This window comes from Microbacterium sp. W1-4-2 (assembly GCF_058349885.2).
Map to the genome: position 1 here is coordinate 283,844 of NZ_JBYRJC020000003.1, position 224,603 is coordinate 508,446.

The following is a 224,603-nucleotide window of genomic DNA, read 5'->3' on the forward strand; positions in this document are numbered from 1 at the left end:
CGGTCCACACGCGCCCGCCGACCCGGTCGCGGGCCTCGAGCACGACGACCGAGAGCCCCGCCTTCTTCAGCTCGTTGGCGGCGGTGGTGCCGGCGGCGCCGGCGCCGATGATCACGACATCCCGGGTGATCTCAGTCAATTGCGATTCCTCTTCGTTGGGGTCGGCGGTGTGCGCGTCAGTGGGCGGCGAGGGCGGATGCCACGACATCGAGCCCTTCGTTCAGCAGCTCGTCGTCGATCGACAGCGGCGGCAGGAACCGGATGACGTTGCCATACGTGCCGCACGTGAGCACGATCACGCCTTGCGCGATGCAGTCCTTGGCGACCGCGGCCGTCAGTGCTGCGTCGGGCTCGCCGGTGGCCGGGTCCACGAACTCGGCCGCGATCATGGCACCGGCGCCGCGGACGTCGCCGATGCGCGGGTCGTCGGACTGCAGCGCGCGCAGCCGCCGGAGCAGAATCTCGCCGATCTGCTGCGCCCGCTCGACCATGCCGTCGTTCTCGATGACGTCGAGGGCGGCCAGCGCCGCAGCGCACACGACGGGGTTACCGCCGTACGTGCCGCCGAGCCCGCCCGTGTGCGCGGCATCCATGATCTCGGCGCGGCCCGTCACGCCCGACAGCGGCATGCCGCCGGCGATGCCCTTGGCGGTGGTCACCATGTCGGGCACGATCCCGAACAGCTCGCTCGAGAACATCGCGCCGGCGCGGGCCAGGCCCGCCTGCACCTCGTCGGCGATGAACACGACGCCGTTCGCGCGGCACCAGTCCACGATCGCCGGCAGGAACCCGTCGGCGGGGACGATGAACCCGCCCTCGCCCTGGATGGGCTCGATGATGACGGCGGCGACGTTGTCGGCCCCGACCTGCTTCTCGATCATCGAGATCGCATGCTTCGCAGCCTCGGGCCCGGTCAGCTTGTCATGGAACGGATACGACATCGGAGCGCGATAGATGTCCGAGGCGAACGGTCCGAAGCCGCTCTTGTACGGCATCGCCTTGGCGGTGAGGGCCATCGTGAGGTTCGTGCGGCCATGGTATGCGTGGTCGAAGGCGACGACGGCGGGGCGACCGGTGTACTTGCGGGCGATCTTGACGGCGTTCTCGACGGCCTCGGCGCCCGAGTTGAACAGCGCCGTCTTCTTCGGGAAGTCGCCGGGCGTGAGCCTGTTGAGCGTCTCGGCGACCGCGACGTACGACTCGTACGGCGAGACCATGAAGCACGTGTGCGTGAACTGCGCGACCTGCGCCTGCACCGCCTCGACGACCTTCGGGTGCGCGTTGCCCACCGTGGTCACGGCGATGCCGCTGCCCAGGTCGATCAGCGAGTTGCCGTCCGCGTCGACCACGACGCCGCCGCCGGCGGCGACAGCGGCGATCGGGGCGGTGTGCCCGACGCCGGCCGCGACGGCCGAGGACTTGCGGTCCAACAGCTCCTGCGAGCGGGGACCGGGGATGGCGGTGACCAGGCGACGCTCCTGCGCGAGGGTCGGTCCGCCGACGGGGGTGATGACAGCCGCATTGCTCATACCGGCGAGCGTAGGCGGCGGCCGGGAGGGCACGCACTCGCCGTGATGTAGATTCTGAATGGGAATCTGTACGTCACGTACAAAGGGTGGTGGAGTGGAGCAGACGGATGCCGCGACCGTGCGCACGCTGCTGGATCGCGCCGATCTGCACCTGCGACTGGCCCTCGACGAGAGCGAGCTCGAACCGGGGGCTTTGGACCGCCCGGTGCGCTGGGTGCACACCTCGGACCTCGTCGACCCGACGCCGTTCCTGTCCGACGGGCTCGCGCTGCTGACCACCGGCATCCAGTTCTCCGACGCGTCCACCGACTACGACGCCTACGTGGCCCGGCTGCAACGACGCGGCGTGCACGCGCTGGGCTTCGGCACCGAGGTCGCGCGCGAGGGCATTCCGCCGCAGCTGCTCGAGTCGTGCCGCACCCACCGGATGCCGCTGTTCGAGGTGCCCTACCGCACGCCGTTCATCGCGATCGCACGGGCCAACGCCGAGGCCATCGCCGCGCAGGCGTACGCGCGGCGCAGCTGGGCCCTCGCCGCGCAGCGCGCGATCGCCCTGGCCGCCCTGCGCCCCGACGGGCTGGCCGCGACGCTGGCCGAGCTGTCGCGTCAGCTGGACGCCTGGGTCGGCCTGTTCGACGCGGGCGGCGCGCTCTCGCGCGAGCACCCCGTCCGTGCGCTGGATCCGGATGCCGCGACCGCCGTGGGTGCCGAGGTCTCGGCGGTGCTCCGCCGCGGCGTGCGCGCCGGTTCGTCGCTGCACGTGGGCGAACGGCCCTTCACGCTGCAGACGCTCGGCCGCGGCGGACACCTGCGCGGCGTGATCGCGATCGCCGCCGGTTCACTCGATCAGGAGAGCCGCGATCTGGTCACCTCGGTCATCGCGATGGCCGGGCTCGCCCTCGAGCAGAACGAGGGCCTGGCCCGGGCGCGGGCACTGCTGCGCGCGGGCGTGGTGCAGTCGCTGCTGGCCGAGGACCCGACCTTGGCCCGCCGCGTCGCGCGCGATATGTGGGGCGGCCTGCCGGCCGCACCCGTGGTCGTCGCGATGGCCGATGCCACGGCCCGCCGAGACGCTGTGACCGAGTGGCTCGAGCTGCGCGCGCACGAGCGCGGCGGCGACCTCTTCTTCGGCCGGCACGACGAGGGCGTGATGCTGGTCGTGCCTGCGCGCGAGGACGGTGTGATCGGCGAGCTCGCCCGGCGTTTCGGTGTGCGGGTCGGAGCGTCGGACCCGGCGTCGTACGGCGACCTGGCGGGCGCGGCCGACGAGGCCGTGCTCGCCCTGCAGCGCGGCACTGCCGCCGTGTCGCGGTTCGCCGACATCGCCGCCGCAGGCGTGCTCACCGCGCTGGACACCGACGCCGGACGGGCTCTGGCGCATGCGGCGCTGGCACCCCTGGTCGCGCACGACGAGTCCGCCGGCACTGCCCTGGTCGCCTCGGTGCGAGCGTGGCTCGAGCATGACGCGCGCTTCGATGTCGCGGCCGACAGCCTCGGCATCCATCGCCACACGCTGCGCGCCCGTATCGCACAGGCGGAGCAGCTGCTCGGAGTCGACCTCGGCACGTTCGCCGCCCGCGCCGAGGTGTGGGCTGCGCTGCGCACACTGGGGTGAGCGCGGTCAACCGATCTTGGCCCATTCGGGGTCCGACTGTGTGAGCGCGATCAGGCCGCCGGCGGCGAGCATGCGCAGCAGGAAGGGCGACGCGGGCGGGACCCTGCGCTCGACTCCGGTGGTGTCGTTGCGGAAGAATCCATCGGCGATGTCGACGATGACGTGGTCGCCGTCCTCGACGATGTCGGTGGCGTCGGGGACCTCGAGGGACGGCAGGCCGATCTCGAACGCGTTTCGATAGAACGTGCGCGAGAAGGCGTCGGAGACCACGCAGCCGATGCCCGTCGCACGCAGCGCCTTGGTGGCGATCGCGCGACCGGAGGACTGGCCGAAGTGGAACCCCGCGACGACGATGTCGCCCGGCTGCACCTCGAGGGGGAATCGCGGGTTGTGGTCCTCCAGAACGTGCGTGACGATCTCGTCCATCGGTTCGAACACGTATTGCGACTTCACGAGCGCGTCGGTGGGGATGTTGGCCCCGAACTTCCAGCAGCGTCCTTCGTAGTGGGTCACGAACTGGTTCATCATGCCTCCTCACCGGCGTGGGTACGCGGGTCTGCGATGGCGCCCTCGAGCGCCGCAGCGGCGACGGTCTGCGCTGCCGCGAGATACATCGACGACTTCGTGCTGCCGTTGCGGCCCGGGAAGTTCCGGGCGTGCGTCGAGATCATGGCCTCGCCCGCAGACATGGCGCCCATGTTCACCATCTGGTTCGAGCCGGTGCTCGGCGGGAACCAGGTGCCGCCGGCCGCGTGCAGCTCGGCCACCAGGCCGAGTTCGAGCGCCTGCCGGAACACCTCACGACTTCCGGGGACGAGGTTCAGCCTCACGTCCGGATGGATGTGGCGCCCGCGCAGGATCTCGGCCGCGAGGATGAAGTCCTTGAGCCGCCCGCCGCTGTGCCCGCCGAGCTCTGCCCACTGGACGCGAGTGCCGATCAGCTCGTCGACGGGGTGCACGTTGCCGACGGTCGGCGGGGCGGCCACCTGGGGCGCCAGCGCGCTCACGTCGAAACGGCGCACGTCCTCGACGGAATCGCCGTCGCCGTTCACCAGCCCGTCGACGCTGCCGCCGGGGATCGTCTGCACGAACGCCCGGGTCACCTCGTCGGGCTCGATGTAGCCGCACTTCGCGCCCAGGTCAACACACAGCACCGGAAAGAGCCACCGGTCCCAGAAATCCAGACCCTCGATGAAGGGACCCGTGAACTGGAGGGCCTTGTAGATGACCGATCCCTCACCGAGCTCACCCACGAGCCACAACGCGACGTCACGCGGCGTGACTCCCGGCCGCAAGTGCCCGGACAGCTCGATCTGCACCAGCTCCGGCACGCGGAACCATGCCTTGCCGAACGGCATGACGGTGCCCGCATGCGAATCGTTGCCGAGGGCCACCGCCAATGCCCCGACTGTACCGTGCACGGGCGTGTGACTGTCCGAGCCGACGACGATCTGGCCGGGCAGCGCGAGACCGTTCTGCATGAGGACGTTGTGGATGTTGCCGCTGCCGCAGTCGAACAGCTGCGTGCCGCGGCGTCTGCTCCACTCGCGGTTGAGATTCAGCACGTCGGCCTGGTGCTCGGTCGGCGGGGAGAAATGGTGGTCGAACACGGTGACGACCCGATCTGGGTAGGGCAGATCGGCGCCGATCCGCTCGTCGTACACCTTGCTCGTCAGGTACGCGCTCAGGTCGTGCATCACGAGCCGGTCGACGTCGGCGACGACGACGTCGCCAGGGGCGACCGACTCCCGCCCGCTCGCCCGGGCGAGGATCTTCTCCACCATGTTCATCTGCGTACCCCTTCCTGCGGCCGCCCGTTCATGCCAGCACCGTCCGCGGATCGGTGATCACGCCGGTGACGGCGGATGCCGCGGCGACGGCGGGGCTGGACAGGTAGATGCTCGACTCGTAGCTGCCCATCCGGCCGCGGAAGTTGCGGTTCGCCGTCGACAGCGTCACCTCGCCGTCGGCCATCGCCCCGCCGCTGCCGGCGCACGCACCGCACCCCGGATTCGTCAGCAGCGCGCCGGCCTGGATCAGCGTCGTCACGATGCCGTCGGCGGCGGCCTTGGCCATGATGTCCGCCGACGCGGGCGTCACGACCAGTCGCACACCGGGTGCGATCGTCTTCCCCTTCAGGTATCGCGCTGCGACGGCGAGGTCATCGTACTTCGCGTTGGCGCACGACCCGATGAACACCTGGTCGACCTTCGTGCCGGCCACATCGCTGAGCGGGACGACGTTGTCGACGTTGTGCGGCACGGAGATCTGCGGCTCGAGCGTCGTGCCGTCCAATTCGATCGTGCGCGCGAACTCCGCGTCGGGATCGGAGGCGAGCGGCTCCACCGTGCTCATGTCGACGCCGTGCTCTTCGAGGTAGCGCATGGTCTCGGCGTCCGGCGGCACGAAGGCGTTCTTCGCACCCGCCTCCATCGCGAGGTTGCACAGTGTCATCCGCTCCGAGGTCGACAGCGACTCGACCCAGTCCCCGTGGAACTCGACCGAGAAGTAGGTAGCACCGTCTGCGGAGATGTCGCCGATGAGCTTGAGCATCACGTCCTTCGGATACACGCCCTCCGGGAGCGGGCCCTTGACGATGACCTTCATCGACTCGGGCACGCGCATCCACAGCTTGCCGGTGACCCACGCGGCCGTGATCTCACTGAAGCCGACGCCCGTTCCGAGTGCCCCCAGTGCTCCGTAGATGGTCGAGTGCGAGTCGGTGCCGATGATGAGATCACCGGGCTTGACCAGGCCGTGCTCCATCAGCACGACGTGCGCGATGCCGGCGTTGACGTCGAAGAAGTTCTTGATGCCCATCTTCTCGCGGAACCCGCGTGAGAGCCGGTGGTCGCCGGCGATCTTCGCGGTCTGCGCCGGCGAGATGTGGTCCATGACCATCGCGATGCGGTCCTTGTCGAACAGCTCGGGCTCGCCCATCTTCTCCCACGTCTTGATGCAGCGCCACGTCGCGGTGTGGCTCATGTACAGAGCGGGGTACGCGTCGACGATCTGGCCGGGCCGGAGGTCGCTCAGACCCGAGGCCCGCTCCAGCGCTTTGACGGCGAATGTCTTTCCCATCAGTCCTTCTCCTTAGCGAACGTCGCCATGAGGTGCGGGATGAGACCGCCCGCCTCGAGGATCTCCCGCAGCATCGAGGGGAATGGCGTGAACGGGAAGGTGCGCGCGCCCACCGTCACGCTGCCGGCCTCGTAGTCCACCCACACGTCGTCGCCCTCTTCGATCGCGTCGACCGCCGCAGGGCATTCGACGGCCACGAGGCCCGTGTTGATCGCGTTGCGGAAGAACACGCGGGAGTACGAGCGCGCGACGACGGCCTTGACTCCGACGCCGATCAGGCACGTCGAGGCCTGCTCGCGCGCGCTGCCGCAGCCGAAGTTTCGGCCGGCGACCACGACGCGACTCTGCTTCAGCTTGTCCTGCACGTCCGGGCCGAGCGGCTCGAAGGCGTGGGTGCCGAGCTCGACCGGGTCGATGCTCACCAGATAGCGGCCCGGGATGATGACGTCGGTGTTGACGTCGTCTCCGAAGACGATGCTGCGTCCGCCGAGGCGGTCCGCCACGGAGGCGCTCACGGGGTGGTCTCCTCGACGAACCATTCGGTCGGGATGACGTGGCCGAGGTCGCGTTCTTCGGCGAGTTCGAGGATCCTCGCGCCGACGGCGGCGAACTGGATGCCCATCCCGGTGTTGTTCGCGAAGATCGTGATCTCGTCTTCGCTCGAGCGGGCGGGCGTGGGATCGACGAGGATGTCGCCGAGCTCCTGGATGTCGTCCCACTTCTTCAGGCCGCGTTCGACGGGTCCGAGGATGTCGAACTGGCTGTCGTGGTGCACCTGCTCGCGGGAGAACACCACGATCCGTCCCGCGCGGTCGAACGCGGTGTCGTCCAGCTCGCGGCGCTTGGCGGTGCCGTCCGGGCTGGTGATGCACGACACGTGCGTTCCCGGCTCGATCCACGCACCGTCGAACACCGGATCCATGGCGGCCGTCGCCGCCGTGACGATCCCGCAGCCGGCCACGGCCTGCTTCGGGTCGTCGACCGCGATCACGTTCCGGCCCGTCTTGGCCGCCCAGTCGGCGGCGAACTTCTCGCGGCGCTCACGGGTGGGGCTGAACACCCGGATCTCTTCGATGTCGGGGCGGACCAGCAGCAGCGTCTCGAGGTGGGCGGCCGCCTGCCAGCCCGCGCCGAACAGTCCGGCGACCGTGACGTCCTCGCGCGACAATTCGCGGATGCCGAGGGACGTCGTGGCACCCACCCGGTACTTCTGTATCACCGAGTCGTGGATGATGGCCAGCGGCGCGAGCTCGGTGAGGCTGAACAGGGTGACCAGGCCCACGTAGTTGCCGCCGGGGGCCACCGGCAGCAGTCTGCGGCGCTGCTCCCCGGTGGGGAGGGTCTCGACGCCGACCATGTCGGACGTGATCCTCGTGCCCCATACCCCGCTGGAGAGGTTGCCGCCTTCTTGCGATTTGAACCGGAAGCGGAAGCCCGGGTACCGCTCGTCCTCGACGGGGAAATAGGTGTGGTTGCGCGGGCGGTTGTGGCCGCGGCCCTGCGCGAGCTCGCGGTAGGCGACTTCGAGGACCTCGATGACATCCTCGGCGCTGAGCAGCTGCTCGACGTCGGCGTTGGACAGGACTCTCACTTGTGGTCTCCTTCGATCACTCCGGTCAGAGGCTGGATGCCGGTCGTGGTGACCAGCACCGTGTCGGTGAGCACGCTGCGAGTGCCGTCTGCTTCGACGACCTCGATGACGACGGCCGCAGCCTCGCCATCGGCAGGGCCGCGCTCGGGCGGCGGCTGCAGTTCCCCGCCCGTGGCGAAATCCGCCTGGCTGATCCAGCGCACGCCGACGACGGCGTCGGCGGGGATCCCGTCGAGGGCCGCGAGCGCGGCCGCCTCGACATCACTCCATGACGCGCCGGCACTCAAGACGGACAGCGCCGCCCGCTGTGCGCGCCGCAGCGCGTCGAGCCACGGCTCGTCGCCGAAGGTGCGCCCCACCAGAAGCCAGCCATGCCGGTATTCACCGGCGATCTCGACGGTGACATGGTCGCCGTCGACCGCGCTGCGGAAGAGGATGTCGGCGAACCCGCCGCTGCGAGCCGTCTTCTCGACAGCGGCGACGCGCTCGCGCGCATGCAGTCCTGGCTCGGCCGCGACGTCGAGCGCCTCGCGCAGAACGGCGGCGCCGCTGCGCAGCAGGTCCACTTCAGCGGCGGAGGGGATGCTGCGCTGATCGCGCACGATCGGGCCGAGCGGCACGATCTCCCAGTCGGGAACGGCCTGCGTGATCTCGGCGACGATGGCAGCCGGCCACAGCTCGGCGTCGATGAGCCCTATCCGCCCGGAGGATCGCTCCCCCACATAGTCGGCGACGAGTCCGCCGATCGCCCGGCCGCTGCGCAGGTCGGTCAGTGTCGAGTTGCGCTCCATCCAGGGAAAAACCCGCATCGACAACTTCGTGAGCAGGGTCAGCTCTCCGCGGGCTGGGATGGCCAGCACGCCCTCGTTCCAGTAGATGACGAGGTTGGAGAGGTATCCGATGTCATCGCCGCGGGACACGTCGTTGTAGACGAGCGCGAAGTCCACGCCCGCGTCCCTGAGCTCGGCCTGCACGCGCTCGGCGCGCTCCTGCCACTCCTGCTCGCTCACCTCGTCATGGTCGAAGACCACGAGTCCGCGCTTCATCACCGGCTCCCTTCGTCGGACGAGAACAGTCGTCGCTCGGTCTGCACGAGCTGCTCCGCGCCGTCGGCGGTGACGACGATCTGATCGCCGAAGACGTGATAGCCGGCGATCGGCGTGAAGGTGTTCGGGTGGATGATGAACGTCGCACCCTCGGGGATGACCGTGTGGTTGCCCTCGATGATCGGGAACTCGTCGAGGTGCAGGCCCAAACCGTGACCGCGCACGCGCGTCCATCTGTCAGAGCAGTACTCGCCGTAGCCGTGTCTGCGGAACACGTCATTCTCTGCCATGGCGACTTCGTGGGCCGTGACTCCGGGGTGCACGGCGGCGACACCCGCTTCGGCGGCTTCGTGGAACAGATCGAAGGATCGCTGCTGTTCGGCGGACGGGGCCCCGACCGTGACCGAGCGACAGATCTGCAGCCAGTACCCGCCGGTCTGCGGCGTGAGCTCGGTGCGCACCATGTCGCCGACCTCGAGGCGCCGCCTGCTCGGCGGCGTCATCCCCCGGACCTCGTCCTTGCCCGAGGCGATGAGCATGAAGTTGTCTTCGGCGCCGAGACGCTTGATCTCGCTCTCGACCGCCGCGACGATCTCGTACTCCGCCAGACCCGGCTCGACGACCTCGACGAACGCCTGCCACGCAGCATCCGATACGCGGGCCGCCTGCCGCATCCGATTCAGCTCCCATGGGCTCTTGGCCATCATCGCCACGTTGAAGATCTTCGTCGCCGAGACGAGCTCGAGACCGAGTCCCGCGTTGCGGACCGCTCGTTCGAATCCGAGCGGGAGCAGTTCGAGGTGCCCCACCCCGATGCGCCGCGCACCGCTGGCCCTGATCGCATCGGCGAGGGCGATCGCGTCCGGCAACGCGATGGCGTCAGCCTGTGACACCCAGCCGGAGCGCCGCAGCGGCGTGATGTCGGCGAGGCGCGTCGCGAAGGCGCGGACCTCATCCGCGGTCACCAGGACGAATGCCGCGGCGGAGCCGATGGCGGTGTCCGTCAAGTACCGGACGTATTCGCGTCGCCACGCCGGCGCGTAGGCCAACAGCGCATCGAGTCCGTGCTCGACCATCGCCGCGCGCAGCTTGTCGTGCCGCAACCGCCGCTCGGCGGCGTCCGCACCGGAGACAGGAGCCTGCTTCACATCTTGCGAACTGTTCAGTGTCATACCGATCCGCGTTCCTCGCTCTGTCCGACGACCGGCCTGCCGGCCGTATCGGAAGCCGTCATCAACATATTACATATCCCTAACTATATAGACCCTTGATTTAATTTCGGGCATTCTGCAACCCGTGAGGAGTCCTCGGATCAGCGCGACTGCGCGAAGGCCATCCCCGATCAGTGGTCGACGCGGCACCGGAACCCGCGCGAGCGGCGAGCTCAGACCGGCGGCGTGACCGCCGGCATCATTGCGCGGCGCCCTCCATCCGTAGGAACTCCGACGTGATGTCCTTCTCGAGAGCGAACAGCCGATCGTCGTCCGGATTGCGCACGTGCGGGACGTCGACGTCGACCTCGAGGTGCACACGTGCGGGCCTGGTGGTGATCATCAGGATCCGCGTGGAGAGGAATACGGCCTCGCGAATGTTGTGCGTGACGAACAGGATCGTCCGTCCGGTCTCCGACCAGATCCGCACGAACTCCTGCCGGAGTCGTCGAGCCGAGAACTCGTCCAATGCGGAGAACGGCTCATCCGCGAGCAGCAGATCCGGTTCTATGGCGAGTCCTCGCGCCAGAGACACCCGCTGCTGCATTCCACCGGACAGCTGCAGCGGGAAGTAGTCTCCGAACTCCTCAAGTCCCACCAGGCGCAGATACCGCTCGGTCCGCTCACTGATCTCGTCGCGGTGCAGCTTCATCTCCTTCAACGGCAGCGCGACGTTCTGACGCACCGTGAGCCAGTTGAGCAGCCTCGGCTGCTGGAAGACCACGGAGATCTTCACGTTCGACCTGGTCTGTGTGGTCACGCGATGGCCGGCGAGCGTCACCCCGCCGCTGGTCGCATCGTCGAGTCCGTTGATGATGTTCAAGAGAGTGGACTTCCCACACCCCGATGGGCCGAGGATCGATAGCAGCGCCCCCTCTTCGACCCGCGTGTCCAAACCGGAGAGGACATCCAATGGACTCGTCCCGGCCCGCGGGAAGCTCTTCTTCAGGTCCTCAATCGCGAGATATGCCATTGCTACGCCCCCTTCTGTCCTTGAGCGACCGGTCGCCACCTCGTAAGGTGCCCCTCAACGGGCTTGAGGATTCCGTACTCGATGATCAACAGCGTCACGGTGAACAGCAGCGTCCACGCCATGACCTGCACCATGCTGAAGTTCCCGAACCAGTAGTTCAGCGTGTAGCCCACCCCGCTGGACAGACCGAGAAGCTCGACGACCGTGACGATCTTCCACGAGATCCCCAGCCCGTATCGCAGCGCCGCCAGGATGTACGGGATCAGCTGAGGCAGCACCACCTTGAACACCACCGAGACGCGTGAGAACCGGAACGACCTCGCCATGTGGATCAGATCGCGATCGATCGCCTTCGTCCCCTGCCACATGTTGATCGCGATCGCCGGCATGACGCCGGCGCCGACGGCGATGATGGCCGCCCAGTCATTGAGGCCGAACCACAACAGGCACAGCATGCCGTAGACGATGGCGGGAATAGTGAACAGGGCGAGCACCCACGCGTCCAGGAGCTCCTCTCCGAGACGGGAGAGCCCCATGATCACTCCGGCGATGATGCCCGACGTCACACCGAGGGCCATTCCGAGGAGAACCCGGAAGACCGTTATCCACAATTGATAATAGGTATTCGGCTCGGTCAGATTCTTGCCCAATTGCGCCAGGACGTCGATCGGACTCGGAAGCACTGACGAATTCATCGCCATGGACACGACTTGCCATACGACCAGGAGGGCGAGGACCGATATCACCCGATTCCTGGTTCCTCTTATGAAACGAGCGCGCCGCAGCTTCGCCAAAGTGTCATTGTCGAAGATGACCTTCTCTTCTTCACTGACGGCGGCTTCGGAATGCGAATCAATCATGTGACGTATTGCCTCTCGAATTGGATTGCGGCGACGAGTCGGTCCGGTAGAATTCCGTCGCGCGCCAATAGAGTCGTTCAAGTACGGCATACAGCTCGTCCAGGCTGCTCTCATCGAATTCTGCCGTCAGGAATTCCCGGAAGTTCTTCAGCGCCTCCGTTCCGGCCGCCACGGCCGCCACGCCGGCGGGTGTCGCCTCGAGGACGACCGTCCGTCGATCGCCCTGACCCTGCGACGTCTTCAGGAGACCGCGCTTTACGAGCGCGAACACGCCTTCTGAGACCGCTGCCATGGTGAGATTCGCGCGGGCAGCCAACTCACTCATGGACGAATACCCGGATGCCACTCGAGAAATGGTCCGATATTGCCGGAATGTGAGCGGCACCTCCAGCCCCTGCAGAATAAGACCGTGAATCCGATTCAACCGAGCAGGAAATGCAAGGAGAATGTCATCGCGCTGATCCTCTTCTCGCGGATTCGATCCGCCGTCTGCAGTGGACTGAAGGTGCACATCTCGTTTCATCATGCGCCCGATCCTACAACTCGGCATCCCGCTCAGGACGAGAACGGCAGGTAGTCCAGCGAGAAGAGCGCGTCATCGACCTTCTTCGGGAAGTTGGGATCGAGATACGGAGTGATCGCGTCCATGAGCTTCTTCATTCCGTCCACCTGAGTCTGACCATATTCCGTGAGAAGCGACTTGGAGTAGGCCGCCTGGAATGCGGGCGCCTCGTCTGACTGTCCCACTGCTGCGGCGTAGGTCTTCCACACATCGGCGCTGCTCGTGATGTCGACGAGGGCGTCGTGCAATGCACTCGAGAACGCGCGGACCTCGCCGCAGTGCTTCGATGCGTACGACTCGGTCGTCACCGGAGCCAGGTAGACGGCGTCGAAGCCGAACTCCTTGGGGAAGTCCACGCCCAGGTCCGCGATCATCCGGTACTTGCCCGAGGCGCGCTGCCCCGCGCTTCCATCTGCGCCGAGGACGGAGACATCCAACTGTCCGTTGCTCATCAGCCCGAGCAGAGCCGCATCGGGTGCGACGTGCACCTTCCCCGCCGCCTTCGAGAACAGGTTGAAGCCGAACGCCTTCTCGGTGTAGGCCTGGACGATCGACCCGATCGCCCCGTTCGTCGGAGAGAACGATCCGATGCGCTTGCCTTTGAGTTCGGCCAGGCTCTGGTACGGCGAGTCCTTCTCGACGAAGACGCCGTTGTTCGCCGTGGCGAGGGCGCCGATGATGATGACGTCGGACCCCGTCGCGCGCGCCTGGACCATCGTCGGCAGGCCACCGAATCCGAAGTCGACTGCCTTCTGCACGATCGCGGGTGCCGTCGCCGTCGGATTCTGGAAGGAGTGCACCTTCAGGTCGAGGTTGTACTTCTTGTCGAGCCCCTCGCTCTTCACGTGCTTGATGACGAAGTCCTGCATGCCCGGTCCGGTTGCGATGGATGCCTCCGTGAGCTTGGCTGGCATCTGGCATCCGTCCTGGGCGGAGTTCTCTGCCGGTGGATTCTGCGACGACGGCGCAGAAGAACAACCGACGAGGCCTGTTGCGGCCAACAGCACAATCCCCAGCGCACCGAGCGATTTTTCGAGTCTCATCTCGGGAATACCTCTCTGTCTTCGGCGACATAATCGGTCTGCTTCATTGCAGGGCTCGAGGCCATGGCGACCCGAGCAAGGTACACGAAAAATCAGTTAGGTACCCTGATAATCAACGTGCTGGAATATGTCTAATCGATCGTCTCCATCGTGTCAAGCATCTGTGCCGGCACCAGCCCGCGTCCCATTCCCAGGGTCGGCGCTGGGCGCGTACAGCCGGCGCTCCTGCTTGTCCACCCCCAGCTGGAAGACATCGGCGCGGTTGTAATGCCCCGCGAGGTCCGCGACGAACTTGGCTCGGACGGCGGCTTCCAGATCGGCATCGGCGACGAGCACGCCGGTCCCGTCGCCTATCGGACCGGCGATGACCTCGGACGACGGAGACACGATCACCGAACCTCCCGTGGACGAAGGACTGCGCAGGAACGCGGCATCCTCGGGCAGAAGCTCGAGCCTCCGGATCGTGTCCTCATCCACGACGCCGCACGCAGCGACGACGAAGGCCTTGGACATCTGCGCAAATGCCGTGGCGGCATTCGAGACGCGAGATCGGAACGTCTGACCGCCGGGTCCGAAGGTGGGTGGCCAGCTCATGCCGTGCACGCGGGTCCCCTCGGCGATCAACGCGAAGATCGCCAGCGGATTGGAGTTCTCTCCGCACACGAGAGAACTTGCCGGGCCGAACTCGGTCTGGAGCGCGCCGAAGGTGCTCGCCGATCCGGCGGCGTGCACCAGTCGCTCGGTGACCGTCGGGACGAGCTTCTGATGCTTGCCGAGGTAGCCGCCGTCGGGGCCGAAGTAGACCTGCGTGTTGTAGAGCGTGCCCATCGTGTCGGGCAACCGCTCGCACACGCCGAGGACGACGTACGCGCCGGCGTCGCGTGCGGCCCGGGCGACCGGATCGAGATGCGGGCCCGGGACTTCGACGGCGTTCGTGAACAGCTCCACGGAGAGCCCGGTCGCAAACGCCCGCATCGCCGGATGGTACTGGTACCAGATCGGGTGCGCCGGAACGAATCCCTCGGGGAAGACGATGAAGTCGGCACCGTCGCGTCCGGCGACGCGAATCAGGTCGGCCGCGCGGGCGATCGAGCCGTCGCGGTCAAGGAAGACGGAAGCCGCCTGCACCGCAGCGATCCGGATGCGCGGATATCGATCTCCCACGATGACCACCTCGATCTGTTCCGGGACGACTCTTGTCCGGCTGGCCGAGATTATATAGGCTCCCTGATTAATTAGATACTGAAGTATCGCGCGATCGGGAGGTCCGGCATGCCAGTTGGGTACGACTTCAGCGGGAAGGTGATGGTCATCACGGGTGGGGGCAGTGGCATCGGCGCCGCCACCGCCCGTTCATTGGCCGCGGCCGGCGCCCGCGTGGAGATCCTCGACATCAACGTCGAACTCGGGACCGCGGTCGCCGAGAGCCACGAACTCATCGGATTCCACGCCGTCGACGTATCGGACCACGATCAGGTCGTCGAGGCGATCACCGGCATCGCCGCGGAGCACGGCAGGATCGACGGCCTGATGTGCTGCGCGATCGTTCAGCCGCTCATCCCCGTGGTCGAGATGACTCCGCAACGACTCCGCCGCGTCTTCGAGATCAACGTCGAAGGCGTCTTCTGGGCCTGCAAGGCGGTCGCCCCCGTCATGATGCGCCAGGGGAACGGCGCCATCGTCCTGTTCGTGTCGGGCACGGCCGAGTTCGGCAAGGTGCACTCTTCGCCCTACACCGCGTCGAAGGGCGCCGTCTCCGGCTTCGCCCATACCTTCGCGAAGGAGGTCCAGCCATACGGCGTGCGCGTCAACATGCTCCGCCCGGGCATCATCGACACACCGCAGTTCCGCGGTTCGAATCCGGATGCCGACTATTCGAAGCTCGATCAGCCCGAAGACGTCGTGGGCCCGGCCATGTTCCTCCTGTCCGACTATGCGACCATGACGAACTCGCTGCTGACGAGGGAAGGCTCGGTGCCGAGATCTCCCTTGCAGGTGGCCGGATGACCGCGCGGCGCGGCCGGGCCATCCCCCTCGATACCGCGCTGATCCGAATGCCGGCACCGCTCACGACGGCGTTCGCCGTGCCGGCAGGAGCACGACTCGTCTTCTTCAGCGGATTGACCGCCAAGGACTCCGAGTCGCAGACCGTCGCTCCCGGCGACGCGGGCGCCCAGGCCGAGCACATCTTGGATGCGATCGACGACGCACTGCGACAGGCGGGCGGCAGCCTGGAAGACGTGATCAGGCTGACCGTCTATCTGCAGGACCGCGCGGATGCGCCGGCCGTCGGCAGGGTGCGCGCCCGACGGTTCGGCACGGCTCCGCCGCCCGCCTCGACGATGGTGATCGCACAGCTCATGTCCGACGACCAGCTCGTCGAGATCGAGGCCGTAGCCGCGCTGGCGGACTGAGCGGCGCACGCGCCGGCGCGCTCACTCCGGGGCGTGCGCCTGCAGGAACTCGTACACGTCGGTCGTGTCGATGCCCGGGAACGCCCCGGTCGGAAGCGTCGCCAGCAGGGTCCGGGGCGTCGCCACGTTCGGCCACGAGCTCCCCCGCCAGGCGTTCTCGAGCTCGGCCGGGGCGCGGCGGCAGCACACCTCGGTCGCGTGCTTCGAGACGCCCCGGTTGGGGGTGTCACGGCCGAGGAACCATTTCGTGTCGTCGAACCGCACGCCCACCGAGACCGAGTGCGCGCCCTCACTCGAGGTCTGCACGCGCGCCGTGCACCAATACGTGCCGTTGCCGGTGTCGGTGTACTGGTAGTACGGGTTGAACCGGTCGGGGATGTCGAACACCTCGCGGCTGGTCCACTTGCGACAGCACATCTGACCTTCGATCGAGCCCAGCCGGTCGGTCGGGAAGTTCACGTCGTCGTTCTCGTACGCCTTCGTGATCGTGCCCGATTCGTGCACCTTGAGGAAGTGCACCGGGATGCCGAGGTGCATCGTGGCGAGATTCGTGAACCGGTGCGCCGCAGTCTCGTAAGACACCGAGTACGCGTCGCGAAGATCCTCGATCGAGATCGCCCGGTCCTTCTTGGCATCCTGCAGGAACGGCACCGCATGCGCCTCGGGGATCAGCAGCGCTCCGGTGAGGTAGTTGGCCTCGACCCGCTGCCGCAGGAACTCGGCATAGCTGGTCGGCTCGGCGTGGCCGAGGATGCGGCTCGACAGCGCCTGCAGCACCGCGGTGCGCGAATCGCCCTTCGCCGTCAGGGCACTGGACAGGTACAGCCGCCCGTTGCGCAGGTCGGCGACACTTCGGGTCGTGGTGGGCAGGTCGGGCACGTAGTGCAGCGTGAAGCCCAGGTGCGCGGCGATGTCGGACGCGGTGCGCTGGGTCAGGGGGCCGCCGGGGTGTCCGACGGCGTCGAGGATGCCACGGGCCTGCGCTTCGAGCTCGGGAAAACAGTTGCTCTGCGTGCGCATGAGCCGGCGCAGTGCGAGGTTCGCGCGGCGCGCCTCTTCGGGGGTCGCCGACCGCTCGTCCTTCAGCCGGTCGATCTCTCCCTGCAGCGCCAGCAGCGCCTTGAGCATGTCGTCGGGAACGGACCGGCCGACCCGGAACGGCGCGATTCCGAGCGTGCGGAACGTCGGCCCGTGCATCGCCCGCTCGAGGGCGATCTCCATCGCCGCGCGTTCGTCGAGGGGCTGGGCCTCCAGCAGCGCGTCCAGCGTCGTGCCCAGCGCGCGGGCGATGGCCTGCACCTGGCTCAGCTTCGGCTCGCGCCGCCCGTTCTCGATCATCGACAGCTGACTCGGGGCGCGTGAGACGACCGACGCCAGGTCTTCGAGCGTCATACCTCGGGCCGTGCGCACCTGACGGATCCGGCGGCCGATGGTCAGAGCATCCACCTCTCCATCGTCGGGGATGATCGAGGCGCTTTCCTGCTCGACGTCGAGTGACATGCGGCGATCTTCTCACGCAAACAGAAATATGCCCAAACTTCACACAGCTTTTGGTCGAGCGTCGTGCCGGGAGGCGCTCACAGTGGAGTCACACGCCGGTCCGCCGGCAGCCGCGAAACCGTCAGGAGAACGCCATGACCCCGAACACCACCTCCGAGCCCCTCCGCGCCGGTGACCAGGTCCAGACCGCGGCCGAGCTGCAGGAGCTCTGGGACACCGACCCCCGATGGAACGGCATCCAGCGGTCCTACACCGCCGAGGACGTCATCCGCCTGCGCGGGTCTGTGCGCGAAGAGAGCACCCTGGCCCGCCGCGGCGCCGAGTCCCTCTGGCACCTGCTGCACACCGAGGAATACGTCCGGGCGCTCGGCGCCTACACCGGCGGCCAGGCCGTGCAGCAGGTCCGTGCGGGCCTGAAGGCCATCTACCTGTCGGGCTGGCAGGTCGCCGCCGACGCGAACCTCGCCGGGCAGACCTACCCCGACCAGTCGCTGTATCCGGCCAATTCGGTCCCCCAGGTCGTCCGCCGCATCAACAACGCGCTCCTGCGGCAGGACCAGCTCGAGCACGCCGAAGGCGAAGTGACCCGCGACTGGATCGCCCCGATCGTCGCCGACGCCGAGGCCGGCTTCGGCGGACCGCTGAACGCGTACGAGCTGGCGCTGTCGATGATCCAGGCCGGCGCCGCCGGCATCCACTGGGAGGACCAGCTGGCCAGCGAGAAGAAGTGCGGACACCTGGGCGGCAAGGTGCTCGTGCCCACCCAGCAGCACATCCGCACGCTGAACGCCGCGCGCCTGGCCGCCGACGTCGCCGGGGTCCCCACGATCCAGATCGCGCGCACCGACTCGCTGGCCGCCGACCTGCTCACGAGCGACGTCGACGAGCGCGACCGGCAGTTCCTCACCGGCGAGCGCACGACCGAGGGCTTCTACCGCGTGCGCCCCGGCATCGAACCCGTCATCGCCCGGGGGCTCGCGTTCGCCCCGTACGCCGACCTGCTGTGGGTCGAGACCGGCGAGCCCGACATCGCCCTGGCGCGCGAGTTCGCGAACGCGATCCACGCCGAGTTCCCGGGCAAGAAGCTCGCGTACAACTGCTCGCCGAGCTTCAACTGGAAGCGGCACCTCGACGATGCGCAGATCGCGACGTTCCAGGCGGAGCTGGCCGAGCTCGGCTACGCGTTCCAGTTCATCACGCTGGCCGGCTTCCACGCCCTGAACCACTCGATGTTCGACCTCGCCCGCGGGTACGCCGAGCGCGCCATGAGCGCGTACGTCGAGCTGCAGGAGGCAGAGTTCGCCGCCGAGGCCGACGGCTACACCGCCACCAAGCACCAGCGCGAGGCCGGCACCGGCTACTTCGACGCCGTCTCGACCGCACTGAACCCCGCCAGCGCGACGCTGGCCCTCGCCGGCTCGACCGAGGCCGCGCAGTTCCACTGACCCGGATGCCGCAGCCCACCGAATCCCTCGGGCTGCGGCATCCGTCCCCTTCCCTCTCCGAGGAGCACATCATGACGATCACGACGGGCGCACCGCCCACCACCCCCATCCCGACCGCGACCCACCGGCCCGAGCTGACGGTCGAAGGACCGATCCGCGACCGGTACGACCGGATCCTCACCCCCGAGGCCGTCGCGTTCCTGACGGCGCTGCACGACCGGTTCGCCGGCAGGCGCCACGACCGGCTCGCCGAGCGGCTGCGCCGACGGTTCGAGATCGGCAACGGTCATGACCCGCATTTCCGCGCCGACACCGCGCACATCCGCGAGGACTCGACCTGGCGGGTCGCCGGGGCGGGCCCCGGGCTGGAGGATCGCCGGGTCGAGATCACGGGTCCGACCGACCCGAAGATGACCGTCAACGCCCTGAACTCCGGCGCACGGGTGTGGCTGGCCGACCAGGAGGACGCCACCAGTCCGACGTGGGGCAACGTGATCGAGGGCCAGCTGTCGCTGTCCGACGCGATCCGCGGGCAGCTGACCCACACGAGCGCCGACGGCAAGCAGTATCGGGTCACGGCCGAGCGCACGCCCACGATCGTGATGCGCCCGCGCGGCTGGCAGCTGCCCGAGGAGCACATCCGCTTCACCGACCGCACCGGGCGCACGCTGGCCGCCTCGGGCTCGCTCGTCGACTTCGGGCTGTACTTCTTCCACAACGCGCAGGCGCTGATCGACGGCGGTGCGGGGCCCTACTTCTACCTGCCCAAGCTCGAGAGCGCAGAAGAGGCGAAGCTCTGGGACGACGTCTTCACATTCGCCGAGCAGTACGTCGGCATCGAGCACGGCACGATCCGGGCGACCGTGCTCATCGAGACGCTGCCGGCGGCGTTCGAGATGGACGAGATCCTGTACGCGCTGCGCGACCACTGCGCAGGGCTGAATGCCGGCCGGTGGGACTACATCTTCTCGATCATCAAGAACTACCGCGGCCGCGGCGCACGGTTCGTGCTGCCCGACCGCAGCGAGGTGACGATGACCGTGCCGTTCATGCGTGCGTACACCGAGCTGCTGGTGCAGACCTGCCACAAGCGCGGTGCGTTCGCGATCGGCGGCATGAGCGCGTTCATCCCGAACCGGCGCGATCCCGAGATCACCGAGCGTGCGCTCGAGAAGGTCACCGCCGACAAGAGGCGCGAGGCCGGCGACGGCTTCGACGGCACCTGGGTCGCCCACCCCGACCTCATCCCCGCGGCGCAGGCCGAGTTCGACGCGGTGCTCGGCGCCCGGCCGAACCAGGTCGACCGCCAGCGCGCCGACGTCGAGGTCACGGCGGCGCAGCTGCTGGACCTGCGCATCGGCCGGCCCATCACCGAGGCCGGCGTGCACGGCAACGTGTCGGTCGCGATCCGGTACATCGAGGCGTGGCTGCGAGGCTCGGGCGCCGTCGCGATCGACAACCTGATGGAGGATGCCGCGACCGCCGAGATCTCGCGCTCGCAGATCTGGCAGTGGATCCATCAGGATCGCGAGACCGCCGAGGGCACGGCGATCACGCGGGAGTGGGTGTCGGAGCTCGTGGACGACGTGCTCGCCACGGCGCAGCGCTTCGACGGCGACCGGTTCGACGACGCCGCCGAGGTGTTCCGCGAGGTGTCGCTGAGCGAGGAGTTCCCGGCGTTCCTGACCCAGGTCGCGTACTCGCGGTTCCTGGTCGAGTAGGCCGGGCGCCCGTCACCCTTCGTCGTCACCCCTTCAGGCCCGAGAAGGTCATCGTCGCGATGAACTGGCGCTGTGCGAACAGGAAGAACAGGATCAGCGGCAGTGTGGCGATCACGTTGCCGGCCATGATCAGGCTCCAGTCGGTCTGGTGTGCGCCTTGGAAGTTCGCGATGCCCAGCTGCAGTGTGAACGCTCCGGGGTTGTTGATCGCGATCAGCGGCCAGACCAGGTCGTTCCAGGCACCCAGCAGCGTGAAGATCGCGAGGGTCGCCAGCGCCGGGCGTGCGAGCGGCAGCACGATCCGGAAGAAGATCTGCCACCGGTTGCAGCCGTCGATGGCCCCGGCCTCTTCGAGCTCGGCCGGCAGCGACAGGAAGAACTGGCGCATCAGGAAGATGCCGAACGCCGTCGCCAGCCATGGCACGATCGCAGCGCCCAGTCCGTTCAGCAGCCCGAGTTTGGCGAACAGGATGTAGGTCGGGATCATCAGCAGCTGGGTGGGGATCATGATGGTGGCCAGGATCATGATGAACCCGACGTTGCGCCCGGCGAACTTCAGCCGGGCGAAGCCGTAGCCGGCCAGCGAGCACAGCACGAGGTTCGAGACGATCGCCGTGCAGGACACGATCACCGTGTTGCCGAGCCAGAGCAGGATGTCGGTCTCGCCGAACAGCTTCACGTAGCCGTCGATCGTGAAGTGCGACGGGACGAACGGCGGCGGGAACGCGATGAGCTCCTTCGCGGGCGAGAACGAGGCGAGCGCCATCTGCACGAACGGCACCAGGAAGATGATCGCCACCGGGAACAGCACGAAGTGCCATCCGCTCATCCGCCGCCGCCCGGTGCCGCGGGGCGACTGGCCGGCCACCTCGCTGCCGGTGTGCGAGACCTCGTCGAGCACGGTCGCCATCAGAACGCCTCCGTATCGCGGCGCCGCTGGAAGACGACGACGCCGATCGTGACGAGCAGGGTCACGGCGAACAGCACGTAGGCGGCCGCCGAGCCGTAGCCGAACTCCAGCGCGTGGAACGCCTTCTGGTAGAGGAAGAACACGATCGTGGTCGTCGCCCCCAGCGGGCCGCCGCGCGTGGTCGTGTAGACGAGGTCGAACAGCTGGATCGCCTGGATCGTCTGCCAGATCCCGACGAACACCGTGACGGGTGCGAGCTGCGGCCAGACGATGCGCCAGAACGTCTGCCATCGACTGGCCCCGTCGATGCGCGCCGCCTCGATGAGGTCGGTCGGGACATCCTGCAGCGCTGCCAGGTAGATGACCGTGGTGAACGCGGCAGACCCCCACAGCGACATGATCGCGATCACGAGCATCGCCTCGTGCGGGTCGTCGAGCCATCCCTGCTGAGGCAGGTGCAGCACCCGCAGGACGTTGTTGACCAGACCGAACTGCGGGCTGAACAGATAGGTGGAGAGGATGCCGGTGGATGCCGCGGACGCGACGAACGGGACGAAGATCGCGGTGCGGTAGAAGCCGATCCAGTGGATCCGCCGGTTCAGTGCCACCGCCAGGAACAGCCCGAGCAGGACGGAGGCGGGCACGAACAGCACCGCGAAGCCGACGGTGTTCAGCACCGCGTCGCCGAAGTCGGCGTCGGTGATCAGGCTCGAGTAGTTCCCGGCGCCCACCCACGTCGGCTCACTGAAGCCGTCCCAGCTCTGGAACGAGAGCACGAACGCCCATACGGCGGGGAAGACCGAAAGACCGAGGATGATGAACGTCGCGGGGGCGACGAAGCTCCAGCCCGTGAGCGACGAGATCACCGCCTGGCGACGCCGGGACCGGCCCGAGCCGGGCGCGTCCGAAGACGCGCCCGGTCGGTCGAGCGTCCGTACGGTGTTGACGGCCATGAGGCGTGGGCCCTACTTCTTGGCCAGCGCCTTGTCGGCGTCCTGCGCCGCCTGGTCGAGGGCGGCCTTCGGCTGGCCGTCGCCCTGCAGCACCTGCGAGATCGCCTTGCCGATCGCGGTGGACAGGCCCGCATAACCGGCAGTGGTCGGCCGGGTGTTCTTGACGTTGTTCGAGTTGGCGACGAACTCGTCGTAGCCCGGGAACTGCGCCGCCTCGTTCTTCACGGCCTCGGAGTCTGCTTCGGACGAGCGCAGCGGCAGGTTGCCGAGCGCGACGTTGAAGCGCTCGTCCTGCGAGGCGGACGTGAACCACTCGGCGAACTGCGTGGCCCAGTACGCGCGGTTGGCGTCCTTGTGGTCGAACAGCGCCCAGATGTCCGGTCCCGACACGGTCTGGTGGTCGCCGTTGGTGCCGGGCAGCGGCACCACGCCGAACTTGGTGCCCGCGGTCTTGAGGCTGGACAGCTCCCACGGACCCGAGGTGATCATCGCGATGCGGTTGCTGTCGAACAGCGGGCCGATCTTGGTGTCGGTCTGGTCGAGGTACACGCTCTTGTCGTCCACGGCCATCGAGCGCAGGAACGTGAGCGCGTCGACGCCGGCCTGGGACGCGAACTCGGACTTCGTGGCGTCGCCGTTGAGGATCGTGCCGCCGTTCTGCCACAGGTGGGGCCAGAACTGCCAGGTGGTCGCCTCGCTGCCCGACACGGAGTACCCGTAGCCGTAGATGTGGTTGGCCGGGTCGGTGAGCTTCTTGGCCGCGGTGCGGAAGTCGTCCCACGTCCAGTCGGCCGTCGGGTAGGCGAGGCCGGCCTTGTCGAACAGGGTCTTGTTGTACAGCAGCCCCACATTGTCGACGACGGCCGGGAACCCGATCACCTTCTTGCCGCTCGGCTGGGCGGTGCCGCGGGCGGCGGCGGTGAACTCGTCCCACTTGACGGCGGGCTTCTTCACCTCGGCGGAGATGTCGAGCGTGCGGCCCGAGGACTCCAGCTCGCCGGCCCACGAGCCGAACGCGTACGAGACGTCCGGGTACTGGTTGCCCGCGAAGCCTGCAGAGATCTTCTGCAGGAGCTGGTCGGTCGAGGACGCCCCGGGCGAGACGTCGACCGTCACGTTCGGGTGCAGCTTCTGGAACTCCCCGGCCAGCGTCTCGATGATCTTCTCGGCCACGTCGGCCTGGCCGGTCCAGACCTGGATCGTCACTTTGGCCTTGGTGTCGAGCTTGGAGGTGCCCGGCGAGCCGCTGCTGCATCCTGCGACGGCGGTCACGACGGCAACTGCGGCCGCCAGGATGCTCGTGGTGCGGAACATCTTCTTCTGGGATGGAGACATCATCGTCGGGTTCCTCGCTCTCCGCGTCGCGGTGCAGCGCGCTCCGTCGCACGCTCAGCTCCATTTTTCGACACAGAGTGAGCGATTGACAATAAGAATGCACGAAGTGCTCACTTTTAATGAGCGGCACCGCTCATTGAGAATGCGCGTTACAGCCGTCCGCCGAGGGCGGCCGGCAGCAGGGCCGCGTGTCGCGCGGTCAGCTCGTCGCACAGGGCCCAGATCTGCGCGGGCGTGAGGGTGGACGACGCATTCGGGTCGGCGAGCACCGCGCGGCGGACCAGTTCCGCATCCCCGGTGCGGGCCGCCTCGATCGCCAGCTCGGCGACCGACAGATAGGCGCGGTTCAAAGCCGCCCCCTGGGGCGGGATCGCGCCGAACGGCAACGGATGCACCCCGCCGGCGTCGACGCGTGTGGGCACTTCGACCACGGCGCCCTGCGGCAGGTTGTCGATGAGCCCCTGGTTGACGACGTTCGCGTGGATCACGCGCTCGGTGCCGGCGAGGATCGAGTGGATGACCTGCGGCGCGTACTCGGCCGCCCCTTCCTCCAGCATGAGGTCGTCGCCGGCGGCCAGCGCCGCCTTCGCGTGCTCGAACTCGGCGAGATTGCGCTCCGAGATCTCGAGGTATTCGAGCGGCCGCAGACGGAACCGCTCGATCTGCCCCGGCGAGCGCAGGAACCAGTCCAGGTACTCGGCCGAGTGCTCGCTGGTCTCGGTCGGATAGAAGCCGATGCGGCGGAAGATCTCCACGCGCACGCGCCGGCGCAGCTCGGGGTCCTGCTCGATGGCCGCTCGCAGTCGCGGATAGAGGTCCGCGCCGTCGCGCGACCACTCCACGAGCCATGCCTGGTGGTTGACCCCGGCGGCGCGGTAGTGCGTGCCCTCCATCGGCACCCCGACGAGCGCGCACAGGCCGTGCACGGTCCAGTAGACGCTGTGGCAGAGCCCCACCGTCTTGATGTCGGGGGCGACCACCGACATCCACCACACGTTCATCGCCATCGGATTGGTGTAGTTGAGGAACCACGCATCGGGGCAGAGCTCTTGCATGTCGGCGGCGATCGCCGAGAGCACGGGGAACGTGCGCAGGCCGCGGAAGACGCCGCCCACACCCGTCGTGTCGCCGATCGTCTGCAGCAGGCCCGCCGCGGCGGGGACCTCGAGGTCCACGCGCGTCGCCGCGATGCCGCCGACCTGGATCATGTTGATCACGAAGTCCGCCCCGGCCAGCGCCTCGCGCCGGTCGAGCGTCGCGGCGAGTTCGACGTCCCTGCCGAGTCGCCGGGCGACCTGCCGGGCGGTGCCTTCGGCCACGGCGAGGCGCTCGGGATCGATGTCGTGCAGCATGATCCGCAGCGCCGGCAGGTCGTCGAACCCGAGCAGGTCGGCCAACAGCTGGCGCGTGAACACGACGCTCCCGGCGCCCAGGAAGGCGATCTGGGGCATGCTGCGATCCTGCGCCGGATCGCCCGCTCACGCAACGGAATGAGCGGATCGTGCACGAAATGCTCATTCCGAATGCGCGCGTCCGTCCCCCGCGCACCTCCGTTCCGGGGCGCTGGGGCGGGCGTCGTCCACGGTCACCCGACGGGCTCGGTGGGCTCGAAGTCGTCGGCGACCACGGTCAGCGCGTCCAGCGCGGCGAACACCGCCTCGGTGCGCGGCAGCCCGCATGCGTCGGCCGGATACGCGACCGGCACGAACGTGTGGTCCGCGCCGCGCAGCCACAGCGTCGGCCCGGCGAACGCGATCGCCGGGCACGGCCCGTCGGACGGCGGCTCGTCGGGTACGGCGAGCGCCGCCAGCAGCGGCCGCAGATCGCCCGTGCGCGTGATCGCGCGTGTTCCGATCCAGATGCCGTCGTCGAACTTCTCGATCTCGTGCATGCCGCACGTCACGGCCGCGACCGGGTCGAAGCCGGGGGGCACGGCGCCCGGGACGATGTTCGGCTGCGCGTCGGGGCTGCACACCATATACGGCATCGGCGTGGCCACCGGCCGCGGCGGCGGCATGGGTGCCGAGCACGCCGTCACCGGCGCGGTCGCGGCGACCGCGAGAGACATCAGGATGCCGCGACCTGCCGCTCGGAGCCTGCCCATCGCCCCATCCTGGCCCATCGCCCGGCGACGAGGCCAGCGGTTCAGAACTCAGCCGGATCCGCGCCGATCGGCGCTAGGCCACTTCGCCCGCGGCGACCGTCTCGGCGAGCATGTGCACCCGGGGCAGGTGGTGCGCACCGTAGAAGTCGGCCGATGTCAGGCGCGCGGCATCCTCGTCCGACAGCGTGTCGTGAGCGAGCACGGCGACGACCGCGAGGGCGTGCATCCATCCGCCGGCGAGGGTCCCCAGCTGCATGAGGTACGGCACGCTCACCGCGTACGCGTCACGGGGCGAGGGGAAGGCGAGCAGTGCGGCGGTGGCGCGACGGGATGCCTCGACCGCGCGCGCGAGACGTTCGGCGGTGCGCTGCGCGACGGGGTGTTCGATGCCGCGCAGGGCTTCGACGGTGCGGTCGATCTCGGCGAACAGGGCCTCGGCGGTCGCCCCGCCGTCGCGGATCACCTTGCGGCCGACGAGGTCGTTCGACTGGATCGCCGTCGTCCCCTCGTAGATCGGCAGGATGCGCACGTCGCGGTAGTGCTGGGCGGCGCCGGTCTCTTCGATGAAGCCCATGCCGCCGTGCACCTGGATCGCCTCGCTCGTGACGGTCACCGCGTCCTCGGTGGTCCAGCCCTTCAGGATCGGCACGAAGAACGCGGCCAGCGCCGTCTGGTCTCGGTCGAACAGGTCGCCGGTGTGCACGCCCAGCGCGCGCATCGCGAAGATCTTGCTCTGCATCGACAGCAGCAGGCGCCGCACGTCGGGATGCTCGGCGATCGGCGCCCCCGCGGGCCGGTCCAGCACCGGGCCCTGCAGCCGTGCGGCGGCATATGCCGCGGCCTGCTGGTACGCACGGTCGGCGATGCCGGTGGCCTGGTAGCCCATGGCCGCGCGGGCGTTGTTCATCATGACGAACATGCCCGCGAGCCCCCCGCCGATCTCGCCGACGAGGTAGCCGGTGGCGTCCTCGTACGACAGCACGCAGGTGGGGCTGCCGTGGATGCCGAGCTTGTGCTCGATCGCGACGGTCTCGATCGCGTTGCGGTCGCCGAGGGTGCCGTCCTCGTTCACGAGCAGGCGCGGAGCGACGAACAGCGAGAGCCCCTTGGCGCCGGCCGGGGCGTCGGGCGTGCGCGCGAGCACCAGGTGCACGATGTTCTCGGCGACGTCGTGGTCGCCCCACGTGATGAAGATCTTCTGGCCGCGGATCGCCCACGTGCCATCGCCCCGCGGGGTCGCCGTGGTGCGGATCGCCCCCAGGTCGGTCCCGGCATCGGGCTCGGTGAGGTTCATGGTGCCGGTCCACTCCCCCGACACGAGCTTGCTGAGGTACGTCTCGCGCAGGGCGTCGGATGCCGCGGCATCCAGCGCGTGGATCTGCCCGGCCGTGAGCAGCCAGCACAGCGCGAAGGCCGCGTTCGACGCGTTCCACAGCTCGCCGAGCCCGGCGCGCACGACCGCCGGCAGTCCGTCGCCCCCGGCCGAGGCCGGGGCTTCGGCTGTGACCCAGCCCGCCCCGACGAACGCCCGGTACGCCTCGGCGTAGCCGTCGGGCAGACGGACCGCGCCGTCCTCGAGGCGCGCGCCCTCGCGGTCGCCGATCTCCTGCAACGGCGCGAGCACCGAGGCGGCGAACGCGCCGGCGCCGGTGAGGATCTCGACCGCGTCGTCCGCATCCAGTTCGCCGCCGGTCGCCCGGGCGACCAGGTCGACGCCGAACGCGTCGCGATACAGGAACGCGTAATCGGCGACGGGCGGGGTGTAGACGGTCTCGGCGGCCATGGCGCACTCCTCAGATCTGGGACTGAGAGCCAGTGTACGCGAGACTCAGTCTCACGTACATCCGCGGCGCGCGGGCCGCGGCATCCCACCCCCTCCTCATCCGCGAAACAGCAGGGGCGCGACGGGTACGCTGGACGCGTGACCGAACGCGCTCCCCTGTCCCGCAAACACTCGCTTTCAAGAAAACTCAGTGCCATCGCCGAGTCCGCCACGCTCAAGGTCGACGCGAAGGCGAAGGCCCTCAAGGCCGAGGGCAAGCCCGTCATCTCGTATGCGGCCGGCGAGCCGGACTTCGCCACGCCGCAGTTCATCGTGGATGCCGCGGCCGACGCCCTGCGCGACCCCAAGAACTTCCGCTACACGCCGGCGGCGGGCCTGCCCGAGCTGCGCGAGGCGGTCGCCGCCAAGACGCTGCGCGACTCGGGGCTCGAGGTCGACCCCGCGCAGGTCATCGTCACCAACGGCGGCAAGCAGGCCGTGTACCAGGCGTTCCAGGCGGTCGTGAACCCCGGCGACGAGGTGCTGCTGCCCGCGCCGTACTGGACGACCTACCCCGAGGCCATCCGCCTGGCCGACGGCGTGCCGGTCGAGGTGTTCGCCGGCGCCGACCAGGAGTACAAGGTCACCGTCGACCAGCTCGAGGCCGCCCGCACCGACCGCACCACCGCGCTCGTGTTCGTCTCTCCCTCGAACCCGACCGGCTCGGTCTACACGCGCGACGAGACGCGCGCGATCGGCGAGTGGGCCCTCGCGCACGGCATCTGGGTCATCTCGGACGAGATCTACCAGAACCTCACCTACGACGGCGTGACGGCGACGTCGATCGTCGAGGCCGCGCCCGAGGTGGCGGGCCAGACGATCCTCGTCAACGGCGTGGCCAAGACGTACGCGATGACCGGGTGGCGCCTGGGCTGGATGGTCGGCCCGCGCGACGCGATCAAGGTCGCCGGCAATCTGCAGTCGCACCTGTGCAGCAACGTGAACAACGTCGCGCAGCGTGCGGCGATCGCGGCCCTGAACGGCCCGCAGGACGAGGCCGAGCAGTTCCGCCAGGCGTTCGACCGGCGGCGGCGGCTGATCGTCGCCGAGCTGTCGAAGATCGACGGCGTGAACGTGCCCACGCCGCACGGCGCGTTCTATGTCTACCCCGACGTGCAGGGGCTGCTGGGCCGCGAGTGGGCCGGCAAGACGCCGACCACGTCGCTGGAGCTGGCCGACCTCATCCTCGACGAGGCCGAGGTCGCGGTCGTGCCCGGCGAGGCGTTCGGCCCGAGCGGGTATCTGCGCCTGTCGTACGCGCTGGGCGACGACCAGCTGCTGGAGGGCGTGCAGCGTCTGCAGCGCCTGTTCGCCTGATCGGCGCTACAGCTCGACGCCGATCAGCACCGGCTCGGGCTGCAGCATCAGGCCGAACTCGCTCTGCACGCGGTTGCGGATGAAGCGGGCGAGTTCGGCCAGCTCGGCCGCCGACGCGCCGCCGCGGTTGGTGAGTGCGAGGGCGTGCTTGGTCGACAGCCCGGCGCGCGAGCGCGGCAGGCGGAACCCTTTGCGGAACCCGGAGTGCTCGATGAGCCACGCCGAGCTGACCTTGACGTCGGGCTCGGCTGACGGGGGCATCGGCACGAGTCCGGCGTACTCGTCCAGCGGGATCACGCGATCGTGCTGCACCTCGGGCGCCACGGGCCAGCGCGGGCACTCCGGCGGCAGCGTGCGGGCGAAGGATGCCGGGACGACCGCGTTCTGGAAGAACGAGCCGGCGCTGTACGTGTCGGGGTCGGCATCGTCGAGCACCATGCCCTTGCCGGCGCGGACGGCGAGGATCGTCTGGCGGATGTGCGCGAGCGTCACGGTGTCGTCGGCGGTCAGCCCCAGCGCCGTGCGCAGCTGCGCGCCCGGCACGGGAAGAACACGCCCGCCGCGCTCGGCGAGCTCGAGCGTGAGCGAGAGGATCACCGCGCGGCGGCGCGGCTCGCCGCCGTAGTGGTGCTTGAGCACCGAGGTGCGAAAGCCCAGCTCGAGCTCATCGGCGGGCACGCGTGAGACCGCGCCGGTGGCCTCGTCGAGCAGCTCGACCTCGACCAGGGTCTGCACGATCTCCTGCCCGTAGGCCCCGACGTTCTGCACGGGCGCGGCACCCGCGGTGCCGGGGATGCCCGACAGCGCCTCGATGCCCGCGAGGCCGCGTGCGACGGCGTGCGCGACCACGTCGTCCCAGCTGTGGCCCGCCTGGATGCGCAGCCGGACGAAGCCCACCCGCGGCGCGGGCAGCGTCTCGATGCCTTCGGTGAGGATGCGCACGACGGTCCCCTCGAACGGCTCGTCCCCGACGAACAGGTTCGAGCCGCCGCCGAGGGCGAGCCATTCGTCGCCGGCGTCCCACGCGTCGCGCAGGGCGGCCGCGAGCTCGTCGGCGGTGCGGGCCTCGACCATGCGGGCAGGCACACCGCCGGTGCGCAGCGTCGTCAACCGGGCGAGCGGGAGCGGGGTGACCGACGTCGTCTCAGCAGGCATGTCAGAGAACGCGCACCCGCACCTGGGCCTTGCCCAGGACGGTCGCGTCGGCGTGGGTGACGGTCAGGTCGATGCGCGCGGCATCCTCGTCGACGACGGCGACCTTGGCGACCACCGTGACGTCCGCACCGGACTCGGGGTCGACGACGACCGGGCGGGTGAACCGCACGCCGTACTCGAGGATGCGGCCGGCGTCGCCGAGCCACGGCACGATCGTCTCGACGGACAGGCCCATCGTCAGCATGCCGTGGGCGAGCACGCCGGGCAGCCCCACACGGGCGGCGACGTCGTCGCGGTAGTGGATCGGGTTGAAGTCGCCCGAGGCCCCGGCGTAGCGCACGAGGTCCTCCCGGGTCAGGTGGACGGTGCGCTCGGCGACCACGTCGCCGACGGACAGCGTGCTCATTCGTCGCCCCCGATCAGCAGGACGGACGTCGCGGTGACGACATGAGCGCCCCCGGCATCCGTCATCTCGGCGACGGAGGTGACCATCGCGCCCTTGCCCACCGCGCGCACGACCGTGATCGTCAGCTGCGCGACGAGCTCGTCGCCGGCGACGATCGGCCGGGTGTAGGCGAAACGCTGCTCGGCGTGGATCGTGCGCTCGAGGGCGATGCCCGAGTCGGGCGCGGCGAGCAGCTGCTGCAGCGTGCGGTCCTGGACCACCATCGCGAACGTCGGGGGCGCGACCACGTCGGCATAGCCGAGCGCGCGGGCGGCCTCGGGATCGCTGTGCTGCGGGTCGGTGGCGAAGACGGCGCGCGCGAACTCGCGCACCTTCTCGCGGCCCACCAGGTACGGCGCGGTCGGCGGGAACGCGCGACCGACGAGTTCGGGGTTCACTGGCACCCGACAAGTCTATCGGCGGCCCATGACCGGACTTCGGGCGCAGGGCGAAGGCCGGCGCTCAGCGTCCCGCGGCGGGCCGGCTGCGGATCGCCTTCAGCGCCATCTGCACGGCGACGAACACGACGAACAGCGAGAACAGGATGTTGCCGACCATCGGGTCGATCAGCGAGGCGAGCCAGGCGCCCAGAGCCGTCGTCGTGCACGCGGCCACGCCGATGCACGCGGCGGCGACCAGGTCGACGTTGCGACGGCGGATGTTGCCGAACGTGCCCGACACGGCGGTGGGGATCATCATCAGCAGCGACGTGCCCTTGGCCACCAGGTCGCTGGCACCGAAGCCGAGCATGAGGGCAGGGACCACGATCACGCCGCCGCCGACGCCGAGCAGGCCCGAGAGCACGCCGGTGACCAGGCCCGTTCCGATCAGGCCCAGGATGCTGACCAGGGTGAGCTCGAGCTGCGCCTCGCGCGACGGGACGACCAGGAACAGGCCCACCACCACCACGGCGAGGAACACGACGAACGCCCAGCGCAGCGCGTTGACCGGCAGCCGTGCCAGCAGCCACGTGCCGATCTGCGCACCGATCACGGCCGCCGCCGCGAGGATCAGCGCCGGGATCCAGGCCACGGAGTCGCGCACCGCGTAGCTGATCACCCCGACCGTGGCGATCGGCACGATCGCGGCCAGCGACGTGCCCGCCGCCAGCCGGTGCTCGAACCGGGCGAGCAGTGTCAGCATCGGGACGATGACGGTGCCGCCGCCGACCCCGAACAGGCCCGACAGCAGGCCTGCGGCCAGGCCGATGGTGATGAACAGGACGTAGGATCGGGTGCCGCGTCCTGTCGTGTTCATCGCCTCACGAGCCTACCGTTCCGGCTGCGTGCAGGTGACCTGGGCCGCCGTCGAGCCCGTAATGTTACCCGGCAGGCTCACCGCGTCGCCGGGCGTCGCCGTCGGGGCGGGGGTGGCGCCGGTCGCCTCGCCGGTGACCTCGACCCCGTTCGCCGCGCTGGCCTTGCCGGTCAGCCGCAGCGACTTGTTGTCCTTGAGCGCGGTGAACAGCACGTCGGCTGATGCGGTCTCGGGCAGCACGCGCGAGGTGTCGGCCGGGTCGTACGAGGTCGGGTACTGCACGAACGCGATGTCCTTGTACGGCACGGACTTGACCGCCATCGCGATCTGCACCATGTGCGTGGGGTTGGCGAGGTTCTGGTCGAGCACGAGCTGCTTCTCGCTCACCTGCTGCAGCGCCGTGGTGGCCAGGGCGAACAGCTTGCCCGGGTCGCCCAGCACTCCGCCGGATTGCAGCTTGCGCACCAGCGACGACATGAACTGCTGCTGGTTCGAGATGCGCCCGAGGTCGGATCCGTCGCCGATGCCGTGCCGGATGCGCAGGAACTGCAGCGCCTGGGCGCCGACCAGGGTGTGCTCGCCCTTGGTCAGGTGCAGCCCCGTGTTGCGGTCGCTGATGTCGCCGGCCACGCACACGTTCACGCCGCCGACCGCGTCGGACATGTGGATCACGCCGGTCCAGCGGATCGCGGCGGCGAACTGGATGTCGACGCCGGTCAGCTGCTGGATGGTCAGCGCCGTGCAGGCCAGGCCCCCGTAGCTGTACGAGACGTTCAGCATCTGCTCGCTCATCGCCGGGTAGCGCCCGCCGTTCGGGGACGGGCACGACGGGATCGGCACGAGCATATCGCGCGGGAACGAGACGACGGTCACCCGCCGCGGGCTGTCGCCGATGTGCACGAGCAGCGTCACGTCGTTGCGCTCGCCGCCGTCGTCGTGCGCGCAGCGCGGGAACAGCTTCAGATCCTGCCCCTGGCACGAGTCGGTGCCCACCACCAGCAGGTTCACCCCGCCCTCGATCTCGCCGATGTCGGGCGGCACCGAGGCGGTCGACTCCAGCGCGACGGCGTCGTCGGTGACGATGTGCGACGCGGTCCACAGCGCGAACGCGCCGGTGCCCCCGATGCTCAGCACCAGCACCGCCAGGACTGTCCCGACGATGATCGCGACCTGGGTGAGGGGGTGCTGGCTGCGCAGCCGGCCGTGCTGGGCGAGGGGCACGCGCGGCGACTTCGGGCTCATGCTCGATTCCTCTCCACACCGCTCGCGCACGGACGGCGGCCTCTCACTCGTCCGGGGCGATTCTAGGCGACACCGCCTGCGAGCAGCCTTGGAGCGCCGGTTCGGCGCAGATCGTGAGACGCGTCAGCCGACGTGCCGCAGCGTGCGCCGGACGATGAGCCAGACCGGCACGGCGCCCAGCAGCACGAGCACGAGCGCGTACGGAGCAGCGGCCGTGAAGTCCAGCGACTCGCCGTTCGTGGTGGCCCACAGGCCCGTGGCGAGGGTCTGCGTGTTGAACGGCAGCAGCATCAGGGTCGCGGTCAGCTCCTTGCTGGCGTCCAGGCCCACCAGCAGCGCACCGGTGGCGATGCCCGGCAGCGCGATCGGCAGTGACACCCGGCGCAGCCGCTGCCAGGCGCGGTGGCCGAGGGATGCCGCAGCTTCGTCGTAGCGGACGAAGGCGGCCTGCAGGCCCACGCGCTGATTCGAGATCGCCAGCGGCAGGAACATCACGACGTAGGCGATCACCAGCAGCAGCGCGGTCTTGTACAGCCCGGGCACGAGCCGGGTCGCCAGGAACACCAGGGCGAGGGCGAGCACGGCGTTGGGGATCGCGTGCGCGAGCCACACCGAGCGCTCGGTGAGGTTCGACAGCGGCGACGGGCGGCGACTGACCCACCAGGTCACCGGCAGCGCCGCCGCGGTGGCCAGAAGTCCCGCGCCGGCGCCGTACAGCAGGGTCACACCGCCGGCGCCGGCCACCTGCGACCAGTCCACGACGAGGTCGGGGCGCGCGAACGACAGGCCGCGCACGGTCATGAACACGGTCGGGCCGATCGCGGCCAGCGGCACGAGCAGCGCGAGCAGCAGCACAGGCCCCCGCGCCCATCCGAGCCGGGCGCGGGCGACGGTGCGCACGCTCTGCCGGCCGACGCTGAGCGCAGCCGGGCGCCCCGACACGAGCCGGCCGGCCAGCAGCAGGAGCAGGGCGAGCGAGACCAGCAGCACCGACAGCGACCGCGCGGCGGCGTAGTCGCCGTAGTCGAGCATCTCGGCCATGATCGTCGTGGTCAGCGTGCGCTGACGCAGCTGCACCATGGCGCCGTACTCGCTGAGCACGTGCAGGGCGATGATCAGGAGGCTCCCGGCGATGGCGACGCGCAGCTGCGGCAGGGTGATGCGGCGGAACACGGTCCAGGGCCGGGCGCGCAGGCTGCGGGCGGCCTCTTCCTGCGCGGGGTCGATGTTGCGCACGGCGACTACGCAGGCCAGGAACACGTACGGGTAGAGGGTGAGCGCCATCACCGCGGTCGCGCCGGCGAACGAGGTGACGATGTCGAGTCGGGGTGCGAACACGAGGTTCATCGAGTACGCGGCGTACGCGCTGACGAAGCCGGGCACGGCCAGCGGCAGCGCGAACAGCACCGTCAGGGTGCGCCGCAGCGGCACGGTGGTGCGCACCACCAGCAGCGCCGCCGCGACCCCCAGCACGAGACAGACCAGGCAGACCGCGATGGTCAGTCCGATCGTGCGCAGGATGTCGGGCGCCGTCGTCGGGTACGTGAACAGCGCGGTGATCTCGGCGAGCGAGAACCCGGCGATGAACAGGTATCCGAACGGCAGCAGCGACAGCACGGCGACGGCCACCGCCGCGATGGCGACGGCCGCGCGTCCGCGCCGCAGGTGCGGCATCAGCTGGACATGCCGAGGCTCTTCAGCAGCTGCTGCGCCTGTGCCTGGTCGGCGAAGATGCTCATGTCGTACGAGGGCGACTTGACGTCCGACAGGCTGCCGACGGTCGTGCTCCTGGTGCCGACCCCGACCGGGTACTGTCCCTCGGACACGTCGATGGGGCCGTCTGCGATGACCTTCTGGCCGCCGTCCGGGGCGGTCAGCCACGCCAGGAAGTCGGCGGCGGCGCCCTTGTGCTTGCTGGTCTTGAGGATGCCGGCACCCGACGAGAGCACGAGGTTGCCCGGGTCGACCTCGGGGAAGTGGTAGATCTTCGAGGTCATGTGGTCGGGTCCGCCGACCTCGGCGGCCTTCACCCACCAGTAGTAGTGGTTCGACAGCCCCATGGCGTGCTTGCCGGCCTCGACGGTGTCGCGCACGTTGCCGTTGCTCTGCTCGTCCACCCCGTCGGCCTTGACCTTCTCGAGGAAGGCGCGGGTCTTGTCCATGCCCATGGTGGAGATGAGGTACTGCACGGTGGCCACGAACGCGCCCGAGGGCGCCCAGGCGAACTGGCCCTTGTACTGCGGCTCGGCGATGTCGAGCAGGGTCTTCGGCAGATCCTTCTCGGCGATCAGCGTCGGGTTGTAGTAGAGCACGCGCACGCGGGCGGCGTAGGCGACCCATTCGTCCTTCGGGTCGCTCAGCCGCGGCTGGACCTGGGCGATCGTGCTCTGGGCGAGCGGGACGAACAGGCCCGCGGCCCCCAGTTGGGCGGCCGGACCCGGGTCTTCGCTGAGGAAGACGTCGGCGGGCGAGGCCGGCCCTTCGGCCTGGATCTGTCCCGCGGTCGCGTCGTTCTGGATGTCGAAGCGCACGCCGGTCTTCTTCGTGTACGCCGCCGTCAGCGCCTGGATCAGCTCGGCGTGCTGGTCGGTGTAGACCGTCAACGTGGTGTCGCCGGTGCCGGCGGGTGCGGGCGAGCCGGCCGCACAGCCGGCGAGCATGACGGCGGCGACAGCGGTCAGCGCGACGGACGCGCGCAGACGGGCACGACGCATGGTGGTCCCCTTTCGGTGGGAGGGCAGAGATTCGCGGCTCAGGCGGCGAGGGATGGGCGGGGATACGTGCAGACCGCGCGGTCGACCACGAGGCGGACCTCGTCGCCGACGCGATGCGGGTGGTCGCCGAGCACGCGCACCGGCACTTCGGCGTCGAGTGCGGGCACGTGCACGCGCAGCATGCCGTCGTGTCCGTAGAAGGTCTGATCGGCGATCGTCCCTGAGAGCCCGGGGCCGGCCGCATCGCCGACGCGGATGTTCTCGGGCCGGATCAGCACGTCGCACAGGCCGCGGCATCCATTCGCGCACGCGACGGCGAGATCGCCGAACACGCACGCCACGGTCATCCGATCGGGCGCGCTGCCGTCGCGCACATCGCCGTCGACGACGACGGCTTCGCCGAGGAAGCGCGCCAGCTCGAGGTCGGCGGGCTGGAAGTAGGTCTCGCGCGGCGGGCCGACCTGCACGACCCGGCCCTCGCGCATGACGGCGACCCGGTCACCCATCGCGAGCGCCTCCTCCTGGTCGTGCGTGACCATCACCGCGGTGGTGCCCAGGCGCGCCAGCAGCGCGCGCACCTCGGCGCGCAGCGATTCGCGCAAGTACTCGTCCAGCGCCGAGAACGGCTCGTCCAGCAGCACGATGCCCGGCCCCGGGGCGATCGCCCGGGCCAGCGCGACCCGCTGCTGCTGGCCGCCGGACAGCTCGTGCGGCCGGCGAGGGCCGAAACCCGACAGGCCGACCAGTTCGAGGGTCTCGTCGACCCGTGCCCGGCGGTCGCGGGCGCGCATGCGGCTCAGGCCGAAGCCGACGTTCTGCGCGACCGAGAGGTGCGGGAACAGCGCACCCTCTTGCGGCACCAGGCCGATGCCGCGGTCGTGCGCGGGCACGAAGCGGTCGCCGGCGACCGTGCGGCCGGCCACGCTCACCGTCCCCGTGTCGGGCACCTCGAAGCCGGCGATCACCCGCAGGAGGGTCGTCTTTCCGCAACCCGACGGGCCGAGCACGGTGAGCAGCTCGCCCTCGTCGACGTGCAGATCGATGCCGTCGAGGGCGACGGAACGGTCGGGGCCGTCCGATGCGAAGGTCTTGACCACGTGGCGCACATCGAGCACGGTCCCACTATAGCCCTATAGGTAAGGCTTGCCTAACGAGGGTCGGTCCGGAGTCCCTCCGGAGCTCAGGCGCGCCGCTCGTACTGTCGCATCTGGTCGCCGATGCCGGCGAACCGGAAGAGCCCCGTCGTCTCGGCGGCGGTGACGACGTCCTCGCCGCGCACCTCGTCCACGCTCTCGTGCAGTGTGCGGTAGCGCGCGTAATCGATGCGGACCCGGTCGTCGAGGATCGCGGCATCCTCCGCCCGGCGCAGCAGGTCGCGATAGCCGGGTCGCACGACGCCGGTGAAGAACTCCGAGACGCTGCCGGACCCGTAGCTGAAGAATCCGATGCGACGTCCGGCGAGGTCGGTCCCGTCGTCGTTCAGCAGCGACAGCAGCCCCGCGTAGATCGAGGCGGTGTAGCTGTTGCCGGTGCGCCGGTTGATCTCGAGGCTCGCGTCGATCTGCGCGCGGCGCTGGTCGCGGTCCAGGCCCGACTTCGCGATGACGTTGAGGCGGTCGTGTGCCTTGAGCGCCATCTTGGTGAACGGCTGGTGGTAGCAGAACCGGTCGATCGCCTCGAAGGCGACCCCGCCGCGGGCGCGGTACTCGTTCCAGGCGCCCTCGAGTGAGCGCAGGTACGCGGCCAGCGAGTACTTGCCGTCCACGAGCGCGGTGGAGAGGTGATTGGGCCGCCAGAAATCGTGGATGTCGTCGGTGTGCAGCCCGGTGACCGGCTCGATCTCGACCATCGCGGGGTCGGCGGTGACCAGGAACGCCACCGCGGCCGCACCCTGTGTGGGCTCGCCGCTGGAGTCCAGCGCGTAGCGGGCGACGTCGCTGGCGATCACGAGCACCCGCTCGCGCGGGTCGCGCGCGACGATGCCCAGGGCGAACTGCAGCGCGGCCGTGGCCGAATAGCACGCCTGCTTGAGCTCGACGACGCGGCAGTTCTCCCCCATCCCCAGCAGCCCGTGCACGAACACGCCGGCCGACTTGGACTGGTCGATGCCCGACTCGGTCGCGAACAGCAGCGTGCGGATGCCCTCGGTGCCGTGGCGCGCGACGATCCGCGCCGCCGCCTCGGCGCCCATCGTGACCACGTCCTCGTCGGCGGCGGGCACGCTCATCTCGGATTGCCCGATGCCGACGTAGAATTTGCCCACGTCGACCCCGCTGTGGTCGGCGATCTCACTCAGGTCCAGCACCTGATGCGCGGTCGCGAACGAGATGTCGTGGATGCCGATGCGCAGCGGTTCGGCGCTCATCGCGTGGCCCTCCTCTCGATGTTCACGTGGGCCGCCATGAGCTCCCCCGGGTTGGTCTGCGCCGCCAGCAGCGACAGCTCGCCGCACAGCACGGTGGCCGCGCACAGCGCCGCCAGGCGCCGCGCGTTCTCGCCGGCCGGGCGCTCGTCGGCGCAGCCGAGGCGGGCGAGGTTCTCGCCGACGAACGGCAGGTCCTTGCCGTTGCCGACCGTGCCCACGATCAGGTTGGGCAGCGTGCACGAGAAGTACAGGTCGCCGTCCCGCACCTCGGCGTGCGTGATGCCCTGCGATCCTTCGACGATGTTCGCGGCATCCTGCCCCGTCGCCAGATAGAACGCGAGCAGCATGTTCGCGTAGTGCGCGTTGGCGCTGCGCAGGCCCCCGGCGGTGATCGTGCCGATGAGGTTCTTGCGCACGTTCAGCTCGGCGATGGCCTCGGGGCTGGTGTGCAGACGGCGGGTCACGACCGCGCGCGGGATCAGCAGCTCGGTCACGACGTTCTTGCCGCGGCCGAGGATGCCGTTGACCGCCGTGGCCTTCTTGTCCGAGCAGTAGTTGCCCGAGATCGAGCCGTACCGCAGGCCCGGCACGGTGCTCAGGATGTGGTCCATCAGCCGGTCGCTGGCCAGGGTCACCATGTTGTGCCCGGACGCGTCGCCCGTGGTCAGCTCGAACCGGACGAACAGCAGGTTGCCGACGATCTGGTGGTGGATGTCGACGAGCTTCGCGAAGCGGCTCGCGGTGGCGACGACCTGCTGCAGCACGTCGCGCTCGGCGTTCAGCGTCTGCATGGCCGCCAGCGCCGTGGCCGCGTCGTCGGCCTCGAACAGCACGGAGCGCGCCATCCGCTCGTCGACGAGGGTTGCGACGATCCCCTTCTCGGCGAGCGTGGAGATCTTCGCGCCACGGCCGACCGACGGCCACAGCGGTGTCTCGTAGGTCGCCAGCGGCACCTCCTGCAGCCCGGTCATCACGTTGCCGCTGACCGAGATCGGCCCCACCCACGTCATCGGCACGGGGGCTGCGGTGATCGGTTCGTTCCTCATCCCAGTCTCTCCTCGTCGCGCAGCTCGCGTTCGCTGCGGCGGCTGTAGGCGGCGGCATCGACCCCGCGCAGTTCGCAGAACTCCCGCACGCCGCCGCGCAGCAGCAGGTCTGTCCCGGCCAGGGCGGCGGGGCCCCTGGCGCCCAGAAGGGCGTGCAGCTGGCCGAGCTGCACGATCCAGGCGCGGATGCGGGCGACGAGCCCATCGACGCCCTCCTCCAGCAGGGTGTGCAGGAAGCTGCCCGACACGCCCACCGCGCGGGCGCCCAGGGCGAGCGCGCGCATCACGTCCAGCGGCGTGCGCACGCCACCCGAGGCCAGCAGCGCGGGGATCTCGCGATCGCCGGCGACCGCCGCCTCCAGCAGGCAGCACACCGCCGACTGCCCCCACCCGGTCATGAACGAATAGTCGTCTTCGGGGCGGCGGGCGTTCTCGATGCGCGCGAAGTCGGTGCCGCCCGCGCCGCTCACGTCGGCGACCGCGACGCCGAGGCCGGCGAGCTGCTCGAGGGTCGGCCGGCTCAGGCCGAAGCCGACCTCTTTGACGACGACGGGAACCTCGACCCGGTCGACGATGTCGGCGATGCGGTCGGGCCATGCGGAGAAGTCGCGGCTGCCCTCGGGCATCACGGTCTCCTGGACGCTGTTCACGTGGATCTGCAGAGCATCCGCGCGCACGAGGTCGATCGCGCGCAGCGCCTGCTCGGGCGTGGCATCCGCACTGAGGTTCGCCAGCACGAACCCGTCGGGGTTCTCGTCCCGCAGCACGCGGAACGTGTAGGCGGTGTCGGGCTCGCGCAGGGCGATGCTCATAGATCCCGACGCGATCGCGACCCCGGTCTCGCGGGCGGCGATCGCGAGCGCCCGGTTGATCTCGCCGGTGCGGCTGCTGCCCCCGGTCATGCCATTGATGTACAGCGGCACGGGCCAGACCAGCCCCGCGAACGAGGTGGACAGGTCGACGCGGTCGCGGTCGATGCCGGCGAGGGCGTGGTGCACGAAGCGGACGTCGTCGAAATCGTTGCGCACCGGGCCGTTCTCGTGCTGCACCCGGGCGAGGTCGACGTGCTCGTCCTTACGGGCGCCGTCGACGGACTGCTCGGCGTTCACCGATCGTTCAGGGCTCATGGATCGCTCCGATCTGCGGGTCGAACGGCAGGGCGGCCACGCCCGCCTCGATCGCCAGGTGGCGGATGTCGTTCTGCTCCCAGCGCGCGAGCATGCCGTGCACGTCGGCATCCTCTCCGGCCAGCACGATGCCGCAGTCGCCGCCGCCGGCGCCGGACGACTTCGCCGCCGCTCCGGCATCCTCGGCGATGGCGCAGAGCGCGGCCAGCTGCTCGGTCTCGATCTCGATCCCGGCGTGCCGGGCCAGGTCGCCGAGCGCGGCACGCGCGGCGCGGATCGAGGATGCCGCGGCCGCGGCATCCTGCGCCTCCACAGCGGCGATCAGGCCTTCGACCGCTGCGCGGCTGTCGGCCAGGAACCGGCGGTATTGGGTCTGCCCGCCCGGCGAGACCCGCTGCAGGTTGCCGACCATGCGCTCGGTGGAGGCGGGCTGACCGGTCCACCCCACGATCAGCCGCAGATGCGCCGGAGCGGGCAGGCGCCGCACCGAGAGGCCCGGCCAGGGCCGGTCGAGCATGGCCTGCACGCCGACGATGTCGGCCTGCGTGCGCACCTGCAGTCGGTCGGGCGCGCTATAGGCGATCCAGCCGCCGAACACCGACGCGGCCAGGTCGCCGCCCGACGAGGCCGGCGAGACCCGCACGGTGGCGATCAGGGCGAGCTTGTAGACCTCGAGCGCGGTCAGGTCGAGGTCGTAGAAGCGGTTCAGCGCGCGCACGGTCGCGACCGTGACCGCCGCCGACGACCCGAGGCCGAACTTGCGGCCCGACACGTCGTCGAGCTCGCTGGAGATGCGGATGTCGTAGAACCGGCCGACGATGCCGCGCTCGGCCGCGAGCTGCTCGACGACGGTGATGGCCGCCAGCACGTAGTCGTAGGGACGGTGGTCCTGGTCGATCACGACCCCGTCGGTGCCGCGCGTCCACAGCAGCGGCGCCCGGCCGAACTGATCGGACGAGATGCTGCCCTGCCCGCGGGCGGGCTCGAGCTCCACGCTGACGTAGCGGTCGACGGCGACCAGGACGCTGGGCTCGCCCGGCTCGACCACGGCATACTCCCCCGCGATGAAGAGCTTGCCCGGTGCCTGTTCGCGGATCATGCGGACACCCCGGCGATCAGATGCGCGCCCGGTCCGGCGTGGGCGGCCACGAGGCGGTCGGCCGCGAAGCGCTCGGACAGCGCGTCGCGCACGGCGTCGACGTCGCCGTCGCGGCACACGAACACGACGTTCGGGCCGGCGTCGGCGGTGGCGTACGCCTCCAGGCCCGCCGCGCGCAGCCGGGCGGCCTCGTCGAACAGGGCGAGGCTCTGCGGGGCGAGGTAGCGGATGGGCGGGCGGCAGGCCATGATCGCGGCGTGCATGCGCAGGGCGTTGGACTCGGTGAGCTCTCCGATCGCGGTCACGTCGCCGCGCGCGAACGCCGCGCGCATCGCCTCGAGGTCGACGCCGGTCGACTGGGCCCAGGCCAGGGCGTACGGCGACGTGTCGCGGGTGCGGATCATGGCCTCGCGGCTCGAGACCGCCTTGGCTCCGGCATCCACCACCGCGATCACCATGCCCAGGGCGGGGCCGGCGACCGGCTCGGCGAAGGAGGACGCGTCGTCGGTGCCGGCGTGCCAGATCGCGGTCGCGGGGATCACCGAGCGGCAGGCCGAGCCGGACCCGCGGCGGGCCAGGCGGCTGAGGGCCCGCTCGTCGAGGTCGAGCCCGTACGCGTCGGCGGCCGCGACGGCCAGGGCCGCGAACCCCGACGCGCTCGAGGCCAGACCCGCCCCCGTGGGCACGGAGTTGCGGGTGTCGACGCGGGCGCGGACGGTCGTGCCGGCCTGCGCGCGCACCAGGTCGAGGAATCGCGTGATCCGGTCGGCGGCGCTGCCGGCCGCGGGTGCGCCGTCGAACGCGACGTCGTCGACCGCGGCGGACTCGTCGAGGGTGACGGTGGTCGTCGTCGGGAAGACGTCGAGGGTGAGCGAGAGGCTGCCGGTCAGCGGCAGGATGAGGTCTTCGTCCCGCTTGCCCCAGTACTTGACCAGGGCGATGTTCGGGTGGGCGACGGCGGTGCTCATGCAGGCATGTCCTCGGCGGCGAAATCGGCAGGGTGGAGCAGCCAGGTGCGCTCGGCGCCCGCGTCGCGCAGCGCGGCGGCGATCCGGGTCGCCGCCGGCTCGTCGCCGGCCAGGGCGAGCACGCAGCCGCCGCGTCCGCCGCCGGTGAGCTTGGCGCCCAGCGCGCCGGCGTTGCAGGCGGCGGCCACGAGCGCGTCGAGCTCGGGGCTGCTCACGGTCAGCTCGCGCAGCAGGTCGTGCACCGCGAGCATCCGCGCGCCCAGGCCCGCGCGGTCGTCGGCGGCGAGATCGTGCACCGCGGCGGCCGTGTGCGCGTCGATGCGGGCCAGGATCGCGTCGATGCGAACGGGCTCCGCAGCCTTGAGCGCGCCCACGGCGGTGACCGCCTCGCGGGTGCGACCGTGCACGCCGGAGTCGGCGATCACGAACACCCCGCCGAAGGCCGAGTTCAGCGGGCGGGATGCGCCGGCCTGGAACCACATCGGCGCCTCGGAGACGACCGAGCGCGCGTCCAGCCCGCTCGGGTTGCCGTGCGCGACCCGCTCGGCGGTCTGGACGAGCTCGAACCGGGTGTCGGCGTCGAGCGTCACGCCGTGGAGCGCGGCCACGGCGGTGCTGATCGCGGCGGCGACGGCCGCGGACGATCCGAGCCCGCGCTCGGCCGGGATCTCGCCGTCCACGCGGACGGCCAGGCCCGCGGCCGGGGCGCCGATCCGCGCGAGCGTCGCGGTGATCGCCGTGATCGGGGCGGCCAGCAGCGACGGGGCGCCGGCGACCGGCCCGCGGTACAGCACCGAGTCGATCCACAGCGGGCGATCGGTGCTGATCGCGGCGGCGGTCAGGGTCAGGCTGTGCACGGGCAGCGCGATCGCCGGCCCGCCGTGCACGACGGCGTGTTCGCCGAGCAGGATCACCTTGGCGTGCGCAGCCGCGCGGGTGGAGGCATCCGTCATCGAAAGAGAAGAAGAGGTCTGGGGGTCGGAGAGGTCGGAGACGCGACCTGACAAGCCGGCCATGATTCGTCTCCTGTTGTTCTCGTGCGAAGGCACCGCTGGCATACCGCGGGAGCGGGATGCCATCAGACGATTTTATCCGCTGGCGGCCGCGCGTGGCTGAGTCCGGGCCGAGTGCCGGCGCGAGCGCCGGCGCCGGGCGGGCGGACGGGCGATACGGTGGCCACATGGCTGAATACGAGGTGGTCGAACTCGGCGCGCCCGATGCGTGGCGCACGTACTACGGCGGTTTCACGCCGGACCGATCCCGGCAGGGCCGGCGTGTGGTCGACCACGACCTGGACATGCAGTACATCGGGCTCACCGCCAACGCGTACGAGCCGGGCGAATCGGTGGACTACTGGCATCGCCACCACCGCATCGAGGAGCTGTACGTGTTCCTCGCCGGCCGCGGCCAGATGGGGCTGGACGACACGATCGTCGACGTCGGCCCGGGCACGGCGGTGCGCGTCGGGCAGGGCGTGTGGCGCTCGTGGCGATGCGTGCCCGACAGCCCCGAGCAGCTGCGCTGGCTGTGCATCCGCGCCGGCGGCGACGAGCTGCCCGAGCTGCCCGACGATGCAGATCGCGACACCGACCGCCCCATGCTCTGGGACTGACGCAGTCCGTCGCGCTCGATAGGAGTCCTGCCCGCTCTGAGCCGTCTCGTACTGCGTCCGCGGTCGCGATCCGCATGCGCGAACACAGAAACAGGCAACACAAGCCGCTGCACACGACGGGCAAGGGAGCCACACCGGCTCAGAGCGGGCGGGCGGACCCGGCGACGGTGCTGGACGCGGCCGTCATGCGCGCGCCGACGCGCCGCGACGCGCGGAACGCCCACCACGCGAGCGGGTGGCGACTGCCTTTGCGATACACGCGGTGCGGGGTCCTGGCATCCTCTCTCTCATACCCGACGGCCGCGAGCACGCTCGGCAGCATCACCGCGGCCGCCTGCTCGTAGCCGATGCTCGAGGGGTGCAGGTGGTCGTGCGCCGAGAACATGTCGTCCGGGTCGCGACGGAACAGCGGGCCGAGCGTGTCGGCCAGCGACACCGTGCGGCCGCCCGCACGCAGGGCGACGATGACCTGTCCGGTCGCCAGCAGCCGGCCCGACCAGTGGGCGAAGAACCGCAGCGGCTGCGAGAACGGCCGCACCGTGCCGAGGTCGGGACACGTCGCGACGACCACCTGCGCACCCGTGCGGCGCAGGTCGCGCACGGTCGCCGACAGCGGCCACAGCGCGTCGGTCAGACGCTTGAGGTGCATCACGTCGTTCGCCCCGACGATGATGACCACGACCTCGGGATCGGTCACCTCGCGCAGCTGCGCGAGCTGAGGGATCAGCGCGGTCGATTCGGCTCCGACGACGGCGACGTTGGTCAGCTCTACGGGGCGGTGCGACACCTCGGCGAGCCACATCGCCAGCAGCGCACCGGGGGTCATGGCCGGGTCCTCGGCGCCGTAGCCCACGGCGAGCGAATCGCCCATCATGCCCATCCGGATCGGCGCGCCGTCCCCGCTCCCGAACCTGCCGCCGCGCGCGACGATCGACCCCATGCGTGTCGGGTTGAGCCGCTCCCACGCCAGCAGCCCCTCCGCCGTCGTGACGACACCGACCGCCGCGACGAATGCGGCCGTGGTCCCGACGGTCGTCAGCGCGACGCGCAGCAGTCGGCGGCCCGCGCTGCGCCGCGCCCCCAGCTTCGACCCTGTGCCCACGAAATGCTCCCACCAGTCACCGTAGTCGTACCGGCCCGGCCGTGGTTCGGCATCCGCTATCTGTTCGCTGTGTGCTCACGCCTCGATCCGGGCGACCCACGGTGGAGCAGATGGATGCCGAGCTCGACACCCCACGTCCGCGATCACGGACCGGACGGGCACCAGCTCCACGTCGGGGTCGGCGCGTCGGGTTTCGCACCCGTGCCGTTCGCGGTGGCGTGGCTGGAGGGACTGCACGACGCGGGCCGGCGGCCCGCGGACGCTGATCAGGGCACGGTGTAGCCGGCGGCGCGGAACAGCTCATACCACTCGCTGCGGGTGAGCGGCAGGTCGGACCCGAGGGCCGCATCGGCCACCCGCTGCGGCGTGGTCGTGCCGAGCACCACCTGCATGCGCGCGGGGTGCCGGGTGATCCACGCCGTCGCGATCGCGATCGGCGGCACGCCGTACGAGGCGGCGAGCCGGTCGATCACCACGTTCAGCTCGGGGTAGCGGACCGAATCGAGGAACACCCCGTCGAAGAAGCCCGCCTGCAGCGGAGACCAGGCCTGGATCGTGATGCCGTTGATGCGGCAGTACTCGACGATGCCGCCGCCGTCGCGCATGATCGACTGGTCGAGCCCCTGCATGTTCGCAGCGACGCCCTGCGCGACGATCGGCGCATGCGTGATCGACAGCTGCAGCTGGTTCGCGACGAACGGCTGGCGCACGGCGGTGCGCAGCAGGTCGATCTGGCGTGGAGTGTGGTTCGAGACCCCGAACGCGCGGACCTTGCCGGATGCCTCGAGCTCGTCGAGCGCGCGGGCGACCTCTTCGGGCTCGACCAGCGCATCGGGCCGGTGCAGCAGCAGGATGTCGATGTAGTCGGTCTTCAGCGCCCGCAGCGACCCCTCGACCGACTCGATGATGTGCTCGTACGAGAAGTCGAAGTGGCCGGGGCGGATGCCGCACTTGGTCTGCAGCGTCACCTCGGCGCGCTGCGACGGCGTGAGCTGCAGCGCTTCGGTGAACCGGCGTTCGCTGCCGTGCAGGGTGTTGCCGTAGATGTCGGCGTGGTCGAAGAAGTCGATGCCGGCGTCGCGTGCGGTGCGGACGAGCTCGCGGACGGCGTCGTCCGACATCCCGTCGATGCGCATGAGACCGAGGACGACATTGGGCGCACTGCCGGCGCCGAGGGGGATGCTCTTCACGCGATCACGATACCGAGGACCGACGACGTCGGCGTGCCGGCGGCCGCGGCCGGGCTCACCTCCGCGCGCCGAAGCGCCGCTGCAGCTCGGCGTACCCGATCGCACCGTCGACGAAGCCGAGGGTGCCCGCGTCGATGAGCTCTCGCGCCGCGCGCTCCAGCGCCCCGAGGGCCGCGCGCGCGAGTCCCCCGCCCAGGCTCACCCGCATGACTCCGAGCGAGATGAGCGTCCGGGCGTCGATGACGGTCGGGGTGAGGCCCGCGACGATGTTGACGGGTGCGGGGATCGCCTCGACGAGCCGGCCGATCGTGCCGGCGTCGTCCACGCCGGGCACGAAGATGCAGTCGGCTCCGGCGTCGAGGTAGCGATGTGCACGGGCGACGGTCTCGGCGAACGGGTCGCCGTCCGTGCCGACGAAGTACGCGTCGGTGCGCGCGTTCAGGACGAACGTGCCGAGGGGCGCGGCAGCCCGCGCGGCCACGAGGCGATCGGCGGCGTCGTCGACGCCGAGCAGGCGGCCGCCGACACTGTCTTCGAGATTCGCTCCGACGACCCCGAGGCCAACGGCGCGCCCCACCATATGTGCGACGTCGGCGGGGGTGGCGCCGTACCCGGCCTCGAGGTCGGCACTCACGGGCACGTCCACGGCTCCGACGATCTCGGCAATCCGCGTGAGCATGGCATCGGCATCCATCGCGCCGTCGGCGACGCCGCACGACCACGCGATGCCCGCGCTCGTCGTGGCGATCGCCGGGAACCCTGCGTGTTCGAGGATGCGGGCGGAACCGGCATCCCACGCGTTCGGAATCACGAATCCGGGACCCTCGTGCAGAGCGATGAAGGATGCCGCGAAGTCCATCGACATGCGTCCACCTCCCCAGACCGACCGTGGCATGAGGCTACTCCCGCGGCGCCGGCGCGGCGAGTGGCGATATCCCGTCGCCGGGTCGTGAGAGCCTGAGACCGTCGAGTCGGACTCGATGAACACGCAAGGAGCGGGAGTGACGATGGCGGGTGAGTTGCGGATCACGCGGCCCAACGCGCGGTTCCAGCAGTGGGAGGCCCTGCTGTGGAACCGCAACAAGCGACAGCGTTCCGGCGAGTTCCTCGTGCACGGCGTGCGCCCCATCAGCCTGGCCGTCGAGCACGGCTGGCCGGTGCGGGCCGTGTTCTTCGACGCCGAGCGCGCGCTGTCGCGGTGGGCGAAGGACGTGCTCGCGCAGGCGGGCGGCGAGCGCGTTGCGATGGCACCCGATCTGCTGCAGCAGCTCAGCGAGAAGGAGCAGGACCTGCCCGAGCTGGTCGCCGCCGTCGAGCTGCCGCCCGACGACCTGGCGCGCATCCCGGTCGGGCCCCGGTTCCTCGGCGTCGCATTCGACCGCCCGTCGGCCCCGGGCAACATCGGATCCATCGTGCGCTCGATGGACGCGTTCGGCGGCGCAGGTCTCATCGTCACGGGGCACGGCGCCGATCCCTACGACCCGAAGTCGGTGCGCGCCTCGACCGGATCGCTGTTCGCCCGCCCGGTGGTGCGCGTCCCATCGCATCGCGAGGTCGTCGGGTGGGCACAGGAGCGGCGGGACGCCGGCATCCCGATCACCATCGTCGGAACCGACGAGAACGGCACGGCCGACATCGCCGACTTCGACCTGACCGGGCCTGTGCTGCTGGTGATCGGCAACGAGACCGCCGGCCTGAGTGCGGGCTGGCGCGAGGCGTGCGATGCGATGGTGCGGATCCCGATCGGGGGCGCCGCGAGCTCGCTGAACGCGGCGAACGCCGCCACGGTCGCCCTGTACGAAGCCGCCCGCCAGCGGTCGTGAGCAGCCTGCGGCGGACATGCGGTGCCCCGGCCCGATGCGCGACGTGGCAGGCTTGCGGTAGGCTGACTCTGTCCGGTTGAGTTCCTTGGCGCACCTTGCGCCGGTCATCCTCCCGACGTCAATGGCGCGACCACCGCGCCGCATGCACGAATTCCGTGTTCTCGATTGCTTCTTGTGACCGGCCGACGATGGCGCGGTCCTCGACCTGACCGATGAGGTTTCCCATCTCACCCTCTCTCCACGCCGCACCGGCGGACCATGTGCTCTGCTGGCGACAATCGGCCTACGACGTCTTCGCAGCGACCCGCTCGGGCGAATTCGCAGGACATGTCGTCATCGACGATGACACGCGGTTCGCTGTCTTCGGCCCCACCGGCCAGCGGATAGGCGCTGCGCCGACGCTCGCCGACGCTCGCGCGATGCTTGCCGCATTCGCGTCCGCATCGGCGAGCTGCGCGTCGCCTTCGCCGGTGCCGACTTCCGCCCGCACTCCGCATCCTCCGCGGCGACGCCGTCGTCGCGGTATCACGGATCACAACCGTGGTCCCAGACAACGAAGGAATGACATCATGGCCACAGGTACCGTCAAGTGGTTCAACTCTGACAAGGGCTACGGTTTCATCGCCCCCGATGACGGCTCGGCCGACTTGTTCGCGCACTTCAGCGCGATCGCCGGCACGGGCCACCGCAATCTCGACGAGAACCAGCGGGTCGAGTTCGACGCCGAACAGGGTCAGAAGGGCCCGCAGGCGGCGAACATCCGTCCGCTCTGAGCCGATCGCGGCGATCGGTCGTCGAGCCGTCAGGCACGCGTGGCATCCGTCCTCCCCAGGAAGACGGATGCTGCATTCAGGTTGGGGCATGAATGGGCGAGTACCGTGTCAGCAAGCGATCGGCAGCTGCCTTTGGCTTCGCGCCCGCTCACCGCTCGGTGGAGGGCCAGACGTAAGGCGCCGCTCATGTCGCAGACACCGGTAATCTCCCCTTCCACACTCGGTCCGGTTCGCCAGACGTACGCACGGCGGGAGGACTTCCCGCCGGTGGCCCGGGCCTACATGCAGGTCTCTCACGTCGTGCAGGAGACCGGCCTGCTGCGCAGGACGCCATGGTTCTACGCGTTCGTCGGGGTCGTTCTGGCCCTCGCGTTCGGCGGCGCCGTCACCGGCTTCATCCTCCTGGGCTCGACCTGGTATCAGCTGCTCGTCGCGGGGGCTCTCGGTGTGCTGTTCACCCAGATCGCGTTCCTGGCCCACGAGGCGGCGCATCGGCAGATCCTCGTGACAGGGCCTGCCAACGACAGGCTGGCGCGAGTGCTGGGCGCGATCGTCGGCATGAGTTACTCATGGTGGGACTCCAAGCACAGCCGGCACCACGCCAATCCCAATCGGGTGGGCAAGGACCCCGACATCGAGGTCGACACCATCTCGTTCCTCGACGAGGATGCCGCACGATCTCGCGGGCTGCGGCGCCTCATCACCCGCAAGCAGGGGTGGCTGTTCTTCCCGCTGCTCACGCTCGAAGGCTTCAACCTCCATTTCCTGAGCTTCCGCCACCTCGCCGGTCGCGGCGCGGTCAAGGGTCGCTGGTCCGAGATCTGGATGCTCAGCCTCCGGTTCGCGCTCGTGCTGACCCCGGTGTTCCTGTTCCTTCCGCTGGGCATGGCGTTCGCGTTCATCGGGGTCATGTCGGCCGTCTTCGGCGTCTACATGGGCGCGACGTTCGCCCCGAACCACAAGGGCATGCCCGTGATCGCCCCCGACGCGAGGATCGATTTCTTCACCAAGCAGGTGCGAACCTCTCGGAACATCCGCGGCGGCTGGTGGGCCACCTGGCTCATGGGCGGACTCAACTACCAGGTCGAGCACCACCTGTTCCCGAGCATGGCGCGCCCGCACCTGGCCCGCACACGGGCGATCGTCCGCGACTTCTGCGCCGGCAACGACGTCCCGTACACCGAGACCTCGCTCTGGCGTTCCTACGCGATCGTCATCGACTACCTGAACCGCGTGGGTCTGGCCGCCCGCGACCCATTCGACTGCCCGATGGCGAGCCAGTACCGACGCGCCTGAGTCAGCAGCCGTCGGCTGCGGCTGGAACGCCAGAACCCCCGGCATCGCCGGGGGTTCTGTTCGGTAGCAGGAGCGGGGCTTGAACCCGCGACCTCACGATTATGAGTCGTGCGCTCTCACCAACTGAGCTACCCTGCCGCGAGGCATCCCGGATCATCTCCGCGATGCGTGCGAGCCCCGAGTCAGGATTGAACTGACGACCCCTTCCTTACCATGGAAGTGCTCTGCCACTGAGCTATCGGGGCGCTCCCGGAACGTTCCGGGCAACCAGAAAAGAATATCAGAGCCGCGGACGATTGCCGAACCGGCCGAGGCTCACACGGCCCGCCGGCATGAAATGGTCCGATCCCCCGTTTCCGTGACCGCCGGCGTCGATCTGCGCCCACTCTGCGTTCGCGGCGGCAGCAGAGTGGACGCGATTCGACGGTGTGCAGAACTCATCCAATCCGAGCCTCGGACGGCCGATCATCGGCGTATCGAGCGCAGACCAGCCCGGATTTGCGGAGTTCTGAACACTCCACGGCGCTGAGTCGACGGATCAGCAGCGGTTGTGCTCGCGCAGCCACGGGATCGGGTCGATCGGCGTGACGCCGTTCTGCCGGATCTCGAAGTGCGTGTGGGCGCCGAACGAGAAGCCGGTGTCGCCGGTGCGGCCGATGTACTGGCCGACCTTGACCCTCTCGCCGGCGTGCACCTGCAGCGAGCCGTACTGCATGTGGCCGTACAGGCTGGCCCAGTGCTGGCCGTCGATCTCATGGTCGATGATCACGGCGACGCCGTAGCCCTGGTAGCCCTGCTGCGCGACCCGCACGACGCCGTCGGCGATGGCCTGCACGTGCGCGCCGTTGCCGGGCGTGAAGTCGACACCCTCGTGGAACTCGCCCGGGCGCGGTCCGAAGCCGAACGAGATCGGCACGCCGACCGCGAAAGGCCACTGCACGGCGCACTGCGGGTTGTTCGTGTACACCCGACTCGAGAAGTTCGAGATGCCGACCGTGCCGGCCATGTCGGTCAGCGTGGCGGTGCTGTAGTCGGCCGAGCGGTCGAGGTTCTGCGTGGCGGGGGCGCCGTCGCCCGGGGCGACGTATGCCTGAATATCGCCGCCGTCCGCGCTGGCGGTGATCGGCTGCTGCGGTGCGGCGCCCACCAGGCGCGTCTCGGGCGAGGCGACGGCGGACGCCGGCAGTGTGCTGGTGACGGCGAGCAGGCCCACCGCGACGATGGTGCAGAAGGAGAAGGATGCCGCGGCCGCGCGCTTCGCGGTCACCCGCGAACGCCCGATCCGGCGGGCCTTGGCCTTGCGCTTCTTCTTGGTCTTCTTCGGCAGCAGGTCATCGGCGACGTCGACCGGCATGCCCTCGTCGGCAGGCGCCTGGATCGGCGTCTCGCCGGTGAACGAGAAGAGCTTGGCCGCTTCGGCGAAGGCGTCGACCTGCTCGGCGGTCGGCGACAGGTCGGCCGGCACGACCGGGATCGACGCCGTCAGCGGAACGGAGGGCGTGCGGGGCGCGGATGCCGCAACCCGTGCCGGCTGGGATGCCGCGGGCCTGTGCTGGGCCTCGCGGGGCGCGACCTCGGCGGGTGCCGAGGCGGCAGCGGTCCAGGCGGCGGCGCGGTCCGATGCCGCAGCGGGAGTCGACGCGGGGGTCGGAGAGGTCGCGGGGGCCGGCGAGGACGCGGGGGTCGGAGAGGTCGCGGGGGCCGGAGGGACGGCCGGGGTCGACTGCGCGCGCCGGCGGGCGCTGCGCCGGGTGAGCGGCGGCTCCTGGGCGCTGGCCGATACGGACGCTCCGCTGTATTCCGACGATGCCGTCGAGGTCGCGGCAGCGGCCGGTGTGCCCGCAATGACCGCCGGACGCTCCGCACCCTCGACGCTTTCCCGGCGACGCGTCTCGGCGCGTCCTGCTGCCGAGCGCTCGATGGCCGGGGCGGGCACAGGAGCGATGCGGGCCGAGCGGCGCGTGCGCACGGGTTCGGCCTGGGGGGCGTCAAAGGGCAAGGGGGCGAGCTCTCGGGTCAGGTCGCTGTGGGGGCAACGGTCGAACGCGGGTCGTGATCACTCCGCCGTTCGGGCCGGCGAAAGTAACGAATGGGTAAACACTACAGCGGCGGGCCTGAGAATGCCATGTGGCGCACGCAATACGATCGAATCGGCCGCCTCAGCGCCCGTCGATGGCCTGCTCGAGCGCCGCGAACAGCTGTGGTCCCGCCGCGATCGTCAGCGCCGTGCTCGGGCGCTCCCCCGGCAGGCCGCCCACGACGCCCCCGGCCTCTTCGACCAGCAGGGCGCCCGCGGCGTGGTCCCAGGGGTTCAGGCCACGCTCGAAGTACCCGTCGAGACGTCCCGCCGCAACGCCGGCGAGATCGAGCGACGCCGATCCGATGCGACGGATGTCGCGCGCCAGCGGCATGACGCGGGTGAGCCGCGCCAGATCGCCGACGTGCGTGGCGGGGTCGTAGCCGAACCCGGTGGCCACGAGCGCGCCGGCGTCGGTCGGCGCCTCGTTGACGGTGAGCCGCCGCCGGCCGGCGCCGGTCTCGAGCCAGGCGCCGCCCTCGGCCACCGCGACGTACAGCTCCCCCAGGGCGGGCGCGCACACGACGCCGGCCAGCGCGCGCCAGTGCTGGGGATCGGGGTCGCCCTCGACGGCGGCGATGCTCACGGCATACTGCGGGATGCCGTACGCATAGTTCACGGTGCCGTCGATCGGGTCGACCACCCACGTGATGCCGGTGGAGCTCGGCTCGGCACCCGACTCCTCGCCGAAGAACCCGTCCCCGGCGCGCTCGTGTGCGAGCCGGCGACGGATCAGCGCCTCGACCTCGCGATCGGCGGCCGTGACGATGTCGGCGGCGGCGGACTTCGTCGCCGCGATCTCGACCCCCTCGTCCCGCCGTCGCCGTGCGAGATCCGCCGCCTCACGTGCGATGTCGGTCGCGAGTCGGGCGAGGTCGTCGGGCGAGGTCATTCCCCCACGCTATCGTTCGAGTGGATGCCGCAACCGACGCCACCCGGTCGCACACCGAGTGCGACCGGGGGTCGGGATCCGGACGGCTACTGTTGCGGCGGCGCCGGCGGAACGGGCGGAACCGAGGGGGCCGGAGCCGCCGGGTCCGGAACCGCCGCCGGCGCAGGCTGGGCGGGCGCCTGCGGCGGGGCGGGCTGGGCGGGCGCCTGCGGCGGGGCGGCCTGCGGCGCGATCGGCGGCGTGGCCTCGGGTGCGGGCCACACCGGCGGCTGCACGACGGGCGCTGCCGGAGCCGTCGGCGGCGCCCAGTTCGCGGCCCCGGGAGCCTGCGGCGCAGTCTGCGGCACCGACGGGTACCCCGTGTAATAGGCGTTCCAGTCCGGCTGCCCGTCGGCCAGCATCGGCAGCGACGTCACACCGTCGGCGTAGGTGGGCCAGCCGGTGGCGGCGGCCGCGTGCGGGCGCGGCTCGCGCGGCGCGAGCAGCGCGTTGACCAGCGGCACGAGGGCCGTGCCGACCGCGGCGAGGATCGTCACCGCGACCGTCAGGCGCCAGTAGAGGTCGTGGAAGCGCACCCACTCGTTCAGCATCAGCGGGAAGACGAGCATGATCGCCAGCAGCGCGACGAGCACCACCGTCACCCAGAACACCGCGCTCGTGAACGTCGTCACATGGCGCTGCCACGCCTTCATGAACAGCCGTACGTGCAGCACGCCCAGCTGCAGGATCAGCACGATCAGCAGGAACGACATGAATCGCGCGGCGCCGCTCGCAGTACGGAACTCGGGGAACGGCATCCAGATCATCACCGCGCCGATGAGCAGCGTCACCACCCACACGATCATGCTCGTCAGTGCGAACCAGATCGGACGACGCGGGGCGAGATAGGTGTCCAGCAGGGCGACGCCGGCGAAGGCGACCATGAGCAGGATCGTCAGGAACGCGCGCGGCACGATCCCGTTCGCCGTGCCGACCAGCACCATGATGACGCAGACGATCGCGGCGGCGATGAGCGCGCCGATCGCGACCCAGATCGCAGCGCGCAGGATCTTCGAGGTCGACGCATCGCGAGGCTGCGTCGCAGGGGGCACGGTCATGGATGTCCTCTCGTCGGCGGGTGGTCACCCGCATCCATATCCTGACACGCGCGTGCTCACGGGCGGGAGGGTCCCCTGCGAACCTGTGGATGGATGCCGCGACCCGCCGATTCCTGAGCGCCGCTTTGGAGCTGCATATGCGTTCGTGACGAATCCTGTGAGGAACGGTTCCGGCGAGCACGCGAGCGTACGCTCAAATCGTGCGCCGCCGACGCCTCCTGCTTGCGCACGAGACGCCCTACGGCTTCTCGGCCCACGGCACACACAAGAGAACACGAGGAGGCGTACTCATGTTGAACCGTACTGTCCCGCGCCCCTCCGCCGGCGGTTCGCGACACCGGCGGATCTCTCAGGCGGCGGGCATCGCGCTGACGGCCGTGTCCGCGGTCGGACTGGCGGCCTGCAGCGCCGGCTCGCCCGGGGGCGGATCCACGCCCGGGGGCAGCGCCGCCGCTCCCGGCAACGCGACCTCCGGCACCATCACGTGGTGGGCCAGCCCCATCACCACCAGCGGCACCGACCCGCGCACCGTGCTGATCGGCGCCTTCGAGAAGGCGTACCCGAACATCAAGGTCAACCTGGTGTCGGCGCCGAACGACACCGACACCAACCGCGCCACGCTCACCACCCAGATCTCCGGTGGCGGCGGTCCCGACGTCTACATGGGCGACGTGATCTGGCCCGCGCAGTTCGGCGCGCACCAGCTGGCCGTGCCGCTGTCGAAGTATCTGCCGCAGAGCTACTGGGACACGTTCGCCAAGGGGCTCGTGCAGGGCGCCACCTACAAGAACCAGGTGTACGGCGCCCCGTTCTTCGAGGACCAGGGCTTCCTGTATTACCGCAAGGACCTGCTGCAGAAGTACAACCTGCCCGTCCCCACCACGTGGGACCAGCTGGTCACGGATGCCAAGAAGGTCCAGGCCGCAGGCGCGGTCAAGGACGGCTACGTGTTCCAGGGCGCGAACTACGAGGGCGCGACGTGCGACTTCATGGAGTTTCTGGCCGACGCCGGCGGCACCGTCCTCAGCTCCGACCAGACGAAGTCCACGCTCGACAGCGCAGCGGCCGACAAGGCCCTGAGCTTCGAGCAGTCGCTGGTCACCTCGGGCGTCTCGCCAAAGGCGGAGTCGACCTACCAGGAGACCCAGTCGATGAACGCGTTCGCAGCCGGTGACGCACTGTTCCTGCGCAACTGGGACTACGCGTACGGCCAGTCGCAAGCCGCACCCTCCAAGGTGATCGGCAAGGTCGGCGTGGCCCCGATGCCCACCTTCAGCGGGCAGCCGACCCCCGGCTACTCGAACATCGGCGGATGGAACCTGTACGTCAACCCGCACAGCAAGAACATCGCCGCCGACGTCACCTTCATCAAGTGGATGACCGGCAAGGACGCGCAGACCACTCTGGCGACGCAGTTCAGCGAGATCCCCACGAACGCCGAGGTGCGCTCGTCGGCCGACGTCAAGAAGGCCAACCCGGTGCTGGCGATCGTCTCCGAGACGAAGCTCGTGCCGCGGCCCGCACAGACGCCGAACTACCCGCAGGTCAGCCAGGCGATCTACACGGCGGTCAACGGCGTGCTCGCCGGATCCGCGCAGCCGAAGGCGGCGATCACAAAGGCCAGCAGCTCGATCGACAGCGCTCTGGGCGGCGGCCTGTAACAGCCGGAGGCGACCGCGGCGTCGGGATGCGGCATCCACGACACCGCGGTCTGCCCCCGCATCGCGGGTTCGAGGAGGAACCGTGACGAGCATCCGGGTGGCCGACACGCCGCGTACCGCGGCGCCGGTATCGCGCCCACCGCGCGGTCGCACGAATGCGCTGCAGCGCGCGCTGACGCGCATGGGGTGGATCTTCTCGGCGCCTGGTCTGTTCGTGATCGCCGCAGTCACGATCTTCCCCGTGGCGTTCTCGATCGTGATGAGCTTCAGCAACGTCAACGTGCTGGGCAGCGGCTTTCAGATCGACGGATTCACGCTCGGCAACTACAAGACGATCTTCACGGCGAGCATCTGGCAGTACGCGCTCGTGTTCACGATCGGCTACACGATCGTGACGGTGATCGTCGAGCTCGTGCTCGGGGTGCTGATCGCCCTCGTGCTCGAGCGGCTGGAGGGCATCCGCGGCTGGATGATGGCGATCCTGCTGATCCCGTGGTCGCTGATCACGGTGATCTCGGCGACGCTGTGGGACTACATCTACGACCCCACCGCCGGCATCGCCGACTGGATCTTCCAGCAGCTGGGCATGGGGTCGCCGGTGATCCTGGGCACCCCGACCTCGGCGATCATCGCCATGATGGTCGCCGACATCTGGAAGACCACCCCGTTCGTGGCGATCATCGTGCTGGCGGGCCTGGTCATGATCCCGGGCGACCTGTACGAGGCCGCCGAGATGGACGGCGCGAACGGCTGGAAGGTGTTCTGGAGGATCACGCTGCCGCTGCTGCGCCCGACCATCGCGCTGGCGGTGCTGTTCCGCATTCTGCAGGCGTTCGGGCTGTTCGATCTGCCGTTCGTTCTGACCCAGGGCGGGCCGCAGAACGCGACGACGTCGCTGGCGATCCTCGGCTATCAGGCCATGTTCACGGATCTGAAGTTCGGTCCGGGGGCTGCTGTCGCGGTGACCACGGCAGCCCTGGTGGTGATCGGATGCCTCGTCTTCTTGAAGGTGTTCCGCGCCCAGGTGTCCGAGACGGGAGACTGACATGCGCCGTCGATCCGTGGGTGCCCGGTGGGGGCTGGCGATCAGCACCGCCCTGGTGGCGGTGTTCGTGCTGCTGCCGATCTACTGGATGGTCGCGACGAGCTTCAAGACCGCCGCGAACGCATCGGCTCAGCCGCCGCAGCTGTTCCCCGAGCCGCTGAGCGTCGAGAACTACGGCATCGCGTTCGTCGATCACGGGTTCGGCCAGTACATCCTGAACTCGCTCGTCGTCTCGGTCGCGGCGACCGTGCTCGTGCTAGTGCTCGGCACCCTCGCCGGTTACGCCCTGGGCCGGGCCAAGATGCGCGGGACGTTCACGATCCTCGTGATCCTGCTGGTGCTGTCGGTGTTCCCGGTGATCGCGCTGATCGCGCCGCTGTACCTGATGATGCGCACGATCGGGTGGCTCAACAGCTACCAGGCGCTGATCATCCCGTATACCGCACTGAACCTGCCGTTCGCGATCTGGATCCTGCGCAACTACTTCATCGGTGTGCCGAAGGAGATGGAGGAGACCGCACGCATCGACGGCGCCTCGCCGCTGCGCACCGTGTGGTCGGTGGTGCTGCCGATGGCGCTGCCCGGCGTGTTCACGGCCGGGATCTTCGCCTTCACCGCCTGCTGGACCGAGTTCCTGATGGCGCTCTCGTTCAACAGCGCCAACGAATTCCGCACGATCCCGGTCGGCATCGCGCTGTTCGGCAACGCGCACATCACGCCGTTCGGGGCGATCTTCGCGGCCAGCACCGTCGCCGTCGTGCCGATCGCGATCCTCGTGCTCGTGTTCAAGCGGTCGGTCGTGTCGGGCCTGACCTCGGGCGCGATCAAGGGGTGAGGATGCCGCGGCCCGCGCGGTCTGTTCGGATCACGGATCGCCGGGAAATGTCGAGGGGCCCCGCTGCGCGGAGCCCCTGAACAATCGGTGGCAGGTGAGGGATTCGAACCCCCGAAGTCGAAGACGGCTGATTTACAGTCAGATCCCTTTGGCCGCTTGGGTAACCTGCCAAGTGCGCACCCGCCCGGCTTGTCCAGTCGACCGGAGGCGCGAGTATCAATGTTACCTGGTCGCAGCGAGTGCTGCGAACCACCGGGTCACTCAGGTGCCGAGGCGATCGAGGTCCATGGCGTCGGCGCCGGGGATGCGCAGCAGCGCGCCCTCGAAGCGCACCGTGGCCGCGGCGATGTCCATCGCGCGCTGCAGTGCTGCGGCCCAGGCCGCGGCATCCATCGGCTCGTCCTGCACGAGCGAGGCGACGATCGAGGCGAGCACGGCGTCGCCGGCTCCCATCGTGTCGACCACTCGCCCCGGCAGGGAGGCGATCGGCGCCGAGACGACGGCGCCGCCGGTCTCGAGCACGGCGCCGTCGGACCCGGCCGTCGCCAGCACGGTCGTCGCGGCCGCGAGCCGCTCGCGCAGCTCGTCGATCGACGCGCCGTACAGCAGCGCGGCATCGTCGGCGCCGACCTTGACCAGCGCGCAGCGCGACACGAGCGACTCGAAGCCCTGCACGAACGCGGCGCGATCTGCCAGCATCCCCGCCCGAGGATTCGGGTCGATCACGAGGGGCTTGCCAGCCGCGGCCTCGGCGAGCGCGGCCACCTGTGCGGCACGGTCGAACGGAAAACAGCTGACGACGACCAGTGGCGCGGCCGCGATCGCCGCACGCTCGGCCGCGCCGTAGGTCACGGCCCGCACCTGCGCCGCCTCGTTGAACACGTACACGGGCTCGCCGCCCACGCGCGTCGACACCGCCCGCGACGAACCGAGCGGGGAGGGCGACGCGAGCAGCCCGACGCCGTAGTCGCGCAGGTACGCCCGGATGTGGTCCCCGGCCTCGTCGTCGCCGACCATGGCGATCAGCGTCGCCGGCACACCGAGCCGCACCAGGCCGACCGCCACGTTCAGCGCCGCGCCGCCCACGAGTTCGGTCACCGAGGTGCCGGAGCGCAGTTCGTCGATCAGTGCGTCGCCGATGACGACGACAGGGGCGCCGGAGTGCATGCCGCCAGTCTAGAGAGGGGTGGATGCCGCGACCCGCTACGCCTCGGGGACCGCGCCCATCCCGCCCTGCGGCAGCGCGTGCGCCACGGCGGTGGCCGCCGGGGCCACCACGCCGGGCAGCGCCCACGCGGCGAACACCGGACCGTCGGCCGACAGCAGCACCGCCCCGTCGGATGCGACCGCGAGCGTCGCGTCGCCGAAGGCGTCCTCGGCGGACGAAGCCCCGATCACGAGCGGCGCCGGGATCTCGACATCCACGTCCCCGCGAGAGGCGAGCACGAGCACGCTGCCCGACGGCGCCTCGCGCACGAACACGACGGTCTCGTCGTCCACGTGCAGCCAGCGCAGCCCGCCGGTCTGCAGCGCCTCGTGGCCACGACGCAGCCCGATGAGGTCGCGGTACAACGCGATGCGCTCGGCGACCTCGGGCTCGTCGGCTCGGTCCCACGGGATGGGCGTGCGGCTCATCTCGCCGTCGGCGCCGGTCAGACCGAACTCGTCGCCGGCGAACACGACCGGCAGACCGGGCAGGGTCATCGACAGGCCGACCGCGAGCGGCACGGTGCCGGGCGCAGCGAACGTCGCGAACCGCGCCGTGTCGTGCGTGTCGAGCGGCTGCATGCAGCCCAGCCGCACCCGCCACGGGATCTGTGACGTGAACCGCTGCAGCTGCTCGACGAACTCACGCGCCGAGTAGCTCGGCAGCCCGGTGGGGATGCCGAAGAACCAGCCGTCCGGCGCCGGATCCGCCAGCCACCCCCACACGCCGCGCGTGAACGCCGGGTAGGTCATCGCGCCGTGCCAGGCGTCACCCTGCAGATCGCTCGCGGCGTCGTTGGTCGACTCCCCCAGCAGCAGAGTGTCGGGGTTCACCTCGACCATGGTGCGGCGCAGCGTCTGGCGCACCTCGGCGTTCAGGTCCTCGGCGCCCAGGCGCCCGGTCATGTTCGCGACGTCGATGCGCCAGCCGTCGGCGTGGTACGGGGCATCCAGCCACTGTGCGACGACCGAGTCGGGTCCCTCGATGAAGCGGCGGCGCAGCTCGGTCGAGTTCCAATTGAACTTCGGCAGGCTCGGCACCCCCAGCCACGACTCGTATTCGGTCTGCTCCGCGTCGCGGAAGTAGTAGAACGCGCTCTCGGGCGCTCCGGGATGGCGGTACGCGGCCTGGAACCACTCGTGCCCGTCGCCGGAGTGGTTGCTGGTGAGGTCGCCCATCACCTTCATACCGCGCGCGTGAACCGCCCCGATCAGCCGCAGGTACGCGTCGTCGCCGCCCAGCAGCGGGTCGACGACGTCGAACCGCGACGCGTCGTACCGATGGTTCGACCGGGCGGGGAAGATCGGCGTGTGATACACGATCGTCGCCCCGAGCCGGCCGATGTGGTCGAGCCGGTCGACGATGCCGTCCAGGTCGCCGCCGTAGAACTGGTGGCTGCGCCCCGGCGGCAGCGGGTCGAGCGGCGTGTCCCACGTCACCGGGATCGCCCAGTCCGGCGCCTCCCGGTCGTCGGCGGCCGCCGAGCGCGCGAAGCGGTCCGGGAAGATCTGGTACATCACGGCGCCCTCGAGCCAGGCCGGAGGCGGGTTGCCGGCGACGAGCGCGAAGTCCACGGCATCCAACGCCTCGAGCCGGGTGTGCCCGCCCTGGCTGAGCGTCGAGGTCGTGCCGTCGTCGTGCACCAGCGCCCACCGGTAGCCGTGACGGGGGTTGGCCACGGTGATCACGGCGGACCACCACTGCCATCCGTCGGCGTCGCCGTCGAGGGATGCCTCGACCCACTGCGGCTCGTGGTCGGGGTTCGATCGCACGAATGCACGCGCGACCGGTGTGCTGCCTGCCGGTACGCGCAGCCGCACGGTGACTTCGTCGCCGAGCGCGGGATGCTGCGTGGAGACGTGCAGCGGCGAGCCGTCGTGATGGGGGTGCAGGATCATATTCTCCATCTTCGGCGACGTCCCGGACATCACTTGACGCTGCCGGCGGTCAGACCGCTGACGATGTAGCGCTGCAGCGCCAGGAACAGCGCCACCGGCAGGATCGCGGCGATCACCGCGCCGGCGGCGAACACGCTCCAGTTGCGCGCGGTCTCTTGCGAGACGAACTGGTAGAGGCCGACGGCCAGGGTCTGCTTGTCGGGGTCGACGAGCACGACCGAGGCGATCACGAAGTCGCTCGTGGTGCCGATGAACGCCAGCAGGCCGATCACCGCGAGGATCGGGGCGACCAGCCGCAGGATGATCGTGAAGAAGATGCGGGCGTGCCCGGCGCCGTCGATCTTGGCGGCTTCGTCGATCGAGGCGGGCACGGTGTTGAAGAACCCGTACATGAGGAACGTGTTCACGCCCAGCGCACCACCGAGGTAGATCATGATGAGGCCGATCTGCGAGTTCAGCCCGAGCACCGGGAAGATGTCGCCGATCGCCGACATGAGCAGGAAGATCGCGACGAACGCGAGCAGCTGCGGGAACATCTGCACGAGCAGCAGCGTGAGCAGGCCGAAGCGGCGCCCGGTGAAGCGCATGCGCGAGAAGGCATATGCCGCCAGCGCGCAGAGGATGACGGTGCCTGCCGACGCGCACAGCCCGATCACGATCGTGTTGACGAGCCAGGCGCCGTACGGACGGGTGGGGTCCGAGAACAGTGCGATGTAGCTGCCGATGTCGAAGCTCTGGAACAGCCCGTTGGCCGTCAGCAGCGTCCCGCCCGGATTGAGCGAGGCGGCCAGCACGTACACGAGCGGGAACGCCGAGAACACCAGCATCACGATGCCGACGATGTGACGCCAGCCGGTCTCGCGGAACCAGCGGGGGAACGGGCGCCGCGGCTCGGGGGCGGGCGCGCCGTCGGTGACGATCGCGCCGGTGGGAGCGGCCGGTGCCGTCTCGGGGGCGAGGGTGGGCGCCACGGTCGATGCGGCGCTGAGCGGGGTCGAGTCCATGGCCATGTCAGTTCAGCTCCTCGAGGACCTTGGTCTGCCGGAAGCTCAGATACGAGATGAGCGCGACGAGGACGAAGATGATGATCGCGAAGGCGCTGGCCAGGCCATAATCGCGGTTCGCGCCGACGAAGGCGACCTTGTAGACCATCGAGATGAGGATGTCGGTCTGCCCGACGTTGATGCCGGCGTCGGCGAAGCGCGGGCCGCCGGCGGTGAGCATGTAGATCAGGTTGAAGTTGTTGAAGTTGAACGCGAACGACGAGATCAGCAGCGGCGCGACCGAGACCAGCAGCAGCGGGAACTTGATGTGGCGGAAGATCTGCCACACACTCGCCCCGTCCACCCGGCCGGCCTCTTGGATGTCGTCGGGGATGGACTGGATCGCGCCCGTGCACACCAGGAACATGTAAGGGAAGCCGAGCCAGAGGTTCACGAGCAGGATCGCCCCCTTGGCCAGCCATGCGTCCTGCAGCCACGGGATGGAGGCGCCGCCGAACAGCACCTGGTTGATGAACCCGAAGTCCTGATTGAACATGCCCGCCCATACCAGGGCCGACAGGAACCCGGGGAACGCGTACGGCAGGATCATGATGACCCGGTAGAACTTCTTGCTCCTCATGCGCGGATCGTTGAACACGATCGCCAGGAACAGCCCGAGGATGAAGGTCGTCGCGACCGACAGGATCGCGAACACGAACGTCCAGATGAGCACGGCGAAGAACGGGCCGCGGATCGACGAGTCGCTGAACGCGCGCACGAAGTTGTCGACGCCCACCCACACCTGCCAGCCCGGCAGCAGCTGCGTGCCGTCGTCGGCGGTGAACGCACCCTTGCCGGTGTCGCTGTAGACGACGCCGGTCTTGGTGTCGGTCATCGTGTCGGCGGCGGGGTCCCACTTCAGGGTCGAGGTGAACACGTAGGCGTTCGAGCCGTCGGTGGTCTTCAGGTAGCCCTCGTTGGGATCGGCGGACAGCTGCACCGACAGATCGCCGATCGCCTTCTGGTGCTGCAGGATCTGGGCGAAGTCGAGGGTCGAGTACCCCGGGGCGCCGGAGGCGTCCGCCCCGGCGACCGGCTCGAGCGGCCGGTCGGCGCCGCCGACCTCGAAGGCGCCCGTGGCCGGGTCTGCGGTGAGCAGATAGAACGAGCCGCCCCGCTCGAGCACCTTGATCGGGTAGGTCGGCGAGTTCTCGACGCGCGTCTGCGACTGCTGCAGCAGCGCATTGACCGCGTCGTCCTTGGTCGAGATGTGACCGGATCCGTAGTTGGTGAAGGCGATGTAGATGGAGAAGAGGACGACGAAGACCTGGAAGACGAACAGGAAGATCAGGCCCGGCATCAGGTACTTCCCCGGCAGGAGGCCCGGGACCAGGTACACGACGTTCACGAGCACGGCCACCGCCGCGATGATCAGCGGGACCAGCCACTGGCCCTGTCCGATCAGCACGAGCATCGCGTAGATCGCGAGCGCGTCGATGATGCCGAGCATCACGACCTTGGCCAGCCACACCTTCCAGCCCGCGGACGCGGCCTCGGCGAACGCGGCCGCCCGCCTGCTGCGCCGCGAGGGCGCGGCATCCGTCGTCTCACGCTCCTGGAGGGTGGGACCTGTCATCGTCGACTCCTGTTCGTCGTGCGGAGCGAGGGGCGGCGCCGCGAACGGCACCGCCCCTCGGAGCGTGTTACTTGAGCTTGCCCTGGATGTTGGTGGTCATCCTGGTCCAGCTCGAGGCCGGGTCGGCGCCCTTGATGACGGCCGCCTCGGTCTTGCCCCAGTCATCCCACACGGAGCCCATCTGCGGGATCGACGGCATCGGCACGGCGTTCTCGCCGACCTTGCCGAAGCCGGCGATGATCGGGTCGGACTGCGCGGCCTGGTACGCGGTGGTCAGTGCCGGCGGACGGCCGCCGGCCTTGAACAGTGCGGTCTGCACGTCGTCGGTCGCGATGTAGTTCACGAGGAAGTCGGTGGCCGCCAGTGCGTTCTTCGACTTCGAGCTCAGGAAGAACGTCTGCACGCCCGCGAAGGGAGCGGCGGTCTTGCCGCCCGCCGACGGGATCGGGTCGACCGACAGGTCGATGCCCTTGGCCTGGGCGTCTGCCACGTTCCACGGGCCGGTCAGGAAGTACGGCGACTCACCGGCGAGGAAGGCCTCTTTGGCCAGGTCGCCGGAGAGGTTGAGGTTGAGCACCTTGGTTCCCTTGTCGCCCTGCGAACCGAGCCACTTCGCGAAGCCCTGCCCGGCGGTGTCGCCGATGGTCAGCTTCGAGGCGTCGTACGAGCCGTCCGCGTTCTGGGCGAACACCGAGTTGCCGAACGAGGTCTCGAACGGGTACAGGTGGTACGGGTCGGCGGCCTGCGCGTCCAGGCCGACGATGAACGGGTACTTCGTGCCCGCCTTCTTGCCTTCGGCGATCATCGCGTCGTACGTGTCGGGGGTGGAGCTTGCGAGCTTGGTGTTGCGCAGGATCGCGATGTTCTCAATCGCGTAGGGCAGACCGTAGGTCTTGCCGTCGTAGGTCACGGCCTGGATCGCGACCTTCTCGAACTGCGAGGCCTTGTCACCCAGCTCGACGGGGGCGATCACGCCGTCCTGCACGAAGCTGCCGGTCCAGTCGTGGCCCCCGATCGTCAGGTCCGGACCCTTGCCGGTCGGCACCTGCGCCGTGAACCCGTCGCGGATCTTGCCGTAGTCCTTGACGACCAGGTCGACCTTGACGCCCTTGTCCTTCTGGAACGCGGCTGCGACGTCCTTGAGCGCCCGAGCGCGGTCGGCGTCCACCCAGACGGTGAGCGTGCCGGCGTTCGTGTTCTTCGGGGTGGCCGCGGTACCGCCGGCGCAGCCGGCGAGGCCGAACATGCTCGCCACGATCAGCGCAGCGGCGGCTGCGGCGCCCTTCTTGTTCACCTTCATCGGTGTGTCATGCCTCTCTGAATTCTCCAGGCCCGGCGCGACGGGTGTCGGCTCGGTGTGCTCGAAGTGCAAGCGCTTACATTTTGACTGACGATCGTGGTTCTGACAATCCCTGCGGATGGCCGATACCATCTCGTGATCTTCAGCGCCAATCGGTCTCGGCATCCTGGAAGCGTTTGCATGGATGCCGCGGCCCCGCCGTCTTGCGGTGCCCAGAAGCGACCACACGGGACGGCGGACCGAACACCTCCCACGCGTCGGGTCGATAGACTCGCGGCATGGCTGACTCATCGTTCGACATCGTCTCCAAGGTCGACCATCAGGAGGCGGACAACGCCCTCAACCAGGCCCGCAAAGAGGTCGAGCAGCGCTACGACTTCAAGGGCACCGGCGCCTCCATCGAGTGGAGCGGCGAGACGATCCTGATCAAGGCTTCGACCGAGGAGCGCGCCAAGGCGGTGCTGGACGTGTTCCAGTCCAAGCTCATCAAGCGCGGCATCTCACTGAAGAGCCTCGAGTCGGGCGATCCGGTGCAGGGCGGCAAAGAGGTGCGCATCAGCTCGAGCCTGAAGGACGGCATCTCGCAGGAGAACGCGAAGAAGATCAGCAAGATCATCCGCGACGAGGCGCCCCGGTCGGTCAAGTCGCAGATCCAGGGCGACGAGCTGCGGGTGCAGTCCAAGAGCCGCGACGACCTGCAGGAGGTCATCCGGCTGCTCAAGGCCGCCGACCTCGACGTCGATCTGCAGTTCATCAACTACCGCTGAAGATCAACGCGCGGCGTCCCACCAGGTCAGCACCCGGGTGCCGAACAGCGTGAGCCAGCGGGACGGCTCGCCCTCCGGCACGTCCACGTCGAACCACGTGCGGCCGGCGAGCGGGGCCGTCTGCAGCCAGGTGCCGTCGGGCCGCCGGGCCGCACGCACCATGTCGATCGCGTCGGCGAGTCGCTCGTCGGGCTTGCCATCGACGAGCCCGGTGCCGTCGTGCAGCGCCGCCTCGCGGAAGTAGTCGAGGGCGGCCAGTGCGCTGTAGCGATGCCGGTTCGGGTAGACGAACGCCGTCACGAACGGCCCGACGAGCTCGCCGGTCGACGCACGATAGGCCAGCCGGCGTGAGAGCAGGTACTCCTCGCCGCTGCGACGCGCCGCACGCAGGGACGTGTCGCCGGTATCGCGTTCGTACGAGAGCATGCCGCGCAGCGCGTTCAGCGTCGAGTGGAACGACGAGCGGACCGAATCGCCCTCTTCCGCCTCGCAGTTCCAGCCGCCGTCGTCGAGCCGGTGGGCCGGAAACCACGCCGCAAGCGCCGAGACATCCGCGCCCAGCCATGCCCCGGTGGCCAGCGTGAAGGAATTGATGCACACGTCGACCTCGCCGCCCCAGTACGGCAGGTCGTCGTAGTCCCAGCGGCAGTGTGCGGCGAGCTTGTCGGCCGTGCCCGCCAGCACACCGGCATCCAGCCCCCACTCGCGCAGGTCTTTCAGCGCCCAGGTCGTGGCGACCCACGGCTGTCCCGGCGCGTCGACCTCGGGGCTGTCGAAGAAGCCGGCGGGGAAGAACGCGCCGCCGGCCCACGTCCCCTCGGGGTCCTGTTCCGCCAGCAGCGCCGCGCCGAACCCCTCGGTGGCGGCGCGCTCCCGCGTAGCCTGCCACACCGTGGGCGCGGCACCGATCACATCGCGTTCGACCTGCCAGCGGATCGCCGGATCGGAGGCGAGCAGCCAGGTTGCGACATCCTCATCGACCTGCATGCCGACCACCGTAGACGCAGGCGCCGACACCGTGACGGCCGCCGCAGCTCAAGATCCTGGGCGCGGTTCCGAGCCCCGCTCAAGCCTCCTCGGCTCGAAGCTCAGGATTTACTGAAGATCGGCTTTCTTGTCCCCCGAACGGTGGACAAGACCGAATGACGCGGATAACTTGAAATCACTCACGCACTGGGGGCGAGCACACAAGGCGTCGAACCAACCGAGACACGAATCTGGGGAGTCGAGGACGGGGGATCCGCCGCTACGAAGTGTGCCCGTATGCGCAAAGTGAGTGGGTACCGCGAGCAGTCATCTTGGGGATCAGAGCTCGCGGCACCCACAGTGGTTGTAGACGGCGACGGTCCTGTCTGGGGAACAGGCACAACACCACGCTGGGGACATGGCGCGCCGCAATCAGCTGTCAACCACTACCAACCGTAATTGTATCCGAGCCCGCTGTCGAGTCATCCGGCGTGTTCCCCATTGTTCTCCGGGTCTGCGGCTTGCTCTCCGCGCCGTGCGACGACCGCCCCGCCGGCCGCGACCAGCGCCCAGCCGAGCGAGATGAGCGCCATCGGAACGGCCGTGTGCTCTCCCCACAATCCGACCAGCGGCGAGCTGAGCCCGCCGATCGCGAACTGGGCGGCGCCCAGCAGCGCCGCGCCCGATCCGCGCGCGGCGGCAGCCCGGGCCAGAGCGAGCGCTGACCCGTTCGCCATCGTCAGGCCGGTGCCGCCGGTGAGCACGAACGCGCACGCGATGAACAGCGGAATCGTCAGCGCGCCGGTGACGGTCAGGATGCCGAAGGCCGTGCCCGCGGCGATCATCATGCCGATCCCGACCCCGAGCATGCGCCCGGGGCCGACGCGCTCGGCGATCCGCGCGTTCGTGAGATTCGCGACCACGAGCGCGAGTGCGCCCGCCGCGAACCCGAGCGCGTACTCGAGCGGAGTCATCCGGAGCACGGACTGGCCGACGAACGGCGAGGCCGAGATGTACGACATCATCGCGCCGAATCCTGCGGCGAAGGCGACCGTGCGGCCGGTGAACGCGCGGTCGGTCAGCAGCATCCCGAACCGCGCCACGAGCTGCCCCGCGCCCCCGCGATGCCGGTGCTCGGGCGGCAGCGACTCGGGCACCAGCGACACCGCGAGCACGAACATCACGGTCGCGATCGCGGCGATCACACCGAGGACCGCCCGCCAGCCCGCCAGCTGTGCGACCACGCCGCCGATCGGCGGGCTGATCAGCGGTCCGAGGGCGCTGACCATCGCCATCAGGCTCAACGCGCGCACCGCCGTGTCGCCCACGCTGAGGTCGACGGCGATCGCCCGCGAGACCACGATGCCCGCGGCCCCCGAGAAGCCCTGCACCGCGCGCAGGGCGACGAACACCGGCAGCGTCGGCGAGAACACCATCGCGATGCTGGCCGCCGCGAACACGGCGAGCGCCACCACGAGCACGGGGCGTCTGCCCCGGCTGTCGGAGGTCGGGCCGAGCAGCAGCTGGCCCGCACCCAGGCCCAGCAGGAACGCGGTCAGGGTCAGCTGCACCGACGACGGCTCGGCGCCGAGATCCCGGGCGATGTCGGTGAACGACGCCAGGTACAGGTCCGTTGCGAACGGCCCGACGCCGGACAGGAATCCGAGCGCGGCCAGCAGGCCCGGAGTGAGGCGGTGCGGCACCGGCGAGCCCGTCGCGCCGCTACGCCTCGCCGCGCGAGATCCGCAGCATCTCGTCGCGGGGCACGACCTTGACCCGCTCGCGCTCGTTCGGCGCGCCGAGGGCGATCTCGTGCGCGTCCAGCCGGTGCCAGCCTTCGAGGTCGGTCCACTCGATGCCGCGCTCGGCCAGCAGCGCCGGGATCGCGGCCTCTTCGGGGTGCGCGGGCCGCCACCACGACCCCTGGTCGTTGATGAGGTTGCGCACCGTCTCCATCGCGTCGGACTTCGTGTGGCCGATCAGGCCCACGGGCCCCCGCTTGGCCCATCCGGTCGTGTAGACGCCCGCGACCTCGTCGTTCGAGTTCTTCTCCAGCGCGCGGCCCTCGCGGTTCGGGATCACGCCGTGCCGCTTGTCGAAGGGCACGCCCGGCAGCGGTGCGCCGAACCAGCCGATGGCGCGGTACACCTGGCCCACCGGGATCTCGCGCAGTTCGCCCGTGCCGATCACGCCGCCCTGCCCGTCGGGCTGCGTCCGCTCGTACACGAACGCGCTCGCGCGGCCCGCGGCATCCTTCTTCACTTCGACCGGCTTCGCGAAGAAGTGCAGGTGCAGACGGCGGGATGCCTCTCCCCCGGCGTTGTTGACGCCGGGCCGCGCACGCCAGGACTGCAGGATGCGGTCGATCACCATGACCTGCTTGTTCGTCGAGATCGCGGTCTTGGACGCCTCGTCGTAGTCGAAGTCCTCGTCGTAGACCACCATGTCGACGTCGCGCAGCTCGCCGAGCTCGCGCAGCTCGAGCGGGGTGAACTTGACCTGAGTGGGACCGCGGCGGCCGAACACGTGCACGTCGGTGATCTGCGAGGCGGCAAGGCCCGCCTCGACGTTGTCGGGGATCTCGGTGGGCCGCAGGTCTTCGACGTGCTTGGCCAGCACCCGGGCGACGTCGAGGGCCACATTGCCGTTGCCGATGACCGCGACCGACGAGGCGTCCAGCGGCCAGTCGCGCGGCACGTCCGGGTGGCCGTCGTACCAGCTGACGAACTGGGCGGCGCCGAACACGGCGTCCGCGTCGATGCCCTCGATGGGCAGCGGCGCGTCGTGGATCGCCCCGGTGGCGAAGATCACGGCGTTGTAGTGGTCCTTCAGGTCGTCCAAGGTGATGTCGCGGCCGTACTCGACGTTGCCGAAGATGCGGATGTCGCCACGGTCGAGCACATCGCGCAGCGCCGTGATGATGCCCTTGATGCGCGGGTGGTCGGGGGCGACGCCGTAGCGGACGAGCCCGTATGGCGCCGGCAGCTTGTCGAACAGGTCGATCGACGCGTCGAACTTGCGCTCGGTCTTCAAGAGGTTGTCGGCGGCGTAGATGCCGGCCGGGCCGGCGCCGATGATGGCAAGCCTGAGCTTCGTCATGGGGTCCTTTCGGGTGCGGGCGCGACGCCTGGGGCGAGGCGGATGCCGCGTCAGCTGCTGCGATCGGCGACCGCGACCGCGAAGCGCATGAGCGCATCACGCACCGGTCCGTCCGGCAGCGGCTCGATCGCGTCGATGCCCTGCTGCGACCAGGTGCGCGCCAGGCGCCGGGTCTCGTCGGTGGCGTCGTGGTCGCGCAGGGCGGCGAGCGCGGTGTCGAGGATCGAGGCGTCAGCACCGGCGGCGATCTCGGCGACCCCGGCGTCGATGCTCTCGCGCAGGGTGATGGATGCCGCATCCTCGCGCTGGGTCAGCAGCAGGTACGGCATCGTGGGCACCCCGGCGCGCAGGTCGGTGCCCGGCACCTTGCCGGTCTCGTGCGGGTTGTCGCTGAGGTCGATCACGTCGTCGAGCAGTTGGAAGGCGACGCCGGCCTTCTCGCCGAACGTGACCAGGGGCTGTTCGAAGGCGGGATCGCCGTTCGCGAAGATCACGCCGGCCTGGGCTGCGGCCGCGATCAGCGAGCCGGTCTTGTCCGACAGCACCTGCAGGTAGAAGGCGACCGGGTCGTCGCCGTCCTGCGGGCCGATCGTCTCGTGCATCTGGCCGAGGACCAGTCGCTCGAACGTGTCGGCCTGCAGCCGGATCGCCCGCTCGCCGTGGCGCGCCATGATCTGGCTGGCGCGCGAGAAGAGCAGGTCGCCGGTGAGAATGGCGATGTTGTTGCCCCACACCTCGTGCGCGGCGGGCACGCCGCGGCGCACGTCGGCAGAGTCCATGACGTCGTCGTGGTACAGCGAGCCGAGGTGGGTGAGCTCGAGCGCGGTCGCGGCATCGATCACCGGCTCGGTGACGCCCTCGCCGAGCTGGCTGGTCACGAGCACGAGCATCGGGCGCACGCGCTTGCCGCCGGCCTCGTACAGGTAGCGGGTGGTCGCGTCGACCAGCGGGTCGGCCATGCGCAGTTCGGCGGCCAGGCTCTGCTCGACGCGCTCGAGGCCGCCTTCGACGGTGCGCAGCAGCTTGCGGGACTTCGCGCCTGCGAAGACACGCTCGGTCAGACCGAGTCGGCTCGCCACATGCGAGCCCGGCACAGGACGGCTCGGAGTCACGATTTCCAGCCTACCTGTCTGCGTTCGCGCGCTCGCACGCGTGTCAGGGCGGGGGCGAACGCCCGCGTGTCAGGGCGGGGGCGAACGCCCACGTTCACAGACTTCGGAAGATCGCGCGAACCTCGGATGATTTCGGCGGAATCATCCGAGGTTGGTGAGATCTTCCGGACCCTGTGAAGGGGTTGACGCCCGGCGGGAGGGCGCGCGGCAGGCGGCGGGAGGGCGCGCGGCGCGCGGGCGCCCGAGTGGATGCCGCGGGCGCGGCGTGGATGCACGGGGTCAGGCGGCGGGCTTGAACGCGCGGTGGATGGCCACGACGCCGAACGTGAGGTTGCGGTAGGCGACGTCGGTCCAGCCGGCGGCGCGGATCCAGGTCGCGAGCCTGCGCTGGTCGGGCCAGTCGCGGATCGACTCGTTCAGGTAGTCGTACGCGGCGGCGTTGCTGCTGACCGCCTTGGCGGCGATGGGCAGGATGCGGCTGTTGTAGAAGCCGTACAGGCCGCCGAACACCGCCGACCGCGGGTGCGAGAACTCGCAGATCACCAGCCGCCCGCCGGGCTTGGTCACGCGCAGCATCTCGGCGAGTGCCTTGCGGGGGTCTGCGACGTTGCGCAGCCCGAACGAGATCGTGACGGTATCGAACGAGCCGTCGTCGAACGGCAGGTCCGTGGCATCCGCCTCTTGGAACGTCAGGTTCGGCACGTCGCCGCGGCGACGACGCCCCTCGGCGATCATGCCGGGCGAGAAGTCGGCCGCGACGACCTCGGCACCGCTGCGCGCGAGCGAGACGGAGCTCGCGCCGGTCCCGGCCGCAAGATCCAGGATGCGCTGACCCGGCCGCGGGGCGACCGCCCGGGTGACGGCGATGCGCCAGAGCTTGTCGTTGCCGATGCTGAGCACGGTGTTGGTGCGGTCGTAGCCGGCGGCGACCTGGTCGAACATGCCGCTGACCCGCCGAGGGTCCTTGCCGAGGTCTGCGCGGTTGCTCACCCGAACGAGTCTAGGCGGACTCGCCCCGCGGCACCCGGGCCAGCCAGGCGTCGATCGTCGCGTCGTCGAACGGCGGTATGGATGCCGCCACCCGGCGCTCGAGGTCGACCGCCGTGGCTTCGAGCCGGACCACGACGTCGGCCGGGTACTCCATGGCGACGCGGTGCTCGTCCCACTCGTCGCGGTCGTCGATCCAGGTGCCGCGCTCGTCGTCGGTGCGCACGACGTCGAGGTCCATGTCGATCGCAGTCGGGACCGGCACGCCGTCGACGAGCTCCCAGCGCGCGTCCCACGCCAGGTCGATGTAGATCCGGATGCGGCGCGGATGCATGCCGCCGTAGCAGGTCGCCGCCCAGGTGCCGTCGGGCGGCAGCAGTGTCACGTTCGAAGACTCCGCCGTGAAGTCCCGGCCCGGGCGGTGGCTGCGCCAGCCGACCGGCTGGGCGACCCAGTCGCCCCACTCATCCGCGCCGAGATACAGGCAGTCGTGCCGCCAGTGCGGCGTTCCGTCCCACTTGCGCCATCGGAACACGAGTCGGGTGCCCGGCTCGGGGCGCATCGGGTCGCTCACGGGCCGAGCCTACCGCCGCGCGAGCGCCGTCGTGCGTGCGTCGAGGCCTTCGTGCGCGCCGTAGGCTGGGAGGATGACCGGTTCTCCCGCCCCGCGTCTGCACGTGCGCACGCGCGAGGTCGATGCGCCGGGCGATCTGCTCATTCACGCCTCCCCTGCCGCCCCCCTGGCCTGGCTGCGCCGCGGCGAGGGCATCGTGGGCGCCGCACCTGTCGCGCGCCTGGACGTCGGCGCCGACGCCCACGAGCCCCGTGCCGCCGCGCTCGCGCGCGACTGGGCGGAGCTGGCGGCATCCGCCGTGATCGACGATCCGGTCGAGCTGCCCGGGACCGGCCTCGTGGGCTTCGCCGCGCTGCCGTTCGACGAGCGCTCGGCCGCGACGGCGTCGATCATCGTGCCGTCGTTGATCGTCGGCCATCGCGGCGGTCGCGCGTGGGTCACCCGCATCCTTGTCGACATCGACCCCGACGAGGAGGGCCTGCCCGACCCGACGCCGTACGAGCCGTACTGGTCGGCGACCCTGGGCCCGGGCGCGCTCGATCCCGACGGCTATCAGACCGCGGTCCGCGGCGCGCTCGAGACCATCGCCGCGGGCGAGGCGGGCAAGGTCGTGGTCGCGCGCGACCTCGTCGGCACCGTGCCCGACGACGCCGATCTGCGACGTCTCGTGCATGAACTGACCACGGGCTATCCCGATACGTGGACGTTCGCGGTGGACGGCCTGATCGGCGCGAGCCCCGAGACCCTCGCCATCGTGCACGACGGGCGCGTCAGCGCGCGGGTGCTCGCCGGCACCCGTCCGCGGGGTGCCGATGCGATCGAGGATGCCGCGTCCCGCGCCGCTCTGAACACCAGCGCCAAGGACCTCGACGAGCACGCGTACGCGGTGCACAGCGTGGTCGAGTCGCTGACCGGGCACACCACGGGGCTGACCGTCGACGAGCGGCCGTTCACGCTCGAGCTGCCGAACGTGTGGCACCTGGCCACGGACATCGCGGGCACGCTGTCGGACGGCTCGACGTCGCTGGATCTGATCCAGACGCTGCACCCGACCGCCGCGGTGGCCGGGACCCCGACCGAGGCGGCGGTCGAGGCGATCCGCCGGCTCGAGCCGTTCGACCGGCGACGGTACGCCGGGCCGGTGGGCTGGATCGACCAGCACGGCGACGGCGAGTGGGCCATCGCGCTGCGCTGCGCCCAGTTCGACGTCCCGGTGGGCGGGGTGATGCCGGTCGTCGCCCATGCCGGCGCGGGCATCGTGGCGAGCAGCGACCCCGAGTCGGAGCTGCTCGAGACGCGCGTGAAGTTCCGCCCGATCGTCGACGCCCTCGCCTGACCCCGCGCCCGCCCGCACGCGCACTCCGCCCCCGCGCCCCGCGCCGTACCCTCGCGGGTCCGAGGATTACACAAGGATTCTTGTGCAATAGATGTTGTGTGGTTAGCATCGAGGGCATGGCACAACCCACCCGCCGCACCGTCAGCGTCGCCGACCCGTCCGCGCTGCGCGCGCTCGCCCACCCGCTGCGCCTGCAGATCATCGGCGCACTGCGCGAAGAGGGGCCGCAGACCGTCGGCGCACTCAGCGACCGGCTCGACGCGGCGCCCGGGTCGATCAGCTACCACCTCGGCACGCTCGAACGCCATGGACTGGTCGAGCAGGCGTCCGACCTCGCCCGCGACGGCCGTGAGAGCTGGTGGCGGGCCAGTGCCGAGCTCACCACGTTCGACCCGGTCGCGCTGCGGAGGAATCCTGCGCAGCGCACCGCGGCCCGCGCGATGCGGCGCGCGTTCGTGCAGGGATACGCCGCCGATCAGCTCTCGTACCTCGAGCACGAGGACGAGCTCGACGAGGACTGGGTCGCCGCCTCGACCATCAGCGACGACGGGGCTTGGCTCACCGCCGACGAGTTGAACGAGCTCAGCCGCGAGCTCGAGGACCTCGCCGCCCGGTGGCACGCGCGCGGCGACCGCGAGCGTGCCGGCACTGCTCGGGTGCGTATCGTCTACTCGGCGTACCGACGGCCATGACCGCGGCATCCACCACCACCCGACGTCGCGTCCCGATCGCGGCGCTGCTGGCCGCAGCCGGCATCTCGCGCGCGGGCAACGCGATCACCGTGGTCGCGGTGCCGCTGATCGCACTGCAGATCTCCGACACACCGCTGGCGATCGCCGCAGCCGGCATCGCCGCGACGCTGCCGCTGGTGATCGGCGGGGTCATCGGCGGCGCGGTGGTGGATCGGCTCGGCTTCCGGCGAGCGAGCATCATCGCCGACGCCGCCAGCGGCGTGACCGTGCTCGCCGTCCCGGTGCTCGCCGCTGCAGGCGTCCTGAACCTCGGCGTGCTGCTCGCCCTGGTGTTCCTGTCGAATCTGCTCGATGCGCCGGGCAGCGCCGCGCGGTCGAGCCAGATTCCGGAGCTGTCGGCGATGGCCGGGATGCCGCTGCCGCGCGCCGCCGCGATTCAGGCCACCGTCGAACGCACCGCGACGATGGTCGGCGCGGGACTCGCGGGACTGCTCGTCGCCCTGACCGGCCCCGCTCCGACGATGCTCGTCGACGCCGCGACCTTCGCGATCGCCATCGGTCTCACCGTGGCATTCGTCCCGCGCGTCGCGCTCGATGGTGCCGGACAGGATGGTGCCGGTCCCGATGCCGCCGGAAAGGACGAGGGCTTGGGGTGGGCGGCCCTGACCGCCGGCATCCGATTCATCCTGCGCACGCCCCTCGTGCGCGCCGTCGTCGCGATGGTGGTCATCACGAACGCCATCGACACCGCCGGGCTCACGGTGCTGCAGCCGCTCTACGCCAAGGGTCTCGGTCACGGTGGAGCGGAACTGGGCATCATGATCGCGTGCTTCTCGGCCGGAGCGCTCGCCGGAGCCGCACTCTACGGCATCATCGGCGACCGGGTCCCCCGTCATGTGCTGCTGATCGTGCTGTTCCTGCTCGCGGGGGCGCCGCCCTACCTCGTGCTGATGTTCGGACCGCCCTTCCCCGTCGTCGCGGTGGTGCTCGGTCTGTCGGGCCTGGCCGCGGGTCCGCTGAACCCGATGATCGACGCCGCCCTGTACCGCATGATCCCGGCAGGGATCCGCGCGCGGGTGCTCGGCGCGATCACAGCGGGCGTGACCGCCGCGATGCCGCTGGGCAGCTTCGTGGCCGGTATCGGCGTCGGCGCCTTCGGCCTGACCGCGGCGCTGGGCCTCGCGGGCGCGCTGTACCTCGCGACGATCCTGGCCACCGGTTTCGGCCGCCGCTGGCACGGCTTCTGACCCCCCGCCCACGCACCCCCACCGCGGGGTCAGATCGAGCGCTGGTACGAGCGCAGCGACCGCACCGCCCAGGCGAACGCGAGCACCGCCAGCAGCACGAGGCCTGCGACCTGCCACCATCCCGCGTCGGGATACACCCCGGTCAGACTCCCGCGGCCGAGCTCGACGGCCCAGGTCATCGGGTTCCAGCGCGAGACAGCCTGCACCCAGTCCGGCATGAGCGCGGCGGGCATCATCGTGGTCGACAGGAACGTGGCCGGCAGCACGACCAGCTGCGACAGACTGATCAGCGCGATCTGATTGCGAGAGATCAGGGCGACAGCGGTCGACGCACAGCAGAAGATCGTCGCCAGAACCGTCGCGACGGCCAGTGCCACCAGCATCCCGACCGCTCCTCCGGGGTATCGGGCACCGGCGAGCGCGCCGATCCCCAGCACGACGAGCGACTGCGCGACGCCGACGATGAGCTGCTGCACGAGCTGCCCGGTGATGATCGCCGAGCGCGAGATGGGCGACGTGAGGTACTGGTCCATGACGCCGGAGTCGATGTCGTCGATGTACCCGGTGCCGGCCCACGCGCCCGAGTACAGCACCGTCATCATGAGGATGCCGGGCACCAGATAGTCGATGTAGCCGGCCCCGCCGAACTGCGGCAGCGCGCCCAGCGAGTGGAAGACCTGCCCGAACAGCACGATCCAGATCACCGGCTGGATGAGGCTCATCGCGGGGCCCCACGCCTGCCGGAGCGAGACGATCAGCCACCGGCGCAGCACCTGGCCGGTCTGGGTGAACCAGCCCGCGCGGCGCACCGCGGTAGCCGGCAGAGCGAGCGTCATCATGCTGCGACTCCTTCCGGGACGGCGGGCGTGTGCTCGCCGAAGGTGTGTCCGACGAAGTGCAGGTACACGTCATCGAGGGTGGGGTGGGATGCCGCGACCTGCCCGTAGCGGACACCCGCGGCATCCAGAGCCGAGATCACCGCACCGACGGCGGCCGAGGCGTCGTCGGCGCGAGCCGCGAGCACCCCGCCGACACCGGATGCCTCGACCACGACGTCGCGCAGTCCGGGTACGCCGGCGATCGCGGCGCGCACGCGCCCGGGATCGGGCTCGACGAGCGTCACGCGCACGGAGTCGCCGTGCAGCGCCGCCTTCAGCTCGTCGGGGCTGCCCTGCACCACGGCCCGCCCGCGATTCACGATGAGCAGTTCGTCGGCGAGGCGGTCGGCCTCTTCCATGTAGTGCGTGGTGAGGATGACGGTGAGCGCCTCCTCGCCCGACAGGCGTCGGATCTCGGCCCACATCGCCGCCCGCGCCTCGGGGTCCAGGCCCGTGGTCGGCTCGTCGAGGAACAGCACGCCCGGCCGGTGGACGAGGGCCGCCGCCACGTCGAGCCGACGGCGCATGCCGCCCGAGAAGGTGCCGGCGGGGCGGTGGGATGCCTCGACCAGCCCGAACTCGTCGAGCAGACGCCGGGCGCGGGCGCGGGCTTCGGCGGCCGAGACGCCCCGCATACGCGCGGCCACCTCGAGGTTCTCGGTCGCGGTGAGGAACGGATCGGTGCCGGCGCCCTGGGAAACGTAGCCGATCGCGGCGCGCACGGCGTCGGGCTCGCGAAGGATGTCGCGGCCGGCGACACGGGCAGCGCCCGTCGTGGGCCGGGACAGCGTGGTGAGGATCTTGGTCGTCGTCGACTTGCCGGCCCCGTTCGGGCCGAGCAGGCCGAACACGCGTCCAGCCGGCACGGTGAAGCCGAGGCCGTCGAGTGCCCGGACGGCGGGTCTGCGACCGCGCCCGGGATAGACCTTGACGAGGTCCTCGGCCACGATGGCGGGTGGAGCGGTGTTTTCGGGCATGGCGAGGCATCCCTTTCTCTCTGAGGGTCGTCGAACGAAAGGTCGTCGAGCGGGCGAAGCGAGCCGAAACAACGACCCCGCCCTGGATCAGTCCTGCTTCTTGCGCACTCCGAACATCATCCGGGCGAGCACGAGCATCATGATCGCCAGCCCGCCCAGGAATGCGAGGGGCGCCCACCACCAGCCGACGGTGAAGACGAGCACGGCGATGACCGCGAAGGTCACGAGCCAGATCGCGGCGACATAGATGCCGAAGCGCGCGGCCGTGTCGGGCTCCTGCTCGAACCGGTTCGGCGGCATCTGCGCATGCAGCTGGCGGGTCCAGGCCTTGTGCCGGTTGGTCTGCGTGACCCCGAGCCATGCGAATCCCGCGATGGATGCCACGAGCAGCAGCGCTGCGAGCACCACGAGCCAGGTCGCCCCGAGGTGGACGGCGAAGGCGGCGCCGAGCGCGAGGGCGGCGAGCGTGCCGAATGTCGCGGCACCGAAGCCGACGGCGCGACGCGGCGGCAGGGGGTGGTTCGTCGTGGTCTCCTGCAGGAGCGCGTCGCCGGTGACCACACCCAGGGGCGCGGCCACGAGGGCTCCGAGCCCGACGAGACCGCCGAGTCCGATCGCGAGGGCCGCGGTGGCCCCCAGTGCGAACAGGAGGAGCGCCGCGGCGGCGATCAGACTGAGCACGACGGCGCGCACGACGAAGCCCGGCTTCGGGCGCACGCGCTTGCCGGCGACGAAAGCGTAGTCGTGGGTGTGGCGGTGAGCCGCCCCGCCGGTGCGCGCGTCCGTCGCGTCGGCCGGGGCCGCGGCATCCTCTTGCGCACCGTCACCGCGACCGTCGTCGAGCAGCTCGCGTACGTCGCCGAGTTCGGCGATCGCCCGGGCCGCGGCATCCGACGACGATGCGCCCTCGGACTCGAGCTCGGCCACGCGCGCCATGAGGTTTGCCCGGATCTCCTCTTTCAGATCCTGCGCGTCGGGGGTCATCTCGACGCCGGCGAAGGCCTCGTCGAGCAGGCGGTGGATGTCGGTGTTCATCGGCGTGAGCCCTTCGGGGAAGAGGTGTCGGCGGCGTCCAGCAGGGCGTCGATCACGTGCCGCGTGGCGACCCACGCGGCGACGTTGGAGATGTAGACGGCGCGGCCGGCGTCGGTGATGCGGTAGTACTTGCGCCGACCGCCCTGGGTCTCGTCCCCCCAGTACGACTCGACGAGCCCGTCGCGCTCGAGCCGGCGGTACGTGGCGTAGAGGGTGGCTTCTTTGATCTCGTGCTCGCCGCCGGTGGCCTCGCGGATCGTCTTGTAGATCTCGAAGCCGTAGCGGTCGCCGCGCCGCAGCACGCCGAGCACGATGGTGTCGGTGTGGCCCCGAATGAGGTCGGCTGCGAACGCACTGTCTTCCGTCACGTCAAGTACTGTATCACATCTAGTACTTGACGACACAAATCCGCTGACCCCCCTTTTCGCGAGAGCGCATCTGGCCGCCGAGAGTGCGGGTGTTTCCTTACCCCTCGGCCGTCAGTTGCACCCTCGCGGAGAGGCGGAATGCAGAAGCGCTTGTGCGGCGGCGGTCAGGTGGCGCGCAGGCGCTCGCGCTCGGTGGCGACGTCGAAGGATGCCGGGGGCCACGCCGGATCGATCTGGTCGAGCGTGCTCAGCAGCAGCGACTGCACGGCGAGCCGCGCGTACCACTTGTGATTCGCCGGCACGACGTACCAGGGCGCGTCCGACGTCGACGTGCGGTCGAACACGGTCTGGTACGCCTGCATGTACGCGGGCCACAGGACCCGCTCGTCCACGTCCGACGGGTTGTACTTCCAGTGCTTGTCGGGACGGTCGAGCCGTTCCAGCAGACGGTCGCGCTGCTCGTCGCCCGAGATGTGCAGCATGATCTTGACGATCCGGGTGCCGGCGCCGGTCAGCTCCTTCTCGAAGTCGACGATCGCACCGTAGCGACGCTCGATCTCGTCGGCCGGGGCGAGCGAGCGCACCCTGCCGATGAGCACGTCCTCGTAGTGCGACCGGTCGAACACTCCGATCATGCCGGGGTCCGGCACCCGCGAGCGGATCCGCCACAGGAAGTCGTGCGCGAGCTCCTCGGGCGTCGGCTTCTTGAACGCCGCCAGCTGCACCCCCTGCGGGTCGACCGATCCGACCACGTGACGGATGATGCCGCCCTTGCCCGCCGTGTCCATCGCCTGCAGCACCAGCAGCACCGAGGCTCCGGCATCCCCCACCCGGCTCGACGCGTACAGCCGCTCCTGCAGCTCGCCGAGCTCGTCGGCGCCGGCGACGAGGTCGTCGACCGAGTCCTTCTTGCGGCGTCCGTACCCCGGCGTGGCCTCGGGATCGACCTGGTCCAATCGGAACCCCTTGCCGACCCGCAGCAGGGTCGAGACGTCGCCGGTCCAGTGCTTGTGGGATTTCGAGGCCATGCGTCTCATCATGACGGCGCACCGCCCGGCGGTCCAGCGGCGTCAGCGCTGCAGCGGCACCTCGATGATCTGGCGGCCGCTGCCCGCGGTGAGAGCCTGGTCGAGGGCGGTGCGCGTCGTCGCCCGGACGTAGCCCCATCCGTACGCGGCGGCGAGCTGCTCGATTCCCGCCGTGTGCGGCGTGTACATGACGCGGCGCATGGCGGCGTCACCGGCAGTGGATGCCACTTCCAGGCCGTCGAAGATCGTGCCGCCGCCGTCGTTGCCGACGACGACCTGGATCCGAGGCTCCGGCTCGCCCGCCGGCAGGAGCAGCGCGCCGACGTCGTGCAGCAGGGCGAGATCGCCCAGCAGCACCCGGGTCACACCCGGGTCGCCACCACGCTGGCTGGCCACGGCCACCCCGAAGGCCGTCGCGATCGTGCCGTCGATGCCGGCCAGTCCCCGGTTCGCGTGCACCGGGACCTTCTTTCCGGGCAGGATGCCGTCGGCCACCCGCACCAGTCGCGACGAGCCGAAGACCAGCCGGTCGTGGGGCCAGGTCGCCCGCCACACGGCGTCGACGAGCAGTTCGCGGGTGAGCGGGGTGCGGGCGATCTCGACTTCGGCGGCGAGCGCGTGCAGCCGTCGGCTCGGCTCGGCCGAGGCGAGGCCCGCAGCATCGGGTGCGGCCGGGGCGAGGTCGACCTCGATCGCCCGGGAGGCCCGCATCCAGTCCCCGAGCCAGGTCCGGTCGGCGTCGCCGTCGGCGACCCTCGCAGCCGAGACGTGCGCGGTCGCGCCGTTCAGGTTCAGCGGCTCGCCCCGGCCGGCGACGGCGATCACCTCGACCTCGCGGCGGGACAGCAGCGCCGCGACCTCGCGCGAGAGCGTGGGGTGCCCGAACACCACGGCCCGTTCGACGCGGCCGCCGAGCCGGTCGTCGCGCAGCAGCGCCCGGTACCCGTGCACGAGGTGGCGGCCGAAGCGGGCGCCGCTGACGATCTCGGCGATGAGCGGCCAGCCGCCGTCGTGCGCGAGCTGCTCGGCGGCGGGTCCCGCGTCGGCTCCGGCCACCACGACCGTGCGCGGACCGCGCGGCAGCTCGACCTCGGCCCGCGCCTTCGGCCCCGCGCTGTCGAGATTGCGCAAACGGCGCCGATCCGCCCCCACACCGCGCACTTCGTGCGATCTCGACAGCTGATCGGACTCGGGGTGGCCCTTCGACTCGGTCGCTGCGCTTCCTCGCTCGATGACCGATGCCGCGTCCAGAGATCCCGCGAAGACGAACCAGGCGGGCAACTCCCCCGACAGCGGCTCGCGGTATGGAAGGTTCAGATGAACCGGACCGGGGCGACCGGCCGCGCCGGTCGCGGCATCCATCGCCTCGTCGGCAGCCGCGCGCACCCGGGCCGACGCCGCCGTGTCGCCGTCGGAATCGAGCTCGCCGGGTACGGGCAGATCGGCGCCGCACCGCACGTGCGAGGCGTACATGCCGACCTGGCGGGTGGTCTGGTTCGCGCCGATGCCGCGCAGCTCGGGCGGGCGGTCCGCGGTCAGCAGCAGCAGAGGCACCCCCGAGTGGTCGGCCTCGAGCACGGCCGGCAGCAGGTTCGCGGTGGCCGTACCCGACGTGCACACCGCGGCCGCCGGCATCCCGGTCTCGCGCCCGATGCCGAGCGCCGTGAATCCCGCGACGCGCTCGTCGATGCGCACGTGCAACGAGATCTCCCCACGCCGCTCGAGCTCGGCGGCCACCAGCGCGAGCGCCTGCGAGCGCGACCCGGGACTGAGCACGACGTGCTGCAGACCGCGTTCGACGAGCCGCACCAGCAGCGCGGCCGCCGCGTCGGTCGCCGGAGAAGCGAGCCCGCGCCGGTCAGCGGCCACGACGGGGGCCGGCGGAGGGATCGTCGTCGTCGCGGTCGAGGCGTGCGAGGTCCTGCTCGAGCTGGCGGATGCGCTCGTCCTGCTCGGCGCGGGAGTGGCGGTCGGGAGCCGGCTTCGTGCCGGGCCGCACCGTGCCCAGTCCACGCAGGAATTCGGGGTCGTCATCGGGGGCGCGAAGGGCGGGCGCGTGCGCCGGGCCGCGGCCGACGGCGAACCACAGGATGCCGCCGAGCACCGGGAAGACGATCACGATCGCCACCCACATCGGCTTGCCGACGCCCCGATGGCGCGGGGCAGGCTGCACCGCGGCGTCCACGATGCTGAACACCCAGAAGATCACCGCCAGGAGGGCGAGGATCAGAAGCAGCCGAGCCATGCCCTCATCCTAAGCCGAGGGAGCGCGGCCCGGCCCGCCCCGCGACCGCACGTAGACTGGGAAGCGTGAAGACCCGTTCCGCGATCGTGTACTCGGTGCTGCGCCTGCTGGCGTTCCTGGTGCCGCTGGGGATCATGATGCTGTTCCCGATCTTCCGCGACATGTACTGGATCGCCCTGATCTTCGCGGCGCTGATCGGCGTCTCGCTCTCGATCATCTTCTTGCGCAGGCCGCTGGACGACGTTGCCGAAGGGCTCGAAGAGCGTCGCAACCGGCGCACCGAGCGCCTGCACGGCGAGCGCACGGCCGCGCAGCAGGACGCCGATATCGAGGATGCCGCGAACGACGCCGCACGCGCAGACGCGGCGCCCTCGGCCGACGCCGGCGACGACGCCCGCTGATCCCGCTCGCGAAGTCCGGGCTGCGCCCGATCAGCCGAAGTATGCCCACATCAGCAGCGCGCCATAGGCCAGCGACGTGAACGACGTGACCGCCAGCGCCGTGACCAGCTCGCGCGGTGCGCGGTACATCCACACGATCAGCAGCACCGGGATGGCCCCGAGCAGCGCCATCATCACAAGCCACGCGAGCGGATAGAACACGGCCACGAACGCGGCGATCGCGAACGCGAGCACGACGCACACCGTGAACACGACCTGCGAACCGCGCCCGCCGATGCGGACCGACAGGGTGTTCTTGCCGGCGGCGCGGTCCTGGTCGATGTCGCGCAGGTTGTTCGCCACCAGCACTGCGACGGCGAGGAGCCCCGCACCCACCCCGCCGAACCAGGCCTCCTGCGGAGCCGACTGCACCTGGATCCAGGTCGTGCCGACGGTGGCCACCAGCCCGAAGAAGACGAACACGAACAGCTCGCCCAGCGCGTGGTAGCCGTACGGCCGTTTGCCGCCCGTGTAGAACCAGGCCGCGACGATGCAGGCGGCGCCGACCACCAGCATCCACCACTGCTGCGTGCGGACCACCAGCGCCAGGCCGACGAGACCGGCCAGGGCGAAGAACGACAGCGCGACGATCAGCACGGTCTTGGCCTTGACCTTGCGCGAGGCGGTCAGGCGAGCCGGCCCGTGGCGGTGGTCGTCGGTGCCGCGCACGCCGTCGGAGTAGTCGTTCGAGAAGTTCACGCCGATCTGCAGCAGCACGGCGACGGCGAGGCATCCGAGCGCGAGGGCCCAGTGGAACCGGATGTCGACCAGGTGCGCGGCCCCGGTGCCGATCAGCACCGGCGTCACCGCGAGCGGCAGCGTGCGCAGGCGGGCGGCGTGGATCCAATCCCCGAACGTCGGCTTGGGGATGTGCCGGATGGGCGCCTTGCCCGGGTTGCCGCGGGACGGCGCGCGCTTCTTGCGGGGGGCGCGGGAGGAGGATGCCACGATCCAGAAGTCTATGCGGAGGGTGCGACCACGACGGGGTCAGTGCTCGGCGAGCGCGCGGCGGATCGCCTCGCGATCGGGTTTGCCGCTGTGCAGCGTGGCCAGTTCGTCGACGATCACGAGCCGCGCGGGGCGGGCCGCCGCCCCCAGCACGTCGGCGACGGCGCGTCGAGCGTCGTCGAGCCGGGCCTGTTCGCTGCGGCGCAGCGCCTGTCCGCGGGCGACGACGATGACGGATGCCTCGCCCCACCGGTCGTCGGGAACGCCGACGACGACCGCTCCGGCCAGGCCTGCGACATCCCGCACGATCCGTTCGACGCGGTCGAGCGAGACGTTCACGCCCCCCGAGACGATGACGTTGTCGATGCGCCCGTGGATGCGCAGCACGCCGTCGTCGAACAGGCCCGCATCGCCCGTGCGGTACCAGCGCAGGCGAGGATCGTCGTCGTCGCGGACGAACACGGCGTCGGTCAGCGCGGGGTCGCCCAGGTAGCCGTCGGCCAGCGTGGGACCGGCCAGCCGCACTTCGCCGTCGACGATCGCCACCTCGACGCCTTCCAGCGGCACGCCGTCGTACACGCAGCCACCGCAGGTCTCGGTCGACCCGTACGTGCGCACGATGCGGGCCCCGGCATCCTGCGCGCGATCCAGCACGGCGGCCGGCAGCGCCTGCCCGCCGACGAGGATCGCGGCGAACGTGCGCAGCGACGACGCGATCGCGCCGTCGGCGTCGGCCGCATCCAGCAACCTCTGCAGCTGCGCGGGCACGAGCGACGTGTACGACCCCGGCGGCAGCGCCAGGGCGGCCTCGGCGAACGCCGTCGGGTCGAACCTGCCCTCGAGCAGCATCGGGTCGTGACCCGCGCGCAGTGACCGGATCATCACCTGGAGTCCGGCGATGTACCCGGGCGGCAGCGCCAGCAGCCACGCGCCCTCGCCGATGCGCGCGGCGGTCGCGGTCGTGCTCGCCAGCAGCGCGTCGCGGCTGATCACCACGCTCTTGGGCACCCCGGTCGAGCCCGACGTGGTGATCACTGCGCCGGTGCCCTCGGGAACCTCGACGGCCTCGACGCCTGTCATGCCGAGCCCGAGCGCCGGGCCGGTGCCGTCGAGCATGCGACGGGCGGCGTCCAGCACCTCGGTCGCCCCGTCTGTCAGAGGTTGGAGCTTCATGCGCGCTCAGATGTTCAGAAGTGCCAGGGATACGGCGACCAGTCCGGGTCGCGCTTCTGCAGGAACGCGTCGCGGCCCTCGACGGCCTCGTCGGTGCCGTAGGCCAGGCGGGTCGCCTCGCCGGCGAACACCTGCTGGCCGACCATCCCGTCGTCGACGGCGTTGAACGCGAACTTCAGCATCCGGATCGCGGTCGGCGACTTGGTCAGGATCGTCCGGGCCATCGCAATGGCCTCGCGCTCGAGGTCGGCGTGCGCCACGACGCGGTTGACGGCGCCCATCTCGTACGCGCGGTCGGCGGAGTACTCCTCGGCGAGGAAGAACACCTCGCGTGCGAACTTCTGCCCGATCTGGCGGGCGAAGTACGCCGAGCCGTAGCCGGCGTCGAACGACCCGACATCGGCGTCGGTCTGCTTGAACCGGCCGTGCTCGCGACTGGCGATCGTCAGGTCGCACACGACGTGCAGCGAGTGGCCGCCGCCGGCGGCCCACCCGGGCACGACGGCGATGACCGGCTTGGGCATGAACCGGATCAGCCGCTGCACCTCGAGGATGTGCAGGCGCCCGGCACGGGCAGAGTCGACATGGGCAGCCACCGGCCCTTCGACAAGGTCGCGCTTCGCGCCGCCTTGCTCAGGGACCTGCGTCTCATACTTGTAGCCGTCGCGGCCGCGGATGCGCTGGTCGCCGCCCGAGCAGAACGCCCATCCGCCGTCCTTGGGGCTCGGGCCGTTGCCGGTCAGCAGCACCACGCCGATCCGCGGATCCTGTCGGGCGATGTCGAGGGCGATGTACAGCTCGTCCACGGTGTGCGGGCGGAACGCATTGCGCACCTCGGGCCGGTCGAGCGCGATGCGGGCGATCCGGCCGTCGCGCGAGACGTGGGCGGTGATGTCGGTGTACGCCGCAGCAGTCCCGTCATAGGCGGGTGCCGGCATCCATTCATCGGGGTCGAAAAGCTCCGAAACGCTCACCCCTCCAGATTACGCGGGCCGATCGCCCGCCCGGATGCCGTGCCCCGCCGTGCGACACTGGAAGACGGGCATCCGCGCTGCGCGGGAGCCCGGGAAGGCCCGCATGAAGATCACGAGAACGTCCGACTGGCGCGAGGCACTCCCCTTCGAGACCCCGATCATCGCCGACACCGTCATGCCCGGCGAGCCCGCGCGCTGCGTGACGTGCGGCATCGCGTCCGACCCGCTGCCGCGCACCGAGCTGTGGGCGGTCAAGCACCGGCATCCGCACGACCCGGCCGGAAGCGTCCGGCTGTACTGCGCCGCGCACACGCCGCGCGTCGCCGCTCCCCCGCCGGTCGCAAGCCCGTCGCGCACGGCCGGGGCGACCCGGCCCGCCGCCGCACGCGCTCCGCGTCCCAAGTCCGAGCGCGCACCGCGCGCGACTGCGCGGCCCAAACCCGTCGAGAAGCCGGCGCTGGTGTGTCCGGACTGCTTCATGGAGGTGCCGCCCAGCGGCATCTGCGGGATGTGCGGCCAGCGCGTCGGCTGACGCGTATGCAGACTCAGCCGTTGCGGGCGTCGCGCCACGCGAGCCAGCGCGAGACGGTGTCATAGTCGAAATCAGGGCCGTCCAGCGCGAGCGTGAACAGCCGAACGCCCGCGTCATAGAGGGCCGCGGCATCCTGCTCGTCGCGCCGGTGCAGCTCGTTCGAGACCACGAGGCCCCCGGTGCTGCGCTGTTCGACCTCGGCCCAGCGCTCGATCACGTCGAGCTTGTGCGCCAGGCCCTCGGCGGGCACGAAGCTGTGCCAGATGTCGGCGTGGCGGGCGACCAGGCGCAGCGTCTTCTGCTCGCCCTTGCCGCCGATCATCACCGGGATGCGGCGCGTGGGCGCCGGGTTCAGCTTCGCCCAGCGCGCCTCGATGCGCCGCAGACCCTCGGCGAGCGCGTTCAGGCGCGTGCCGGGCGTTCCGAACTCGTAGCCGTACTCGTCATAGTCGCGCTCGAACCACCCGGCGCCGGTGCCGAAGATGAACCGGCCGCCCGAGATGTGGTCGAGCGTGCGCGCCATGTCGGCCTGCAGGTCGGGGTTGCGGTACCCGTTGCAGTTGACGAGCGTGCCGAACTCGACATGCTCGGTCTGCTCGGCCCACGCCCCGAGCATCGTCCAGGCCTCGAAGTGCTCGCCCTCGGGGTCGCCGTACAGCGGAAAGAAGTGGTCCCAGTTGAAGAGGATGTCGACCCCGGCGTCTTCGAGGCGCCGCACGGCGCCGCGCAGGTCGGAGTACTGGACATGTTCGGGGCGCAGCTGCACGCCGAGCCGCACGGGGGTGTCGAGGAGCATCGTCTCAGCCTAGGGCCGGCTCACAGGGTTCGGAGGATCGCACCGACTTCGGAGCCGTTCGGCGGATGTCATCCGTCGTTCGTACGATCATCCGAAGTCTGTGAGCCGCGCGACGGAGCGTGACGCGGACGCGGCGGGTGGCGCGGGCCAAGATGGAAGGGTGAGGATGCCTGAACTCGAGGACCTGCTCGCGCACGCACGAGTCGTGGCCCTGCCGATGGCCACGCGGTTCCGCGGGGTGACCGTCCGCGAGGCGATGCTGCTGCGTGGCCCGGAGGGCTGGACGGAGTTCTCGCCGTTCGTCGAGTACGACGACGCCGAGGCCTCGGCCTGGCTGGCCGCCGCGATCGACTTCGGCTGGAACGAGCAGCCGGTTCCCGTGCGCACCGAGGTCCCGGTCAACGCGACCGTGCCGGCAGTGCCCGCCGCCGCCGTGCCCGCTGTTCTCGCCCGCTTCGACGGATGCCGCACGGCCAAGGTCAAGGTCGCCGAGGCCGGCCAGACGCCGGCCGACGACGTCGCGCGGGTCCGCGCCGTGCGGGCGGCCATGGGCCCGGAGGGCCGCGTGCGCATCGACGCCAACGGCGGCTGGAATGTCGACGAGGCCGAACGTGCGATCCACGCGCTCGCCGACCTCGACCTCGAGTATGTCGAGCAGCCGTGCGGAACGATCGACGAGCTCGCCGAGCTGCGTCGCCGCATCGTGCGGTGGGACATCCCGATCGCCGCCGATGAGAGCGTGCGCAAGGCGGCCGACCCGCTCGCGGTCGCCCGCGCGGGCGCCGCCGATCTCGTGATCGTCAAGGCCCAGCCGCTCGGCGGCGTGCGCCGGGCCCTCGAGATCGTGGCCGAGGCGGGCCTGCCCGCCGTCGTCTCCAGCGCGCTGGACACGTCGGTCGGGCTCTCGATGGGCACCGCGCTGGCCGCCGCGCTCCCCACCCTGGACTACGACTGCGGCCTGGGCACGGCATCCCTGTTAACGCAGGATGTCGCGGCCCCGCCGCTGCGCCCCGTCGGCGGGGTGCTGCCGGTCGGCCGTGTGACGCCGGATGCCGAGCTGCTCGACACGGTCGCGGCGAGCCCCGATCGGGCGGCGTGGTGGACGGCCCGCCTCACCCGCTGCCACGCCCTGCTCGTCGGTTGACCGCTCAGACCGGATCGCTGCCGCCGGAGCGCGGCGAGTCGTCCGCGGCGTCGCGGATGCCCGCGGCGACCGCCTTGCGGATCACCCAGTACAGCACGTAGAGGCACGCCCCGGCCACGACGATCGTGAACACGCCTGCGGTCAACGGATCCATGACCTCAGTCTGGCGTATTCAGGGGGTGTCGGCGGGATCGCAGTCGGTGAAGCCCTCGACCACGGCGGCGGCGAAGGCCTGCGTGCGGCGGCTGATCATGTCGCGGGTCGCAGCGTCGTCCAGGCCCTCGATGACCGCCCCGACCGACGTCGCCTCCCACAGCTCGAGCATCGTCTGAGCGAACGCGAGCGCCGGCATCCGCAGCCGCAGCCTGTAGCTCGACACGAGGTCGTCGACGAGCGCCGCCACCCGCGTCGTCATCCCGGCGCCCCATTCGCGATACGCCGCGGCCATGCGCTCGTCCCGCATCGCGCGGATGCGGATCTCGCTCATCAACAGCACGCCCTGCCGGGTGTCCATCGACGAGTCGACCAGACCCTGCACCACCTCGGCCGGGGTCGCGCGGTCGGCGTCCCCTTCGGTGATCGACTTGACCCGCTCGGTGATTGCCGTGAGCTTGCGATCCGACACGGTCTTCATCAGCTCGAGGAACAGCTCGTCCTTCGACTCGAAGTTGGAGTAGAAGGCGCCGCGCGTGAACCCGGCGCGCTCGCACACGGCCTCGACGGATGCCGCGTCCAGCCCGACGTCCGCGAACACGTCGAAGGCGGCATCCAGCAGCCGCGCACGCGTGTTCTCGCGGCTTCGGGGTCCCTGCACGGCGTCGGTCACAGCATCCCTCGCAATTCTCGGCCCCCGCCCAGTTCGGGTCGGGGTGATGGGATTACGATACACGAACGTATCCGATACACTCCTGTATTGGATACAGCGACGTATCGAAACTGCCACCTCGATCCGGAGGACACGTGTCCACACTTCTCGCAGCGCTGGGGCGCTGGTCGTACCGCCACCCGTGGCGGGTGCTCGTGGCCTGGCTGCTGCTGCTCGGCATGGCCGGCGGCGGTGTCGCCCTGTTCGCCCAGGGCACCGACAACACGTTCTCGATCCCCGGCACCGAGTCGCAGGCCGGGCTCGAGCAGCTGAGCCGCACGTTCCCGCAGGTGTCGGGCACGAGCGCGCAGGTGATCGTGGTCGCCCCCGAGGGGCAGAAGGTGGATGCCGCGGCCACGGTCGCCGACATCCACGCATCGATCGACCGGATCTCGAAACTGCCGGGCGTGCTCGCCGTCAGCGATCCGTTCTCGAAGCAGATCACGGGACTCGTCTCGGATGACAGATCCGCCGCGATCATCCAGATGCAGTTCAAGGGGCAGGTCACCGACGTCAAGGCCAGCACCAAGGCCGACCTCGAGCACGTGACCGACGCGCTGCGAGCCGAGCTGCCCGCCGGCTCGCAGGTCGCCCTCGGCGGCGACCTGTTCTCGACGTCGCTGCCGACGATCTCGATCGTCGAGGCCGTGGGCCTGGTGATCGCCCTGCTGGTGCTCATCGTCACGTTCCGGTCGTTCCTGGTGGCCGGGATGCCGCTGCTGACCGCGCTGCTCGGGGTCGGGCTGTCGATGGCCCTGATCTTCGTGGCGACGGCGTTCGCGACGATCTCGGCGACGACGCCGCTGCTGGCCCTCATGCTGGGGCTGGCAGTCGGCATCGACTACGCCCTGTTCATCATCTCGCGACATCAGGACCAGATCCGAAGCGGCATCGAGCCCGAGGAGTCGGCCGCACGCGCGACCGGCACGGCGGGTTCGGCCGTCGTGTTCGCCGGCGTCACCGTGCTCATCGCGCTGGTGGGGCTCGGCTTCGCGAACATCCCGTTCCTGACCACGATGGGCATCGCCGCCGCCGTCGCCGTCGCGATCGCCGTGGCCGTCGCGCTCACGCTGACCCCCGCGTTCCTCGGCTTCGCCAAGGGCCGCGTCGTCGGCTGGAAGCGTCGCGCGCGCCGGTCGACCCCCTCGGTCGTTGAGCGAGGGAGCGAAGCGACCGGGTCGAAACGCGCCGAGTCGGACGCCGCCGACGTTTCGACTCGCTCCGCTCGCTCAACGCACGAAGGGCGGAAGGGCCTCGCCGCTCGCTGGGTCGGCCTCGTGACGAGGCATCCCGTCGTCACGACCGTGGCCGTCTTCGCCGCCCTCGGCGCCCTCGCCATCCCCGCCTCGAGCCTGGCCCTCGCCCTGCCGAACGCCGGCATGCTGCCGAAGGACTCGCAGGCCCGCCAGTCGTACGACCTGATCAGCGAGCACTTCGGGCCCGGCTTCAACGGTCCCCTGATCATGACCGGCACGATCGTTGAGAGCAACGATCCGCTGAACCTCATGCACGAGATCGGCGACGACATCGCGAAGCTGCCCGGGGTGAAGACCGTGGCCCTCGCCACCCCGAACGCGACGGCCGACACCGGGATCGTGCAGATCATCCCGACCACGGCACCCGATGACCCGAAGACGGCCGACCTCGTGCGCGAGCTGCGCGCGCAGCACGACCACATCCTCGACACGTACGGCGTCGACATGAAGGTCACCGGCTTCACCGCCGTCGCGATCGACATCTCCGATCGGCTGGGGGCGGCGCTCGTTCCGTTCGCGATCTTCGTGGTCGGCCTGTCGCTCGTGCTGCTGACGATCGTGTTCCGCTCGATCTGGGTGCCGCTGAAGGCGACCGCCGGGTACCTGCTGTCGGTGGCCGCGGCGTTCGGCGTCGTGTCGCTCGTGTTCATCCACGGGTTCGGCGCCGACCTGCTGCACGTGACCAAGGTCGGCCCGATCATCAGCTTCATGCCGATCGTGCTGATGGGCGTGCTGTTCGGCCTGGCGATGGACTACGAGGTGTTCCTGGTCTCGCGCATGCGGGAGGACTACGTGCACGGCCGCAGGCGAGGCGATGGGCGCGGCGACCGGCGGGTCGCGGTCGACGCCGTCCGCAGCGGCTACACCGCGTCGGCCCGCGTGGTCACCGCCGCCGCCGTCATCATGTTCGCGGTGTTCGCCGCGTTCGTGCCCGAGGGCGACACCAACCTCAAGCCGATCGCGCTGGGCCTTGCCACCGGCATCGCGATCGACGCGTTCCTCGTGCGCATGACGCTGGTGCCGGCGGTCATGGCGCTGCTGGGCGCGAAGGCCTGGTGGATGCCGCGGTGGCTCGAGCGCGTGCTCCCCCACTTCGACATCGAGGGCGAGGCCGTCGAGCGCGAGATCTCGCTCGCGCACTGGCCCGAGCCGCACACGACCGCGGCCGCCGTGGCCGAAGGCCTCGAGCTCTCGGACCCCGACGGCACGATCCTGTACCGCGGCGTGAGCCTGCGGGTCGACCCGGGCGGCACGCTCGTGCTCGACGGCGGCGACCGCCGCTCGGCGCGCGCGGTGGCCCTGACGCTCGCCGGCCGGGTCGCGCCCACCGGCGGCCGGCTCAAGGTCAACGGGCACCTGCTGCCCGAGCGCGCGGTCTGGGTGCGCGCGCACGTGGGCGTCGCACTGCTCTCGGGCACCGCCGACGCCGCCGCCGAGGTGCGCCGTGCGCTGCGCCGTCGCACGAAGATCCTCGTGATCGACGGGGTGGATGCCGCGACCGCCCCGGGTGTGCGTGACCAGGTGTCCGCAGCCCTGCGGGACGCGGCATCCCTCACCCCCACCCTGACGGTGATCGCGACCGCGACCGACCCGCGCGCCGCCCGCGCGCTGCTGGCCGACGCCGGTCGCTCAGACGTCGCCGTGCTCGATGTCGCACCAGCGGTGCGTCGCAGCGTCTCTCCAGGCCCTGCCGTTCCGAGCCCCGCCCTTCCGACACCCGAATCGAGCCCCGAGGTGACCGCATGAACCTGCACATCGAACGCTCCCGCTCGCACCGGCCGATCACATGGGTGACCCTCGTCGGCGTGCTGCTGCTGCCGGTGCTGATCGGCGGCATCCTCGTCGCGGCCCTGTACAACCCGACCGAGCGCCTGGACGCGATGAACGCCGCGATCGTCAACAACGACAAGGCCGTGACGGTGAACGATCAGCTCGTGCCGCTCGGCCGGCAGCTGACCGCGGGCCTGGTCAAGGGCACAGGCGACGCGAACAGCAATCTCACCTGGACGATCTCGAACACGAAGGACGCGTCGAGCGGCCTCGCCGACGGCACGTATCAGGCCGTCATCACGATTCCCGAGGGATTCTCGGCCGCCGCGGTCTCGAGCGGGCAGGAGCTGGCGGGTTCCGGCGACGCCGCGCGACAGGCGACGATCCACGTCGAGACCGCCCCCGGCGCCCGCGTGATCGACGACGCGATCACCGCTCAGCTCGCGCAGACCGCAACGAGCGTCATGGGCCGGCAGCTGTCGAGCACCACGATGCAGAACGTGTTCGTCAGCTTCACGACCCTCGGCGATCAGCTCGGCAAGGCTGCCGACGGCGCCACGACGTGGGCGGGCGGCGCGCGCAGCGCCGCGAACGGGGCACGCAGCCTCGCCGACGGCACGCAGCGGCTCGCCGAGGGCGCGACGAAGCTCAGCTCGGGCGCGACGCAGCTGGCGTCGGGCGCCGACGGCATCGCGGGCGGGGTATCGAAGCTCTCGGACGGCGCTTCGCAGTGGGCCCGCGGTGCCCGCTCGGCCGCCGACGGTGTGCAGACGTGGGCCGGCGGGGCCTCTTCGCTGGCGACGAACACGCGTCAGCTGTCGGGCAATCTCGCGCAGATCGCCGACGGACTGGCGCAGGCGCCCCAGATTCCCCAGCAGGTCGTCGACACCACGCACCAGCTGGCCGCGAACAGCGACCAGATCAAGGTGAAGGTGTCGGACACCGTGGCACAGCTCGACGCGCTCGTGGCCGAGTGCCAGGCCCAGGGCGGATCGGCCCAGCTGTGCGGTGCGCTGCAGCAGGTGACGGCGACCGCGCACCAGGCGCTGCCCCGGGTGAACGACGTGATCGACCAGTCCGGCGCGATCGCGGCCGGCGTCGACGGACTCGGCCAGTTGCCGCAGGTCGCAGCGGGCCTCTCGAAGATCTCGGGCGGCATGACGCAGGTGGCCGGCGGCATGGACGGCCTGGCGTCAGGGGCGAAGGATGCCTCGGCCGGCGTCTCGAAGCTCGCGTCGGGCGCCGACGGGCTCGCCTCTGGTGCGTGGCAGGCTTCTTCGGGTGCGTCGCAGTGGGCATCGGGCACGCAGACGTGGGCGGCCGGCACGCAGACGTGGGCCGCCGGCGCCGGCAAGAGCGCCGACGGCGCTCGCGGCCTGGCCGGGGGCGTCGACAAGCTCGCCGGGGGCGCGGACTCGATCGCCGCCGGACTGCACAGGGCGCAGGCCTCGCTGCCGTCGTTCACCGATCAGCAGGCGAAGAGCCTGGCGTCGGTCGTGGCCGACCCTGTGACCGCGAAGGGCGTGGGAGATTCGATGTTCGGGGCGTCGGCGATCCCGCTGCTGGCGATGCTCGCGTTGTGGTTCGGCGGGCTCGGGTCGTTCGTCGCCTTACAGGCCGTGTCGCGTCGTGCCCTGACGTCGCGTCGCGCCTCGGCGGTGCTGGCGCTGCGGAACCTGACGCCCGCAGCCGCGATCGGCGCAGCCCAGGGACTGCTGGTGGCGGGCGTCGTACAGCTCGCGGCGTCGTACGACGGGGGAACCTGGTCGATCTTCGCCGCCGTGTGCGTCGTGGCCGGAATCGCGTTCGCCGCCGTGAACCAGGCGCTGGTCGCGGTGTTCCGCGGGGCCGGCCGCTGGATCGCTGCGCTGATCGGGGTGGTCGCGGTCGCGACCGGCGTGGTCTCGACCGTGCCGGGCGTGCTCGTGGCGATCGCGAGCGTGCTGCCGACCGCGCCCGGGCTGTCTGCGGGCCTTGCCGCTCTGAACGGAACCGCAGGCGTCGGCGCCGGCATCGCGGGGCTGCTGATCTGGGGCGTGGTGTCGTTCGGCGCGACGGTCATCGTCGTGATGCGCCGCCGCACGACCAGTGTGAAGGCCCTCGTGCAGGAGCTGCCCCTGGCCGCCTGACGGCCCCATTCAGATCGTCGGCGAGGTTCGAGTCGGCGCGTCTTACGGTCTGGGCCGCCCGCGAACCGTAAATCATGCCGACTGAATGATCCCGCCGAAACGTGAGTCGTCGCGTTTTGCGGTCTCAACCATGCGGGAGCCGCCATGTGCGACGACCGAAATCTCACCGCAACGTTTCGGTCGTCGCAGTTGGTGGGTCCGCCGCGGTTGGGGCCGCCATGTGCGACGACTCATGCGACCTGTGCCGGGAGGGCACGCGCCGCTCACCTTCGCGCGCGCTGACCCCTCCTGCTGCGAATCCCGCAACGACGCGCCTGGTACGGTCAACCCATGGTCCCCGAGCAGCGCTCGACCTCACGACGAAGAGGCCTGGTGATGGTCGGCGCGCTCATGGTCGCGGTCGGTCTCATGGTCGCATTCGGGTTCGGCGTCGGCACGTGCGCGGACGGCCCGACGGCAAGCACGTGCACGTCCGGTCTGATGCCGCAGGCGGTCGTGATCGGCCTCATCGTGGTTGCGGCCGGCGCATTCGTCGCGTACCGCGGCGTGACGCGACACAGGCGCTGAGCACTCCACGTCAATCGTCACTTCTGACCGATTCATCCTGGACAGCGCAGCAACAGGTGACGGCGGAGAGATGGACTCGCAGTTTCAGTCGTCACGACTTACCGGTCAGACCACGTGAGAGTGGTAAAGGGTGACGACGGAATCCAGGGCGCCGACCCATGACGGCCTCGCACCGGGACGCCGGGACGACCCGGCTCAGGCGGCGTAGCGCCCTGAGGCGATCGCGCGGGCGCGCTTCTTCTCGGCTTCTTCTTCGCGGTTCTTCGGCGGCGTCGTCGCTACGAGATGATCGAGCAGGTGCTGGGTCGCGTGCGCGATCTCGGCGACAGCGTGCTCGAACGACTCTTGGTTGGCCTTTGACGGCTTGGTCGTCCCGGCGATCTTGCGCACGTACTGCAGAGCCGCGGCCTGGACCTCGTCGGACGTCGCCGCCGGCTCGAAGTTGTGGAGGGTGTGGATGCTTCGGCACATGCCGCACACGCTACGCCGACCAGCATCCACCTTCCAGTGGCTCGGCGGCCGCTCCTGCCGGCTTCGCGGAATCACGACGGATAGAGTCGGGATGCCGCGACCCGCGCCCGAGGGTCGGCACACGATTCCCAGAGGAGCGCCATGCCACGCAGACTGATCGCCGGAGGCGCCCTGGCCGTGCTGTGGCTGGTGTCCGGATGGCTCCCCTACGGCCTGACGGCGATCGGCGGCCCGGCCGCGACGCTGGCGCGGCTCGTGCCGTCGCCGATGCGCGGCGGCTTCTTCGGAGCGCCGCTCGGCTGGGCGATCACGCTGCACGTGACGGCGATGCTGCTGATCGTCGTCGGGTACGCCGCGATCGCGTCGTGGTTCGCGCGGAACGGCCGGGTGTCGTTCGCCGCCGGATGGCTCGCCGCCGTCCTGACCGGATTCGCGGTCGGCGCCGTGCTGGATCTCGGGAACGTCGTCGTGTGGCTCGCTCGCATGGGCGTCGCCGGCGCCCTGGGTATGACCGGAGCAGCCGCACTCACGGTGTTCTGGGCGCTCGTGGCCGGCTGGATCCCCGCGCTGATCGTCCGAGTGCGGCCTGGCGTGGCCGACGATGCCGCCATGTTCGCCGAGCCGGCAGCCACCGCCGCCTCGCACACCGCCGTGATCGTGGTCAGCGTCATCGCCGTGGCGGCCGCGGTCGCGCTGCCGCTCACTGACCAGGGCGCGCACGCGGCGACGCAGGCGCAGCTGCGGCAGGAGCAGGTGACGTCGCAGGCCGAGGCATCCATCAATGCCGATCCCGGCGGCGCGGCGCCGCGGGATCCGAACGCCGTCGGCGACCCGGTTCCGACCGTCGCGACCTCGGGCACTCCCGTACCGGCCGATGCGTGCACGTCGGAGAACTCGACGCTCTTGGCGCCGGGGTCGGATGCCGCGACCGGGCACCGGCTGCAGACCCTGCAGCTGGTGAATGACACCGACAGGCCGTGCACGGTGTCGGGCTACCCCGACGTCGCCTTCGGCGACCAGAACGATCACCTGCTGCCGGTGACCGTCAAGCATGGGACCTCGTTCATGGCCACCGATCCCGGCCCCACGACGATCACTGTCGAGCCCGGCGCGTCGGTGCACGCCGGGATCGGATGGGATGCGAATGCCACGCACGGCGAACTCGCCGCTCGGACGCTCTGGGCGGCCGCCCAGCCGGGTGACACACATGTGTCGTGGCCCGTCGTACTCGACATCATCCCGGGCACCACCGTGCACGTGACGGCCTGGGAGTCGCGGGCGCCCGCCGCCGGCTGAGCGACACGGCTTCGGGCCCGCCGCACCGGGAGCGGCTCTACGCTGAGACCATGGGCACGGTGGACCTCGGCGCGGTGGCCGCGCACGCACGCGAGTACGGCTTCGCGTATCTGATCACGATCAACAGGCATCAGCGCGTGCACACGTCGGTCGTGCATCCCGAATTCGCTGGCGGTGCGGTGACGATCCCGGGTGCGAGTGACCGCGCACAAGCCAATGCCGGGGCGCATCCCGAGGTCAGCGTGGTGTGGCCGCCGGCGGATGCCACGGGCTACTCGCTGATCCTCGACGGCATCGCGACCGTCGACGGGCATGACGAGGCATCCGGCGCCCCGCTGCGCATCACCCCCAGCCGCGCCATCCTCCACCGGCCGGCGACCGATCCCAGCGCTCCCGGCGCGGCCGACGGCTGCGTTCAGGACTGCGTCGAGCTGTAGTCACGGGAACCTGATCTGCGACGCGAGACCCCACATACTTGCCGGGACCCGTGACCGAATGAAGGGTCTCAGCGGAAAAGTGGGGTCTCGCGCTTGCGCAACAGCGGGTGACCGGCCGACCGTCAGTTGGTCAGGCCGCTGTAGGCGTGCAGGCCCTTGAAGAACACGTTGACGATCGCGAAGTTGAAGAGCACCGCGGTGAAGCCGATGATCGACAGCCAGGCGGACCGGGTGCCGCGCCAGCCGCGGGTCGCGCGGGCGTGGATGTAGCCGGCGTAGAGCACCCAGATGACGAAGGTCCAGACTTCCTTGGTGTCGAAGCCCCAGAACCGGCCCCAGGCGTCGTTGGCCCAGATGGACCCGGCGATGAGGGTGAACGTCCAGAAGATGAACCCGACGATCGCGAAGCGGTAGGCCAGCGACTCGAGCGCCTCCGAACTCGGCAGCGTCTTCAGGAACCCCCACACCCGCACGGGCTTGTCGCCCGACAGGATCGCCTTGTGCTCGCGGTGGGTCTGCATGAGCTGCAGCACCGAGAGTCCGAATGTGAGCGCGAAGAACGCCGTCGCCAACGACGCCACGAAGACGTGGATGACGAGCCACGGCGACTTCAGCGGGTCGGACAGGGGCGCGACCACGACGTAGAACGCGATGATCGACCCGCCCAGCAGCAGCACGACCAGGCCCGTGACCAGCGCGCCGAGGAACCGCAGATCGTAGCGGAACAGCACCGCCAGGTACACCGCGACCACGAGCATCGTGCCGGTGAGGGCGAACTCGTACATGTTGGCCCACGGAACACGGCCGGCCGCCATGCCGCGGGTGACGTCGGCGCCCACGTGGAAGAGGAATCCGAGCCAGACCAGCGAGGTGCCGATGCGGGCGAACAGCGGGCGCACGCGCTCGGCCGGCGCGATGGCCAGCGGCGAGCGCGACGAGTCGATCGAGCGGTTGACGGCCCCGGCCGGGCGTTTGGTCGCGCTCGAGGCCCCTGCCGAAGCCGCTGCCCCCACGAGCTGACGTTCTCGGTCGGCTGCGGCATCCTTCGCATCCAGCACCTGGGCCGAACGACGTGCGAGGTCGATCGTGTAGGCGACGAAGGCCAGGGCGTAGATCGCCACGGCCGTCCAGACGAGCAGCACGGAGATCTGATCGAGCGAGGGCATGGCGTTCAGTCTACGCTCGGGTTCCGCGGCGCCGGCCCGTTGGTCTCGGCATCCGGGCGACGGTCGGCTGCTGCATCCAACCCCGCGTCGTAGGCCTCACCGTGCCGGCGTGCGAGCGCCTCGACCGCGCCCTGCAGCGTCGGGTCCTCGCCGCGGGCGAGGCCGGCGTATTCGAGCGTGAGCACCGAGCCCTTCGGGGTCGCCTTCACCCACATGCGCCGGCGCGGCACGAACAGAGCCAGCATGAGGCTCACGAGGGCCAGCGCGGCGAAGCCGAGCACCCAGGGGCCCGACACGTCGCGGTGGATCGACAGCGACACGAAGCGCTTGACCGACTGCGACGTGTCGGTCGCGCCCAGCGGCGAGGCGTCGTCGAACGTGATCGTGCCCAGGCCGTTCGGCAGCTCCCGGGTCTGCCCGGGCGCCAGCTCGATCGACTTGACGCCGGTCTTGCCGCCGGTCAGCTGCGTCATGCCCGACGTGTCGAGCGCGTACACCGACTTGGGCACGCCGTTGTCGATCCCGAGGTCGCCCTCGTACACGTTCATCGTGAGCAGCGGGCTCAACAGCGCCGGATAGACCGACGTGAACGCCCCGCTCTTGTTCTGCAGCTGCGTCGGGTAGAAGAACGCGACCATGCCGAGCTGCTGCTTGAGCCCGTCGGGCACCTTGATGATGCCGAGCGACGTGAGGTTGTTGTCCTGCGGCAGGAACGGGATGCTGTCGTGGAACACGACATCGCCGGCGGGGTTGCGCACCGTGACGGTGGGCGCGTAGCCGTTGCCCATCAGGTAGACCCGCTCGCCCGCGATCGAGAGCGGATGGTTCACGCGGATCTCATCGTCGGCGCCTTTCTGCCCAGGCATCGTCGTGGTCATGTGTGCGACGAAATCGCCCGCCTCGCCTCCGTTCGGCCCGCCGAACGGCTGGTAGGTGACGTCGAACTTGTCCAGGCGCATCGTGTACGGCGTCAGATTGTCGGGGTCGACGAAGCGGCCGGGGTTGAACGACGAGTAGTCGGTGCCCACGGAGTTGACGAACGTCGTGCCCTGCACGATCACGCGCTGCCCGGTGTAGGTGAACCCGCCGCCGACGCCCACGGCGATCAGCACGCCCAACAGCGCGATGTGGAACAGCAGGTTGCCGGTCTCGCGCAGGTAGCCGCGTTCGGCCGAGACCGAGAATGAGCCGCGGGAGTCGTAGCGGTGCACGCGGTAGCCGCCCGCTTTGAGCTGCGCGGCGGCGATGTCGATGGCGCGGGATGCCTCGGCCTCGGCGTGTGCGGCGGGGTCGGCGTCGCCGGGGGCGAGCTCGACGAGCGTCTCGTGGTGGTCGGCGAGGCGGTTCAGCCGCGCGGGAGTGCGCGGCGGGCGCGCCCGCAGCGCCTTGAGGTGGTGCTTGACGCGCGGGATGACGCAGCCGATGAGCGAGATGAACAGCAGGATGTAGATCGCCGAGAACCACGCCGACGTATAGACGTCGAACAGCTGCAGCTTGTCGAGCACCGGGGCCAGGCCCGGATTGTCCTGGAAGTACTGCGTCACGCCGTTCGGGTCGGCCGAGCGCTGCGGCACGATCGAGCCGGGCACGGCGGCGATCGCGAGCAGCAGCAGCAGCACGAGCGCCGTGCGCATGCTGGTCAGTTGGCGCCAGCCCCAGCGCACCCAGCCGAAGAAGCCGAGCTTGGGCGAGGCGACGTCGTCGCGGTCGCCGCCGTCGTCGTTGCCGATGTAGTCCCTGGGCCGCAGCGGGTCGGCTCCGGCATCCGTCATCGATTCAGAGCGCGGGCGTGACACCGGCGATCACTCCTTGCAGCTGTGACATGAGAACTCCCCACACCCCGGTGACCATGAGCACGCCGAGGACGATGAGCACCGCGCCGCCGATGAGGTTGACGATGCGGATGTGGCGACGCAGGAACGCCACCGAGCGGGTCGCCCAGCCGAAGCCGAGCGCGATGAGCAGGAACGGGATGCCGAGACCCAGCGAATACGCGAAGCCCAGGACCGCTCCGCGCGAGGCCGACGCGGAGTCGAGCGACATGTTCAGGATCACGGCCAGGGTCGGGCCGATGCAGGGCGCCCAGCCGACTCCGAGCGCCAGGCCCAGCAGCGGCGCGCCGACCAGCCCCAGGTTGCCGCGCACCTGCAGCTTCAACGTGCGCTGCGCGAACCCGAACATCCCGATGAACACGAGCCCCAGCAGGATGATCACCACGCCCATGATCCGGGTGATGACGTCTTTGTACTGCAGGAAGAACAGGCCGACCGACCCGCTGAACACGTTCACGGCCATGAACACGGCGGTGAACCCGGCGATGAACAGCAGCACGCCGCCCACGAGCCGCCCGCGGGCAGGGGCCCCATCAGAGGTCTCTGCGCGCGCGAAGCGAGACGGGACGGCGGCTGATTCGGATGCCGGTGCCGCCACGGGAATGGATGCCGCAGCGCGCGGCCGCGGAGCCACCGCTCCCCCGATGAACCCGAGGTAGCCCGGCACGAGCGGCAGCACGCACGGTGAGAGGAATGAGACGAGCCCGGCCAGGACCGCGATCGGGATCGCGATCCACAGGGCGCCGCCCGCGACCAGCTGGATCACGACGTCTCGCCCAGAGCGGTCTTGATCAGCGAGCTCAGGATCGATGCGTCGGGGATCGCGCCGACGATGCGCGCGGTGGGTCGGCCCTGCTTGTCGAGGATCACCGTCGACGGGGTCGCGCTCAGCGGCACCACGTCGGCGAAGGCCGCCGTGACCGACTTGGTGTCGACGTCCATGATGCTCGGGTAGGTGATGCCGAACTCCTTCGCGAAACTCTGGGCGGTGCCGGCCTGGTCGTACGTGTTCACGCCGAGGAACGCGACATCCTGCCCCGCGAACTGCGTGGCGGTCTTCTCGAGCACCGGCGCCTCCTGCCGGCACGGCGCGCACGCGGCCCACCAGAAGTTCACCACCGTGACCTTGCCGGCGTACGTCTTGTTCGACACGTCCGAGCCGTCGTCGAGCGTGCCCGAATACGCGATCGCGGGCGGCTGTTCGCCCGGCTTGTACTCGTGCACCGCGAAGTCGGCCGCGATATAGCCCTTGCCGTCGCCGTCGCGGTACTGCTGGGCGAGGTCATCGCTCGCCCCGCTGCAGGCGGTGAGACCCGCCACCAGGAACAGCGCTGCGGCGATGGATGCCACGCCCCGGGCTTTCTTCGAGATGCGCATCACACGGCTCCCACATCGACTGCGCCCGCGGCGGTGGCGGGCTCGGCGTATCCGACCTCCACCCACGAGTCCCCCGTGCGCTCGAAGCTCGTCACGCTCGACAGCGCGCAACGGCGCTTGCGCGGGTCGTGTCGGGCGGCGAGCCCCGCGACGTGCAGATGGGTGACCCAGATGGGCAGCTGGTGCGAGACGATGACGACGTCTCCGGACGGTGTGCGGGTCCAGGCATCCGTCATCGCGGCGTCCATGCGCGCGATGACCTGGGCGTACGGCTCGCCCCAGCTGGGCAGATCGGGGTGACGCAGATGGCGCCAGTTCAGCGGGTTGAGCAGTGCGCGCCGCATTCGCCTGCCCTCGAAGACATTGGTCGGCTCGATGACGCGCTCGTCGATCACGGGCGCGATGCCGAACAGCTCGGTGAACGGCTCGGCCGACTCCTGCGCGCGCTGCAGGGGCGAGCTCACGAGCGCCCCGACCGGACGACGCAGGTCGTGCACGTAGTGGGCCGCCTGGCGTGCCATCGTGCGTCCGGAGGCGCTGAGCCGGTAATTCGGGAGTCGCCCGTAGAGCACGCGACGGGGGTTGTGGACCTCCCCGTGGCGCACCAGATGCAGGCGATCGGCGGGCACCGGTCCAGTCTACGTGCGCCACGGTTCAGAGGCCGCTGAGAGCCCGCCCCTCCCGCGCCCCACCGGCGAGGGACGTCTCGCGGAGGGGGAAACGGGGGCGGGCGAGGGGGACCGTAGACTTGGTCCTCGTGACCGAACGCATCCTCGTCAACCAGCTCGCCGCCCGTGTAGACGGCCCCGTGTCCGTATCGGGATGGGTCGAGACCGTCCGCGATCAGAAGAAGGTGCAGTTCGTCATCCTGCGCGACGAGACCGGCGCTGTGCAGCTGGTCAACCCCGCGACGCGTCCGTCCGAGGACGGCACGGAACAGGATGCCGCGGCCCTCGCGCTCACCGACGCCATCTCGAACCTCGCCCACGGCACGTTCCTGACCGTGACCGGAGAGCTCAAGCACGACGAGCGGGTCAAGCTCGGCGGCATCGAGATCAAGATCGGCGCGGTGGACGTGGCCGCCGCCGCGCTGCCCGAGACGCCGATCGCGGCCGACTCGAGCATGGACAAGCGGATGGACTGGCGCTTCCTCGACCTGCGCCAGCGCCGCAACAACCTGATCTTCCGGGTGTCGACGACGCTCGAGCACGCGATGCGCCAGTACTGGGTCGACCGCGACTACGTCGAGATCCACACGCCGAAGCTCATGTCGAGCCCGTCGGAGTCGAACGCCGAGCTGTTCAGCCTCGAGTACTTCGAGGATAAGACGGCCTACCTCGCGCAGAGCCCGCAGCACTACAAGCAGATGGCGCAGGCCGCCGGGTTCGGCAAGGTGTTCGAGATCGGCGACGTCTTCCGCGCAGACCCGAGCTTCACCAGCCGCCATGCGACCGAGTTCACGAGCGTGGACGCCGAGATCAGCTGGATCGACTCGCACGAGGATGTCGCGACCATGCAGGAGGAGCTGCTGGCCGCCGCGATCCAGGCGGTGAAAGACAAGCACGGCGACGAGATCAAGGAGCTGTTCGACGTCGACGTCGTCGTGCCCACGCTGCCGTTCCCGCGCATCCCGCTGGCCGAGGCGCACCGGATCGTCGAGGCGCGCGGCTACCGGATCCCCCGCACCGACGGCGACCTCGACCCCGAGGGCGAGCGCCAGATCTCGGCGCACGTGGCCGAGACATTCGGGCACGAGTTCGTGTTCATCACGGACTACCACCCCGAGATCCGGCCGTTCTATCACATGCTCGACGAGAGCACCGGACTCACCAGGAGCTACGACCTGCTGTTCAAGGGCGTGGAGATCACGACGGGCGCGCAGCGCGAGCACCGCATCGAGGTGCTCGAGCAGCAGGCGCTGGCCAAGGGCCTGAAGCTCGAGGGCCTGGGGCACTACCTCGACTTCTTCCGCTACGGCGTGCCGCCGCACGGCGGCTTCGGGATGGGCCTGGCCCGGCTGCTGATGCTGCTGCTGGGCGAGGCATCCATCCGCGAGGTGACTTTCCTGTTCCGCGGGCCCACCCGCCTGGCGCCCTGACGCGCGCCCCGACCCGGGAGGATTCCCTCTTCCACGACCCCTGTGGGGACCGCTAGCGTGAGCGATGGCGGCGACCATGGGGGTCGTCGCTTGAGCCGGGGGAGGCAGCAATGGCGGGCAAGTTCGAGCTGTGGACCGACAGGGGCGGCGACTGGCGCTTCAACTTGAAGGCGTCGAACGGCCAGGTGATCGCGGCCAGCCAGGGCTACTCGTCGAAAGCGAGCGCCTTGAACGGCATCGAGTCGGTGAAGACGAACGCCGCCGACGCGCCGATCATCGAGATCGAGAAGTAGCCGTCAGATCTCGAAGTCGACGGCGACACGATCCGAGCTGACGCCGCGCACGTAGGCGACGATCTTCTGATGCTCGGGATGCACGGCGTACGCCGTCAGTGCCGCGCGGTCGGCAACGTCGACGATCAGGGCGGCGTCCCAGTTGCCGTCCACGATGTTCGGGCCGGCGCTGAGCGCCTGGATCTCGGGCACGACGCCCACCAGGGCGGTCAGCCGGTCGGCGATCTCGCGCGCCTGCGCGGCGCGGACCACGGCGTCGGTGCTGGCCAGCTTCCACATCACGACGTGTCGCAGCATCAGCGTCGACCCGCCTTCGCGGGGGCCGCGGCATCCAGCAGCGCCTCGTGCAGGCGATCCGGCGCGACGCGCCAGTGCGCGTGCAGCCGGTCGTCGATGAGGACCACGGGGATCTTCTCCCACCACCGCGCATAGAGGTCGGCGTCGGTCGCGATGGACTTCTCGACCACCTCGATCCGCTCGGCGACGCCGGCGGGAAGCTCGGCGAGCACGTGGTCGACGACGCCGTGAGCGACGTCGCACAGATGGCAGTCGGGTTTGCCGATGAGGGTGATCGTGGTCACGCACTCATCTTACGGGGGGGGGTGGGACATGGGCTCTCCGGCCCGGTCGTCGACCGAGCGGCTGGTCAGCGCTCGACCTCGAACCCGCTGGCGATCCACTCCCCCGTGCCGCCCTCGACGTTCGTGGCGTCGTAGCCGCGCTGCTCGAGCGCCTGTGTCACGCGCGCCGAGCGACCGCCGGCCTGGCAGATCACGTGGAACGCGCCGTCGGGAAGCTCGTCGAGGTGGTCGCCGAGCGTCGACATCGGCAGGCTGATCGCGCCGGGCACATGCCCCGACGCGTACTCGTCGGACTCGCGGACGTCGACGAGCGGAACATCGGTCCGCTCGCGCAGCTCGTGGACGGTGATCGACTTCATGCGTCTCCTTCGGATGACATGAACGGATAACACGAAGCGCCCGTCCACCCGGACAGGCGCTTGGTGTACGTGCCGCCTACTTCTTGTTGCGGCGCTGGTGGCGAGTCTTGCGAAGCAGCTTGCGGTGCTTCTTCTTCGCCATGCGCTTGCGGCGCTTCTTGATGACAGAACCCACGGAAAACCTCACTATGTCGGGGTCTGGGCGCAGGGTCTCCCGCACCCGGGATCGGGCAAAAAACGAAAAATGCCTCGGATCAGTCTAGCCGACGTCGGCGATGGGCCGTTGCATCAGGTCCGCGACGGCGGACTCGGGCACGCGATAGCTGCGCCCGAAGCGCACGGCGGGCAGCTCACCGGCGTGCACGAGCCGATAGACCGTCATCTTCGACACGCGCATCAGCTCGGCGACCTCTGCGACCGTGAGAAATCGCACGTCGGGCAACTCGGCCATGTCTCTACCTCTCCCCAGCTCGGTCGATTCCTCCCAGATTGTTGAACACTCTATGGTGTCAGAGCGAGCTGTGTAAACCTCTGGGACAGCTGTGACGGATGCTGGGAGCCACGGATGCGGGTTCACCGTGTCTCCTCTTGCACGGTAACCCCGATCGATCAGCGCACGGCGATGTCGTCGATCACCGTCCGCAGTGCGGCGGCGTGCTCGGCGGGCTGCCGCCCCCGGGCGTATGCGAGCGCCGCGGACGAGGCATCCACCAGCGCCGCGCGGTCGTGCGCGAGCGCGATGAGCGTCTCGGCCAGACCCGCGGCATCCGGCTCCCGCGCCCCGAGCGCTGCGGCACCGAACTCGTCGGCCAGCACCGGGTCGGTCACGACCACCGGCCGCCCCCGCGTGAAGGCCTCGAGCGCGATCATCGGCTGGTTGTCGAAGCCGAGCGACGTGATGAGCACGGCGTCGGATGCGGCCACGAGCTCGGCCACCCGCGCGCCCGGCACGCGCCCGTGGAACGTGACATCGGTCTGCGGGCGATGCTCGCCGCCGGCGACGTGCAGGTGCACCGCGTCCGGCCCGATCCGCTCGGTGACCGTGCGGACCGCCTCGAGCGCGACGTCGAGGCGCTTCTCGGGCGCGAACCGTGCCGCCCACACCAGCGTGAGGGGTCCCGCGCTGCGCCCGGGCGCCGGCTGCAGCGTCTCGGAGACGTTGGAGAACTCGCGCGCCGAGGCCACGCCGGCATCGCGCAGGGCCTGCGCCTGGTGCTCGGACGGCGACAGCACCGCGTCCGCGCGCAGGGCGACCCGCAGCGTCATCCCCCGCAGCGCATTGTCGATCGGCGTGCGTCCGCGGTACCGCTCGCGGGAGGGGATGCCGGTCAGCCGGCGGTGGAACCACCGGACGCCCGGAGCGAACGGCGAGAGCACCGCCGGCGCGTGCCAGAAGAACGTGTGCACGGTGTGCAGCACCGGCACGCCCAGCTCGGCGCCGACGGCGAGCGCGACGGCGGCCAGCGTGAACTCGGAGTGGACGACGAGGGCCTCGACGCCGTGGCGGCGGGCCATCGCGGCCACGTCGGCCTGCAGCCGCGCGCGGTCGCCGAGGATCGGCAGGTCGAGCACCGGGAACGTCCGGCGGACGACGGGGGCCGCCACGAGGATGTTCTCGGTCCCGGCCAGCACGTCGGCGTCGGGCGCGACCACCACCACGGCCCAGCCTTGGGCGGCGAGACTGCGCGCCTGCCGCAGGAAGGCGGTCTGGGCGCCGCCCAGGTAGCGCAGCGAATAGTCGCAGAGCAGCATCACGGCCGGCGCGCGGCCGGCGGAGTTCACGGAGTTCACGATGCGCGGCGGCCGATCAGCGGCCGGGGAGCTTCTTCAGGGCGCTCTCCCACGCGTGCTTGGCCGACGCCGCCGCCCGCCCCACGACGTCGGCGGCGTGCGCGGCGGACTCGGGCAGGGCCACGGGTTCCATCGGGGCGGCATGGTCGAGGAACGGGACGATCCACTCGTCGACGATGTCCAACGGCCCGGTCTCGAGCCGGTAGAAGCGGTGCTGCCCCTCTTCGCGGGCCGTGACCAGGCCGGCCTCGCGCAGGACCTTGAGATGCTTCGACACCGTGGGCTGGCTGACACCCAGCTCGGCCACGATCTGCGACACGCTCGTGCCTTCGTGGCCCGCGGCGGATCGGTCCAGCAGCAGTCGCAGGATGTCACGACGGGTGCCATCCGCTATCACGTCGAAGATGTCCGCCATGCCCTTAGGTTAGCCGGGCGCCCGGCTGAGTACCATGACACAGATGTCGTCACATGCACCCGAGCCGCCGCGATCGTCTGCGTTCGCGGGCGCGTTGTGGATGATCGGCGACCGCGCGCGGGATCTCGGCCGCGCGGTCACCACGGCCTCTCCGGCGCGGTTCGCGGTGCTCGTCTTCCTGGCGCTGATCGCCCTGTTCACGACCCTGCTCTCGCTGCCGATCGCCACGGCCTCGGGCCGGGCGACGCACTTCGCCGACGCCCTGTTCACCGCGGTCTCGACGATCTGCGTGACCGGGCTGTCCACGGTCGACATGGGCACGCACTGGTCGCCGTTCGGGCTCACCGTCGTCTATGCGGGCGTCAACGTCGGCGCGATGGGCGTGCTCACGTTCGCGTCGATCCTGGGCCTGGTGATCTCCAAGCGGCTCGGGCTGCGGGCCAAGCTCATCGCCGCCAGCGACACGAACCCGCTGCGCGCCCACGGCGGCCCCGTGAACGAGGGGCAGACCGTGCGCCTGGGCGAGGTGGGATCGCTGCTGGCCACCGTCGCGATCTCGACCCTGATCATCGAGGCCGGCATCGCGGTGTTGATGTACCCGTCGCTGCTGCTGGGCGGCGTCTCGCCGCTGCGCGCCCTGTGGGAGGCGCCGTTCTACTCCGCCATGGCGTTCACCAACACGGGCTTCACCCCCAACCCCGGCGGGCTCGAGCCGTTCGCCCACGACTACTTCTTCCTCACCGTGATGATGCTCGCCGTCTTCCTCGGCTCGATCGGGTTCCCGGTCATCTACACGCTGTGGCGCCAGCGCTGGCACACGCGGCTGTGGTCGCTGCACGCCAAGCTCACGATCATCACGACCGTGCTGCTGTTCCTCGTCGGCGGCATCGTCTTCCTCGTGCTCGAGTTCGACAACCCGCACACGTTCGGCGACCGCGACGCGTGGGACACCGTGTTCCAGTCGTTCTTCCTGTCGGGCATGACCCGGTCCGGCGGTTTCTCGGTCGTCGACACGAGCCAACTGCACGGGTCGTCGCTGGTGGTCGGATCGATGCTGATGTTCGTAGGAGGCGGTTCTGCCTCCACCGCCGGCGGCATCAAGGTCACCACGCTCGCCGTGCTCGCCCTGGCGGTGTGGTCCGAGGCGAAGGGCCGCTCCTCGGTGCAGGCGTTCGGCCGGCGCATCCCCAGCGACGTGCAGCGCGTCGCCCTCGCCGTCGTCGCCTGGGGCGCGACGATCGTCGCGATCTCGACGGTGACGGTCGCACAGATCACGAAGGCTCCGGTGGGCGAGGTGCTCTTCGACGTCATCTCGGCGTTCGCGACCGTCGGGCTGTCCTCCGGCGTCACCGACGCCGCCCCGGACGCGGGCAAGTACGTGCTGGTGGCCACGATGATCATGGGCCGCATTGGTACAGTGACTCTCGCCGCGGCGGTCGCGGCGACCTCACGTTCGCAGCTGTACTCGCTGCCCGTCGAAAGGCCGATCGTTGGTTGAGCAGATCCGCACCGACGCGCCCGTCCTGGTGATCGGCCTGGGCCGGTTCGGCGCCGCGTGCGCGGGAGAGCTCGACCGGCTCGATCGCGACGTGCTGGCCATCGACGAGAACCTCGAACTCGTGCAGAAGTGGAGCGAGCGGGTCACCCACGCCGTCCAGGCCGATGCCCGCAACATCGACGCCCTGCGCCAGATCGGGGCGCAGGACTTCCAGGTCGCAGTGGTCGCCACCGGCTCGTCCATCGAGGCATCCGTCCTCATCACCGCGAACCTCGTCGACCTGAAGATCCCGCAGATCTGGGCCAAAGCGGTGTCGCAGGCCCACGGCAAGATCCTCGCCCGTGTGGGGGCCAACCACGTCGTCTACCCCGAGCGCGAGGCCGGCGAGCGCGTCGCGCACCTGGTCAGCGGCCGGATGCTCGACTTCATCCGGTTCGACGACGACTTCGTGCTCGCCAAGATGTATCCGCCGCGGTTCATCCGCGGCATCGGCCTGAACCAGTCCGGCGTGCGCACCAAGTTCAACGTCACCGTGGTCGGCGTCAAGAGCCCGGGCAGGCCGTTCCGCTACGCCGAGGCCGAGACCGTGGTGACCAACCACGACCTCATCATCGTGTCGGGCACGAACTCCGACATCGAGCGCTTCGCCTCGCTCGACCGCTGACGCTCGGCACGTGCCGCGACGAGTTCTGCGGGACTAGTGTGCGAGCATGACCGGGATCTTCGGCTGGCTCGCGCACTCGGGCGTCGTGCAGGGGGTCATCATCGGCGCCACGCTCGCGTTCCTCTCGGCCGTCGTCATCATGAACGCGGCGATCCGGACCCTCACGACGGTCGACAACGGCTGGCATGCGATCCGACGGTGCGGACGGCCCGGCAACGGCGTGCTCGTGCGGGCGGCGTGCGCCAAGGCCCTGCCGGGCGTCAACGTGTTCGAAGAGGCCGCCTACTGGACGACGATGAGGGATGCCGCGAATCGGGCGCTGCGCGGAACCCAGGACTACGTCCTGCACGTCGAGCCCCGCGGGCTGCCCCCGCACGACGCGTTCTGGTCGCTCACGGTGACCGATGTGGTCGGCTACATGATGCCGGGGGCGACCGACCGCAGCAGCATCGACGATCGCACTCCGCTCGCCCTGAACGCGGACGGATCGATCGACATCCACCTGCGGCGCACGGCCCCCGCGGAGCGCGAGCAGAACTGGCTGCCGATCCCCGCCGGCCGGTTCAAGCTCATGCTGCGCGTGTACCTGCCCGGCGCCGCCATCCTCGACGGCACGTATCGCCTCCCGCGGATCACCCGCGTGCACGAGGCGGAGGTCGCGCGATGAATCGCCTCGTCCTCACGTACGCATACCCCGTGACGGCCGTCATCCTGCTGATCTTCGCCTGGGTCGTCTACCAGCGGGCAGCGTCGGGCGGGTGGGATGCCCTGGTCCCCCTCGTGATCGCCGCGGTCGTCGTGTGGATGCTCGGCGCGCCCGCGTTCATCCTGCTCTGGCCGCGCATCACCGTCGACGGCTTCAAACGGGTGATCCTGCGGCGCGGGCTCGGCGGCGGCCCGATCCCGGTCAACACGCTCTATGCCGCGCCCACGGTCTCGTCGGGCTCGGCCCCGGTGGGGAGCCTCTTGGCCACGGGAACCGACGACGTGCTCTACGTCGCCGGGTGGCTCGACCTGCGGCAGGGCGCACAGGTGCTGCGCACGCCCGACATGTCCGGCCGCTACTACAGCGTGCAGTTCACCGATCCCGCCACGAGCGCCGACTTCGCATATGTCGGCACACGGGCAACCGGATCCGCCGCGGGCACGTTCCTCGTGACCGGCCCGGGCTGGCGGGGCACGGTCCCCGACGGCATGACCCGCATCTCCACCCCGGGCCACACTGCCCTCGTGATCGGCCGCGTGTTCGTGGCCGACGACACGGACGTCCCGGCGGCGTACGCGCTCGCGCAGCAGCTGACACTCGCTCCGCTGGGCGCGTCCGGTCGCTGAGCGCGGCCGCGCGCAGCGCGAACGAACGAGCGGCTCAGGTGCCGGCAGCGAGCTCCTTGGCGCGGGCGAGGGCCGCGTCGGTCGCGGTGGCGAACAGATCGTCGAGCCCCGCGTCCTGCAGCACGGCGATCGCTCGCTCGGTGGTGCCCTTGGGGCTCGTGACCCGGCGTCGCAGCTCGGCCGGCTCGTCATCGGACGCCTCGAGCAGCGCGCACGCGCCGATGAACGTCTGCTCCGCCATCGCGCGGGCCTGATCCAGCGCGAACCCCTTGCCGACGGCGGCCGCGGTCAGCGCCTCGATCAGCAGGAACACGTACGCCGGCCCCGATCCCGAGATCGTCGACAGCGCGTCGATCTGCGACTCGGGCACCTCGATCACCGACCCGACGGTCGAGAAGAGCTCGCGCACCACATCCCGCTGCGTCTCGGTCACGGAACTGCCTCCAGCGAGGCCCGTCACGCCCTTTGCGACCAGCGCCGGCGTGTTCGGCATCGACCGGAACACGGGCACACCCTCGCCGAGGATCTGCTCGTACGTCGCGATGGTCACACCGGCGGCCAGGCTCACCACGATCGTCCCCGGGTTCAGCACGGGCGCGATCTCCCGCAGCAGGTCGGGCACCATGTGCGGTTTCACGCCGACGATGACGATGGATGCCGCGGCCGCGGCATCCACGTTCCCCGTCGGCGACTCGTCCAGCGCGACGCTGCGCACCCCCGGCGCGGCCGCGAGCCTGGCAGCCTTCGCGCGTGTGCGGTTCGTGACGGTCAGCCCGGTGGCACGGCCGGAGCCGACCAGTCCGTGCAGGATGGCGCCGCCCATCGAGCCGGCGCCGAGGATCGCGATGGGAGGGAGCATGCCGCCATCCTACGGCCGGGGCGGCTCGTCTGAAGGGCCCGCGGTTATAGTCGGAGGGGAGCCCCGAGGAGGCCGATCCATGACCCTGTTCCACGGCATCGCCGCACGCACCGTGAAGACGCCGCGTCTGGCGGTGAACATCCTCGAGCGCACCGGCGACGATCCGAGCACACCCGAGGAGCGGACGGTCGTGTTCGTGCACGGGAACGTGTCGTCGGCCCTGTTCTGGCAGGAGATCATGGAGGATCTTCCCGGCGACATCCGTCCTATCGCCGTCGACCTGCGCGGCTTCGGCGACAGCGAGACGGCGCCGGTGGATGCGACGCGCGGCCTGCGCGACTTCGCCGACGACCTGCGCGCGACCCTGACCGCGCTCGAGCTGGGCTCGGTGCACCTGGTCGGCTGGTCGATGGGCGGCGGCGTGATCATGCAGTATGCGCTCGAGCACCCGGTGCGCAGCCTCACGCTGCAGGCCCCGGTCTCGCCGTACGGCTTCGGCGGCACCCGCCGCGACGGGTCGCGGGTCACCGACGACGACGCCGGGACGGGCGCGGGCGGGGCCAACCCCGACTTCGTCGCGCGGCTGGCGGCGGGCGACACGTCGGCGGATGCCGCGACCTCGCCGCGCAGCGTGTTCCGCTCGTCGTACGTCTCGGCCGAGTACGCCACCGCGCAGGAGGACGTCTGGGTGGCTTCGATGCTGAGCACGAAGACCGGCGACGACAACTACCCGGGCGACAGCGTCGCCAGCGCGAACTGGCCAGGCTTCGCCCCGGGCGCGCGCGGCGTGCTGAACACGATGGCGCCGAAGCACTTCGACGTGTCGGGCATCGTCGACATCGTGGTCAAGCCCCCCATCCTGTGGGTGCACGGCACCGCCGACGCGATCGTGTCGGACGCATCTTTCTTCGACCTCAACCAGCTCGGCAAGGCGGGGATCGTCCCCGGCTGGCCGGGTGAGGACGCTGCGCCCCCGCAGCCGATGGTCAGCCAGACCCGCGACGTGCTCGAGGCGTATCGCGCCGCCGGCGGCCAGGTCACCGAGCTCGAGGTCGAGGGCGCAGGGCATGCGCCGCACCTGGAGCGGCCCGGCGTCTTCCGGCGCGCGCTGCTGCAGACGATCGGCTATATCGCGCCGCGCAACGATGCGGCCCCGCCGACCGAGACGATCATCCTCAAGTCCGAGGACTGAAAGTCCGCGAGTCGGGTTTCTCTAGACTCGTCGCATGAGCTCTTCTGGCGGCGGCAAGGCGATCATCGCCGCGTTCCTCGCGAACCTGGGCATCGCCCTCGCGAAATTCGTGGCCTGGCTGTTCTCGGGCTCGGCCTCGATGCTCGCCGAGGCGATCCACTCGGTCGCCGACAGCGGCAACCAGCTGCTGCTGCTGTGGGGCGGCCGCCAGGCCAAGCGCCGGGCCGACCGCGAGCATCCGTTCGGCTACGGTCGCGAGCGCTACGTCTACGCGTTCGTGGTCGCGATCATCCTCTTCTCGGTCGGCGGTCTGTTCTCGATCTACGAGGGCATCGAGAAGCTCACCCACCCGCACGAACTGGACAACGTCTGGGTGCCGATCCTCGTGCTGGTCATCGCGATCTGCCTCGAGTCGTTCTCGCTGCGCACCGCCGTGCGCGAGTCCGAGCCGCACCGCGCACGGGGCGAGTCCTGGATCGCCTTCATCCGGCACGCCAAGGCGCCCGAGCTGCCGGTCGTGCTGCTCGAGGACGTCGCGGCCCTCACCGGTCTGCTGTTCGCCCTGCTGGGTGTGGGGCTGTCGTGGCTCACGCACAACCCGGTGTTCGATGCGATCGGCACGCTGATGATCGGCTCGCTGCTGATCCTCGTCGCGATCACGCTCGGGATCGAGACGAAGAGCCTGCTGGTGGGCGAGGGCGCGAGCAGGCGCGACGTCGACGCGATCGTCGACGCGATCGAATCGGGTCCCGAGGTCGAGAAGGTCATCCACCTGAAGACGCTCTACCTCGGACCCGACGAGCTGCTCGTGGCCGCGAAGCTGGGCTTCGGCGGCGACAGGACGCTGCGGGCCGTCGCCACCGACATCGACACCGTCGAAGCGCGGGTGCGCGGCGCGGTGCCGGCCGCTCGGGTGATCTACTTCGAGCCGGACGTGTACCGGCCGGGCGACGATTGCTCACCGCCCACCGACGCGTTCATCCTGAAGTCCGAGGACTGACAGTGGAGTTCTGCGTCTTCACCGAGCCGCAGCAGGGCTTCAGCTACGCCGAGCAGCGCGCGTTCGCGCAGGCCGCCGAGCGCCTCGGATTCGACGGATACTTCCGCAACGACCACTATCTGCGCATGGGCGCGGGCGATCCCCTGCCCGGCCCGACCGATTCCTGGACGACCCTGGCCGGCCTCGCCGTCGAGACCTCGCGCATGCGCCTGGGCACGCTCGTGTCGAGCGTGACGTACCGGCAGCCGGCGATCCTCGCGATGCAGGTCGCTCAGGTCGACGCGATGAGCGGCGGCCGCGTCGAGCTGGGGCTCGGGACCGGGTGGTTCGCCGCAGAGCACCGGGCCTACGGCATCCCGTTCCCGGCGAAGAGATTCGGGATGCTGGAGGAACAGCTCGAGATCATCACCGGGCTGTGGGCGGCCGAGGGTGCGTACTCGTTCACGGGGCGGCACTACACGCTCGCCGACGCGCCCGCGCTGCCCAAGCCCGTGCAAGAGCGGATGCCGGTGATCGTGGGCGGCGGCGGCCCGCGGCGCACGCCCGCGATCGCGGCGCGGTTCGCGACCGAGTTCAACATCGGCTTCCAGCCCGACGACGTCATCGCCGAGAAGTTCGCCGGCGCGCGGGCGGCGTGCGAGGCCGTCGATCGCGACCCCGAGACGCTGAAGCTGTCGGTCGCCCTGTCGACCCTCGTCGGCGGCAGCGAGACCGAGCTGTCGCGCCGGGCCGCGGCGATCGGCCGCGAGGGCGGGACGGCGCGCGCCGACGACATGATCGCAGGGCTCCCCGACGAGGTCGTCGAGAAGGTCGCACGCCTGCGGGCGCTCGGGGCCGAGCGAGTCTACTTCCAGCTCATGGATCTGCGCGACCTCGACCACCTCGAGCTGATCGGCGCCGAGGTCCTGCCGCGCGTGCGCGGGCTGTAGGCCTCACGCCGACCGGTCACCGTCGCTCGTCGAAGAAGGCGTGCAGCAGGGCGATCGCCGCATCCTCGCGCACTCCCCCGACGACCTCGGCGCGGTACGGCAGCCGACGGTCGCGCAGCACGTCGTACATCGAGCCGGCCGCGCCCGCCTTGTCGTCCCAGGCGCCGAACACGACCCGGCCCATCCGCGCCTGCAGGATGGCGCCGGCGCACATCAGGCAGGGCTCGAGGGTCACCACGAGCGTGCAGCCGTCGAGGTTCCAGGATCCGAGGGATGCCGCGGCCGCCCGCAGGGCGACGATCTCGGCGTGCGCGGTGGGGTCGCCGGTCTGCTCGCGCTCGTTCTGCCCTTCGGCGATCGCCCGGCCCGCGGCATCCACCACCACCGCTCCGACCGGCACGTCGCCGACCGCGCCCGCACGGGCGGCGAGCGCGAGCGCACGACCCATCGCGTCGTCGAAGTCCACGTCTCGAGCGTAGAGGGCCGGCCGGTAACCTGTATCCATGCGCGTGCACATCGCCGACCATCCCCTGATCACCCACAAGCTGACGGTGCTGCGCGACCAGCGCACGCCGTCGCCGGTGTTCCGTCAGCTCACCGAAGAGCTCGTCACCCTGCTCGCCTACGAGGCGACCCGCAGCGTGCGCGTCGCGCCGGTCGAGATCCAGACGCCCGTGACCACCACCACGGGGGTGCGGATCGACGAGCCGCGGCCGATCGTGGTGCCGATCCTGCGTGCCGGCCTCGGCATGCTCGAGGGCATGGTCAAGCTGCTGCCGACCGCCGAGGTGGGCTTTCTCGGCATGGTGCGCGATGAACAGACGCTGCAGCCGACGACGTACGCCGAGCGCCTGCCCGCCGACCTGAGCGACCGGCAGTGCTTCGTGCTCGACCCCATGCTGGCCACCGGCGGGTCGCTGGGCGCGGCCATCGACTTCCTGTTCCAGCGCGGCGCGCAGGACATCACGGCGATCTGCCTGCTGGGCACGCCCGAGGGCATCGCAAGAATCGACGAGCAGGTCGGCGATCGCGACGTGACGCTCGTGCTCGGCGCCCGTGACGAGCGCCTCAACGAGCACGGCTACATCGTGCCGGGCCTCGGCGACGCCGGCGACCGGCTGTACGGCACGGTCTGAGCGCGGCGGCCGGGCCGTCGCATCCGGCTACAGCCAGCGCTTCTTCTTGAAGATCGCGTACAGCGTGCCGGCGAAGCCGAGCATGAGCGCGACGGCGAACGGGTAGCCCCACTTCCAGTCCAGCTCGGGCATGTTCGTGAAGTTCATGCCGTACACCGTGCCCACCAGCGTCGGCGCGAAGATGATCGCCGCCCACGACGAGATCTTCTTGATCTCGTCGTTCTGGTGAAGGGATGCCTCGGTCTGCCGCCGCGCGACGAGGGCCGAGTGCACCGTGAGCGCCTTGTCGAGCACGGAGCGGAACTCGCTCACGCGCTCGACGATGCGGATGACATGGTCGAGCACGTCGCGCAGCGAGCGCTGCACCTCGACGTCGACGCGGTACTTGTCATAGCCGCGGCGCAGCCATTCCAGCATGCCCACGAGCGGCTTGACCGCGCGCTGGAAGTCGCCGACCTCGCGCGACAGGGCGTAGATGCGCCGCGCGAGAGCGTCGTCGTCGCTCTCGCCGAACAGCTGCTGCTCGATCTCGTCGATGTCGTTCTCGAGTCCGCGCACGATCGGCTCGTACTCGTCGACGACCCGGTCGAGGATCGCGTAGAGCACGGCCTCGGGGCCGCGGGCCAGCAGCGGGCTCTGCGATTCGAGCCGTCGGCGCACCCACGCCAGATCGGGTGACTCGGCGTGACGGATCGTCACGACGAAGTCGGGCCCCACGAACAGGTGCAGCTCGCCGAACTCGACCCGCTCGGTCTCGTCGACGTAGCGGGCAGGACGCAGCACGACGAACAGGGTCTCGCCGTATCGCTCGACCTTAGAGCGCTGATGGCCGCGGAACGCGTCTTCGACCGCGAGCGGATGCAGGGCGAACTCGGCCGCCAGCGAGGCGAGCTCGCCCGCGGTCGGACGGTACAGCCCGATCCAGGCGAGTCCGCCGTGGTCGGCGAGCTGCTCGTAGGTCTCGTCCAGCGATGCGGGGCTCTCGACCCGCAGGCCGTCGATGTAGATTCCGTTGTCGATGAGCATGGCGTGCTCCTTGCGTCGGCGCGCGAAAGAGGGCGCGCAGCGATCGGGGGGCTGGGGCGGGCGCCGTGACAGCACCCGACCTGGCCTCGATCATGCAGAGCCGACGCGAACGTCAGGGCACGAGGCTGCGGAAGGCACCGTCGACGGCGCAGCGACTATCATCGGCCATCGCCGTCACCCCCTTCCGCTCGGAACGTTCTCGTCCCTGTGGGCCGGCAGAGGCCCGGGCCCAACGGGACAGTCTAGCCCTGTTCGCCGCATGGCCCGTTCCCTCGACCCCCTTCAGGACGGGGAGCGCTTGCCGGTCTCCTGCTCCCAGAACTCCAGCTGCTGCGTGAGCGCCTTGGCGAGTTCGAACACCTGCTCGGGAGGGATCCGGATGCGGCTGACCACCCGCGCCGGGACGATCGCCACGCGCTCGCCCGTGTCGGAGTTCGTGTCTTCGCGGGGCGGCTGTGCGAGCGTGACGAAGTCCATCACGAACACCGTGGGCGTGTGCCACACGTTCGCGAAGTCCGCGTAGTTGCCCGCGATGATCTCGGGCGGCAGGTCGATCTCGAACTGCTGGGGCAGGTCGTCGCTCATGCGCCGAGTCTACGTGGCGGGCCCGCCCGCCGAGTGCGGATGACGCGCGGTGAGCGGTCTGCGCCGACGGGCGGCTGCGGTCAGCGGATGCCCACGAGCCGGGCGAACGCGCTCAGGCGCACGACGCCGTCGGGCGTATGCGGCAGATCGTCGAGCAGGCCCGGCGCATACACGAGATAGGCGGCGACCTTCGCGCGCGAGATCGCCACGTTGAGGCGATTCTGCAGCAGCAGGAACTCGAGGCCGCGGGGCGCGTCCTTGCCCGACGAGGCCGCGAGCGACACGATCGAGACCGCCGCCTCCTGCCCTTGGAACTTGTCGACCGTGCCGACCGGGACCGCGCCGAATCCGGCCTCGGCCAGTGCCCGTTCGACGACGACCTGCTGCGCGTTGTACGGCGTGACCACGATGATGTCGGTCTGCGCGAGCGGGCGGGCCGCGGCATCCCCCGCGTCCAACGCCGGCGACGGCGACAGCGCGCGCCCCAGCAGGTCGCGGACGATGCGCACGACTTCGGCCGCCTCTTCGTCGGATGCGGTGGCGTTGCCGTGGTGCCGCACGGCCACCGGGTGCACGCCCGGGTCGATGCCCGCGATCGACCGCTCCGCGGCGCCGGGCTGCGAGGCCAGTTCGCCCGCGTACGACAGTCGCGAGACCGGGGCGGCGACCGCCGGGTGCATGCGCCACGACCGGTCGAGGAAGAAGCCGTACTCGGGCGGGATGACGGATGCCCCGTCCATGACCCAGCCGAGCGCCGAGGCATCGACGGGCTCGGGATGGATGCCCTGGCTCACCTGCGGCAGCTGCTGCGGATCGCCCAGCAGCAGCAGGCGCTGGGCTCCCGCGGCCACCGCAACGGTGGAGGCGAGCGAGAACTGGCCGGCCTCGTCGATCACCAGCAGATCCAGTGAACGGCGTGCGACGCGGCCCGGATGGCTGAAGTCCCAGGCCGTGCCGCCGACCACGAAACCGGCGTCGGCGTGATCCTCGGTGAAGCGGGCGAGACCGTTCTTGGGAATCTCGGTGAACGACACGTCGCCGTCGTCGCCGCTCTTGCGCGCCTTGCCGACGAGTTCGGCCGGCACCCCCGCGGCCACGACCTGGTCGAGCATGTGCTCGACGACGGCGTGCGACTGCGCGACGACGCCGATCTTCCAGCCGTGCTCGCGCACGAGCCGCGCGATGACGTGCGATCCGACGAACGTCTTGCCGGTGCCGGGAGGTCCCTGCACGGCGAGATAGCTGCGGTCCAGCTCGAGCAGCGCGTCGGCGATCAACGCGATGTGGTCGCCGTCGCGGGTGGCCCCGCTGTCGAGCCCACGTGTGCGCAGCCGCGGCGGGCGACGGCGCAGGATGTCGGTCGCCGGGTCGGCCGGAAAGCCGGGCGAGGCATCGGCGACGGCATCAGCCCATTCCTCGATCGCGAGCTGCTGGTTGCCGGCGCGCGGCGGAGCGGTCGGCGCCAGTGCGATCGGCAGTTCGCTCCAGGTCTGCCCGTCGACGGCCGTCTCGGCGACGATCGCGCCGTCGTCGAGCACCTCGAGCACCTCGACCTCGCGCGCGACGTGCACCCAGCGGGGCATGGCGTCGACGGGGAACGGCGCGGGCGTCGCATACAGCGCGTAGGGGCGCGAACCCTCGCTGAGCTTCGTCCCCGGGGCGAGTTCGCCGCGCAGCCGGACAATGCGGCGGATCGAGCGGGGTCCGGGATGCCACTGCTCGGTCACCTCGCTGCGGTCGGCGTCGATCACCACGACGTCGCGCGTGGTCTCCCACACCGACACCGGTTCGCGCAGTCGCAGGAAGTGCGCGAACCAGAACGACTTGGCCTCGCGCGGGTAGTAGTCGATCGCCGCCGCGCCGAGCCGCAGGGCGTGGACGTCGGCCTCGGGCATCCCCGACGCCTCGGCGCCCTCGGCGAGCCGCCGCAGCGCGTCGGCCTGCGGCTTGGCCTCGTAGGCGACTTCGACCGTCTCGACGTCGCGCGACGGGACGAGCCCCGCCTCGCGGGCGCGGTCGACGAGCCAGTCGCGCAACCGCCGGGTCGAGACGCAGTCGTACCGGTTGTAGTCGGCGAGGTCGTCGAGCACCGCGCGGGACTCGGCATCCCGGCCCGCCTCGGCGAGCGCACGCGCCTGCACGTACTTGACGATCGAGTCGTCGCCGCGCTGCACGTCGCTGGTGCGCACCTCGTCGCCCATATAGAGGGGCTCGAGCTTCTTGATCGAGTACGACCGCGACCCGACCTTCAGGGCGCGCCGCACGATCGGATACAGGTCGACGAACACCCCCTCGCGCAGCAGCGTGTCGACCTCGGCCTCGCGCACGCCGTGCCGCGCGGCCATCGCCAGCAGGTGCGTGGGCTCGTACGGCGCGTAGTGGTAGATGTGCATGCCCGGGTGCTCGCGGCGCAGCGCGGCCACGATGTCGATGAACCGCTCGAGCGCCGCCCGCTCCTCGTCGAAGCCGTGCGCCCACAGCGCCGAGTACTCCTCGTGCAGGTCGACCCAGCCGAACAGGTAGTCGATGCCCCAGTCGCGCGCCGCGCCCTCGGTGTAGAGCGGGTCGCCCTCGAAGTCGAAGAAGATGTCGCCGCGGTCGGGCCGCGGCAGCGCTCCCAGCGCCTTCGGAAACACGACCTCGAACGTGGGGATCGCCGGGGCGGGCACCTCGAGCGTTCCGACCACCGAGGACGTCTCGACGCGCTGCGCTCCCTCGACGACGGGGACAGCCGTCACCGGCTCGGGGATGCCGGCCGGGCTCTCGAGCTGCAGCCGGGCCTGCGTACGCAGGTTCGCGAACGTCTCGGCGCTCATCCGTTCGGGAGGGGCGGATGCCGCGGCCAGCGCGTCGATCGTATCGATGCCGGCGCCGCGCAGCCGCTCGCGCTGCACCGGACGCATCCCGGCCACGAGCAGCAGGTCACGGTGCGCGACGACCTCGAGGTCGCACGTCGCGCAGCGCCCGCAGGCCACCACGCCCAACTCGCCGCGCACGTCGCCCCACGCGATCGCGGGCTCGTCGGGCACATCGAGCCGGCGGTCGGCGACGAGGGCGCGCAGTCGCTCGCGCCGCAGCCGGAAGACCGGCATCAGGTCGTCGACCCGGTGCACGCTGGTCGTGCCGTCGCCCAGCAGCAGCTCCACCCGGCCGGCCCGCGGCACGCCGAGCCGGTCGAGCTGATCCGCATATGCCGCCAGCTGCATGAGCGCGGTGACCCGTGCGTGGCGGGCCAGCTTGGAGTCCTGCACGATCCAGCTGCCGTCGTCGCCGCGCACCAGGAAGTCGGCGAACCCGACGAACTCGGGCGTGGAGAACGTGGCCTGGTAGATCACCCGGGCCGAGGGGTCGTCGAGAGCCGCACGCGTGCGGGCCACGGCATCCGCCATCTGCTCGGCGTCAGACGATCGCGTCTCGGGGATCTCGACCACGCCGTCGCCGTACTGCGCGCGATATGCCGCCAGCACCCGGCGCTCGTGCTCGGTGCCCAAGATGCCCGCGCGGGCGAGCGTCGCGTCTTCGGGGTCGTCGACCGCGGCGATGCGACCGGCCTTCGCGTCGATCGCGCGCAGCCACGCGAACTCGCACTCGGCGGCGGCCTTCAGATCGCTCGCGCTCCAGACGATGCGGGCTTCGCCCTCGATGTATCGCATGCCTCCCCTTTCGCTCCGACCCTAGCCGCGGCATCCGACATCACTGCGCGCTCGCGCGCGACCCGCCCCGAGCCGGCGAAGCCGCTCACAGAGTTCGGATGATGTGATCAAGTCCGGACGCTTTCGGTGAAATCATCCGAACCTCGCGTGATCCTCCGAAGCCTGTGAGCGCGGCGGGCGATCGGTGGCCGCACGTCGGCACGCGTCTGCCCCGCACCGACACGCGACCGCCCGGCACCTGCCAGACTGGAGCGGTGAGCGAGACCCTGCCCTTCGTCAGCGCGTACCGACACGGGTTCGCGCGCATCGCCGCGTGCACGATCCCCATCGCCCTCGCCGATCCGCAGACCAACGCCGATGCGGTCCTGGCCGCCGCCGCCGAGTGCGACGCCGACAGCACCGCGGTCGCGCTCTTCCCCGAGTTGTGCCTGACCGGCTACTCGATCGACGACCTGGTGATGCAGGATGCCGTGCTCGACGAGGTCGAGCGCCAGCTCGGGCGTCTGGCCGCCGCCTCGGCCGACCTGTTCCCGATCCTCGTGGTCGGCGCTCCCCTGCGTCATCGCAGCCGTCTCTACAACTGCGCCGTGGTGATCCACCGCGGCACGATCGTCGGTGTCGCGCCCAAGGCGCACCTGCCCACCTACCGGGAGTTCTACGAGCGGCGCTGGTACGCGCCGGGCGAGCCGTCGTCGGGCGAGCCGATCCGGATCGGCGAGCGCACGGCGCCGTTCGGCACCGACCTGCTGTTCGACGTGCGGGACGTGCCGGGCCTCGTGCTGCACGCCGAGGTGTGCGAAGACGTCTGGGTTCCCGTCCCGCCGTCGTCGCAGGCGGCCCTCGCGGGCGCCACCGTCCTGGTGAACCTCTCGGGCAGCCCCATCACGATCTCCCGCGCCGACGACCGCAAGCTGCTGTGCCGCTCGCAGTCGCTGCGGTGCCTGGCCGCGTACGCGTACGCGGCCGCGGGCCCGGGCGAATCCACGAACGACGTGTCGTGGGACGGCCAGACCATGATCTTCGAGTGCGGCGACGAGCTCGCCGAGACCGAGCGCTTCCCCGACGGACCGCGTCGCTCGGTCGCCGACGTCGACCTCGACCGCATCCGCCAGGACCGGCTGCGCCAGGGCACGTTCGACGACAACCGGCTGTGCGCCGGCACCGCCGAGCCGGTGCGCGTCGAGCTGTTCCTCGAGCCGCCCGCGACCGACATCGGGCTGCTGCGCACCGTAGACCGGTTCCCGTTCGTCCCCGACGACCCGGCCCGCCTCGCGCAGGACTGCTACGAGGCGTTCAACATCCAGGTCTCGGGTCTGATCCAGCGCATGGAGGCGATCGGGCGGCCCAAGCCCGTGCTCGGCGTGAGCGGCGGGCTCGACTCGACGCACGCCCTGCTGGTGATCGCCCGCGCGATGGACCGCATGGGGCGCCCGCGCAGCGACATCCTCACCTTCACGATGCCGGGATTCGCAACCGGCGAGCACACCAAGGGCAACGCGATCGCGCTGGCCGAAGCGATCGGCGCGACGATCGAGACGATCGACATCCGCCCCGCCGCGACCGAACTGCTCACCCGCATGGGGCACCCGTTCGCGTCGGGCGAGCCCGTGCACGACGTCACATTCGAGAACGTGCAGGCCGGCCTGCGCACCGACTACCTGTTCCGCCTGGCCAATCAGCGCGGCGGGTTCGTGGTCGGCACCGGCGACCTGTCCGAGATCGCCCTGGGCTGGTCGACCTACGGCGTCGGCGACCAGATGAGCCACTACGCGGTCAACCCCGGCGTGCCCAAGACCCTCATCCAGCATCTGATCCGGTGGGTCATCGCCACCGGGGCCGACGAGGGGTGGGTGGATGCCGCGACCGCCCGCGTGCTGCAGTCCGTGCTCGACACCGAGATCAGCCCCGAGCTCGTGCCGGCCGGCCAGGACGGCAAGATCCAGTCCACCGAGGAGCGGATCGGTCCGTACGCGCTGCACGACTTCACGCTGTTCCACGTGCTGCGCTACGGCTTGCGCCCGTCGAAGATCGCGTTCCTCGCACAGCACGCGTGGCAGGACGTGGATGCCGGGGCCTGGCCGCCGGGTTTTCCCGACGCCGACCGCTACGCGTACGACCTGCCGACGATCGTGAAGTGGCTGCGCGTGTTCCTGCAGCGCTTCTTCGGGTTCGCGCAGTTCAAGCGCACCGCGATCCCGAACGGTCCGAAGGTGTCGCCGGCCGGGTCGCTCTCGCCGCGCGGCGACTGGCGCGCCCCCTCGGACGGCAACGCCCGCGTGTGGCTGGCCGAGCTGGATGCCGCGCTGCCCGACCTGGCAGAGTGAGGCGGCTCAGACCCGCACGATCGCGGGCTCGCCGATCGCCAGCGTGACGATGAAGCCCTGGCTCGAGAGGTTCACGAGCCGGTAGGCGTCCCTGCCGTCCTGCGTCCATGCCTTCGCGAACGGCGGGTCCAGGCGCACGTGCTCGGGACGGATCTCGATGCCGCGCGGGTCGGCCTGACGCACCGCCTGCACGCGCGACCAGTGCAGCAGCAGGCTCTCGTCGCTCGCCGTCTCCCACAGGCTGTCGCCCCACAGGCGCGAGTGCGCACGGATCTCGTGCAGCAGCGCCTCGTCCGGCTGGCGGCTGCGGATGTCGAGTCCCACCAGCCGGTCCGGCTCGGTGACGGCCACGACCGACGCGATGCGGCCGCTCGCGGTGCGCACGACCACCGGCAGTTCGCGGCCGCCGATGTACGGCAGGAGCGTGGTGTTGTGTCCGAACGTCGGCACCGCCTCGCGGTCGACGTTGATGTTCTCGCGATCGACGCCGAGCCGATCGGCCAGCGCGTCCTTCGCCAGGCTTCGAATGCGCTCCGCCGGCACCGAGCCGGGCGCCCAGCCCAGTCGTGCGGTGATGCCCTTCGGCGCAGCGAGTTCCGTCGTCTCCATGGCAACCTCCCCGGGTGCGGTCCTGTCGCTTCCATCATGGCGCGTTCCTCGGGGATCGTGGGATTTGCGGCTATCAACGCGCTGTGAGTACGCGCATACCAGCCACGGGGAGCCCTTTCCACCCCCCTGCCGGCCACGGCTCGAGGATGCGAGACTGGGCGCATGGCACGACGGGCGACGATCGTCGGCAGTGGGCCGAACGGCTTGGCGGCCGCCGTCAGCCTCGCCCGCGCGGGGTACGCGGTGCGCGTGGTCGAGGCATCCGAGATCCCCGGCGGGGGCGTGCGCACGCTGCCGCTCACCGTCCCCGGCTACCGTCACGACGTGTGCTCGGCGGTGCACCCCGCAGCGCTCAGCTCGCCCTTCTTCCGCGCGTTCGGGCTGGAGCGCATCGACTGGATCGTGCCGGACGCCTCGTTCGCCCACCCGCTCGACGGCGGGCGGGCCGCGATCGCCTGGCGCGACCTGGACCGCACGGTCGCCGGGCTCGGGCGCGACGGCCGTGCGTGGCGCGCGCTGGTGCGCCCGCTGAACCGGCACCTCGACGCCGTTGCGGAGTTCACGGGCGACCAGCTGCTGCGCGTGCCCCGACACCCGATCGTGGCCGCACGATTCGCGATGAGGATGCTCGAACTCGGCACGCATGCCGGCCGGGCGGCGATGCGCACCTTCCGCACCGACGAGGCCGCCGCCCTGTTCACCGGCGTCGTCGCCCATGCGAACACCGCGCTGCCGTCGCTGGCCGCCACCGCCTCGGCGCTCTACCTGCTCGCGCACGCGCACTCCACCGGGTGGGCCTACCCGCGCGGCGGGTCCGATGCCATCGCGAAGGCGCTGCTGGCCGACCTGCACGCCCATGGCGGCACGGTCGACGCCGCACACCGAGTGGCCGACCTGTCGACGCTGGACTGGGGCGATCCGACGCGCGGCGACCTGCTGCTGCTCGACACGGCGCCCCGGCTCGCGCTGACCCTGCCGGACGTGCCGGCGCGCTACGTGCGCGCCCTGCGCCGCTACCGGTACGGGGCGGCGGCTGCGAAGCTCGACCTCGCGCTGGACGGGCCGGTGCCGTGGGCGAATCCGGATGTCGGAGCCGCCCCCACCGTGCACCTGGGCGGAACGCGCGCCGAGATCGAGGCCGGCGAGAACGCGGTCGCGGCGGGCCGGGTGACCGGCCGGCCGTACGTCCTCGTCGTGCAGCCCGGGGTGCTCGACGACACGCGCGCCCCGACCGGCGCGCAGACGCTGTGGGCGTACATCCACGTTCCTGCGGGGTCCGAGCTCGATCCGACCGCGCTCGTGATCGACCAGCTCGAGCGATTCGCTCCGGGGGTGCGCGACCGCATCGTCGCATCGCACGCGATGACCGCCGCCGATCGGCACGCGTTCAACCCCGCCGACATCGGCGGCGACATCCTGGGCGGCGCGTTCACGATGGCCCAGGCGTTCCGCCGCCCGGTCGTCTCGACCGCGCCCTGGCGCACGCCCATGCCGGGCGTGTACCTTGCCTCGGCCGCCACGCCCCCCGGTCCCGGCGTGCACGGCCTGCCCGGCTGGCACGCCGCGCAGCAGGCCCTGCACGACGCCGGGACCCCCGTCGAACTGCACGATCTGTTCGGGTGATCGCGTGGACGGGTTCGCCGCGGTCGACTTCGGGTTCGCGCGAGAGGTGCTGCAGCGAGGCATCGGCGCCCTGTACGTGGTCGCGTTCGTCTCGACCTTCAACCAGTTCCCGGCGCTGCTGGGCGAGCACGGGCTGCTGCCCGTGCCGCGGCTGCTGGCGTGGGTGCGGTCGTCGAAGCGCGCGTCCCGGATGCTGCGGCCGACCGTGTTCCGCTGGGTGCGCTACACCGACCGGCGCCTGCGCGCGCTGTGCATCGGGGGCATGGTCGTCGGCGCCGCGCTCGTGCTCGGCATCCCGCAGCTGGGTCCGCCGTGGGTGCCGACGCTGTGCTTCCTGGCCCTGTGGCTTGGATACATGTCGATCGCCTCGGTCGGGCAGACGTTCTACGGCTTCGGGTGGGAGATGCTGCTGCTCGAAGCGGGGTTCCTCGCGGCGTTCCTCGGGTCGGACCGGCAGCCGCCGCCCACAGCGGTGATCGTGCTGTTCTGGTGGCTGGTGTTCCGACTCGAGTTCGGCGCCGGCATGATCAAGATCCGAGGCGGCAGCGAGTGGCGCGACCTCACGGCGCTGACCTTCCACCACGAGACGCAGCCGATGCCGGGACCTCTCAGCCGCCAGGCGCACCTCCTGCCCCGCTGGTTCCACAAGGGCGAGGTGCTCGGCAACCACTTCGCGCAGCTGATCGTCCCGTGGTTCCTGTTCGCGCCGATCGTGGGGCTCTGGGTCGCGGGTCCCGTGCCCGCGATCGTCGGCGCGGTCGCGGCATCCATCGTGATCGCCACGCAGCTGTGGCTCGTGGCCACCGGCAACTTCGCCTGGCTGAACTGGGCGACCGTCGTCCTGGCCTTCGCGGGGTACGGCATCCCGACCGGCCCCCGGGGCGCAAGCGGCGTGCCGGTGTACTGGATCGTCATCACCGCGGCGGTGTTCGTGCTGTACGTCGTGCTCAGCTGGTGGCCGGCGCGCAACCTGGTCGCGCACCGGCAGCTGATGAACGCGAGCTTCAACCACTGGCAGCTGGCCAACGCGTACGGCGCGTTCGGCACCGTCACCCGGGTGCGCACGGAGTACGTCATCGAGGGCTCGCCGGATGACGATCGGGATGCCGCGACCTGGGCGGAGTACGTGTTCAAGGGCAAGCCCGGTCCCGTGGCCCGCGTGCCCGCGCAGTTCGCGCCGTATCATCTGCGGCTGGATTGGCTGATGTGGTTCCTGCCGCTGGGGCGGACCTTGGACGACTGGTTCCGGGTGCTGCTGATTCGGCTGCTCGAGGCGGATGCTCCGACCCTGCGGCTGCTGGCGGCGGACCCGTTCGCCGGCGAGCGACCGCGCTGGGTGCGCGTCGTGGCGTACCGTTACCGGTTCGCCACCCGGGCCGAGCGCCGCGCCGGCGCGGGCGTGTGGGTGCGCGACCGGCGTCGCATGCTCGTGGAGCCGGTGTCGCTGGCCGCGCTGACGTGAGGCGCGGAGGCGGGCGGGGCCGTGCGATGCGGCGCGTGCGCAGTCCGGGCGATTAGGATCACTGGATGCTCTCTCCGCATCCCGAACTCGAACCACTGGTGCCGCCGGTCGAGCCCGCGCGGCCCCGTGTGCTCGCCGCCCTCGGGCTGCTGGCCGCGATCCTGGGGCTCGTGGCCGCGTGCGGCGGATTCGTCCCCGCGCTCGGGGTCCCCGCGGTGATCGTCGGCGGCGTGCTGCTCGCGATCGGCCTCGTGCTCTCGATCGTCGCGCTGGCCAGCCGTCGTCAGGGCGGCACCGGACTGGGCGTGGCAGGCGTCGTCGTCGCGCTGCTCGGCGGCGGCGTGGTCGTAGCCGCCCTCACGGTCGCGATGCTGTGGACGGGACTGACCAGCGAGGCGCCGGCGGCAACGGCCGCGACGCCCGACACGCCGATCACCGCCACCACGCCGACCGAGGATCCACAGGTGAAGGAACAGGCTGCGCAGGCGACCGCGGAGAAGAAGTTCCTGGGCGAGGCCCGCCCGCAGATCCGCGACATCGTGAAACGGATCCGGCCGGGCGCGACCGACGCGCAGATCGACGGCGCGTACAGCGACGACATCCTGCTGCTGATCGGCTACAGCGTGCTGGACGCCTATCGGTCCGGCGGCGACGCCGCCGTGGAGGAGCAGGTCCATTCGCTGATGAGCATGCGTCCCGGCGTGTTCACCAAGGAGCAGGCCGACCAGCTCGTCGCGGTCGTGCTCAAGGCCGCCGAAGACCATCTGACCCCCTGACCGCCCGCAGGATCTCTCAGTTCGCTCCTGATCATCGCCGGCATCCTGCTCGCGGCGGGACTCGCGCGTCGGACCCGGCCGGCGACGGCACCGCTGAAGTTCATGCGCGAGGTGCTCGCCTCGGCGCAGCAGCATCTGGCCGGGTAGCCGCTACGCCGGGTCGAGCACCTCTTGGCGGATGCTGCTGGGACCGTGCGCGCCGGCCTCGACCACCAACTGAGCCGGCAGCTGCTCCTTCATCGCCTCGACGTGGCTGATCACCCCGACGGTGCGCCCGCCCTGGCGCAGCTCGTCGAGCGTACGCATCGCGAGCTCCAGTGTCTCGGGGTCGAGCGAGCCGAAGCCTTCGTCGATGAACAGGGTATCGAGACGGATGCCGCCGGCACGGTCGGTGACCACCTGGGCGAGCCCGAGCGCCAGTGCGAGTGAGGCCAGGAACGTCTCGCCGCCCGACAGCGACTGCGCCGGCCGCGCCTGGCCGGTGAAGGCGTCCACGACCTCGAGTCCGAGCCCGCTCGCCGCGTTGCGCGCCGCCAGGGCATCGGTGTGCCGCAGGCGATAGCGGCCCGACGACATGTCTTCGAGCCGCAGGTTCGCCGCGGCGACGATCTGCTCGAGCTCGGCGGCGAGCACGAACGTCTCGAGGTCCATCTTGCGCTCGTTGCGGCCGGCGACCGCGTTCGCGACGCCCGCGATCAGCCGGCGCCGCGCCTCGAGCTCGGCGATGGCCTCGATCGCTCGCGCCGCGCGGTCCGCGACGTCGTCCAGCGACGCGAGCGCATGCGATGCGGCCGAGGCCGCCTCGGTCGCCGCGTCGGCCTCCTCGCGCGCGTCGGCCAGTGCCGCCGCGCTCTCGGCGAGGTCGGGCAGCGGGTCGGGTGCGCCGGCGAGTTCGATCTCGAGGTCCATGAGGCGCGCGCGCTGCACCTCGACGGCCTTGCCGTGCTCGGTGACCGTCTCATCGAGCTCATGCTGGGTCGCCTGGTCGCGCAGTGCCGCGAAGGCCGCATCCGCGTCGGCGAAGTCGGATGCCGCGACGCGCGCGTCACGATCCTCCACGGAGGCTCGCGCCGTCGACCGGGCTGCGACTGCGGCCCCGATCGCGTCGCGCAGAACAGACGCCGCCCGGCGACGCCGCTCGCCGTCGACGATGCGGGCGGCGACGCTGTCGAACTCGCCGCGGGCGGCCGAGACGGCGGCCTGGGCGGTCGTGACCCGCTCGGTCAGCGTCGTCACCTGCGCCCGCCGGTCGTCGCGGCGTGCCCGCAGGCCTGTGAGCTCGATCTCGGTCTGCACCGCAGTCGCATCGAGTGCCGCCCTCTCAGCAAGGAGCACCTCGCGGGTCTGAACGGCCTGCTGCGCCGCCTCGAGCCGTCGCGTGGCCGCGTCGGCCGCGGCGCCGGCGGTCTCGGCGTCCAGTCCGGCCGCACGGCCGGCGGCATCGGCGAGCGCCGCCCGGGCGGCCGACACCGTCTCGGCCGCGCGCCGCGCTCGCTCCTGCGCTGCGGTCCTGTCTGCCTCTGCCCGCTCGAGCTCGTCGTCGGTGACGGGCTCGGGCGCACGCGGCGCCGGCTGTGGGTGCGCGGTCGACCCGCACACCGGGCACGGCTCGTCGTCGACCAGCTCGGCGGCGAGTTCGCCGGCACGCTCTTCGACACGTCGGCGCAGCAGCGCACGAGCCGCGGCGTCGGCCACGGCCGCCGCGTCGTCGGCGGCCAACTGCGCTTTCTCGGCGCCGTGCGCCCCAGCCTCGCGCACCGGCACCTCACGCGCGGCGGCGAGCCGGGCCTGCGCGTCGTCCACCGCCCGGCGCGCGTCGTCGAGCGTCGCGGCGGCGTCGCCCTGCTCGCGCTGCGCCGCATCCAGCTCGGCACGGCGGGCCGGCAGGGCGGCGCGCTGCTCGTCCAGCTCGCCGATCCGCACACCGACGGCTGAGACATCCTTCTCGGCGTCCGCGAGGTCGGCGCGCAGCTGCACGAGACTCTGCTCGTGCGCGTGCGCGGTCTGCCACACCGCGATCGAACCGGTCAGGTCGTCGACCACGGCGGCGAGGGCATCGGCGTCCGCCTCGGGATCGGCGGCGCCGGCGAGCCGGGCCCACTCGGCGCGCGCCTCGTCTTCGGCCACGCCCAGGCGTTCTGCGGCCTGTTCATCGCGGGCGGCCGCTTCGAGCACGGCGCGCAGCGCGTCGGCCTTGCGGGCGGCGTCCAGCGCACGCCGCGCGGCGGTGATCTCGTCGGTGCGCGACTCGAGCTCGGCCAGCGCCTCGCGCGCCGATCGGCGGGCGGCGACGCGCTCGTGCGTGCGACGCAGCGCCTCGTGCGCGGCCGCGGACCGGTCGCGCGCCTCGACGGCTGCCACGCGCGCGGTCTCGAGCGTCTCGACCCGGTACCGCCCCCGATCACGGGCGCGATCGAGCCGGGCAGAGCGGTCCGAGACCGACGGCTCGGCGGCCGGCTCGTCCTGCGGCCCGGCGCCGCCCCCGGCCGGGTGGCCTTCAGCGACGCCCCACCCGCCGAAGCCCTGCGCCTCGACGATGGCCTCGGCGCCCTCGAGGATGGCCTCGACGGCGCGCCGGCGGTCGCCCACTGCGCTCTCGGCCTCTTTGCGGCGGGCGTCGAATGCCGCTTCGTAGTCCTGATACCGGCGAGAGCCGAACAGGGTGCGCAGCAGCGCCTGGCGGTCGTCGTTGCGGGCGAGCAGGAACTGGGCGAAGCGGTTCTGCGCGAGCAGGATGACCTGCTGGAACTGCTCGCGGTTCAGCCCGAGGATCTCGTCGAGCACCTCGGCGGCCTCGCGCGGCTTGGCCGCCCGGGCGACCCAGTCCCCCTCGACGAGCTCTTCGACGAGGGCGCGATGGTCCTCTTTCGTCGTCCCGGTGCCGTTCTTCTTGGGGCGCTCGTACTCGGGCGACCGGGTGACCCGCCACCGGCGGTCGGCGACGGTGAACTCCAGTCGCACCTCGGTGCGGTCCTCGGGTCGGCAGTGATCGCTGCGCAGGCCCCGCGCACCGCCGTCGTAGCGCGGCGCGCCGCCGTACAGGGCGAAGCCGACGCCGTCGAGGATGCTGGACTTGCCGGCCCCCGTGCGGCCTGCGATGAGGAAGATGCCGTCGTCGTCGAACGCGTCGAAGTCGACCGTCTGCCGCTGCAGGAACGGTCCGAACCCCTCGATCTCGAGGCGATGCAGCTTCATGCCGTCACCTCGGCGATGACCCGCTCGTCGAGCACATCGCGCACGAGCTCGGTCTCGTCGTCGGTGACGCCTTCGCCGTTTCGCACATGCGCGAGGAAGGCGTCGACGAGCTCGGCGTCGGACCGGGTCGCCGCCACGCGGGCCGCGAACGACCGCGTCTCGGCGGGCGCCGTCGCCGCCGGGGTGTGCCGCACCTCGGCGCAGTGCGCGAACCGCGCCTGCAGCCGTCGCATCGGATCGACCTGCGCGGCCGTGTCGGTGTAGCGCGCGCTCACCCACGCGTCTTCGGCGTCGGCGAAGCGGTCGTCGGCGAGCAGGTCATCGAGCGTGCCGGTGATGATCTTCAATGCCCGCGGAACGGGCAGCGGCACCCATTCGACGCCGCCGAGTCCCGTGGCATCAAGCTCGACCAGCCAGGCACCGCGCGGCTTGTCGCGCTCGCCGAAGCTGTAGTGCAGCGGCGCCCCCGCATACCGGACGCGGTCGCTGAGCGTGCTGCGCCCGTGGATGTGGCCGAGCGCGACGTAGTCGGGGCCGTCGAACGTCGACAGCGGCACGACGTCGAGCCCGCCCTGCTGGATGTCGCGCTCGAGGTGCGGCGTCGCCTCGACCCCCGCGGCGAAGCAATGCGCCGCGACGACCGACCGTCCGCCGCGCACGGCGGCGTCGGTGCGCACGACGTCCATCGCGCGTGCCAGCGCCTGCGCCTGCGAGCGCACGCCGGGCCACTGGCGCCGCACGAGCGCCGGCTCGAGGTAGGGGATGCCGTAGAAGTGGACGGGTCCGTGCTCGTCGTCGATCGTGACCGGGCGATCGAGCGCGGCGGGGTCGGTGAGCACGTGGATGCCGTCGCGCAGAAGTCGCGCCTGGAACCCGAGCCGTGCCGCCGAGTCGTGGTTGCCGCTCGTGACGATCACCCGCGCCCCCGTGTCGCGCAGCGCGACGAGGGTGTCGGTGAGCAGCGTGTAGCAGTCCCCCGCCGGCGCCGCGGCGTCGAACACGTCGCCGGCGACCACCACGACATCGACGCCGCGCCGCTGCACCTCGGCCACCAGCGCATCGAGCACGCCGCGCAGCGCGACCAGGGTCGCACTGCCGTGGAACGTGCGGCCGATGTGCCAGTCCGAGGTGTGCAGTATCCGCATGTGATCCACGGTACGAGCAGCCCCCGACATCACCGGGGCGCCGGGCCGTGTCGGCCGCCATCCGGCCGATGCCCGCCGTCAGCGCACGGTCCGTGCCGCGCGCTCCGGCACCCTGCGGTCACCCTGCGTGGGGCGTGTCGACTGAACCGGCGGCTCCCGTGAGCGATGTGGTCCGCCGGTGCAGGATGCCGGCACGCTCGGGGTGCTCGGCGAACCAGTCCGCGACGTACCAGCACACCGGCTGGACGGTGCGACCGCCCTGCTGCTCGAGGTCGGCCACGGCGCGATCGACGAGCTCGCCCGCGTAGCCGTGGCCGCGGAAGGGCGGCACGGTGTAGGCGCGGGTCAGCGCGACGGTGCGCCCGTCGTCGCGGTAATCGAGCACGCTGACCAGGTCGTCGCCGCGGTGCAGGGTGTAGCGCGAAGCGTCGGGTTCATGCGCGAAGCGGGTCTCACTCACGAGGCCCAGGCTAACCCCGCTGCACGCGTATGGCGCCGTGCGGAGCGCCCGGACGGCGGGAAACTGCGTCTCACCTGTGCAGGAACCCCGTCGCATCAGGCGGGTTTGAGCAATCTGTCACATTCCGTCACGGAAAGGACGTGGCATCCGTGCGATTTGACTCATTGGGACTCATTCGGGAATAATCAGCCACATGACTCACGACACGCGTTCTCTGTCCGCCTGGGAGGCGAACGGGACTGTCGGCATCATGATGCCGACGCGCGTCGTGATGTGTTGTCGAATGTGCCGCTGAATCGGTAACCCCCGCCGGGCTCGCACACACCGGCTTCGCCACCTCGAAGCCGGCATCGCTGGAAGCCCCCGAGCACCTCGTCGCACTCTGCGCAAAGATGCCTCGCCCCGCCGGCCTTCTCCTGGCCGCGTTCAGAGCACACTCGCACCCGCCGCCGGCCGACCCGTACCCGGCCCCGGGTCCTTCCGTCAAGGACTACACATCATGTCGAACACCGCCCTCCTCGAGCGACCCACCACGACCAGCAGCACCCGCCCCGCCCTGCGCCTGGTGACCGACCGTCCCGCGGTCGCACCGCGCCCCGCCGCGCAGCAGCGCAACCTCCCCCCGGGGACCACGCCCCGCGGCTTCGCCCTCTATGTCGGCTTCGACGAGATCAAGGCGGCGGCATCCGGGGTCTCGCTCGGCACGATCGTCGACGCCCTGCGTCGCACCCTCGCCGAGGTCGCGCCCGAGGCCGAGACCTACGCCACCGTGGCCCTCGCCCCCGAGGGCGCGGGCGGCCGCGACGTCGACGTCGTGCGCCTGGCCCTGCACGAGCCGAGCGCCGTCGCCCGCACCAAGCCCGAGCCCGAAGAAGAGGACGAGACCGTACCCGGCGGCGTGGTCGTCGACATCTCGCGCAAGCGCGTCGTCATCGACGGCGAGTCGGCCGCTCTGACCTTCAAGGAGTTCGAGCTGCTGCAGTACCTCGTGCTGCGCGAGGGCCGCACGATCGAGCGCGGCGAGCTCGTCTCTTCGCTGTGGCAGTCCGGCGCCGACAAGGACGCCCCGGGCGAGCGCACGATCGACGTGCACGTGCGACGTCTGCGCGCCAAGCTCGGCCGCTACGAGGATGTCGTGCGCACCGTGCGCGGCGTCGGCTACCGCTTCGACCGGCACGCCGACGTCGTGATCCGCTACGGCCACGGCACCCCGTCACCCGACCGCTTCTGACCGCGGCCCGCGGGATGGATGCCGCGACACGGGATGTCGCGGGAGCCGCCTATCGTGGGAGCATGCAGACGAGGGCGGCCGGGCGGCGCAGTGGGCGCGACGCGCGTCCGGTCGCGGCGCGCGAGCGCGATCCTCGCCCCGTGCCGGGACGGCCCCGTGAGACGGAGTACCGGCCGGTGCACCCGCTCGACCTGCCCGCGACCGTCGGGATCCAGCGGCGCGGGGGCGGCGACCCGACCATGACGGTCGCGGCCGCCGTGATCTGGCGCGCGAGCCGCACGCCCGAGGGCGTCGCCACCGTGGCGCTGCGCGAGACGGCGCCCGGGGTGGTGCGGGCTGCGGCCTGGGGCCCCGGCGCCGAGTGGGCGCTCGCGCAGGTGCCGGCGCTGTGCGGGGCACAGGACGACCCGACCGGATTCGACGCGACGCGGCATCCCGTCGTCGACGCCGCCCACCGTCGCAGCCCCGGCCTGCGCCTGAGCCGCACCGACCTCGCCTTCGACGCGCTGGCCGGCGCGATCCTCGAGCAGAAGGTGACCGGCGTCCAGGCGTTCGGCGCCTGGCGCCGCCTGGTCACGTGGTTCGGCGACCGGGCGCCGGGTCCGACGCCGCGGCCGATGTTCGCTCCCCCGCCGATCGACGGGTGGCGCCGGATCCCGTCGTGGGCGTGGCATCGTGCCGGGGTCGAGCCGCCGCAGTCGCGCGCGATCGTCGAGGCCGCCCGGCGCGGCACGTCGCTCGTGCGCGCGCTGGCCGGGGCCGGCGACGGACCGGCGCGCGAGGACGTGCTCACGAGCCTTCCCGGCGTGGGGCCGTGGACCGCCGCCGAGACCGGCGCCCGCGCGTTCGGCGACCCCGACGCCGTGAGCGTCGGCGACTTCCACCTCTCGCATGAGATCGGCTATGCGCTCACCGGCGCGCGCACCGATGACGACGGGATGCTCCGACTGCTGTCCGCATGGCCGGGTCAACGCCAGCGCGTCATCCGGCTCGTGCGCATGAGCGGCCCCCGCGAACCGCGTCGCGCGCCACGGCTGCACCCCGAGGACCATCGCGACCGCTGACCCCTTGTGGATGTCGGAGGCCCGAGCGACACTCTCGGACTGAGAACGCTCAACGCATACCTCTCCTTCAAGGACAACACCCGCGAAGCCATGGGCTTCTACCAGTCGGTCCTCGGCGGCACGCTCGAGATCACCACCTTCGGCGAGTTCCCCGAGATGCCGCACGACGCGGCCGAAGCCGATCTCGTCATGCATTCGCACCTGCGCACCGACGACGGCCTGGTGCTCATGGCGTCCGACACGGCGAGCACCATGCCCTACCGCGAGCCCGCAGGCGTCTCGCTCGCACTGGGCGGCGACGACGAGCGGGCGATGCGCGCCTGCTGGGACGCACTCGCCGACGGCGGCACGATCACGATGCCGCTGGCCCCGCCGCCGTGGGGCGGCCAGTTCGGCATGCTCGTGGATCGCTACGGCATCTCGTGGATGGTCACGATCGACGACTCCGCGGGGTGAGTCCGGCCGCCACCCGGCGGATCGGCGACGTCACCCGATACGGTCGGGGCGCACCCACTCCTGCCCGAGCACGTGCTGGTCGAGGAACGCGAACACCGTCTGGTACCAGACCACCGCGTGCTGCGGCTTGAGCACCCAGTGGTTCTCGTCCGGGAAGTAGAGGAAGCGGTGCACCAGCGTGCCGTCCTCGGCGGCGAAGTGCTCGTTGAGCTCGGACCACAGCCGCAGCCCCTCCCCGACCGGCACCCGGTAGTCGCGGTCGCCGTGGATCACGAGCAGCGGGGTGCGGATGTCGCGGACGAACCGGTGCGGCGAGTTCTCGACCATCGCCTCGGGCGTGAAGATCCGCTGCCAGTAGCCGGAGTGGTCGGTCGTGCCCGAGAACTGGTCGAGCGCCCACAGGCTCGCGTGCGTGACGATCGCGCGGAATCGGTCGGTGTGGCCGGCGACCCAGTTGGCCATGTATCCGCCGAACGATCCGCCCATCGCAGCCGTCCGGGTGCGGTCGATGTCGCCGCGCGCCACGACCGCATCGGTGATCGTCATCAGGTCGGTGTAGGGCTTGGCGCCCCAGCTGTTCCAGCCGCGGGCGATGAACTCCAGGCCGTAACCGGTCGACAGCGCGGGGTCGGGCAGCAGCACGGCGTAGCCGCGGGCCACCGCCAGCTGCGGGTTCCAGCGCCAGCTCCACGAGTTCCAGCTCGAGAGCGGACCGCCGTGGATCCACAGCAGCAGGGGGGCCGGGGCATCCTTCGTCGCGCTTTCGGGCAGCAGCAGCCAGCCGCGCACCCGCGCCCCGTCGTCGGCGGTCGCCTCGACCTCGACCATCGTGGCCGGCACGTCGGGCAGAGGGGCCGGCGTGGGCAGCACGGTCAGCGTGGCATTCGGCGACGCGGTGCCGGCGATGCGCACCGGATGGAGCGGCACCATCCAGTTCGTGCGCAGGGCGACCACGCCGCCGCCGGTCAGGTCGACGATCGCGTGCATGTACGTGAAGTCGTCGTGGGTGAGCTGCTCGGCCGCCGAGCCGTCGAGCGGGACGCGGAAGATCGGCCCGCGACCGTCCTGGTCGGCGGTCACGACCAGCGCGCGGTCGTCGGCGGTGAAGTCGATGCCGGTGGGCCAGCGGTCCCAGCCGTCGGCCAGGCGCCGCGCGCCCGCGCCGTCGATGGCGGCGTACCACAGCTCCTGGTCGGTGGGAGCGGCCGCGGTGCTCTTGACGGTGCGCACCCACGCGAGGTGCCGGCCGTCGTGGCTGATCGTCGGCCCTTCCTGGTCGACGCCGGGCTCGTCGCGCAGCACCGTGCGGATGCCGCTGGCCACGTCGATCGCGACCAGACGCGCCCGAGTGTCGCGGCCCTCGGGCTCTTGCAGAGCGGCGATCACGGTGGCCCCATCGGGCGTGATCGCGACGCCGGCGGTGTCGGCGGAGCGGCCGGGGTGGGGCGTGAGGTCGTGCGGGCGGGGCAGGGATGCCGGATACGGCGGGGTCGCGGCATCCTTCTCATCCTCGTCGGCGTCGACCCGCTCGATGCCCACCTGCTCGGCCAGGTCGCCGAGCGACAGTGCGAACAGATGCGGCTCGTCGGGGCCGAGGTCGTGGTCCCAGAACCGCACCGGGTAACGCTCGTGCAGGATCGCCGACACCTTGTGCTTCTTGCGCTCGGCGCGCAGGCGGGCGTCGTCCTCGACGGAGTCGGCGGCCGGCAGCAGCGGAGCCGAGATCACGACGACGTCGGATGCCGCGGCAACCGCCTCGATCGACGACACCCCGCCGGCGAGCCGGGTCACCGGGCGCGCCTCGCCGCCGGCGGCCGGCAGCAGCCACAGCTGGGCGGGCTCGTCGTCGGCGCCCGAGCCGTCGGGACGGGCCGACACGAACAGCACGTCGCCGTCTGCGGTATAGGCGGGTGCGGACTCGCCCTTCGCCGATCGGGTGAGGCGCCGGGTCGGGCCGTCCGAGCCGTCGGCGGGCACTTCCCACAGGGCCCGGTCGAAGCCCGTGCCGTCCTTGTTGAGGGTCGCGACCGCGAGGATCGCGCGGGTGCCGTCGGGCGAGAGGGCGAGGTCTTCGATGCGGGGCAGGGCGAGGTAATCGTCGAGCGAGTCGAACGGCGTTGTGCGCATCACCCAACGCTAGCGCCGCCGCGGTCTGCGCCCCACCCCGCATCGGATAATGGGTCTCGATGAGCTCCGGAACGGCACCGGCCCGCCTGGGCGGGGCGCTGGTCGCCGTCGCGCTCGTGGTCGCGGTGATCGGCAGCCTCGGCGCCCCGCTGATCACGTCGGTCGCCACGAGCCTGGACGTGGGGCTGGATGCCGCGCAGTGGACGCTCACCGTCACCCTGTTCGCCGGCGCGATCGCCGGTCCTCTGCTCGGGCGGCTCGGTGCGGGTCCGCTTCGGCGACGGACGATCCTCGTCTCGCTCGGCGTGGTGGTCGCCGGCGGAGTGCTCACGACCCTGCCGCTGCCGTTCGCGTTCCTGCTCGCCGGCCGCACGCTGCAGGGGCTGGGCCTGGGTGCGGTGCCGCTGCTGATGAGCGTCGCCCGGACCCACCTGCCCGAGGAGCGCTCGGCGCGCACGATCGCCGCGCTGTCGGTCGCCTCGACCGTGGGCATCGGCGTGGGCTACCCGCTCATCGGCCTGATCGATCAGCTCGCCGGTGTCCGCGCCGCGTACGGACTGGGGCTCGCGCTGTCGGCCGCGGCCCTGGCGATCGCGTGGCTGTCGCTGCCGGCCGAGGCCCCGGGTCCGCGCCCGCGGATCGATCTGGCGGGGACGATCCTGCTCGCGGCGGGAACCCTCGGCGTGCTGCTCGTGATCGCCGAGCCGCACACATGGGCGGTGCCGGCGATCGGGGTGGGCGTGCTCGCGGCGACGGTCGTGACGCTCGCAGTCTGGGCCGTGGTCGAACTGCGCGTCGCCGAACCGCTGGTGGATCTGCGGCTGCTGGGCACCCCGGCCGTTCTGCGGGCCGACAGCGCGATGCTGGTCGCCGGCGTCGGCATGTACCTCATGTTCAGCCTGCTCACCCGCTTCGTGCAGACCCCGGCCGGCACCGGCTACGGCTTCGCTCTGCTGGGCGTCGCGGCCGGCGCCGCGCTCATCCCGTTCTCGCTGCTCGGCTTCGTCGCCGGCCGGATCGTGCCCGCGCTGGCCGGCCGGACGGCGCCGACCATCGCCTATCTCGTCTCGGCCGCGGCGGTCGTCGCCTCGGCGATCGTGTTCGCGTACGGGCCGACGAGCCTCGTGGTGGTGCTCGTCGCGATGGCCGTGCTCGGCTTCGGGGTGGGCGGCGTGTCGGCGGTGATGCCCCGCCTGGTGCTGGTCGGAGTGCCGCCGGCCGAGACGGCGAGCGTGCTGACGATCAACCAGATCGTGCGCAGCATCGGCTTCAGCATCGGCAGCGCCACGGCCGGAGTCCTGCTGGCCGCCGCCACGGCGCCGGGCGAGCTGGTGCCGACGGTGCGTGGCTACGTCGACGCGGCGCTGTGGTCGGTCGCGCCGCTCGCGCTCAGCGCCGCGATCGTGCTCGCGGCGCGCCGCGCGCGGCAGGGGCCGTCCCGCAACCCGGCCGACCGCCCGTAGTCGACCGCGGTGGCCCATCCGCTTCCGCCGAACGAACGGGGCCGGCGCCGGCTACATCTCCTCGTGCGTGTTCGGGTCCATGTCGGCGCGCACGCGTCCGCGCTCCAGGCCCGACAGCGCCGCCATCTCGTCGTCGGTGAGCGCGAAGCCGAACACGTCGGCGTTCTCGCGCTGCCGTTCGGCGTGCGCCGACTTCGGGATCGCGGTGGTCCCCAGCTGCACATGCCAGCGCAGCACCGCCTGCGTCGGCGTCACCCCGCGGGCGGCCGCGACATCCTTCACCGTCTGCTCGCCGAGCAGCTCGCTGCGTCGCGCCAGCGGACTCCAGCTCTCGGTGCGGATGCCGTGCTCGGCGTGGAATGCGCGCAGCGCCGTCTGCGGGAAGTACGGATGCAGCTCGACCTGGTTCACCGCCGGGGTCACCCCGGTCTCGTCGATCAGGCGCGCGAGCATCGGCTCGGTGAAGTTCGAGACCCCGATCGAGCGGACCAGCCCCTCGTCGCGCAGCCGGATCATCGCCCGCCAGGTATCGAGGTACTTGCCGACGCCGGGATTCGGCCAGTGGATGAGGTACAGGTCGATGCGGTCCAGGCCCAGCCGGTCGAGCGAACCGCGGGCGCTGGCGATCGCCTGGTCGAATCCGTGGTCGCGGCCGGGCACCTTGGTGGCGACGATGAGCTCGTCGCGGGCGAGGCCGCTGCGGCGCATCGCCTCGCCGACCTCGGTCTCGTTCTGGTAGTTCACGGCGGTGTCGAGCAGGCGGTAGCCCGCCTCGATCGCCGTGGTCACGGCATCGGCCCCCTCCTCGCCGGTGAGCTTGTAGGTGCCGAAGCCCAGCTCGGGGAATCGTGCGCCGTCGTTCAGGGTGACTTCGGGGATCGCGCTCATGCCTCCATCCTGCCTCGGCCGGCGGCCGAAAGCCCCTGGTCACACCGGGAGCCGGGCGGTAACGTCTCGATCATGAGCACGATTTCACCCGAAGAGGTCGCGCGGCGCCGCGATGCGCTCGAACGCACCCTCGGCGCGTGGCGGCCCCGCACCCTCGCCGCCGCCTTCGACGACGCGGCCGCCGCCCATCCCGACCGGCCGTACGCGATCACGGATGCCAAGACCCTGACGTACGCCGACGTCGCCGACCGATCACGGCGGCTCGCGGCCGGCCTCATCGACCTCGGCGTGCGACCGGGTGACCGGGTCGCGATGCTCGTCGACAACCGCGTCGACTATCCGGTGCTGAAGTTCGCGATCGCGCGGACGGGAGCGATCGCCGTCGCGCTGAACTACTCCTACCGGGGCGACGAGATCGTGCAGCGGCTCGCGCAGGCCGAGGCGTCGGTGCTCATGAGCGTCGACCGGTCGGTGGCCACGGACTTCCTCGCCGTGTTCGACGACCGTTTCGCCGGTTGGGAGGCGGGGATGAGCAGCGCCGAGGTGCCGTCGCTGCGGCACATCGTGCTCGTCGAGGACGGCTGGCGGGACGGCGCGCTCACGGTTCCCGCCCTGAGCGTCAGGGGCGACGTCGCAGCGGTGGACGAGGCATCCGCCCGCATCACGGCCGACGACGTCGCCGACATCGTGTTCACCTCGGGCACGACCGGGCACGCGCTGGGCGCCGAGCTCACGCACGACATGCTGCTGCGCAGCGCGTACGGCTCGGCCTACCACCGGGCGTTCGACGACGGGTGGCGCATCGGGTTCGCACTGCCGCTGTACCACGTGTTCGGGTACATCGAGGGGATGCTCGCGGCTCTGTTCGTCGGCGGCGCGATCGTGCCGCAGAAGGTGTTCAACCCGCGGGCGACGCTCGAGCAGATCGAGCGGCACCGCATCAACGAGGTGCTGTTCGTGCCGACCATGACCGTCGCCGTGGTGGATCAGGCGGCCAAGGCGAGGTTCGACCTGTCGAGCCTGCAGTCGGTGTTCTCGGCCGCTGCGCCCGCGCCGGTGTGGCTGTGGGAGCGGGTGATGACCGACCTCGCCCCGCAGATGATCTTCACCGGGTACGGGCAGACCGAGGTGTCGGCGGCGACCGCCCTGACGCACCCCGGAGACGCGATCGAGACCGTGTCGGCGGTGGTCGGCGCGTTCAAGAGCGGAGGCCTGGCGGCAGTGGATGCCTCGGGCCTGCTCGCCGAGTACCGCACGGTCGATCCGTTCGACGGGCACGCGCTGCCGGACGGCGCGGAGGGCGAGCTCGTCGTGCGCGGGCCGCAGGTGACCCGCGGATACGTCGGCGCCGGTGCGCCGCAGGCGCTCGACGCCGACGGATGGCTGCGCACGGGCGACCTCGGCTTCGTCGACGCCGACGGCTACATCCATCTGCGCGGGCGCAGCAAGGAGCTGTTCAAGGTCGGCGGGGAGCTGGTCGCTCCGAGCGAGGTCGAGCAGGTGCTCAGCGGCGCCGAGGGGGTCAGCCAGGCGTACGTCGCCGGCATCCCCGACGAGCGCTACGGCGAGGTCGGCTGGGCGTGGATCGTGCCGAACGAGGGCGCGGAACTGGACGAGCGGGCGCTCATCGCGCACGCGCGCGAGCACCTGGCCCCGTTCAAGGTGCCGCGCGGAATCACCGTCACCGCCGTCGAGGACCTGCCGATGACCACGACCGGCAAGATCCAGAAGTACCTGCTCGTGGCGTCGCGCGCTTGATCTGCCGCGCGAAGACCTCCGGATCGATGTGCAGCCGCGCCACACCTGACCGTCGGCCGGCGCGACCCGGACGTCGCACCGGCCACGGGGAATGAGCCGCGGCATCCTGCGTTCTCCTTGACATGACCACTGTGGGAATCATCGGCGCAGGACACATCGGCACGGCTCTCGCTCACGGACTGGTCGCCCGCGGATACGACGTCGTGATCGCGAACTCGCGCGGGCCCGAGACGCTCGCCGGGCTCGTCGGCAGACTCGGGCACCGAGCGCGTGCCGCCACGGCGGCAGAGGCAGCGGAGGCCGCGGACTGGGCGATCGTGACGGTTCCGCTGAAGGCGCTCGGCGACATCCCGGCCGAACCCCTCGCGGGCAAGATCGTGCTGGACACGTGCAACTACTACTGGGAGCGCGACGGCCGGATCCCGGCCCTCGACGAGAAGCAGACCACGACGTCGCAGCTGGTGCAGGAGCATCTGGCCGGCGCGAAGGTCGCGAAGGCGTTCAACCAGATCCGGTCGGACGAGATCCTCGCCGACGGGTCGGCCGCCGGCACACCCGACCGCCGCGCGCTGCCGACGGCCAGCGACCACGAGGACGCGGCGGCGCTCGTGATGGGCCTGTACGAGGACTTCGGCTACGACGCCGTCAACCTCGGACCGCTGAGTGAGAGCTGGCGCATCGAACGCGATCAGCCCGCGTATGTCGTGCGTCAGAACGCCGCCGAGCTGCGCGCGAACGCGGCCCGCGCCGTGCGCTGAGCGCCGGCGGGCGCGTCCTCGCCCGAGGCGAGGGTATCTCACAGAACGAGTACCGGATTCGCGGATCTGATCCTCGTCTCGTGAGATCTCCTCGCTTCACGCGAGGAGACAGTCGATGCTCGCTCCGGCAGGCATTCGCAGGCCGCACACCCGCCCCCGACGCGACTAGCGTGGAGCCATGAGCGCTCCGATCGATCCCTCGACCACGTCCGCCTGGGCCGAACTTCTGCAGCACAAAGCGCAGCTGACACCCGATCTGCGCGGCTGGTTCGCCGCCGATCCCGACCGCGCGGCGCGGTTCTCGTTCGAGCTGGCCGATCTGCACGTCGACCTGTCGAAGAACCTCGTGACCGACGGCATCCTCGCCTCGCTCGTGCGCCTGGGCGAGCAGACCGGCGTCGCCGAGCGGTTCGCGCAGATGCTCGCGGGCGTTCACATCAACACGACCGAGGACCGTGCCGTGCTGCACACGGCCCTGCGCCGCCCGACGGACGCGACGCCCGAGCTCGTCGTGGACGGGCAGGACGTCGACCACGACGTGCACGAGGTGCTCGGCCGCATGCGCGCGTTCGCCGACCGGGTGCGCTCGGGCGACTGGAAGGGCGTGACCGGCAAGAAGGTCACGCACGTGGTCAACATCGGGATCGGCGGGTCGGACCTCGGCCCCGTCATGGCCTACGAAGCGCTCAAGCCCTACACGGACGCCGGTATCGGGGCACGGTTCATCTCGAACATCGACCCCACAGACCTTGCCCAGACGACGGCCGACCTCGACCCCGAGACCACGCTGTTCATCGTGGCATCCAAGACGTTCACGACGCTCGAGACGCTCACGAACGCGCGCCTGGCCCGCGACTGGCTGTGGGCGGGCCTGCGGACGGCCGGTGCGATCGACGGGTCCGACGACGCGAAGAAGGATGCCGTGGCCCACCACTTCGTGGCGGTCTCGACGGCGCTCGACAAGGTGGCCGACTTCGGCATCGACCCGGCCAATGCGTTCGGGTTCTGGGACTGGGTCGGCGGCCGGTATTCCGTGGACTCGGCGATCGGCCTGTCGCTCGAGCTCGCACTCGGCCCCGACGCGTTCGAGGAGCTGCTGGCCGGGTTCCACGCGGTCGACGTGCACGTGGCATCCACCCCGCTCGACCGGAACGTGCCGGTGCTGATGGGCCTGCTCAACGTCTGGTACAACAACCTGCTGGGCGCCCAGTCGCACGCGGTGCTGCCGTACGCGCAGCTGCTGCACCGTTTCCCGGCGTATCTGCAGCAGCTCACGATGGAGTCGAACGGCAAGTCCGTGCGCTGGGACGGGTCGCCAGTGGTCACCGACACCGGTGAAGTGTTCTGGGGCGAGCCGGGCACGAACGGGCAGCACGCGTTCTATCAGCTGCTCCACCAGGGGACGCGCCTGATCCCGGCCGATTTCATCGCGTTCGCGAACCCCGCGTATCCGCTGAAGGACGGCGACCGCGACGTGCACGGGCTGTTCCTGGCCAACTTCCTCGCCCAGACCAAGGCGCTCGCGTTCGGCAAGACGGCCGAAGAGGTCGAGGCCGAGGGCACGACCGGCCCGCTCGTGGCGGCGCGCACGTTCAGCGGCAACCGTCCGACGACGTCGATCTTCGGCCCGGCGCTGACGCCCCGGGTGCTCGGCGAGCTGATCGCGCTGTACGAGCACATCACGTTCACCGAGGGCACCGTGTGGGGCATCAACTCGTTCGACCAGTGGGGAGTGGAGCTGGGCAAGCAGCTCGCGCTGCAGATCGCGCCGGCGATCGAGGGGGATCAGGATGCCGTGGCCGCCCAGGACCCGTCGACCCGATCGCTGCTCGCCTACTACCGCGCGCACCGGGACTGACCGAGGCGGTCCCGCCCGACGCCCTCGCTCTCGCTCGTCGCCCTCGGTCTCGTGTGACGCCCTCGGTCGGTGAGGGCACAACTCCCGGGCGAGGGTAGGGGATCCGCCCGCACCCTCGCCGACCAGCTGTACCCTCGCGGGCACGCGCGGCGAGGCGCGGCTCACCCGTGGTAGAGCATCATCGTGTAGGCGTGCTGCCTGAGGGATTCGTACTGCTCTGCAGCCGTCGCCTCGCGCACGGCGGCCTGCTGCACGACGACGCCCCGCTCGGCCAGTCGCCGAACGCGCAGCTGCGCATGCTGCACGAGCCGCAGGCCGATCCGCAGGGCGAGCCGATCGGCGAGCCGCGCCCGCGAGTCGCTGAGATCGCCGATGTCGACTCGCCGACCTCGGTGGCGGCATCCGTCGTCGGGGCTGCCGGCGTTGCGGTGATCATGATCCGCTCCCCTGATGTGTACGCTGTTCACATCTGTGGCCGAGCCGGTGGAAGCCGCTCGGTTCCCGGGCCGAGCGGGCGGACGGGGATAGGCTCGCGGACGTGTATCCGCCGATCGAACCGCACGCGCACGGATGGGTGAACCGGCCCGACGGGGCCGAGATCTACTGGGAGCAATCGGGGGCACCCGACGGACGGCCCGCCCTCTATCTGCACGGCGGGCCGGGCGGCGGGCTCGGCCGGGGCGGCTACCGCCGGCAGTTCGACCCGGGTCTGTACCGCGTCGTCGGCGTCGAGCAGCGCGGGTGCGGCCGCAGCCGTCCGCTCGCGATCGACGATCTCGCACACCTCGACGACAACACGACCGCGGCGCTCATCGCCGACCTCGAGGCCGTGCGCGAGCACCTCGGCATCGACCGCTGGCTCGTCTACGGAGTGTCGTGGGGGTCGACCCTCGCCCTCGCGTATGCCCTCGCCCATCCCGATCGGGTGACCGAGGTGATCGTGGCCGCGGTGACCACGACGAGCCACGAAGAGGTCGACTGGATCACCGAGACGGTCGGCGCCGTCTTCCCCGAAGCATGGGATGCGTTCGCCTCCGTCCGCCGGCCGGGCGAGCGGGTGGTCGAGGCGTACGCTCGGCTGCTGCGGGATGGCGATCCGCAGGTGCGCGCCCGCGCCGCGGATGACTGGGATGCCTGGGAGGCGACGCACGTGTCCCTCGATCCCCTGCGGTCCCCCGGACCGTTGCACGAGGACCCTCGACAGCGGCAGGTGTTCGCCACCCTGGTCACGCACTACTGGGCGCACGACGGATTCCTCAACGGGCCGGACCGGATCCTGAACCGTGCGTATCAGCTCGGCGGCATCCCCGGCGTGCTCATCCACGGCCGGCACGATGTGAGCGGTCCGGCGATCACCGCGTGGCGCCTGCACCGCGCGTGGCCCGGCAGCCGCCTGCACATCGTCGAGACCGAGGGGCACGGCGGCCCCGAGATGATGGAACTGGTCGCCCGCGCCACCGACCAGTTCGCCCGACCGTAGCCCCCTGCCGCTCCGCCCTAACGCATGCCGACCCCCGCGCCGATAGTTGGGTGAGGTCGTCAACGACGACGACCATCGCACTCTCAGATCTCGGAGGATCGCATGTCGGACACCCCTGTCACCGTTACGCAGCCGTATGACTCAGCATCGGGTCGACTGCCGCAACTTCAATGGGGTTTCGATGGCGGCGCCGCCACATGGCTCGGCGTGTGCCTGGGCGGATTCTTCGTCACCCTTCTGACGCTCGGAATCTGTTATCCGTGGGCTGTCGTGATGACCTACCGTTGGAAGACCAAGCACACGTTCATCAACGGACAGCGGCTGCGTTTCACCGGAACCGCACCGGGCCTGTTTGGGATGTGGATCAAGTGGCTTCTGCTCTGCGTCATCACGATCGGCATCTACAGCTTCTGGGTCACACCCCGGCTGACAAAATGGATCGTCGAGCACCAGGAGCTCGACCCCGTCGGCAAGTGATTCCGCTGGAACTGGTCGCCCGCGCCACCGACCAGTTCGCCCGACGGTAGCGGCATCCCCCACCCGACAGCCCATTCGCACATCCCCGACCCGCGAGGGTACAGCGCCGGCGAGAACGGACGTATCGTGGGGCGGGGGACGAGTCCGCGCGGCGAGGAGGCCTCATGGCTGCGGTGAGCGTGCGATACATCGTGCACGACGTGGATGCGGCGATCGCGTTCTACACGGGCGCGCTCGGGTTCGACGAGGTGATGCATCCGGCGCCGGCCTTCGCGATGCTGGCGCGCGGCGATCTGAGGCTGGTTCTCTCGGCCCCCGGTGGCGGACCCGGCGGCGGGCAGGCCATGCCGGACGGCACCGTGCCCGCGCCCGGCGGATGGAACCGCTTCAGCCTCGAGGTGACCGACCTCGACGGCCTGGTCGCCGAACTGCGCAGCCGCGGCGTGCGGTTCCGCAACGACATCGTCACCGGTGTCGGCGGCCGTCAGATCCTCGTCGAGGACCCGTCCGGCAACCCGGTCGAGCTGTTCGAGCCGACGATCCCCGAGGCGCGCCTGTCCGCCGAGTGACGGGTGCCCTCACCCGATGACGACGCTCGCCTCGGGCGTGTTCACCAGGAACGCCAGCGACTCCTGCAGGTAGAGCGTCACGGTCTCGTCGTCGTGCGAGAGGTAGCCGATCGACACGTCCTGCCCGAGCTGCAGCGTGTAGTCGCCGCCGCGCAGCGTGACCAGCAGCGCGCCGGTCAGCGCCGGGGCGAACACGATGCTGCCCCCATCGCCGACGATGCGCTCCAGGTGGCCGATCACCGGGTAGCCGTGGTCGACGGACTCGGTCGCAGCCGTGTACAGGTCGCTCGACAGCAGCAGCGCGTACGGCCCGGCGACGCCGGCCATCCGCAGCGTCGTGAGCCCGCGGGCGACCGCGGCCGGCATCTCCTGCACGTCGGCCGGCAGCGCCACCGTGGGGTTCGAGCTCGCACGGCCGATCCCGGTCATGCCCGCCGCCCCGGCGAAGACGATCCGATCCTCCGCGGTCGCGAGCTGCTCTGCGGCATCCTTCACCGGCTGCCAGTCCGAATCCGCGGCGCCGCGCTCCACGTCGTCGACGGCTGCGCGCGTCACCGTGAACGGCACCCGCAGCTCGACCAGCGGCAGCACGTCCCGCCGCCGCGCGTGCACTCCGTCGACGGGCGCGTCGATCGCCGAGACATGCCCGGTGCCGACCGCCGACAGCGCCGGGCCCGCGGCATCCGGCACGTCCACGACCCGCCGACCGGCGATGCGCGCGCGGAAGGTGCGCTCGGCCTCTTCGGCGATCTGGGCCCAGGCCGCGGCCGAGACCGGCGCGAGTTCGCGATGCAGGTTGTCCATGTCGAGCCCTTCTGTCAGCGTGTCTTCAATCCGCCGATGCCCAGACTTGCGTCCGGGGCGATGGATGCCTCGACCCCCGCCGCAGCTTCTGCCTGGGCGTCGGCTGCCGGCGGGTCGTCGAGGAAGTCCACCGTGGGCACGAAGAACAGGCCCCCGGTCAGCGCGGTGGAGAAGTCGAGGATGCGGTCGTGGGTCGCCTCGCCGGTGCCGAGGAACATGTTGCGCAGCATCTGCTCGATGACGCCGACGTCGCCCGCGTACCCGATGAAGTAGGTGCCGAACTCACCGGTCGCGACGCTGCCGAACGGCATGTTGTCGCGCAGGATCTGGTGCTCGGTGCCGTCCGGATCCTCGATCGTGTTCAGCGCGACGTGCGAGTCGGCGGGCTTGACCGCGTCGGGCATCTCGACGTCGTCGAGCTTGCTGCGCCCGAACGCGCGTTCCTGCTCTTCGACCGACAGTGCGCCCCACGCCACCAGGTCGTGCACGTACTTCTGCACGATGACGTAACTGCCGCCGGTGTAGAGCGGATCCTCGTCGCCGATCAGGACGGCGTCGGTCGCCGCCGTCCCCTCGGGGTTCTCGGTGCCGTCGACGAAGCCGAGCAGATCGCGCTCGTCGAAATAGCGGAAGCCGTGCACCTCGTCGACCACGGTCGCCGCGGCGCCCAGCCGGTCGGTGATCAGGTGCGCGAGCTCGAAGCACAGATCCATCTGCTTCGCCCGCAGATGCACGAGCAGGTCGCCCGGCGTGGCGGGTGCCGTGTGCCGCGTGCCGCGCAGCGGCTCGAACGGGTGCAGCAGCGCCGGCTTGGGCAGGTCGAACAGCCGCTCCCAGGCGTCGGCGCCGATGCCGATCACGCAGTTCAGGCCGTCTTCGGGCCGCCGGAACGAGACCGCCCGGGTCAGACCGGAGATCTCGGTGAGAGCGTCGCGCACGTCCGCCTCGGCACCCGGTGCGACGGTGAGCACGAGGAACACCGCGGCCCGCGCGGGCGGGGCCACGACCTGCTGCGTCACCATGATCCGATCTCACCACGCCGCTCGAGGGTTGGGCAATGGGGTGCAGGTGCGGTGCGCGGGATGCCGGGGGCCGGTGTGCGCGTGCGCGCAGACGCCGCCGACCTCAGTCGCGGCGGATGATCGTCAGCATCATCTTCGACGGCTCGAGGGCCCGGACGGAATGCGGGATGCGCGCGTCCAGGTGCAGCAGGCCGCCCGGTGCGAGCTCTTTCGTCACGTCGCCGGCGGTGAACGCGAGGCGCCCTTCGAGTACCTGCACCAGGATCGGGCCGGGTGCCGTGTGCTCGGTCAGCTCAGCGCCGGTGTCGAAACCGAACACCACGACCCGGGCCCCGTCGGCCGCCAGCGCGAGCTGCGACGTGCGCCTGCCCGGTTCGATGGCGACGAGCGCGTCCACATTCTCAAGAGCGGTCATTCCCATGTCACCATCCTCCCGTCGATTCGGGGCGCGGGCTCCGGGTCGCGGGTCACGGCACGGGCACGCGGGTCACGGCACGGGCACGCGCATGAGCCTGGCGCCGTTCTCCCACAGCACCGCACGCATCCAGTCGTCGCCGAAGCCGAGATCCGCCAGCGCGGTGATCTGATGCGCGTACGGGTACGGGATGTTCGGAAAATCGGTGCCCAGCACGAGCTTGTCGGGCATGCGCCGCCAGCGCGCCAGCACCTCTGCCGGCACCGGGGCGATGGCGCGCACGTAATCCGTGCAGACCATGGTCGTGTCCAGGCACACTCCGGGATACCGCTCGGCGAGATCGGTGAAGGCCGCGTACTCGGGCAGGCCGGCGTGGGCGATGATCAGGGGCAGGTCGGGATGCCGGCGCAGAAGCTCCGCCATCCGGTCTGGACCCGTGTAGCGGCCCGAGTGCGGTCCGGATCCGCAGTGCACGACGGCGGGGACAGCGGCGGCCTCGAGCGCCGACCACGCACCGTCGAGGATCGGGTCGTCGGGCGCGAACCCACCGACCTGCACGTGGATCTTGAAGATCCGCGCGCCGTACGCCAGAGCGGACTCCGCGTCGGCGGTCGCGGACTCCTCGGCGTAGAACGTCCCCGAGGGCACGACCCGGGGGTGGAGCGCCGCGAAGTCGCGGGAGTAGCCGTTCAGCCACGCGGCCATGCCGGGACGATGCGCATAGTTCAGGGTCGGGTAGGCGATCACCCCGATCCGATCGAGGATCGCGACGCGCTCCTCGTCGCCCGTGCGGTAGGCGATGCCCCACAGGTCCCGGCCGTCGCCGTCGCCGAGCCGGTCGAAGAACGCCCAGACCTTCTCGAGCACGTTCTGCGGCATGAAGTGCACGTGCACGTCGACGATGCCCGGCACGCCGAGGGCGCGCAGATAAGCAGGGATCTCGTCGTCGCCACGCGGTCCCGGGGTGGTCTGCATGCCTCCACACTAGGCACCCGCCGGGCCCGGCGCCGCGCGAGGCGAGCGGCCGGGCCCGGCGGCGCGTCCTACTTGATGCTGCCGGCGGTGAGGCCCCCCACGAGCCGCTTCTCGATCAGCATGAAAAGGATGACGACGGGCACGATCGCCACGATCGAGACGCCGAACACATACTGCCACGCCGCGTCGTACTGCCCGACGAACTTCGTCAGCGCGACCGACAGCGGCTGGTTCGCGTCTGTGGAGAGGATGACGAGGGATGCCGCGAACTCGTTCCACGAGGCCACGAACGTGTACACGATCGCGGTGACGATGCCCGGCCACACGAGCGGCAGCTGCACCCGGAACAGCACCGCCCATTTGCCCGCGCCGTCGATCTGCGCGGCCTCGTCGACCTCTTTGGGGACGCCGGCGAAGAAGTTGTGCATGATCCAGATCGCGAACGCCAGGTTGAACGCCGCGTTGATGAGGATCATCGCCAGCCACGTGTCGTTGATGCCGATCGCGGCCATCTCTTTGAACAGACCCGTCGCCAGCACGGTCGGCTGCAGCATCTGCGTCACGATCACGAGGAAGAGGAACACGCCGCGCCCTGGGAACCGGAACCGGGCGGTGTAGTAGGCCGCCGGCACGCAGACCACGAGCACGAGCACCGTCGCGAACACCGAGATCACGATCGTCGAGATCATGTTCAGCGGCAGCGGGGTCTCGGGCGTCGACCACATCGTGAGGTAGTTCTCGGGATGCCACGTGGTCGGCAGATACGTCGGCGGCACCGTGAGGATGTTGTTGCGGCTCTTGAACGAGCCGACGAGCATGATCAGGTACGGGATCAGGAAGACGACGGCGATGATGATCCCGGCGACGATCCGGCCCGCCATGCGGGCGGGTGAGGCATCCAACCCGCGACGGCGGGGGCGTCGTGCCGTCACCGTCGCGACGGCAGCGGGGGCGGCGGTCATGACACGTCCTTCATGGGCTTGACGATCCACAGGTACAGGGCGACCACGATCAGCACGATCAGGAAGTTGATCACACCCAGGGCACTGGACAGGTCGACGCGCTGCTCGTTCTGCAGCAGCTTGAACATGTACGTCGTCGTCGTGTCGGCCTTGTAACCGGGGATCGATCCGGTCATGAGCTTCAGGATCGGCAGCGAGTTGAACACGTTGATGATGTTGATCAGGCTCGCCAGGGCGATGGCGCTGCGCAGGTTCGGCAGCGTCACGCCGAAATACGCCCGGACGGGTCCCGCGCCGTCCATCTTCGCGGCCTCCATCATCTCGTCCGGGATGCCGGCGTGCCCGGCCAGCAGGGTGTACGTCGTGAACGGCAGCGAGACGAAGATCGCGATCGCGATCGACGACAGGAACGCCGGCAGCGGCTCTTTCGTGAACCCGAACGGCTGCGCCAGGATGTGCACGTCGACGAGGAACTTGTTGATGATGCCGTAGAACGGGTCGAGGCCGTAGACGAACACCGTCGTGGTCATCACGACACTCGAGGCCCACGGGATGATGATGGCCATGCGCACCCAGCGCCGGCCGGGGAAGTTCTTGTTCAGGAAGTTCGCCAGGGCCAGCGAGATGACGACCGTCAGGGCCACCACCACAGCGACCCACACCAGCGAGTTCAGCAGGATGCCGGGCAACTCGGGGCGGGCGAGCACGGTCAGGTAGTTCGCCATGCCCACCGGCCCATGGTCGACGCCGGCGACCGAGATCCTGCGCGTCGAGTTGAAGACCATGTAGCCGGCGGGGAATAGCACGATCCCGAAGATCAGGATCAGCGCGGGCGCGGTCCAGGGGACGGCGTGCCAGAGGTCGGCGGCACCGCCTCGGGACCGGTACGAGGAGGGGCCGCCGGGGCGGGCGCGGCGCGCGGACGCACCCACCCCGGTCGTTGCAGTGAGCTGGCTCATCGGCGCGGGGTCACTGCCCGTCGGCCTTGGCCTGGATGGACTTCAGCAGCGCGGCAGGGTCGGCGCCCTGGCCGAGCTGGCCGATCTGCGCCTGGATCGCGCCCTGCGCGGCCGACCAGTTCGGGTTCGTCGACGGGTAGAACTTGGCCGAGGGCAGCAGGTCGAGGAACGGCTTGATCGCCGCGTCCGAGCCCATCGCCGATGCGCCCGACTTGGTCGTCGGCAGGAAGCCCTCTTCGGTCACCCACTTCGTGTAGACGTCCGCGGAGTAGAAGTAGTCGAGGAACTTCTTGATCGCCGACTTCTTGTCGACCTTGTTCTTGAACGCCATCAGATGGTCGGCCACGCCCAACGTGAACGGCGACCCGTCCTTGGTCGCGATGGGTGCGATCGCGTAGTTGAGGCTCGGGTTCTTGTCCTTGATCTGGCCGACGATCGGCGGCAGGCCGACCTGCATGGCGATCTTGCCCTGGATGAAGACGTTCAGCAGCGGTGTGCGGTCGGTCGAACCGGGGTTGGCCTGCGTCCACCCCTGCTTGATGAACTTCTGCATCTCGCCGGCCGCCGCGACGTTCTGCGGGCTGTCGATCGTCAGCTTGGAGGCGTCGCCATAGCCGCCGCCCCCTCCGTAGAACCAGATGGCGGTCTCGGCCTGGGCCTCTTCACTGCCCAGCGGCATGCCGTACGGTGTGACGCCGGACTTCTTGAGCTTGGCGGCGTCCGACTCCATCTCGGCCCAGGTCTTCGGCGGGGCGCTGATGCCGGCCTTGGTGAACATGTCCTTGTTGTAGAACAGGGCTCGGGCCGACGCGATGAACGGCAGACCCCACTGGGTGCCGCCGATCGACGCGTTCTGGACGAAGGACGGCTGGAAGTCGGCGAGCGTCTGCGGCGACACGATCTCATCGGCCGGATAGAGCAGCTTGTCCGAGGCGAAGCCGGCGAAGGCGTCGATGTTCAGGATGTCGGGCTGCTTGCCCGCCTGGATCCGCGTCTTGATGACGTTGTTGATGTCGTTCCACGACTCCACGTCGAGGTTGACGGTGATGCCCTTGTTCTGGGCCTCGAAGTCCTTGATGATCTGCTGCCATTCGGCCTTGGTGTTGTCCGAGTAGCTCGCGACCATGAGGTCGAGCGACTGACTGTTGCCGCCGGCATTGCCACCGCCGCCGAAACCGCAACCGGCCAGCGTGGCGCTCGCGACGGCGGCTGTGCCCGCCACCGCGACCCAGCGCAGTGATGTCTTCATTGAGATCCTCGTTCCCGATGTTCCGCCGCCGCAGAGGATTCCGAGACGACGTTGTCAGACACATTCTGGGCGATTGGAAGGACCCCTAGCAAACTACCGTTACGATTTCGTTATACAGGACCTCGGCCAGCGGATCGTCCGCGGACGGGCAGGCGCTCGCCGCGTCAGTCGAGGTGCCCCGACCCCGGTCCGTACAGGCGCGCGACATCCTGGGCGGTGCCCCAGCCGCTGTAGGTCGGTGCCTGCGGCCACCCGTCGGGAACGTCCTGCCATTCCTCCTGGCGACCGTACGGCAGCAGGTCGATCAGCGGGAATGTCTGCGTGATCTGCTCGGTGCCACGCCCGTTCGTGTGCCACGTGCGGTAGACGTCGTCGCCGTCGCGCAGGAAGACATTCACGGCGAAGCCGCCGTCGACCGGCGCGTCCATGTCGGCCCCGAACGGGCTGCCCGCGGTGGAGTACCACTCCATCCGGTTGCCGACCTTGTCTCGGTACGCGAGCGCCTCGCCGATCTCGCCCTGCGTGACGACGACGAACCGTGCATCGTAGCTGCCCAGGAAGTCGAGGCGCGTGTATTGGGCGGTGAATCCCGTGCATCCCGGGCACTGCCACTCGGCGCCCGCGTGCCACATGTGGTGATACGTGATCAGCTGCGACGTGCCGTCGAAGACGTCGACCAGGCGCACCGGCCCGGTCTCGCCCACGAGCGTGTAGTCGGGCAGCTTGACCATCGGCAGCCGCCGACGCGCTGCGGCGATCGCGTCGAGCTCGCGCGTGGCCGCCTTCTCGCGCACCCGCAGTGCGGCGAGTTCGGCGCGCCAGGTGTCGGGGTCGACGATGGGAGGCAGTGCAGTGGCCATGAGGTCCTCCAGGGGAATGTCAACGGCGCTGACATGATATGTTGACAGCGTACACATTCCGCGACGCGCGTCAAGGGGGAGATGGATGCCGGAGCCCGCCCGTGAGCATTACCACCACGGCAATCTGCGCGAGGCCCTCATCGCCGCAGGGCTCGACCTGGCCCGTTCCGGCGGCGAGGGCGCGCTGACCCTGCGCGACGCGACGCGACGCGTCGGGGTCTCGGCGAGCGCCGCGTACCGGCACTTCGCCGACCGCGACGCGCTGGCCGCCGCCGTGGCCGACCGCATCCGCGAGGCGATGGCGGCGCGGATGCGCGCGTTCGAGCCGGATGCCGCGACCGGCCGCGAGCGGTTGCGCGCGGTAGGACTCGGCTACATTGCGTTCGCCCGCGAAGAGCCCGGCTGGTTCGAGACCGCCTTCGCGACGATCACGGCCGCTCCCGAGCCATCTGTGCCCGGCGAGCGTCGGCGAGACGAGTCGTCCACTCTCCCCGCTCCCCTGGTCGCTCTCACCTCCGCCCTCGACGCGCTGGTCGACGACGGCGAACTCGCCGCCGAAGACCGCCCCGGGGCGGAGTGGCCGTGCTGGTCGGCCGTGCACGGATTCGCCCGCCTCTGGCTGCGCGGCCCGTTGCGCGGCCTGCCCGAGCAGGCCGTGCAGGACGCAGCCGAGCGCACGGTCGACACCGCGATCGCGGGGCTGCTGGCGGGCAGCGGCCGCTGAGACCGTCCGGTTCGCACGCAGTCGTCGTCGAGGCCCGCGTTTCGAGCTCGGTGACGGGAAGATGAGGGGATCAGCGTCCGGCCTGACGCGGTGACAAGCTCGAGCAGGGCAGGATGGAGGCCATGCCATCCGACGGAATGCGCGAGGTCGCCCCGGGGGTCCTCGTCGCGACCAGCCGCAGGATGCTGACGAACTCGACGACCCTGGCGGCCGCCGGCTCAGCGCTGCTGGTCGACCCGGGGTGGATGCCCGACGAGCTCGAGCGCATCGCCGACGATCTCGGCGAGCGCGGGCTCGAGGTCGTCGGCGGGTTCGCGACGCACGCGCACCACGACCACCTGCTGTGGCATCCCCGCTTCGGCGGCGCGCCGCGCTGGGCCTCGGCCCGCACCGCCGCGCTCGCGCGCACCGAGCGGATGGCCCTGGTCGACCTCCTCGGCGACTTCCCGCCCGACCTCGTCGACCTGATGGGGCGGGTGAGTGCCGCACCCGACGCGATCCCGGAGCGCTCGACACCGCCGGGGTTCGAGATCGAGCCGATCGTGCACGACGGCCACGCGCCGGGCCACACGGCGCTGTGGCTGCCGCGGCAGCGGGTGCTGATCGCCGGTGACATGCTCAGCGATGTCGAGCTGCCGCTGCCGTTCTTCCCCGACGACCTGGACGCGTACCTCACGGCCCTCGACCTGCTCGCGCCGATCGCCGCGCACGCGACGTTCGTCATCCCGGGCCACGGGCACGTCGGCCCGGGCGCCCTGCAACGCCTCGACGCCGACCGCCGCTACCTCGATGCCGTCATCCGCACGGGCGACGCGGACGATCCGCGGATCGGCAACGACGGCATGGCCGAGATGCACGAGCACCTGCAGCAGGTCGTGCGGGGCCGCTGATCCGGCGGCCGGCCGTCGCTGTGCCGTGTCTGCTGCTGCTCATGCCGACTGGCCGCTCAGTCGCCGCAGCACGGCCTGTCCGGCGCGCAGCTCGGCCGTGAGCGGCTCGAGGACGGGGTCGCGTGGCAGCGGGGGCTGGATCGGGATGCCGGAGTCCCGGGCGGCGTCGCCGATCGCGATCGCCGCCTGCGCCAGCTGCTCGACCTCGGCGGGATCGGCCGACGTGTCGGCGCGGTGCACGATGAGAGCCGTGGTCGCGTCGACGGCGCGTTCGAGCGTGACGATGACCGGCCACCAGCCTGCCGCGGCCCGGCTGACCGGCGGCGGCTCGCTGAGGGCCTGCTGCAGCGCGGTGCGCAGGTCCGACAGCTGCCGGTACGCCTGGCGGCGCACAGCCTGGCGCGTGCCGGGCGCCGCGCCCAGGCCGATGCGGATGTAGGCGGCCAGGGCCGATGCCGCCCCCGCGATGCGGGGACCGAACCGCAGCCGGGAGCGCCACGTGTCGGGCCAGGGCAGGTAGCCCACAAGCAGCACGATCGCGCAGCCGATCGCGGTGTCGGTGACGCGCCCGACTGCGAGCTCGAACCCGCCGCCGGCGCCGAGGTCGAGCAGCAGCACGATCACCGGTGTCAGGAACGTCGTGAACATGCCGTAGTTGCGCCGCTGGGCGAACGGCATGAGCGCGGCGAACACGGCGATCGCGACGAGGGGCACGACGTGCCCGGGCGACAGCGCGAGCAGGGCGCTGCCGATCAGCACACCGAGCACTGTGCCGATCCCACGCTGCACGGCGCGGGCGAACACGCTGCCGAAGTCGGGCTTGAGCGTGACGGCGATCGTCATGACGATCCAGTACGGGCGCTGCACCGGGTCCAGCGCCGCGACGAGTTCGCCGGCGGCCAGACACAGCACGAGCCTGAGGATCGGCATCCAGGTCTCGGGACCGCCCGCCACCGCGTCCCACACCATCGCCGCGCGTTCGCGGGCCGACGTGCGCGTGCGAGCTGCCCCCGGCAGGCGCATAGCGCGGGTGATCGGTGAGGGACCCGCATCGACCGCGCCCGAGCGCGGCGCGTGCCGGGCGAGCTCGTCGACGGCTTCGAGTCCCTCGGCCAGATCGCGCCACTCGTCCGCGGCGAGCACCGGCACGTACAGGACGTCGTCGGAGTCGGGCTGATCCGCGCGACGGATGCGGTCGGCCATGTCGGCCACCCACGCCGTGACCTCGCCGGGGATGGGGGTGTCCTGCACGGCGCGTGCGGTGGTCGCCTCGATCACCGGCGTCGCCGCGTTCAGGAACGCGGCCTGCCGGCGGATGCGCCGGTCGCTGCCGCCGGCATGCTCGCGCGACGATCTCGCGTTCTCGTACGCGCGGTTCATCGCGACGGTGAGCCGGCTGCGAGCCTCTGCCGAGCCAGGGGTGCCGCAGGCCGCCATGTAGTCGGCCAGCCGCGCGTACACATCGGCGACGGCGGCGCGACCGGTGTTCTGCGTCGAGCCGATGCTCTCGATCAGCGCCAGCAGCAGCGCCCACGCCGATCCGACCACGTAGCCCACGGGCGGCACCCAGTGCGGGATCGGCCCGAAGTCCGCGCCGGACGCGACGATCAGATAGATCAGGAACTGCAGCGATGCGACGGACGCGACCGCGCCCTGCACGCTGACGATTCCGGCGACCAGGCCCCCGACGATGATGGATGCCGCGGTCAGGCCGGGGTGCCCGAAGACCAGGCCCCCGACGATGAAGCCGACAAGCCCGCCGGTCGTCGCCCACGCGACGCGCAGGATGCGCGAACGCACCGTTCCCTCGGCATCGGCGAGGCTGCCGCCGAGGGCGCCGATCGAGCAGAGCAGTCCGAGTCCGAGCTGGCCGATCGCCGCCCCGATCGAGACCGGTGCCGCCACGGCGACCGCGACCCGCAGCATCTTCATCCAGGGGACGGGCAGGTGCTGCTGGCGCGCGAGCTCGCGCACCCATCTCGGCGGAGCGGACACGGCCACAGCATATGCCGCGTCGGCGTACCGCCATCGCGCGGCGCCCGGGCCGCGGCATCCCCTGATATACATCTCATGAGGCGTTTCTCATCCGCGCCGGTCGCCACCTGGTTCGGTGCCGGCCGGGCACCGGGCCGCGCCGGAGGATTCTCGGATCACGACGGGGTGATGGATGACGACGGATCGCCAGACGCGGGATGGGCTCTCGGGCCTCGCCGAGCTGCTGGAGCACGGGCAGCAGCTGCCGGACCGCCGCGACGATCCCGCGGCGCGACGTGCGCGCCGCCGCGGTCTGATCATCACGACGCTCGTGCTCGTCGCGCTGATCGCCGCCGCCGGCGGCTATGTCGGCTGGGCCCTGAACGCTCCGTTGCGCACGCCGGCCGTCGTGTCGCAGGCGCCGGCGGTCTCGGTGCCGGCGGCGGCGGCCGTCGACCTGTCGTCCGAGGGCGCGTCGGCGATCAGCATTTCGGGCGCCGAGACGTACTTCAAGGCCGCGTCGAAGGCCCCCGTGCTCACGAGCGGGTCGAACGAGCCGCGGCCGATGGCGAGCATCAGCAAGGTGATCACCGCGCTCGTCATCCTCGACGCGTATCCGCTGGCGAGCGCCGCGGATCCCGGCCCGACCCTCACGTTCGGCAAGGCCGCGCACGACCTCTACGACAAGTACTACGTGATGGGCGCGACGATCGCCGCCATGCCGATCGGCACCAGGATGTCGCTGCACGACGCCCTCGCGACGATGCTCATCCCCTCGGCCAGCAACTACGCCGAAGCGGTGTCGACGTGGGCGTTCGGTTCGCAGGGCGCGTTCCTCGGCGCGGCACGCAGGTGGCTCGCCGAGCACAAGCTCAACGGCACCACGATGGTCGAGCCGACCGGCATGAGCCAGCGCAACACCAGCACGCCGCGCGACCTGCTCGCCATCGGCAGGCTCGCCGCGGCCGACCCGACCATCGCCGCGATCGCCGCGTCATCCGGTATCGCCGTGACCGGGCCCGGTCTGCTGCGCAACACGAATGATCTGCTCGGAACAGAGGGGATCACCGGCTTGAAGACCGGCAACCTCGGCGTGGGCCGCTACAACCTGCTGTACACGGCGTCACTGGATGTGGGGCTGGACAAGCCGCTGAGCATCGTCGGAGTGCTGCTGGGCGCCGACACGCACGAATCCGCGAACGCCGGGGTCGTCGACGAGCTGGCGAGCATCCGCAGCGGATTCCACGCCGTGCCGCTGGCGAAGGAGGGCCAGCGGGTCGGCACCTACACGACACCGTGGGGCGCGAGCGCGCGGATGGTCATCCGCGACAGCGCATCGATCTTCACATGGTCCGACACCCCGATCGCCGTGTCGATGACCACGACCGCGCCGAAGACGTACAAGGACGGCGAGGTGGTCGGGACGGTCACGTGGAAGGCCGGCCCCCGCACCGCGAAAGCCGACGTCGTAGTCGAGGGGAGCATCACCCCGCCGACCGCGTGGTGGCGCCTCACGCACCCGGACGAGCTCGGGCGGTAGGTGGGTCGCGCACGGCGCGAGCATCCCTCGGGCGCGAACCTGTGAATGAGGAAAGAATCACAAAAAGATAACGACAAGGGCTGGTGTCCGTTATCTTCTCGTTATATAGTCATCTCACGGTAGTTGTTTTGCTGTGGCAGCTGCCGACATGTGATTGCAGGACACTCTTGGTGCAAGGGAAAGAGCCGGTCGGGAGCCTCTCCGACCGGCTCTAACTCTGTCTGCGATCCTGCGGCGCTCAGAGCCCATCGCTCGCGAGCCCCTCCCGCGCCGTCAACCCGCTGCGCGGCATCCCGGTCCTTCGAGTCGGAGCAAGCGGAGGCGCGTTCGCCGATGCCTGCTGCGGCGAGAGGCGGCGGTCGTCGGCTTGGGCCGTCGGCTCCTCCCCAGCCCGTCGGCGGGCCGGATTATCCACAGAACATATGTCTGACCTGGGGAATGTTCGCGATGGATGTCGGAGGTCCCTGGGACCATGGACCCATGAACGCGACACCCGCAGATGTCGACCGCGACGACGGTGTCGGCTTCATCGACGGCACGGACTGCACGGTTCCCGCCTTCGTGACCCGTCAGATCGCCTGCTCCGGCGGCATCCAGCGCATGGTCGTCGCCCAAGACGGGCGCATCGTCGCGTTGGGCACCCTGAACCGGGGCTTCACCGGACAGCAACGCCGCGCGATCATGGCCCGCGACGGTGAATGCATCATTCCGGGATGCCACATTCCCGCCTCCTGGTGCGAAATCCATCACGTCATCCCGCACCCCGAAGGCGGACCGACGCACGTCGACAACGGAGTCCCGCTCTGCTGGTGGCACCACCGGACGATCGAGACCAGCGGATGGCAGATCCGCATGGTGGGCGGCGTGCCGGAAGTGCGTGCACCGTCGACAATCGACCCCAGCCGCACATGGCGGAGACATCCCGGATCGCTTCACCGCGCTCGCGACGGGATCCGTCGCGCGGTCGGCGGCAACGTGGCAAGAACGCGCGGGCGACCGCGGCGTGCCGCGAGTGGTTGACCCGGCAGTCCGTCGGTCAGACGCCCCCGCCGCCCCCGCCTCCCCCACCGCCCCCGGCAGAGCCGCCACCACCCGACCCGCCCGATGTCGACGACGAGGACGCGGCAGCCGACGAAAGCGAGCCGACGCCGGCGGCGAACGTCGCGGCGTTGAAGCCCGCCGTGCCCGCGTACCAGTACGGGGCCTCGCCGGCCGGATACATCGCCGACAAGCGGTCGGACCACTGCTTCTCCTGCCCGAACACGACCGCGTACGGCAGCAGCTTCTCGTACAGGCGGATCATCTGGCGCGGATCGTTCACGTCCACGCGCACGCGCTCGGCCCCGGCCGGCGACTGCAGCATGCGGATGCGGTCGGCCTCGGCCCATTCGATGAACACCTTCAGGCCCTCGAGGTGGTCGCGCACCTCGGCGCCGGCCGCCGTGAGCGGCTTGCGCGACGACAGGATGATCGTGGTGACCAGCGCGGCCGTCGCGATCATCATGATGACGATGGGCACGGCGGGGGTCACATACGACGCGAGTGCCACCACGCCGGCGAGGACGGCGGCGATGAAGAACACCCCCGCCGGCAGGATCGGCAGCGCCCGCACCTTTCCGGGCACCCTGCGCCGCAGACCGCGGGCGTCCAGCTGCGCCGCGCCCCACTTCAGCATCTTCTGCCCGGCCTTCGCGAAGCGCGTGCTGCTGCCGCCGAACGTGAAGACGTCGCCCGGAGCGCCTTGCGGACCGAACAGGCCGACCAGCAGCATCCGTCCGTCCTCATCCTGCGCTCGCCGCGGATCGACGAGCTCGGCCTGCATCTTGTGCGACCCGAACATCCGCTTCTCGCCCTCGATGATCCGGATGCTGCCGCCCACGGCCTGCTCGAGCACCTCGGCGGGCACGCCCTTGGCCGTGGCGTTGCGCATCACGGCGGCGATCAACGCGTCGATCCCTTCGGGCGGGGTGTACTCGGCGATGATCGTCGGGCGGCCCGCGGCATCCTTCAGCCTGCGCGCCCGGGTGGCGATCGCGGTGATGACCGCGGCGATCGCGCCGAGTCCGGCGATGCCCTGCGCCCAGCCCCAGGGCGACGCCAGGAACGATGGGTCGAACGCTGTGAACGTGCCCCGCCGGAACCCGACCGCCACCGTCATCGCCTGACGGGGACCGAGGTCGTGGGTCGACGCGGTCACGATCCGCCCGCCGCCCGCGTCGGCGGCGGATGCGATTTCGCAGGAATCGGTGGCGCCCTGCGCGCCCCGATAGCAGCTCTGCTGCCCGGTCATCGCCGCGGCGAGGTCGGCCGGCACGTGCAGCGCGGCGGTCACGGTGCCGAACGGCTGGGCCCAGGCGACGCCGTTGACGTCCCAGTAGAACTCGTCGGCGTCGGTGTCGGGGAACGTCCATGTGACGTGGCGCAGCGTGTACGTGAACACGTAGGTCTGCGTGCCGTGCACGAAACCGGGATCGCGCGAGGTGATCGTGAAGGCGCCGTCCTCGTCGCTGGTCTCGGCCGGGCGCGGGTCGCCGTTCTGGTCGGTCACCGAGACGAGCCGCGGGTCGATGGGCTGCCCGTTGTAGGTGTCGGGGATGCTGCGGCGCATGCCGTGGTTCTGATCGGTGTCGGGGAACTGCGCCACGAACGTCTCGACGACCCGCAGGGTGCTCGTGCCATCGGCGTCGCGCCCGATCGTGTAGTCGACGTCCAGGCTCCGGAACGAGAAGTCGTCGACGCTCGCCGGCACAGACTCGGCGGCCGGGACCGGCGCGGCGGGTGAGCCGGCCGGGACGCGGTGCGCGGCGGGATCCGCGGCCGAGGCGGGTGACGCCACGACCAGCACGGGCAGGAGGGATGCCGCGACGGCGGCGACGAGGGCGATCAGCGCCCGGGCGAGAGTGCGCATCGCTGCCAGCCTATGCGGGCCGCTACGCTGGTGCGATGACCGACCGTCGCCTCGCCGTGGCCGCGTGGGAGAGTCTCTTCCGCGCGCAGCACGAGGTGTTCGCGCGGATCGGCGGCGACTTCGAGGACGCCCAGCTCACGCAGGCGGAGTACGACGTGCTGCTCACGGTGGCCCGCTCCCCGGAGATGACGGCACGATTGCGCGACGTCACGGCCAACATGCTGATCAGCCAGCCGAGCGTCTCTCGCCTGGTCGATCGGATGGTGTCGGCGCAGCTGCTGTCGAAGTGCGCCGACCCGGAGGACGGACGGGGAGCGCTCGTGCGCGCGACCGACCGCGGTGCCGCGGCGTTCCGGGCGCTCGCCACCGATCACGCGCGGACGATCGCCGCGCACATGTCGGTGCTCGACGACGACGAGCTGGCGACGCTGAAGGCCCTGACCGATAAGCTGCGCGGCGCGCTCGAGGACGAGTCCGCGTCCGAGGACTGATCCGACGCGACAGTCCGTCCGCTCAGCCCGTGCGGCGCCGCAGTGTCAGCGATGCGAAGACGAGGCATCCCGCCATGAACGCCGCCACGATGAGGATCGGCCGGTACAGATCCCAGCCGGTCTCGCCGCCGGTCACCGCGGTGATCGCGTCGATCGCGTAGCTCAGCGGCAGCCAGTCCGAGATCGCGTGCAGCACGTCGGGCATCTGATCGCGCGGCACGAACAGCCCGCCGAGGATGATCTGCGGGAACACGAGGACCGGCATGAACTGCACGGTCTGGAACTCGGTGCGCGCGAACGCGCTCGCCAGCAGTCCGAGCGCCGTGCCGGCCAGGGCGTCGACGACGGCGACCAGCCCCAGCTGCCACAGCGTTCCCTCGACGGTCAGGCCGCACACCCACACCGCGAAGGCGACCGTGACCACCGCCTGCAGCATCGCCATCAGCCCGAATGCGAGGGCGTAGCCGAGCACGAGGTCGCCCTTGCCGGCGGGCGTCGTCATCAGGCGTTCGAGCGTGCCGCTGCGCCGCTCGCGCAGCATCGTGATCGAGGTGATCAGGAACATCACGATGAACGGGAACAGCGCCAGGATCGGGCCGCCGAACTGGTCGAACACGGCGCGCTTCTGGTCGAACAGCCACGCGAACAGGCCGACCAGCAGGCTCGGGGCGATGAGCATGAGCGCGATCGAGCGCGGGTCGTGGCTGAGCTGACGCAGCACCCGACCGGCGGTGGCGAGCGTCCGGCCGCCGTTCATGATCGCTGCTCCTGCGCGTGCGCGGCCTCGCGGGGGTGGGATGCCGCGTCCTGCTCGACGATCCGCAGGAACGCCGTGTCGGGGTCGGGCGCTCCCGTGCGCTCGAGCAGCGCCTGCGGCTCGTCCTGCGCGAGGACGCGGCCGGCGCGGATCAGCACGACCTCGTCGCAGCGCAGCGCCTCGTCCATCACATGGCTCGAGACGATCAGCGTGGCACCGTCCTCGGCGAGGCGGCGGAACACCGTCCACAGGCTCTCGCGCAGCAGTGGGTCCAGGCCCACGGTGGGCTCGTCGAGCACGAGCAGCTCGGGCCGGCCGACCATCGCGGTCGCCAGCGACACCCGGCCGCGCTGGCCGCCGCTGAGCGAGGAGATGACCTGGCCGGCCTGCGGCTCCAGCCCGACCTCGGCGATCACGCGGTCGACCTCGGCGCGGCCGGCGCCCACGAGCCGCGCGAAGTAGTGCAGGTTCTGCCGCACGCTCAGGTCGTCGTACACGGACGCTGCCTGCGTGTCGTAGGCGACCCGGCGACGCAGGGCGCGAGAGCCGGCGGCATGCCCGAGCACGCCGACGGAACCGGCATCCTTCTTCTGCACGCCGACGATCGCCCGCATGAGCGTCGTCTTGCCGCCGCCGGACGGACCCAGGAACCCCGTGATGCGTCCGCTCGGAAGATCCAGATCGAGCCCGTCGAACACGCGGGTGCGACCGCGCCGCACCCGCAGCCCGCGGATCGAGACCGCCGCGTCATTCGCCATGTGATGAATTATCCGGGCAAGACGCCCCGACGGTCAGCACTCGATGACGTTGACGGCGAGTCCGCCCTCGCTGGTCTCCTTGTACTTCGTCGACATGTCGATGCCGGTCTGGCGCATGGTCTCGACCACGGTGTCCAGCGGGACGTAGTGCGAGCCGTCGCCGCGCAGGGCGAGCCGCGCAGCGGTGACCGCAGTGGACGCGGCGATCGCGTTGCGTTCGATGCACGGGATCTGCACGAGTCCGGCGACCGGGTCGCAGGTCAGGCCCAGGTGGTGCTCCATCGCGATCTCGGCGGCGTTCTCGATCTGACGGTTCGTGCCGCCCATCACGGCGGTCAGGCCTCCGGCGGCCATGGCGCAGGCCGATCCGACCTCGGCCTGGCAGCCGCCCTCGGCGCCCGAGATCGACGCGTTTGCCTTGAACAGCGAGCCGAGTGCCGTGGCAGTGAGCAGGTAGCGACGGATGCCGCGGCGGCGGTTGGCTTCGGCGATGGCGTCGTCGTCGGGGTCGGCGTCGGGGCGCGGTGTTGCGGAGGTGTCGCCCGTCGCGGTCGTGGGATGCGGCGGCTCGCCTGGGAGAGCGTTCGCGTCGGCGCCGGTCTCACTCAGGGAGCGCGGATCGGTCTCGCCCGTGAAGCCGAGCAGTGCGCTGCCCACGAGCTCGCCGTGCGGCGTGACCGCGTTGCCGACACCCAGACCGGAATCGGCCAGGAACCGCCACCAGTACATCGCCACAGCCGGGACGATGCCCGCCGCCCCGTTCGTGGGGGCGGTGACGACGCGACCGCCCGACGCGTTCTCTTCGTTGACGGCGAGCGCGAACGCGCCGAGCCACTCCTCGGGCAGCTCGCGGCCGCGGTCGGCCTCGGTCTCTTCGAGCTGCACGCGGATCGCGCTGGCACGCCGCTTCACCTTGAGGATCCCCGGCAGGATGCCGTCGGCCTCCAGGCCCGCTTCGACGCACGAGGACATCGCATCCCAGATCGCGTCGAGACCCGCGGCCACCTCTTGTTCGCTGCGCAGGCTCTCTTCGTTGCGGCGGGCCGCCTCGGCGATCGTGAGACCCTCCTCGTCGCAGATGGTCAGCAGCTCGGCGGCGTTGTCGAAGGCCAGCGGATACGGATGCTTCGACACGGCGGTGGGCTCGCCCTCGCGCCGGATGAACCCGCCCCCGATCGAGTAATAGGTCTCTTCAGCGAGGGTCGCGGCATCCTCGTCATATGCGGTGAGCGTCATCGCGTTGGGGTGCGCGGGCAGCCGCGTGCGGGCGGCGAACGTCACATCGGCCTTGGCGAACGGCACCGGGTGCGTGCCGTCGAGCTCGAGGGTCGCCCCGTCGGTCCAGTCGACCCAGGCGGCCCGGACCTCTTCGGGATCGACGGTCTCGGGCGCCCGGCCGCGCAGACCTGCGACGACGGCGTCCGGTGTGCCGTGACCGAGCCCGGTCGCGCCGAGCGATCCGAACAGCGTGCAGGTGACCCGCGCGACCCGCGGCAGGATCCCTGTCTCGCGGGTGCGTGCGGCGAAATCACGGGCAGCCCGCATGGGACCGACCGTGTGCGAACTCGAGGGCCCCACGCCGATGGAGAACAGCTCGAACGCGGACACATAAGCGCTCATGCCACAAGGCTATGCCCTGCCGCGGCGGCCGAGCTGCGGCATCCCCTCCGCCCGCCGGGGGTCGGGCCGCCCGCACCCGCCCCGCCCCTCACACACGCTGAAAGGCAACGATCCCGACGGTGTTGCCCTCGGGGTCGCGTACGAACGCCTGCCACTCCTCGTGCTCGGCGGGTCCGAGCGTGTCGTCCTCGTGCACGAAGACCACGTGCGGAGGGGTGACGATCTGGGCCTCCCCGTCGAGCCGCTCGAGGGTGGCGTGCACGTTGTCGACCTGCAGGTAGATCAGCGCGGACGGCGCGGCGCGATCCAGCAGCAGCCGCACGCCCTCGAGGTCGAAGAACAGCAGACCCGGCGGGTCGAATCGGCCGGTGGGCTCGGTGCGCAGCAGCAGGGAGTAGAAGCGCGCCGCGCGATCGAGGTCGTCGGCGTGCTGCGCCACCTGCACGAGTCTCATAGGCGTCAGGATAACGCCGCCGCCTAGGCTGGAGCGGTGGCAGATCCGATCGACGACGACCCGTACCTCTGGCTGGAGGAGATCCGCTCCGACGCGGCGCTGACCTGGGCGCGCGAGCGCACCGGCGAGACCGAGGCGGCCTACGACTCCCCCACGCACACGGCGCTGCAGGAGCGTCTGCACCAGATCCTCGACGACCCCGACCGCGTCGTGGTGCCGAGCCGGCACGGCGCCTGGATGTACAACCTGTGGAAGGATGCCGCGAACCCGCGTGGCCTGTGGCGCCGGGCGTCGCGCGACTCGTTCGCGGCCGGCGAGCCGCAGTGGGAGGTGCTCATCGACGTCGACGCGCTCGGCCGCGACGAGGGCACGCCGTGGGCGTTCGCGGGTGCGAGCCATGGTCCGCGCGGGTCGGATCGGGCGCTGGTCATGCTCAGCCCCGACGGCGGAGACGCGCACGTCGTGCGCGAGTTCGACCTGACCGAAGGCCGCTTCGTCGACCAGGCCGCGTTCGCGACGGCCGCCGACAAGTCGACGTGCGCGTGGCTCGACGATGACACGCTGCTCGTGGCATCCTCTCTCGACGGCGGCTCGAAGACCGAGTCGGGCTATCCGCGCACGGCGCGCATCTGGCGCCGCGGCACGGCACTGGCCGAGGCTCGCACCGTCGCCGAGACGGAGGTGTCGGATGTCGCGATGTTCGTCGGCGTGGACCGCACCGGCGATCACCGCACCGCGATGATCGGCAAGGCGCGCGACTTCTTCCACGAAGAGACGTTCGTGTGGACCCATGACGCGACGGCACGGGATGCCGCGGCCGCCCCCTCTCCGCGGCTCGTGCACGCCCCGCAGGACGCACACGTCGACGTGCACGGCGACCTGGTCGCGATCCGCACCACGACGGACTGGACCGTGGCCGGCACGGCACACCCCGGGGGCACGCTGCTGGTCGGCCCGCTGCAGACGGTCGTCGACGGAGACGGATCGGACCTGGTCGCGGTGTTCTCGCCGACGGCGAGCGCGATCCTCGAGGACTGGACGTGGACCCGCACGCGCATCGTGCTCACGATCCTCGAGAACGTGCGCAGCCGCGTCGTCTCGCTCGATCCCGCCGACGGGTGGGCGCAGGCCGACCTCGACATCCACGCCGGCGGCGACGACATCCTGTCGGTCGACGTGGTCACCGCGGATGCCGACGAAGACGACGAGCTCTGGCTGGTCGCCCGCGGCTTGCTCACCCCGCAGACGCTGATCGTCACGGATGCCTCGTCCCCGGCATCCCGGATCGTCGACCGCGCGCGGGCTGTGTTCGAGATCGACGGCCTGGTCACGACCCAGCACTGGGCGACCTCGGCCGACGGCACCCGCATCCCGTACTTCCAGGTCGCGCCGCGCGACGTGCGCGGACCCGTGCCGGCGCTCATCGACGCGTACGGCGGGTTCGAGGTGTCGCGCCGGCCCGAATACCCGTCCCTCATCGGCCCGGCGTGGATCGAGCCGGGCAACGTGTTCGTGGTCGCGAACATCCGCGGCGGCGGCGAGTTCGGTCCGGCCTGGCACTTGGCCGCGCTGCGCGAGAACCGGCACCGCGCGTACGAAGACATGGTCGCCGTCGCCCGAGACCTCGTCGCCCGCGGGATCACGACCCCGGACCGGGTGGGATGCCGCGGCGGCAGCAACGGGGGCCTGCTGGTCGGCAACATGCTCACGCAGTTCCCCGAGGACTTCGGCGCGGTCGTGTGCGGGGTGCCGCTGCTGGACATGCGGCGGTACACGCGCCTGTCGGCGGGGGCGAGCTGGATCGCCGAGTACGGCGACCCCGACGACCCGGATGACTGGGAGTTCATCCGAACGTTCTCGCCGTACCACCTCGTGGATCCCGCCCGTCCCTATCCGCCGAGCCTCTTCTTCTCGGCGACCAGCGACGACCGGGTCGGGCCGGTGCAGGCGCGCAAGATGGTCGCCCGTCTGCAGGCCGAGACGGACGCCGAAGTGCACTATCTCGAGCAGCTCGAGGGCGGACACGCCGGCACGATCGACAGCGCCGCCACCGCCGCGCTGAACGCGACCGTGTACGCGTTCCTCGACGACGTGCTGGTGCGCCGACCGGCCGAGGGCACCGCGACTCAGCGCGCCAGCGGCACCCGCTCGACCAGGCGCGACAGCTTGTCGGGGTTCGCGACCGCGTAGAGACGGGTGACGCGGCCCTCGTCCACGACGACGGTCACGGCGCTCAGGACGCGCCCGCCGATCTCGATCAGGATGCCGGGGCCGCCGTTGATCTCGCATGCGCGCGCCGTCATGCCGTGCGCGAAACGCTCGATGCCGCCGGCGAGGGCTCGTACGAGCCGCTCGGCGCCGACCACGGGGCGGCGCGCAGAGCCGCGCACCTTGCCCCCGCCGTCGGCGATCGCCACGACGTCGGGCGCGAGCACGTCCATGAGGCTCTGCAGATCGCCCGTGTTCAGCGCTTCCACGAGCCGTTCCACGACGCGTTCATGCTCATCTCGGCCGACGCGCGTACGGGGGCGGCGCGCCGTGACGTGTCCCTTCGCGCGGTGGGCGAGCTGACGCACCGCGGCGGCCGACCTGTCGAGCGCTGCGGCGATCTCGTCGTAGGGCACGTCGAACACCTCGCGCAGCACGAACACGGCGCGCTCTGCCGGCGTGAGGGTCTCGAGCACGGTGAGCATCGCGATCGAGACGCTCTCGGCCAGTTCGACATCGTCCGCGACATCGGGGGCGGTCAGCACGGGCTCGGGCAACCACTCCCCGACGTAGTCCTCGCGACGGCGCGAGGCCGTACGCAGATGGTTCAGGGCCTGCCGCGTCACGATCCGCACGAGGTAGGCACGCGGCTCGCGCACCGCCTCACGGTCGGTCTCAGCCCACCGCAGCCAGGACTCCTGCAGGACGTCTTCGGCGTCGGCGGCCGAGCCGAGGATCTCGTAGGCGACCGTGAACAGCAGCCCCCGGTGCCGGACGAAGGGGTCGTCCCGGTAGCGCGCCGTGCTCGTGTCCATCTCCGGGAGCCTACGCGCGCTCCACGGCCGCGAGGGGCACCAGGCCGCACGCGTCGGCGAACTCCTCGGAATGGATGCCGAGGGCGATGTTCATCCGCGCCGACATGTTCATGAACGCCACCCGTGCCGCCAGCTCCACGAGTGCGGCGGGGCCGAGGTCGGCCAGCAGGGCATCCGACAGCTCGTCGGTGACCGCCGGCGGGGTCTGACTCGCGGCCTCGGCATAGGCCATCACCCGGCGTTCGAGCGGCGTGAACACCGTCGAGCCGTGCCAGCGGGGAACCTCGCGCACCTTGGCCTCGTCGAGGCCGCGGTTGTGGGCGAGGAAGTAGTTGTAGTCGAGGCAGAAGCTGCAGCCGATCGTGGCGGCGGCCGCCATGGCGGCGTAGGTCGCAAGGTCGGCGTCGAGCTCGTGCCAGTGCTCGGTCTTGCGCCCGATCGTCATCGAGTCCTTCATCACGGCGCGGTGGTTCCACAGCACGCCGAGCGACTCGGGCACCTTGCCGATCATGCGGCGGGCGGCCGTCTTCACGATCGCGCCATACGCTCCGGTCACGGGCGCGGCGGGGATGCGGGTGGTGGTCATGTCTCCTCCGATGTCGTCGATCTCGTCGATCTCTCTCGACATGCAGACACCGGCCGACGCCGTTGTGTGACATCCGCCCCGGTCATCGGGGTCGTGTGGGAGTGCTCAGCCCGCCTCCCCACAGACGTGAGAAGCCCCCTCTTCCGAGGGGGCTTTCACTACTGTCTCAACACAGTGCGCGCTCGAAGGTGTCTGGGTTCGGGTCATAGGTCTCTTCTGATAGGTCTCTGGTGAGTTGCGTCAGAGGTCACAGTCGATGGCGTGTCGAAGAACGTGTCGTTGTGCTGAAGATCATCGCCGGCCAGTTGACGGTCAGTGAAGCCGCCGCCGTGTATGGGCTGTCACGCCGGCATATCCATCGCCTGCTCGCCAGGTACCGGCAGGACGGGATCGACGCAGTCGAGCCCCGCTCACGCGCCCCGTTATCCAGCCCACAGCAGACCACCGACCGGGTCCGGGAACGGGTCATCGCGCTACGGCGGCAGCTGGTCGCCGCCGGTGCGGACGCGGGACCGGGGAGATCATCGCGACCAACACCATCGACCCTGACCACACCTACTGGCGCAACACGATGAAAGCCCCAGGCCGATGGCCCGGGGCTCCCAAACAGTGACCTATGACGCGACTCACATAAGACCTATGACGCGACTCATCACAGTGCGCGCTCGAAGGGACTCGAACCCCCAACCTTCTGATCCGTAGTCAGATGCTCTATCCATTGAGCTACGAGCGCTCGTGCACGTTCCCGCGCACAGTCATCCATCTTATCCGACGATGGGGCCGACCGCGAATCGAGGACTATTCGAGTTCGGACAGATCGACGCCGTCCACGACGCGTGCCCGATCCTTGGCCACCTTGTCGCGCAACTGGCCCTTCGCGCCCTTGGCGTTGCGGCGCCGGTGGGCGGCCAGGCGCGGCAGATCGACCAGCCGCAGCGACTGCATGCGCGCCTCGCGCAGCTTCTCGTAGTCGGGCTCGAGATCGGGGCGGGCCGCCTCGATACGCAGCGTGCTGTCGATGTTTCGCTCGACCTCGGCCCACGCCGCCTCACGGGCGTCCTCGACGAGCTTGCGCAGCTCTTCGGGGTTCTCGGCACGCTCGCGCAGCTCCTGCGCGACCTGCTCCGACTGGCGCTGGCGTTTGCGCAGATTGCGCACGTCACGGCTGCGGTAGTCATGGGTGCCGTACGAATCGCTGTACCGCCGGCTCGCCCGCCGCCGCTCGGACTCGATCCGCCGCGCGTCCTGCTCGGCCTCGACGGCGAGGTCCAGCAGGGTCGTGCGCGCCTCGGGCATGAAGCGGTCGACGTCGAAGTCCCCACCCCCGGCGATCGTCTCGACGAGGATGCGGTTCTTCAGCGACAGCCGCGTCGCCGCCGAGGCGACATAGAGACCCTCGGCGACCATGTCGGCGAGCTTCATCCGCTGCGGGCGCCGCCACGACGGCACGGCACGACCCGTCCCGCGGGCGCCCTCGCGCCCCGCGTCGTCACCCTGGGTGTCCGACACCGCACCTCCCACCCGCCCGCTCGATGATCCGTCTCAAGCGTAGTGCGCGGCGCCGACGCGGACCGATGCTTTTCTGGCGGTACGGTCGCACGCGAGCGGATGCCGCAGCCGCGGCATCCCGTCACCCGCGCAGGATCAGCCGATCGCGCCGATGCGCCACTGCGCGGTGACCGAGTCGCCCGGCTCGATCACGATGAGGCCGGTGTCGTACGGATACGCGGCGGCGTTGAACGCGTCGGGCGCACAGGTCATCGGCTCGAGCGCGACGCCGGCGCGGTTCGCGGGGTCGGCGGAGCCGCCGGGCTGGTCGGACGTGAAGACCTGGACCCACGGGCAGGCGGCATCCCACACCATCTCGACCCCCGCGCCGGACGGGTCGGTCAGTCGCGCGGTGACGACGCCGTCCGCGTCGGCGGCGAGGCCGGTGAACGCGTGGTCCAGCTGCACGGCGCCGATCGGGCGTGCCGTGCGGAAGTCGAAGCGGGCGGGATCGACGTCGACCGAGGTCAGCCCGTCGGGGATCATGCGCTCGGCGGTGGCCTGCAGCACCCGCGAGGCCGGCAGCTCCAGGGTCCAGTCGTCGGCGCGGCCGGGGCCTGCGACCAGATACGGGTGTGCGGCGGTGCCCCACGGCGCGGGCTGCTCGGACTCGTTGGTCGCGCTCACCTGCTGGGTGAGCCCGTCGGCGTCGAGCGTGAACGTGGTGCGCACGACGAGTCGCCACGGGTAGCCCTTCTGCGCCTCGACGACCGCCTCGAGCGTGACGTGGCTCGGGCCCTTGCCGACCGGCTGATACTCGACCCACGAGGTCAGGCCGTGCAGCGCGTGCCCGCGAGCGGGCTCGGTGAGGGGCAGCTGGTAGTCGGTCCCGGCGAACGAGTAGCGGCCGTCGACGATGCGATTCGGCCAGGGCGCGAGCGTCGCGCCGCGATGCCCGGGCCGCACCTCGTCGGCGTCGAACGGCACGATCAGGTCGCGGCCGGCGAAGGTGAGGGTGCGCGCGGAGGCGCCGACTCCCGCGATCACCGCTTCGTAGTCGCCCGCGCGAAGCGCGTGCTGCGTGCCGGACAGGGGGGTGCGTGCCATGGGGATACTTCCTGGGGAGTCGGGGATGCGGCGGTTCGGGATGCCGCGGCACGGCCGCTTGTCGGCAGCCTGCGCCACGACCCGCGATTCTACTCGCGGCCGTGCGCCCGCGGGAGTCGCCGTCCCGATGGCGTGACGTAGGCTCGGGGGAACGGGAGGTGTCCGATGCCCGACGATCCACGCGAGGCTGCCGCACGCTACCGGCTCGAGCAGGAGCGGCGCGAGCATCCCGAACTGTTCCCCGACGGGGACGAGCCCCGGTCGACACCGCGCTCGATGACCGAAACCGAGCGCTGGGCGTACGTCGAGACCTCGATCCAGCAGGCGATCCGCCGTGGCGAGTTCGACGATCTGCCGGGGGCGGGAAGGCCCCTGGAGGGCCTGGGCGACCACCACGATCCGGACTGGTGGATCCGGCGCAAGATCCAGACCGAGCAGCTGACCGGACTCGGTCCTGCGGCGCTGACGCTGCGGGTCGAGCACGCGCAGCTGGAGCAGACCCTCGATGCGCTGCGCCGCGAAGACGAGGTGCGCGAGATGCTCGAGGACTTCAATCGCCGGGTGATCGAGGCGCGCCGCCAGCTGCAGGGCGGTCCGCCTGTCGTGACTCCCACGCGCGACGTCGAGGCCGACGTCGCGGCGTGGCACGCGCGCCGCGCCGAGCACGTCCGTGCCGCCGCAGCCGAGCGCGCCGCGGAAGAGGCATCCCGTCCCCGGCGCCGGCTGTTCGGGCGCCGCTGACGAGATCAGTCGACGAGGTTGCCGGGCCGGGCAGGTGGGGCTGCGCTTGAATATTCTCAATCGATCGTGGAGGTCTGTCAGATGGACATCGTGCTCATCCCCGGGCTGTGGCTCACCGGAGCGACCTGGGAGCCGGTGACCCGGCGGCTGCAGCAGGCCGGCCACACGGTGCAGGCGCTGACGCTGCCCGGTGTCGATTCCCGCGACACCGACCGTCGTGGCGTGTCGCTGCAGGATCACATCGACGCGGTCGTGGCCGCGGTCGACGCCGCCGACGGGCCGGTGGTCGTGGTCGGGCACTCGGCGAGCTCGACGCTCGCGTACTGCGCGGCCGATGCGCGGCCCGACACCGTGCGCCGGGTTGTGTACGTGGGCGGATTCCCCTCGACGGACGGCGAGAGCTTCATGTCCGGGCTTCCGACCGACGGGGCCGACGTCCCCTTCCCCGGATGGGCTGCCTTCGAGGGGCCGGACAGCGCTGACATCGACGAGGCCACGAAGAAGCGCCTGCTGGAGGTGTTCGTGCCGTCACCGGCCGGCGTGCTCGACGGCACGGTCCATTACGCCGACGACCGTCGGCTCACGGTGCCCGCGACCGCCGTCTGCCCCGAATACTCGCCCGCCGATCTGCGGGAGTGGTTGGATGCCGGCGACCTGCCGGAACTGTCCCGCGCGGCGGATCTGACCCTGGTCGACATCGATTCCGGGCATTGGCCGCAGATCACCGCGCCGGACGCGCTGGCAGACCTGATCCTGGCCGAGGCCTCCCGCGGCTGACGCGGTCTCCGTCAGTCCGGCACGCCGGAGCGCAGCTCGGCGAACACGTCGGCGGCGTCGGTGCGGGTCGACAGCGCCGCGGACTGACCGGCCCACAGCGACTGGTAGTCTCCGAGGCCCCGCCGGCCGGCCTCGGCGCGGAACTGCCCGGTGAGCCAGTTCTGCGCGGGGAACGGCGCGATCGCGTCGGCGGCCTCGATCTCGCGCACGGCGCGGTTCGGGATGCCGCGGCCCGGCCGCCCGCTCATCGCCCGGGTGAGCCGGGTGGTGGTGTCGACGGCGGCGGCGATCGCGGCGCGGTGGGCGTCCGAGGCCGCCGACTGCCGGGTGCGCAGAAACGCGGTGCCCACCTGCACGCCCGCGGCCCCCAGTGCGAAGGCGGCAGCGACCCCGCGCCTGTCCGCGATGCCGCCGGCCGCGATCACGGGGGCGGTCACGGCATCCACCACCTGCGGCACGAGTGAGACCAGGCCCACGAGCGACTGCTCGGGCGGGGCGAGGAACGACACGCGGTGCCCTGCCGCCTCGGCGCCGCTGGCGACGATCGCATCCACTCCGGCGGCGTCCAGGGCCCGCGCCTCGGCGACGGTCGTCGCGCCCGCGATGACGCGGATGCCGCGGTCGTGCGCGGCCGTCACGAGCTCGGCCGAGGGCACCCCGAACACGAGGGACAGGACGGCGGGCGCGGCATCCAGCACCGCGTCGAGCTGGTCCTGCACGTCGGGCAGAAACCGCGCAGGCGGGGCGGGGACCGCCACGCCGAGCTCGTCGAACAGCGGCGCCACGGCCGCCGACGCCGCGCTCAGGTCGACGTCGGCCGGCGTCACCTCGTCGCCGGTCGGCAGCCACAGGTTCACCGAGAACGGCCGGTCGGTCGCGGCGCGCAGCTGCGCGACGGTGTCGCGGATGCGCTCGGGCGTGTACCCGTAGAGGCCGTATGATCCCAGCCCACCGGCGTCGCTGACTGCCGCGACCAGCTCGATGGACGACAGGCCCCCGAAGGGGCCGAGGACGATGGGATGCTCGATGCCGAGCGCGGCGGACAGACTCATGCTCCCGACGGTACGCCTGGATCCGGGCGGCACGGCGTGCGAGTCTGAGATCATGCGCATCGCCGTCACCGGTTCATCGGGAAAGCTCGGCTCGGTCGTCGCGCGCGAACTGCGCGTCGCAGGGCACGAGGTCGTCGGGTTGGATGCCACGGGCCCGCGTGGCCCGGGTTTCGTGCGGGTCGAGTTGACCGACTACGGGCAGACCGTCGATGCGCTGACCGCGGTGAACGATCGGCACGACGGGTTCGACGCGCTCGTGCACCTGGCAGCGATCCCTGCTCCCGGGCTGCGGTCGGACGTCGCGACGTTCCACAACAACATCACGGCGACGTTCAACGTCTTCTGGGCCGCCGTGCGCCTGGGCATCCGCCGCATCGTGTACGCCTCGAGCGAGACGGTGCTCGGCCTGCCGTTCGACGTGCCGCCGCCGTACGTGCCCGTCGACGAGGACTACCGGCCGCGGCCGGAGTCGGTGTACTCCCTCGTCAAGGTGCTCGAGGAGCGGATGGCCGAAGAGCTCGTGCGCTGGAGCCCGGACCTGTCGATCACGGCGCTGCGGTTCTCGAATGTGATGTGGCCCGAGGACTACGCGCAGTTCGCGGCGATGCAGGACGACGCCCGGCTGCGCAAATGGAACCTGTGGGGCTACGTCGACGCGCGCGACGGCGCGCAGGCGGTGCAGCTCGCCCTCGAGAAGGCGCCGCCGGGCTTCGACCGGTTCATCGTCGCGGCCGCCGACACCGTGATGGAACGGGCGAACGACGAGCTTCTCGCGGAGGTGTTCCCCGACGTGCCGCGACACGGGCCGGTCGGCGAGCACGACACACTGCTGTCGATCGCGAAGGCGCGGCGGGTGCTCGGGTACGAGCCGCGCCACTCGTGGCGGGACGCGCAGCGCTAGCCGCCCTCATTCGCGCACGAGCAGGCCGGCGGCGTGGCTGGTCGGGTCGATCTCGTGCGCCATGTGCTTGGCGATGCGCAGCACGACGGCGCGGTCGGCGATGCGCGAGCCCTCCAGCGCCTTCTCGAGCGCCATCTCGAACCGGTTGACGTCGGCGAGGTTGCGCAGCCACACCGCGAGGATCAGGTTGTAGCGGCTGGCGGCGGTGAAGGCGAAGCGCACTTCGGGCACCGACGTGATCGCGGTGCGCGCGGCCTGCACGGTGCGGGCGGGCGCCTCGACGAAGTACCAGGCGTAGATCGGCCAGCCCGAGGCCTCGCGGGCGATGTCGGTGCGGAACACGAGCTCGCCCGACGCCCGCAGCGTCGCGATGGCGTCGGCGACGCGCTGCGGGGCGAACCCGGTGCGCTCGGCGATGCCGGCGACCGAGGCGCGGCCGTCGAGCCATAGCTCGCGCTCGAGCGCGTCGCGCAGGTCGGGCGGCACGCGCCGCGCCGCCCGCGCCCGTGGCGGGCGCGGCGGGCGGATCCCGGCGACCTCCTGCGCGCTCAGGGCCCGCAGCCGCCAGCTCGATCCGTCGATGAGCAGCTCGTTGGCCAGGTGCGTGCGCATCGCGCGGATGCCCGGGATCGCCCCCACCTTCTCGACCGTGAACGTCGACAGGGTGGCCAGGTCCGGCGCCATCACGAGGGCGAGCAGGTCGCGTGAGCCCGAGCTGAAGTCGAGGACGTACACGTACGGGTCGTCGCGCAGCGCGCGGGCCGCGGCATCCAGCTGCGTCAGCTCGCACTCGATCTCGAGCATCGCCAGCTGCCCGTGGTACGCATAGCCCGTCGTCCAGGCCAGGCCCTCGTCGCTGATCCGGTTCCACCGGCGCGCGAGGGTCGCGGCATCCACCCCCACCACCGGGGCGAGCTCGGCCCATGGCGCGCGCGGCTCGATCTGCAGCGCGTGCAGCAGCCGGCGGTCCACCTCATCGAGGTCGAGAGCATCCATGGCATCGGCACCTCCCGTCTGCGGCGACCGGTCCGCAGGAAACGGCCGCTCATCCGAGTATCGCGCAGATATCCGGCATCTGCGTCCACGTGCCACAGGTCGCGGCGCACACTGCTGGATCAGAGACATCAACTCGCGTGGAGGACCTCACCGTGACCATCTTCAACCCGCTCACCCGCACCGCAACGTGGGCCAAGGACCGCGCCGCCGAAGAGGTCGACGCGCGTGCCGACCAGCTGGTGGCGCTCAGCCACGAGATCCACGCGAATCCAGAGCTGTCGTGGCAGGAGCACGAGGCCGCCGCCCGACTGGCCGGCGTGCTGCGCGAGGCGGGCTTCGCCGTCGAGGTCGGCGCCTACGACACCCCCACCGCGATCGAGGCGGTCTACGGCAGCGGTGACCTCACCGTCGCGATCTGCGCCGAGTACGACGCGCTGCCCGGCATCGGCCACGGCTGCGGCCACAACGTGATCGCAGCGGCCGGCATCGGCGCCGCCCTGGCCCTGGTTCCGGTCGCCGAAGAGGCGGGCCTGCGCATCAAGCTGCTCGGGACGCCCGCCGAAGAGCACGGCGGCGGCAAGGTCGCGATGCTCAAGGCGGGCGCCTGGGAGGACGTCGACTTCTCGCTCATGGTGCACGGCATGACGGGCACGGATGTCTCGGCCGCCCGCTACGCGTCGACCGCGGTCGACCGCTTCGAGGTCATCTTCGGCGGCAGGAGCGCGCACGCGGCCGCCGCCCCCGAGCAGGGCGTGAACGCCGCATCGGCGGCCGTGCTCGCGCAGACCGCGATCGCGCTGCTGCGCCAGCAGCTGCCCGCCCAGGTGAACCTCAACGCGTTCGTCTCGCACGGCGGCGACGTGACCAACATCATCCCCGACCGCACCGTCGTACAGGTCGAGCTGCGGGCTCTCGAGATCGACGTGTGGCGCGACCTGAAGAAGCGCGTGCTGGCCTGCTTCGAGGGCGCCGCGATCGCCACCGGCTGCACGTGGGAGTGGCAGGCCACCGAGTACGCGTACGCCCCGGTGCTGCCCGACCCGACCCTGGCGCAGCTGTGGGACCGCAACATCGAGGCGCGCGGGCGCGAGCTCGTCGCCGCCGACCAGCGCCTGACCGGCGGCTCGACCGACATGGGCAACGTGTCGCAGGTCGTGCCGGCGATCCACCCCGTGATCGCGTTCCTCGGCCAGGACGCCCCCGCCCACAGCCCGGCGTTCACCGCCGCGGCGATCACCCCGGCCGCCGACGAGGCGATCGTCGATGCCGCCACCGGCATGGCCTGGACCGTGCTGGACGTCGCGTTGAACGACGACCTGCGCGCCGAGTTCCTGCGGTGCACCGCCGAACGCCCCGCCGGCGCCACTCGCGTCACCCTTGAGGCCTGAAGCACCTTCCGACCCAGTCCCTCCCGATGAAGAGAGAGCACGACATGACCATTCGACCCGTCACCGCGGCCACCGCCGCCGTGTCCGCTCCCGCCGACGGGGACAGCGCCCCCGCCCCGGCCGGCTCCCGCGCCGTCGCCGCCGTGAAGCTCACGCTCCGCTCGCCGAAGCTGTGGGTGCTCATCGTCCTGATCGCGGCGATCGCCGCCGGCGCCGAGGCGATCGGCCCCATCGTGATCCCGTTGGGCATCGCCTCGATCACCCTGCTGCCGATGATCTGGGGCATCCTCGCCGGTGCCGTGGCATCGGGCCAGCGCGTCAAGCCGATGCCGATCGACCTGCAGCAGGCCGCGACGGTCGTCATGGGCGTCGCCGTACTGTTCCTGTGCGCCCGACTGGCGTTCACGATCGGCCCGAACATCCCGCTGATCGTCAAGGCGGGGCCGGCGCTGCTGCTGCAGGAGGTCGGGCACCTGTTCGGCACGCTCCTGCTCGCCCTGCCGCTGGCCGTGCTGCTGCGGATGGGACCGGCCACGATAGGCGCGACGTTCTCGATCGACCGCGAGGGCTCGTTCGCGATGGTCAGCGAGAAGTACGGCTCCGATTCGCACCAGTACCGCGGCGTGCTGTCGATGTACGTGTTCGGCACGATCTTCGGCGCCGTCATCGTCAGCCTGATCGCGTCGCTGGCCGCCTCGCTGCACATCTTCGACCCGATGGCGCTTGCGATGGGCTCGGGTGTCGGCTCGGGATCGATGATGGCGGCCGCGGCATCCGTCATCGTCTCGGCCCACCCCGACATGCAGCAGCAGGTGCTCGCCCTGGCCGCCACCTCGAACCTCATCACCGGTGCGATCGGCGTCTACGTCGGGGTCTGGATCTCGCTGCCGCTGGCCGACCGCCTCTACAAGGTGCTCTCGCGCGACAAGGATGCCGTGCTGCCCGGCCGCGGCGCCGCCCGGGCGGCCAAGCCCACCGGCACCATGAAGACCACCGCCGTCAAGACCGTCTCCGAGGCCGTGCTCGACAAGCCGTCGACCACCGTGCCGCTGTGGCTGTCGGTCTCGATCTTCTCGGTGGTCGGCATCATCGTCTCGGTCATCGCGTCGCACACGTTCTCGTGGGCCATGGTCGTGACCTACGCGATCCTGTCGGCCCTGGTGGTCGCGGGGCTCGCGGTCTCGCACGTCACCCGCGGCAAAGTGCCCTCGATCATCGTGGTGGTCACCGTCGGAGCCCTGCTGACCTCCCCGATCTCGCCGGTGGCGACGTGGCTGGTCGGCGTCTCGAACAGCGTCGACTTCCTCGCGATGATCACGGTGATGCTCACGATCGCGGGGCTCAGCCTGGGCAAGGACCTGCCGATGCTCAAGAGCATCGGGTGGAAGATCATCCCGGTGGGCACCGTCGCGATCGTCGCCTCGTTCGCGCTGTCGACCGTGGTCGCCGAGTTCGCCCTGGGGCTCTGGCACTGACGTCGATCCGACGCAGCGGCCGCGGCATCCCTTCCTTCACGAGGGATGCCGCGGCCGCTCACTGCAGGATGACGAGCTGCTGGGTGGCCCGGGTCATCGCGACGTAGCGGTCGACCGCGGCGGTGATGCCGGGCTCGGCCGGTCCTGGGGTCGTGCCGGAGCCGACCAGCAGCACGAGGTCGAACTCCATGCCCTTCGCGTTGACGGGGGTCAGCGACTGCACCCGGTCGGCGCCGGCGTACCCAGCGTCCCCGATCACGGCGGCGACGCCCTCGGCGTGCTCGTCCAGCCAGCCGGCGAGGATCGCGTCGCGCTCGGCGCGCGGGCGTCGCAGCACCGCCAGGCCGCTCGAGCGCACCGACGTCGGCACGTTCGCATCGGGCAGGACCGCCCGGATCACGGGGGCGGCGGCATCCATCACCTCCGACGGGGTGCGGTAGTTGATCGTGAGCGACGCCTGACGCACCGCGCGGAACCCGACCCGCGCGAGTCGCTCGTCCCAGCTCTCGGCGAACCCGTGTCGCGCCTGCGCCCGGTCGCCGACGATCGTGAACGAGCGCGACGGGCAGCGCCGCAGCAGCATCTGCCACTGCGCGTCGGTGAGCTCCTGCGCCTCGTCGACGACGACGTGCGCGAACGGGCCGGACAGCAGGTCCGAGTGGAGCACGGGCAGCGCCGCGTCGTCGTCCAGGGAGTTCTGCAGATCCTGACCGCGCAGCATCGATACCAGGTCCTCGCCGTCGTCGGCCGACGCGATGAGGTAGTCGGCGATGTCGGCGCGGTACTCGCGCTCGGCGGCGGTCTGCGCGTCGCGCTCGCGCTGCCGGCGGGTTGCGCGCGGGTCGCCGAGCCGCAGCCGCGCGGCGTCGAGCAGCGGCAGGTCGGCGTCGGTCCAGGCGCCCGCGTCTGCCCGCTGCAGCAGCCGCACCTCGTCGTCGGTCAGCCACGGGGCGCAGCGGCGCAGGAACGCGGGCACGCTCCAGAGGTCGGCGACGACGACGGATGCCTCCACCAGCGGCCAGGCGCGGGTGAACGTGCGTGCGAGCGGCTCGTCCTGTCGCAGCACTCCGTTCAGGGCGGCCGGCGTCACCTCGGGGTCGTCGAGCTGCTCGTGCAGGCTCACCACGAGCGCGTGCCACACCTGGTCGCGCGCCTCGTTGTGCACCGTGCCGGGCTCGGCCGCGGCGAACACCTCGGTCCAGTCGGCCGGTGTCAGCCATAGGTCGGCCCACGGCGTCTCGACCCGCAGCCGGTCCGTCGGCGGCTCCTCATAGAACGCGATGGCCCGCTCGATCGCCTGATCCCAGCGCGCGTCGGCCTTCAGCGCCGCGATCCGCGCATCGGGCTCGGGCGTGGCGTCCACCCCTTCGTGCACGAGGTCGGCGAGCGTGCACGTCTGCACGCTGTCCTCCCCCAGGCTCGGCAGCACGTCGCCGACGTATGCGAGGTACGGCTCGTGCGGGCCGATGAACAGAATGCCGCCGCCACCGCCGGCCAGTCGCGTGTCGGCGTACAGCAGGAAGGCTGCCCGGTGCAGCGCGACGACGGTCTTGCCGGTGCCGGGACCGCCGTCGACGACCAGGGCACCGCGCGAGGGCGCCCGGATGATCTCGTCCTGATCGGACTGGATCGTGGCCAGCACGTCGCGCATGCGCGGCGACCGGCTCGAGCCGAGGCTCGCGATGAACGCGGACTGGTCGTCGAGGGCCGCGCTGTGGTCGACGCCGTCGGGGGCGAACACCTCGTCCCAGTAGTCGGCGACGCGCCCGCGCGCCCAGCGGTAGCGGCGCCGGCTCGACAGGCCGCGGGGATCGGCGGCGGTCGCCGCGAAGAACGGCTCGGCCGCCGGCGTCCGCCAGTCCACCAGCAGCGGGTCCCCGTCGGCGCCCCGCAGTCCGATCCGCCCGACGTACACGGCCGTTCCGTCTTCGAGACACATCCGGCCCAGACAGATGTCGAGGCTGAACCGGCGCAGCAGCCGCAGCCGGCTCGTCAGGCGCCGCACCTCGACGTCGCGCTCGATCGCGTACTGCCCGCGACCGGCGGGGCCGGAAAGCCGCGCGGCGAGCCGGTCGCCCAGCTCGGCTGTCTCGTGTGCGATGCGCGCCGAGATCGCGTCGAATCGGTCGCGATCGGCGTCGATGAGGGCAGGCGCCGCCTTCGCGGCGAGACGAGCGGGCAGAGCGAAGACGTCGGCAGAGGTGGTGCGCATGCAGCTCCTGGGGCGTGCGAGGGCGAGGGCAGACGACGATTGTGCACCCGACGGGGGCCCTTGCCGCAAGCCCCTCCCCCTTCCATATAATGGAAAGGGAAGGATGCCGAGGCTCGGCATCCTTTTTCGCTGTGGGTGACACGACTTCGGTGTTCAGAACTCATCCATTCCGCGCCTGGTGGGGCCGGAATCACCCTCGTTCTGGCCCGATCCGTCGATTCTGGCGGAGTTGTGAACGCGCGATCCAGTGCGGCGGCGGGCCGTCACTCGGGCGCAGCGGGCGGTATACGCGCCACACCGACACGAACCGGTATGCCCCGTACCACACCGCCACTCCCGCGACCACGAGGCCGACCAGCACCCCCACGGCGACGGCGACACCCGTGGCGACGGCCGTCGCCGCGCACAGTCCGCCGAAGAACATGCCGGTCACCGACGCCGTGACCAGGACGCTGAGGATCGACGACGATCCCAGGACCTGCTCGACGTTTCCCCGCTGACGCAGGAACGAGTACGTCACCCGCATCCCCAGCTCGTCGTCGTGCGTGGAGGCGAGGAAGTACTCGGCGGCGACCGGGTCGACGTCGGCGTAGGCGCCGCGGATCCTGTTCATCGCGACGACGTACATGAAGTCCTCCTCCGAGACGCAGAGCACCCGGATGACCGTGAACACGCCCACGACCGACAGGAACCCGAGGATGCCGAGCGCCGCCACCGCGAACCACGCCGCGAAGTGGCTGGCCTGCCCGAGCAGTCCGACGGTGACCAGTCCAGCCGAGACGAGAGTGAGGTAGATCGTGATGCGGGTGAGCACTTCGCTCTGCGCGGTGCTGCGCGCGGCGAGCAGTCCCCAGTGCTCGGTCGCGAGGATCTGCAGTCTGCGGGCAAGCGCAGCATCGGTGTCGCCGGAATCGGCTCCAGTCCCCATGTTCCATGGTCCCACCGGGATCGCTCGGGCGAAATGCCCTCTTTCCTCCCGGAACTTTCCTCCCGGAACGAGGCCACCGATCGCGCCCACCCGTAGGGTGGGGCCGTGACCACCGTGCCGCTCACGATCCGGCCCGACGACGAGCCGGGCACCGCACAGCTGTTCGTGACCGCGCAGGTCGACGGGGTCGACGAGGAGTTCCTGCTCGACACCGGGGGTTCCCGCAGCCGCGTGCGTCGCTCCGAGCGCACGGACCGGTGGGCGGTGGAGGACGCCGACGATTCCTCGCGCGGTGCGCTGGGGACGGCGACCGGCACCGCCCGCGCCCGCGTCCCGCGGATCGCGGTGGGTCCGATCGTCGCGCGCGATGTCTTGGTCGACGTGTCCGACGGCACGGACGACACCGCAGGACCGGCGGCGATCCTCGGCCTGGACGTGCTGGCCGGGCACCGGATCGACCTCCGCCTCGCCGACGCCGCGTGCGTCGTCGACGAGAACGCCGCGGTCGACCGCTGGCGCCCGATGGTGCAGTCCTCGCGCGGTCACCCCCATGTCACGGTCGCGTGGGATGCCGCAGCCGCCGCGGCCGTGTGGGACACCGGGGCGAGCATCACGATCGTCGACGCGGACCTCGTGTCGCGGCATCCCGAGCTGTTCACGCCCGCCGGCACCTCGGTCGGCACCGACGCGCACGGCAACGTCGACGAGACGGACCTCGTGACGATGGCGGCGTGCCGGATCGGCGAGCGCGAGTTCGCGCCGGCCCTCGCGGCGGTCGCGCCGATCGCCGGCATCCATCGGGCGGGCGACCCTGCATTCGAGTTGATCCTGGGGTACCCGCACATCGCCCAGTCGGACTGGGCGATCGACCTGCGCGAGGGGCGCTGGGGGTTCCTCGACTGACTCGCGCGCGGCACGCGCCTGATACGGTGCTGGGACGTCGATGGGAGGCAACCGATGTCCGATTCCACGCGCGTGCCGCGCACCGAGCCTGCTCCCGCCCAGCCCCGCGAGCAGTGGACCGGCCAGATCGGGTTCATCCTCTCGGCGATCGGATCGGCGGTGGGCCTCGGCAACATCTGGCGGTTCCCCGGCGTCGCGTACGAGAACGGCGGCGGGGCGTTCCTCATCCCGTACCTGGTCGCGCTCGTGACCGCCGGCATCCCGATCCTGTTCCTCGACTACGCGCTCGGCCACCGGTTCCGCGGCTCTCCCCCGACCGTGTTCCGCCGTATCGGCGGCCGTTTCGGCCGGTTCACCGAGTCGCTCGGGTGGTTCCAGGCGGCGATCCCGTTCGTGATCGGCCTGTACTACACGGTCGTGATCGCCTGGTCTGTCAGCTACTTCGTGTTCTCGTTCGATCTGCGCTGGGGCGACGACCCGACGTCGTTCCTGGTGAACGACTTCCTGCGTGCCGGAGACCCGGGCCTGAGTGCCGAGTTCGTGCCCGCGATCCTGATCCCGCTCGTCCTGATCTGGGTCGCCACGATCGTCGTGCTCATGCTCGGCGTCGCCCGCGGCCTGCAGGCCGTCAACGTCGTGTTCCTGCCGCTGCTGGCGATCGGCTTCTCGATCCTCGTGGTGCGGGCGCTGTTCCTGCCCGGCGCCGCCGACGGGCTGAACGCGCTGTTCACGCCCGACTGGCAGGCTCTCGGCGACCCGAGCGTGTGGATCGCGGCGTACAGCCAGATCTTCTTCTCGCTGTCGATCGCGTTCGGCATCATGATCACCTACGCCTCGTATCGCCGGCGCCGCTCGAACCTGACGACCCCGGGCCTGGTGGTCGCGTTCGCGAACTCGTCGTTCGAGATCCTGGCCGGCATCGGGGTGTTCGCCACGCTCGGCTTCTTCGCGGCGCAGCAGGGCGTCGGCATCGACCAGCTCGAGAACCTCACCGGCGTGGGCCTGTCGTTCATGACGTTCCCCGCGATCGTGTCGCAGATGCCGGGCGGCCCGATCTTCGGCTGCCTGTTCTTCGGCTCGCTCGCGGTGGCCGGGTTCACGTCGCTCATCTCGGTGCTGCAGGTGGTGTGCGCAGCCATGCAGGAGAAGTTCGGGATGTCGCGGGCTGCGGCCGCGATCAGCGTCGGCGGAGTGTCGATGGTGCTGTCGGTGGCGCTGTTCTCGACCACGACCGGTCTTCTCGCCCTCGACGTCATCGACGAATGGGCCAACAACGTCGGCGTCGTCGCCTCGGCGATCATGATGACCGTGCTTGTGGTCTGGGTGCTGCGACGCGGACCCGAGCTGCGCCATCATCTCAACTCGCTGTCGACGTTCGCCGTCGGCCGCGTCTGGATCGCCCTCATCGGCGTGGTCGCCCCGGTCGTGCTCGGCTACATGCTGATCCAGCGCGTCATCACCGTCGCGGCCGAGGGCTACTCGGACCTGCCCGCCTGGTATCTCGTCACGCTCGGCTGGGGCACGATCGCGTTCCTCGTGCTCGCCGCGATCGTCATGCCCATGCTGCGCTGGCACCGTTCGCCGGACGATTTCACACCGTGGCCGCCGGATCCGGCGGACGCGGCATCCACGTCCGTCGACGCGGGACGGGATGCCGCAGCTGCGGCCGCGATCGAGGGGGTGGCACGATGACCCCGGTCGCCGTGACGTTCCTGGTGCTGTCGGCCGTGCTGGTGTGGGGCGGCCTGATCGCGAGCGCGATCGCCCTCAGCATCCACCCCGAGCGGCGGATGTATCCGCCGGACGCCGACGACGCAGAGTCAGCCGCGACCGACGCGTGAGCCCGGGCCCCACGGTCAGCGACGACGACGATCGCTCAGCAGCGGGTACACCAGCAGCACGAGGATCATGCCGACGGCGACCAGGCTCCCCGCCAGCACGCCGGCCGTGAGCGAGAGCGTGACGTCGAACAGGAAGAACACGACGCCGGCGGTGAGCACGCTCACCAGCACGAGGACGATCTTCAGGATCGCGTCTCCCTGGCTCACCAGGTGCGGCTTCTCGTGCCGGCGGAACAGGCGCCGGTGCAGGCTCACCGGCACGAAGCCGAGCGTCGTCGTCGCGGCCGCCACGATCACCAGGGCGAGATACACGACGTGCTGGTATGGCGCGAGTCCGCCGAAGGTGGACTGAAAGGCCACGGTCAGCAGGAACCCCGCGAGGATCTGGGTCCCGGTCTGGGTGACCCGCAGCTCCTGCACGATCTCGACCCAGTTGCGGTCGGCGCGCTCGGCGGGGCTCTCGTCGCGACCGTCGCGCTTCGCGTCGCCCGCCCGTGAGGTCACCTCATCCCGTGCCCGCGTCCCGTCCGCATCGGCGCGGTCGTCGGCAGGGGTCATGCTTCCTCCCTCGATCGGCGGCAGTGCCGGTCCTCGTTGCCGGGATCGGATCATGATGGCACCCGCGACCGAGGATCGCCAGGGGCTTGCCCGCCGGGCGTCACCGCTGTGCGATCTGCGCCGCCAGTCGGGCCCGCACCACCACCGGGTCGATGCCGCGGTCGATCGCACTCAGCTCGGCGAGCGTCTCCATCTCGTCGCGACAGGCAGCGCACCCGGCCAGGTGCGCGCGGAACTCTGCCGGCAGCGGCACGTCGCGCTCCAGAAGGTCTTCGAGCACGAGGTCAGAGCCGTCGAAGCATCCGTCGCACGACAGCCACGGTTCGAAATCGGGGGCGGCCTGGGCCAGGACGGCACGCGACCAGGGCTCTTCAGCGTTCATCAGTTCACCTCCTCGGCGACCGCAGGTGGCAGGAATCCCTGCGCCTGCAGGTTCTCCCGAAGTCTCTTGCGGGCGTCGTGCAGTGTCTTGTAGACGGTGTTGCGCGTCGTGTTCAGCCGCTGTGCGACGACGTCGATCGGGACGCCCTCCACGACGATCGCGACGAGGATGCGCCGCTGGTGCGGGGTGAGGCACTCGTCGATGCTCCGCCGCAGCGCCTGTGCCAGGGCGTTTCCCTCGGCATGCGCGAGCGGGTCGCCGCGCTCGGAGGCAGGTTCCGGGATCGCGCTCAGGTCGACCTCGGTGTGCGCCCACAGTTCGCGCCGCACCGCGGTCGCGGTGTGCAGGATCGCGAACTTGTACGCCCAGGTCGTGAAGCGGCTGCGGCCCTCGAAGCTGTCGAGCCGCCGCAGCACCGCGACCGTGGCCTCGTCGGCGCTGGACTGCACGATCTCTTCGGCGCGCGCACGGCCCAGCCGGTGCGCCTCGCTCATCTGGGCGAGCTTGTACCGGCTGGCGCGGATCATCAGCGCGTGCAGTCGGCGGATCGCCTCGTCCCGCGCCGGCCGGTCGCCGGCGAGTCCGCCGATCCAGTCGTAGTCCGCGGCATCCTCTTCACCGGCGCCCGCGTCGTCGTCGAGCGGGTCGTCCCGGTCGAGCAGCCCCTCGGCACGGTTGTCCATGACCTGTTTGTATCACCGACCGGCCGGTTCTTACCGGGTGTTCGCGAATCGGCCGGCGGCGGTAAGACGCGGGGGCGCGGCAGCACTGATCGACATGGCAATCAGCCACCCTGATCCGAGAGGCACCCGATCATGAACGCACACACCCGCCGCCCGCGGATCGCCGTCGCCGCCCTGTCGGCCGTCGGCATCCTCGGCACGTTCGGTCTGGCCGGCTGCAGCACCGCGCCCGCCGACACGGCAGCCGCCGGCGCACCCGCCGCGATGAGCGCGATGGACATGTCGTCGATGCACATGAAGCCGGCCACGAGCGCACAGATCCCGCTGTACACGACGATGGCGCACCTGTGGGCGCAGCACATGGAGTGGACCTACGCGACGGTGATCGCCTTCGTCCAGGACTCCCCCGCGCTGACCCCGTCGCTGCAGCGGCTGCTGCAGAACCAGGCCGACCTCGGCGACGCGATCCGGCCCTACTACGGCGATGCCGCCGGCGACCGGCTCACCACTCTGCTGACCGCGCACATCGAAGACGCCGTCCCGGTGCTCACCGCGGCCAAGGCCGGCGACAGCGCGGCGCTGAAGACCGCCCTAGACGCCTGGTACGCCAACGCCGTCGCGATCGGCGACTTCCTGGCCGCGGCCAACCCGCACTGGACGAAGAGCGACATGGAGGACATGATGCGCACGCACATCACCCAGACCGTCGCCTATGCGTCGGACGCGCTGGCCGGCGACTACCCGAAGGCCATCGCCGACTACGGCGTCGCCGAGGCGCACATGCAGGACATGGCCGACATGCTCGCCGCCGGCATCATCCAGCAGTTCCCGAGCATGTTCCGTTGAGACGCTCGCCCGATCCATCCGGCCCGGTCGCACGGCCAACGATTCCCTCGTGTGCGATCGGGCCGGATCGAGGTCCCACGCCCCTGGTGGGCACGGCACGCCGTCGCACGCGAGGATGGAGGCATGCGCCTCCTCCTCGTCCGTCACGCCCAGACCCCGTCGAACGTCGCGGGCCTGCTCGACACCGGGGTGCCGGGTCCGGGGCTGACCGCGCTCGGCCACCGGCAGGCCGCGGCGATCCCCGAGGCGCTGCGCTCGCAGGGGGTGGACACGATCGCGGTGTCGCGTCTGCAGCGCACGGCTCTGACGGCGGCGCCGCTCGCGGCCGACCGCGAGATCGCGCCCCTCGCTCTGGACGGCCTGCAGGAGATCGAGGCCGGCGACCTCGAGATGCGCAGCGACGCGGAGTCGGTGCGCGCCTACATCGCGACGGCGTTCTCGTGGGCCCAGGGCGATCTGCGCCCGAGGATGCCCGGCGCCGACATGGACGGCGGCGCTTTCTTCGAGCGGTTCGACGACGCGGTGGATCGCGCCGCGCGGCAGGCCGCAGCATCCCTCGTCGTCTTCTCGCACGGAGCCGCGATCCGCGTGTGGGCCAGCGGACGGGTGCGAGGCTTGGGCGCCGAGCTGATGGAGCACACGCCGCTGCACAACACCGCGCTCATCGAAGCCGAGGGCGATCCGGATGCCGGGTGGAGCCTGGTGCGGTGGTCACCGGAGCCCGCCGGCGGCGCGGAGCTGCGGATGACGGTCGAAGCCGACCCCACGGGCGAGCCGGCCGAGTGAGGCACACCGAGTGAGACCGGCCGTTACAGCCAGTTGCGGGACTTGAAGATGAAATAGAGGCTCGTGCTGAAGGCGACCATGACGAGGACCGCGAGCGGATAGCCGAACGGCCACGACAGTTCCGGCATGCCATGGAAGTTCATGCCGTAGATGCCGGCGATCAGCGACGGCGCGAACAGGATGGCCGCCCAGCTCGAGATCTTCTTGGCCTGCTCGGCCTGCTTGAGGCTCGTCTCGCTGAGCCGCTGCATCTCGTCGTTCTGCCGCTGCGCCACCAGCGTCGCGTTGACCGACAACGCGTTCTGCAGGGTCTGACGCAGCTCGTCGGCCTTCTCGGTGATGCGGATGACGTGGTCGGCGACGTCGCGGAAGGACCGGCGCAGCTCGAGCGACGCGTCGTCGGACTCAGGCAGCCGACCGCGCACGGTCTCGATCATCTGCGCGAGCGGCTTGACCGCCCTCTGGAACTCCATCACCTCGCCGGAGAGGTCGTAGATGCGCTTGGCGACGGCGGAGTCTCCGGTGAACAGCTGCTCCTCGATCTCGTCGATGTCGTTCTCGAGGCCCGCGATGACCGGGGCGTAGTCGTCAACGATACGGTCGACGATGCCGTACAGCACGGCCAGGGGGCCGCGGGCCAGCAGCTCGGGCTCGTGCTCGAGGCGGTTGCGCACCCGGGCCAGGTCGGGAGCCTCGGCGCGCCGGATCACCACCACGAAGTTCGCGCCGACGAACAGGTGCACCTCGCCGAACTCGACGCGCTCGTCGGCGTCGATGTAGCGCGCGGGGCGCAGCACGAGGAACCGGGTGTCGGCGTACTGCTCGAGCTTTGCCCGCTGGTGCCCGCTGAGCGCATCCTCGACCGCCAGGCGGTGCAGGTCGAACTCCGAGGCCACGGCGCCCATCTCGGTCGCATCGGGTCGGTACAGGCCGATCCAGGCGAACCCGCCGCTGTGCTCGGCCAGCGCCTCCCACGTGGCATCCAGGCTCGCGGGGGTCGCCACCCGCTGCCCGTCGCCCGCGTAGATCGCGTTGCCGATGACCGTCACGCGCTCCAGTGTGGCATGCGGGCGCCGGTGATCCGGGTCGCGACGCCGGTCAGCCCGCGGGAGGCGCCAGCGCGGCGAGATCCAGACCGGGCAGGTCGCTCACATGCCACCGCCGGTGAGGAACACGCCGCCGTCGATGCCGAGGGTCTGCCCCGTGATCCAGCCGGCGTCGTCGCTGAGCAGGAACGCGACGGCGCCCGCGACGTCGTCGGGCACGCCCAGGCGCTTGAGCGGATACGCCTGGGCGACCGCCTCTTCCTTGCCCTCGTACAGGGCGGTGGCGAACCGGGTCTTGACGACGGCCGGGGCGACGGCGTTGACCCGGATGCCGGGCCCGAGTTCGACCGCGAGCTCTTCGGTGAGGTGGATGAGCATCGCCTTGCTCGCACCGTAGATCCCGATGCCCGGCGCGGGCTGCCGGCCCGACAGCGAGCCGATGTTCACGATCGCGCCGCCGTGGTCGGCCATCCAGGCGCGGTGCACGTGCTGGGTCCAGCCGAGCGCCGCGATCACGTTCACGTCGACGATCTTGCGGGCGACGTCGAGGTCGACGCCCATGAGGGGACCGTACGCGGGGTTGATGCCCGCGTTGTTCACCAGCAGGTCGACGCCGCCGAACGCCTCGATCGTGCGGGCGACCGCGTCCTGCTGGTGGGCCGGGTCGTCGGCGTGCCCGGGGACGCCGAGGGCGCGCCCGGGTCCGCCGAGCCGCTCGACGGCTTCGGCGAGCGCGTCGGGCTTGCGGCCGGTGATCGTGACCCGGGCCCCCTCGCGGACCAGGCGTGCGGCGATGGCCTCGCCGATCCCGCGACTGGCCGCGGTGACGATCGCCGTTCTGCCCTCGAACCTCTGACCCGTCGTGTCGCCCATCCCGCGGCTCCTTCGCCTGGTTCGCTGCGCGCGGCCTGCACGGCCCCGCCACCGGGAATCCTGCCACGTCGCGGGGCGGCGGGCACGGCTCCGGTCCCGGCCTCTCAGGCGGGGATGCCGGGATGAAGCAGGAACGCGATCGACAGGATTCCGAACCACGCGATGAAGCCCACGTAGATGAGGCGCTCGACCAGGCCGAACACCGGGCGCAGCGCGGCCACCCGGCCCGCGGCCATCGTGCCGATCGACCCGAGGACCATGACCGCGGCGCAGATGCGTGTGAGGGGCGCGAGTGCCGGGTACCCGGCATCCCGCAACGGCGCCGCCGCCCCGATCGCCGCCAGCGTGACCGTGACGAACGCGACGAGGGCGAGCACGGAGTGGATGCCGCCGGACCGGGTGCGCTGGGCGCCCGGTGCGTCCATCGGGAAGAACGGGATCAGCGCCCGGGCGACGGCGAACACCCACAGCAGCACGACGACGGCCGCGGCCTCGGCCAGTGGCGCCAGGAACAGCGCCCCGGCCGCGGCGGCGACGGCGGCCGATGCGGCGGCCGTGGTGTAGCCGGCGCGGAACCGCGTGAGCGCGTACTGGCTCACCGGCGCGGTCACCGCCGACAGCCCGGTGGGCGCCAGGTGCAGCGCGACCAGGGCCACCAGCAGCGCAGCGGTCGCAACGAGCTGGATGACGGCGAGGATGACGGCCACGAGAGGATCATCTCGCCGCGGGGCGGCACCCGGGTCACCGGGCACCCGCTCATGCCGAGCTCGCAGCAATCCGCCGCCCGCGTCGGATGCTGTGCTCAGCCCCGGCGCATGCGCGGCGTCGCACCCGTGCCCGTTCATCCACATGTTCGAAGATCACCCCTTCTATTCATCGAACATAGATGCTATCATCGAACCATGGAATCGCAGGGGCAGCCGGTCGTGGAGCACGCGGATGACGTGTTCGTGCTGAACGCGCTGTTCCAGGATGCCGAGGCCGGGCAGTACGAGACGAACCGGCGGGACGCGCGCCGGTGCGAGGCGCTCGCGGACGCGCTGCAGTTCGCCCGAGACAATCCGCACGTGTACGTGCGTACCGAACTGGACGCCGACGATCCGCTCGGCAGACGCGCAGGTCGGCGCCCGCGGCGGGATCCGGGTTCCCTGCTGGGCGGGGACGCAGAGCTCGCCGTGCGATGCGCGGTCAGCGAGGCGGCGTCGCGGCTGGGACTGACCGAACACCAGGTGCGGTCCCAGTCGGGTACCGCGCAGCGCGCCCGTGCGAGCCTGCCGCACGCATGGCACACCGCCCGAGAGGGACTGATCACCGTCGCGCATGTGGACGCGATGCTCGCCCAGCTGAACGCGTTCGCCGACGACCCCGACCTGCTGGCCGTGTTCGACGAGGTGATGACGAAAGTCGCCCTGCACGCGTCCGCGACCGCCACGAAACGCAAGAGCAGGGAGCTCGCCGACCGGCTCACCGAGACGACCCGCACGACACGGCACGCGGATGCGTTCGCGAGACGGTGCGTGTACGTGGAAGACGTTGACGACGGCATGGCGTGGCTGCACCTGCTGATGCCTGCACGCACCGCGCATGCCATCGACCACTCCTTCACCGCGACCGCCAAGGCCATGACCGACACCGAGCGCGACGGGCGCACCCGAGACCAGATCCACGCCGACCTCGCCACCGGCCGGCTCACCGGGGAGGGCAACGGCCGGCCGATCGTGAAGACCAAGGTGTTCGTCACCGTTCCCCTTGACAAGCTCACCCCCGCCGCACGAGCCACCGTCCGCACAGACGACCCGAGAGCCACCCGCAATCGGCCGCGCGGCGCTCTGACAGGGCTGGACCTGAACCAGGACTGCCTGATCCCCGGCCATGGGCCGATCGACGACGCCACAGCCCGGCAGCTCCTGCTCGATGCAGGGGCGTTCACCCGGGTCATCACCGACCCGGTCACCGGGGTCATCCTCGACATGGACCGCCGATCCCGCAAAGCTACCGGCCCGCAGCGCGCGTGGCTCGCCCTCACTCACGGCACCTGCCTCGTCGACGGCTGCGACCGACTCGCGATCGACGCCGACATCGACCACCACTGCGCCTTCCACGGTCCCGACCGCGGCGTGACCGACATCACGAACCTCGACCCGCTCTGCGACCCCGACCACGCCCTCAAAGATGCCACCCGATTGAAGCATCATCGACGTGACGACGGCACCATCCAAGTGCAATACCCCACCGGGTACACCACGACGGACCCGTATGCCGCCGTGCGCAGACGGCTCTACGCGATATTCGGCTATGGCGAAGCCCCGCCCGGATCGCGTCCCGCGGAATCCCTCGAGTACGGCGACGACCCACCCTTCTGAACGTCCTGACACGGGCTCAGCAGCGCTTCGGCCAGTTCGACGTCGATCCCGGGCACCGCTTCGACGGGGACGGCGAGGGCGAGCAGCGTGCGACTGAAGAAGTTGCGCGCCGCGGCGGCGAGGGTGATGTCGACGATCTGCCGGTCGGTGAAGCCGGCATCGCGCAGCGACCGGGCGTCGTCATCGGTCATGGCTGCGGCATCCATCGACAGCTTCTCTGCGTACGCCATGACGGCGACGTCCCCGGCATCCAGCTCCGCGTCCCGGTAGTCGCGGCCCAGGCGGGCGAGCTGGTCCTCGTCCATCAGGCCCGCGCGCAGGGTCTTGCGGCCGTGCGCGAGCAGGCAGTGCGGTGAGCGGATGCCGCGGGCAGCTCCCAGCGTCGCGAGCTCGAACACGCGCACCCCGATCGAGGGGACGATCGCGCGGATCAGCGCTTCGAACGCGGAGTGCGCGTCCGGGTTGACGGCCATCGCCTGCGTGTAGCCGAACACGAACCCGTCGGCGGCGACGTCGTTCGCGTACATCTGCGCGGCATGGCCCTCGACCGCATCGGCGGCAGGTGGTTCGACGATCATGGCTCCTCCATCGTGCGGTGGGGTGGATGCCGCGGGCCCGGTCGATCGGCTCAGGTCACGAGGCGGCGGGTGGCGAGCTCCTGGACGTTGCCGAGCACGCCTGCGTCGCTCGAGACGAGGTCGAGGAAGTCGTCGCGCTCCAGGGTCAGCAGCACGGCGTCGCTGCTCGCGCGCACGGTCGCGGTGCGAGGCACGTCGCGCAGCAGCCCGATCTCGCCGAAGACGTCGCCGGTGTCTTCGGTGCGCAGCGTCCGGCCGTCCTTGGTGACCTCGACCTCGCCGGATTCGATGAGGTAGAAGCGGTCCGACAGACCGCCCTCGGCGACGATGACGTAACCGGCGGGCACCGAGACCGGGGCGAGCTTGTGCGCGATCCGATCGAGCACCTGCGGGGCGAGGGGCCGGAACAGGTCCACCTTCTCGAGCAGCGACAGGCCCCGCGGCGGCGTCAGGCGCGAGTCGAGGTGCGGGATGCGCACGGCGCACAGCAGGGTGAGCGCCGTGCCGACGATGCCCAGCGAGATGAGCGCGGGGCCGAGTCCCAGCCAGCCGATCAGGATCGGGGTGAGGAACGCGCCCAGCGCCGCCGCACCGATGAGCATCGACTCGATGGCGGCGAACACGCGCGACAGCACCCGATTCGAGACCAGGCGCGGCGGGATGGTGCCGAATCCGACATTGATCATCGGGTCGCACAGTCCGATGACCACGAACGCGATGAACACCACGACCGCTTGCGGCGCGACGCCCAGGGCCAGCAGCGGTACGCACCAGCCGAGGACGCCGACGACCATCAGCCGGCCCAGGCGCACTCTGCCGGCGAGCCCCAGGATGATGAACCCGCCGGCGAACGTCGCCGCGCCCAGCACCGCGTTGAGCAACCCGACCTTGTTCGCATCGCCCAGCATGTGCGCGGCGACCACGACGACCAGCACGTTCACGAGCCCCGCGAGGATGCCGTTGACCACGAGCAGGCCCGACATGGCGACCAGGTCGCGGTCTTTCGCGATGGCCACGAACCCGCCGGCCGCTTCGGCGAGGAACGACCCCTCCTTCTCGCCGGCCTCGACGACCTCGCCGACCACGCCGAGTCCGTCGGTCTCGCTCTTGCCTCGTTCCTCGGGGGCGTCGCGAGTGACTCCGGCCACGAGCACGAGCGACCATGCCAGCCCGAGCGCGTTCAGCAGCACGACGGGAACGATGCCGACGACGCCGAGCAGAAGGCCCGCGATGGCGGGGCCGGCGAACTGCGCCGTGCTGTCGATGATCTCGGCGGTCGCGTTCGCGCTGGTCAGCTGCTTGGGGTTCTCGACGAGCTGCGGCAACAGGCCCGCCTGCGCCGGGCGGAAGGTCGCACCGATGATCGCCAGAAGCGTGGCGGGGATGAGCACCACCCACATGTTGAGGTCGAAGAAGATGGCGGATGCCGTGATCCCGACGAGCACGAGGCAGATGCCGTTCACGGTGAGCATGTAGTCGCGTCGCGACATCCTGTCGGCGATCGTTCCCCCGATCGGCGTGAGCAGCGCCGTCAGCAGGAATCGGACGCCGGCCCACGCGCCCACCAGGGCCGCTCCGCCCTCGTGGTAGGCCCACACCATGATGGCCATGGCGTAGGCCCACTGGCACATCGCCGCCCCGAGATACGCCAGCTGGATGCGCCGGACATTGCGGCTGGTCCAGACCGTGGCGGCGTTCTCTTTGAACAGCGCGACGCCCCGTCGGCTGTCAGTCGCCGTGTCGCTCATCGGCAGGCCTCCCCGGACCAGCGCAGACATCCCCAGAACTACTGACTGAACTCATGATCAACCCCGGCGGGGTCGCTGTCCAGCGTTTTCTCGGGCGATATGGTGAGCGCGTGCCCTTCGCGCTCGCCCTCACCGTCGTCCTCGGACTGCTCGCGGCCTTCCAGCTCGCACTCGCCCTCGGCGCCCCGCTCGGTCGCTTCGCCTGGGGCGGGCAGGAGCGGGTGCTCCCGACCCGGCTGCGTGTCGGGAGCGCGGCGACCATCCTGATCTACGCGATCATCGTCACGCTGGCCTGGGACAGGGTCGGTGCGCTCGACCTGCTGGCGCAGTCGTTCTCCGAGATCGCGATGTGGGTCGCATTCGCGTTCTCCGCCCTCGGCATCCTCATGAACGCCGCCTCGCGCAGCAAGCCGGAGCGCACCATCATGACCCCGACATCGATCATGCTGGCAGGACTCACGTTCCTGATCGCGATGGGCTACGGCGAGTTGGCCATGGCAGCCTGACCGCCGGTCGGACACACCCGTGAACCGTCACACGGCGTAGTAGTCAGTGCGTCGCGGATCAGCTCAGACCGCGTCTTGTGGGCGCAGGCGAGGCAGCACGGACGCTCAGCCCGAGATCTCGACGACCCGACCGGTCTCGAGCGACTGGTGCACGGCGGCGATCGCCGTGGTGATCATCAGTCCTTCCTGCGGGCCGGGAACGTCCACGTCGCCATCGCGGATATAGCGGACGAAGTCATTCACCATATCGATCGGGATGCCGTGGATGCGGCCGTTGCGTTCGTACACCGCGGTCTGCGGCCACGACATGCCCTCGGGCCCGTAGTCGACCACGCCCTGGTTCGCACCGTCGATGTGCACGACGCCCGTCGTCGACTGGATCTCGTAACGGAAGTCGAAGACGGCGGGCATCGACGCGGGCAGCACCCACGACGAGTTCAGCGTGACGTGCGAGCCGTCGTCCATGGTGAAGATCGCGGTGATCCGATCCCACGTATCGATGCCCGATGCGGCGAGGACCTCACGCGACCCCACGGCGTAGACGGACGCCGGACGCGCACCGCTCATCCAGCAGGCCAGATCCAGTGAGTGGGGCATCAGGAACCACGCCGGCGAGCTCTTGGCAGCCCATGACAGCATCTGGGTCGGGACGTAGACGGTGTCGTTCAGGCTGATGATCTGCGCCGTCACCCGTGATCCAGCGCTGCGTAGTCGTTCGCGCACCGACGAGAAGCGCACGTTCCATCTGTTCTCGAAGCCGACCATGATTCTGGTTCCGGATGCCTCGGCCGCCGCGACGATCTCCTTCGCGTCGTCGACCTGCGTCGCGAGCGGCTTCTCGACCATCAGGTCGAGCCCGGCTCGCGCGCACGCGACGGCCACCTCCCGGTGGGCGAAGTCCGGTGTGGCGATCACCGCCGCGTCCAGCTCGGGGTGGGCGGCGAGCATGTCAGAGACGTCGGCGTACCCAGGAATGCCGAACTCCGCCGCCATGCCGTCGAGCACCGCGGGACTGCGATCGCAGATCGCGACGACCTCGGCGTGCGGATTCTCCTGCAACGCTCGCGCGAACATGCCGCCGCGGATCCCGCCGCCGACGATTCCGACCTTTACAGAGCCACTCTGCTTCACGATCCACCCGCTTCCTCGCGTCTAGAACATACTCAAATCCGGTCGATGGTCGAGCTGCTTGTTCCGCGACACTTCATCGGAGGGATCATCCAAGCGATTTCTCCAACGGCATCCCATCCGCGTCCGTCACATCCGACTCGGCCTCCGTCCCTGGGCCGGTGATCGCTCCCGTCGTTTCAGCGGGCTCGACCACATGACGAAAGCCTCGTTCTGCCGCCAGCGCCGCGCCTGCCGCGATCGCCTCCTCGCGGCTCGCGAAGCTCTGCGACAGGCCAGGATGTGCGTCGACATGATTCTCCCATTGGCCGCGGTTCGACCTCGTGATGATCCTCACGGTAGAGCTTGCTTCATCCATGTCCGCTCCTCCTCAACTCGTCGAATCCGACGGAGCATCCTCGGCGGTGAGCCGGTCCTCGACTACAGCCGAATACGCCAGGCGCGGTCACGGGCGCTCACTCGGCAACGGTGAAGCTTTGGCCGTTCCATCGCCGTCAACGGATCGCAAATCCGTGTCAACGGGATGGACCCCAACCCTTGGAAACACTGGCGGAGACGGAGGGATTTGAATACTGAAGGCGGCCGATGAGGTGGGCGCGTTGGGCTCGAGTTCCCTTGATTTCATGCGGATTCAGGGGGTGTCCAGGCTGAGTTCAGTGGTTCTCGTATGTGTTCAGAGCGTTGCGTTTCGATTCGCGCCTTCCAGAAATCTTCCAACTTCGGACAGCCGCCACAGCAGCACGTCGAGCATCTGCGGGCGTGCTCTCATCGGATGGATGACGAGTTCATTGCCGCTGTCGCAGATGGGCGCGACTGTCTCCAGCAACCGACTCGAGTGTTGAAGCCAGAGTCGCAGCCGACGCGTGGGCGAGTCACCGTCGAGGTCCAGGATCCAGGCCCCCGTTGTCGGCTGGGCTGCATCCCCATCGGATGTACTGCGCTAGGCATCACCTCTCACGTGATTCATCCTGCCGTCGCCGGAGTTCGGCGATGCGCTCTCGCTCACGCGCATCCTTCGCAGCTCCATCTCTCGCCACTACGCTTAGAGGGCCAGTGACTCCTTCGGTCCACTTCTTCTGGTTATCGCGGATGTCGCGCACTGCTTGCGCAACGTCGTGAATCCCCCGAACCTCAATCCACTCTCGTTCTGTGTAGATACTGAGATCGAGGACCGCTGGCGACGTAAGGACAGCGCCTTCGAGGCCCTGGAACGTCACTGTCCCCTCATGGCGGTCCGGTAATCCGGAGTCCTTCCTATCGGGCGCCCAGACCCACGAAGTCCGCCACTCTTGCCCGGGCGCAAGCACCGCGAACGTGGGAATTCCGACACGAGTCCCAGAGTCCCGACGGTTCGCCCGCTGGGGCCATGGTTCGAGGTCGATTCGAACGTTCGTCGCAGCGGTAGGACCGAAGTTCTTGACTACGAGATCGATGGCTAGGTTGGTTGCGGCCGATTCCTCGGTGAACGCGACGACGTATGGCTGGGCTCGTTCAATCTCAAGTTGTCGAGCGAGCTCCCGGGCGGCCTTCGCCTCCTTAACCTGGTGCCACGCAAACCAGAGCGCACCCAGCGCGATCGCTGCAGTGACGGCCGCCGCGATCGCCGCAATCCAGTCGGTTAGAGAGGGACCAGCTTCGAGGGCCGATAGTAGACGATCCAGGTAGTCATCAATCATGCTCTCGATGCTGACACACCATTCGAAATCGGTACTTGACGGCGACGCAAGTCCGAGCGACTAAGCCTCGATCCACCGATGGGGCTGGGTTTTGGGTGGGCGTCATGACGCTGAAATGCCTATCTGATCGGGGAGAATAGTGATTGTCTAGGCCACTGTTCAACCGATCCGAGAGGCATCTCGTAGATGCAATTCAAGCACGCTCCGGCGGCAGTGTCCGCGGTGTTCGACGATCCGAATCTCGTGTCGGCTGCGGGGCTGGTGCCGTTGCTGCGGCTGGCGCGCTCGGCGGGACTGGGCGAGCTCGCGCGGGGCCGGTTGACGGTGCCGACGGACAAGGGTGCGAACGCGGGCGCGAAGGTGGTGGCGCTGGTCGCGGGGATGCTCGCCGGCGCGGACTCGATCGACGACATGAACCTGCTCCGCCACGGCGGCATGGGGAGCCTGTTTCACCGTACGTATGCGCCGTCGACGCTGGGCTCGTTCCTGCGCGAGTTCCGGTTCGGGCATGTTCGCCAGCTCGACGCGGTCGCTTCCCGTGTGCTCGGCGGCCTGGCCTCTCAGGCGCCGTTGCTGTAGGTCCGGGGCGGTGAGCGGGTGATGGTGGACCTGGACGACACGATCGTCGAGGTGCACGGGTATCAGAAGCAGGGCGCCGGGTTCGGGTACTCCGGCGTGCGCGGCCTGAATGCGCTGCTCGCGACAGCATCGACGCCCTCGTCGGCGCCGGTGATCCTTGCCCAGCGGCTGCGGAAGGGACAGACCGGGTCCCCGAAGGGAGCGGCACGGATCGTCGGAGGCGCCCTCGCGACGTTGCGCCGGATGAACACGGGCGCAGGCACTACGCGGGTGCTGCTACGGGCGGATTCCGCGTTCTACGGCAACGCGACCATCGGCACCGCGACCCGAGCAGGCACGGACGTATCGGTGACCGTCCGGATGGACCCCGCGGTGAAAGCCGCGATCGCCACCATCCCGGAGGACGCGTGGACGAAGATCGAATACACCGACGCGATCCGGGACGAGGCCACCGGGCAGTGGGTCTCCAAAGCCGAAGTCGCCAAGGTCCCGTTCACCGCGTTCCGCTCTCGGCGCAAGACCGAACACGTGACGGGGCGGCTGGTCGTGCGGCGCATCCCCGACCTGAACCCCAAGAAGGTGGACCAGCCGACACTGTTCGACACGTGGCATCACGCGTTCTTCACCACCACCGACCCCGCCGAGTTCGACACGGTCGAAGCCGACAAGACGCATCGTCGTCACGCGATCATCGAGCAAGTCCACGCTGACCTGAAGAACGGCCCCCTCGCACACCTGCCTTCCGGCGTTTTCACCGCGAACAGTGCCTGGCTCGTGCTCGCCGTGATCGCGTTCAACCTCACCCGCGCTGCCGGGATCATCGCCGACCGGACCGGGCGGCTCGCGAGAGCGACAACCGCGACGGTCCGCCGCGCCCTCATCCACGTGCCCGCACGCCTTGCCCGCTCCGCACGCCGGATCACACCGCACCTCCCCGAGGCCTGGCCATGGGAGAACGCCTTCGCGCGCCTGCTCACGGTCACGCACGCACCCCCGCAGCCAGCAACTACATGACCAACGCCGCGACGCGGCACGACCAAACGACCACGCGGACGACCGGGATGCGGCGCCCGGGACACACCCCTGCACGCCACCAACCGCCACGCCCCGATCACGCCGACCCCGCCCCCACCAGGCTCACCGGTGGATCGAGGCTAAGGCTGGTGGGCGAACCGGCGGTGGGACGACGCGCCCACATGCACTCGATAGCACACGCGTCCGGCGCGGCTCGAGGCGTGGTCGACGGCGTGAAGCAATGCTCGAACGCCCTCAGTGTTACGCGATCCGTTACGCACAGCACAGACGGTCGGCGAACGCATGTCCTACGGGCTCGGGCCTCGAACCTGTCGCCCACCCGATCCAACCCGCCCGAACGTGCCCGAGTGAAGTCGTCGCCAATCAGCCCTGGTAGCGCTCGCGCCGTTGCATACGCAAGCGCGAGTACGGCCGAGGGTCCCGCGATCCGAGCAGTCCGAGTTCGTCGAGGATGTCCGAGTAGTCAACGGGAAGGACTCCTGACTCGGAGAGGGCCTCTTGGACGCAGAAATCGGCGATGATCTGTCGCTTCGGGCCAGCCGACCATTCTCGCCTGTAGCGCCCCTCAACCGCGCGCATCTTCGCCTGCCTAGCCCCATATGAAAAGGACAGGCTGAGATCTCGACAGACCGACGCGAACACCGACGAGACCGACACCGAACTAGAATCCCTCCATTGCTGAGCTAGGGTGCGAGACCGGCGGACCGCTTGCGCTGCCCGAATTAGCGCGCGTAGATACTCATCGACTTGCTCGAGAAGTCGCTCCACCGCGTCCTCCCAATCGATCGGCTTCTTCCCCACCCATCTGTTGTAGAAGTCGACCGCAGCTTGGTTGTCATCGTGCTGGTGGGCGGTCCGCAGAAGATATACCGTGCGCGTTGCCTCATACTTCTCAAGCACGTCCACACTTGCGAGGAATGAAGCGTCCTCCGCTAACCTCGGGCTTTCATCGGTGAGGGTGCTTGGTGTTGTGGCGTAGACGGGGAAAGTGCTCCTGATCTGGGAGAATTGATCTTGCTTAAGGTCCAATTCGTCCAGTTCAAAGGAGCACCTTCAAGGTGAAGACTACCGGGTCGTATCCGCGGCTTCAGATCGACACCGCGGACGTGCCCGCGGTCGGGCATGCGGGCGGTGTCATGTTGACCGAAACGATCCGCGCGACGGGCCTGGACCGGGCGATGGCGGCGGCGCTCGGGCCGTGGCGCAAGCGGTTCGCGGTCCATGACCCGGGCAAGGTGATCCTCGATCTCGCGGTCGCTCTCGCGCTTGGCGGGGATGCGCTGTCTGATCTGGCGACGGTGCGCGCGGAGCCGGGCGCGTATGGGCCGGTTGCGCCGGATCCGACGGTGTCCCGCACGATCGCGGCGCTGGCTGCTGATGCGGACCAGGTGCTGACCGCGATCAGCGCCGCCCGGCAGGAAGGGCGTGCGACTGCGTGGGCTCTGGCTGGTGGGCACGCTCCCGACGCCGACATCTCGGCGGATCGGCCGTTGGTGATCGATCTGGACGCGACGCTGATCACCGCGCATTCAGAGAAGGAGGACGCGGCCCCCACGTTCAAGCGCGGGTTCGGGTTCCACCCCCTCTGCGCGTTCGTCGACCACGGCCCCGCCGGCACTGGGGAGATACTCGCGATCCGGTTGCGACCCGGGAACGCCGGGTCGAACACCGCCGCCGACCACATCGCTGTCGTGACAGCAGCCCTCGCTCAGCTGCCCGGTGGGAGGTCCCGACCGGGCAAGAGCGTGCTGATCCGCACCGACGGTGCCGGCGGGACGAAAGAGTTCGTGACCTGGCTCACGAAGCGGCGGTTGTCGTACTCGGTCGGGTTCACGCTCCCGTTCCACACCCCCGCCTTCTACGAGCTCCTCACCGAGCACCATGCCAGGGAACCCGCGCTCGACGCCGACGGCGAGGTCCGTGATAGTGCCGCCGTGGCCGAGCTGACAGGGATCCTCGATCTGACCGGATGGCCGGAAGGAATGCGTGTCATCGTGCGCCGGGAACGTCCCCACCCCGGCGCCGGGCTCCGCTTCGACGACGTCGACGGGTACCGGCTGACCGCATTCGCCACCAACAGCAAACGCGGACAGCTGCCGCACCTCGAGTTGCGTCACCGCCGCCGCGCACGCTGCGAAGACCGCATCCGGCAGGCGAAGGACGCCGGGCTGCGCAACCTTACCCTCAAAGGGTTCGATCAGAACCGGATCTGGTGCGCGATCGTCGCCGCCGCCGGCGACCTGCTCGCCTGGGCCGGGCTCCTCGCCCACCCCGGCCATAAGGCCCGCCGGTGGGAACCCAAACGCCTGCGGCACCGGCTCTTCACGATCCCTGCCAGCATCGCCCGACACGGGCGCCGCACCATCCTGCACTTGTCGAACCGGTCCCGATGGGCGAGCATCGCGCTCACCGCGATCAGCCGGCTCCGCGCCCTGCCCGCGCCCTCCGGCTGACGCCATCGATCTCGGTCACCACCACGACCCGGAGCCCGGAGACCCGCGACCGCAGCGCAACGCGGCAACTGTCGTACCCACATGCCACAATCAGCGTCACAACCCCGGCAACAACGCCGACCACACCACGTCAGCCAACCGACGAAAGATCGAGGCGAGTCGCGCGAGTCGCGCGTCCATGTCCGCTCAGTCGTCGGATATTGGCCGCCGAATGCGGCGGAGCTGACTGCGTATCAGCGACGGTTGGCGGGCCACGCCGAACTGGAGCAAGACATTGAATCAAGGAAGGTCAGCGAAAATGCTTCGTTGAGAGGCGGATTCTCTGGTACAAGTTAAGTTGCATCAACATTGGTGTTCGAGAAGGGGATCGAATGTCTACGCCATCAAGCAGTTCGTCTGACCGCGTCGACAAACTTCTGGCCGGGATTCTGGCACTCCTCGCAGCAGAGCGGGACGATGCGATTAGTACCCGGCTGACCGGTCTACCTCGATTGAGAAGCACTGAATCGGTGCTCAACTCGGCAGGTTTCACACCCGCTGAGATTGCGGAATCCCTCGGCAAGGCCTACGAAGGGGTGCGCTCGACACTGCGACGCGAGTCCGCGCAGAAGAACAAGCGTGCAAAGGAGGCCGACGAATGACCCCTGAGTACGAGCAGCAGATGCTGGAAAAAATGGACCTGCTACTTGGCGTGGTTCAGCTCGCTTACGCCGAGGAGATCAAGGCTGCGAGATCTGACCTTCGATCTGATGCCGTGGTTGCGGCGATTCTTGACACCTGCGAAGACTGGACACCGGCCGGCACCGTGATCAATGAAGCGGTGCGGATCTCTGGATCAGCGAAGCGTACCGTGCAGCGCAGAGTCTCAGACCTCCTCGCACGACGCGCGCTGGCACAGCGAGGGGCGACGGTCTCCTCTGCTTACAGATCGACCGGCCTTTTGTAGAAAGGGAGCTCGAAGTGGCCAATGACGATGAGGACTACGTGGAGCCCGTTGCCCCGGCTGCTCAACAGTCGCTGCTGGCTGCACTGGTTGCGCTTCTCGCCGATGAGCGAGAACACGACCCAGTTCGTACAACCGCGCGTAAAACAGAGGTGCTGCTGGCGGATGCTGGCCTCCACCCCACTCAGATCGGACCGCTGCTCGGCAAGAAGCCCGACACCGTGCGCATGGCCATTCGACGCGCTCGCAAAGCCGCTGACCCGCCGGCCAAGAAGGAAACGACCGGAGGGGCCGAGTAATTGCCCGAGAGTCTGGACCTGTACGCCGAGATAGCAGCGATGAGAAATCAGCTCGATGACGTCTCAGCGATCACCTCTGCGCTACTCCGTGCGGGAGGCGCGAAGCCCAAGGCCGAGATTCTGGCCTTTCTCGAAAAGGATCAAGCCGCCCGACTCGTCTTCCTGATGTGTGATGGAGAGACCACGCAGGCGGCAATCGTCAAGGAGTTGACGAGGCGAGGTGTTCCAGGGGGAAGTCGCGCAGGCGTCAGCCGCAAGCTCGAGGTGCTATTCAACGAGTATCACCTAATTGCGCCGGACCATCGACTTCACGGGAGTAGGGTCTACCGGCGTACGACGATCGCAACGGCGCTGCATATCGAGCGTGACCTGAACAAGTTGGGCTTGGGTCTGTGACGCAGGCTGCCGAGCACAAGATCGTTCGGACGCTCACTCAGAGGTGTCGCGCTCGTGGGTTTCGGGACGGACCCGCCCTGCTGGACTTGCTCGTGAAGTCCCACCGCGATTCGGTGAAGGTCTTGCCTTCCGACGTCCCTGAACAGTTCTCCGTGCCGAACGGTCTCACCAAGACCAAGGCGGCCGAGTTCGCGAATGAAATCCTTGACGCCGTACGTACCGATGAGTCGAGCAAGCAAGAGGAAACAGTTCCGTTGGTCATGATCGTGACAGCGCTCTCGCTTGAGGCAGAAGCTGTTGCGGAGTATCTAGAGGATATCCGCGAGGTCGAGCACCCAACGACGGGTTCCCTTTACCAGGTGGGTCGTTTCCCTGGATCCCCCCGATTCGATGTGGCTGTCATTGTTACGGCGCCCGGCAACGAGTCCGCGGCTATGGAGACCGAGCGTGCCATTCACCATTTCAGCCCGCGGATCGCGCTATTCGTCGGAGTGGCGGGTGGCCTGAAGGATGATGTCAACATCGGCGACGTCGTTGCTGCTGACCACGTCTACGACTACTCATCCGCGAAGGAGGGGGACGGGCCTGTCGGGGCACGTATCAAGACGGCCCAAGCGAGCTACGCCGCGATTCAACGAGCGCGGGTGGTTGCCTCCTCTAGAGCATGGGTCTCGCTCGTAAAGCGCCACTCCCCGAATTCTGACGCTCGTGAACCTATTGCGCTAGTAAAGCCGATCGCGGCCGGCCCGAGACTGTTGGCTTCAACTGAGGCTCCCACCGCACTGTGGATCAAGGACCACTGCAACGACGCGCAAGCCGTTGAGATGGAGGGGTACGGCTTCCACGCCTCCCTATCGGGGTATCCGGGCATCGAAGCTCTCGTCATTCGAGGAATCTCAGATGTCATTGACGGGAAGTCAGCTCAGAGCGACAAGGCATGGCAGCCGGTCGCTGCGAGCCGGGCGGCTGCCTTCGCGCTTACGGTCGCATCTGGTCTGATCCGTTCCACGGAAGCGAAACGCACAAGCGAGTGAGGAACCATGGTGAAGACAGAGCACGAAGAACTCATTTCAGCTATCCAGAGCATGGATCGAAAGTTGAGCGCCCTGCTATCGATCGTGGTGGATCAGCACCTCCGTCGAACTGCAGACCTCGCTACCCCGCGGCCCCGAAACATCGATCGGATTCTGTCAGATGCAGGCATGCTCGGCACGGAGATCGCCGCCACTCTCGGCAAGACGCCCCAGGCCGTGTCTCAGGCGTTGAAGACTTCGGCAAAGGCCGCCGGGCGAAACCGTGAGACGCCGCCCAAAGCCACGGACGGCACCGAAACCGTCTAGCTCCCCCCATCCGTGGCAGGCGTTCGATGACCGGTCGTCATGCGCGCTGCGCGTGTTTGGCGACACCCGCCCAACTCGACGGGCGCGGGGGCCCCGCCCGGGTGAAGTGCGCGGAGGCGGTGCGTCAAACGCGCGCCGCTCGGGACCTCGACGTCGTCAAGGGGGACACCACCTGTGCGGGGTGGTGCCCTCACGCCGTCGAGCCGACCGACTTCCGTGGAACCACGCGGCTTCTGGGCCCTCCGAGGCACGAGCGTGGTGAGGGTGGCGCGCCCCAGGGGCACCCAAAGGTCCCCCTGGGGGACCCCTGAGGGCCGAAAGCCGCCCGAGCTGAACCGTGAGGTCCACGATGCCAAGCGAAAGATTCGTCTTCTGATCAGGTATTCTTGCGCGGAGACGGAGGGATTTGAACCCTCGGTCCCCTTACGAGGACTCCACCTTAGCAGGGTGGTGCACTAGGCCTGACTATGCGACGTCTCCATGCATCCGGCACCCGAGGGCGCGAACGCGTCTGTCCATGATAACCGGTCCGCGCACCCGTCACGAACCGGGCCAAGAGCCACGGCAGAAGACGGCCGAGCGACCCGAGAGCACGGGTCGAGGCATCCATCACCGCCCGTCACCGGCGTCACCCGTTGCCATTCGAGCAGGTCTGCTCGGCCGCCGTCTGACCGGCGATCGACGACGGCAGCCTCACACCGGCACCGGACGCAGAAGGCGACGCAGACGGCGTCGGGCTCGGCGATGTCGTCGGCTTTTCGACCACCACGCCGTTGCCCTGGCTCGCCCCACCGGTGAGCACGAGCTTCTCGTTGGCCGCCAGCGCCGCCCACAGCGCCCGCGCGGCCGGCTCGTCGGGTACCACCCGGTTGGGGTCGACGGGGTCGGCCATCGTCGGGTACTGCACGAACACGATCTGCCCGAACGGCACGCTCTTGACGGCCAGCGCGATCTGCACGAGCGTCAGCGGGTCGGTCAGGGTCGCGCTGGGCGTGATGTTCTGCACGGCGACCGTGGCCAGCTTCAGCAGCAGCGCGGGGTTCGACAGGGTCCCCTGGCTCATCAGCTTGCGGGCCAGGCGCGACATGTACTGCTGCTGGTTCGAGATGCGGCCCAGGTCTCCCCCGTTGCCGACGCCGTGCCTCGTGCGCAGGAACTGCAGCGCCGTCAGCCCCGAGATCGTGTGCATGCCGGGCGACAGGTGCAGGTGCGTGTACGGGTCGTCGATGCCGTTGGCCACGCACACGGTCACCCCGCCGATCGCGTCGGTGAGCTGGATCACCCCGCCCCACGTGATCTTCGCCGCGTACGGGATCTTCATGCCGCTCAGCTGCGACACGGTCTTGACGACGCACGAGAGGCCGCCGTATCCGTAGGTGGAGTTGACCATGGATGCCTGGGTCGCGGGTGCGACGGATCCGTCGGGGCGCGTGCAGCTGGGCGTGGGGATCACGAGGTCGCGCGGAATCGAGATCACGGTCACGCGACGCGGGTTGTCGGAGATGTGCACGAGCAGGTTGACGTCGTTGCGCTCCCCCACGGCATCCTGCCCCTTGCACCGGTTGCCGAACAGGGCGGCGTACGAGGGCTCGCAGACATCCGTGCCGGCCAGGAACAGGTTCACTCCGCCGGAGATCGCGCCGACGTCGGGCGGCGGGGTCCCCTGCCCCTCGAGGGCCACCGCGTGCGACGAGAACGTCGACCCGAGCTGGAAGGCCGCGTACGCGGCGACTCCGGATGCCGCGACCACCACGACGGCCACGGCGACCGCGACCAGCTTCAGCACCTGCCCGAACGTCCGCGGCGACGGGTTCTTCGCGTGCTGACCGACCGGCTGCCGCTCGTCGGAGATGGGATCGCTGCGCACGTGTGACCTCTCATCGACCACGCCGCCGGCAGGGACCGGAGGCGGCGGATTCGAGTCACACCGTCATGTTGCGGAGGGTGTGGGATTCGAACCCACGGGACATTGCTGCCCACTGGTTTTCAAGACCAGATCCTTCGGCCGCTCGGACAACCCTCCCCGGCAGAACCCCGCCGGAACGGGTCGAGTCTAGTCGACCGTCGAACCCGGCCGTCGAACCCCGTCTTTTCAACAGAGCGAGCATGCTCCCGCAGGCTGGAGGCCTGCTATGCGCGACGCCAATGGCTGCTGTGCGGCAGCTGAACCTACTCGATCTCGGCGATCGGCCGCAGCAGGCTCTCGTCGACCTGCACGCCGAGCCCCGGCGCCGTGATCGCCCGCGCCCGGCCGTCGACCGATCGCGGCTGGTATCCGGCGATGTGCTCGTTGGTCCAGTCGTTGTACGACGAGACGTTGAACAGGGCTCGCGGGTCGGTGGTGGCGGCCAGGTGGTTGACGGCGGCCGCGGCCAGGTCGCCGCCCCAGGTGTCTTCCATCGACACCTTGAGCCCGAGGCTCTGGGCGGCGTCGCGCAGCTGCAGCGCGGCCGAGAAGCCGCCCACGCGCGAGTACTTGAGGTTTACGGCCGAAATGCCGGCCTCGTGCTTGGCGCGGTACAGGTCCTCGAGCGTCACGATGCTCTCGTCGAGGATCAGCTGCTGCGGCATGTGCCGCGAGACGAGGATGCTGTCGTCCAGCGTCCTGCACGGCTGCTCGATGTAGACGGGGATGTCGCCGATGAGCCGCACCGCCGTGAGGGCGTCGTGCACGTCCCACCCGCCGTTCGCGTCGGCCAGGACCACGACGTCGTCGGGCACCGCGGCCACCACGGCGCGGGTGCGCTGCGCGTCGAGCTCGGGCTCGTTGCCGACCTTGAGCTGAAAGCGGCGGATGCCCTCGGCCATGCGGGCCTCGACGAACGCGACCATCCGGTCGGGAGCCTCGAGCGGCACGGCCTCGTAGAGCGGGAAGTCGGGGTTCTGGATGCCGCCGGTCAGGCCCGAGATCGGCAGCCCGGCGCGCTGGCCCAGCAGATCCCACAGCGCGATGTCGATCGGGCTCTTGGCCGCGCGCTGCTCGAGCAGCACACCGTCCATGAGCAGGTGCGCGCCGCGCAGGTCGAGCGGGTCGTGACCGATCAGCGCGGGGGCGAGCTCGCGCAGCGCCGCGCGCACCCCCTCGGCGAAGGCCGGCAGATAGGTGCCGCCCAGGGTGGCGACCTCGGCCCACCCGACGAGCCCGTCGTCGGTCTCGACGGCCACGACCGTCGCCGGCTGGGTGCTCGCGGCACGCCCGCCCGACATCACGTAGGTGCCGTGCCGGTACGTCAGGTCGTAGCCGTACAGCCGGATCCGCTGAATGCGCACGCTCTCTCCTTCGGTCCGCCGCTACTCGACGATTCTGCCGCCGCGTACGACGGCCACCCGCGCGTCGGGCTCCCACAGCGCCGCGGGCTCGGCGAGGGGGTCGGATGCCAGGACCAGCGCATCGCCGTAGGCCCCGGCATCCAGATGCCCGAGCGCAGGATCGCCGATGAGCTCGGCGTTCACGGCCGTCATCGAGCGCAGCGTCGCCGCCGCCCCGCTCGCCTCGACCTGCAGGCGCACGCCGCACAGCTGGTCGTCTTCGAGATCGCCCATGAGGTCGGTGCCGAACCCGACGCGCACCCCCGCGGCGAGCGCGAGCTGCACGGCCTCCTGCCCCTTCGAGAGCACCTCGGCGTTCTTGGCGAGCGACGTCTCGTTCAGTCCGATCGCGGCCCCGCGGCGATCCATCGCGTCATAGGCGGCGAGGGTCGGCACGAGGAACGCGCCGCGCTCGGCCATGCGCGCCGCGGTGGCCGCGTCGATCAGGTTGCCGTGCTCGATCGACCGGACGCCGTTGTCGATCGAGTGGACGACGGCCTCGGACGAATAGGCGTGTGCGGCGACATAGCTGCCGCGCCGGGTGGCCTCTTCGACCACCGCCCGCACCTCTTCGGCCGAGTACTGCGGGTTGCGGATCGGGTCGACGAGCGAGAACACGCCGCCGGAGGTCATGATCTTGATCGCGTGCGCACCGGTGCGCAGGCGATTGCGGACGGCCAGGCGCAGCGCGTCGACGCCGTCGACGAGCTCGCACATGTGCCCGTGCGAGAAGCACGTGTCGATGTGCGCCGAGCGCGGGTCGCCGTGCCCGCCGGTCTGACTGAGCGCAGGGCCGGTGAAGTGGTAGCGCGGCGACGAGAACAGGTCGGCGTCGATCGCCCGAGCCAGACCGATGTCGCCGCCGGCGACGTCGCGCACGGTCGTGAAGCCGCGGCGCAGCGCCCTCGCGAGCCGGCGCGCGCCGTTGATGGCGGTGAAGCTCAGCGGGCCGCGCTCGTTCTCCATCCCGTCCATGCTCGTCGCGTACGCGTGGAAGTGCGCGTCGATGAGCCCCGGCACGACCCAGCGCCCGGCGGCGTCGAGCGTCTGGCCGGTGTCGGCGGGCCGCTCGCTCACGCGCCCGTCGACGATGTGCACGTCGCGGGCGGCGAAGCCCTCGCCGTCCCACACGCGTCCCCCGGTGATCGTCAGTGATCCGGTTCGCATGTCGTTCCTCTCGACTCGGGGCGTCGTTTCGACTCGGTGCGTCGTTTCGACTCGCCTCGCTCGCTCAACGGCCGAGGGTCACAGCCGGCGGAGGATCGCGGCGACGCCGCCGTCCATCACCGACAGCGTCGTCTCACCCGCGGCATCCCGCACCTCCTGCGGGCCCTGGGCCATCGCGACCGCACGACCCCCGGCATCCTTCGCCCACTGGAACATGCGCAGATCGTTGCGTCCGTCGCCGATCACCAGCACGTGCGCGGGGTCGATGTCGAGCCACCCGCGCACGAGCTCGAGCCCGCTGGCCTTGTCGACGCCCATCGGGGCGATGTCGAGCCACGCGGTCCAGCCGATCGCGTACGAGACCTGGTTCAGCCCGATCCGGCGCACCAGGTCGATGAAGTCCTGCTCGGTCTGCCCGGGCGAGACCACGACCACGCGCGAGACCGGCCGCATCGCCAGCTCGTCGAAGGTCACCTGTTGCGCGTTCGAGAGGTTCCAGTCGTCCATCGCATCGGTGTACAGGCGCCGGCCGTCGGCGAGCTCGACCATGTAGTGGGCGTCGGGGACGTGCTCGCGCAGCATCGACAGCACCCGGGCCGGGTCGAACGTCTCGGTGTGGAACCGCTCGTACGCCGCGAGCCCGTCGTCGGTGCGGCGCATCACGACCGCGCCGTTCGAGCACACGACGTATTCGGGCGTGAGGTCCAGGGCCGCGAGGATGCCGCGGGTGCCCTCCCAGCTGCGCCCGGTGGCCAGCATCACCTCGTGGCCGGCGCGCTGCGCGTGGGCCACGGCATCCACCACTCCGGGGCTGAGCGAATCGTCCTCGAGGATCACCGTGCCGTCGACGTCGAGCGCGATCAGCATGCGGGTCGCGACGTGCGCAGCGACATCGTCGACGACCTGCGCGGTCTCGGCCTGGGTGTCGACCTCGATGTCGCCGGTGTCGGGGAGACTGTCGGGGAGGCTTTCGGGGAACCGGGTCACGCCACCGGCTCCAGCACCTCGAGTCCGCCCAGGTACGGTCGCAGCACGTCGGGCACGACGACCGAGCCGTCGGCGCGCTGGTGCGTCTCGAGGATCGCGACGATCCAGCGGGTGGTCGCCAGCGTCCCGTTCAGGGTCGCGACGTGCTGCGTCTTGCCGCCGTCGGGCCGGTAGCGGATGTCGAGCCGCCGCGCCTGGAACGTCGTGCAGTTCGACGTCGAGGTGAGCTCGCGGTACGCGCCCTGCGTGGGCACCCACGCCTCGATGTCGTATTTGCGGGCGGCCGAGGAGCCGAGGTCGCCGGCGGCCACGTCGATCACCCGGTACGACAGGCCGAGGTCCTGCAGCATGCGCTCCTGCATGCCGACCAGCCGAAGGTGCTCGGCCTCGGCGTCGGCGGGCTCGGTGAACACGAACATCTCGAGTTTGTTGAACTGGTGCACGCGGATGATGCCGCGGGTGTCTTTGCCGTACGAGCCGGCCTCGCTGCGGTAGCAGGTCGACCAGCCGGCGTAGCGCTTGGCGCCGGCGGTCAGGTCGAGGATCTCGTCCATGTGATAACCGGCCAGCGGCACCTCGCTCGTGCCGACCAGGTACAGGTCCTGCTTCTCGAGCCGGTACACCTCGTCGGAGTGCTGACCGAGGAACCCGGTGCCCTCCATGACCTCGGGGCGCACGAGCGTCGGCGGGATCATCGGGACGAAGCCCGCCTCGACGGCGCGGTTCAGCGCGAGCGACATGAGCGCGTACTCGAGCCGTGCGCCGACGCCTTTGAGGAAGTAGAAGCGGCTGCCCGAGACCTTGGTGCCGCGCTCCATGTCGATCGCGTCGAGCAGCTCGCCGATCTCGAGGTGGTCGCGCGGGGTGAAGTCGAACGTCGGGATGTCGCCGTGCGTGCGCAGCGTGACGAAGTTCTCCTCGCCGCCGGCGGGCACGTCGTCGATGACGATGTTCTCGATCTGCGAGAGCACCTCGTGCGCACGCTGCTCGGCCTCGGTGACGGCCTGCTGCGCCTCCTTCACACGGGCGCTCAGGTCCTTGGCCTGCGCGACCAGGGCGGGCTTGTCCTCTTTGGGCGCCGCCGCCACGAGCTTGCCGTGCGCGTTCTGCTCGGCACGCAGCTGCTCGAACGCGGTGATCGCGGCCCGGCGATCCGCGTCGGCCGCCAACGCGGCATCCACCGACTCCGACGACTCGCCCCGCTTGACCTGAGAACGCTTGACCAGCTCGGGATTCTCGCGGAGGAGCACGGGATCGATCATCCGACAAGTCTAGTCAGGGCCCCGCACCGGTATCGTGAAGCCATGGCAGACGGCGAGCGGCGCAAGCGGCGCTGCGCGCTGATCTACAACCCCACCAAGGTGGACGCCGCGCGCCTGCGCGACCGGGTCGAGAAGGCCGGCCGCACAGCAGGATGGGCGCCGCCGCTGTTCTTCGAGACCACGCCCGACGATCTGGGGCAGGATGCCGCGGCCCGCGCGCTGCGCGAGGGCGCCGACGCCGTGCTCGTGGCCGGCGGCGACGGCACCGTCCGTGCGGTCGCCGAGGCGCTCGTGTCGAGCCGGGTGCCCCTGACGATCGTGCCCAGCGGCACCGGCAACCTGCTGGCCCGCAACCTCGAGCTGCCGCTGACCGACCCCGACGCCGCCGTCGCCGCCGCGTTCGGCGGCCAGGAGCGCGCGATCGACATCGGCATCATGCGGATGACCCGCGAGGACGGCACGACCGACGAGCACGCCTTCGTGGTGATGGCCGGCATCGGACTGGACGCGGCGATGATCGCCAACACCCGTTCACAGCTGAAGAAGACGGTCGGCTGGGTGGCCTACGTCGACGGCGCGGCGCGGTCGCTGCCCGGGGCGAAGGCGTTCCGCGTCGTCTACGAGATGAACGGGCACCGGCTGCACTCGGTCAGGATGCACAGCATGCTGTTCGCGAACTGCGGGGCGCTGCCGGCCGGCATCGAACTCGTGCCCGACGCCTCGATGACCGACGGCATGCTCGACATCGCCCTGATCCAGCCGACGGGCTGGTTCGGATGGCTCGGCGTGTGGCGCAAGGTGTGGTGGGACAACAGCGTGCTGCGGCGCACCCGCTCAGGCAGGCGCATCGTCGATCGGCGCCGCGACTCGTCGGTGCACTACCTGCGCGGGGCGTCGGTCGACGCCGGCGTCGAGACCGCGCAGCCGGTCGAGCTGGACGGCGACGAGTTCGGGCGAGCGGTGCGGGTGAACTGCCGGATCGTCCCGGGCGGGCTGCTGCTGTCGGTGCCGAAGGCGGCCTGAGGCGGGAATGTCCGTCGGGAGGGCCGGGTTGCCACAAGGGATGAGTACCGCACCGGCCCCTGCCCTGTCCGTCCTCGACCTTGTGCCGGTGCGCACCGGGCAGACCAGTGCACAGGCGGTCGCGGCATCCCTCGCGCTCGTCGCCCGCGCCGACGCGCTGGGACTGCGCCGGTACTGGTTCGCCGAGCACCACAACATGCCGGCCGTGGCATCCACCACCCCTCCCGTGCTCGCCGCGGCCGCCGCTGCGCGCACGACGCGCATCCGGGTGGGCTCGGGCGGCGTGATGCTGCCGAACCACTCGCCGCTCGTGGTCGCCGAGCAGTTCGCCGCGCTCGAGGCGCTGGCTCCCGGGCGCATCGACCTGGGCATCGGGCGGGCGCCCGGCAGCGATCCGATCATCACGCAGCTGCTGCGCATGTCGGGTACGACCAGCGACGTCGAGCGGTTCCCCGAGCACGTGCGTGACATCACCCGGCTCGCCAGCCCTGCCGGCGCCGCGCTGCAGTTCACCAGCGGCAACACCTACGACGTGCACGCGACCCCGGCGGCGACCGGTTCGCCCGAGGTGTGGCTGCTCGGATCCAGCGACTACTCGGCGCAGCTGGCGGCGTCGTTCGGACTGCCGTACGTGTTCGCCAACCACTTCTCGGGCGAAGGGCTCGAGCGCGCGCTGGGCCTGTACCGCAGCCAGTACCAGCCGAGCGAGACGCACCCTGAGCCGCGCACGTTCCTCACCGTGAACGCCGTCGCCGCCGCCACGACCGCCGAGGCCGAAGAGCGCGCGCTGCCGCAGCTGCGCAGCATGGCCCGACTGCGCACGAACAAGCCGCTGCAGGCGCTCGAGACCGTCGAGCAGGCCAAGGCCGCGCCGCTGGACGGCATGGCCGAGTCGATCATGCAGTCCATGCGCGCGAAGTGGTTCGTCGGCACGGGTGCCGAGGTCGCCGGACTGCTGCGGGACTTCGCCGCGACCTGGCAGGTCGACGAGGTCATGATCTCGCCGATCGCCGGCGCGTACGAGGGCGAGCCGACGGATGCCGCCCCCGGTCGGGTGCAGACCCTCGAGCTGTTGGCGGCCGAGCTGGGCTGAGCCGCCTCTGCCTGTGCCCCGTTCGTCCTGCCTGAATGCCTCAGGCCTCGGGCTCGCCCGAGATGAGCGCGCGCAACCAGTCCCGCGCCTCGACGAAGACCTCGTCGGCGTAGCGCTCGGGGTAGTGCACGATGACCCGATCGGCGCGGGGGTACGAGCCGAGGAACACGACCTTCGGGCTGAAGCGGCGCAGCCCGAGCAGGGCGTCGGCCATGCGCTCGTCGAGCACGTGGCCGTCGGCGTCAATGACGAACCGGTAGCGGCCCAGCTCGTCGCCGATCGGGCGCGAGGCCAGCAGCGACAGGTTGATGCCACGGGTGGCGAACTGCTCGAGCATGTCGAGCAGGGCGCCGGGCCGGTCGACGGGCAGCTCGACGATGAGCGACGTCTTGTCGGCGCCGGTGGGCGGCGGCGGTGCGACGGTGCGCCCCACCAGCACGAACCGGGTGACCGCCTTGGGGTTGTCGCCGATGTTCTCGGCCAGCAGCTCGAGATCGTGGTGCTCGACGATCCCGGGGGGCGCGATCGCGGCATCCGCGTGCGTCGTCCCGTCGAGCATCTCGAGGGCTGCGGCCACGTTGCTGGATGCCGGAAGGTGGGCGTGCGCCGGAATGTGCGCGCCCAGCCAGTCGAGGCACTGCGCATACGCGACCGGGTGCGCCGCGATCGTCCGCACGTCGGCGAGCGCGGTGCCGGGCTTGCCGACGAGCACGAACTGCACCGGCACGAGGTACTCGCCGATGATCCGCAAGCCGGGGATCGTCGCCAGCGCGTCCTGCGTCGTCGACACGCCGCCGTCGACCGAGTTCTCGATCGCGATCATCGCCGCATCCGATCGTCCTTCGACGACGTCGGCGAGCCCCTCGGGCACGTTGTTCACGGTGCGCCAGTTCTGCCCACGGGCCTCGGGCACCTGCGCGAGCGCCGCCTCGGTGAACGTGCCGGCCGGCCCGAGATAGCTGTAGGTGCGGCGGTGGGCCTGGGCGTCGGAGTTCACCGTGACAGCCTATCCGCGGCGCCTCGGCACCGCCCGATGTCGACTTCACAGTGTCACGCACGGCACGAAGAAGGCAGACTGGGGGAATGAGCCGTGCAGGACAGCCCGCGCAAGAGTCCGACCTGATCGACATCGACGAGGTGATCAACGCCTACTACGATCTGCGGCCCGATGCCGCGATCGCCGCGCAACGGGTGGTGTTCGGCACCAGCGGCCACCGCGGGTCGTCGCTGAACCGGAGCTTCAACGAGGACCACATCCTGGCCACTACCCAGGCCATCGTCGACTACCGCAACCGGCAGGGCATCGCCGGTCCCCTGTTCCTGGGCCGCGACACGCACGGGCTGTCGCGCCCGGCCGAGCGCACGGCGGTCGAGGTGCTCGTCGCGAACGGCGTCGATGTGCGCCTGGACTCCCGCAACTCGTGGACCCCGACGCCCGCGCTCAGCCACGCGATCCTCACCCACAATCGGGATCGGGATGCCTCGGACCCGGGTCGTGCGGACGGCATCGTCGTCACGCCCAGCCACAATCCGCCCGCCGACGGCGGCTTCAAGTACAACCCGCCGAACGGCGGCCCCGCCGACACCGACGCGACCGGGTGGATCGCCGACCGGGCGAACGCGCTGATCGCCGGCGGCCTCGACGAGGTCAAGCGGGTCCGCTACGCCGACATCGACGCCGATGCGCTGGGCCGCTACGACTTCCGGCAGAACTACGTCGCCGACCTGCAGAACATCATCGACGTCGAAGCGATCCGGCGGGCCGGCATCCGCATCGGCGCCGATCCGCTCGGCGGCGCGTCGGTGGACTACTGGGCCCTGATCGGCGAGATGTACGAACTCGACCTCACGGTCGTCAACCCCGAGGTCGACCCGACGTGGCGGTTCATGACCCTGGACTGGGACGAGAAGATCCGCATGGACCCGTCCTCTCCTTCGGCGATGGCGGCGCTGGTCGAGCGCCGCCACGAGTACGACATCCTCACCGGCAACGACGCCGACGCCGACCGGCATGGCATCGTCACGCCCGACGCGGGGCTGATGAACCCCAACCACTATCTCGCCGTGGCGATCGATCACCTGTTCTCGCACCGTCCGCACTGGCCGGCGGACGCGGCGGTGGGCAAGACGCTCGTCTCGTCGATGATCATCGACCGCGTCGCGGCATCCCTCGATCGCCCCCTGCTGGAAGTGCCCGTGGGGTTCAAGTGGTTCGTGCCGGGGCTGCTGGACGGCTCGGTCGCGTTCGGCGGCGAGGAGTCGGCGGGGGCGTCGTTCCTGCGCACCGACGGGACGGTGTGGACGACCGACAAGGACGGCATCCTGCTGTGCCTGCTGGCCTCCGAGATCCTGGCGGTCACGGGCAAGACGCCGTCGCAGCGCTACGCGGAGCTCGAGGCGGAGTTCGGCGCGTCGGCGTATCAGCGGGTGGATGCCCCGGCCACCCCCGAGCAGAAGGCGGCGCTGGCCCGGCTGTCGCCCGACGACGTGAGTGCGACCGAGCTCGCCGGCGAGCCGATCACCGCGAAGCTCTCGCGCGCGCCCGGCAACGGGGCGGCGATCGGGGGCCTCAAGGTGCAGACCGCCGACGCGTGGTTCGCCGCGCGCCCCTCGGGCACCGAGGACGTCTACAAGCTGTACGCCGAGTCGCTGCGCGGCCCCGACCACCTGCGTCAGGTGCAGGACGAGGCCCGCACCGTGGTCGCGGCCGCCCTCGGCGGGGAGTGACATGACCTGGCTTGTGACCGGCGGAGCCGGGTACATCGGCGGCCACATCGTCCGCGCGCTGGCCGCGGCGGGGCTCGACCCCGTCGTGATCGACGATCTGTCCAGCGGGCATGCGGAGTTCGTGCCGGCCGGCGTCCCGTTCGTGCGCGGCTCGATCCTCGACCGCGACCTGGTCGCCCAGACGCTGCGCGCCCACGACGTGCGCGGGGTCATCCACGTCGCCGGCTACAAGTACGCGGGCGTCTCGGTGCAGCGCCCGCTGCACACCTACGCCCAGAACGTCGAGGGCACGCGCATCGTGCTCGACGCGATGGAGGCCGGGGACGTCACGAACCTCGTCTTCTCGTCGTCGGCGGCCGTCTACGGCACTCCCGACGTACCGCTGGTGACCGAGGACCTGCCCAAGCGACCCGCCTCGCCGTACGGCGAGTCCAAGCTCATCGGCGAGTGGCTCATCGCCGACCAGGGCGTGGCGACGGCCGGTTCGGCGCATCCCCTGCGGCACACGTCGCTGCGCTACTTCAACGTCGTCGGCTCCGGCGACGAGTCGGTCTACGACACGAGCCCGCACAACCTCTTCCCGCTCGTGTTCGAGGCGCTGCTGGCCGGCCGTACGCCGAAGATCTTCGGCGACGACTACGCGACGCCGGACGGCACGAACGTGCGCGACTACGTGCACGTCGCCGACATCGCCGCCGCCCACGTCGAAGCCGCGCAGCGGCTCGCCGCGGGTGCACCGATCGAACCGGCCTACAACCTCGGGTCGCAGAACGGGCTGTCGGTGAAGCAGATCATGGATGCCATGGCCCGCGTCACCGGGATCGCCTTCGACCCCGAGATCGCGCCGCGCCGGCCCGGCGACCCCGACCGGATCGTCGCGACCGGGGAGCTGGCCGCCCGCGACCTGGACTGGGCCAACCGCTACACCGTGGACGAGATGGTGCGCTCGGGCTGGGACGCCCGCCGCGCCGCCGACGCCCGCCGCACCGCAGACGCCCGGTGACCGCGCGGGCATCGGCGGCCACCCCGGCGATCGTCTCGATCGCGGCGCGGCACCCGGCGTGACCGTCAGTCCGCGCCGTCCATCAGCTCCTCGCTGTGCACGACGATGCCGCGCGCCGCGGCCTCGGCCGCGTCCGGATCCCGATCGACGATCGCCCGCAGCAGCACGGCGTGCTTGTCGACGGGAGTGCCGTCGATCTGCATCGAGGGAACGGCGTTGCTGAGCACCGCGGTGTACACCGAGGCGTCGAAGCTGGCGTAGATGCCCGCCAGCAGCTGGTTGTGGGATGCCGCGACCACGCCGACGTGGAACGACACATCGTGCCGGGTGAAGGCCTCTTCGTCGCCGCGCTGGGCCGCCCGGGTGCGTGCCTCGAGCTGGCTCGACAGGTGGGCGAGGTCCGCGTTGGTGCGATGCTCGGCCGCCTCATGCGCGGCCAGCGCGTCCAGCGCGCGACGCACGCGCATCACCTCGCGCACGTCGGCGTTCGTGAGGGCCCGTCGCAGTGCGACCTGCGTGGCGTCCTTCGCGATCACGTACGTGCCGTGGCCCTGGCGGGTCTCGAGCAGCCCGAGCTGCACGAGCGAGCGCACGCCCTCGCGCACCGAGGATCGGCTCACACCGAGTTGTGCAACCAGTTCCGCCTCGGTCGGAATGCGGTCGTCGACGTCCCACTCACCCGACGTGATCTGGGCCTGGAGCGCACCCACCACGGTGTCAACGAGCGACCGGCGCTCGATCGGTTCCATGTGTGTCATTCTCATCCTTGAGTCATGTATGGTGATCCTACGTCTGAAGATCTGATGTTCATGGCAGAACGTCAGAGTGTCGGCACCGACGCCGCAGGAGGCAACCCAAATGGCTGACGAACGCAGTCCGCTGATCACCGCGGGACTCGTCGACGCGCACATCCATCCCGACAAGACGAGCTGGTCCGACCCCTGGATGAAGCGGCGCCCCGCGGCCACGCTGGCCGACCTGATCGCCAACAACCTCGCGGCCCTGGGCGAGTACGCGCACTCGGTCGAGGAGCGGGCCCATGCGCTGCTGAGCCACGCGCACCGCAACGGCACGCTGGCCATGCGGGCGCACGTCGACGTCGGCACCGCCGTCGGGCTCGCCAACGTCGAGGGCGTGCGCGCGGCCGCCGAGCGCATCCCGACCCTGGACGTGCAGATCGTCAGCTTTCCCCAGTTCGGCCTGCTGACCGACCCGGGCGCCGCCGACCTGCTGGCGGCGTCGCTGCATGCGGGCGCCGACATCGTCGGCGGCATCGATCCGATCGGCGTCGACCACGACCTCAACGGGCATCTGGACGCGGTGTTCGGCCTGGCGCACAGCGCCGGGCGCGACCTCGACATCCACGTGCACGACGGCGGCGAAGAGGGCCTGGCCGAGATCCGCGAGATCGCCGCCCGCACGAGGGCCGCCGACATGCGCGGCCACGTCACGATCCCGCACGCGTTCGCCCTGTGCGACAGCACGCTGCCGAGCCTGCGCTCGACGCTCGACGCGGTCGCCGAAGCCGGGATCTGGATCGCCACGTGCGCGCTCGGCCCCGATCCCGTGCCGGATCTGGCCCTGCTCGAGTCGCACGGCGTGCAGGTGGTCGCAGGCTCCGACGGCGTGCGCGACAGCTGGAGCCCCTTCGGCACCGGCTCGATGGTCGACCGGGCGCATCTGCTCGGCTACCGCACCGGCGCCATCACCGACGCCGACCTCGAGCGCTGCTGGCGCATCGCCACCGTCGAGGGCGCCCGCATGCTCGGCATCACCGACCTCGCATCCGACGTGACGGCCACGAGCCCGACACGTCTCGAGTTCGACGCCCCGACGATCGCACAGCTCGTCGTCGACCGTCCTGCTCCCACCCGCGTCGTGCGAAACGGGCACGACGTCTGCTGAACGCACCCGAACCCGGCGCACCCGCGTCGACCCCGGCATCCCGCACCAACCCGCAGCACCGACAGCACCGAACCGCAGCACCGACCCCACAGCACAGAGGAGTTCTCGTGGTCTCGAAATTCACCAAGGCGGGCGTCGCCGCCTTCGCCGTCGCAGCCCTTGCCCTGACCGGATGCAGCGGCGCCGGCAAGGCCGCCACCGACAACGCGTCCGCACCCACGATCGACATGGCGAACCTGGCCGCGGGCACCCCCGCCGGCACGACCGAGGTCGACAACGTCAACTGGAACCTGCCCTACGAGCCGTCGTCGCTCGACCCGCAGTTCACCTGGAACTACGCCGAGAACACGGTCGACGCGAACCTCTGCGAGAGCCTCGTGCGGATGAAGCCCGACCTGTCCACCGAACCGGGCCTGGCCACGAAGGTCGAGAGCTCGAACGGCGACAAGACGATCGTCTACACGATCCGCCCCGACGTGAAGTTCTGGGACGGCAAGACCCTGACCGCCGAGGACGTCGCCTATTCGCTCGGGCGCCAGGTCGGGCCGGACGCGAAGACGTACTGGTCCGACTACTTCCACAACGTGGAGTCGGTGAAGGCCACCGGCCCGCTGCAGGTGACCGTCACGATGAAGCAGCCCGACGTGCTGTTCACCCAGGCGATGGCATCGGCCGCCGGCGCCATCGTGGAGAAGGCCGCCGCCGAGAAGGCCGGCCAGGGCCTCGGCACCCCGTCCGACGGTGTGATGTGCACCGGCCCGTTCAGGTTCGGCGCGTGGAGCTCGGGCAAGAGCCTGACGATCGAGCGCAACGACGCGTACTGGGACGCGAACATCAAGCCCAAGACGAAGCAGATCACGTTCAGCTTCATCGCCGACGAGTCCACCGCGGTCAATGCCCTGCGCAGCGGCGACGTCGACGGCCAGTTCTTCTACCTGCCGCCGGCGGGGCTCTCGCAGCTGCGCAAGAGCAGCAACCTGACCACGACGTTCGGCAAGTCGTTCGTGTTCTGGACGCTTGCCCCGTTCAACCCCTCAGGCCCGATGGGCGACCAGAAGATCCGCGAGGCGCTGTCGCTGGCCATCGACCGCACGGCCCTCACCAAGGTCGTGTTCCAGGGCGCCGGCATCCCCGCCCCGACTCTCGCCGGACCCGACACCTGGGGCTATGAGAAGGACGCGTTCGCCGCGGCCTTCAAGGACTTCAGCGCGAAGCAGGACTTCGAGAAGGCCAAGGAGCTCGTCAAGGAGGCGGGTTCGCCCAAGACGCCGATCGTGCTGGCCGTGCAGGGCAGCTCGGCCGTGCACGAGCAGACCGCCAGCCTGATCCAGGCCGCGGGCACGGCCATCGGGCTGGACGTGCAGACCAAGGTCATCCCGGTCGAGCAGTTCGGCAACCTCTACTTCGACCCGGCGGCGCGCAAGGGCCTCGACGGCTTCTTCACGACGAACTACTCGGATTTCGCCGACCCGCTGAACATCTACAGCTTCTTCGAGTCGGGCAACTCGCACGACTACATCGGCTGGAAGGACGCCGACGCGCAGATCGCTGAGGCCCTGCAGACGAGCGACGAGGCCAAGCGGGCGGCCCTGGTGGTCGACATCCAGAAGAAGGTCGCCGCGGGCGTGCCGTGGATCCCGCTGGCGTACGAGCCCACGACCCTGATCCAGAACAAGCGGATCTCGGGCGCGACGGCATCGTTCGCCTACCTGTACGGCCCGTGGGCGGCCACGCTCGGCGGCACCGAGTAGGACCGATGTCTCTCGGCTCTTACATCGTCCGCCGCTTCGGGGGGCTGCTCCTGGTCCTGCTGGTGACCTCGTTCCTCGTGTTCGGGTTGCTGTACCTTGCCCCGGGCAGTCCCCTGGCGTACATCCTCGGTCCCCGCGGCGGCACTCCTGCGCAGATCGCCGCGGTGACCAAGGAGTACCACCTGAACGACCCGTTCGTCCTGCGCTACGTCAACTGGCTCGGCGACGTGCTGCACGGCGACCTCGGGTACTCGATCGTGTACCGGCAGCCGGTGTCGGCCCTCGTCGACTCCCGCGCGGGCACGACGGTCGCCCTGATCGCCCTGTCGGCGATCATCATCGCGATCGTCGGCGTGGTCTTCGGCACGATCGCCGCGCTGCGCGGCGGCTGGAGCGACCAGGTCATCTCGTCGCTGTCGGCGATCGGGCTGTCCACGCCCGTGTTCGTCGTCGGCGTCGCGCTGATCAGCCTGTTCGCGGTCAACCTCGGCTGGTTCCCCACGTTCGGGGTCGGCAGCGGCGGCCTCGACACCGTCTGGCACCTGATCCTTCCCGCGATCGCCCTGAGCGTGGCATCCGCCGCCTATCTGGCGCGCATCACGAAGGCGGCCGTCAACGAGGAGCAGGGGCGCGAGCACGTGCAGACGGCCACCGTGCGCGGCCTGTCGACCGGGGTGATCATCCGCCGGCACGTGCTGCGCAACGCGCTCATCCCGATCACGACCGTGATGGGGCTCACGATCGCGACCCTGATCGCCGGCGCCGTCGTCGTCGAGAACGTGTTCGCTCTCGACGGCCTCGGAAGCCTGCTGGTCAAGGCGATCCTGCAGCGCGACTTCGCCGTCGTGCAGGCCGTCGTGCTCGTGCTGGTCGTCGCGTTCGTCGTGATCAACGCGATCGTCGACGTGCTGTACACGTTCATCGACCCGCGCATCACGCTGGGGAGCAGGAAATGAGCATGAAGACCACGACCCTCGCCATCGCGAGGGATGCCTCGCAGCGTCGGACCGCGGTGTGGTGGCAGCGCTACGTCGACCGTTTCGGCGTGCTCGGCACGATCGCGTGCGCGGTGCTCGCGGTCATCGTGTTCGCCGCGGTGCTCGCGCCGCTGCTGGCGCCGTACGACCCGGACTTCCCCGACCTCACATCGGCACTGTCTGGACCGAGCGCCGCGCACCTGCTCGGTGCCGACGCGCTGGGTCGCGACATCCTCTCCCGGCTCATGTACGGCGCCCGCGTCACGCTCGTCGGCCCTGCGCTGGTGATCCTGCTGTCGACCATCGTCGGCGTGATCCTGGCACTCGTGGCCGCGTGGCGGGGGCACAAGACGGATGCCGTCATCGTCTGGGTGCTCGACATCCTGTTCTCGGTGCCCGGCATCGTGTTCGCCCTGATCGCCGTGGCCCTGTGGGGTCCGAGCCTGTTCACCGTGGTCGGGGGCCTGGCGGTGGCCTACGTGCCGTACGTCGCCCGCGTCGTGCGCGGCGCGGCCCTGCGCGAGCGGAACATGCCCTACGTGTCGGCGGCGTGGCTGCAGGGCCACTCGGGCGTGGCGATCACGACGCGGCAGATCCTGCCGAACGTGCAGCCGATCGTCATCGCCCAGGCCGTGTCGTCGCTCGGCTTCGCCGTGATCGACCTGGCGGCCGTGTCGTTCCTGGGCCTGGGCGTGCAGCCGCCGGCGGCCGACCTCGGCCTCATGGTCAAGAGTGGTTTCGACTCCACCCTGCGCGGGCACCCCGGTGAGGCCATCTCCTCGGGTCTGCTGATCGTGCTGATCGTCTGGTGCGTCACCATCATCGGCGACCGCCTCGTCTCGAATGCGAGGTCCATGTGATGACCACGCCACTGCTCAAGCTCGACGGCGTCCGCGCGACGCTGCAGCTCAAGCGCAGCTCGCAGACGCTGCTGAACGGCGTCTCGTTCGAGATCGCGCCCGGCGAGGCGCTGGGCCTGGTCGGCGAGTCCGGTTCGGGCAAATCGCTGACCACCCGGGCCGTCACCCGCATGCTCGACCGGGCGTTCCGGGTCGATGGCACGATCGAGTTCGACGGGACGTCGGTGCTCGGCATGAACGCGGCGGCGCTGCGGCGCTACCGGCAGAACGACGTGGGCATGATCTTCCAGGACCCGCGCGCCCACATCAACCCCGTGCACACGGTCGGCGACTTCCTCACCGAGGCGCTCACCCGTGACCGGGGCGTGTCGCGCAAGGATGCCGAGGCCCGTGCGGTGCAGCTGCTCGACGAGGTCGGGGTACGCAGCGCCCGCGCCCGGCTCAGCCAGTACCCGCACGAGCTGTCGGGCGGTCTGCTGCAGCGCGTCATGATCGCGAGCGTCCTTCTTGCCGAGCCCCGGCTGATCCTCGCCGACGAGCCGACGACGGCGCTGGACGTGACCGCCCAGTCCGACGTGATGGCGATCCTCGACGAGCAGCGCAAGGCGCGCGGCATGTCGCTGCTGTTCATCACGCACGACCTCGAGCTGGCCGCCGCGTGCTGCGATCGCCTGGCTGTGATGTACGCCGGCGAGATCGTCGAACAGGGCGCGCACGTGTACAGTGCGCCGCGGCATCCCTACACGATCGAACTGCTCGGGGCCCGGCCCGACATCGACCAGCGCGTCGACCGGCTGCCGGTGCTGACCTACGACCGTGATCTGCACGAACGACTGAAAGCCGAGGCCACGGCATGAGCGAGGATCCGATCATCGTCGCGAACGACCTGCGCAAGGTCTTCCCCGCGCCCAAGGGCGTCAGGCACGGCGAGCCGATCGTCGCCGTCGACGGCGTCTCGTTCGAGCTGTTCGCCGACGAGTGCCTGGCGATCGTGGGCGAGTCCGGCTCGGGCAAGACGACCGTGGCGCGCATGCTGGTGGGACTGG

At 70.4% G+C, this 224,603-nt stretch carries 214 protein-coding genes, 6 tRNA genes and 2 pseudogenes (2 of these 222 running past the window's edge); 86 read left to right on the top strand and 136 right to left on the bottom strand.

The window, feature by feature from the left end:
* Together AC3RX0_RS13980 and gabT are read right to left on the bottom strand one after the other, a co-directional pair.
* Positions 1 to 139, bottom strand: the beginning of a protein-coding gene (locus tag AC3RX0_RS13980) for a flavin monoamine oxidase family protein (RefSeq protein WP_491506601.1). It extends 1,220 nt beyond the left edge of the window; 139 of the gene's 1,359 nt are visible here — the first part of the coding sequence; it begins with the start codon at positions 137 to 139; its stop codon lies off the left edge, out of view.
* Positions 140 to 176: 37 nt separating this feature from the next.
* Positions 177 to 1,529, bottom strand: coding sequence for a 4-aminobutyrate--2-oxoglutarate transaminase (gene gabT, locus AC3RX0_RS13985; protein WP_491506602.1), 1,353 nt, complete (start codon positions 1,527 to 1,529; stop codon positions 177 to 179).
* Between the two features lie 94 nt (positions 1,530 to 1,623).
* Here gabT and AC3RX0_RS13990 point away from each other — a divergent pair, with 94 nt between their 5' ends.
* Positions 1,624 to 3,144: a PucR family transcriptional regulator gene (locus tag AC3RX0_RS13990; protein ID WP_491506603.1), complete on the top strand. Its 1,521-nt coding sequence runs from the start codon at positions 1,624 to 1,626 to the stop codon at positions 3,142 to 3,144.
* Positions 3,145 to 3,150: 6 nt separating this feature from the next.
* Here the strand turns inward: AC3RX0_RS13990 and AC3RX0_RS13995 are convergent, their stop codons facing one another.
* The 12 genes from AC3RX0_RS13995 to AC3RX0_RS14050 form a co-directional block, all read right to left on the bottom strand.
* Complete coding sequence (locus AC3RX0_RS13995) at positions 3,151 to 3,672, bottom strand: LeuD/DmdB family oxidoreductase small subunit (protein ID WP_491506604.1); 522 nt, start codon at positions 3,670 to 3,672, stop codon at positions 3,151 to 3,153.
* On the bottom strand, positions 3,669 to 4,934 hold the full coding sequence (locus tag AC3RX0_RS14000; RefSeq protein ID WP_491506605.1) for an aconitase family protein: 1,266 nt from the start codon (positions 4,932 to 4,934) through the stop codon (positions 3,669 to 3,671). Before AC3RX0_RS14000 ends, AC3RX0_RS13995 begins: the two co-directional genes overlap by 4 nt.
* Before the next feature lie 28 nt (positions 4,935 to 4,962).
* On the bottom strand, positions 4,963 to 6,225 hold the full coding sequence (locus tag AC3RX0_RS14005; RefSeq protein ID WP_491506606.1) for a 3-isopropylmalate dehydratase large subunit: 1,263 nt from the start codon (positions 6,223 to 6,225) through the stop codon (positions 4,963 to 4,965).
* Positions 6,225 to 6,740 (bottom strand): LeuD/DmdB family oxidoreductase small subunit, encoded by a 516-nt coding sequence (locus AC3RX0_RS14010; RefSeq protein ID WP_491506607.1) that lies wholly within the window; start codon positions 6,738 to 6,740, stop codon positions 6,225 to 6,227. Before AC3RX0_RS14010 ends, AC3RX0_RS14005 begins: the two co-directional genes overlap by 1 nt.
* Positions 6,737 to 7,816 carry an ornithine cyclodeaminase family protein gene (locus AC3RX0_RS14015; RefSeq protein ID WP_491506608.1) on the bottom strand — a complete coding sequence of 360 codons (1,080 nt, stop codon included), beginning with the start codon at positions 7,814 to 7,816 and terminating at the stop codon, positions 6,737 to 6,739. The genes AC3RX0_RS14010 and AC3RX0_RS14015 overlap by 4 nt, the downstream gene beginning before the upstream one ends.
* Entirely contained in the window at positions 7,813 to 8,862 is a 1,050-nt protein-coding gene (locus AC3RX0_RS14020) for a M24 family metallopeptidase (RefSeq protein ID WP_491506609.1), read from the bottom strand. The genes AC3RX0_RS14015 and AC3RX0_RS14020 overlap by 4 nt, the downstream gene beginning before the upstream one ends.
* On the bottom strand, positions 8,862 to 10,010 hold the full coding sequence (locus tag AC3RX0_RS14025) for a M24 family metallopeptidase (RefSeq protein WP_498165990.1): 1,149 nt from the start codon (positions 10,008 to 10,010) through the stop codon (positions 8,862 to 8,864). The genes AC3RX0_RS14020 and AC3RX0_RS14025 overlap by 1 nt, the downstream gene beginning before the upstream one ends.
* A gap of 262 nt (positions 10,011 to 10,272) precedes the next feature.
* On the bottom strand, positions 10,273 to 11,046 hold the full coding sequence (locus AC3RX0_RS14030) for an ABC transporter ATP-binding protein (protein ID WP_491506611.1): 774 nt from the start codon (positions 11,044 to 11,046) through the stop codon (positions 10,273 to 10,275).
* 2 nt (positions 11,047 to 11,048) lie between these two features.
* The gene (locus tag AC3RX0_RS14035; protein WP_491506612.1) at positions 11,049 to 11,906 is read right to left on the bottom strand and encodes an ABC transporter permease; all 858 of its coding nucleotides are present in this window, start codon (positions 11,904 to 11,906) and stop codon (positions 11,049 to 11,051) included.
* Positions 11,899 to 12,432 (bottom strand): winged helix DNA-binding protein, encoded by a 534-nt coding sequence (locus tag AC3RX0_RS14040; RefSeq protein ID WP_491506613.1) that lies wholly within the window; start codon positions 12,430 to 12,432, stop codon positions 11,899 to 11,901. Before AC3RX0_RS14040 ends, AC3RX0_RS14035 begins: the two co-directional genes overlap by 8 nt.
* Before the next feature lie 29 nt (positions 12,433 to 12,461).
* Positions 12,462 to 13,382, bottom strand: a complete 921-nt coding sequence (locus AC3RX0_RS14045; RefSeq protein WP_491506614.1) for an ABC transporter substrate-binding protein — start codon at positions 13,380 to 13,382, stop codon at positions 12,462 to 12,464.
* A 282-nt stretch (positions 13,383 to 13,664) separates the two neighbouring features.
* Positions 13,665 to 14,675, bottom strand: coding sequence for a carbon-nitrogen hydrolase family protein (locus AC3RX0_RS14050; RefSeq protein ID WP_491506615.1), 1,011 nt, complete (start codon positions 14,673 to 14,675; stop codon positions 13,665 to 13,667).
* A 108-nt stretch (positions 14,676 to 14,783) separates the two neighbouring features.
* Here AC3RX0_RS14050 and AC3RX0_RS14055 point away from each other — a divergent pair, with 108 nt between their 5' ends.
* Complete coding sequence (locus tag AC3RX0_RS14055) at positions 14,784 to 15,518, top strand: SDR family NAD(P)-dependent oxidoreductase (protein ID WP_491506616.1); 735 nt, start codon at positions 14,784 to 14,786, stop codon at positions 15,516 to 15,518.
* Positions 15,515 to 15,925: a Rid family hydrolase gene (locus AC3RX0_RS14060; protein ID WP_491506617.1), complete on the top strand. Its 411-nt coding sequence runs from the start codon at positions 15,515 to 15,517 to the stop codon at positions 15,923 to 15,925. Before AC3RX0_RS14055 ends, AC3RX0_RS14060 begins: the two co-directional genes overlap by 4 nt.
* Before the next feature lie 21 nt (positions 15,926 to 15,946).
* Here the strand turns inward: AC3RX0_RS14060 and AC3RX0_RS14065 are convergent, their stop codons facing one another.
* Positions 15,947 to 17,425 (bottom strand): helix-turn-helix domain-containing protein, encoded by a 1,479-nt coding sequence (locus AC3RX0_RS14065; protein WP_491506618.1) that lies wholly within the window; start codon positions 17,423 to 17,425, stop codon positions 15,947 to 15,949.
* A gap of 134 nt (positions 17,426 to 17,559) precedes the next feature.
* On the opposite strand from AC3RX0_RS14065, the gene aceA reads away from it, so the two are divergent.
* Both aceA and aceB read left to right on the top strand, forming a co-directional pair.
* Positions 17,560 to 18,870 carry an isocitrate lyase gene (aceA, locus tag AC3RX0_RS14070; RefSeq protein ID WP_491506619.1) on the top strand — a complete coding sequence of 437 codons (1,311 nt, stop codon included), beginning with the start codon at positions 17,560 to 17,562 and terminating at the stop codon, positions 18,868 to 18,870.
* A gap of 71 nt (positions 18,871 to 18,941) precedes the next feature.
* Positions 18,942 to 20,591 carry a malate synthase A gene (aceB, locus tag AC3RX0_RS14075; protein WP_491506620.1) on the top strand — a complete coding sequence of 550 codons (1,650 nt, stop codon included), beginning with the start codon at positions 18,942 to 18,944 and terminating at the stop codon, positions 20,589 to 20,591.
* 25 nt (positions 20,592 to 20,616) lie between these two features.
* Here the strand turns inward: aceB and AC3RX0_RS14080 are convergent, their stop codons facing one another.
* The 6 genes from AC3RX0_RS14080 to AC3RX0_RS14105 all read right to left on the bottom strand — a co-directional run bounded on the left by AC3RX0_RS14080 (position 20,617) and on the right by AC3RX0_RS14105 (position 27,676).
* The gene (locus AC3RX0_RS14080) at positions 20,617 to 21,501 is read right to left on the bottom strand and encodes a carbohydrate ABC transporter permease (RefSeq protein WP_491506621.1); all 885 of its coding nucleotides are present in this window, start codon (positions 21,499 to 21,501) and stop codon (positions 20,617 to 20,619) included.
* Entirely contained in the window at positions 21,501 to 22,454 is a 954-nt protein-coding gene (locus AC3RX0_RS14085; protein ID WP_491506622.1) for a carbohydrate ABC transporter permease, read from the bottom strand. Before AC3RX0_RS14085 ends, AC3RX0_RS14080 begins: the two co-directional genes overlap by 1 nt.
* A gap of 12 nt (positions 22,455 to 22,466) precedes the next feature.
* Positions 22,467 to 23,792: an ABC transporter substrate-binding protein gene (locus AC3RX0_RS14090; protein WP_491506623.1), complete on the bottom strand. Its 1,326-nt coding sequence runs from the start codon at positions 23,790 to 23,792 to the stop codon at positions 22,467 to 22,469.
* Positions 23,793 to 23,938: 146 nt separating this feature from the next.
* The gene (gene melA / locus AC3RX0_RS14095; RefSeq protein WP_491506624.1) at positions 23,939 to 25,240 is read right to left on the bottom strand and encodes an alpha-galactosidase; all 1,302 of its coding nucleotides are present in this window, start codon (positions 25,238 to 25,240) and stop codon (positions 23,939 to 23,941) included.
* A gap of 134 nt (positions 25,241 to 25,374) precedes the next feature.
* Complete coding sequence (locus AC3RX0_RS14100; RefSeq protein WP_491506625.1) at positions 25,375 to 25,893, bottom strand: hypothetical protein; 519 nt, start codon at positions 25,891 to 25,893, stop codon at positions 25,375 to 25,377.
* Between the two features lie 73 nt (positions 25,894 to 25,966).
* Positions 25,967 to 27,676, bottom strand: a complete 1,710-nt coding sequence (locus tag AC3RX0_RS14105; protein WP_491506626.1) for an acyl-CoA dehydrogenase family protein — start codon at positions 27,674 to 27,676, stop codon at positions 25,967 to 25,969.
* Positions 27,677 to 27,814: 138 nt separating this feature from the next.
* Between AC3RX0_RS14105 and AC3RX0_RS14110 the strand changes: the two genes are divergently transcribed.
* Positions 27,815 to 29,032: a pyridoxal phosphate-dependent aminotransferase gene (locus tag AC3RX0_RS14110; protein ID WP_491506627.1), complete on the top strand. Its 1,218-nt coding sequence runs from the start codon at positions 27,815 to 27,817 to the stop codon at positions 29,030 to 29,032.
* Positions 29,033 to 29,038: 6 nt separating this feature from the next.
* Here AC3RX0_RS14110 and AC3RX0_RS14115 read toward each other — a convergent pair whose 3' ends face one another.
* The 14 genes from AC3RX0_RS14115 to mvk all read right to left on the bottom strand — a co-directional run bounded on the left by AC3RX0_RS14115 (position 29,039) and on the right by mvk (position 43,403).
* Complete coding sequence (locus AC3RX0_RS14115) at positions 29,039 to 30,187, bottom strand: UDP-N-acetylmuramate dehydrogenase (RefSeq protein ID WP_491506628.1); 1,149 nt, start codon at positions 30,185 to 30,187, stop codon at positions 29,039 to 29,041.
* Position 30,188: 1 nt separating this feature from the next.
* Positions 30,189 to 30,593 (bottom strand): MaoC/PaaZ C-terminal domain-containing protein, encoded by a 405-nt coding sequence (locus AC3RX0_RS14120; RefSeq protein WP_491506629.1) that lies wholly within the window; start codon positions 30,591 to 30,593, stop codon positions 30,189 to 30,191.
* Entirely contained in the window at positions 30,590 to 31,036 is a 447-nt protein-coding gene (locus tag AC3RX0_RS14125) for an FAS1-like dehydratase domain-containing protein (RefSeq protein ID WP_491506630.1), read from the bottom strand. The genes AC3RX0_RS14120 and AC3RX0_RS14125 overlap by 4 nt, the downstream gene beginning before the upstream one ends.
* A gap of 58 nt (positions 31,037 to 31,094) precedes the next feature.
* Positions 31,095 to 31,889: a sulfite exporter TauE/SafE family protein gene (locus AC3RX0_RS14130; protein WP_491506631.1), complete on the bottom strand. Its 795-nt coding sequence runs from the start codon at positions 31,887 to 31,889 to the stop codon at positions 31,095 to 31,097.
* A 12-nt stretch (positions 31,890 to 31,901) separates the two neighbouring features.
* Positions 31,902 to 33,131, bottom strand: coding sequence for an LCP family protein (locus AC3RX0_RS14135; RefSeq protein WP_491506632.1), 1,230 nt, complete (start codon positions 33,129 to 33,131; stop codon positions 31,902 to 31,904).
* A gap of 123 nt (positions 33,132 to 33,254) precedes the next feature.
* The gene (locus AC3RX0_RS14140) at positions 33,255 to 34,805 is read right to left on the bottom strand and encodes an ABC transporter permease (RefSeq protein ID WP_491506633.1); all 1,551 of its coding nucleotides are present in this window, start codon (positions 34,803 to 34,805) and stop codon (positions 33,255 to 33,257) included.
* Entirely contained in the window at positions 34,805 to 35,845 is a 1,041-nt protein-coding gene (locus tag AC3RX0_RS14145) for an extracellular solute-binding protein (RefSeq protein ID WP_491506634.1), read from the bottom strand. The genes AC3RX0_RS14140 and AC3RX0_RS14145 overlap by 1 nt, the downstream gene beginning before the upstream one ends.
* A gap of 38 nt (positions 35,846 to 35,883) precedes the next feature.
* Positions 35,884 to 36,960, bottom strand: a complete 1,077-nt coding sequence (locus AC3RX0_RS14150) for an ABC transporter ATP-binding protein (RefSeq protein WP_491506635.1) — start codon at positions 36,958 to 36,960, stop codon at positions 35,884 to 35,886.
* 65 nt (positions 36,961 to 37,025) lie between these two features.
* Positions 37,026 to 38,210 (bottom strand): hydroxymethylglutaryl-CoA synthase, encoded by a 1,185-nt coding sequence (locus AC3RX0_RS14155; protein ID WP_491506636.1) that lies wholly within the window; start codon positions 38,208 to 38,210, stop codon positions 37,026 to 37,028.
* A complete protein-coding gene (locus tag AC3RX0_RS14160; protein WP_491506637.1) occupies positions 38,207 to 39,256 on the bottom strand; it encodes a hydroxymethylglutaryl-coenzyme A reductase family protein in 1,050 nt (349 codons plus the stop codon). The genes AC3RX0_RS14155 and AC3RX0_RS14160 overlap by 4 nt, the downstream gene beginning before the upstream one ends.
* On the bottom strand, positions 39,253 to 40,383 hold the full coding sequence (gene fni, locus AC3RX0_RS14165) for a type 2 isopentenyl-diphosphate Delta-isomerase (protein WP_491506638.1): 1,131 nt from the start codon (positions 40,381 to 40,383) through the stop codon (positions 39,253 to 39,255). The genes AC3RX0_RS14160 and fni overlap by 4 nt, the downstream gene beginning before the upstream one ends.
* Positions 40,373 to 41,482: a phosphomevalonate kinase gene (locus AC3RX0_RS14170; RefSeq protein ID WP_491506639.1), complete on the bottom strand. Its 1,110-nt coding sequence runs from the start codon at positions 41,480 to 41,482 to the stop codon at positions 40,373 to 40,375. The genes fni and AC3RX0_RS14170 overlap by 11 nt, the downstream gene beginning before the upstream one ends.
* Positions 41,479 to 42,450, bottom strand: a complete 972-nt coding sequence (gene mvaD / locus AC3RX0_RS14175; RefSeq protein ID WP_491506640.1) for a diphosphomevalonate decarboxylase — start codon at positions 42,448 to 42,450, stop codon at positions 41,479 to 41,481. The genes AC3RX0_RS14170 and mvaD overlap by 4 nt, the downstream gene beginning before the upstream one ends.
* Positions 42,447 to 43,403 carry a mevalonate kinase gene (mvk, locus tag AC3RX0_RS14180; protein WP_491506641.1) on the bottom strand — a complete coding sequence of 319 codons (957 nt, stop codon included), beginning with the start codon at positions 43,401 to 43,403 and terminating at the stop codon, positions 42,447 to 42,449. Before mvk ends, mvaD begins: the two co-directional genes overlap by 4 nt.
* 227 nt (positions 43,404 to 43,630) lie before the next feature.
* Here mvk and AC3RX0_RS14185 point away from each other — a divergent pair, with 227 nt between their 5' ends.
* Positions 43,631 to 44,062 carry a cupin domain-containing protein gene (locus AC3RX0_RS14185; protein WP_491506642.1) on the top strand — a complete coding sequence of 144 codons (432 nt, stop codon included), beginning with the start codon at positions 43,631 to 43,633 and terminating at the stop codon, positions 44,060 to 44,062.
* Between the two features lie 139 nt (positions 44,063 to 44,201).
* Here AC3RX0_RS14185 and AC3RX0_RS14190 read toward each other — a convergent pair whose 3' ends face one another.
* The 3 genes from AC3RX0_RS14190 to AC3RX0_RS14200 all read right to left on the bottom strand — a co-directional run bounded on the left by AC3RX0_RS14190 (position 44,202) and on the right by AC3RX0_RS14200 (position 47,219).
* Positions 44,202 to 45,164 (bottom strand): SGNH/GDSL hydrolase family protein, encoded by a 963-nt coding sequence (locus AC3RX0_RS14190; protein ID WP_491506643.1) that lies wholly within the window; start codon positions 45,162 to 45,164, stop codon positions 44,202 to 44,204.
* A 266-nt stretch (positions 45,165 to 45,430) separates the two neighbouring features.
* The gene (locus AC3RX0_RS14195) at positions 45,431 to 46,354 is read right to left on the bottom strand and encodes an aldo/keto reductase (RefSeq protein WP_491506644.1); all 924 of its coding nucleotides are present in this window, start codon (positions 46,352 to 46,354) and stop codon (positions 45,431 to 45,433) included.
* Between the two features lie 55 nt (positions 46,355 to 46,409).
* Positions 46,410 to 47,219 carry an isocitrate lyase/PEP mutase family protein gene (locus AC3RX0_RS14200; RefSeq protein ID WP_491506645.1) on the bottom strand — a complete coding sequence of 270 codons (810 nt, stop codon included), beginning with the start codon at positions 47,217 to 47,219 and terminating at the stop codon, positions 46,410 to 46,412.
* 115 nt (positions 47,220 to 47,334) lie between these two features.
* Between AC3RX0_RS14200 and AC3RX0_RS14205 the strand changes: the two genes are divergently transcribed.
* The 3 genes from AC3RX0_RS14205 (at position 47,335) to AC3RX0_RS14215 (ending at position 50,246) form a co-directional block, all read left to right on the top strand.
* Positions 47,335 to 48,177 carry a TrmH family RNA methyltransferase gene (locus AC3RX0_RS14205; RefSeq protein WP_491506646.1) on the top strand — a complete coding sequence of 281 codons (843 nt, stop codon included), beginning with the start codon at positions 47,335 to 47,337 and terminating at the stop codon, positions 48,175 to 48,177.
* Between the two features lie 569 nt (positions 48,178 to 48,746).
* Positions 48,747 to 48,950 carry a cold-shock protein gene (locus tag AC3RX0_RS14210; protein ID WP_491506647.1) on the top strand — a complete coding sequence of 68 codons (204 nt, stop codon included), beginning with the start codon at positions 48,747 to 48,749 and terminating at the stop codon, positions 48,948 to 48,950.
* Between the two features lie 186 nt (positions 48,951 to 49,136).
* Positions 49,137 to 50,246 (top strand): fatty acid desaturase family protein, encoded by a 1,110-nt coding sequence (locus tag AC3RX0_RS14215; protein WP_491506648.1) that lies wholly within the window; start codon positions 49,137 to 49,139, stop codon positions 50,244 to 50,246.
* Positions 50,247 to 50,310: 64 nt separating this feature from the next.
* Here AC3RX0_RS14215 and AC3RX0_RS14220 read toward each other — a convergent pair.
* From AC3RX0_RS14220 to AC3RX0_RS14240, 5 genes are all read right to left on the bottom strand, one after another.
* Positions 50,311 to 50,384, bottom strand: a tRNA-Met gene (locus tag AC3RX0_RS14220).
* A 35-nt stretch (positions 50,385 to 50,419) separates the two neighbouring features.
* Positions 50,420 to 50,491 (bottom strand) — tRNA-Thr (locus tag AC3RX0_RS14225).
* Positions 50,492 to 50,784: 293 nt separating this feature from the next.
* Positions 50,785 to 52,215, bottom strand: coding sequence for a M23 family metallopeptidase (locus AC3RX0_RS14230; protein WP_491506649.1), 1,431 nt, complete (start codon positions 52,213 to 52,215; stop codon positions 50,785 to 50,787).
* A gap of 190 nt (positions 52,216 to 52,405) precedes the next feature.
* On the bottom strand, positions 52,406 to 53,215 hold the full coding sequence (locus tag AC3RX0_RS14235) for an inositol monophosphatase family protein (RefSeq protein WP_491506650.1): 810 nt from the start codon (positions 53,213 to 53,215) through the stop codon (positions 52,406 to 52,408).
* Between the two features lie 86 nt (positions 53,216 to 53,301).
* Entirely contained in the window at positions 53,302 to 54,312 is a 1,011-nt protein-coding gene (locus tag AC3RX0_RS14240) for a hypothetical protein (protein WP_491506651.1), read from the bottom strand.
* Between the two features lie 290 nt (positions 54,313 to 54,602).
* On the opposite strand from AC3RX0_RS14240, the gene AC3RX0_RS14245 reads away from it, so the two are divergent.
* The 3 genes from AC3RX0_RS14245 (at position 54,603) to AC3RX0_RS14255 (ending at position 57,853) form a co-directional block, all read left to right on the top strand.
* The gene (locus AC3RX0_RS14245) at positions 54,603 to 55,973 is read left to right on the top strand and encodes an ABC transporter substrate-binding protein (RefSeq protein ID WP_491506652.1); all 1,371 of its coding nucleotides are present in this window, start codon (positions 54,603 to 54,605) and stop codon (positions 55,971 to 55,973) included.
* 82 nt (positions 55,974 to 56,055) lie between these two features.
* Complete coding sequence (locus AC3RX0_RS14250; protein ID WP_491506653.1) at positions 56,056 to 57,018, top strand: carbohydrate ABC transporter permease; 963 nt, start codon at positions 56,056 to 56,058, stop codon at positions 57,016 to 57,018.
* Position 57,019: 1 nt separating this feature from the next.
* Complete coding sequence (locus AC3RX0_RS14255) at positions 57,020 to 57,853, top strand: carbohydrate ABC transporter permease (RefSeq protein WP_491506654.1); 834 nt, start codon at positions 57,020 to 57,022, stop codon at positions 57,851 to 57,853.
* Positions 57,854 to 57,941: 88 nt separating this feature from the next.
* Here AC3RX0_RS14255 and AC3RX0_RS14260 read toward each other — a convergent pair.
* The 6 genes from AC3RX0_RS14260 to AC3RX0_RS14285 form a co-directional block, all read right to left on the bottom strand.
* Positions 57,942 to 58,023: transfer RNA gene (locus AC3RX0_RS14260), tRNA-Tyr, on the bottom strand.
* 91 nt (positions 58,024 to 58,114) lie between these two features.
* Positions 58,115 to 59,020 (bottom strand): carbohydrate kinase family protein, encoded by a 906-nt coding sequence (locus tag AC3RX0_RS14265; protein WP_491506655.1) that lies wholly within the window; start codon positions 59,018 to 59,020, stop codon positions 58,115 to 58,117.
* Between the two features lie 36 nt (positions 59,021 to 59,056).
* On the bottom strand, positions 59,057 to 60,958 hold the full coding sequence (locus tag AC3RX0_RS14270; RefSeq protein ID WP_491506656.1) for a glycoside hydrolase family 13 protein: 1,902 nt from the start codon (positions 60,956 to 60,958) through the stop codon (positions 59,057 to 59,059).
* A gap of 29 nt (positions 60,959 to 60,987) precedes the next feature.
* Positions 60,988 to 61,962 (bottom strand): sugar ABC transporter permease, encoded by a 975-nt coding sequence (locus tag AC3RX0_RS14275; RefSeq protein WP_491506868.1) that lies wholly within the window; start codon positions 61,960 to 61,962, stop codon positions 60,988 to 60,990.
* A 7-nt stretch (positions 61,963 to 61,969) separates the two neighbouring features.
* Positions 61,970 to 63,577, bottom strand: a complete 1,608-nt coding sequence (locus tag AC3RX0_RS14280; protein ID WP_491506657.1) for an ABC transporter permease subunit — start codon at positions 63,575 to 63,577, stop codon at positions 61,970 to 61,972.
* A 67-nt stretch (positions 63,578 to 63,644) separates the two neighbouring features.
* Positions 63,645 to 64,877: a sugar ABC transporter substrate-binding protein gene (locus AC3RX0_RS14285; protein WP_491506658.1), complete on the bottom strand. Its 1,233-nt coding sequence runs from the start codon at positions 64,875 to 64,877 to the stop codon at positions 63,645 to 63,647.
* A gap of 278 nt (positions 64,878 to 65,155) precedes the next feature.
* On the opposite strand from AC3RX0_RS14285, the gene AC3RX0_RS14290 reads away from it, so the two are divergent.
* Positions 65,156 to 65,644, top strand: a complete 489-nt coding sequence (locus tag AC3RX0_RS14290; RefSeq protein ID WP_491506659.1) for a YajQ family cyclic di-GMP-binding protein — start codon at positions 65,156 to 65,158, stop codon at positions 65,642 to 65,644.
* 3 nt (positions 65,645 to 65,647) lie between these two features.
* On the opposite strand, the gene AC3RX0_RS14295 is transcribed toward AC3RX0_RS14290, so the two are convergent.
* The 6 genes from AC3RX0_RS14295 to AC3RX0_RS14320 all read right to left on the bottom strand — a co-directional run bounded on the left by AC3RX0_RS14295 (position 65,648) and on the right by AC3RX0_RS14320 (position 72,382).
* A complete protein-coding gene (locus AC3RX0_RS14295) occupies positions 65,648 to 66,631 on the bottom strand; it encodes a squalene cyclase (protein WP_491506660.1) in 984 nt (327 codons plus the stop codon).
* A gap of 461 nt (positions 66,632 to 67,092) precedes the next feature.
* A complete protein-coding gene (locus AC3RX0_RS14300) occupies positions 67,093 to 68,313 on the bottom strand; it encodes a Bcr/CflA family efflux MFS transporter (protein WP_491506661.1) in 1,221 nt (406 codons plus the stop codon).
* A gap of 19 nt (positions 68,314 to 68,332) precedes the next feature.
* The gene (locus tag AC3RX0_RS14305) at positions 68,333 to 69,709 is read right to left on the bottom strand and encodes an FAD-dependent oxidoreductase (RefSeq protein ID WP_491506662.1); all 1,377 of its coding nucleotides are present in this window, start codon (positions 69,707 to 69,709) and stop codon (positions 68,333 to 68,335) included.
* Positions 69,710 to 69,759: 50 nt separating this feature from the next.
* Positions 69,760 to 70,821 (bottom strand): polyprenyl synthetase family protein, encoded by a 1,062-nt coding sequence (locus tag AC3RX0_RS14310; protein WP_491506663.1) that lies wholly within the window; start codon positions 70,819 to 70,821, stop codon positions 69,760 to 69,762.
* A gap of 279 nt (positions 70,822 to 71,100) precedes the next feature.
* Positions 71,101 to 71,811 carry a demethylmenaquinone methyltransferase gene (locus AC3RX0_RS14315; protein WP_491506664.1) on the bottom strand — a complete coding sequence of 237 codons (711 nt, stop codon included), beginning with the start codon at positions 71,809 to 71,811 and terminating at the stop codon, positions 71,101 to 71,103.
* 10 nt (positions 71,812 to 71,821) lie between these two features.
* A complete protein-coding gene (locus AC3RX0_RS14320; RefSeq protein WP_491506665.1) occupies positions 71,822 to 72,382 on the bottom strand; it encodes a DUF402 domain-containing protein in 561 nt (186 codons plus the stop codon).
* 73 nt (positions 72,383 to 72,455) lie between these two features.
* Between AC3RX0_RS14320 and AC3RX0_RS14325 the strand changes: the two genes are divergently transcribed.
* From AC3RX0_RS14325 to AC3RX0_RS14335, 3 genes are all read left to right on the top strand, one after another.
* Positions 72,456 to 73,718 (top strand): isochorismate synthase, encoded by a 1,263-nt coding sequence (locus AC3RX0_RS14325; RefSeq protein ID WP_491506666.1) that lies wholly within the window; start codon positions 72,456 to 72,458, stop codon positions 73,716 to 73,718.
* Between the two features lie 116 nt (positions 73,719 to 73,834).
* The gene (locus tag AC3RX0_RS14330) at positions 73,835 to 74,410 is read left to right on the top strand and encodes an ArsR/SmtB family transcription factor (protein ID WP_491506667.1); all 576 of its coding nucleotides are present in this window, start codon (positions 73,835 to 73,837) and stop codon (positions 74,408 to 74,410) included.
* Positions 74,407 to 75,657, top strand: a complete 1,251-nt coding sequence (locus AC3RX0_RS14335; RefSeq protein WP_491506668.1) for an MFS transporter — start codon at positions 74,407 to 74,409, stop codon at positions 75,655 to 75,657. Before AC3RX0_RS14330 ends, AC3RX0_RS14335 begins: the two co-directional genes overlap by 4 nt.
* Before the next feature lie 29 nt (positions 75,658 to 75,686).
* On the opposite strand, the gene AC3RX0_RS14340 is transcribed toward AC3RX0_RS14335, so the two are convergent.
* The 7 genes from AC3RX0_RS14340 to AC3RX0_RS14370 form a co-directional block, all read right to left on the bottom strand.
* A complete protein-coding gene (locus AC3RX0_RS14340) occupies positions 75,687 to 76,496 on the bottom strand; it encodes an ABC transporter permease (RefSeq protein WP_491506669.1) in 810 nt (269 codons plus the stop codon).
* A complete protein-coding gene (locus tag AC3RX0_RS14345; protein WP_491506670.1) occupies positions 76,493 to 77,512 on the bottom strand; it encodes an ABC transporter ATP-binding protein in 1,020 nt (339 codons plus the stop codon). Before AC3RX0_RS14345 ends, AC3RX0_RS14340 begins: the two co-directional genes overlap by 4 nt.
* 87 nt (positions 77,513 to 77,599) lie before the next feature.
* On the bottom strand, positions 77,600 to 78,547 hold the full coding sequence (locus AC3RX0_RS14350; protein WP_491506671.1) for a permease prefix domain 1-containing protein: 948 nt from the start codon (positions 78,545 to 78,547) through the stop codon (positions 77,600 to 77,602).
* Positions 78,544 to 78,915, bottom strand: coding sequence for a PadR family transcriptional regulator (locus AC3RX0_RS14355; protein ID WP_491506672.1), 372 nt, complete (start codon positions 78,913 to 78,915; stop codon positions 78,544 to 78,546). The genes AC3RX0_RS14350 and AC3RX0_RS14355 overlap by 4 nt, the downstream gene beginning before the upstream one ends.
* Positions 78,916 to 79,079: 164 nt before the next feature.
* Entirely contained in the window at positions 79,080 to 79,943 is an 864-nt protein-coding gene (locus AC3RX0_RS14360; RefSeq protein ID WP_491506673.1) for a polyphosphate kinase 2 family protein, read from the bottom strand.
* Positions 79,944 to 79,985: 42 nt separating this feature from the next.
* Positions 79,986 to 81,812, bottom strand: coding sequence for a 2-succinyl-5-enolpyruvyl-6-hydroxy-3-cyclohexene-1-carboxylic-acid synthase (gene menD / locus AC3RX0_RS14365; RefSeq protein ID WP_491506674.1), 1,827 nt, complete (start codon positions 81,810 to 81,812; stop codon positions 79,986 to 79,988).
* Positions 81,802 to 82,188, bottom strand: a complete 387-nt coding sequence (locus AC3RX0_RS14370) for a PLD nuclease N-terminal domain-containing protein (protein ID WP_491506675.1) — start codon at positions 82,186 to 82,188, stop codon at positions 81,802 to 81,804. The genes menD and AC3RX0_RS14370 overlap by 11 nt, the downstream gene beginning before the upstream one ends.
* Positions 82,189 to 82,253: 65 nt before the next feature.
* Here AC3RX0_RS14370 and AC3RX0_RS14375 point away from each other — a divergent pair, with 65 nt between their 5' ends.
* A complete protein-coding gene (locus AC3RX0_RS14375; RefSeq protein ID WP_491506676.1) occupies positions 82,254 to 82,589 on the top strand; it encodes a DUF4229 domain-containing protein in 336 nt (111 codons plus the stop codon).
* Between the two features lie 30 nt (positions 82,590 to 82,619).
* Here the strand turns inward: AC3RX0_RS14375 and AC3RX0_RS14380 are convergent, their stop codons facing one another.
* From AC3RX0_RS14380 to AC3RX0_RS14390, 3 genes are read right to left on the bottom strand one after another with little or no spacing between them, the layout of a single operon-like run.
* Complete coding sequence (locus tag AC3RX0_RS14380) at positions 82,620 to 83,576, bottom strand: 1,4-dihydroxy-2-naphthoate polyprenyltransferase (protein ID WP_491506677.1); 957 nt, start codon at positions 83,574 to 83,576, stop codon at positions 82,620 to 82,622.
* 39 nt (positions 83,577 to 83,615) lie between these two features.
* Positions 83,616 to 84,749, bottom strand: a complete 1,134-nt coding sequence (locus tag AC3RX0_RS14385) for an AMP-binding protein (RefSeq protein WP_491506678.1) — start codon at positions 84,747 to 84,749, stop codon at positions 83,616 to 83,618.
* A 14-nt stretch (positions 84,750 to 84,763) separates the two neighbouring features.
* On the bottom strand, positions 84,764 to 85,687 hold the full coding sequence (locus AC3RX0_RS14390) for a 1,4-dihydroxy-2-naphthoyl-CoA synthase (protein ID WP_491506869.1): 924 nt from the start codon (positions 85,685 to 85,687) through the stop codon (positions 84,764 to 84,766).
* A gap of 139 nt (positions 85,688 to 85,826) precedes the next feature.
* On the opposite strand from AC3RX0_RS14390, the gene AC3RX0_RS14395 reads away from it, so the two are divergent.
* On the top strand, positions 85,827 to 86,255 hold the full coding sequence (locus AC3RX0_RS14395; RefSeq protein WP_491506679.1) for a glucose-6-phosphate dehydrogenase: 429 nt from the start codon (positions 85,827 to 85,829) through the stop codon (positions 86,253 to 86,255).
* 13 nt (positions 86,256 to 86,268) lie between these two features.
* Here the strand turns inward: AC3RX0_RS14395 and AC3RX0_RS14400 are convergent, their stop codons facing one another.
* Positions 86,269 to 87,051, bottom strand: a complete 783-nt coding sequence (locus AC3RX0_RS14400) for an LLM class F420-dependent oxidoreductase (protein ID WP_491506680.1) — start codon at positions 87,049 to 87,051, stop codon at positions 86,269 to 86,271.
* Between the two features lie 166 nt (positions 87,052 to 87,217).
* Here AC3RX0_RS14400 and AC3RX0_RS14405 point away from each other — a divergent pair, with 166 nt between their 5' ends.
* Positions 87,218 to 88,195, top strand: a complete 978-nt coding sequence (locus tag AC3RX0_RS14405; RefSeq protein WP_491506681.1) for an o-succinylbenzoate synthase — start codon at positions 87,218 to 87,220, stop codon at positions 88,193 to 88,195.
* A 4-nt stretch (positions 88,196 to 88,199) separates the two neighbouring features.
* Here the strand turns inward: AC3RX0_RS14405 and AC3RX0_RS14410 are convergent, their stop codons facing one another.
* Together AC3RX0_RS14410 and AC3RX0_RS14415 are read right to left on the bottom strand one after the other, a co-directional pair.
* Entirely contained in the window at positions 88,200 to 88,349 is a 150-nt protein-coding gene (locus AC3RX0_RS14410; protein ID WP_491506682.1) for a hypothetical protein, read from the bottom strand.
* 18 nt (positions 88,350 to 88,367) lie between these two features.
* Positions 88,368 to 89,021, bottom strand: a complete 654-nt coding sequence (locus AC3RX0_RS14415; RefSeq protein WP_491506683.1) for a TetR/AcrR family transcriptional regulator — start codon at positions 89,019 to 89,021, stop codon at positions 88,368 to 88,370.
* A gap of 134 nt (positions 89,022 to 89,155) precedes the next feature.
* Between AC3RX0_RS14415 and AC3RX0_RS14420 the strand changes: the two genes are divergently transcribed.
* The 3 genes from AC3RX0_RS14420 to AC3RX0_RS14430 all read left to right on the top strand — a co-directional run bounded on the left by AC3RX0_RS14420 (position 89,156) and on the right by AC3RX0_RS14430 (position 94,782).
* Positions 89,156 to 92,062: an MMPL family transporter gene (locus tag AC3RX0_RS14420; protein WP_491506684.1), complete on the top strand. Its 2,907-nt coding sequence runs from the start codon at positions 89,156 to 89,158 to the stop codon at positions 92,060 to 92,062.
* Positions 92,059 to 94,215, top strand: a complete 2,157-nt coding sequence (locus tag AC3RX0_RS14425) for a YhgE/Pip family protein (RefSeq protein ID WP_491506685.1) — start codon at positions 92,059 to 92,061, stop codon at positions 94,213 to 94,215. Before AC3RX0_RS14420 ends, AC3RX0_RS14425 begins: the two co-directional genes overlap by 4 nt.
* 330 nt (positions 94,216 to 94,545) lie before the next feature.
* Entirely contained in the window at positions 94,546 to 94,782 is a 237-nt protein-coding gene (locus AC3RX0_RS14430) for a hypothetical protein (RefSeq protein WP_491506686.1), read from the top strand.
* A 195-nt stretch (positions 94,783 to 94,977) separates the two neighbouring features.
* On the opposite strand, the gene AC3RX0_RS14435 is transcribed toward AC3RX0_RS14430, so the two are convergent.
* Complete coding sequence (locus AC3RX0_RS14435; protein WP_491506687.1) at positions 94,978 to 95,253, bottom strand: DUF2277 domain-containing protein; 276 nt, start codon at positions 95,251 to 95,253, stop codon at positions 94,978 to 94,980.
* 141 nt (positions 95,254 to 95,394) lie between these two features.
* Here AC3RX0_RS14435 and AC3RX0_RS14440 point away from each other — a divergent pair, with 141 nt between their 5' ends.
* Positions 95,395 to 96,549, top strand: a complete 1,155-nt coding sequence (locus AC3RX0_RS14440) for a DUF4232 domain-containing protein (protein ID WP_491506688.1) — start codon at positions 95,395 to 95,397, stop codon at positions 96,547 to 96,549.
* Positions 96,550 to 96,599: 50 nt separating this feature from the next.
* Positions 96,600 to 96,986: a hypothetical protein gene (locus tag AC3RX0_RS14445; RefSeq protein WP_491506689.1), complete on the top strand. Its 387-nt coding sequence runs from the start codon at positions 96,600 to 96,602 to the stop codon at positions 96,984 to 96,986.
* A gap of 122 nt (positions 96,987 to 97,108) precedes the next feature.
* On the opposite strand, the gene ccsB is transcribed toward AC3RX0_RS14445, so the two are convergent.
* Genes ccsB through AC3RX0_RS14470 form a run of 5 tightly spaced genes read right to left on the bottom strand, consistent with a single transcriptional unit; the run spans position 97,109 to position 101,990 of the window.
* Positions 97,109 to 98,152, bottom strand: a complete 1,044-nt coding sequence (gene ccsB, locus AC3RX0_RS14450) for a c-type cytochrome biogenesis protein CcsB (RefSeq protein ID WP_491506690.1) — start codon at positions 98,150 to 98,152, stop codon at positions 97,109 to 97,111.
* 5 nt (positions 98,153 to 98,157) lie between these two features.
* Entirely contained in the window at positions 98,158 to 99,924 is a 1,767-nt protein-coding gene (gene resB, locus AC3RX0_RS14455) for a cytochrome c biogenesis protein ResB (RefSeq protein WP_491506691.1), read from the bottom strand.
* A gap of 4 nt (positions 99,925 to 99,928) precedes the next feature.
* On the bottom strand, positions 99,929 to 100,723 hold the full coding sequence (locus AC3RX0_RS14460; RefSeq protein ID WP_491506870.1) for a cytochrome c biogenesis CcdA family protein: 795 nt from the start codon (positions 100,721 to 100,723) through the stop codon (positions 99,929 to 99,931).
* Between the two features lie 23 nt (positions 100,724 to 100,746).
* Positions 100,747 to 101,361 (bottom strand): TlpA family protein disulfide reductase, encoded by a 615-nt coding sequence (locus tag AC3RX0_RS14465; RefSeq protein ID WP_491506692.1) that lies wholly within the window; start codon positions 101,359 to 101,361, stop codon positions 100,747 to 100,749.
* Positions 101,361 to 101,990 (bottom strand): histidine phosphatase family protein, encoded by a 630-nt coding sequence (locus tag AC3RX0_RS14470; protein ID WP_491506693.1) that lies wholly within the window; start codon positions 101,988 to 101,990, stop codon positions 101,361 to 101,363. The genes AC3RX0_RS14465 and AC3RX0_RS14470 overlap by 1 nt, the downstream gene beginning before the upstream one ends.
* A 128-nt stretch (positions 101,991 to 102,118) precedes the next feature.
* Between AC3RX0_RS14470 and aspS the strand changes: the two genes are divergently transcribed.
* Together aspS and AC3RX0_RS14480 are read left to right on the top strand one after the other, a co-directional pair.
* Entirely contained in the window at positions 102,119 to 103,459 is a 1,341-nt protein-coding gene (gene aspS, locus AC3RX0_RS14475; RefSeq protein WP_491506694.1) for an aspartate--tRNA(Asn) ligase, read from the top strand.
* Positions 103,460 to 103,569: 110 nt separating this feature from the next.
* Positions 103,570 to 103,752 carry a YegP family protein gene (locus AC3RX0_RS14480; RefSeq protein WP_491506695.1) on the top strand — a complete coding sequence of 61 codons (183 nt, stop codon included), beginning with the start codon at positions 103,570 to 103,572 and terminating at the stop codon, positions 103,750 to 103,752.
* A 3-nt stretch (positions 103,753 to 103,755) separates the two neighbouring features.
* Here AC3RX0_RS14480 and AC3RX0_RS14485 read toward each other — a convergent pair whose 3' ends face one another.
* The 7 genes from AC3RX0_RS14485 to AC3RX0_RS14515 all read right to left on the bottom strand — a co-directional run bounded on the left by AC3RX0_RS14485 (position 103,756) and on the right by AC3RX0_RS14515 (position 106,898).
* Positions 103,756 to 104,049, bottom strand: coding sequence for a Dabb family protein (locus tag AC3RX0_RS14485; RefSeq protein ID WP_491506696.1), 294 nt, complete (start codon positions 104,047 to 104,049; stop codon positions 103,756 to 103,758).
* Positions 104,049 to 104,333 (bottom strand): glutaredoxin family protein, encoded by a 285-nt coding sequence (locus tag AC3RX0_RS14490; RefSeq protein WP_491506697.1) that lies wholly within the window; start codon positions 104,331 to 104,333, stop codon positions 104,049 to 104,051. The genes AC3RX0_RS14485 and AC3RX0_RS14490 overlap by 1 nt, the downstream gene beginning before the upstream one ends.
* Before the next feature lie 65 nt (positions 104,334 to 104,398).
* Entirely contained in the window at positions 104,399 to 104,692 is a 294-nt protein-coding gene (locus AC3RX0_RS14495) for a rhodanese-like domain-containing protein (RefSeq protein ID WP_491506698.1), read from the bottom strand.
* A 76-nt stretch (positions 104,693 to 104,768) separates the two neighbouring features.
* The gene (locus tag AC3RX0_RS14500) at positions 104,769 to 104,867 is read right to left on the bottom strand and encodes a 30S ribosomal protein bS22 (protein ID WP_003792170.1); all 99 of its coding nucleotides are present in this window, start codon (positions 104,865 to 104,867) and stop codon (positions 104,769 to 104,771) included.
* An 84-nt stretch (positions 104,868 to 104,951) separates the two neighbouring features.
* Positions 104,952 to 105,143, bottom strand: coding sequence for a helix-turn-helix domain-containing protein (locus AC3RX0_RS14505; protein ID WP_491506699.1), 192 nt, complete (start codon positions 105,141 to 105,143; stop codon positions 104,952 to 104,954).
* Between the two features lie 158 nt (positions 105,144 to 105,301).
* Positions 105,302 to 106,474 (bottom strand): glycosyltransferase family 4 protein, encoded by a 1,173-nt coding sequence (locus AC3RX0_RS14510; protein ID WP_491506700.1) that lies wholly within the window; start codon positions 106,472 to 106,474, stop codon positions 105,302 to 105,304.
* 25 nt (positions 106,475 to 106,499) lie between these two features.
* Positions 106,500 to 106,898, bottom strand: coding sequence for an ArsR/SmtB family transcription factor (locus AC3RX0_RS14515; RefSeq protein ID WP_491506701.1), 399 nt, complete (start codon positions 106,896 to 106,898; stop codon positions 106,500 to 106,502).
* 100 nt (positions 106,899 to 106,998) lie between these two features.
* On the opposite strand from AC3RX0_RS14515, the gene AC3RX0_RS14520 reads away from it, so the two are divergent.
* The 4 genes from AC3RX0_RS14520 to AC3RX0_RS14535 are packed head-to-tail and all read left to right on the top strand — an operon-like array spanning position 106,999 to position 110,392.
* Positions 106,999 to 108,396: a TrkH family potassium uptake protein gene (locus tag AC3RX0_RS14520; RefSeq protein ID WP_491506871.1), complete on the top strand. Its 1,398-nt coding sequence runs from the start codon at positions 106,999 to 107,001 to the stop codon at positions 108,394 to 108,396.
* Positions 108,389 to 109,060: a potassium channel family protein gene (locus AC3RX0_RS14525; protein WP_491506702.1), complete on the top strand. Its 672-nt coding sequence runs from the start codon at positions 108,389 to 108,391 to the stop codon at positions 109,058 to 109,060. Before AC3RX0_RS14520 ends, AC3RX0_RS14525 begins: the two co-directional genes overlap by 8 nt.
* Positions 109,061 to 109,106: 46 nt before the next feature.
* Positions 109,107 to 109,727 carry a DUF1214 domain-containing protein gene (locus tag AC3RX0_RS14530; protein WP_491506703.1) on the top strand — a complete coding sequence of 207 codons (621 nt, stop codon included), beginning with the start codon at positions 109,107 to 109,109 and terminating at the stop codon, positions 109,725 to 109,727.
* Between the two features lie 29 nt (positions 109,728 to 109,756).
* On the top strand, positions 109,757 to 110,392 hold the full coding sequence (locus tag AC3RX0_RS14535) for a DUF1254 domain-containing protein (protein ID WP_491506704.1): 636 nt from the start codon (positions 109,757 to 109,759) through the stop codon (positions 110,390 to 110,392).
* Between the two features lie 34 nt (positions 110,393 to 110,426).
* On the opposite strand, the gene proC is transcribed toward AC3RX0_RS14535, so the two are convergent.
* The gene (proC, locus tag AC3RX0_RS14540; protein WP_491506705.1) at positions 110,427 to 111,251 is read right to left on the bottom strand and encodes a pyrroline-5-carboxylate reductase; all 825 of its coding nucleotides are present in this window, start codon (positions 111,249 to 111,251) and stop codon (positions 110,427 to 110,429) included.
* Between the two features lie 79 nt (positions 111,252 to 111,330).
* Here proC and AC3RX0_RS14545 point away from each other — a divergent pair, with 79 nt between their 5' ends.
* Genes AC3RX0_RS14545 through AC3RX0_RS14555 form a run of 3 tightly spaced genes read left to right on the top strand, consistent with a single transcriptional unit; the run spans position 111,331 to position 114,372 of the window.
* Positions 111,331 to 112,443, top strand: a complete 1,113-nt coding sequence (locus AC3RX0_RS14545) for an alpha/beta hydrolase (RefSeq protein WP_491506706.1) — start codon at positions 111,331 to 111,333, stop codon at positions 112,441 to 112,443.
* Positions 112,444 to 112,477: 34 nt separating this feature from the next.
* On the top strand, positions 112,478 to 113,443 hold the full coding sequence (locus AC3RX0_RS14550) for a cation diffusion facilitator family transporter (RefSeq protein WP_491506707.1): 966 nt from the start codon (positions 112,478 to 112,480) through the stop codon (positions 113,441 to 113,443).
* Between the two features lie 2 nt (positions 113,444 to 113,445).
* Positions 113,446 to 114,372 (top strand): LLM class F420-dependent oxidoreductase, encoded by a 927-nt coding sequence (locus tag AC3RX0_RS14555; RefSeq protein ID WP_491506708.1) that lies wholly within the window; start codon positions 113,446 to 113,448, stop codon positions 114,370 to 114,372.
* Between the two features lie 16 nt (positions 114,373 to 114,388).
* On the opposite strand, the gene AC3RX0_RS14560 is transcribed toward AC3RX0_RS14555, so the two are convergent.
* Complete coding sequence (locus AC3RX0_RS14560) at positions 114,389 to 114,820, bottom strand: nucleoside deaminase (RefSeq protein WP_491506872.1); 432 nt, start codon at positions 114,818 to 114,820, stop codon at positions 114,389 to 114,391.
* A gap of 55 nt (positions 114,821 to 114,875) precedes the next feature.
* Between AC3RX0_RS14560 and upp the strand changes: the two genes are divergently transcribed.
* A complete protein-coding gene (upp, locus tag AC3RX0_RS14565) occupies positions 114,876 to 115,508 on the top strand; it encodes a uracil phosphoribosyltransferase (RefSeq protein WP_491506709.1) in 633 nt (210 codons plus the stop codon).
* A gap of 27 nt (positions 115,509 to 115,535) precedes the next feature.
* On the opposite strand, the gene AC3RX0_RS14570 is transcribed toward upp, so the two are convergent.
* The 3 genes from AC3RX0_RS14570 to AC3RX0_RS14580 all read right to left on the bottom strand — a co-directional run bounded on the left by AC3RX0_RS14570 (position 115,536) and on the right by AC3RX0_RS14580 (position 120,772).
* The gene (locus AC3RX0_RS14570; protein ID WP_491506710.1) at positions 115,536 to 116,534 is read right to left on the bottom strand and encodes a magnesium and cobalt transport protein CorA; all 999 of its coding nucleotides are present in this window, start codon (positions 116,532 to 116,534) and stop codon (positions 115,536 to 115,538) included.
* Between the two features lie 282 nt (positions 116,535 to 116,816).
* Positions 116,817 to 117,119, bottom strand: a complete 303-nt coding sequence (locus AC3RX0_RS14575; protein ID WP_491506711.1) for a DUF3467 domain-containing protein — start codon at positions 117,117 to 117,119, stop codon at positions 116,817 to 116,819.
* An 80-nt stretch (positions 117,120 to 117,199) separates the two neighbouring features.
* Positions 117,200 to 120,772, bottom strand: coding sequence for a TM0106 family RecB-like putative nuclease (locus AC3RX0_RS14580; RefSeq protein WP_491506712.1), 3,573 nt, complete (start codon positions 120,770 to 120,772; stop codon positions 117,200 to 117,202).
* 254 nt (positions 120,773 to 121,026) lie between these two features.
* Between AC3RX0_RS14580 and AC3RX0_RS14585 the strand changes: the two genes are divergently transcribed.
* Positions 121,027 to 123,096: an NAD(+) synthase gene (locus tag AC3RX0_RS14585; protein ID WP_491506713.1), complete on the top strand. Its 2,070-nt coding sequence runs from the start codon at positions 121,027 to 121,029 to the stop codon at positions 123,094 to 123,096.
* A 6-nt stretch (positions 123,097 to 123,102) separates the two neighbouring features.
* On the opposite strand, the gene AC3RX0_RS14590 is transcribed toward AC3RX0_RS14585, so the two are convergent.
* Entirely contained in the window at positions 123,103 to 123,705 is a 603-nt protein-coding gene (locus AC3RX0_RS14590) for a hypothetical protein (RefSeq protein WP_491506714.1), read from the bottom strand.
* Positions 123,706 to 123,867: 162 nt separating this feature from the next.
* Here AC3RX0_RS14590 and AC3RX0_RS14595 point away from each other — a divergent pair, with 162 nt between their 5' ends.
* The 3 genes from AC3RX0_RS14595 (at position 123,868) to AC3RX0_RS14605 (ending at position 127,566) form a co-directional block, all read left to right on the top strand.
* A complete protein-coding gene (locus AC3RX0_RS14595) occupies positions 123,868 to 125,328 on the top strand; it encodes a phytoene desaturase family protein (RefSeq protein WP_491506715.1) in 1,461 nt (486 codons plus the stop codon).
* A 4-nt stretch (positions 125,329 to 125,332) separates the two neighbouring features.
* On the top strand, positions 125,333 to 126,790 hold the full coding sequence (locus AC3RX0_RS14600) for a lipase maturation factor family protein (RefSeq protein WP_491506716.1): 1,458 nt from the start codon (positions 125,333 to 125,335) through the stop codon (positions 126,788 to 126,790).
* 65 nt (positions 126,791 to 126,855) lie between these two features.
* The gene (locus AC3RX0_RS14605; RefSeq protein WP_491506717.1) at positions 126,856 to 127,566 is read left to right on the top strand and encodes a hypothetical protein; all 711 of its coding nucleotides are present in this window, start codon (positions 126,856 to 126,858) and stop codon (positions 127,564 to 127,566) included.
* 150 nt (positions 127,567 to 127,716) lie between these two features.
* Here the strand turns inward: AC3RX0_RS14605 and AC3RX0_RS14610 are convergent, their stop codons facing one another.
* From AC3RX0_RS14610 to AC3RX0_RS14620, 3 genes are all read right to left on the bottom strand, one after another.
* Complete coding sequence (locus AC3RX0_RS14610) at positions 127,717 to 130,761, bottom strand: AAA family ATPase (protein WP_491506718.1); 3,045 nt, start codon at positions 130,759 to 130,761, stop codon at positions 127,717 to 127,719.
* On the bottom strand, positions 130,758 to 131,906 hold the full coding sequence (locus tag AC3RX0_RS14615) for an exonuclease SbcCD subunit D (RefSeq protein ID WP_491506719.1): 1,149 nt from the start codon (positions 131,904 to 131,906) through the stop codon (positions 130,758 to 130,760). The genes AC3RX0_RS14610 and AC3RX0_RS14615 overlap by 4 nt, the downstream gene beginning before the upstream one ends.
* Before the next feature lie 118 nt (positions 131,907 to 132,024).
* Positions 132,025 to 132,366 (bottom strand): GNAT family N-acetyltransferase, encoded by a 342-nt coding sequence (locus AC3RX0_RS14620; RefSeq protein WP_491506720.1) that lies wholly within the window; start codon positions 132,364 to 132,366, stop codon positions 132,025 to 132,027.
* A gap of 499 nt (positions 132,367 to 132,865) precedes the next feature.
* Between AC3RX0_RS14620 and AC3RX0_RS14625 the strand changes: the two genes are divergently transcribed.
* From AC3RX0_RS14625 to AC3RX0_RS14635, 3 genes are all read left to right on the top strand, one after another.
* The gene (locus AC3RX0_RS14625) at positions 132,866 to 133,597 is read left to right on the top strand and encodes a winged helix-turn-helix domain-containing protein (protein ID WP_491506721.1); all 732 of its coding nucleotides are present in this window, start codon (positions 132,866 to 132,868) and stop codon (positions 133,595 to 133,597) included.
* Between the two features lie 62 nt (positions 133,598 to 133,659).
* A complete protein-coding gene (locus tag AC3RX0_RS14630; RefSeq protein ID WP_491506722.1) occupies positions 133,660 to 134,661 on the top strand; it encodes a DNA-3-methyladenine glycosylase family protein in 1,002 nt (333 codons plus the stop codon).
* Between the two features lie 6 nt (positions 134,662 to 134,667).
* The gene (locus AC3RX0_RS14635; RefSeq protein WP_491506723.1) at positions 134,668 to 135,117 is read left to right on the top strand and encodes a VOC family protein; all 450 of its coding nucleotides are present in this window, start codon (positions 134,668 to 134,670) and stop codon (positions 135,115 to 135,117) included.
* A gap of 30 nt (positions 135,118 to 135,147) precedes the next feature.
* On the opposite strand, the gene AC3RX0_RS14640 is transcribed toward AC3RX0_RS14635, so the two are convergent.
* Positions 135,148 to 137,244: a S9 family peptidase gene (locus AC3RX0_RS14640; RefSeq protein ID WP_491506724.1), complete on the bottom strand. Its 2,097-nt coding sequence runs from the start codon at positions 137,242 to 137,244 to the stop codon at positions 135,148 to 135,150.
* A 59-nt stretch (positions 137,245 to 137,303) separates the two neighbouring features.
* Between AC3RX0_RS14640 and AC3RX0_RS14645 the strand changes: the two genes are divergently transcribed.
* Positions 137,304 to 138,707, top strand: a complete 1,404-nt coding sequence (locus AC3RX0_RS14645; protein WP_491506725.1) for an MFS transporter — start codon at positions 137,304 to 137,306, stop codon at positions 138,705 to 138,707.
* 51 nt (positions 138,708 to 138,758) lie between these two features.
* On the opposite strand, the gene AC3RX0_RS14650 is transcribed toward AC3RX0_RS14645, so the two are convergent.
* On the bottom strand, positions 138,759 to 139,595 hold the full coding sequence (locus tag AC3RX0_RS14650) for an aldo/keto reductase (protein WP_491506726.1): 837 nt from the start codon (positions 139,593 to 139,595) through the stop codon (positions 138,759 to 138,761).
* A gap of 72 nt (positions 139,596 to 139,667) precedes the next feature.
* Between AC3RX0_RS14650 and AC3RX0_RS14655 the strand changes: the two genes are divergently transcribed.
* The 3 genes from AC3RX0_RS14655 to pgi all read left to right on the top strand — a co-directional run bounded on the left by AC3RX0_RS14655 (position 139,668) and on the right by pgi (position 143,969).
* A complete protein-coding gene (locus AC3RX0_RS14655; RefSeq protein WP_491506727.1) occupies positions 139,668 to 141,353 on the top strand; it encodes a class I adenylate-forming enzyme family protein in 1,686 nt (561 codons plus the stop codon).
* A gap of 122 nt (positions 141,354 to 141,475) precedes the next feature.
* A complete protein-coding gene (locus tag AC3RX0_RS14660) occupies positions 141,476 to 142,111 on the top strand; it encodes an NADPH-dependent F420 reductase (protein WP_491506728.1) in 636 nt (211 codons plus the stop codon).
* Positions 142,112 to 142,289: 178 nt separating this feature from the next.
* The gene (pgi, locus tag AC3RX0_RS14665) at positions 142,290 to 143,969 is read left to right on the top strand and encodes a glucose-6-phosphate isomerase (protein WP_491506729.1); all 1,680 of its coding nucleotides are present in this window, start codon (positions 142,290 to 142,292) and stop codon (positions 143,967 to 143,969) included.
* Between the two features lie 161 nt (positions 143,970 to 144,130).
* Here the strand turns inward: pgi and AC3RX0_RS14670 are convergent, their stop codons facing one another.
* The gene (locus tag AC3RX0_RS14670; RefSeq protein WP_491506730.1) at positions 144,131 to 144,436 is read right to left on the bottom strand and encodes a hypothetical protein; all 306 of its coding nucleotides are present in this window, start codon (positions 144,434 to 144,436) and stop codon (positions 144,131 to 144,133) included.
* A gap of 71 nt (positions 144,437 to 144,507) precedes the next feature.
* Between AC3RX0_RS14670 and pip the strand changes: the two genes are divergently transcribed.
* The 3 genes from pip to AC3RX0_RS14685 all read left to right on the top strand — a co-directional run bounded on the left by pip (position 144,508) and on the right by AC3RX0_RS14685 (position 146,495).
* Positions 144,508 to 145,449, top strand: a complete 942-nt coding sequence (gene pip / locus AC3RX0_RS14675; protein ID WP_491506731.1) for a prolyl aminopeptidase — start codon at positions 144,508 to 144,510, stop codon at positions 145,447 to 145,449.
* A 102-nt stretch (positions 145,450 to 145,551) separates the two neighbouring features.
* Positions 145,552 to 145,926 carry a DUF898 family protein gene (locus AC3RX0_RS14680; protein WP_491506732.1) on the top strand — a complete coding sequence of 125 codons (375 nt, stop codon included), beginning with the start codon at positions 145,552 to 145,554 and terminating at the stop codon, positions 145,924 to 145,926.
* Between the two features lie 164 nt (positions 145,927 to 146,090).
* The gene (locus AC3RX0_RS14685) at positions 146,091 to 146,495 is read left to right on the top strand and encodes a VOC family protein (protein WP_491506733.1); all 405 of its coding nucleotides are present in this window, start codon (positions 146,091 to 146,093) and stop codon (positions 146,493 to 146,495) included.
* Between the two features lie 9 nt (positions 146,496 to 146,504).
* Here AC3RX0_RS14685 and AC3RX0_RS14690 read toward each other — a convergent pair whose 3' ends face one another.
* The 8 genes from AC3RX0_RS14690 to AC3RX0_RS14725 form a co-directional block, all read right to left on the bottom strand.
* Positions 146,505 to 147,299, bottom strand: coding sequence for a family 1 encapsulin nanocompartment shell protein (locus tag AC3RX0_RS14690; protein WP_491506734.1), 795 nt, complete (start codon positions 147,297 to 147,299; stop codon positions 146,505 to 146,507).
* A gap of 14 nt (positions 147,300 to 147,313) precedes the next feature.
* Entirely contained in the window at positions 147,314 to 148,321 is a 1,008-nt protein-coding gene (locus AC3RX0_RS14695; protein ID WP_491506735.1) for a Dyp-type peroxidase, read from the bottom strand.
* A gap of 103 nt (positions 148,322 to 148,424) precedes the next feature.
* Entirely contained in the window at positions 148,425 to 148,742 is a 318-nt protein-coding gene (locus AC3RX0_RS14700; RefSeq protein ID WP_491506736.1) for a cupin domain-containing protein, read from the bottom strand.
* 66 nt (positions 148,743 to 148,808) lie between these two features.
* A complete protein-coding gene (locus tag AC3RX0_RS14705; RefSeq protein WP_491506737.1) occupies positions 148,809 to 149,711 on the bottom strand; it encodes an amidohydrolase family protein in 903 nt (300 codons plus the stop codon).
* Between the two features lie 68 nt (positions 149,712 to 149,779).
* On the bottom strand, positions 149,780 to 150,673 hold the full coding sequence (locus AC3RX0_RS14710; protein WP_491506738.1) for a carbohydrate ABC transporter permease: 894 nt from the start codon (positions 150,671 to 150,673) through the stop codon (positions 149,780 to 149,782).
* Positions 150,670 to 151,632 (bottom strand): carbohydrate ABC transporter permease, encoded by a 963-nt coding sequence (locus AC3RX0_RS14715; RefSeq protein WP_491506739.1) that lies wholly within the window; start codon positions 151,630 to 151,632, stop codon positions 150,670 to 150,672. The genes AC3RX0_RS14710 and AC3RX0_RS14715 overlap by 4 nt, the downstream gene beginning before the upstream one ends.
* Before the next feature lie 10 nt (positions 151,633 to 151,642).
* On the bottom strand, positions 151,643 to 152,881 hold the full coding sequence (locus AC3RX0_RS14720; protein WP_491506740.1) for an extracellular solute-binding protein: 1,239 nt from the start codon (positions 152,879 to 152,881) through the stop codon (positions 151,643 to 151,645).
* 164 nt (positions 152,882 to 153,045) lie between these two features.
* Positions 153,046 to 153,741, bottom strand: coding sequence for a DUF899 domain-containing protein (locus AC3RX0_RS14725; protein ID WP_491506741.1), 696 nt, complete (start codon positions 153,739 to 153,741; stop codon positions 153,046 to 153,048).
* Between the two features lie 85 nt (positions 153,742 to 153,826).
* On the opposite strand from AC3RX0_RS14725, the gene AC3RX0_RS14730 reads away from it, so the two are divergent.
* Together AC3RX0_RS14730 and AC3RX0_RS14735 are read left to right on the top strand one after the other, a co-directional pair.
* Entirely contained in the window at positions 153,827 to 154,465 is a 639-nt protein-coding gene (locus tag AC3RX0_RS14730) for a TetR/AcrR family transcriptional regulator (protein WP_491506742.1), read from the top strand.
* 122 nt (positions 154,466 to 154,587) lie between these two features.
* Positions 154,588 to 155,355, top strand: coding sequence for an MBL fold metallo-hydrolase (locus AC3RX0_RS14735; RefSeq protein ID WP_491506743.1), 768 nt, complete (start codon positions 154,588 to 154,590; stop codon positions 155,353 to 155,355).
* A 39-nt stretch (positions 155,356 to 155,394) separates the two neighbouring features.
* On the opposite strand, the gene AC3RX0_RS14740 is transcribed toward AC3RX0_RS14735, so the two are convergent.
* Complete coding sequence (locus AC3RX0_RS14740) at positions 155,395 to 157,350, bottom strand: FUSC family protein (protein WP_491506744.1); 1,956 nt, start codon at positions 157,348 to 157,350, stop codon at positions 155,395 to 155,397.
* 172 nt (positions 157,351 to 157,522) lie between these two features.
* On the opposite strand from AC3RX0_RS14740, the gene AC3RX0_RS14745 reads away from it, so the two are divergent.
* Positions 157,523 to 158,869, top strand: a complete 1,347-nt coding sequence (locus AC3RX0_RS14745; RefSeq protein ID WP_491506745.1) for a D-alanyl-D-alanine carboxypeptidase family protein — start codon at positions 157,523 to 157,525, stop codon at positions 158,867 to 158,869.
* Between the two features lie 480 nt (positions 158,870 to 159,349).
* Positions 159,350 to 159,889 carry an HNH endonuclease signature motif containing protein gene (locus AC3RX0_RS14750; protein ID WP_498165996.1) on the top strand — a complete coding sequence of 180 codons (540 nt, stop codon included), beginning with the start codon at positions 159,350 to 159,352 and terminating at the stop codon, positions 159,887 to 159,889.
* A gap of 16 nt (positions 159,890 to 159,905) precedes the next feature.
* On the opposite strand, the gene AC3RX0_RS14755 is transcribed toward AC3RX0_RS14750, so the two are convergent.
* A complete protein-coding gene (locus AC3RX0_RS14755; protein ID WP_491506747.1) occupies positions 159,906 to 161,777 on the bottom strand; it encodes a DUF2207 domain-containing protein in 1,872 nt (623 codons plus the stop codon).
* A 35-nt stretch (positions 161,778 to 161,812) separates the two neighbouring features.
* On the opposite strand from AC3RX0_RS14755, the gene AC3RX0_RS14760 reads away from it, so the two are divergent.
* Entirely contained in the window at positions 161,813 to 162,268 is a 456-nt protein-coding gene (locus AC3RX0_RS14760; protein ID WP_491506748.1) for a MarR family winged helix-turn-helix transcriptional regulator, read from the top strand.
* Between the two features lie 22 nt (positions 162,269 to 162,290).
* Here AC3RX0_RS14760 and AC3RX0_RS14765 read toward each other — a convergent pair whose 3' ends face one another.
* The 4 genes from AC3RX0_RS14765 to AC3RX0_RS14780 all read right to left on the bottom strand — a co-directional run bounded on the left by AC3RX0_RS14765 (position 162,291) and on the right by AC3RX0_RS14780 (position 165,857).
* Complete coding sequence (locus AC3RX0_RS14765; protein ID WP_491506749.1) at positions 162,291 to 163,025, bottom strand: ABC transporter permease; 735 nt, start codon at positions 163,023 to 163,025, stop codon at positions 162,291 to 162,293.
* A complete protein-coding gene (locus AC3RX0_RS14770; protein WP_491506750.1) occupies positions 163,022 to 163,783 on the bottom strand; it encodes an ABC transporter ATP-binding protein in 762 nt (253 codons plus the stop codon). Before AC3RX0_RS14770 ends, AC3RX0_RS14765 begins: the two co-directional genes overlap by 4 nt.
* Before the next feature lie 33 nt (positions 163,784 to 163,816).
* Positions 163,817 to 165,403, bottom strand: coding sequence for an L-serine ammonia-lyase, iron-sulfur-dependent, subunit alpha (locus tag AC3RX0_RS14775; protein ID WP_491506751.1), 1,587 nt, complete (start codon positions 165,401 to 165,403; stop codon positions 163,817 to 163,819).
* 88 nt (positions 165,404 to 165,491) lie between these two features.
* A complete protein-coding gene (locus AC3RX0_RS14780) occupies positions 165,492 to 165,857 on the bottom strand; it encodes a VOC family protein (protein WP_491506752.1) in 366 nt (121 codons plus the stop codon).
* Between the two features lie 36 nt (positions 165,858 to 165,893).
* On the opposite strand from AC3RX0_RS14780, the gene AC3RX0_RS14785 reads away from it, so the two are divergent.
* Complete coding sequence (locus AC3RX0_RS14785) at positions 165,894 to 168,047, top strand: prolyl oligopeptidase family serine peptidase (protein WP_491506753.1); 2,154 nt, start codon at positions 165,894 to 165,896, stop codon at positions 168,045 to 168,047.
* Here the strand turns inward: AC3RX0_RS14785 and AC3RX0_RS14790 are convergent.
* Both AC3RX0_RS14790 and AC3RX0_RS14795 read right to left on the bottom strand, forming a co-directional pair.
* Positions 167,984 to 168,880 carry an RNA polymerase sigma-70 factor gene (locus AC3RX0_RS14790; protein ID WP_491506754.1) on the bottom strand — a complete coding sequence of 299 codons (897 nt, stop codon included), beginning with the start codon at positions 168,878 to 168,880 and terminating at the stop codon, positions 167,984 to 167,986. The two genes, AC3RX0_RS14785 and AC3RX0_RS14790, sit on opposite strands and share 64 nt — an antisense overlap.
* 10 nt (positions 168,881 to 168,890) lie before the next feature.
* Positions 168,891 to 169,508: a carboxymuconolactone decarboxylase family protein gene (locus tag AC3RX0_RS14795; RefSeq protein ID WP_491506755.1), complete on the bottom strand. Its 618-nt coding sequence runs from the start codon at positions 169,506 to 169,508 to the stop codon at positions 168,891 to 168,893.
* Between the two features lie 188 nt (positions 169,509 to 169,696).
* Here AC3RX0_RS14795 and AC3RX0_RS14800 point away from each other — a divergent pair.
* Positions 169,697 to 169,981, top strand: a pseudogene (locus AC3RX0_RS14800) (helix-turn-helix domain-containing protein); the annotation flags it as partial.
* A 145-nt stretch (positions 169,982 to 170,126) separates the two neighbouring features.
* On the opposite strand, the gene AC3RX0_RS14805 reads toward AC3RX0_RS14800, so the two are convergent.
* The 3 genes from AC3RX0_RS14805 to AC3RX0_RS14815 all read right to left on the bottom strand — a co-directional run bounded on the left by AC3RX0_RS14805 (position 170,127) and on the right by AC3RX0_RS14815 (position 172,061).
* Positions 170,127 to 170,199 (bottom strand) — tRNA-Arg (locus AC3RX0_RS14805).
* Between the two features lie 65 nt (positions 170,200 to 170,264).
* A complete protein-coding gene (locus AC3RX0_RS14810) occupies positions 170,265 to 170,975 on the bottom strand; it encodes an asparagine synthase (RefSeq protein ID WP_491506756.1) in 711 nt (236 codons plus the stop codon).
* Positions 170,976 to 171,110: 135 nt separating this feature from the next.
* A complete protein-coding gene (locus AC3RX0_RS14815; RefSeq protein WP_491506757.1) occupies positions 171,111 to 172,061 on the bottom strand; it encodes an aldose 1-epimerase family protein in 951 nt (316 codons plus the stop codon).
* A 165-nt stretch (positions 172,062 to 172,226) separates the two neighbouring features.
* Between AC3RX0_RS14815 and AC3RX0_RS14820 the strand changes: the two genes are divergently transcribed.
* Positions 172,227 to 172,802, top strand: coding sequence for a DnaJ family domain-containing protein (locus AC3RX0_RS14820; protein ID WP_491506758.1), 576 nt, complete (start codon positions 172,227 to 172,229; stop codon positions 172,800 to 172,802).
* An 81-nt stretch (positions 172,803 to 172,883) separates the two neighbouring features.
* A complete protein-coding gene (locus AC3RX0_RS14825) occupies positions 172,884 to 173,579 on the top strand; it encodes an alpha/beta fold hydrolase (RefSeq protein WP_491506759.1) in 696 nt (231 codons plus the stop codon).
* Positions 173,580 to 173,590: 11 nt separating this feature from the next.
* Here AC3RX0_RS14825 and AC3RX0_RS14830 read toward each other — a convergent pair whose 3' ends face one another.
* Entirely contained in the window at positions 173,591 to 174,631 is a 1,041-nt protein-coding gene (locus AC3RX0_RS14830) for an NAD(P)H-dependent flavin oxidoreductase (protein ID WP_491506760.1), read from the bottom strand.
* 52 nt (positions 174,632 to 174,683) lie between these two features.
* Here AC3RX0_RS14830 and AC3RX0_RS14835 point away from each other — a divergent pair, with 52 nt between their 5' ends.
* The gene (locus AC3RX0_RS14835; RefSeq protein WP_491506761.1) at positions 174,684 to 175,532 is read left to right on the top strand and encodes an NAD-dependent epimerase/dehydratase family protein; all 849 of its coding nucleotides are present in this window, start codon (positions 174,684 to 174,686) and stop codon (positions 175,530 to 175,532) included.
* A 6-nt stretch (positions 175,533 to 175,538) separates the two neighbouring features.
* On the opposite strand, the gene AC3RX0_RS14840 is transcribed toward AC3RX0_RS14835, so the two are convergent.
* Positions 175,539 to 176,528, bottom strand: coding sequence for an Lrp/AsnC family transcriptional regulator (locus tag AC3RX0_RS14840; protein ID WP_491506762.1), 990 nt, complete (start codon positions 176,526 to 176,528; stop codon positions 175,539 to 175,541).
* A 152-nt stretch (positions 176,529 to 176,680) separates the two neighbouring features.
* Between AC3RX0_RS14840 and AC3RX0_RS14845 the strand changes: the two genes are divergently transcribed.
* Complete coding sequence (locus tag AC3RX0_RS14845; protein ID WP_491506763.1) at positions 176,681 to 177,916, top strand: M20 family metallopeptidase; 1,236 nt, start codon at positions 176,681 to 176,683, stop codon at positions 177,914 to 177,916.
* Between the two features lie 44 nt (positions 177,917 to 177,960).
* On the top strand, positions 177,961 to 179,391 hold the full coding sequence (locus AC3RX0_RS14850) for a DUF3100 domain-containing protein (RefSeq protein WP_491506764.1): 1,431 nt from the start codon (positions 177,961 to 177,963) through the stop codon (positions 179,389 to 179,391).
* Between the two features lie 58 nt (positions 179,392 to 179,449).
* Here AC3RX0_RS14850 and helR read toward each other — a convergent pair whose 3' ends face one another.
* Positions 179,450 to 181,603: an RNA polymerase recycling motor ATPase HelR gene (helR, locus tag AC3RX0_RS14855; protein WP_491506765.1), complete on the bottom strand. Its 2,154-nt coding sequence runs from the start codon at positions 181,601 to 181,603 to the stop codon at positions 179,450 to 179,452.
* 190 nt (positions 181,604 to 181,793) lie between these two features.
* Complete coding sequence (locus AC3RX0_RS14860) at positions 181,794 to 182,531, bottom strand: hypothetical protein (protein WP_491506766.1); 738 nt, start codon at positions 182,529 to 182,531, stop codon at positions 181,794 to 181,796.
* Between the two features lie 105 nt (positions 182,532 to 182,636).
* On the opposite strand from AC3RX0_RS14860, the gene AC3RX0_RS14865 reads away from it, so the two are divergent.
* The 3 genes from AC3RX0_RS14865 to AC3RX0_RS14875 are packed head-to-tail and all read left to right on the top strand — an operon-like array spanning position 182,637 to position 185,275.
* Positions 182,637 to 183,434 (top strand): aspartyl protease family protein, encoded by a 798-nt coding sequence (locus AC3RX0_RS14865; RefSeq protein WP_491506767.1) that lies wholly within the window; start codon positions 182,637 to 182,639, stop codon positions 183,432 to 183,434.
* A gap of 54 nt (positions 183,435 to 183,488) precedes the next feature.
* Positions 183,489 to 185,126, top strand: coding sequence for a sodium-dependent transporter (locus AC3RX0_RS14870; RefSeq protein ID WP_491506768.1), 1,638 nt, complete (start codon positions 183,489 to 183,491; stop codon positions 185,124 to 185,126).
* Positions 185,123 to 185,275, top strand: coding sequence for a methionine/alanine import family NSS transporter small subunit (locus AC3RX0_RS14875; RefSeq protein ID WP_491506769.1), 153 nt, complete (start codon positions 185,123 to 185,125; stop codon positions 185,273 to 185,275). The genes AC3RX0_RS14870 and AC3RX0_RS14875 overlap by 4 nt, the downstream gene beginning before the upstream one ends.
* A 15-nt stretch (positions 185,276 to 185,290) precedes the next feature.
* On the opposite strand, the gene AC3RX0_RS14880 is transcribed toward AC3RX0_RS14875, so the two are convergent.
* From AC3RX0_RS14880 to AC3RX0_RS14890, 3 genes are all read right to left on the bottom strand, one after another.
* Positions 185,291 to 185,833 (bottom strand): DUF6328 family protein, encoded by a 543-nt coding sequence (locus AC3RX0_RS14880; RefSeq protein WP_491506770.1) that lies wholly within the window; start codon positions 185,831 to 185,833, stop codon positions 185,291 to 185,293.
* Positions 185,834 to 185,933: 100 nt separating this feature from the next.
* Positions 185,934 to 186,215 carry a hypothetical protein gene (locus tag AC3RX0_RS14885; protein WP_491506771.1) on the bottom strand — a complete coding sequence of 94 codons (282 nt, stop codon included), beginning with the start codon at positions 186,213 to 186,215 and terminating at the stop codon, positions 185,934 to 185,936.
* Entirely contained in the window at positions 186,215 to 186,898 is a 684-nt protein-coding gene (locus AC3RX0_RS14890) for an RNA polymerase sigma factor (protein WP_491506772.1), read from the bottom strand. Before AC3RX0_RS14890 ends, AC3RX0_RS14885 begins: the two co-directional genes overlap by 1 nt.
* A 132-nt stretch (positions 186,899 to 187,030) precedes the next feature.
* Here AC3RX0_RS14890 and AC3RX0_RS14895 point away from each other — a divergent pair, with 132 nt between their 5' ends.
* The gene (locus AC3RX0_RS14895) at positions 187,031 to 187,744 is read left to right on the top strand and encodes a hypothetical protein (RefSeq protein ID WP_491506773.1); all 714 of its coding nucleotides are present in this window, start codon (positions 187,031 to 187,033) and stop codon (positions 187,742 to 187,744) included.
* 123 nt (positions 187,745 to 187,867) lie between these two features.
* A complete protein-coding gene (locus tag AC3RX0_RS14900; RefSeq protein ID WP_491506774.1) occupies positions 187,868 to 188,530 on the top strand; it encodes a histidine phosphatase family protein in 663 nt (220 codons plus the stop codon).
* A gap of 23 nt (positions 188,531 to 188,553) precedes the next feature.
* Here the strand turns inward: AC3RX0_RS14900 and AC3RX0_RS14905 are convergent, their stop codons facing one another.
* The 3 genes from AC3RX0_RS14905 to AC3RX0_RS14915 all read right to left on the bottom strand — a co-directional run bounded on the left by AC3RX0_RS14905 (position 188,554) and on the right by AC3RX0_RS14915 (position 191,156).
* Positions 188,554 to 189,579, bottom strand: a complete 1,026-nt coding sequence (locus AC3RX0_RS14905) for a magnesium and cobalt transport protein CorA (protein ID WP_491506775.1) — start codon at positions 189,577 to 189,579, stop codon at positions 188,554 to 188,556.
* 99 nt (positions 189,580 to 189,678) lie between these two features.
* On the bottom strand, positions 189,679 to 190,449 hold the full coding sequence (locus tag AC3RX0_RS14910; protein WP_491506776.1) for an SDR family oxidoreductase: 771 nt from the start codon (positions 190,447 to 190,449) through the stop codon (positions 189,679 to 189,681).
* A gap of 104 nt (positions 190,450 to 190,553) precedes the next feature.
* Positions 190,554 to 191,156 (bottom strand): DUF998 domain-containing protein, encoded by a 603-nt coding sequence (locus tag AC3RX0_RS14915; RefSeq protein ID WP_491506777.1) that lies wholly within the window; start codon positions 191,154 to 191,156, stop codon positions 190,554 to 190,556.
* 195 nt (positions 191,157 to 191,351) lie between these two features.
* On the opposite strand from AC3RX0_RS14915, the gene AC3RX0_RS14920 reads away from it, so the two are divergent.
* Positions 191,352 to 192,812, top strand: coding sequence for an HNH endonuclease signature motif containing protein (locus AC3RX0_RS14920; RefSeq protein ID WP_491506778.1), 1,461 nt, complete (start codon positions 191,352 to 191,354; stop codon positions 192,810 to 192,812).
* Here AC3RX0_RS14920 and AC3RX0_RS14925 read toward each other — a convergent pair.
* Both AC3RX0_RS14925 and AC3RX0_RS14930 read right to left on the bottom strand, forming a co-directional pair.
* On the bottom strand, positions 192,743 to 193,390 hold the full coding sequence (locus AC3RX0_RS14925) for a carboxymuconolactone decarboxylase family protein (RefSeq protein WP_491506779.1): 648 nt from the start codon (positions 193,388 to 193,390) through the stop codon (positions 192,743 to 192,745). The genes AC3RX0_RS14920 and AC3RX0_RS14925 overlap by 70 nt on opposite strands.
* 50 nt (positions 193,391 to 193,440) lie before the next feature.
* Positions 193,441 to 195,138, bottom strand: coding sequence for an MFS transporter (locus AC3RX0_RS14930; RefSeq protein ID WP_491506780.1), 1,698 nt, complete (start codon positions 195,136 to 195,138; stop codon positions 193,441 to 193,443).
* Between the two features lie 110 nt (positions 195,139 to 195,248).
* On the opposite strand from AC3RX0_RS14930, the gene AC3RX0_RS14935 reads away from it, so the two are divergent.
* The gene (locus AC3RX0_RS14935) at positions 195,249 to 195,644 is read left to right on the top strand and encodes a hypothetical protein (RefSeq protein WP_491506781.1); all 396 of its coding nucleotides are present in this window, start codon (positions 195,249 to 195,251) and stop codon (positions 195,642 to 195,644) included.
* 105 nt (positions 195,645 to 195,749) lie between these two features.
* On the opposite strand, the gene AC3RX0_RS14940 is transcribed toward AC3RX0_RS14935, so the two are convergent.
* The 3 genes from AC3RX0_RS14940 to AC3RX0_RS14950 form a co-directional block, all read right to left on the bottom strand.
* Entirely contained in the window at positions 195,750 to 196,775 is a 1,026-nt protein-coding gene (locus tag AC3RX0_RS14940; RefSeq protein ID WP_491506782.1) for a Gfo/Idh/MocA family protein, read from the bottom strand.
* An 85-nt stretch (positions 196,776 to 196,860) separates the two neighbouring features.
* Positions 196,861 to 197,130 (bottom strand): DUF2188 domain-containing protein, encoded by a 270-nt coding sequence (locus tag AC3RX0_RS14945; protein WP_491506783.1) that lies wholly within the window; start codon positions 197,128 to 197,130, stop codon positions 196,861 to 196,863.
* Between the two features lie 589 nt (positions 197,131 to 197,719).
* Positions 197,720 to 198,448, bottom strand: a complete 729-nt coding sequence (locus AC3RX0_RS14950) for a DUF8453 domain-containing protein (RefSeq protein WP_491506784.1) — start codon at positions 198,446 to 198,448, stop codon at positions 197,720 to 197,722.
* A 186-nt stretch (positions 198,449 to 198,634) separates the two neighbouring features.
* Here AC3RX0_RS14950 and AC3RX0_RS14955 point away from each other — a divergent pair.
* The 8 genes and pseudogenes from AC3RX0_RS14955 to AC3RX0_RS14990 all read left to right on the top strand — a co-directional run bounded on the left by AC3RX0_RS14955 (position 198,635) and on the right by AC3RX0_RS14990 (position 205,493).
* Positions 198,635 to 200,041, top strand: a pseudogene (locus AC3RX0_RS14955) (IS1380 family transposase).
* A gap of 1,079 nt (positions 200,042 to 201,120) precedes the next feature.
* Entirely contained in the window at positions 201,121 to 202,515 is a 1,395-nt protein-coding gene (locus AC3RX0_RS14960) for an IS1380 family transposase (protein WP_491506785.1), read from the top strand.
* 371 nt (positions 202,516 to 202,886) lie between these two features.
* Positions 202,887 to 203,156: a hypothetical protein gene (locus tag AC3RX0_RS14965; RefSeq protein WP_491506786.1), complete on the top strand. Its 270-nt coding sequence runs from the start codon at positions 202,887 to 202,889 to the stop codon at positions 203,154 to 203,156.
* Positions 203,153 to 203,461, top strand: a complete 309-nt coding sequence (locus tag AC3RX0_RS14970) for a hypothetical protein (protein ID WP_491506787.1) — start codon at positions 203,153 to 203,155, stop codon at positions 203,459 to 203,461. The genes AC3RX0_RS14965 and AC3RX0_RS14970 overlap by 4 nt, the downstream gene beginning before the upstream one ends.
* 14 nt (positions 203,462 to 203,475) lie before the next feature.
* Positions 203,476 to 203,757 carry a hypothetical protein gene (locus AC3RX0_RS14975; RefSeq protein ID WP_491506788.1) on the top strand — a complete coding sequence of 94 codons (282 nt, stop codon included), beginning with the start codon at positions 203,476 to 203,478 and terminating at the stop codon, positions 203,755 to 203,757.
* Positions 203,758 to 203,796: 39 nt separating this feature from the next.
* A complete protein-coding gene (locus AC3RX0_RS14980; RefSeq protein WP_498165999.1) occupies positions 203,797 to 204,153 on the top strand; it encodes a hypothetical protein in 357 nt (118 codons plus the stop codon).
* Complete coding sequence (locus AC3RX0_RS14985; RefSeq protein ID WP_491506790.1) at positions 204,150 to 205,187, top strand: 5'-methylthioadenosine/S-adenosylhomocysteine nucleosidase family protein; 1,038 nt, start codon at positions 204,150 to 204,152, stop codon at positions 205,185 to 205,187. Before AC3RX0_RS14980 ends, AC3RX0_RS14985 begins: the two co-directional genes overlap by 4 nt.
* Positions 205,188 to 205,193: 6 nt before the next feature.
* Positions 205,194 to 205,493, top strand: a complete 300-nt coding sequence (locus AC3RX0_RS14990) for a hypothetical protein (RefSeq protein WP_491506791.1) — start codon at positions 205,194 to 205,196, stop codon at positions 205,491 to 205,493.
* Between the two features lie 391 nt (positions 205,494 to 205,884).
* Here AC3RX0_RS14990 and AC3RX0_RS14995 read toward each other — a convergent pair.
* From AC3RX0_RS14995 to serS, 7 genes are all read right to left on the bottom strand, one after another.
* A tRNA-Ser gene (locus AC3RX0_RS14995) sits at positions 205,885 to 205,973 on the bottom strand.
* A 148-nt stretch (positions 205,974 to 206,121) separates the two neighbouring features.
* The gene (locus tag AC3RX0_RS15000; RefSeq protein ID WP_491506792.1) at positions 206,122 to 207,360 is read right to left on the bottom strand and encodes an LCP family protein; all 1,239 of its coding nucleotides are present in this window, start codon (positions 207,358 to 207,360) and stop codon (positions 206,122 to 206,124) included.
* Between the two features lie 71 nt (positions 207,361 to 207,431).
* A tRNA-Ser gene (locus tag AC3RX0_RS15005) sits at positions 207,432 to 207,516 on the bottom strand.
* A 146-nt stretch (positions 207,517 to 207,662) separates the two neighbouring features.
* Positions 207,663 to 208,763, bottom strand: a complete 1,101-nt coding sequence (locus AC3RX0_RS15010) for a mandelate racemase/muconate lactonizing enzyme family protein (protein WP_491506793.1) — start codon at positions 208,761 to 208,763, stop codon at positions 207,663 to 207,665.
* A 21-nt stretch (positions 208,764 to 208,784) separates the two neighbouring features.
* Positions 208,785 to 209,969 carry a metal-dependent hydrolase family protein gene (locus AC3RX0_RS15015; RefSeq protein WP_491506794.1) on the bottom strand — a complete coding sequence of 395 codons (1,185 nt, stop codon included), beginning with the start codon at positions 209,967 to 209,969 and terminating at the stop codon, positions 208,785 to 208,787.
* Between the two features lie 78 nt (positions 209,970 to 210,047).
* Positions 210,048 to 210,956: an HAD family hydrolase gene (locus tag AC3RX0_RS15020; RefSeq protein WP_491506795.1), complete on the bottom strand. Its 909-nt coding sequence runs from the start codon at positions 210,954 to 210,956 to the stop codon at positions 210,048 to 210,050.
* Complete coding sequence (serS, locus tag AC3RX0_RS15025; RefSeq protein ID WP_491506796.1) at positions 210,953 to 212,218, bottom strand: serine--tRNA ligase; 1,266 nt, start codon at positions 212,216 to 212,218, stop codon at positions 210,953 to 210,955. The genes AC3RX0_RS15020 and serS overlap by 4 nt, the downstream gene beginning before the upstream one ends.
* Before the next feature lie 42 nt (positions 212,219 to 212,260).
* Here serS and AC3RX0_RS15030 point away from each other — a divergent pair, with 42 nt between their 5' ends.
* The gene (locus AC3RX0_RS15030) at positions 212,261 to 213,241 is read left to right on the top strand and encodes a diacylglycerol/lipid kinase family protein (RefSeq protein WP_491506797.1); all 981 of its coding nucleotides are present in this window, start codon (positions 212,261 to 212,263) and stop codon (positions 213,239 to 213,241) included.
* Positions 213,242 to 213,281: 40 nt separating this feature from the next.
* The gene (locus AC3RX0_RS15035; protein WP_491506798.1) at positions 213,282 to 214,334 is read left to right on the top strand and encodes an MsnO8 family LLM class oxidoreductase; all 1,053 of its coding nucleotides are present in this window, start codon (positions 213,282 to 213,284) and stop codon (positions 214,332 to 214,334) included.
* Positions 214,335 to 214,374: 40 nt separating this feature from the next.
* On the opposite strand, the gene pheA is transcribed toward AC3RX0_RS15035, so the two are convergent.
* Positions 214,375 to 215,331 (bottom strand): prephenate dehydratase, encoded by a 957-nt coding sequence (gene pheA, locus AC3RX0_RS15040; protein WP_491506799.1) that lies wholly within the window; start codon positions 215,329 to 215,331, stop codon positions 214,375 to 214,377.
* Between the two features lie 86 nt (positions 215,332 to 215,417).
* Here pheA and pgm point away from each other — a divergent pair, with 86 nt between their 5' ends.
* Together pgm and galE are read left to right on the top strand one after the other, a co-directional pair.
* Positions 215,418 to 217,061 (top strand): phosphoglucomutase (alpha-D-glucose-1,6-bisphosphate-dependent), encoded by a 1,644-nt coding sequence (pgm, locus tag AC3RX0_RS15045; RefSeq protein WP_491506800.1) that lies wholly within the window; start codon positions 215,418 to 215,420, stop codon positions 217,059 to 217,061.
* A 1-nt stretch (position 217,062) separates the two neighbouring features.
* Positions 217,063 to 218,064, top strand: a complete 1,002-nt coding sequence (galE, locus tag AC3RX0_RS15050) for a UDP-glucose 4-epimerase GalE (RefSeq protein WP_491506801.1) — start codon at positions 217,063 to 217,065, stop codon at positions 218,062 to 218,064.
* 65 nt (positions 218,065 to 218,129) lie between these two features.
* Here the strand turns inward: galE and AC3RX0_RS15055 are convergent, their stop codons facing one another.
* Entirely contained in the window at positions 218,130 to 218,822 is a 693-nt protein-coding gene (locus tag AC3RX0_RS15055; protein ID WP_491506802.1) for a FadR/GntR family transcriptional regulator, read from the bottom strand.
* A gap of 100 nt (positions 218,823 to 218,922) precedes the next feature.
* Here AC3RX0_RS15055 and AC3RX0_RS15060 point away from each other — a divergent pair, with 100 nt between their 5' ends.
* The 6 genes from AC3RX0_RS15060 to AC3RX0_RS15085 all read left to right on the top strand — a co-directional run.
* The gene (locus AC3RX0_RS15060) at positions 218,923 to 219,969 is read left to right on the top strand and encodes an amidohydrolase family protein (protein WP_491506803.1); all 1,047 of its coding nucleotides are present in this window, start codon (positions 218,923 to 218,925) and stop codon (positions 219,967 to 219,969) included.
* 107 nt (positions 219,970 to 220,076) lie between these two features.
* The gene (locus tag AC3RX0_RS15065; protein WP_491506804.1) at positions 220,077 to 221,720 is read left to right on the top strand and encodes an ABC transporter substrate-binding protein; all 1,644 of its coding nucleotides are present in this window, start codon (positions 220,077 to 220,079) and stop codon (positions 221,718 to 221,720) included.
* Between the two features lie 5 nt (positions 221,721 to 221,725).
* The gene (locus AC3RX0_RS15070) at positions 221,726 to 222,676 is read left to right on the top strand and encodes an ABC transporter permease (protein WP_491506805.1); all 951 of its coding nucleotides are present in this window, start codon (positions 221,726 to 221,728) and stop codon (positions 222,674 to 222,676) included.
* Positions 222,673 to 223,557, top strand: coding sequence for an ABC transporter permease (locus AC3RX0_RS15075; RefSeq protein WP_491506806.1), 885 nt, complete (start codon positions 222,673 to 222,675; stop codon positions 223,555 to 223,557). Before AC3RX0_RS15070 ends, AC3RX0_RS15075 begins: the two co-directional genes overlap by 4 nt.
* Complete coding sequence (locus AC3RX0_RS15080; protein ID WP_491506807.1) at positions 223,557 to 224,414, top strand: ABC transporter ATP-binding protein; 858 nt, start codon at positions 223,557 to 223,559, stop codon at positions 224,412 to 224,414. Before AC3RX0_RS15075 ends, AC3RX0_RS15080 begins: the two co-directional genes overlap by 1 nt.
* On the top strand, positions 224,411 to 224,603 hold the beginning of the coding sequence (locus AC3RX0_RS15085; RefSeq protein ID WP_491506808.1) for an ATP-binding cassette domain-containing protein. Its footprint extends 635 nt past the window's final position; only the first 193 of its 828 coding nucleotides appear in the window; its start codon is at positions 224,411 to 224,413; its stop codon lies beyond the right edge, outside the window. The genes AC3RX0_RS15080 and AC3RX0_RS15085 overlap by 4 nt, the downstream gene beginning before the upstream one ends.

Coding starts and splice junctions, on each gene's coding strand:
- gabT (WP_491506602.1), bottom strand. CDS start 1,529: ATGAGCAATGCGGCTGTCATCACCCCCGTCGGCGGACCGACCCTCGCG.
- AC3RX0_RS13995 (WP_491506604.1), bottom strand. CDS start 3,672: ATGATGAACCAGTTCGTGACCCACTACGAAGGACGCTGCTGGAAGTTC.
- AC3RX0_RS14000 (WP_491506605.1), bottom strand. CDS start 4,934: ATGAACATGGTGGAGAAGATCCTCGCCCGGGCGAGCGGGCGGGAGTCG.
- AC3RX0_RS14005 (WP_491506606.1), bottom strand. CDS start 6,225: ATGGGAAAGACATTCGCCGTCAAAGCGCTGGAGCGGGCCTCGGGTCTG.
- AC3RX0_RS14020 (WP_491506609.1), bottom strand. CDS start 8,862: ATGAAGCGCGGACTCGTGGTCTTCGACCATGACGAGGTGAGCGAGCAG.
- AC3RX0_RS14030 (WP_491506611.1), bottom strand. CDS start 11,046: ATGGCATATCTCGCGATTGAGGACCTGAAGAAGAGCTTCCCGCGGGCC.
- AC3RX0_RS14035 (WP_491506612.1), bottom strand. CDS start 11,906: ATGATTGATTCGCATTCCGAAGCCGCCGTCAGTGAAGAAGAGAAGGTC.
- AC3RX0_RS14040 (WP_491506613.1), bottom strand. CDS start 12,432: ATGATGAAACGAGATGTGCACCTTCAGTCCACTGCAGACGGCGGATCG.
- AC3RX0_RS14045 (WP_491506614.1), bottom strand. CDS start 13,382: ATGCCAGCCAAGCTCACGGAGGCATCCATCGCAACCGGACCGGGCATG.
- AC3RX0_RS14055 (WP_491506616.1), top strand. CDS start 14,784: ATGCCAGTTGGGTACGACTTCAGCGGGAAGGTGATGGTCATCACGGGT.
- AC3RX0_RS14060 (WP_491506617.1), top strand. CDS start 15,515: ATGACCGCGCGGCGCGGCCGGGCCATCCCCCTCGATACCGCGCTGATC.
- AC3RX0_RS14065 (WP_491506618.1), bottom strand. CDS start 17,425: ATGTCACTCGACGTCGAGCAGGAAAGCGCCTCGATCATCCCCGACGAT.
- aceA (WP_491506619.1), top strand. CDS start 17,560: ATGACCCCGAACACCACCTCCGAGCCCCTCCGCGCCGGTGACCAGGTC.
- aceB (WP_491506620.1), top strand. CDS start 18,942: ATGACGATCACGACGGGCGCACCGCCCACCACCCCCATCCCGACCGCG.
- AC3RX0_RS14080 (WP_491506621.1), bottom strand. CDS start 21,501: ATGGCGACCGTGCTCGACGAGGTCTCGCACACCGGCAGCGAGGTGGCC.
- AC3RX0_RS14085 (WP_491506622.1), bottom strand. CDS start 22,454: ATGGCCGTCAACACCGTACGGACGCTCGACCGACCGGGCGCGTCTTCG.
- AC3RX0_RS14090 (WP_491506623.1), bottom strand. CDS start 23,792: ATGATGTCTCCATCCCAGAAGAAGATGTTCCGCACCACGAGCATCCTG.
- melA (WP_491506624.1), bottom strand. CDS start 25,240: ATGCCCCAGATCGCCTTCCTGGGCGCCGGGAGCGTCGTGTTCACGCGC.
- AC3RX0_RS14100 (WP_491506625.1), bottom strand. CDS start 25,893: ATGGGCAGGCTCCGAGCGGCAGGTCGCGGCATCCTGATGTCTCTCGCG.
- AC3RX0_RS14105 (WP_491506626.1), bottom strand. CDS start 27,676: ATGGCCGCCGAGACCGTCTACACCCCGCCCGTCGCCGATTACGCGTTC.
- AC3RX0_RS14115 (WP_491506628.1), bottom strand. CDS start 30,187: ATGCCTGCTGAGACGACGTCGGTCACCCCGCTCCCGCTCGCCCGGTTG.
- AC3RX0_RS14120 (WP_491506629.1), bottom strand. CDS start 30,593: ATGAGCACGCTGTCCGTCGGCGACGTGGTCGCCGAGCGCACCGTCCAC.
- AC3RX0_RS14130 (WP_491506631.1), bottom strand. CDS start 31,889: ATGAACACGACAGGACGCGGCACCCGATCCTACGTCCTGTTCATCACC.
- AC3RX0_RS14135 (WP_491506632.1), bottom strand. CDS start 33,131: ATGAGCCCGAAGTCGCCGCGCGTGCCCCTCGCCCAGCACGGCCGGCTG.
- AC3RX0_RS14140 (WP_491506633.1), bottom strand. CDS start 34,805: ATGCCGCACCTGCGGCGCGGACGCGCGGCCGTCGCCATCGCGGCGGTG.
- AC3RX0_RS14145 (WP_491506634.1), bottom strand. CDS start 35,845: ATGCGTCGTGCCCGTCTGCGCGCGTCCGTCGCGCTGACCGCTGTCGCC.
- AC3RX0_RS14155 (WP_491506636.1), bottom strand. CDS start 38,210: ATGAGCGCCGAACCGCTGCGCATCGGCATCCACGACATCTCGTTCGCG.
- AC3RX0_RS14160 (WP_491506637.1), bottom strand. CDS start 39,256: ATGAGGAACGAACCGATCACCGCAGCCCCCGTGCCGATGACGTGGGTG.
- fni (WP_491506638.1), bottom strand. CDS start 40,383: ATGAGCCCTGAACGATCGGTGAACGCCGAGCAGTCCGTCGACGGCGCC.
- AC3RX0_RS14170 (WP_491506639.1), bottom strand. CDS start 41,482: ATGATCCGCGAACAGGCACCGGGCAAGCTCTTCATCGCGGGGGAGTAT.
- mvaD (WP_491506640.1), bottom strand. CDS start 42,450: ATGAGCACCGCCGTCGCCCACCCGAACATCGCCCTGGTCAAGTACTGG.
- mvk (WP_491506641.1), bottom strand. CDS start 43,403: ATGACGGATGCCTCCACCCGCGCGGCTGCGCACGCCAAGGTGATCCTG.
- AC3RX0_RS14185 (WP_491506642.1), top strand. CDS start 43,631: ATGGCTGAATACGAGGTGGTCGAACTCGGCGCGCCCGATGCGTGGCGC.
- AC3RX0_RS14200 (WP_491506645.1), bottom strand. CDS start 47,219: ATGTCGATGGACTTCGCGGCATCCTTCATCGCTCTGCACGAGGGTCCC.
- AC3RX0_RS14205 (WP_491506646.1), top strand. CDS start 47,335: ATGAACACGCAAGGAGCGGGAGTGACGATGGCGGGTGAGTTGCGGATC.
- AC3RX0_RS14210 (WP_491506647.1), top strand. CDS start 48,747: ATGGCCACAGGTACCGTCAAGTGGTTCAACTCTGACAAGGGCTACGGT.
- AC3RX0_RS14215 (WP_491506648.1), top strand. CDS start 49,137: ATGTCGCAGACACCGGTAATCTCCCCTTCCACACTCGGTCCGGTTCGC.
- AC3RX0_RS14235 (WP_491506650.1), bottom strand. CDS start 53,215: ATGACCTCGCCCGACGACCTCGCCCGACTCGCGACCGACATCGCACGT.
- AC3RX0_RS14240 (WP_491506651.1), bottom strand. CDS start 54,312: ATGACCGTGCCCCCTGCGACGCAGCCTCGCGATGCGTCGACCTCGAAG.
- AC3RX0_RS14245 (WP_491506652.1), top strand. CDS start 54,603: ATGTTGAACCGTACTGTCCCGCGCCCCTCCGCCGGCGGTTCGCGACAC.
- AC3RX0_RS14255 (WP_491506654.1), top strand. CDS start 57,020: ATGCGCCGTCGATCCGTGGGTGCCCGGTGGGGGCTGGCGATCAGCACC.
- AC3RX0_RS14265 (WP_491506655.1), bottom strand. CDS start 59,020: ATGCACTCCGGCGCCCCTGTCGTCGTCATCGGCGACGCACTGATCGAC.
- AC3RX0_RS14270 (WP_491506656.1), bottom strand. CDS start 60,958: ATGATCCTGCACCCCCATCACGACGGCTCGCCGCTGCACGTCTCCACG.
- AC3RX0_RS14275 (WP_491506868.1), bottom strand. CDS start 61,962: ATGGACTCGACCCCGCTCAGCGCCGCATCGACCGTGGCGCCCACCCTC.
- AC3RX0_RS14280 (WP_491506657.1), bottom strand. CDS start 63,577: ATGACAGGTCCCACCCTCCAGGAGCGTGAGACGACGGATGCCGCGCCC.
- AC3RX0_RS14285 (WP_491506658.1), bottom strand. CDS start 64,877: ATGAAGGTGAACAAGAAGGGCGCCGCAGCCGCCGCTGCGCTGATCGTG.
- AC3RX0_RS14290 (WP_491506659.1), top strand. CDS start 65,156: ATGGCTGACTCATCGTTCGACATCGTCTCCAAGGTCGACCATCAGGAG.
- AC3RX0_RS14295 (WP_491506660.1), bottom strand. CDS start 66,631: ATGCAGGTCGATGAGGATGTCGCAACCTGGCTGCTCGCCTCCGATCCG.
- AC3RX0_RS14305 (WP_491506662.1), bottom strand. CDS start 69,709: ATGACGAAGCTCAGGCTTGCCATCATCGGCGCCGGCCCGGCCGGCATC.
- AC3RX0_RS14325 (WP_491506666.1), top strand. CDS start 72,456: ATGACCGGTTCTCCCGCCCCGCGTCTGCACGTGCGCACGCGCGAGGTC.
- AC3RX0_RS14330 (WP_491506667.1), top strand. CDS start 73,835: ATGGCACAACCCACCCGCCGCACCGTCAGCGTCGCCGACCCGTCCGCG.
- AC3RX0_RS14335 (WP_491506668.1), top strand. CDS start 74,407: ATGACCGCGGCATCCACCACCACCCGACGTCGCGTCCCGATCGCGGCG.
- AC3RX0_RS14340 (WP_491506669.1), bottom strand. CDS start 76,496: ATGATGACGCTCGCTCTGCCGGCTACCGCGGTGCGCCGCGCGGGCTGG.
- AC3RX0_RS14345 (WP_491506670.1), bottom strand. CDS start 77,512: ATGCCCGAAAACACCGCTCCACCCGCCATCGTGGCCGAGGACCTCGTC.
- AC3RX0_RS14350 (WP_491506671.1), bottom strand. CDS start 78,547: ATGAACACCGACATCCACCGCCTGCTCGACGAGGCCTTCGCCGGCGTC.
- AC3RX0_RS14360 (WP_491506673.1), bottom strand. CDS start 79,943: ATGGCCTCGAAATCCCACAAGCACTGGACCGGCGACGTCTCGACCCTG.
- AC3RX0_RS14370 (WP_491506675.1), bottom strand. CDS start 82,188: ATGGCTCGGCTGCTTCTGATCCTCGCCCTCCTGGCGGTGATCTTCTGG.
- AC3RX0_RS14385 (WP_491506678.1), bottom strand. CDS start 84,749: ATGAAGCTCCAACCTCTGACAGACGGGGCGACCGAGGTGCTGGACGCC.
- AC3RX0_RS14390 (WP_491506869.1), bottom strand. CDS start 85,687: ATGCCGGCACCCGCCTATGACGGGACTGCTGCGGCGTACACCGACATC.
- AC3RX0_RS14395 (WP_491506679.1), top strand. CDS start 85,827: ATGAAGATCACGAGAACGTCCGACTGGCGCGAGGCACTCCCCTTCGAG.
- AC3RX0_RS14400 (WP_491506680.1), bottom strand. CDS start 87,051: ATGCTCCTCGACACCCCCGTGCGGCTCGGCGTGCAGCTGCGCCCCGAA.
- AC3RX0_RS14405 (WP_491506681.1), top strand. CDS start 87,218: ATGCCTGAACTCGAGGACCTGCTCGCGCACGCACGAGTCGTGGCCCTG.
- AC3RX0_RS14410 (WP_491506682.1), bottom strand. CDS start 88,349: ATGGATCCGTTGACCGCAGGCGTGTTCACGATCGTCGTGGCCGGGGCG.
- AC3RX0_RS14425 (WP_491506685.1), top strand. CDS start 92,059: ATGAACCTGCACATCGAACGCTCCCGCTCGCACCGGCCGATCACATGG.
- AC3RX0_RS14430 (WP_491506686.1), top strand. CDS start 94,546: ATGGTCCCCGAGCAGCGCTCGACCTCACGACGAAGAGGCCTGGTGATG.
- AC3RX0_RS14435 (WP_491506687.1), bottom strand. CDS start 95,253: ATGTGCCGAAGCATCCACACCCTCCACAACTTCGAGCCGGCGGCGACG.
- AC3RX0_RS14440 (WP_491506688.1), top strand. CDS start 95,395: ATGCCACGCAGACTGATCGCCGGAGGCGCCCTGGCCGTGCTGTGGCTG.
- AC3RX0_RS14445 (WP_491506689.1), top strand. CDS start 96,600: ATGGGCACGGTGGACCTCGGCGCGGTGGCCGCGCACGCACGCGAGTAC.
- ccsB (WP_491506690.1), bottom strand. CDS start 98,152: ATGCCCTCGCTCGATCAGATCTCCGTGCTGCTCGTCTGGACGGCCGTG.
- resB (WP_491506691.1), bottom strand. CDS start 99,924: ATGACGGATGCCGGAGCCGACCCGCTGCGGCCCAGGGACTACATCGGC.
- AC3RX0_RS14465 (WP_491506692.1), bottom strand. CDS start 101,361: ATGCGCATCTCGAAGAAAGCCCGGGGCGTGGCATCCATCGCCGCAGCG.
- AC3RX0_RS14480 (WP_491506695.1), top strand. CDS start 103,570: ATGGCGGGCAAGTTCGAGCTGTGGACCGACAGGGGCGGCGACTGGCGC.
- AC3RX0_RS14485 (WP_491506696.1), bottom strand. CDS start 104,049: ATGCTGCGACACGTCGTGATGTGGAAGCTGGCCAGCACCGACGCCGTG.
- AC3RX0_RS14495 (WP_491506698.1), bottom strand. CDS start 104,692: ATGAAGTCGATCACCGTCCACGAGCTGCGCGAGCGGACCGATGTTCCG.
- AC3RX0_RS14505 (WP_491506699.1), bottom strand. CDS start 105,143: ATGGCCGAGTTGCCCGACGTGCGATTTCTCACGGTCGCAGAGGTCGCC.
- AC3RX0_RS14515 (WP_491506701.1), bottom strand. CDS start 106,898: ATGGCGGACATCTTCGACGTGATAGCGGATGGCACCCGTCGTGACATC.
- AC3RX0_RS14520 (WP_491506871.1), top strand. CDS start 106,999: ATGATCGGCGACCGCGCGCGGGATCTCGGCCGCGCGGTCACCACGGCC.
- AC3RX0_RS14530 (WP_491506703.1), top strand. CDS start 109,107: ATGACCGGGATCTTCGGCTGGCTCGCGCACTCGGGCGTCGTGCAGGGG.
- proC (WP_491506705.1), bottom strand. CDS start 111,251: ATGCTCCCTCCCATCGCGATCCTCGGCGCCGGCTCGATGGGCGGCGCC.
- AC3RX0_RS14545 (WP_491506706.1), top strand. CDS start 111,331: ATGACCCTGTTCCACGGCATCGCCGCACGCACCGTGAAGACGCCGCGT.
- AC3RX0_RS14550 (WP_491506707.1), top strand. CDS start 112,478: ATGAGCTCTTCTGGCGGCGGCAAGGCGATCATCGCCGCGTTCCTCGCG.
- AC3RX0_RS14560 (WP_491506872.1), bottom strand. CDS start 114,820: ATGGGTCGTGCGCTCGCGCTCGCCGCCCGTGCGGGCGCGGTCGGCGAC.
- upp (WP_491506709.1), top strand. CDS start 114,876: ATGCGCGTGCACATCGCCGACCATCCCCTGATCACCCACAAGCTGACG.
- AC3RX0_RS14570 (WP_491506710.1), bottom strand. CDS start 116,534: ATGCTCATCGACAACGGAATCTACATCGACGGCCTGCGGGTCGAGAGC.
- AC3RX0_RS14575 (WP_491506711.1), bottom strand. CDS start 117,119: ATGAGCGACGACCTGCCCCAGCAGTTCGAGATCGACCTGCCGCCCGAG.
- AC3RX0_RS14580 (WP_491506712.1), bottom strand. CDS start 120,772: ATGCGATACATCGAGGGCGAAGCCCGCATCGTCTGGAGCGCGAGCGAT.
- AC3RX0_RS14590 (WP_491506714.1), bottom strand. CDS start 123,705: ATGGAGACGACGGAACTCGCTGCGCCGAAGGGCATCACCGCACGACTG.
- AC3RX0_RS14595 (WP_491506715.1), top strand. CDS start 123,868: ATGGCACGACGGGCGACGATCGTCGGCAGTGGGCCGAACGGCTTGGCG.
- AC3RX0_RS14605 (WP_491506717.1), top strand. CDS start 126,856: ATGCTCTCTCCGCATCCCGAACTCGAACCACTGGTGCCGCCGGTCGAG.
- AC3RX0_RS14610 (WP_491506718.1), bottom strand. CDS start 130,761: ATGAAGCTGCATCGCCTCGAGATCGAGGGGTTCGGACCGTTCCTGCAG.
- AC3RX0_RS14615 (WP_491506719.1), bottom strand. CDS start 131,906: ATGCGGATACTGCACACCTCGGACTGGCACATCGGCCGCACGTTCCAC.
- AC3RX0_RS14625 (WP_491506721.1), top strand. CDS start 132,866: ATGTCGAACACCGCCCTCCTCGAGCGACCCACCACGACCAGCAGCACC.
- AC3RX0_RS14630 (WP_491506722.1), top strand. CDS start 133,660: ATGCAGACGAGGGCGGCCGGGCGGCGCAGTGGGCGCGACGCGCGTCCG.
- AC3RX0_RS14640 (WP_491506724.1), bottom strand. CDS start 137,244: ATGCGCACAACGCCGTTCGACTCGCTCGACGATTACCTCGCCCTGCCC.
- AC3RX0_RS14645 (WP_491506725.1), top strand. CDS start 137,304: ATGAGCTCCGGAACGGCACCGGCCCGCCTGGGCGGGGCGCTGGTCGCC.
- AC3RX0_RS14650 (WP_491506726.1), bottom strand. CDS start 139,595: ATGAGCGCGATCCCCGAAGTCACCCTGAACGACGGCGCACGATTCCCC.
- AC3RX0_RS14655 (WP_491506727.1), top strand. CDS start 139,668: ATGAGCACGATTTCACCCGAAGAGGTCGCGCGGCGCCGCGATGCGCTC.
- AC3RX0_RS14660 (WP_491506728.1), top strand. CDS start 141,476: ATGACCACTGTGGGAATCATCGGCGCAGGACACATCGGCACGGCTCTC.
- pgi (WP_491506729.1), top strand. CDS start 142,290: ATGAGCGCTCCGATCGATCCCTCGACCACGTCCGCCTGGGCCGAACTT.
- AC3RX0_RS14680 (WP_491506732.1), top strand. CDS start 145,552: ATGTCGGACACCCCTGTCACCGTTACGCAGCCGTATGACTCAGCATCG.
- AC3RX0_RS14685 (WP_491506733.1), top strand. CDS start 146,091: ATGGCTGCGGTGAGCGTGCGATACATCGTGCACGACGTGGATGCGGCG.
- AC3RX0_RS14690 (WP_491506734.1), bottom strand. CDS start 147,299: ATGGACAACCTGCATCGCGAACTCGCGCCGGTCTCGGCCGCGGCCTGG.
- AC3RX0_RS14695 (WP_491506735.1), bottom strand. CDS start 148,321: ATGGTGACGCAGCAGGTCGTGGCCCCGCCCGCGCGGGCCGCGGTGTTC.
- AC3RX0_RS14700 (WP_491506736.1), bottom strand. CDS start 148,742: ATGGGAATGACCGCTCTTGAGAATGTGGACGCGCTCGTCGCCATCGAA.
- AC3RX0_RS14705 (WP_491506737.1), bottom strand. CDS start 149,711: ATGCAGACCACCCCGGGACCGCGTGGCGACGACGAGATCCCTGCTTAT.
- AC3RX0_RS14710 (WP_491506738.1), bottom strand. CDS start 150,673: ATGACCGCCGCCCCCGCTGCCGTCGCGACGGTGACGGCACGACGCCCC.
- AC3RX0_RS14715 (WP_491506739.1), bottom strand. CDS start 151,632: ATGAGCCAGCTCACTGCAACGACCGGGGTGGGTGCGTCCGCGCGCCGC.
- AC3RX0_RS14720 (WP_491506740.1), bottom strand. CDS start 152,881: ATGAAGACATCACTGCGCTGGGTCGCGGTGGCGGGCACAGCCGCCGTC.
- AC3RX0_RS14725 (WP_491506741.1), bottom strand. CDS start 153,741: ATGGCCACTGCACTGCCTCCCATCGTCGACCCCGACACCTGGCGCGCC.
- AC3RX0_RS14730 (WP_491506742.1), top strand. CDS start 153,827: ATGCCGGAGCCCGCCCGTGAGCATTACCACCACGGCAATCTGCGCGAG.
- AC3RX0_RS14735 (WP_491506743.1), top strand. CDS start 154,588: ATGCCATCCGACGGAATGCGCGAGGTCGCCCCGGGGGTCCTCGTCGCG.
- AC3RX0_RS14745 (WP_491506745.1), top strand. CDS start 157,523: ATGACGACGGATCGCCAGACGCGGGATGGGCTCTCGGGCCTCGCCGAG.
- AC3RX0_RS14750 (WP_498165996.1), top strand. CDS start 159,350: ATGAACGCGACACCCGCAGATGTCGACCGCGACGACGGTGTCGGCTTC.
- AC3RX0_RS14755 (WP_491506747.1), bottom strand. CDS start 161,777: ATGCGCACTCTCGCCCGGGCGCTGATCGCCCTCGTCGCCGCCGTCGCG.
- AC3RX0_RS14760 (WP_491506748.1), top strand. CDS start 161,813: ATGACCGACCGTCGCCTCGCCGTGGCCGCGTGGGAGAGTCTCTTCCGC.
- AC3RX0_RS14765 (WP_491506749.1), bottom strand. CDS start 163,025: ATGAACGGCGGCCGGACGCTCGCCACCGCCGGTCGGGTGCTGCGTCAG.
- AC3RX0_RS14770 (WP_491506750.1), bottom strand. CDS start 163,783: ATGGCGAATGACGCGGCGGTCTCGATCCGCGGGCTGCGGGTGCGGCGC.
- AC3RX0_RS14775 (WP_491506751.1), bottom strand. CDS start 165,403: ATGAGCGCTTATGTGTCCGCGTTCGAGCTGTTCTCCATCGGCGTGGGG.
- AC3RX0_RS14780 (WP_491506752.1), bottom strand. CDS start 165,857: ATGAGACTCGTGCAGGTGGCGCAGCACGCCGACGACCTCGATCGCGCG.
- AC3RX0_RS14790 (WP_491506754.1), bottom strand. CDS start 168,880: ATGGACACGAGCACGGCGCGCTACCGGGACGACCCCTTCGTCCGGCAC.
- AC3RX0_RS14795 (WP_491506755.1), bottom strand. CDS start 169,508: ATGTCGAGAGAGATCGACGAGATCGACGACATCGGAGGAGACATGACC.
- AC3RX0_RS14815 (WP_491506757.1), bottom strand. CDS start 172,061: ATGGCACGCACCCCCCTGTCCGGCACGCAGCACGCGCTTCGCGCGGGC.
- AC3RX0_RS14820 (WP_491506758.1), top strand. CDS start 172,227: ATGCCCGACGATCCACGCGAGGCTGCCGCACGCTACCGGCTCGAGCAG.
- AC3RX0_RS14825 (WP_491506759.1), top strand. CDS start 172,884: ATGGACATCGTGCTCATCCCCGGGCTGTGGCTCACCGGAGCGACCTGG.
- AC3RX0_RS14830 (WP_491506760.1), bottom strand. CDS start 174,631: ATGAGTCTGTCCGCCGCGCTCGGCATCGAGCATCCCATCGTCCTCGGC.
- AC3RX0_RS14835 (WP_491506761.1), top strand. CDS start 174,684: ATGCGCATCGCCGTCACCGGTTCATCGGGAAAGCTCGGCTCGGTCGTC.
- AC3RX0_RS14840 (WP_491506762.1), bottom strand. CDS start 176,528: ATGGATGCTCTCGACCTCGATGAGGTGGACCGCCGGCTGCTGCACGCG.
- AC3RX0_RS14850 (WP_491506764.1), top strand. CDS start 177,961: ATGACCATTCGACCCGTCACCGCGGCCACCGCCGCCGTGTCCGCTCCC.
- helR (WP_491506765.1), bottom strand. CDS start 181,603: ATGCGCACCACCTCTGCCGACGTCTTCGCTCTGCCCGCTCGTCTCGCC.
- AC3RX0_RS14860 (WP_491506766.1), bottom strand. CDS start 182,531: ATGGGGACTGGAGCCGATTCCGGCGACACCGATGCTGCGCTTGCCCGC.
- AC3RX0_RS14870 (WP_491506768.1), top strand. CDS start 183,489: ATGTCCGATTCCACGCGCGTGCCGCGCACCGAGCCTGCTCCCGCCCAG.
- AC3RX0_RS14875 (WP_491506769.1), top strand. CDS start 185,123: ATGACCCCGGTCGCCGTGACGTTCCTGGTGCTGTCGGCCGTGCTGGTG.
- AC3RX0_RS14880 (WP_491506770.1), bottom strand. CDS start 185,833: ATGACCCCTGCCGACGACCGCGCCGATGCGGACGGGACGCGGGCACGG.
- AC3RX0_RS14885 (WP_491506771.1), bottom strand. CDS start 186,215: ATGAACGCTGAAGAGCCCTGGTCGCGTGCCGTCCTGGCCCAGGCCGCC.
- AC3RX0_RS14890 (WP_491506772.1), bottom strand. CDS start 186,898: ATGGACAACCGTGCCGAGGGGCTGCTCGACCGGGACGACCCGCTCGAC.
- AC3RX0_RS14895 (WP_491506773.1), top strand. CDS start 187,031: ATGAACGCACACACCCGCCGCCCGCGGATCGCCGTCGCCGCCCTGTCG.
- AC3RX0_RS14900 (WP_491506774.1), top strand. CDS start 187,868: ATGCGCCTCCTCCTCGTCCGTCACGCCCAGACCCCGTCGAACGTCGCG.
- AC3RX0_RS14910 (WP_491506776.1), bottom strand. CDS start 190,449: ATGGGCGACACGACGGGTCAGAGGTTCGAGGGCAGAACGGCGATCGTC.
- AC3RX0_RS14920 (WP_491506778.1), top strand. CDS start 191,352: ATGGAATCGCAGGGGCAGCCGGTCGTGGAGCACGCGGATGACGTGTTC.
- AC3RX0_RS14925 (WP_491506779.1), bottom strand. CDS start 193,390: ATGATCGTCGAACCACCTGCCGCCGATGCGGTCGAGGGCCATGCCGCG.
- AC3RX0_RS14930 (WP_491506780.1), bottom strand. CDS start 195,138: ATGAGCGACACGGCGACTGACAGCCGACGGGGCGTCGCGCTGTTCAAA.
- AC3RX0_RS14945 (WP_491506783.1), bottom strand. CDS start 197,130: ATGGATGAAGCAAGCTCTACCGTGAGGATCATCACGAGGTCGAACCGC.
- AC3RX0_RS14950 (WP_491506784.1), bottom strand. CDS start 198,448: ATGATTGATGACTACCTGGATCGTCTACTATCGGCCCTCGAAGCTGGT.
- AC3RX0_RS14965 (WP_491506786.1), top strand. CDS start 202,887: ATGTCTACGCCATCAAGCAGTTCGTCTGACCGCGTCGACAAACTTCTG.
- AC3RX0_RS14970 (WP_491506787.1), top strand. CDS start 203,153: ATGACCCCTGAGTACGAGCAGCAGATGCTGGAAAAAATGGACCTGCTA.
- AC3RX0_RS14980 (WP_498165999.1), top strand. CDS start 203,797: ATGAGAAATCAGCTCGATGACGTCTCAGCGATCACCTCTGCGCTACTC.
- AC3RX0_RS14990 (WP_491506791.1), top strand. CDS start 205,194: ATGGTGAAGACAGAGCACGAAGAACTCATTTCAGCTATCCAGAGCATG.
- AC3RX0_RS15015 (WP_491506794.1), bottom strand. CDS start 209,969: ATGCGAACCGGATCACTGACGATCACCGGGGGACGCGTGTGGGACGGC.
- serS (WP_491506796.1), bottom strand. CDS start 212,218: ATGATCGATCCCGTGCTCCTCCGCGAGAATCCCGAGCTGGTCAAGCGT.
- AC3RX0_RS15030 (WP_491506797.1), top strand. CDS start 212,261: ATGGCAGACGGCGAGCGGCGCAAGCGGCGCTGCGCGCTGATCTACAAC.
- AC3RX0_RS15035 (WP_491506798.1), top strand. CDS start 213,282: ATGAGTACCGCACCGGCCCCTGCCCTGTCCGTCCTCGACCTTGTGCCG.
- pgm (WP_491506800.1), top strand. CDS start 215,418: ATGAGCCGTGCAGGACAGCCCGCGCAAGAGTCCGACCTGATCGACATC.
- galE (WP_491506801.1), top strand. CDS start 217,063: ATGACCTGGCTTGTGACCGGCGGAGCCGGGTACATCGGCGGCCACATC.
- AC3RX0_RS15055 (WP_491506802.1), bottom strand. CDS start 218,822: ATGACACACATGGAACCGATCGAGCGCCGGTCGCTCGTTGACACCGTG.
- AC3RX0_RS15060 (WP_491506803.1), top strand. CDS start 218,923: ATGGCTGACGAACGCAGTCCGCTGATCACCGCGGGACTCGTCGACGCG.
- AC3RX0_RS15070 (WP_491506805.1), top strand. CDS start 221,726: ATGTCTCTCGGCTCTTACATCGTCCGCCGCTTCGGGGGGCTGCTCCTG.
- AC3RX0_RS15075 (WP_491506806.1), top strand. CDS start 222,673: ATGAGCATGAAGACCACGACCCTCGCCATCGCGAGGGATGCCTCGCAG.
- AC3RX0_RS15080 (WP_491506807.1), top strand. CDS start 223,557: ATGACCACGCCACTGCTCAAGCTCGACGGCGTCCGCGCGACGCTGCAG.